This is a genomic window from Caulobacter sp. ALps2 (assembly GCF_058681635.1).
In genome coordinates this window covers 2,845,001-3,074,121 of the sequence record NZ_CM178743.1, presented here as the reverse complement: position 1 = coordinate 3,074,121, position 229,121 = coordinate 2,845,001, and the positions used below count along the sequence as shown (strand labels likewise).

Genomic DNA, 229,121 nt, shown 5'->3' with positions numbered 1-229,121 from the left:
CCTCCAGGCCGGTCTCCTCGCCGAATTCGCGAGCCACGGCTTCCGCTTCCGTCTCGTCGCCGTCCACCGCCCCGCCGGGCAGGTCGAAGTACGGCGCCTTGCCGGGCTTGGTGACCTGGGCCAGGGCGATCTTGCCCTGCCCGTTCTCGGCCACGCCGAAGGCGGCGCGGCGCTCTCTGTAGGTCAGCCCCTCGACGGGCTTTCCGAAAGCCAGCATTCCCAACCTTAGTCCTTGCCGTAGAGGTCGAACCACGGATCGGCCTTGCCGGCCTCGACGTCGGCCACGCTGATCTCGGGACGATAGCCGATCTTGCCGTTGGCGCTTTCACGCCACGCGTCGGTCACCAGGTCGCGCAGAGCCGTGGCCCCGGCCGCGATGCGGGCCTGGACGAAGGTCTTGGCGCGCGGGTCGGTCGCGACCATGCCGCCGGCCTTTTCCAGTTGGTACAGCGGCTCGGTCTGCTTCCAGGTCTCGGTCAGATAACCGACGACACGGGTCTCGATCGAGCACTCGCAAGCCTTGTAGGCCGGCACCAGGGCCTTGACCGACGCCTCGTCGCCAAGCGCCGCGGCCAGCGGTCCTTCGAACGCGCCGTGCGTCTGGCGCGAGTTGGTGTAGCCGTTCGGGTTCGGATAGTCGCCCCAGCCGTTGTAGTGCACCGACAGGTGCAGCGGCTGGCTGGCGTCGCCGACATAGTGGGCCCAGACGCCCAGGTCGCGCAGCAGCAGCGCCTCGCGGCGCTTCAGGTCGGCCTTGTAGTAGGCCAGCTTGGTGGCGTCCTTTTCGGTCTTCACGACCGCGCTCAGGATGCGCCAGTAGGTGAAGTCCTTCACCAGCTGCTGGTAGCCGTCGATGATCGCGTACGGCAGGTAGCCGGCCTTCCAGCTGTCGACGCCGGCGGCCTGCAGGGCTTTTTCGTAGTCCGCGCGGGTCGGCGGCAGGGTCGCCACCGTGAACATCGGACCGCCGAACATCTTCCCCTGGTCGTCGACGTCCAGGAAGTGGGCGCTGTCGCGGTCGGTGTCGTGAATCTTGCCCGAGCCCTTCCAGCGATCCGGCTCGCGGGCGTATTCGCCGATCGCGGCGACGCCTTCCGGCGTGCGCAGGAACGCCGGCACGTCCGACGGCAGACTCTTGGCGCCGACGACGCCCACCACGCGGTGGCCCGAGGCGCCCCAGGCGAGGGCCGAGGCGGCCGGCGCCGACAGGGCGGCGGCGAGGGTCAAGACTTTCAGGCTGGTCGACAGACGCAAGAGAGAGGCTCCGAGATCAGATAATGCCGAGCGCGGTCTCCATCCGCCCCACCCAGGCCTTCACGGCCGGATACTGCGAAAGGTCGAACCCGCCCTCGTGCGCCACGCGGGTGTAAGCCACCAGGGCGATGTCCGCCAGGGTGAGACGCTCACCGACCAGAAAGGGCGTTTGTTTCAGCTGTGTTTCCAGGCGCGCCAGGGCCGCGTCGCCGCGCTCGATCAGCCGGGTTTCCAGGCTCGCGCGCGCCTTGCCCAGATAGGCGATCTGGAAGCGGGCCACCGCTACATAGGGCTCGTGGCTGTATTGCTCCCAGAACAGCCACTCCAACATCTTGGCGCGGTGATAGGCGTCGGCCGGGATCAGCACCGATCCCTCGGCCAGACAAAGCATGATGGCGTTGGACTGCGACAGCGGCCGGCCGTCCTCCAGGATCACCATCGGCACCTGGCCGGCCGGGTTCAGCGCCATGAATTCCGGCGTCCGGCTCTCGGCCTTGAGGACGCTGGTCTCGATCCACTCGAACGGCAGATGCAGGCGTTCAGCCGTCCACCTCACCTTCAAGCAATTGCCCGAAATCGAGTCGCCGTAGATGCGCAAAGTCATGCCGGTTCCTTCTGTGAAGCTTCGAGATCGGAAAAAAGTGAGCCTTTGAGGCGAAGTTTCAACCTCCTGAATCGCCGCCCCTTTTTCGCTCACCGAGCGAGCTGGACCGCGGGTGTGACGACTCCCAGGGTTGTCACGCCTGCGTGATCGGGTTACCCAAACGCCGCCCGACAGATACGCCGATAAGAGGACACCCTCGATGCGACGCAAGCTCGCCGGAATTTTGGCCACCGCGGTCATCTCCGCACTCGCCATTCCCGCTCTCGCCAATGCCGCTGATTCTGCGTCCGCCACGGTTGCGAGACCGGACCCGCTGGGCGACCTGATCAGCACCGCCCTGGGCGGCGGCGCTCTGCCCGGCTCCGTCGAGTTCAAGATGCGGGCGACGATGTACCATGCCGGCGCCAAGGGCATCCGGGCGCTCGACTCGCTGGGTTGCAAGGTCGCGGCCATGCGCACCGTCGCGGTCGACCCCAAGGTGATCCCGCGCCGCACCGTGATCTTCATCAAGGAAACCGTCGGCCTGCCGATGCCTGACGGCGGCACGCACGACGGTTATTGGTACGCCTCCGACATCGGCGGGGCGATCAAGGGCCTGAAGCTGGATCTGTTCAGCGGCGTCGGCGCCGCCTCGATGAAGGCCCTGCGCGGCGTGGACCTGACCAGCCTGTCGGTCAGCAAGGTCGGCGAATTCAAGGGCTGCCCGCCGCTGTAGCACTTGCCTCCGCATGCGACGTGCGGACTGGCGTTGATCCCCGAACTCGGCTTGGATCCCCGCCTTCGGGGTAAGCGGTTTGGGGATGTTCATGCGAAATCTGTCCGTCAGCGTCATGGCCTTGGCCGTGGCCGCCGTCCTGACCGCCGCGCCCGCCCGCGCCGCTGACGACCTTCCCCGCCTGAAGGCCCGCGCCGCCGCCGTCTCGATCACCCGCGACGACTGGGGCATCGCCCACATCCACGGCAAGACCGACGCCGACGCGGTGTTCGGCATGGCCTACGCCCAGGCCGAGGACGACTTCAACCGCGTCGAGACCAACTTCATGACCTCGCTGGGCCGCACGGCTGAAGCCGAGGGCGAGAAGGCCATCTGGGCCGACCTGCGCCAGAAGCTGTTCATCGATCCGGCCGTGCTGAAGGCCGACTACGCCAAGAGCCCGGCCTGGCTGAAGGCGCTGATGAACGGCTGGGCCGACGGGCTGAACTTTTACCTGACGACGCATCCGGACGTGAAGCCGCGCGTCATCAGCGAGTTCGAGCCGTGGATGGCGCTCAGCTTCTCGGAAGGCAGCATCGGCGGCGACATCGAGCGCGTGGCCCTGACCCAGCTGGAGGCCTTCTACGGCCAGCGCCAACTGGCCATGACCGCCGACGAGAAAGGCCTGCTGTTCAAGGAGCCCACGGGCTCGAACGGCATGGCCATCGCGCCGAAGCTCACTCTGGAGGGCCACGCCCTGCTGCTGATAAACCCGCACACCAGCTTCTTCTTCCGCTCGGAGATGCAGGTCAGCAGCGACCAGGGCCTGAACGCCTACGGCGCCACGACCTGGGGCCAGTTTTTCATCTACCAGGGCTTCAACGCCAAGGCCGGCTGGATGCACACCTCCAGCGGCGTCGACGTGGTCGACGAGTTCGTCGAGACCATCGTCGAGAAGGACGGCCAGCGGTTTTACAAATACGGGTCCGAGTTGCGGCCGCTGAAGAGCGAGGTCATCGCCGTCCCCTATCGCGCCGCCGACGGCTCGATGGCCTCCAAGAAGTTCACCGTCTTCAAGACCCACCACGGCCCAATCGTCCGTGAAGCCGACGGCAAGTGGATCAGCATCGCCCTGATGAACAAGCCGGTCGCGGCGCTGGAGCAGTCGTTCCTGCGCACCAAGGCCACCGACCTCGCCAGCTTCATGAAGGTTGCTGAACTGAAGGCCAACTCGTCGAACAACACCCTGTTCGCCGACAGCAAGGGCGAGATCGCCTATCTGCACCCGCAGTTCATCCCGGTGCGCGACGACCGCTTCGACTATACCAAGCCGGTCGACGGTTCGGACCCGGCCACGGACTGGAAGGGCCTGCACGCCCTGAAGGACGCGCCGCACGTCGTGAACCCGCCGAACGGCTGGACCTTCAACACCAACAACTGGCCCTACACCGCCGCCGGCCCCTACAGCCCGAAGAAGGCCGACTATCCCAAATACATGGACACCTTCGGCGAGAACCCGCGCGGTCTCCATGCCGAGCTGGTGCTGAAGGACGCCAAGAACCTCACCCTGGGCGGCCTGATCGACAAGGCCTACGACCCGTATCTGACCGCCTTCGCCCGGCTGATCCCGACGCTGGAAGCGGCCTATGCCGCCACGCCGGATGGCGATCCGATGAAAGCCAAGGTCGCCGAGCAGGTCGCGGCGCTCAGCGCCTGGGACCGCAAGTGGTCGGCGCGCTCGACTCAGACCTCCCTGGCCGTGTTCTGGGGCGAAGCCATGTGGGCCAAGGCCGCGCCGGCCGCCAAGGCCCAAGGCCTCAACACCTATGATTACATGGCCGACAGGCTGACCGCCGCCGAGAAGCTGGCCGCCCTGGCCGAAGCCTCGGATCGCCTCACCGCCGACTTCGGCTCATGGAAGACGCCGTGGGGCGACATCAACCGCTTCCAGCGCAATGACGCCGCGATCGTCCAGACTTTCGACGATAAGAAGCCCAGCATCCCGGTGGCCTTCACCTCGGCCCAGTGGGGCTCGCTGGCCTCGTTCGGGGCCAAGCGGTGGCCGGGGACCAAGAAATACTACGGCACCCTGGGCAACAGCTTCGTGGCCGTCGTGCAGTTCGGCGACAAGGTCCGGGCCCGGGCCGTCTCGGCTGGCGGCGAAAGCGGCGACCCCGCCTCCCCGCACTTCAACGACCAGGCGGGGCGCTACGCGATTGGCAATCCGCGCGACGTGTACTTTTACGCCGAGGACCTGAAGCCGCACGCCGTGAAAACGTATCGGCCCGGGCAGTAGGCGAAGCTAGATGTCGCCGCCGACGTTCGGCGCCGCGCCGGGCGCGCGGGCGACGTGGATGCCGCACTCGGTCTTCTCCTGGCCTTGCCAGCGGCCCGAGCGGCCGTCCTCGGACGGCTTGGTGCAGGGCCAGCAGCCGATCGAGGCATAACCCTGGGCCACCAGCGGGTGGGCCGGCAGGTTGTGCTCGGCGACATAGGCGTCCAGCTCGGCCTTCGACCAGTTGGCCAGCGGGTTGAACTTCAGCTTGCCCTCGGCCTCCTCGACCACGGGCAGGCTCAGGCGGTCGCCGCCATGGAAGCGCTTGCGGCCGGTGATCCAGGCGTCGAAGCCGCCCAGGGCGCGGTCGAGCGGCAGCACCTTGCGGATATTGCAGCAGCCGTCGATGCTGGTGCGCCACAGATCCGAGTTCGGGTCTTGGGTCGCCAGGTCGGCGAAGGCGGGACGCAGGTCACGCACGTCGGTCAGGCCAAAGCGCGCGGCCAGATTCTTGCGGTAGTCCAGCGTCTGGCCAAACAGCATGCCGGTGTCGAGGAACAGCACCGGGATGCTGGGCGACACCTGCGAAACCAGGTGCAGCAGCACGGCCGACTCGGCCCCGAACGACGAGACCAGGGTGAGCCGATCGCCGAAGTGGTCATGAGCCGCCCGCAGGACGGTCAGCGGATGGGCGTCGCGCAGCTCGGCGCCCAGCCGGGCCGCGAGGCCTGCCGCGGTCCCGCCGATCTGGTCGTACGCCATCAGGAAGCCCTCTCCTCGAAGGCCACCACACGGTCGTCGGCGGCGCGTTGATACACGTGGCGGAAGCGGCTGACGGCCTTGGTCCAGGCGTCCGGCGTGGCGCCGTCGGCGGCCTCGAAGGCGTCGAAGCCGCAGCGGACCATGAAGCCGGCCTGCTCCTGCAGCACGTCGCCCACGGCGCGGATCTGGCCCGCGTAGTGGAACCGCTCGCGCAGCAGCCGGGCCGAGGTGTAGGCGCGGCCGTCGCGGTACTTCGGAAAGGCCAGGGCCACCACCGCGATGCGCGGCAGGTCGTAGGCCAGCACCTCGATGTCCTGATCGGACTCGATGCGCACGCCGACGCGGCGGCTGTTCGACGACAGCAGAGCGTCGCCCTCGGCCTCGAAGCGGGCCAGCGACAGGATCACGTCGCCCCGATCGGGGACAGCGTCCTCGTCGGTGATGTTGACGAAGGCGTCTTCGGCCCAGCGGGCCTCGCCGTTAGCCAGCTCAATCAGCTTGGGCATAGACAGCCTCCTTGAAGGGCTCGAGGCCGACGCGGCGATAGGTGTCGAGGAAACGCTCGCCGTCCGTGCGGGCGATAAGATAGGCGCCGACCAGTTGGTCGACGGCCGTGGCCACCTTGTCGGCCGGCAGCGCCGGACCCAGGATCTTGCCGATCGAGGCGTCTTCCGCGCCCGAGCCGCCCAGCGAAAGCTGGTAGAATTCCTCGCCCTTCTTATCGACGCCCAGGACGCCGATGTGGGCCACGTGGTGGTGACCGCAGGCGTTGATGCAGCCGCTGATCTTGATCTTCAGTTCGCCGACGTCCTCGGCGCGATCGGGATCGGCGAACTGGCGGGCGATGTCCTGGGCGATCGGGATGGCGCGAGCGTTGGCCAGCGCGCAGTAGTCCAGGCCGGGGCAAGCGATGATGTCGCTGATCAGGTCGATGTTCGCCGTCGCCAGGCCATTCGCCTGCAGCGCCGAGAACACGATCGGCAGATCGTCCAGCTTGATGTGCGGCAGGACGAGGTTCTGGGCGTGGGTCACACGCACGTCGTTGAAGCCGTAGCGCTCGGCCAGGTCGGCGACCACGTCCATCTGATCGGCCGTGGCGTCGCCCGGCGTCTGCTCCTGGGCCTTCAGCGAGACCTCGACGATCGCATAGCCCGGCTGTTTGTGGGCCCGGACGTTGTTGCGTACGAAGCGGGCGAAGGCGCTGTCCTCGGCCTTGGCCACCTCGAACGCTTCCGAGCGGGCCGGCAGGATCTCGAACGGCGTCTGAGCGAACGAGGCGCGGATGCGGGTCAGTTCGGCGATGGGCAGGTCGGCGCGGGCCGCGTCGATCTTCTCCCACTCTTCCTCGACCTGGCGCGCGAACTCCTCGGCGCCGAGGGCGGCGACCAGGATCTTGATGCGGGCCTTGTAGATGTTGTCGCGACGGCCGTAGCGGTTGTAGACGCGCAGGACCGCTTCCAAATAGCTCAGCAGGCGATCGGTCGGCAGGAACTGCTTGATGGTGGGGCCGACATAGGGCGTGCGCCCCTGGCCGCCGCCGACGATCACCTCGAAGCCCAGCGCGCCGTCGCGGCCCTGGCGCATCAACAGGCCGATGTCGTGCACCTTGGCCGCCGTGCGGTCCTTGGCCGAGGCGGTGATGGCGATCTTGAACTTGCGCGGCAGGAACGAGAATTCCGGGTGCAACGTCGACCATTGGCGGATCACTTCCGACCAGACGCGCGGATCGTCGACCTCTTCCGAGGTGGCGCCAGCATACGGGTCCGAGGTGGTGTTGCGGATGCAGTTGCCGCTGGTCTGGATGGCGTGAAGGTTCACCTCGGCCAGCTTGTCCAGGATGTCCGGCGCGTCCTTCAGCTTGATCCAGTTGAACTGGATGTTCTGACGCGTGGTGAAGTGGCCGTAGCCCTTGTCATAGTCGCGAGCGATCTGCGCCAGGCGGCGCACCTGCGTCGGGTTCAGCGAGCCGTACGGCACGGCGACCCGCAGCATGTAGGCGTGCAGCTGCAGATAAAGACCGTTCATCAGGCGCAACGGCTTGAACTGGTCCTCGCTCAGCTCCCCGGCCAGGCGGCGGGCGACCTGGCCTCGGAACTCGTTCGAGCGGTCGACGAGGAATTCACGGTCGATGATGTCGTACTGGTACATGGCTTCTCGCCCTACTTCCGGCGGATCAGGTCGACGCGGCCGGTCGAGCGCGCGGCGCCGGCGGCGTGGCGCAGGGCCTCGACGACATCGCCGCCCTCGGCCTGCTTGCCGTGCGTGGGTTCGTTGGTGGGCCCGAGCGCCCGGATGCGTTCGCGGTAGCTGACCGGCGCCCAGTGACCTTCCGACGGAGTCAGGTCGATCGGATAGACGTCGACCACCACGGTCGGTTGACCCTTGCCCGTGGCGACGGCGGCCTCGACATCGGCGGCTTCGTGCTCGTCGAACAGCTGCGCGTCACCGAAGCGCTCGACCCACTGGCCGGACTTCCAGAACACGACATCGCCGTCGAGCAGGCGGTTGGCGGTGATAGCTTTCATGAGCGGGAACTCAGCTCGAACGAAGGAAACTGGGACATCGGGTCGGCGAATGGGACGACGTCGGCCATGGCCATCGACTCGCCGACCATCAGCAGCGCCGGGCCTTTTACGCCCTGCGCCGCCTCGGCCAAGCCCGACAGCGTCGTGAGGACTCTGCGCTCGTCGGCGCGGCTGGCGTTCTCGACGATCAAGGCCGGAGTCGAACCGGCGCGGCCCGCGTAGGTCAGGCGCTGTGCGATCAGACCCGCGGTCGATACGCCCATATAGACGACGACGGTCTGGTTCGGACGCGCGAGGGCAGTCCAGTCCAGATCGGGCTCGCCATGCGCCGCATGGCCGGTGACGAAGGTGACGGCCTGGGCCGAACCACGATGGGTCAAGGGCGCGCCGGCGTTGGCGCTGGCGGCCAAGGCGGCGGTGACGCCGGGAACCACATGGCACTCGACGCCGGCGGCGCGGCAGGCCAGCAGCTCTTCGCCGCCGCGGCCGAACAGGAACGGGTCGCCGCCCTTCAGGCGCACCACGTTCAAGCCGTCCAGGGCCAGGGCCACGATCAGCTGGTTGATGTCGTCCTGCGGCAGGGTGTGGCGCGACTTGCGCTTGGCCACGTTGATGCGGCGAGCACGGCTGGGCGCCAGGTCCAGGATCTCGTCGGAGACCAGGCCGTCATGCACCACCACGTCGGCGGCGCGCAGGGCGTTGAAAGCGCGAAAGGTCAGGAGGTCCGGATCGCCGGGACCCGCGCCGACCAGCCACACCGCGCCCAGGGCGCGACCCACCCGGCTCCCGCCAACGACGACGAGGCCAGGCCCAGACTTTCCGCCTGGAGCGTTACGGACCGGCTGGCGGGCCATGGCGTTTAGAACCTCTATCAGTCCGCTTGGAATAAAACGGTAGAACGCAAGGCGGGGTCGCCCCTAGAGACGACCCCGCTAGCACTCGTCGACGAAAAGGGCCAATCCGTCAGCGAACGCTTGCAAACTCGCCGCGAAGGGCTCAATTCGCAAACAAGGACTTCTGCCGGGGCGTTCAGTAAAACTCATGGAAAGACCCAACGAGCGCCGCCGCTTGCCGCCGCTGAACGCTCTCCGCGCCTTCGAGGCCGCCGCCCGCCACCTGAACTTCAGCCGCGCCGCCGATGAGCTGTCGGTGACCCCCGGCGCCGTCAGCCAGCAGATCCAGAATCTGGAGGACTATGTCGGCGCGGCCCTGTTCAAGCGCACGCCCAAGGGCCTGCTGCTGACCGACGCGGCCCAGACCGCCCTGCCCGCCCTGCGCGAGGCCTTCGACCGCCTGGCCGAGGCCGCGTCCTTGCTCACCGCCGCCGTCGACGGCCGCCGGCTGACCCTGACCGCCGCCCCCTCATTCGCCGCCAAGTGGCTGGTGCCGCGTCTGGGCAAGTTCGAACAGGCCCATCCGCAGGTCGATGTTTGGCTGTCGGCCGGCATGGAGGTCGTGGACTTCGCCACCGGCGAGGTCGACATGGCCATCCGCTACGGCTCGGGTCGTTATCCGGGCCTGGAGGTCATCCGGCTGATGCACGAGACCGTCGTGCCGGTCGCCAGCCCCGAGCTGCTGGAGACCAACGCCCTGGAGCGTCCCGAGGACCTAGCCCACCACATTCTGTTGCACGACGGCTCGCCCGATGCCGACGACAGCTGCCCCGACTGGGCGATGTGGTTGGCGGCGCGCGGCATCAAGGGCGTCGACGGGGCGCGGGGCCCGCGCTTCAACCAGTCCAGCCTGGTGATCGAGGCCGCCGCGAACGGTCGCGGCATCGCCCTGGCCAAGCGCACCCTAGCCCAGGCCGACCTCGACTCGGGGCGCCTGGTCATCCCGTTCGAGGCCTCAACGGCGGTCGACTTCGCCTATTACGTCGTTCACCCCAAGGCCAAGGGCCGCCTGCCGCAGGTGAAGGCCTTCGTGAACTGGCTGCGCGCCGAGGCCGAGACCCACGAGGCCGCGTTGCTGACCATGGACAACGGGTCGGGGATCTAGGCGCTCTGGGATTTAAGCCCTTACGGCTCTGGTTTCTGTCGCCGGAAACGGCTTAAAGGAGCCCATGAAAATCACGACTCTCACAGTCGACGCGCACCTCGCGCCCGCCGACTGCCAGACCATGGCCGACGTGCGACAGGGCGTGGACGCCCTGGACCGGGCCCTGGTCCAGCTCCTGACCGAGCGCCAGGGCTTCATGGACGCCGCCGCCCGCATCAAGGCCGACCGTGGCAAGGTGTTCGACCGCGCGCGGATCGAGGACGTGGTGACCAAGGTCAAGGCGGCCGCGCGCGAGTCGGGCCTCTCGGAAGCCATCGCCGAACCGGTCTGGCGCACGCTGATAGACCGCTGCATCGCCTACGAATACGACAGCTGGGACAAGACCAAGGGCTGACGAGAAGCGCCCCCTCGCGGGGGGCGCTCCGGCTCTTAGTTCCCGTCGATCATTCTGCCGAGGCCGCCCAGGATGGAGCCCTCGCCCTGGTTGCCGCCCTGGCCTTGCGCGGCCTGCATCATGCGGCCAGCCAGCCGCGCGAACGGCAGCGACTGGATCCAGACCTTTCCCGGACCGCGCAGGCGGGCGAAGAACAGACCTTCGCCGCCGAACAGCACGCTCTTCACGCCGCCGGCCATGACCAGGTCGAACTCAATGCCCGGGGTATAGGCGGCCACGCAGCCGGTATCGATGTGCAGCTCCTCGCCCGGCGCCAGCTCACGCTCGACCAGGGCGCCGCCCATCTGCACGAATACCCAGCCGTCGCCTTCAAGGCGCTGCATGATGAAGCCTTCGCCGCCGAACAGGCCGGTCATCATCCGCTTCTGGAAGTGGATACCGATCGACACGCCGCGCGCGGCGGCCAGGAAGCTGTCCTTCTGGCAGATCAGCGTTCCGCCCAGTTGGCCCAGGTTCAGCGGCAGGATCGAGCCCGGCGTCGGCGAAGCGAAGGCCACCCGCGCCTTACCTTGACCAGTGTGGGTAAACACGGTGGTGAACAGGCTCTCCCCCGTCACCAGGCGCTTGCCCGCGCCCAGCAGTTTGCCCATGAAACCGCCGCCCTGGTCGGCAGAACCATCACCGAAGACGGTGGTCATTTGGACGCTGGCGTCCTTCCAGACGAAGGCGCCGGCCTCGGCCACGGCGCTCTCGCCGGGGTCCAGCTCGATCTCCACGAACTGCAGCTCCTCGCCCTTGATCTCGAAGTCGATGTCGTCGGCGACGCCGGCGCTGCGTTGGTGGCTCCAGGGGCTGGTGGGCATGGGAGAACTCCTCTTGTCTCGAACACCGTTCTTAGCGAGCCCGCGCCCGCCCCGCCAATTACGCTTCCTTTAAATGCGCCTTCGAAAGCGCTTTCGGCGCCGTCGGTCATGCCAGACCGTAAATCTGGTCATACCATTGGTCGGACAAATAGCGTCGTCCGATCGCCACGGCGCCGCGCTTCGAAAGACGTACAGACAACGACGTCTGTCCCCAAAATCGGGCGCAACACCCCAATAGCCCATTGAACGCGCTTCCACGGTATGGCGGCTTGCCCGCATCCTGAGGTTTGGCCTGACCAAGTGGCCACCACCTTCTCGTAAGTGGCATTACCAATTATTGACAAGTCCGCGAACTGGTCGGATAAGTCCTCCTCAAGGGCGCCATGTCAGTGCGCCGGGGGAGGCTATCTCATGATCCATGCACGCAATTCCTTCGCTCTTCGCGCGGCCCTGATGGCCTCGTGCGCGGCCCTGGCTGTCGGCTCCGCCGCCCAGGCGCGCCAGGCCGCACCGGCTCCGGGCGAGCAAAAGCCGGAAACGGAAACGGTCGAAGCCGTTGTTGTAACCGGGTTCCGCCAAGCCTACGCCAACGCCATCGCGACCAAGCGCGAGACTCTGGAAATCTCGGATGGCATCTCGTCGGACGGCCTGGGCCGCTTCCCGGACCTGAACGTCGGTGAAGCCATCCAGCGTATTCCGGGCGTCCAGATCAACCGTGAGGCCGGCAGCCGAAACGCCACGATCAGCCTTCGTGGCCTGCCCGGCAGCTTTGCCCGCACCACGCTGAATGGCGGCGCGTTCGCTGATCCGATCCTGAACGGCTCGACCCCGCTGGGCGCGTTCAACTCCGACATTTTCACGGCGATCAACGTCATCAAGTCGCCGTCCGCCTCCAACCTGGCCGGCGGCCTGTCGGGCAATGTCGACCTGCGCATCAACCCGGCCCTGGCCCGTAAGGACGGCGGCTTCGCCAAGCTTTCCTACGAGTACAACGACCTGGGCAACCTGGGCAGCCCGCTGGCCTCGCTGGGCTACAACAAACATCTGACCGACGACTTCGCCGTGTTCGGCGTCGTGGCCTGGAAAGACGAGAAGTTCCGCCGCGACTCGATCACCGTGAACTCGTGGGGCAACCGCCTGGGCGGCATCCAACTGGGCAACCAGGCCGCCGTCACGAGCAATGTCGGCGGCGTGGTCACCTACATCCCGGGCGCCAATCCGGGCTACGACGCCATGCAGGCCGCGCTGCCGGACAGCTACAAGGCGCAGTTCGCGCCCGGCCTGGCGCCCGTCTACTATCCCAGCCAGACTCGCCAGCTGGTGAAGTTCAATCGCGGCAGCACCCTATCAGCCGCGACCGGCTTCGAGTGGCGCATCACTGACGAATGGAAGTTCGGCGCCAACGGCTTTATCACCAAGCGCAAGCTCGATGAGGCTACCAATAACCTGCTCTATATCGACGCGGGCGCGGGCAACAACAGCTTCACCGGACTGACCGCCACCTCGGCCGTCGCCAAGATCAGCAATCTCGGCACGCCCTACATCGTCAAGACACCGAACGGCGACCGGGCCTATATCAACAGCTTCAAGGCCGAGAACATCAACACGTTCGACTCGGTCCGCTCAGAGCCGGCCGAGAATCAGACCTGGGCGATCAATCCGAGCCTGGAATACAAGAACGATGACTGGAAGGTCTCGACCAACCTTACCGTCTCGCGCGCGAAGGCCGTCGCCAACCAGATCGAGCTCGACGTCGTCCAGAACCCCTACCGCAACCTCGGTTCGGCGGGCCTGAACGGCATCATCGCCAATGTGAGTCTCGGCGGCAGCGACCTGGCGAACTACGCCGCGACCCTGGTCACGCCACACGCCACCCACCTGCCGACCGGCGGCTTCCTGATCCCGCCGACCGCCACCGCCACCACCCAGGCCGGCGCCCAGATGCCCGGCCAAAGCGCCACGACGGCCGCGGACCGTTTCGGCGTCACCGGCACCAATGGCCAAGCCAAGAACGAGCTCGATGCGTTCCAGGTCGACTTCGAGCGCACCCTCGACGGCTTCGTGAACGCCCTGCAGTTCGGCGGCCGCGCCGAGCACAACAAGTTCATCTCCAGCGGTTCGCGCAACACCGCCCTGGGCGCCCAGACCCAGAACATCACGCCGGACATGGCCTCCCAGCTGTCGTACGCCAACGACTTCTTCGGCGGTAAGTCGAACGGCACGTCAAACTGGATGAACGTCGACATCGACCGCGTTCTAAAGGCCATCACCCCGGTCAACACCAACCTGCGCACCGCCCTGAACCCGAACGGTCTGCCCGACCAGTTCCTGCTGGGCGCGCCGGGCGTGTTCCTTACCCCTTACGGCGTGGTCAACAACTACACGGACGGCAACTACTGGAACAACAACTTCAGCAACCAGAACGACGTCTTCTCGGCTTACCTGGCCGCCAAGTTCAAGACCGAGCTGCTCGGCGTTCCGGTGCGCGGCACGGTCGGCACGCGCTACGAATATACCGAGCAGAAGATCACCGCGCTGAACTGTAAGAACTGCACCACGGCTCTGTCGAACCAGGCCGGCGCGATCAACCACTCGCTGTCGACCTCGGTCCGCAAGAACAACTTCGACTATTGGCTGCCGTCGGCGATCGTGGTGGCGGACCTGCGCGACGACCTCGTGTTCCGCGCCGCCGCCTACCGCACCTATGTCCGCCCGCAACCGCGCGACAACGTGCCGACCACCTTCGTCCAAGTGCCTGTCGACGTGAACCCGCCGGTCGACCCGGTCTACACCGTCACCTTGGGCGCCACGGACATCAAGCCGTACACCTCGGACTCCTACGACATGTCGCTGGAGTGGTATAATCGTCCGGGCGGCCTGATCTCGATCGCGGCCTATCGCAAGGAAGTGAAGGGCTATATCGGCCCGATCACCGATCAGGCGATCCTTTGCCCGGCCAATGGCAAGATCGACGGCATCGACGTCGATCTGGGCACGCTGCGCATCGACAACTCGGCCGGCACCCCGCGCTGCGTCAGCTCGAACAAGTTCGTCGGCGCCGCTGGCGCGGGCGCGCCGCTGGTCGAAGCCCGCGTCAACATCAGCGGCAAGACCAACCAGTCGCCGATGACCGTCACCGGCCTCGAGTTCAACATCCAACAGAACCTGGATTTCCTGCCGGGCTTCTGGAAGAACTTCGGCGGCGCGTTCAATTACTCGTATACAAAAATCGAGGGCACCGACACGGCAGGCAACAAGATCACCCTGCCCAGCGTGTCGAAGAACAACCTGAACGTCATCGGTTACTACGAAGCCAAGTGGGGCGGCCTCCGCCTGGTCTACAACTGGCGCGACAAGTACGACCTGGCCGCCGGCAACTCGTTCGTCGGCGACGCGCGCACCGTCAAGGCCCGCAGCCAACTGGACGCCTCGGCCTCATTCAACCTCACCGAGGACCTGACGGTGTCGGTCGACGCCTTCAACCTGACCGACTCGCAGCGTGCGGAATACGAGAACGATCCGATGCTGCCGCGCTTCATCGACTACGACGGCCGCACCTATCAGGTGACCCTGCGCGCGAAATTCTAGAGCGCGCGCACAACCCTCTCCTCCTCAAAGGGGCCGAAGTTCGCTTCGGCCCCTACTTTTTTGACCCGCTGATTAAGAGTCAGCTGCTCTTAGCCCTTCAGCGAGCGCAGAGCCTGTTCGTGGACATAGGCGGCGATGTCGAGCAGAGCGGCGTCCAGAGCCGTCTTGACGGCTTCCAGGCTTTCCTGCCCAGCCTCGCAACGTTCGCAGACCTCGCCCAGCTGGACAGCCCCCACCCCGCGCGCGGCGCCCTTCACGGTGTGGACCGCGTCCTTCCAGCCGGGATGGGTGGGATCCAGCATCGGAGTCCACAGGGCGGCCTGTTCGCGAAACAGCGCCAGCACCTCCTCGACAACCCCGGCGTCCCCCGCCGCGAACCCTTCCAGGTAAGTGAAATCCACGGCTCCGCTAATATCTCGTCTGGCCATGAAAAAAGCTCTTGCGCTCCCAAAATCATTGCGTATGTTCCGCGCCTCGCCGCCGGGGCTCGCAAGTGCTTCGGACCGTCGAATGGGTGTATAGCTCAGTTGGTAGAGCAGCTGACTCTTAATCAGCGGGTCGTAGGTTCGAATCCTACTACACCCACCATTCTCTCGAAAATTCAGTAGGTTGTCGGGGGCCGCGCAAGCGGCCGAACGCTTCTGCGTGTCTGCTGGAACGCTCTTATCGCACGGCGAATGATGGCTTTCCGACACCCAAGCGGAGCCATATCGCGGCGAGATCATTTCAGCTCTGAAAACCGGCGCACACGTTAGGCCTCTACGGATCGGAGACCGTCAGCTTTCTTGACGGTATCTCCCGAGGCGGCCCGTAGCGCCGCCTGCTCACGCCGCGCCCGTCGCGGCCGGCTCGAAGGCTGACGATGACTGACCTCCACGCCCCGCGCACGCCGCCGCGCCGCCGGACGCTGATCCTCGGCGGGCTGATCGCCCTTCTCGCATTGGGCGGTATCGTATGGCTGGCCTGGGGTCTGCTGCACGGCGACAATGGGGAAGGCGGCGGTCCGGGCGGCGGCGGGCGGCGTGGACCGGCCAGCACCGTGGCGGTGGCCACGGCGACCGCCACCGACCTGCCGATCGTCATAGAGGCCCTAGGCACCGTGAAGCCGGCCGCGACCGTCACCGTGCGCCCGCAGGTCTCGGGCACGATCACGCAGGTAATGTTCCGCGAAGGCCAAGCGGTCTCGCGCGGCCAGGCGCTCGTCCAGATCGATCCCCGCCCCTACCAGATGGCGCTGCTGCAGGCGCAGGGTAACCAGACCCGCGACGAGGCCCAGCTGGCCGCCGCGCGCCTGACCCTGACCCGCTACCAGACGCTGCTGACCCAGGACTCGATCGCCCGCCAGGAGGTCGACAACCAGGCCGCCACCGTCAAGCAACTGGAAGGCACGGTCATGGCCGACCGCGCCGCCGTCGGCACCGCGCGCCTGAACCTCGGCTTCGCGCGGATCACGGCGCCGGTCAGCGGCCGCGTGGGCCTGCGCGTGGTCGATGTCGGCAACTATATTGGCGCGGGTGACGCCAGCGGCGTGGCGGTGATCACCACCGTCTCGCCGATCGACGTGGAGTTCACCGTCCCGCAGGACGACGTGCCGCGCATAGCCGCCCGCCAGGGCCGCGCCAACCTCCCCGTCACGGCTTTGGACCGCACCCGCAGCCAGACCCTGGACCGCGGGACATTTTCCACCCTCGACAACCTGGTCGATACCGGCACCGGCACGGTCAAGGCCAAGGCGCGCTTCCCCAACAGCGGCAACGCCCTCTTCCCAAGCCAGTTCGTCAATGTCCGCATGGAGCTGGACACCATCAAGGGCGCGATCGTCGTTCCCGCCACGGCCGTGCGCCAGAGCAGTGACGGCGCGTTCGTCTGGCTGCTGAACAGCGACCGCACGGTGAAGAAGACCGCGGTAAAGACTGGCCAAGCGACGGGCGTCCAGGTGCAGATCACCGAAGGCCTCAAGGCCGGCGACAAGGTCATCACCGAAGGCGGCGACCGCCTGCGCGACGGCGGCAAGGTCCAGCTGCCCGGAGCCCGTCCGCAGGGGCAGGGCAAGGGTGAAGGCAAGGGCGGCGAGCGTCGCAAGCGCGAAGGCGGCCAAGGGCAAGGCGGCGAAGGCCGCCAGCGCCAGCAGCGTCCGGAATAACCGGATAGTCTGGCGATGAACCCCTCGCGTCCTTTCATTCAGCGGCCGGTCGCAACGGCCCTGTTCATGGCGGCCATCGTGCTGGCGGGCCTGGTCGGCTTCCGGCTGCTGCCGTTGTCGGCCCTGCCCCAGGTCGACTACCCCACCATCCAGGTCCAGACCCTGTATCCCGGGGCCAGCCCCGAGGTGATGAGCCAGACGGTCACCGCGCCGCTGGAACGTCAGTTGGGCGAGATGTCCGGCCTGGCCCGGATGAGCTCGGTCAGCACGGCCGGGGCCTCTGTCATCACCCTGCAGTTCGACCTGGGCGAGACGCTGGACGTCGCCGAGCAGGAGGTGCAGGCGGCGATCAACGCCAGCGGCTCGTTGCTTCCAGCCGACCTTCCCGCCCCGCCGGTCTACGCCAAGGTCAATCCGGCCGACGCACCAGTGCTGACCCTCGCCATCACGTCCGACACCCTGCCGCTGACCGAGGTGCAGAACCTGGTCAACACCCGCCTGGCCCAGAAGATCAGCCAGGTCTCGGGCGTCGGCCTCGTGTCGCTGTCGGGCGGCCAGCGCCCCGCCATGCGGATCCAGGCCGATACCCAAGCCATGGCCAGCTACGGTCTGACCCTGTCGGACGTGCAGACCGCGATCAGCGCCAGCAACGCCAACAGCGCCAAGGGCAGCTTCGACGGCCCGACCCGGAGCTACACGATCAACGCCAACGACCAGTTGCTGTCGGTCGACGACTACAAGAGCCTGATCGTCAGCTACAAGGACGGCGCGCCGATCCGCCTGTCGGACATCGCCCAGGTCGTGCAGAGCGCCGAGAACACCCGCCTGGGCGCCTGGTCCGACAAGACCCCGGCCATCATCGTCAACGTCCAGCGCCAGCCCGGCGCCAACGTCATCAAAACCGTCGACGCCATCACGGCCAAGCTGCCGGAGTTGCAGGCCGGCCTGCCGGCCACCCTGGACGTCCGCGTCCTGGCCGACCGCACCACCGGCATCCGCGCCTCGGTGCACCATGTCGAGATGGAGCTGCTGCTGGCCGTGGTGCTGGTGGTGCTGGTGATCTTCTTCTTCCTGCACAGCCTGCGCGCGACGGTGATCGCCAGCCTGGCCGTGCCGATCTCGCTGATCGGCTCGTGCGGGGTGATGTACCTGATGGGGTTCAGCCTCAACAACTTGAGCCTGATGGCCCTGACTATCGCCACCGGCTTCGTCGTCGACGACGCCATCGTGATGATCGAGAACATCACCCGCCATCTCGAGAAGGGCGAGAAGCCCATGGAGGCGGCGCTGAAGGGCGCGCGCGAGATCGGCTTCACGATCATCTCGCTGACCATCTCGCTGATCGCGGTGCTGATCCCGCTGTTGTTCATGGGCGACGTCGTCGGCCGACTGTTCCGCGAGTTCGCCATCAGCCTGGCCATCACCATCCTGATCTCGGCCGTGGTCTCCCTGACCCTGACGCCGATGCTGTCGGCCCGTTGGTTGAAGCCACACGAGGGCGAGGACGCCAAAGGGCTCAGCAAAAAGGCCCAAGACCTCTTCGCGCGCGTCGAGGCCCGTTACGAGAAGGCCCTTGCCTGGGTGCTGGAGCGCCAAACCGCCACCCTGGTCGTCGCCGTCGCCACTCTCGTCCTGACCGGCGTGCTCTATATGGTCATCCCCAAGGGCCTGTTCCCGACCCAGGACACCGGACAGCTGCAAGCCCGCACCGAGATGGCTCAGTCGGTGTCGTACGACCGCATGGCGGCCCTGCAGCGGCAAGCGGCCGAGGCGATCCTGGACGACCCGGCCGTCGAGAACGTCGCCTCGTTCATCGGCGTCGACGGCGCCAACAACGCCATGCTCCACACCGGCCAGATGCAGATCAACCTCAAGCCCGACCGCTCGGGCTCGCAGGAGAAGATCATGCAGCGGCTGCGCGAACGCGTGGCCAATGTCGCCGGCGTGACGCTGTACCTCCAGCCGACCCAGGACCTGACCATCGACGCCGAGACGGGCCCCACCCAGTACCGTCTGTCGCTGGAAGGCGCCGACACCGCCACCATCAAGGAATGGGCCGGCAAGCTGACCGCCGAGCTGGCGCGCGTGAAGGCCGTCCGCAACGTCTACAGCGACGCCTCGGCCACCGGCCAGGCGGCCTATGTCGACATCGACCGCGACACCGCCGCGCGTCTTTCCATCACGGCGTCGGATGTCGACGACGCGCTCTACAGCGCCTTCGGCCAGCGGATCGTCTCGACCATCTTCACCGAGACCAACCAGTACCGGGTGATCCTGGAAGCCAAGCCGGGCGTCCTGACCGACCCGACCACCCTGGGCAACCTCAACCTCAAGACCGGCGGCGGTGCTCCTGCCCCCCTGGCGGCGTTCTCGACGATCAAGACCCAACAATCACCACTGCAGGTCACCCACGTCGCCCAGTTCCCCGCGACCACCATCGGCTTCGACACCGCGCCGGGTGTCTCGCTGGGCCACGCGGTCGACGAGATCCGCGAGGCCATGACCCGGATCGACATGCCGGTCGCCGTCACCCACACCTTCCTGGGCGCGGCGGGGGCCTATCAGAACTCGCTGTCCAACCAGCTGTGGCTGATCCTGGCGGCCGTGGTCTGCGTCTACATCGTGCTGGGCGTGCTCTATGAGAGCTACATCCACCCGCTTACCATCCTGTCGACCCTGCCCTCGGCGGGCGTGGGCGCGCTGCTGGCCCTGTGGATCACCGGCAACGACCTGGGCGTCATCGGGATCATCGGGATCATTCTCTTGATCGGCATCGTCAAGAAAAACGCGATCATGATGATCGACTTCGCCATCGACGCCGAGCGCGAGGAAGGCAAGAGCCCGCACGACGCCATCTTCCAGGCGGCCATTCTGCGATTCCGCCCGATCCTGATGACCACCCTGGCGGCCCTGTTCGCCGCGGTGCCGCTGATGCTGGGCTTTGGCGAAGGCGCCGAACTGCGGCGACCGCTCGGCATCGCCATCTTCGGCGGCCTATTGCTGTCCCAGCTGCTGACCATGTTCACGACCCCAGTCGTGTACCTGGCCTTCGACCGCTTGGCGCCGACCAGCCGCGCCAAGCCGCGTGACGAGGCTCCGCACCCCGAGCGAACCGATCCTGACCCGATCCCGGGGGCGCCGTCGTGAACCTGTCAGGTCCCTTCATCCGGCGGCCGGTCGCCACCATCCTGCTGACCATCGGCGTAGCGCTGGCGGGCATCTTCGCCTTCTTCGTCCTGCCGGTCTCACCCCTGCCGCAGGTGGACTTCCCGACCATCTCGGTCTCGGCCAGTCTGTCGGGCGCCAGTCCCGAGACCATGGCCTCCAGCGTCGCCACGCCGCTGGAGCGCCGACTGGGCACGATCTCCGGCGTCAACGAAATGACCTCGCAGAGCTCGACGGGCTCCAGCCGGGTCACCCTGCAGTTCGACCTGAACCGCGAGATCGACGGCGCCGCGCGCGAGGTGCAAGCCGCGATCAACGCCGCCCGCGCCGATCTGCCGGCGACGCTGCGCAGCAACCCGACCTATCGCAAGATGAACCCGTCGGACGCGCCGGTGATCATCCTTGCTTTGACCTCGAATACCAAGTCGCCGGGCCAGATCTATGACGCGGTGTCCAACATCGTCGCCCAACGCATCGCCCAGGTGAGCGGCGTTGGCGACGTCGAGATCGGCGGCGGCTCGCTGCCGGCCGTGCGGATCTCGGCCAATCCGTTCCTGCTGAACCAGTACGGCGTGGCCATGGAGGACGTTCGCGCGGCGATCCAGTCGGCCAACGCCAACCGCCCAAAGGGCGCACTGGAGGGGAACGGCCAGCGCTACCAGATCTACACCACCGGCGCGGGCCGCAAGGCCGCCGACTATGCCGGCCTGGTCGTCGCCTGGCGCGGCGACGCGGCGATCCGCCTGTCCGACGTGGCCGAGGTCACCGACAGCGTCGCTGACACCCGCACGCTCGGCCTCTTCAATGGCGAGCCGGCCATCATCGTCCTGATCACCGCCCAGCCCGGCGCCAATATCATCCAGACGGTCGACAGCGTTCGCGAAGCCCTGCCCGAGCTACGCGCCCAGCTGCCCAGCGATATCACGGTCGACGTGGCCAGCGACCGCACCAATTCGATCCGCGCCTCGCTGCACGAGATCGAGATCACCCTGCTGATCTCGATCGTCCTGGTGATCGTGGTGGTCAGCGTCTTCCTGCGCAGCGCGCGGGCGACCTTCATCCCAGCGGCGGCGACCATCGTCTCGCTGCTGGGCACGTTCGGGGTGATGTACCTGCTGGGCTTCAGCCTCAACAACCTGTCCCTGATGGCCATTACCGTCGCGACCGGCTTCGTGGTCGACGACGCCATCGTCGTGCTGGAGAACACCGCCCGCCACATCGAAAAGGGCATGGACCGCTTCGCCGCCGCCCTGCTCGGCGCGCGCGAGGTCGGCTTCACGGTGCTGTCGATCAGCATCTCGCTGGTCGCCGTCTTCATCCCCCTGCTGTTCATGGGCGGCCAGGTCGGGCGGCTGTTCCGCGAGTTCGCCGTCACCCTATCGGCGGCCGTGCTGATCTCACTGGTCATCAGCCTGACCACCACGCCGATGATGTGCGCCTACCTGCTGCGGCCCGAGCGCAAGGACAAGGAAGGCCGGCTGGCCCGCTTCTTCGAGCGCGCCTTCGACCGCGTGCACAGGATGTACGAGCACAGCCTGGATTGGGCGCTGGCCGCCAAGCCGCTGGTGATCGTGATCCTGGTCGCCGTGATCGCCATGACCGCCTGGCTCTATATCGCCGTACCCAAGGGCTTCTTCCCCCAGCAGGATAGCGGCCAGCTGAACGCCGGCATTCGCGCCGACCAGTCGGTCTCGTCCCAGGCCATGCAGAAGAAGCTGCGCCAGGTGGTTGGCATCATCCACAAGGACCCCGCCGTCGACACCGTGGTCGGCTTCACCGGCGGCGGGCGGGCGGGCGGCGGTTTCCTGTTCGTGAACCTCAAGCCGATCGGCGAGCGCAAGGAAAAGGGCTCGGTCGTCATCGCCCGCCTGCGACCGCAACTCGAGCGCGTGACCGGAATCCGGGTGTTTCTGAATCCGGTCCAGGATCTGCGCATGGGCGGCCGGCAGAGCAACTCGACCTATCAATACACCCTGACCAGCGATAGCAGCGCCGCCCTCAAGGAGTGGTCCGGCAAGCTGGCCGAGGCCATGAAGGCCCACGACGACGTGCTGACCGACGTCGATTCCGACCAGCAGGAGAACGGCGTCGAGACCCTGGTGACCATCGACCGCGACAGCGCCTCGCGCCTGGGCGTCACGCCGCGCGCGGTGGATAACGCGCTGTACAACGCCTTTGGCCAGCGCCAGGTCGCGACGATCTACGAGGACGTCAACCAGTACGCGGTGGTTCTGGAGTGGCAGAAGCAATTCGCCCAGGGTCCCGAGGCGCTGAACGATGTTCATGTGCCGACCCGGCCCGCCAGTGCGGCCACGACCGAGTCCAGCGAGCCCAATGTCAATCCGGCCCTGCGCGATCCCTCGACCGGCTCGGCTCTGAACACCGCCGCCACGGCCATGACGCCACTATCGGCCATCGCCAGCGTCTCGCAGAATGCCACCCCGACCTCGGTCAACCACCAGAATGGCGAGCTGGCCACGACGGTCTCGTTCAACCTGGCCGAGGGCAAGAGCCTGTCCGACGCCCAGGTCGCCGTGGCCGCGGCCGAAGCCGAGATCGGCATGCCGACCAGTGTGCGGGGCAGCTTCCAGGGCCAGGCCCGCCAGGCCAACGACCAGATGAAACAGCAGCCCCTGCTGATCCTGGCCGCGATCGTGGCGATCTACATCGTGCTGGGCATTCTCTACGAGAGCTACGTCCACCCGATCACGGTGCTGTCCACCCTGCCCGCCGCCGGCGTCGGCGCGGTGATCGCCCTGCTGATTTTCAAGATGGAGTTCTCGATCATCGCCCTGATCGGGGTCTTCCTGCTGCTGGGCATCGTCAAGAAGAACGCCATCCTGATCATCGACTTCGCCCTGGACGCCCAGCGCAGCCGAGGCCTGACCGCTCAGGAGGCGGCGCGCGAGGCCAGCCTTCTTCGTTTCCGCCCGATCCTGATGACCACCCTGGCCGCGGCCCTGGGCGCCCTGCCCCTGGCCATCGGTTTTGGCGAAGGCGCCGAGCTGCGCCGCCCGCTGGGCGTGGCCATCATCGGCGGCCTGATCGCCAGCCAGCTCCTGACCCTGATCACCACCCCCGTGGTCTATGTCTATCTCGACCGTCTGCGCGGCAAGGCGCGCGACAAGGACGAGCGGCATCTGACCCACCATGCGCCGGAACCCGCCCGATGACCCGTCTTCTTCGCCTATTCGGCGTCGCCTCGCTCCTCGCCCTCGGCGCCTGCTCGCTGACGCCGGCCTATGAGACCCCCGCCCTGAAGTCCGCCCCGCCAGCCCAGTTCAAGGCCATGGAAGGCTGGAAGACCGCGACACCGGCCGACCACCTGGATCGCGGCGACTGGTGGACCCTGCTGGGCGATCCTCAGCTGAACGCCCTGGCCGAGCGGGTGAAGGTGGACAACCAGACCATCGCCGCCGCCGAAGCCGCCTATCGCCAAGCCCGCGCCCTGGTCCGCCAGCAGCGCGCCGGCCTGTTCCCGACCATCGACCTCTCGGGCTCCGCCACCAAGTCGGGCGGCGGCGGGACGAAAACCACGACCTCGGCCGGCGGCGCCACCAGCGCCGGCGACACCCAGCGTTATCAGGTCGGTATCGGCGCCAGCTGGGAGCCCGACGTCTGGGGCCGCATTCGCGCCGGAGTCAGCGGCGCCAAGGCCTCGGCCGAGGCCAGCGAGGCCGACCTCGCCGCCGCCCGCCTGTCGGCTCAGGGCGAGCTGGCCACCAGCTATCTGGGCCTGCGCCGCGCCGACGCCGAGATCACCATGGTCCAGGCGACGGTCGAGGGCTACCAGCGCGCCCTCCAAATCACGACCAACCGCTACAACGCCGCCATCGCGCCCAAGTCCGACGTCCTCCAGGCTCAGGCCCAGCTGGCCAACGCCCAGTCGACCCTGGAGGGCCTGGTCCGGGACCGGACCGCCTTCGAGAACGCCATCGCCGTGCTGCAGGGCGAGCCGGCCAGCGGTTTCCGCCTGGCGGCGGATACGAGCTGGAAGCCGGTCGTGCCCGAGATCCCGGTCGGCGTTCCCTCCGCCCTGCTCGAGCGCCGGCCCGACGTCGCCGCCGCCGAGCGCCGCGTCGCCGCCGCCAACACCGACATCGGCGTGGCCCGCGCCGCCTTCTTCCCGACCTTCAACCTCAGCGCCGACGGCCGCTCGACCGCCAGCCGGCTGGGCGACCTGTTCGCGACCTCGGCCAACACCTGGTCGCTGGGCCTGACCGCCGCCCAGACCCTGTTCGACGCCGGCGCCCGCCGCGCCCAGGTCGCCCAGAGCCGCGCCGCCTACGATGAGGCCGCCGCCAACTACCGCCAGACGGCGCTGCAAGCCTTCGAGGACGTCGAGAACCAGCTGACCGCCGCCCGCACCCTGGAGCGACAGTACGCCCTGCAACTAACCGCCTCCCAGGCGGCCGACCAGACCGAACAGATGCTGCTGAACCAGTACAAGGCTGGCCAGGTCGCCTACACGGACGTGGTCACGGCGCAGGCCTCGGCGCTGTCGGCTCGACGGACGCTGGTGACCACGGCGGTGTCGCGCCAGACGACGGCGGTGGCCCTGGTCCAGGCCCTGGGCGGCGGCTGGCGCTGAAAACTTGTTGAGGCGCCGCCCTCGCGACTCTAACACTTGTTTGAGCGCGATGATGGGAGACCCCTCGGATGACGACCGCCTACATCTGTGACGGGATCCGCACGCCGATCGGCCGCTATGGCGGAGCGCTGTCCAAGGTCCGCGCCGACGATTTGGCGGCCATCCCGCTCAAGGCCCTTGCGGCGCGCAACGCCGGCCTCGATCTGGAAGCGATCGACGAGGTCGTCCTGGGCTGCGCCAACCAGGCCGGCGAGGACAACCGCAACGTCGCCCGCATGGCGCTGCTGCTGGCTGGCTATCCGGTCGAGGTCCCTGGCGTGACCGTCAACCGTCTGTGCGCCTCGGGCCTGGAAGCTGTGGGCTACGCCGCCCGCGCCATCCTGTCGGGCCATGCCGACCTCGTCATCGCCGGCGGCGTCGAGAGCATGAGCCGCGCGCCGTTCGTGATGGGCAAGGCCGACAGCGCCTTCGCCCGCGGCGCCGAGATTTTCGACACCACCATCGGCTGGCGCTTCGTCAATCCGGCCATGCGGAAACTGTACGGCGTCGACTCCATGCCCGAGACGGCCGAGAACGTCGCCGCCGACTATGGTGTGAACCGCGAGGACCAGGACGCCTTCGCCCTGCGCAGTCAGCAGCGGGCGGCGGCCGCCCAGGCCAGCGGTTTCCTGGCGGGCGAGATCACGCCCGTCGAGATCTCCAGCAAGACAGGCCCGACCATCGTCGACGGCGACGAGCATCCGCGCGAGACGACCATCGAAGCCCTCGCCAAGCTGAAGCCCGTCGTCCGCGAGGGCGGCACGGTCACCGCCGGCAACGCCTCGGGGGTCAATGACGGGGCGGTAGCTTTGATCGTCGCCTCAGAGGACGCCATGAAGCGCCATGGCCTGACGCCCCGGGCCCGTATCACCGGCTACGCCACCGCTGGCGTCGCGCCGCGCGTGATGGGCGTCGGTCCGGTCCCGGCGGTCCAAAAGCTGCTGGCCAAGACCGGCCTGGCCATCGGCGACTTCGACACTGTCGAGCTCAATGAAGCCTTCGCCGCACAAGGCCTGGCGGTGCTGCGCCAACTGGGCCTGCCCGACGACGGCGCGCACGTGAACCCGAACGGCGGCGCGATCGCGCTCGGCCACCCACTCGGCGCGTCCGGCGCGCGTCTCGTGCTGACGGCCCTTCGCCAGCTGGAGGCCACCGGCGGCGAGCGCGGTCTGGCCACCCTCTGCATCGGTGTCGGCCAAGGCGCGGCCCTGTCGTTCGAGCGCGTCTAGTGTCGCTGGCCGATCCGGAGCTGATCGAGGCCCTGCGCCAGACGGTGCGGGCCCTGTGCCGCGACTTCCCGCCGCCGTACTGGCGCGCCCTGGATCGCGAGAAGGCCTATCCGACCGACTTCGTGGCCGCCATGACCGGGGCCGGCCTGCTCGGTGTGCTGATTCCCGAGGAATATGGCGGCGGCGGCCTTGGCCTGACGGCGGCCGCGGCGATCCTGGAGGAGGTCCACGCCAGCGGCGGCAACGCCGCGGCCCTGCACGCCCAGATGTACACAATGGGCACGGTCCTACGGCACGGCTCGACCGCGCAGAAGGAGACCTGGCTGCCGAGGGTCGCCGACGGCTCGATCCGGCTCCAGGCCTTCGGCGTCACTGAACCAACCGCCGGCACAGACACCACCTCGATCTCGACCTTCGCGCGGCGTGAAGGCGATACCTATATCGTCAACGGCCAGAAGGTGTGGACCAGCCGGGCCGAGCACTCCGACCTGATGGTCCTCCTGGCCCGCACCACGCCCAAGGACCAGGTCGCCCGCAAGGCCGACGGCCTGTCGGTCTTCCTGGTCGACATACGCGAGGCCAAGGGGAACGGTCTGACGATCAAGCCGATCGCCACCATGCTGAACCACGCCACGACCGAACTATTCTTTGACGACATGGTCATCCCCGCCGACAGCCTGATCGGCGAGGAAGGCAGGGGCTTCCGCTACATCCTGGACGGCATGAACGCCGAGCGGATCCTGATCGGGGCCGAGTGCCTGGGCGACGCCGCCTGGCTGATCGGGAAAGCGCGGGACTACGCCAACAGCCGGGTCGTGTTCGGCCGGCCGATCGGTCAGAATCAGGGTGTGCAATTCCCGATCGCCCGCGCCTACGCTCAGGCCCACGCCGCGCGCCTGACCATCTACGACGCGGCCGCCCGCTACGACGCCGAGGAGCCGTGCGGCGAGCAGGCCAATATTGGCAAGATGCTGGCTTCGGAGGCCTCGTGGGCTGCGGCCGACATGTGCCTGCAAACCCACGGCGGCTTCGGCTTCGCCGAGGAGTACGACATCGAGCGCAAGTTCCGCGAGACGCGGCTCTACCAGGTCGCCCCGATCTCGACGAACCTGATCCTGGCCTATGTCGCAGAGCACGTGCTCGGCCTGCCCCGGTCATACTGATGCAGCGGCGGCGGACGGCGGTCCTGGCGGCCTCGGACCTGGCGCGGCTGGCGGCGGTGTTGGATCGGCCGACGCCGGCCGAGGTTCCGCCGGCCTGGCACTGGGGATGCCTCGCCGAGCCCCTGCCCCGCGCCGACCTTGGTCCCGATGGCCATCAGAGGCGCGGCCTGTTCCTGCCCGCGATCGAAGCGCCCAGGCGGATGTTCGCGGCGGCTGACATGGCTTTCTCCGCCCCTCTCCTGCCCGGCCTCGAGACCGAGCTTGTCGAGACCGTCACCAACGTCGAAGAGAAGCCCGGCGCGAGCGGCCCGCTGACCTTCGTCACCGTCGATCGGACCTTCAGCCAGGCCGACGAGGTCCGCGTGGCCGAGCGCCAGACCATCGTCTACACCGCCGCCCCGCCCGTGCCCCGGACGCCCGACATCGAGCTTCCGATCGCCGACTGGAGCCACGAAACAGCGACCGATCCGGTGCTGCTGTTCGCCTTCTCGGCGGCGACCTCGAACAGCCACCGCATCCACTACGACCAGGCCTATGCGACGCGGGTCGAGGGTTATGCGGGCCTGGTCGTCCACGGCCCGCTGATCGCCCTGCTGCTGCTGGAGGCCATGCCCGCGCGTAGCATCTCGCGCTTTTCGTTCCGCGCGCTGAAGCCCGCCTTCGCCGGCGAGACGATCACCGCCCATGGCCGCCTGGCCGGCGACGGCGCGGAGCTGTGGGCGACGAGCGGCGGCGCGTTACTGATGAGGGCCAAGGCGACCTTCTAGGCCGCTCTACTCCTCCAGGGTCGACGTATCGAAGCCGTGATACAGCGACAGGAAGCGGAACGGGTGGCCCGCCACGTACTCCTTGAACATCACGTTGTTGATGTCGCTGTTGGTGTCGAAGGTCCCGACCTTGGCGCCGGGGACATGCACGGCCAGATGGGCGCGGGCCAGGTTCAGGGCGACCTGGTCGATCCAGCGGGTGACGGTCTGGCGCGACAGCCGATCGTCCAGATAGGCCCGCAGCCAGCGCAGCAGCACCGAGGTCGCCGCCGTCGGACGGGCCAGCACCAGGTTGGCGGTGATCCGCGAGCCGGCCTGCATGTTGCGCTCGTTCTCGTTGATCACGAGGTCGGCGTCCGCCCACCGCGCCAGGAGATCCGAGACCCCCCGCTGCAGCAGCAGGTCAATGTCCGATACGAACACCGGTCGTTGCAGCAGATCCAGCAGCGCCCCCAGGCGCTGGAACCGCACCGACTGGTAGTGGGCGACCGGGATCTCGATCAGCCCCTTGGGCGGCGCCTCGTAACACTTGATCGTCACCGCCGAGGCGTCGAAGGCGTCGCCGGTGAAGACCACGCGCGGGTCGCCGATCCGCACCGTCGCCGCCGCCTGGGCCAGGCGCTCGGCGCCGCCGATCACATGGATCACCACCAAGAACGGCACATCGCCGTGCTTGATCACCGATAGGGCCAGCCAGCGGGCATAGAGCTCGACATAATGCTCGTCGGCGGCGGCGAAGAACACCACCTGGACGCCCAGGGCGTCGGCGTGGGCCTTGAGGCCGTCGGGGTCCAGCGTCTTGCCGTCGCCGGTCAGGAAGGTCTGCGGCCCGTCGTCCAGCGCGGCCGGCGTCGGATCGCCCAGGTTCGCGCCGGTCAGGGAGTCCATCACCGAACTGTAGTGGTGGATCCAATCGACCCACTCCTCGCCGGGCGAATCCACGTCCATGGCCGCCGCCTCGGCCAGGATCAGTTCGAACAGGTCCAGTCGCTCGCGGGTCGGATGCTCGCAAAGGATCAGGCTGGCGGCGTCGTGGTAGTATTTCATCCGCCCCAACGGATGCAGTTTCGTGTGGTCGCGGGCTTGGGCCAGAGCCTGGGTCAGCTGGCCCTCGACATCGATCTTCTCCGCCGCCGGCGTGGCTTGGGGCGCGACGCTGGCCTCGACGCCCTCGAAGAAGCGACCCAACAGGGCCTGCATCATGGCGCGCGGCAGCAGAGTTCCCTCCCCGCCGAGGATCTCGAAGCGCAAGGCGCCGCGCCAGCCGACCTGCAGCTCGAAGCGGTCCTGGGCCTGCTCCCAGAGAGTCTCGCCGGGGAAGACTAGGTGCTCGATCTGCGGGGCCTTGGGCGCCAGCGTCAGCGTCCCGTCGAGATGGTCCACACCCCAGCGATGATGGGCGAAGCCGCGATGCGCGCCCTCGACCTTCAGCATCTCCAGATAGCGCGACGGCACGGTGATCCAGCCGGCCCCGGCCAGCAATGGCAGGCGCTCCAGCAACGTCGAGGGCCGGGCCAGCATCTGAACCACGTGCAGCGCCACGACATAGTCGAAGCGGCCGTCGCGGGCGACCTGGGCCAGGAGAACGCGATAGGTGTCCGGATCGGAAAGGTCGCCCGCGAACTCGCCCGCGGTCCCGCCCAGGATCGCGTCGCAAAGATCCCCGGGCCAACCAGGCGGGCCGCCACCGATCAGCAGGATGCGGAAGCCGGGATCCTCGGCCTTGCGTTGGCGCAGGTGGTCGATCAGCCCGTTCAGGGCGTTCAGCACCGTCAGCCGGCTAAGCTGCGCCGGGCGCCCCATACGGTGTGTGCTCAGCGCCTCCATGCCCGGCTCGACGTGGAGCGGGACCGCCGACGGCTCGCGGTTCACGAGGCCCCGCCCTCCCACAGCCGGCCGTCGGCGGGTATGGCCTTGACGCCGTGGCGGCGCGCCAACTCGTGGCGATAGAGGGCGTGCAGATCGGGCTCGGCCTGCATCTCGCGATCGTCGCGATCCAGCGCCAGGCCGATCTCCAGATAGGTCCGCAGGTTGGCCAGGTTCGGCTGCGGTCGCTGGCCGGCTTGGTACTCGGCGATCATCTCGCCATAGAGCTCCTCCAGCTTGCCGGCCAGCAGGTCCATGTCGAACAGCACGCAGGTGTCGCGGTTGGCCTCGAGCTGGGCGCGCATGGCGCGCGCCTTCTCAGGATTGGCCCCGAGCTCGACGGCCTTGTCGACATAGGCCTGGGCGCTGTCGACGACCAGTTCGGGCAGGCCGGCGCTGCGCACCAGGCTCCCGCAGACGCGCGAGGCGAAGCTCTTGCCGGACCAGGTCAGCACCGGCACGGCCATCCAGAGCGCGTCCGACGCCGTGGTGTGGGCGCCATAGGGCGTGGTGTCCAGGAACAGGTCCGCCAGGCGGTAGCGCGCCAGGTGAAAGGCGTTCTGGAGCTTCTGGGCGAAGACTAGGCGTGTGCGATCCACGCCCCGCGCCTCGGCCGCGTCGCGCAGCCGGCCGTTGGTCTCGGGATTGTTGTCCAGCAGCCACAGAACGCTGCCGGGCGTACGCTTCAGGATGTCCATCCAGCGGTCGAATACGAAGGGCGTGATCTTCTGGGTGCCGTTGAAGCAGCAGAAGACGAAGCCGTCTTCGGGCAGGCCGGCCTCGGCTCGCGTCGGCGCGGCGTCGTTGACCTTTCGGCGACGGTCGTTGGGCTGGTAGCAGGGGATCCGGCGGACCGCCTCGGAGTAGTAGAGCTCCATCTCGGGCGGAATGATCCAGGGATCGGCGACGATGTAGTGGTGGTAGTCGCTGCCCATCGTGCCCGGATAGCCCAGCCAGTTGACCAGGATGGGGGCCGGGCGGCGGGCGAAGACGGCCGTGCGGGCGTCGCGGGTGTGGCCGTTGACGTCGACCAGGATGTCGATGCCGTCGTCGGCGATGCGCTGGGCGGCCTCATCGTCTGACATCGGACGAATGTCGGTGAAGTGCTCGACCGCGGCGCGGATGCGGGTGTTCAGACCGTCGCTGGACTCCGGCCCGCAGTAATAGGCGAAGACCTCGACCTTCGATTTATCGTGCACCTCGAACAGCTCGGCCATCAGATAGCCGACGGCGTGGTCGCGCAGGTCCGACGAGATGTAGCCGATGCGCGGGCGCCGGCCGATCACGTCGATCGGCGCATCGCGGCGGTCGGCGCGGATCTGCTCGGGCGTGGTCTTGGTCTCGCGCTCGATGAAGTGGTTGCCGGCCGCCAGCAGCAACAACGGATCGTCGCTATAGGCCGAAATCGACAGCGGGTTGACGCCCCGGAGCAGGGTCTCGCGGCTCAGGCGCTCGCTCGGCTGCAAGGCGGGCCACTTGCACTGGGCCAGGCGCGTGGCGACCAATTGACCGATCACCTCCTCGGCCGTGGGATCGATGTCCGCGGCCCGCAGCAGGGCCATTTCGGCGCGCGCGGGTTGCGAGATATCGCCTAGCAGACGCGCGATCTGCTTCAAGCAGGTGAAGGCGTAGTTCACGCCCATGCCGCTGACGACGACGCTGCGGTTGGCGCCGATCTCCCAGGTGGCGATCGCCATCTCGTGCAGGCCGGCGCGTTCCTGCAGGCCGCCCAGATTGACATAGGCCGGCATGAAGTCGGCGTTCAGCGCGATCGCCTGCTCCAACGAGGCCGCCGCGCCGGCGTTGTCGCCCAGGGCCGATTGCAGGATCGACCGGTTGAACAGCGCCACGCACAGCTGCGGATGCTCGGCGTTGAACTTGATCCAGACCTTGTAGGCCTGGTCGGCCAAGGCGGGCTGTCCCCCCGCGCCCAGGCCCGCCGCCAAGGTGATCAGGTCACCGAGCGGGCAACCCTCGGCGGTAAGCTTGCTGAGCAGATCCAGCGTGTCGACGTCGGCCATTGTCTTCCTGAAACCGATAAGCGGCAACGGACAGGCGCGCGCGAAAGCGGCGCGCGAGTCGGCGCAACGCGATCATGGCATGGGGTTAGGGGCTCGACCAATGGCCGAGCCACCGCCCGCGCCGATAGGCGCGAGCGGCGGGGCGTTATCAGGTCGCCTTCAGGTACGAGACAACCTGGGCGTCGCTCAGGCTCTGCACCTGGCTTTGCGTCAGGGCGTTCGCCTGGGTCGTGGTCATCGCCTCGATGTTGGTGGTCGAGAGATAATCCAGTTGGGTCGAGGTCAGGCCCGTCAGCTGCGAGACCTCCAGCTGACCGATCTGCGTGGTGCTCAGCGCGTCGATCACGGTGGTCGTCAACTGGGCCACCTGGGTGGTGGCCAGCGACGCCAGCTGGGTGCCCGCCAGGTCGGCCACGTCGGTCGCGGTCAGGCCCTTCAGCTGCGACGCCGTCAGACCCTTGACCTGGGTCGTGGTCAGCGCCGCGGTCTGGGTCGAGTCCAAGGCCGAGACGTTGGCCGAAGACATCGCCTGCAGCTGCGTGAGGCTCAGCGACGCGATCTGGGTGCCGGCGAACTCGCCGACGTCGGTCGCCGTCAGCGCCGCGATCTGGGTCGTGGCCACGCCCTTGATCTGCGTCTCGGTCAGAGCGCCGATCTGGGTGCTGTCCAGGTTCGAGAACGTCGTCGTGGTCATCGCCGCGATCTGCGTCGTGGCCAGGGCGGCGATCTGGGTGGCCGCCAGTTCACTGGCCTGGGTCGAGGTCAGGAGAACGATCTGGGCGGTGTTCAGGGCGCCGATCTGGGTGGTGGTCAGCTCGCCGATGTCGGTGGCCGACAACCCCTTCATCTGGTCGCCCGTCAGGGCCTTGACCTGGGTCGTGGTCAGCGAACCCATCTGAGTGGCGTCCATCGCCGACAGGTTGGTGGTCGACAGCGCGACCAGCTGGCTCGTGGCCAGGGCCTGGATCTGCGTGGTCGCCAGTTCGCCGATGTCGGTCGTCGTCAGGTTCTTCAGCTGCTCGACCGTGACGCCCTTGATCTGGGTCGCGGTCAGCGCCGCCATCTGCGTGCCGTCCATGGCCGAGAAGGCCCCGGTCGTCATCGCGCCGATCTGGGCCGCCGACAGCGCCTGGATCTGAGTGTCAGCCAGCTCGCCGATGTCTGTCGTCGTCAGGCCCTTCATGTGGCTGGTGGTCAGGCCCTTCAGCTGCGTCGCGCTGAGGACGGCCATCTGAGTGCCATTAAGGTTGGAGAAGCCGGTGGAGGTCATGCCCGCCAGCTGGGTCGAACTCAGCGACTGCACCTGGGTGTCGGCCAGGGCGCCAACATTGGTCACGTTGAGGCCGGCCATCTGGCTGGTGGTCAGGCCCTTGAGCTGAGCGCTGCTGAGCGCGCTGATCTGGGTGTCGGCCAGCTGGGTGAAGTTGGTCGACGAGATCGCCGAGATCTGGGTCTGCGTCAGGCCGCCGATCTGGGTGGTCGACAGCTCCTGCAGCTGGGTCGAGGCCAAGGCCCCGATCTGCAGGGCCGAGAGCGCGCCGATCTGGGTCGACGACAGTTCGTCGACGTCGGTGACCGACAGACCCTTCAGCTGGGTGGCCGATAGCGCCTGGATCTGGGTGTTGGCCAGCGCCGCGACCTGGGTGTCGGCCAGAGCCGACAGGTTGGCCGCCGACAGGTTCTTGATCTGGTCGACAGTCAGCGACTGGATCTGGGTGGTCGCGAATTCGGCCACGTCGGTCGTGGTCAGAGCCGCGATCTGGCTGGTGGTGATGCTCTTGATCTGCGTCGCGCTCAGCGTCGCGACCTGGGTCTGGCTCAGAGCCGAGAAGCCGGTGGTGGTCAGCGCCGCCAGCTGCGTCCCAGTGAGGGCCTCGACCTGGGTGTCGGCCAGTTCACCAATGTCGGTCGCCGTCAGATTCTTGATCTGCAGTGTGGTGAGACCCTTGATCTGGGTCGTGGTCAGCGCCGCCATCTGCGTGCCGTCCAGAGCCGAGAAGGCCGTGGTCGTCAGCGCCGCCAACTGGCTGGTGTTCAGGGCGGCGATCTGCGTGTCGGCCAGTTCGGCGACATCCGTGGCGCGCAACGAGGCCACCTGCTGGGTCGTGAGGCCCTTCAGCTGATTGGCTGTCAGCGCGCCGATCTGGGTGGCGTCCAGGGCCTGCAAGGCCGAGGTCTTGAGGGCCGCCACCTGGGTCGAGGCGAGCGCGCCGATCTGGGTCGTCGACAGCTGCGCGGCCTGGGTCTCGGTCAGGACGCCGATCTGCGCCGTGGTCAGGGCCTGGACCTGTGTGTCGACCAGTTCGCCGATGTCGGTCGTCGCCAGACCCTGAAGCTGGGTGCTGGTCAGCCCCTTGATCTGCGTGGTCGTCAACGCGCCCATCTGGGTGGCGTCCATCGCCGACAGATTGGTGGTCGACAGCGCGACCACCTGGCTGCTGGTCAGCGCCTGGATCTGCGTGGTCGCCAGTTCGCCGATGTCGGTTGTCGTCAGGTTCTTCAGCTGGTCGACCGTGATCCCCTTGATCTGGGTCGCGGTCAGAGCGCCGAACTGGGTGGCGTCCAGGGCCGAGAAGCTGGTGGTCGTCAGCGCGGCGATCTGCGAGGTCGACAGCGAGCCGATCTGCGTCGTCGTCAGTTCGCCGACGTCGGTGGCCGAAAGGTTCTTCAGCTGGGTCGCCGTGACGCCCTTGATCTGATCCGTGCTCAGCGCGGCCACCTGGGTGCCGTTCAGGGCCGAGAACGAAGTGGTGGTCAGATTGCCCAGCTGCGTGGCCGACAACGCCTGAACCTGGGTGTCGGCGAGATCGCCGACATTGGTCGAGGTCAGGGCCTTGGCCTGGTCGTTGGTCAGGCCCTCGAGCTGGGCCGTCGTCAGAGCGCTGATCTGGGTGGCGTCCAGCAGTTGCACGTTGGTCGTCGAAAGCGCGCCAAGCTGAGTGGACGAGAGCGCGCCGATCTGGGTCGTCGAAAGTTCCTGCACCTGGGTGCCGGCCAGCGAGCCGACCTGCAGGGCCGACAGCGCGCCGACCTGGGTCGAGGACAGGTCGCCAATGTCGGTGACCGACAGGCCTTTCAGCTGGGTCGCCGACAGCGCCTGGATCTGAGTGTTGCTCAAAGCCTGGGATTGGGTGTCCGCCAGGGCCGAAACGCTGGCCGCCGACAGGTTCTTGACCTGGTCGACGCTCAGGGCCTGAAGCTGGGTCGTCGCCAGTTCGCCGATGTCGGTCGCCGTCAGATTCTTGATCTGAGTGGCCGTGATCGCCTTCATCTGGGTGGTGGTCAGCGCCGCGACCTGGGTGGCGCTCAGGGCCGAGAAGCCGGTGTCGGTCAGGGCCGCGATCTGCGAGGTCGTCAGCGAGGCGACCTGGGTCTCTGTCAGCTCACCCACGTCGGTCGTCGTCAGCGCCTTCAGCTGGCTCGTCGTCAGGGCCTTGATCTGCGTGTCCGCGAGCGCCGCGACTTGAGTGCCGTTCAGGGCCGAGAAGCCGGTAGCCGTCAGAGCGGCCACCTGGGTCGTCGCGAGGGCGGCGACCTGGGTGTCGGCCAGCTCGCCGATGTCGGTCGCGCTCAGCGCGCTGAGCTGACTGGTCGTCAGGCCCTTGATCTGGGTCGTGGCCAGCGCGCCCACCTGGGTGGCGTCCCAAGCCGAGAACTTGGTCGCGCCCAGGGCGCCGATCAGCGTGGAGCTGAGGCCCTGGATCTGGGTCGTGGTCAGGTCGTTGACGTTCAGCGCGGCGATCTGCGCCGACGAAAGGGCGCCGATCTGGGTGTCGGCGAAGTCGCCGATATCGGTCGTCGACAGCCCACCGAGCTGGCTGGTCGTCAGGCCCTTCATCTGGGTGACGGTCAGAGCCTGGGTCTGGGTCGCGTCAAGCGCCGACAGGTTGGTGGACGTCAGGGTCTTGATCTGATCGACGCTCAGGGCGCCGATCTGCGTCGTCGTCAGCTCGCCCACGTCGGTCGTGGTCAGGTTCTTCACCTGATCAAGCGTGACGCCCTTCAGCTGGGTGGTCGTCAGCGCGCCAACCTGGGTCGCGTCCAGGGCCGAGAAGGCGGTCGTCGTCAGGGCCGCGACCTGCGAGGTCGTCAGCTGCGAGACCTGCGTCGTGGTCAACTCGCCGATGTCCGTGGCGTCCAGAGCCTTGAGCTGGCTGACCGTGATGGCCTTGACCTGAGTCTCGTTCAGCGCCGCGACCTGGGTCGCGTTCAGCGCCGAGAAGCTGGCCGTCTTCAGGGCCGCCACTTGACCCGCGGATAGGGCTTGGACCTGAGTGTCGGCCAGAGCGCCCACATTGGTGGACGTCAGGGCCGCCGCCTGCTGGGTTGTCAGGCCCTTCAACTGGCCCGCGGTCAGCGAGCCCAGTTGGGTGGCGTCCATCAGGGTCAGGTTGGTCGACGTGATCGCGCCCAGCTGGGTCGAGGTCAGACCGCCGATCTGGGTGGTCGACAGCTCCTGCACCTGGGTCGAGAGCAGGCCCGAGATCTGGGCCGCCGTCAGCTGACCGATCTGGGTCGACGACAACTCGTCGATATCGGTGGTCGTCAGCGCCTTCAGCTGGGTGGCGTTCAGCGCCTGCAGCTGAGTGTTCACCAGCGCCCCGACCTGGGTCGAGTCCAGCGCCGAGATGTTGGCGGCCGATAGATTCTTGATCTGATCGACGGTCAGCTGACCGATTTGGGTCGACGAGAACTCGCCGACGTCGGTGGCCGAGAGGTTCTTGAGCTGGGTGGCGCTCAGCGATTTGATCTGGCTCGCGTTCAGCGCCGCGACCTGGGTGCCGTTCAGCGCCGAGAAGCCCGTGTCCGTCAGTTGCGACAGCTGGCTCGTCGTCAGGGCGCCGACCTGCGTATCCGCCAGCTCGCCGATGTCGGTCGCCGACATGGCGCGCAATTGGCTGGTGGTGAGACTCTTCATTTGAGTCTCGGTCAGGGCGCTGACCTGGGTGGCGTCCAACGCCGTGAAGGCCGTGGTGGTCAGGGCCGCGAGTTGGGTCGTGACCAGGGCGGCGACCTGCGTCGTGGCCAGCTCGGCCACGTCGGTGGCGTTCAGCCTCTTAACCTGGTCGACGGTCAGGCCCTTGATCTGGGCCGCGGACAGGGCGCCGACCTGGGTCGCGTCCATGGCCGAGAAGTTGGTGGCCGAGAACGCGCTTACCTGGGTAGCGCTGAGGGCCGTGATCTGGGTCGTCGACAAAGCCTGGACGCCGGTCTGGCTGAGCGCCGCCAGCTGGGCGTTCGACATCGCCTGGATCTGCGTATCGGCCAGCTCGCCGATGTCGGTCGCCGTCAGGGCGTTCAACTGGCTGGTCGTCAGGCCCTTGATCTGGGTGGACGTCAGGACCGCGACCTGGGTGTCGGCCAGAGCCGAGATGTTGGTCGACGACAGGGTCTTGATCTGGTCAGCGCTCAGGGCGCCGATCTGGGTCGTCGTCAGCTCGCCGATGTCGGTCGTCGTCAGGCCCTGGAGCTGGCTGGTCGTCAGGCCCTTGATCTGGCTCGTCGTCAGAGCCGCCATCTGGGTGGCGTCCAGCGCCGACAGGCTGCCCGTCGTCATCGCGCCCAGCTGCGAGGTCGACAGCGACGCGATCTGGGTGGTCGACAGCTCGGCGACGTCGGTCGCCGACAGGCCCTTGATCTGGCTGGCGGTCACGCCCTTGAGCTGGTCGGTCGTCAGGGCCGCGACCTGGGTGCTGTTCAGCGCCGAGAAGCCGGTCGAGGTCATGGCCCCCAGTTGGGCGGCCGACAGCGAACCGATCTGGGTGTCGGCCAGGTCGCCGATGTTGGTGGTCGTCAGGGCGGCGACCTGCTGGGAGGTCATGCCCTTCAGCTGGGTCGCGTTCAGCGAGCCCATCTGAGTAGCATCCAGCACGACAAGGTTCGTCGTGGCGATCGCGCTCAACTGGCTCGAGGTCAGGCCGCCGATCTGGGTCGCCGACAGTTCCTTGACCTGGGTCGTGGCCAGGGCCGCGATCTGCGACGTCGTCATGGCGCCGACCTGGGCCGACGACAGCTCGCCGATATCCGTGGCGCTGAGCGCCTTCACCTGGGCGGTCGTCAGAGCCGCCATCTGGGTGGTGGCCAACAGAGCGACCTGGGTCGAACTCAGGGCCGAAACGTTGGCGGTCGAAAGGTTCTTGATCTGGTCGACGGTCAGGGCGGCGATCTGGGTGTCGGCCAGTTCGCCGATGTCCGTCGTCGTCAGGGCCGCCACTTGCTGGGTGGACAGGCCCTTGATCTGAGTCGTGGCCAGGCCCGCGATCTGGGTCGCGTCCAGCGCCGAGATGTTGCCTGTCGTGACACTGGTGAGCTGGGTGGTGCTTAGCGCGCCGATCTGGGCGGCGGTCAGCTCGCCCACGTCGGTCGTGTTCAGCGCCTTCAGCTGACTGACCGTGATGCCCTTGACCTGGGTCGTCGTCAGGGCGGCGACCTGGGTGAGGCTCAACGCCGAAAAGGCGGTGTTGTTGACCGCGCCAAGTTGCGTCGCGGTCAGCGCGCCAACCTGGGTGTCAGCCAGTTCACCAATGTCGGTGGCGTCGAGCGCGGCCACCTGCTGGGTGGTCAGGGCCTTGATCTGCGTCTCGTTCAGCGCGCCGACCTGGGTGGCGTCCAGGGCCCGGAAGGCCGAGGTCGTCAGGGCCGCGACCTGCGTCGTGGCCAAGGCGGCGACCTGGGTGGTCGCGAGCTGTGAAGACTGGGTCGTGGCCAGCAGCGCGACCTGGGCGGTGCTCAGGGCGCCGATCTGGGTCGTGGTCAGCTCGCCAATGTCGGTGGCGTCCAGCGCCTTGATCTGGTCTTTGGTGACGGCCTTGATCTGGGTCGCCGATAGGCCGGCGACCTGCGTGGTGTCGAGGGCCGAGAAGCTGGCGGGCGTCAGCGAGGCCACCTGGGCCGTCGTCAGGGCGCCCACCTGGGCGGCCGACAGCTCACCAACGTCGGTGGTCGACAGGCCCTTGATCTGGCTGGTGGTCAGGACCGAGATCTGGGTGGTGCTGAGCGCCGCGATCTGCGTGCCGTCCATCGCCGAGACGTTGGCGACCGACAGCGAGGTCAGGCGGTCGTTCGCCATGGAGGCGATCTGGGCGCCGGACAGCTCACCGATATCGGTGGTCGACAGCCCCTTCACCTGGGCGACGCTCAGCGCCTTGATCTGAGTCTCGTTCAGGGTGGCGACCTGGGTGGCGTCCAGCCCCGAGAAGTTGGTGGCCGACAAGGCGCCGATCTGGGTCGAGCTGAGGACGGCGATATGCGAGGTGTCCAGCGACGCCAGCTGGGTCGAGGTGAGCGCGGAAACCTGGTTGGTCGAAAGCTGCTGGAGCTGGGTGACGTCGAAGGTCACCGAAGTGGCGAACTTCGGGATCTGCGTCGTGGTGAGCGCTTTGACCTGGGTCGTGCTGAGCGCCGCGACCTGGGTGTCCGCGAGCGCGCCGATCCCCGTCGCGCTGATGGCGGCGATCTGTGATCCGTTGAGGGACTGAATGTCCGTCGTGGACAGGCCCTGGATCGCAGTGACCGAGAGAGCCGAGATCTGCCCGACGGAAAGACTCGAGATCGCCATGCATTCATCCTTGCTGATGAACGCGCCCCAGTGCGCGCTCAAGCAATGTGAAGACGCCCCCCAACGCAAGCGCCCCAATTCAGCCACACTACGGCCAAGTCGGGGTAACCTTATTTCCTTTCCAAGTCCTTTCAACGAGACATGCGGCCGCAGACGACAATCGCGCGCTCACACGGCTCCAGACGTGGAACCTTCGGACGCATGAAGTCCGAAAAATCCTTACAAGACAAGGACGATCAGCAAAGCTGCTGAAAATGGCGCCTATGCCTGCCTCCACAAGATTCTCCTAACGAGCGACTAATGCAGAGGGGTTTTGGAGGTCTTTTCGGCTCTTGGAGCGCCGCCGCGGCCGTTTACGACTGACCACGCGATTCGCGAGTCGCTCTCTACCCAACCGGGAGAAGCTCGAAGCTGGCGGCCAAACCATCGACCGAGGAATTGGCGATCCACACGTCGAATACTCCGGGTTCGGAGATCCAGTAGTCGTTGTCGCCGACAAACATCAGGTGCTGTCGCTTCAATTCGAACCTCACCTCCCGCTCCGCGCCCGGCGCCAGGGAGACGCGCTGGAAGCCCTTGAGTTCACGTATCGGCCTGGTGCGGCTGGCGACCCGGTCCCTGATGTACAGCTGAACGACATGGTCCCCATGAACGCCGCCGCTGTTCCGGACCTTGGCGGTCACGTGTAGCGTCTCGTTCCAGGCTAGGCGCGCCGTCGACAGCTTCATGTCGGTGACGTCGAAGCGCGTGTAGCTGAGGCCGAAACCGAACGGATAGAGCGCATCGTTGCGGATCGAGCGCCAGCGCGCCTTGTACTCCTGGCCGTTCGGATCGGCCGGAGCCGGCCGGCCAGTGGTGCGGCCATTGTAGAAGAACGGCTCCTGGCCGCTGTCGATCGGAAAGCTGACCGGCAGTCGGCCCGACGGGTTCACGGCCCCAAACAGCACGTCAGCCACGGCGTTGCCCATCTCGCTGCCGAGGAACCAGGTCGCCAGGATCGCCGGGGCGTCGCGGACCACGCCTTCCAGTTGGATGGCCCGGCCGTGGCGCAGCAGCACGACGACCGGTTTGCCGGTGGCGGCGATGGCTTCGGCCAGGCGCTGCTGGACCGGCGGGATGCGGATGTCGGTGCGCGACTTGGCCTCGCCTGTCATGTCCTGGCTCTCGCCGATGGCCAGCAGGACGATGTCCGCGGCTTGCGCGGCCGCGACGGCGCGCTCAAAGCCGCCGGCGATGGTCGTCTCGACCTCGCAGCCGCGCTCGACGATCAGGCTGCCCGGGTCGGCCATCTGGGCGCGCAGGCCAGTGGCCAGATCGACGTTCAGGCGGCGGTCGGCGAAGAAGCCGCCCCAGGCGCCCAGCACATTGTCGCGGTCATCGGCGAACGGACCGATCAAGGCCAGACGCTTGCCGACCTTGGGCAGCGGCAGCAGGGGCCCGTCGTTTTTCAGCAGCACGATCGACCGCGCGCCAGCCTCGCGGCCCAGGGCCCGGATGGCGGGCGTGGCGGTTCGCTCGGCCTCGTCGCGCGGATCCAGCGAGCGATAGGGATTGTCGAAGAGGCCAATCGCCTCCTTGAGGGCCAGCACCCGGCGCACCGAAGCGTCCACCACCGCCATCGGCACCGCGCCCGAGGCGACCAGCTCGGGCAGGTAGCGGTTGTAGAGACCACTCTGCATGCTCATGTCGACTCCCGCCAGGATAGCCAGGCGCGCGGCGTCACGGTCGTCGGCGGCGAAGCCGTGGGCCACCAGTTCCTGGTCGGCCGTGTAGTCCGAGACGACCACGCCCTTGAAACCCCACTCCCCGCGCAGGATGTCGGTCAGCAGCATCTTGTTGGCCGTGGCCGGGATCCCGTTCACGTCGTTGAAGGCCGACATGGTGGTCAAGGCGCCGGCCGCGAAGGCGGCCTGGAACGGCGGCAGGTGCACCTCGCGCAGGGTGGCGTCAGACAACTCGACCGAGTTGTACTCCAGGCCCGCCGTCACCGCGCCATAGGCGGCGAAGTGCTTGGGCGTGGCCAGCATGCTGTCGTCGGCCTTCAGATCCTTGCCCTGGAAGCCACGTACGCGGGCGGCGGCCAGCAGCTCCCCTAAGAACACGTCCTCGCCCGAGCCCTCGGCCACGCGGCCCCAACGCTGGTCGCGCGCGACGTCGACCATCGGCGCGAAGGTCCAGTGCAGGCCAGAGGCCGTGGCCTCGATCGCGGTGGCGCGGGCGGTGCGCTCGGCCAGGTGCGGGTCGAAGCTCGCGGCCTCGGCCAGCGGGATCGGGAACACCGTGCGGAAGCCGTGGATCACGTCGGCGGCGAACAGCAACGGGATCTTCAGGCGCGAGCCCTCGATCGCTGCCTTCTGGGTGTCGCGCGCGGCCTGGGCGCCGACGCCATTGAACAGCGCGCCGACCCGTCCGGCCTTGACCTCTGCCGTCAGGGTCTGGGCGTTGCGGATGTTGACCAGCGGATTCATGTCGCCGATCGGCGGGCGGATCACGTCGGCGAAGCACGACAGCTGGCCGGCCTTCTCCTCGATCGTCATCTGGGCCAACAGAGCCTCGACGCGATCGGAAGCGGCGAAGGCGCGGGGAGCGGTGACGGCCAGCCCCGCCAGACCCGCCGCGCCGGACAGGAAGGCGCGTCGGCTCGCCCCCACGGGGGCGCCGCTCTTCGTCTTCAAAGTCATGGAATCCCCCGGGGACGCTTCACCAGGCCGGCAAAATTGCCGCTAAAGCGCGCCCTGGCAACCAACTTGGGGGCGCAACCGCGGTCGCCTATTCGGCGGGGTGCAGTTGCGCCTCGGCGGGGACGCGCGCGGCGTTGTAGATCTCCAGGTCCAGGATCCCTTCCCGCTTGGCGACGATGGTCGGGACCAGGGCCTGACCGGCGACGTTCACCGCGGTGCGCCCCATGTCCAGAATCGGGTCGATGGCCAACAGCAGGCCCACGCCTTCCAGGGGCAAGCCGAGGGTCGACAGAGTCAGGGTTAGCATGACCGTCGCGCCGGTCAGGCCCGCGGTGGCGGCCGAGCCGATCACCGAGACGAAGACGATCAGGAAGTAGTCCGACCAGGCCAGATGCACGCCGAAGAACTGGGCCACGAAGATCGCCGAGATCGCCGGATAGATGGCCGCGCACCCGTCCATCTTGGTCGTCGCGCCGAATGGCACCGCGAAGGCGGCGTAGGCGCGCGGCACGCCCAGGCTGGTCTCGGTCACGGCTTCCGTCACCGGCAGGGTTCCGACCGACGAGCGCGAGACGAAGCCTAGCTGGATCGCCGGCCAGGCGCCTTGGAAGAACTTCACGGGATTGAGGCCATTCAGCGCCAGGATGGTCGGGTAGACCACCAGCAGCACCAGGGCGAGGCCGATATAGATCGCGCCCGTGAAGGCGCCCAGCTGTCCCAAGGTGGTCCAGCCGTATTGAGCCACGGCGTTGCCGAACAGGCCGATGGTGCCGATCGGCGTCAGGCGGATGACCCACCACAGCACCTTGCGCACGATCGCGAGCGCAGAAGCGTTGAACTTGAGAAAGGCCTCGCCCGCCTCGCCGACCTTCAGGGCCGCGACGCCGGTGACCAGCGAGATGACCACGATCTGCAGGACGTTGAACGACAGCGAGGTCGTGGCCGCGCCAGCGTCCGAGATCTTGGTCGAGGCGGCCAGGCCCAGGAGGTTGGCGGGGACGAGGCCGGTCAGGAAGTCGAGCCACGAGCCGTGGGTCTTGGGCGCCTTGGCGGCGGCGGCCTCGACCGTGGTGTGCAGGCCCGGTTGCAGGATCAGGCCCAGCACGATGCCGATCAGCACAGCGATCAGGGCGGTGACCGCGAACCAGAACAGCGTCCGCCAGACCAGCCGGGCGGCGTTCTGCAGCTGGGCGATGTTGGCGATCGAGGCGACGATGGCCGTGAACACCAGCGGCGGCACCAGCACGCGCAGCAGTTGGACGAAGATCGAGCCGACCTGGTGAAGGGTCTCGGCCAGCGCGTAGCCCGCCTGCCCTTCCGCCGGTCCCAAGTCGCGCGCCAGCAATCCCAGCCCCAAGCCGATGGCCATGGCGGCCAGCACCTGGAACCCGAACCCGCTGATGAAGCGGCTGCTCTTGGCTGCGGCCATGCTCGTTCCTCGACAAAATACCTCGGCTGCGAATGTCGTGCGCAAGAGTGGGATTTACGAGCGAGGTTTTTCGGGAGGCCCTGCCAGGAAAACTGAATCATGCTCCGGCGCCCAAAGGCGCGGCAGCAACTTCGCGTGATGCTTTTCTCGGCCTCTCGACAGGCCTCGCCGAGAAGCCACAACTGCCTGCGACCGGGTGCTGGCCAAGCGCGCCTGATCGTTCAACCGCGCCTTCGCCTTCCTTCGCCGACAGGCCCGACCGCGGGCGTTGACGCGCACAAAAAAATCCCCCGGGAAGACGTGCTTCCCGGGGGTGCTTGCAGGTAGTTCGGACAAGTCCTTCGAGGGTCAGTGGCCGCCGGCCACGCCTTCCTCGATCTGGTGGGTCGGGGCCTTCTTGGCCACGATCGCGAACCACAGGACGTAGAGGTAGCAGACCAGCGGGGCGATGAAGCCCATCGAGATCGAGCCGGTCAGTTCCTCGATCTTGGCGAAGGCCAGCGGCAGGAAGGCGCCGCCCACGATGGCCATGCACAGCAGGCCCGAGGTCGCCGAGGTCGGCGCCGAGGAGCGTTGCAAGGTCAGGGTGAAGATGGTCGGGAACATGATCGAGTTGAACAGGCCGATCAGCAGCGCCGCGAAAGCCGGGATCAGACCGCTGGTCATCGGAGCCGAGGCCAGCAGCAGGTTCACCGTGCCGGCGTGGGCGGTCGGGGTCATGTCCTTGGTCAGGATGACGACCAGGCACAGGGCGATGGCGCCCACGGCCACGGCGGTCAGCAGGGCGTAGTCCTTGATCTTTTTGAGCATGGCCGAGCCGGCGAAGCGGCCGATCATGGCGAACACCATGTAGAAGGTGGTCAGCTTGCCGGCCTGCTCGGACGGGATGTCCAGGATGCGCGACTGCTCCAGGAACAGCAGCAGGTGCAGCGAGATCGCCACCTCGGCGCCGACATAGAGGAAGATGCCGATCGCGCCCAGATTGGCCCACTTCGAGGTCAGGGCGGTGAACGGATTGACCAGGTGGCCGGTCTTCGGCGCGGCGTCGGTGATCTTCTGGCGGACTAGGAAGATCAGCAGGATGAACAGCGCCAGGCCGACGCCGATGGCGAGGTAGACGTTGGAGACGAAGCCCAGGGCCTGCTCGCGCATGGCCTGGGTGATCACCACGTCCTTGGTGAAGATCTCGCCCTTGAGCAGGAAGTTGGCGCCGAACCACAGGCCGCAGGCCGCGCCCAGCGAATTGAACGCTTGCGACAGGTTCAGGCGGAAAGAGGATTCCTCGGGCTTGCCCATCGAGGCGATCAGCGGGTTGGCGGCCACCTGCAGCAGGGTCACGCCCGAGGCCATCACGAACAGGCCGACCAGGAAGACGCCGAAGGTGTGCAGCTTGGCCGCGGCGATGGCGATGAAGCAGCCGGCGACGATGCCGCCCAGGCCGACCATCACCGACTTGGCGTAACCCAGCTTGGACAGGAAAGCCGCCGACGGCAGCGACATGATCCCGTAGGCGATGAAGAAGGCGAAGCCGGTCAGGCTGGCCTCGACGGGGCTCAGGGTGAAGACCGTCTTGAAGGTCTTCAGCAGCGGGTCGAGCAGGTTGGTGACCAGCGCCCAGATGAAGAACAGGCAGGTCACATAGACGATGGCCAGCTTGACGCCCCCGCCCTTGCCGACCTCTTTTGGCGTGGATTTCGCGATCGCGGCGTCGGTCATCGGACGGCGCCCTCGAGGCTGTATTTCACCGCAATCACTGCACCACTCCCTAAGCGACGATGTTTCTGAATCCGTCTTTGCGCGGACGCGCCATTCACCGGAAGCGTGACAACGTTGTCAACCATAGTCGTGGTTTTTCCACCATTGTTAGCGGTACCATTGGAACCAGATTTCTCCCTCGTCGCTGTCTTCAGCGGGATAGGAGCAAAACATGTCTGTCGTCGTGATCCTGCTGATGACCAGCCTGTTCGTGCTGGCGGCCATGGTCGGCCTGGCCGACGCGCTGGTGCACTTCGTGTGCTGGAGTTTCGGACGCCTGACCGAGCCGAAGGACGTGGCCGACACCGCTCAGCCCTCCGCGCAAGGGATCACGGCATAAAGCTTGGCGGTTCGCCAGGCGCTGCCCGAGGCGTCCGTGAACTGGAGAACGTAGGGCGCCTTTGGCGTCCACGTGCTTGCCTTGAGCCCCGGATCCAGCGGACCTTCATCCTCCCAGAGCGGCCGCACGATCCAGGCCGGCGCATCCGAAGCGGCGCAGAAGGCGAGGACATTGGCCGGTTTCGGCTGCGTCAGGCGTTGCGCCGCGACGGTCTGAGTACGCATCCAGTCCTGTCCGACCAGGCCCGCCGCTTGCAACCGTTTCGCGCGATCCCAGAGCGTCAGCGCTAGGGGCCGCGAGAAAACCACACCGGCGCTCTGCTCCTTGCTGGACCAGGTTGGCCTGCCCATCAACTGCCAGGGCTCGACGTCGCCCGTCACCCACAGCACCGCGCCGGGGCGTGAGGCGGTCATGGCGACCAGCGCGGGGTCCCTCCCCTGGTCGCGATGACGGACATAGTCCGAGCGGTCGTCCCACAGCACCGCGACCAGCAGGCCGATCACGGCGACGGCGGCGATGCGAACCGGCGCCGACGGTGCGGTCCAGCCCCGCGCCAGTCCCAGGCCGACGACGAGGGCGATCGCCAGGCCCGGCAGGTCGCTGCTCCAGACATAACCCTGACTGAACGGCCAGACCTCGGGCAACCGATCCAGGGCGTTGGCCAGGGCCACGCCGCGCAGAGCGCCGTAGAAGATCACCGACACGGCCAGCAGGCCGATGGCCACGGCGCGAAACAGCGCCGGCCGATCGTAGCGCATCCTGTCGCCGACCAGCACGAACAGCAGACCGATCAAACCGAGGCTCAGCCCCAGGGCGCCGATCTCGCGGAACATCCATGCCGAGACCAGGAAAGCCAGTCCCAGCAGGCCCGACGGTCCGCGCCGGGGAAGCTCAAGGCAGAGCAAGGCCAGGCTGACGGCGGCCAGCACCGCCATCGGCTCCAGCATCCGCCAGGCCTGGATCTGCAGGAACAGCAGCAGCGACAGGCGGTCGCCCAACACGGCGGTGACGGCCACGCCGACCAGGCCGGCGATCAGCGCGCCGAGCGCCAGGCGACGCGACGCGCCGCTCAGCAGGAAGGCTCCCGCCGCTAGGGTGCTGGCATGGACCGCCAGGCGGTTCCAGGTCTCGATCGGCCACAACGAGGGCAGCAGGATCGGGCTGCGCGCCGCGACCACCGCCCGCCAGGCCGGATCCATGACAGTGACGATGCGCTCGGCGACCGGCAGGTGCAGCAGGCCCGCGAGCGTGACGGCGACGATGCCGGCAAGACCCGCCCACAGCCAGCGACGGTCTTCGAAACACATAGCCAGGCCTATGGCCGCCGCCGCGCACAGGCCCATGATCGGGTGGAACGGCATGCCCAACACGCAGAGCCCAAGCCCCACGGACCGGCGGCCGGACAGATAGGCCGCCATGCCGAGGAAGCCGGCCGCCTCGGCCAGAGCGCGCGGCGTCGCGTAGGGCTCGCCGAAGCCGATGACGTCCAGCGGGCCATACAGCGCCGGCAGGGCGACAGCGAAGAGCAGAGCCGCCCAGCGCAGGCCCGGCGAACGATCGGCCAGCAGCGTCTCGACCAGCAAGACGAGGGCCGCGAACCACAGCGTCAGGGTGACGAGAACGACCGCCAGCACGCCGCCCGACAGTCCCAGGACCGCGATCAGCTTGGCCAGCAGCGGCGTGTAAAGGCTGAACCCGAACTGGCCGTCGTGGACGAACATCAGGTCCTTGCCGACCCCGGCGGGATCGAGCTTGGCCAAGGCGTCGGCGACATAGAGGCGGCCGTCGTGGCGAACGCCCTGGTACGGCCGGCTCAGCAGGAAGACGCCGAACGCGGCCAGCAGGCCCAGGGCTTTGTCGCGCCGGCTCACGGCTGAGCGGGATGGACGCGCGGGGCTTTGAACAGCAGCGCCCGGCGGACGGTGAAGTTGAACAGGAAAACGATCCCGGCGGTCGGGATCTTGGCCAGGCCGGGCGTGATGCGCAGCGCCTCGACCCACAGCGCCATCAGGCCCTGGGTCAGGATCAGGCCGGCCAGGCCCACGCCGATGAAACCGACGAACTCGCGCCGGCGATCGGCGACCGGACGGTGGCGGAAGACCACCCAGATCGACAGCAGATAGGTGACGGCGACGCCGCTGGTGAAGCCGGTCCCCGAGGCGACCAGATAGTTCACGCCCAGCGCCGTCAGGCCCAGCAGCACGCCCCAGTCCAGACCCAGCGCCAGGGCGCTGGCCAGGCCGTACAGCGCCAGCTCACGCAGCCCCTCGGGCATGAGCCTCCAGAGCCGGTTCATGATCAGGCGGCGACCTTCTTGGGAGTCAGGCGCTCGCTGCGCAGCGCCTCGCGGGCGCCGGAGACGCCGGCCTCGCCGTATTCGGCGTCCTCGTTGACCTCCCACACGTCGTGCAGGGTCTCGCCGGCGATGATGTTCTCGGCGGTCAGGAGGCCGGTCATCATGGCGTGGTCCTGGTTGTTGTACTTGTGCATGCCGTTGCGGCCCACGAGGTGCAGGCCCGGGAAGTGCATCTTCAGGTCCAGGCGGATCATCTTGATGTGCTCGGCATAGGCGTCGTCATAGACCGGATAGGCCTTGTGCTGGCGCACCACGCAGGCGTCGTAGACGTCGGCGGGATCCATCAGGCCGATCTTGGCGATCTCGCGCTTGGCCTGGGCGACCAGATCCGTGTCCGAGGTGGTCCACAGGCCGTCGCCCTCGAAGCAGAAATACTCCAGACCCAGGCAGGTCGAGACGCCATCCGGGATCATCTCCGGCGACCACGAGCGGAAGTTCTGCACGCGGCCGACCTTCACCGACGGATCGTGGATGTAGATCCAGTTGTCGGGCAGTTCCTTCTGCGGCTTGCCGATCAGCACCACGGTCAGGAAGTCGCGGTACATCAGCTCGCCGGCGTGGAAGACGCTGATCGGGGTCGGCGAAACCGCCTGCATCAGCTCGCGGATCGGCGCCGACGAGACGACGTCGTCGGCCGTATAGATCTCTTTTTTGCCGTCGGCGGCGGTGACCGAAACGGTCCAGATCTTGGCCAGCTTGTCGTAGTGCAGGCCGTCGACCTTGCGGCCCATGCGGACCTGCCCGCCCAGGGCGGCGATCTTTTCGGCGCAGGCCTCCCACATCATGCCGGGACCCTTGCGGGGATAACGGAAGCTCTCGATCAGGGTCTTGGGCGAGCCCTCACCCATCCCTGCTGTTTGGCCCGGCTTGGCCTTGACGCCCAGCGAACGCTTGACGCCGTCGATGATGGCGGCGGCCAGGTCCAGACCCTTGATGCGCTGGCTGGCCCAGTCGGCCGAGATCTCGTCGCAGCTCATGCCCCACACCTTCTCGGTGTAGGTCTTGAAGAAGATCGAGAACAGCTTCTCGCCGAACTGGTTGCGGACCCATTCGTGGAACGTGGTCGGCTTGGCGATCGGGTTCAGCTTGGCCCAGCCGAACGAGGCCATGCACTTGGTCGCCGTCCAGACGCCCAGATTGGCCAGGGCCTCGAAGGCCTTCAGCGGATAGGCGTAGAACTTCTCGCGATAATAGATGCGCGACAGGCGCGGCCGGTCGATGAAGTCGTCGGGCAGGATCTCGTTCCAGAGGTCGACGATCTCCTGGCTCTTCGAGAAGAAGCGGTGGCCGCCGATGTCGAACTTGAAGCCCTTGTAGTCCACGGTCCGGCTGATGCCGCCGACATAGGTCGGATCCATCTCCAGCACGGTCACGTCCCGGCCAGCCTTGGCCAGGGTGTAGGCGGTCGTCAGGCCGGCCGGTCCGGCGCCGATCACCAAGGTTTCCACGTGCTGGGCCATGCGCCCCCTCCAGTGCCGTCTAGGCAGTCCCATTTCAGTACAGGATGGGGCGGGATGGTTAAGGCCAGGTCCTCACGCGTGGTGAATCCAGGTTAATCGTGAATCCGGGACGATAGGTCGCGGAGGCACGACGTCGCCGCTTCACGCGGCCAGCCGCTGAAGATGTGTGGGGAGGCGGCGGAGCGGCCGGGCGAACCCGGAGACCGTGATTGTATGTTTGCGTTTCGGCTCGTCGACCGCTCCGCCAGGCTGTTTTTTCCGTGAGGACGGGAGGCGTGAGCGTATTTCAGCTCGGGTCCCCAAGAGCCCCCGGACGGGCGTGGACCAACTGGATCGGCTCAATCCGTCTCCAGCTCGGCGATCCACGATAGGCGGCTTGTACGATCACCGCCCTGTCGCTCCGCTGCTCGGTCTTGATCCCGGACGATCCGTCACCCGCGTGCGCTCCTAAAGAGTAAGCCACGCGACCTGGCGAAGCCGCCGGGGACCGCGCAGCGACCCCGCTCAACCTACCCCCGCCGCCGTTTTGGGCCGGATCCAAACGCCCTCCCCCGCGACGGGGATGGCTATGAGTATGGGGGCGGTTCTGAACGCGGATCATTCAGCGACGTGTAAAATCGACAAGCCGTTGATTTCACTGAGTTCGATCTCGCCAATTCCGAGGATACAGCGCCGTCGGTCCCCGTAAAACTCCCTCTCTCTTAGAGAGAGGGGTTCAAAAGCCCCACAAGTCGTCCAGCCGACACTTCCACGCATCCTTCCGGCCACCAGCCGCGTTGAGAGCCCCGAGGGACCTTAACCGGCGAGGATCACATGCCCCGTCTCATCGTCATCGGCCTGGCCATCGGCGCCATGGCTCTTCCCGCCGTCATGGCGCCCACCGACGCCAACGCCGCGTCCTGTCGTAGTCGCAAGGCCACCGGCACGGTGATCGGCGGCCTGGGCGGCGCCCTGGTTGGCAACGCCATCTCGAAGGGCGGCGGCGGCCTGCTGATCGGCGGCGTCGGCGGCGCGCTGGTCGGCCGCCAGATCGGCAAGAGCGGCTGCCATCGCACCCGCACCGTCTATTACGACTCCGCGCCGCGTGGCGGCTCGGCCTCCGTCGCCCGGCCCGCCCCCGTGCGGCGGGTCTACTACGACCACATGGGCAATCCGGTCGCCAGCGGCACGGTCCAGAACGGGACCTTCCAGCAGGTGTCGAACACCGCCCCGTCGGGCGGCGTCTGCCGTGACGCGACGATCTCCTACTACGACGATCGCGGCCGCCTGAGTTCGCGCGCCGTCCAGATCTGCCCCCGCTGACCGCTCACTCCAGGAAGACCACAAGATGATCCGCAAGCCCGTGATGGCCTTTGTACTGGCAATGGCCGCCCTTGGTCTCGCCGCGTGCGAGAACGGCCACGACGCCATGGCCAATCCGAAGATTTGCGCCGACTTCAAGACCGCCCCCGGCGCGACGGCGGCGGCCGATCCGTCGATGCCGGTCGAGGAGTGCACGCGCCGCTGGGCCTACAGCCTGGCCGGCTCGAAGGACGGCGCCGAGGTGGTGGCCGACGCCGTGGTCGCCGCCTGCGCCGCCCAGCTCAGCAAGTGGAACCAGGCCTCGCTAGGCCAGTCCGCGGCCGGCGGCGGCGAGCAGGCCCTGAGCCTGACGACCGGCCAGCCGACCAATCCGCTGGCCGAGCACACCGCCTTCGCCCAGGGGCGCGCCCTGTTCTATGTGGTGCAGGCCCGGGCCGGCCGTTGCGGCCCCCCGCCCGTCGAGAACGGCGTCCCCACCGGCCTCTAGGCTGTCGCGACGCGCTCCCACTCCAGGAACTCCGGCGTCCGCAGCAAGCGCTCGGCATAGGCCTGCGCCGCGCCGGCGTCGCCGTAGTCCGAGAGGGTGATCTGGTAGGTGCGGAAGCGCGTCGCCACCGGCGTCCAGAAGGCGTCGGCGATCGACCATTCGCCCAGCAGGAACGGTCCGCCCGAGCGCGCGAGCAGCTGGTTCCAGCGCTCGACGATCGCGCGCACGTTCTTCTGGGTCGCTTCCGAGATCTCCAGCTTGCGCGGAGCCTCGTCCAGCGCCATCGGGCATTCGCCGCGCAAGGCCTGGAAGCCCGAGTGCATCTCGGCCGCCGTCGCGCGGGCCAAAGCGCGTAGGGCGGGATCCCGCGGCCAGAGGTTCGCGTCCGGGAACTTCTCGGCCAGATATTCGCAAATCGCCAGCGAGTCCCAAACGACCAGGTCGCCGTCCTTCAGGGCGGGCGCCAGCCTGGTGGGCGAGATCTTGCCGATCTCGGCGCTGGTGACGTCGCCCTGGCGCAGCGCCACCTCGATCTCCTGGAACGGCGCGCCGACGCGCTTCAGCGCCAGCCACGGGCGCAGCGACCACGAGGACCACGCCTTGGTGCCGATCACGAGTTCCATGACGCGCTCTCCCTGAGGGGCTTGAATTGCCGGATGGTCATCGGGCTTAGCCTGCGTCTAAGGTGACCTCAACGATTAGAACAACTGTTCGAGGGAGAGAGAGTCCATGGCGGAAGCCGCCACGCCGTCGCCCGTCATCGCGCCTGTGTCGACGGCCTACCGCCGTTACGCCCTGTGGGTGCTGCTGATCATCTACACCCTGAACTTCCTGGACCGGCAGGTGGTCAACATCCTGGCCGAGCCGATCAAGCGCGACCTCGGCCTGGCCGACTGGCAGCTGGGCATGATGACAGGCCTGGCCTTCGCCATCTTCTACACCGTGCTGGGCATCCCGATCGCCCGCCTGGCCGAGACCAGGAACCGCCCCTTCATCATCGGCGCCTCGGTGGCCGCCTGGAGCGCCTTCACCGTGCTGTGCGGCTTCACCCAGAACTTCTGGCAGCTGATCCTGGCGCGGATCGGCGTGGGCGTCGGCGAGGCCGGCTGCACGCCGCCGGCCCACTCGCTGATCACCGACTACGTGCCCAAGGAGAAGCGGGCCAGCGCCATCGCCTTCTATTCGATCGGCACGCCGCTGGGCACCCTGGCGGGGATGGCCATGGGCGGGCTGATCGCCGACTCCTACGGCTGGCGCGTGGCCTTCATGGTGGCCGGCGCGCCGGGCGTCATCTTCGCCTTGGTCGCGGCCTTCACGCTGGTGGAGCCGCGCAAGCAGCTGGCCGCCGAGATGGCCGCGCGCGCCAGTTCGCAGATCAGCTTCGCCGCCGCCCTCGCGGTGCTGGCGACCAAGAAGACCTTCTGGCTGGTGGCCCTGGCCGCCTCGATCAAGGCCTTCATCGGCTATGGCCACGCGCCGTTCACCGCCTCGTTCTTCTTCCGCAACCACGGGCCGGAGATCGCCGCTCTCGCCGACGGCTTCGGTCTGAAGTCGGCCGGGTTCCTGGGGCTGTCCCTGGGGCTGATCGGCGGCACGGCGGGGGTCATCGGCGCCTGGCTGGGCGGGGTCTTCGCCGACCGCCTGGGAGCCAAGGACCTGCGCGCCTACGTCACCGTGCCGGCGGTCGCCTCGCTGATCACCATTCCGATCTACATCACCGCCGTCAGCCTGGACGCGCCGATGACCGCCATAGGCCTGCTGGCCATCAACGCCCTGCTGGGGACGCTGTGGTACGGCCCCGTCTACGCCACCGCCCAGAGCATCGTCGACCCCGCCCTGCGAGCGACGGCCTCGGCCGTGCTGCTGCTGATCATCAACCTGATCGGCCTGGGTCTCGGCCCGCTGGCCGTTGGCATCCTCAGCGACGTGCTGGCGGGGCCGATGGGCATGGGCGAAGCCCAGGGCGTGCGCTGGGCGCTGATCTTCTCGACGATGCTGGGCCTGGCCGCCTTCGGCCTGTTCTGGATGGCCCGCAAGAGCATCCGCGAGGAGATGGTGGCCTGAGATGCTCCCCCGCCTCGCGGGGCGGCCCAATTAGCCTCTGGCGCTTTGGCTTCCGCTCCGTCACAGTCCCCTCAAAGAATTAGAACAATTGTTTGAAGGGAGAGAGTCAGTATGGCCGACGCGCGTGCGTCCGGCGGCGATCGGCCGCTTTATTCGCCCATTTACTCGAATGGCTACAAGGCGACGGTGCTGGGGCTGCTGCTGGCCGCCTACACCTTCAACTTCATCGACCGGACGATCATCGCCACCATCGGCCAGGCCATCAAGGTCGACCTGAAGCTGACCGACACCCAGCTGGGCTTGCTGGGCGGCCTCTACTTCGCCCTGCTCTACACGATCCTGGGCATCCCCATCGCCCGCCTGGCCGAGCGCTGGAACCGGGTGACCATCATCTCGCTGTCGCTGGTCGTCTGGTCGGGCTTCACCGCCCTGTGCGGCGCGGCCACCAGCTTCGCCCAACTGGCCCTGTTCCGCTTCGGCGTCGGGGTCGGCGAGGCCGGCTGCTCGCCGCCCAGCCACTCGCTGATCAGCGACTATTACGAACCCAAGAAACGCGCCTCGGCCCTGTCGATCTATTCGTTCGGCATCCCGCTGGGGACCATGTTCGGCGCGGTCGCCGGGGGCTGGCTGGCCCAGGAGTTCAGCTGGCGCGTGGCCTTCGTCATCGTCGGCCTGCCCGGCATCATCCTGGCGCTGATCGTCAAGCTGGTGGTCAAGGAACCGCCGCGCGGCCACTCCGAGATCGTCGAGCGTCCGATCGAAGCTGAAGCCGTCGTGGTCGAGCCCGCGCCCAAGCCGGCCTTCTCAATGGCCAACGAGTTCTCCGAACTGTGGGCGGTCTTCAAGATCCTGTTCTTCAAGTGGCCGGTCCTGCACATGGTGCTGGGCGTGACCATCGCCTCGTTCGGCTCGTACGGCTCGGGCGCGTTCGTGCCGTCCTACTTCGTGCGCGCCTTTGGCCTGGGCCTGGCGCAGGTGGGTTTGATCACCGGCCTGATCGGCGGCTTCTCGGCCGGCGTCGGCACCCTGGTCGGCGGTTTCTTGAGCGACTGGGCCGGCAAGCGCAGCGTCAAGTGGTACGCCTGGGTTCCCGCCATCGGCCTGATCATCTGCACGCCGATCTATATCCTCGCCTACCTGCAGAGCGACTGGCGGGCGACGGCGATGATCCTGCTGGTTCCCGGCATCTTCCACTACGTGTACCTGGCCCCGACCTTCGCCGTGGTCCAGAACTCGGTGGAGCCGCGCCGCCGGGCCACAGCCACGGCCCTGCTGTTCTTCTTCCTGAACCTGATCGCCCTGGGCGGCGGGCCGGTGTTCACCGGCTGGCTGATCGACCACCTGGCCCAGTATCACTTCAACACCCCCGACGCGGCGGGCGTGATCCACAGCCTGCTGGGCTCGTTTGGTGTCGAAGGCGGTCAGAACTTCGCGGCCACCTGCCCCGGCGGCATCGCCCCCAAGGGTTCGGCGCCCGAGCTGGCGGCCCAGTGCCGCTCGACCCTGGCCCTGTCCAGCCAGCAGGGCATCATCATCTCGCTGTGCTTCTACGCCTGGGCCGGCGTCCACTACGCCCTGGCCGCGATCGGCATGGTCAAGCACATGAAGGAACGGGAAGCGGCGTAAGTAATAAGCCTCTTCCCTTGACTCCGGGGGCGGTCGGGCCGAAACGGCCGCCCCATGATCAGCCGCTACGCCCGCCCCGAAGCCGCCGCCATCTGGTCCAGCCAGACCAAGTACAAGATCTGGTTCGAGATCGAGGCCCACGCCGCCGACGCCATGGCCGAGATCGGGACCATCCCGAAGCTCGCCGCCGAGACGATCTGGGAGAAGGGCCGCGACGCGGTCTGGGACAGCGACCGCATCGACGAGATCGAGCGCGTCACCAAGCATGACGTCATCGCCTTCCTGACCCACGTGTCGGAAATCGTCGGTCCCGAAGCTCGCTTCCTGCACCAGGGCATGACCAGCAGCGACGTGCTGGACACCTGCTTCGCCGTGCAGCTCAGCAAGGCCACCGACCTGCTGCTGGAAGACGTCGACCTGGTCCTGGCCGCCCTGAAGCGCCGCGCGCTCGAGCACAAGATGACCGTCTGCGTCGGCCGCAGCCACGGCATCCACGCCGAGCCGCTGACCTTCGGCCTCAAGCTGGCCGGCTACTACGCCGAATTCCAGCGCGCCAAGGAGCGCCTGGCGATGGCCAAGTTCGAGATCGCCACCTGCGCGATCTCGGGCGCCGTCGGCACCTTCGCCAATGTCGATCCGCGCGTCGAACAGCACGTGGCCGACAAGATGGGCCTGGCCGTCGAACCGGTCTCGACCCAGGTGATCCCGCGCGACCGCCATGCCGCCTATTTCGCGGCCCTGGGCGTCGTCGCCTCGTCGGTCGAGCGCCTGGCCACCGAGATCCGCCACCTGCAGCGCACCGAGGTGCTGGAGGCCGAGGAGCCTTTCGATCCGGGCCAGAAGGGCTCGTCGGCCATGCCGCACAAGCGCAACCCGATCCTGACCGAGAACCTGACGGGCCTGGCCCGCCTGGTCCGCTCGGCCGTGGTCCCGGCGATGGAGAACGTCGCCCTCTGGCACGAGCGCGACATCAGCCACTCGTCGGTCGAGCGCGGCATCGGCCCCGACGCCACCATCCACCTCGACTTCGCCCTGCGCCGCCTGGCCGGCGTCATCGAGCGCTTCAACATCTATCCCGACAACATGGCCAAGAACCTGGACAAGCTGGGCGGCCTGGTGTTCTCGCAGCGCGTCATGCTGGCCCTGACGCAGGAAGGCGTGAGCCGTGAGGACGCCTATGCCGCCGTTCAGGGCAACGCCATGAAGGTCTGGCGCGGCGAAGGCCGCTTCATCGACTTCCTGAAGGCCGACCCCGTGGTCTCCAAGGCCCTGTCGGACACCGTGCTCGAGGAGCTGTTCGACTACGGCTACCACACCAAGAACGTCGACGTGATCTTCAAGCGCGTCTTCGGCGAGCAAGCGTAATTCGCAAGGCAGGCTTCCCAGCGGTCGTCGACGCCAACACGCGCGTCCTGATCCTGGGCAGCCTGCCGGGCGAGGCCTCGCTGGCCGCCCAGCAATACTACGGCAATCCGCGAAACGCCTTCTGGCGCCTGATGGAGGGCGTGCTCGATACGCCCCTGGTCCCGCTGGACTACGAGGCGCGGCTGGCGGCGTTGCTGGCCCACGGCGTCGGCCTATGGGACGTCATCGCCGAGGCCGAACGCCCCGGCAGCCTGGACGCGGCGATCCGCGACCCGGCGGCGAACGACTTGCTGAAGCTGATCGAGGGTCTGCCGGCGCTGCGGACCGTCGCCTTCAACGGCGGCACGGCGGCGAAGCTGGGTGGAAAGATGATCGGCGAGCGCATCCCGACGATCGCCCTCCCCTCGTCGTCTCCAGCGCATGCAGCGCGGACGTTCGCGCAGAAGGCGGAAGCCTGGAGCGCACTCAAAACCCCTCTCTCAATGAGAGAGGGTTTTAGATAGCGCCTCCCCTGTCTACTTCGGGCTCTTCCAGTTGATCACATGATAGACCGCATCCGTGGTCCCCACGTTCTTCAGCGCATGCGGGCTGTTTGACGCGTTGAACACCACCCCGCCCGGGCCGACCTTCTTCCAGACGCCGCCTGACAGCACCTCGACCTCACCCTCGCGGATGATCACCAGCTCCTCGTTCGGATGGGTGTGGGGCGCGTGAGAGCTCAGCCCCGGTTTAAGGGTCGTGACGTGCATCTCCAGCTCGTCCAGCGTCGCGGTGGGCGCACGCGTGATCTGGGCGTAGGCGCCGACGTCGGTGGGGTGGGATTTGATCTCGTCCCAGCGCCAGACGGATGGGCCCAGCAAGGCCGGCTTGGGGGCCTGGGCGACGGCGACGCCGGCCAGGGTCACAGCCACCGCGCCAATGGCGATGGCGAAGTCTCGTTTTGTGATCATCGCCATCTCCCTAGAACGTGTATGGCTTGCGCTGCGGGCGGCTGAGCATGGCGTTGGCGGCGTCGTCGCCAATGAAGCGTTCGGCCTTGGGATCCCACTTCAGGCGACGGCCGGTCTTCATGGCCGTGTGGTGCAGCAGGCAGGTGGTGCAGGCGCGGTGGCCGATCTCGGCCGGAGCCGACGGGGCTTCGCGGGTCTTGATCGAGTCCAGCCAGTCGCCGTGCTGCTCCTCGGACTTGCGCAGATGGATCTCGTTCGGCCCGATCACGCTGTCCAGGACCTTGGGATTGCTGGCGCTGAGCGCCGGGCTCGGCTTCTGGCCGAAACTCGGGTCGCTGGAGGTGACGGCCGCGTCGCGGGCCACGAAGATCCAGCCCTCCGTGCCAATGAACTTCACCCCGTTCGGGAAGTCGCCCGAGATGTCCATGGTCACGCCATTGGCGTAGCGGGCGTGGGTCAGGAACTTGCCGTGCACGTTCCACAGGCCGCTGGTCGGGAACTCGGCCGAGCCCCAGATCTCGACGGGCCCCGAATGCTCCATGTCCATGCCCCAATGGGCGGTGTCGACGTGGTGGGCGCCCCAGCCAGTGATCATGCCGGCCCCGAACTGCTCGCAGCGCAGCCAGCCCGGCCGGTCGAACGAGCCCTGCGGATGGACCCGCATCTCGGTGTAATAGGCCTCGGGCGTGGACCCCAGCCAGGCGTCGTAGTTCAGGTTGGTCGGGATCGGCTGTCGCGGCGCCTCCGGCCCGGACGGATCGCCCGGCAGCCCGACCTCGACATGCTTGAGCTGGCCGATGCGGCCGTTGCGGACCAGCTCGCAGGCGCGGCGGAACTGCGGCCAGGGCTTGTCCGAGCGCTGCTGCGAGCCGATCTGCAGGATACGGCCGGTAGCGGCCACCGCGTCGGCCATGGTCCGGCCCTCGGCGATGGTCAGCGAGGCCGGCTTCTGCAGATAGACGTCCTTGCCGGCCTTGACCGCGTGCACGGCCGGGATGGCGTGCTGGTGGTCGGGCGTGGCGATGATCACCGCGTCGATGTCCTTGGCGGCCAGAAGCTCGTGATAGTCGGCATAGGTCCGGGCGCTGTCCCAGGGGCGGCCATACTTCTTGGCATAGGTCTCGTCGACCAGCTGCTTGCCCAGGGCCAGGCGCTTGGAGTCGACATCGCAGACCGCCAGGATCTGGGCGTGGTCGTATTTGAAGGTCTCGGCCATGTCGTGGCCGCGAGCGATGCGGCCCACGCCGATGACGCCGATATTGATGCGGTTCGACGGCGCGTTCTGGCCGAAGACCGTGGCCGGCACGATGGTCGGAAAGGCGATGCCGGCGGCGAGTATCCCGCGACGGGTCGGATTGCTCATCGTCATCCCCTCAACCCAGCACGGGCTTGGTGGCGTTCTTCTGGGCGGTCAGCACCAGTTCGGCGGCCAGCAGGGCCTGGTCCTGGTCCTGGGCGACGGACGTGCGCTCGACGATGTCGGTGACGAACTGTGGCCCGAACGGCAACTGGACCTGGCTGCAGTCGATGTAGCGGGCCTGTTTCTTGTCGACGATCAGCAGGTGGTTGGCGCCCGGCCGGCCGGTGGGATCGATGTACTTCCGCAGCTCGATATAGCCCTCGGTCCCGAGGATGAAGAGCCGCCCGTCGCCCCAGACGCCTAGGCCGTCGGGCGTGTACCAGTCGACCCGCACATAACCCGTGCCGCCGTCGCCGACGGCGGTCAGGTCGCCGAAGTCCTCGAACTTGGGATGGTCGGTGTTGGCGATGTTGCCGGTCTGGCTGGCCACGATCTTGGCGGTCTTGCTGCCGGTGTAGAACAGGAACTGGTCGGCCTGGTGCGAGCCGATGTCGGTGAGGATGCCGCCATAGCGGGCCTTGTCCCAGAACCAGTCCGGACGGCCCTGGCCGATGCGGTGCGGGGCCAGGTTGACGGTCTGCACGACCTTGCCGATCGCGCCAGCGTGGACCAGCTCGCCGGCCTTGATCGCCGAGGGCACTTCGAGGCGTTCGGAGTACATGATCGCGTACTTGCGGCCGGTCTTCTTCACCGCCGCGCGGACTTGGGCCAGTTGCTCCAGGGTGATGATGCCCGGCTTGTCGGCCAGGTAGTCCTTGCCGGCGGCCATCACCTTCAGGCCCAGCGGCGTGCGCTGGTCGGGGATGGGCGCGGCGGCGACCAGCTGGACCGACTTGTCATCGAGGATCTGGTCGATGCTGGCGGCCACCGGCACGTCGCCGTGCTGCTTCTTGAAGTCGGCCAGCTGCTTGGCGTCGTTGTTGTAGGCGTAGACCCAAACGCACTCGCCGCCGCCCCGCTTCACGGCCGCGGTCATGCTCATGATGTGATAGTGGTCGAGGCCGATCACCGCGAACTTGATCTTGTGTTTCGCCGTCAGGGCCGGTCCCGGCGCGGCGACCTCTTGAGCTATGGCCGCGCCACTCGCGAGGGCCGCGCCGCCCAGTCCCGCCGCCATCAGCACCGCTCGGCGACTTGCGAGATCGTTCATCGGTTTCCTCCACGCGTCAGCTTGCCTGACCACTAGTTGGCAGTGATCAGACCACTAAACCACGACAGAGAGAATACCCCTTGGAGTCGTAGCCGCCCAACCAGTGGGCGCGGTCTCACATTACGGGAAATTCATCTGCGCTGAGCCCGCGTATGGGGCAGCATCGCCGCTTCTTGAGGGGCATTGGGATCCTACACATGCGCATCTTCCTGCTGGCCGCCGTTTCGGCGGTAGCGATCTCCGGCGCGGCGTTCGCCGCCGACAAGCCGATGTACGGCGCCTGGGGCGTCGACCTGACGGCCCGCGACACGGCCGTGAAGCCGGGCGACGACTTCAACAAGTTCGCCAACGGCGCCTGGGAGAAGAAGACGACCATCCCGGCCGACCAGGCCTCGGCCGGCGTCGGCTACGATGTCTACAACCGCTCGCAGGACCAGCTGCGCACGCTGATCGAGACGGCCGACGCCTCGACCCAGATCGGCGGGCTGTACAAGAGCTTCTTCGACGAGGCCAAGGTCGAGCAGGTCGACGACGCGCCGTTGAAGGTCGACCTGGCCGCCATCGCCGCCATCTCGTCCAAGGCCGAGCTGGCCAAGAGCCTGGGCCAGGCCCACGGCGGCTTCGGCCCGGACCTGTTCTCGCTGGACATCTATCCGGACGCCAAGAACCCCGAGCTCAACACCCTGTATATCGGCCAGTCCGGCCTCGGTTTGCCCGATCGCGACTACTACCTGACCGACGGCTTCAAGCCGCAGTTGGCGGCTTACACCGCCTTCGCAGAGCGGGCGCTGAAGATGGCCGGCTATGCCGACCCGGCCAAGTCGGCCGCCGACGTCGTGGCCTTCGAGACCGCCATCGCCAAGGTCAGCTGGGCCGTCGCCGACCGCCGCGACATCGACAAGGTCTACAACCCCGTCACCCTGGACGAGCTGAAGGCCTACGCCCCCGAGGTTCCGTGGGCGGACTACCTGGCCGCCGCCGGCATGCCGGGCATCCAGAAGGTCGTGCTGGGCGAGAAGACCGCCGTCCGCGACATCGCCAAGCTGTTCGCCGACACGCCGCTGGAGACCCTGAAGGCCTGGCGCGCCGTGCAGGGCGTGCAGGAGATGTCGCCCTACCTGTCCAAGCGTTTCGTCGACAGCCGCTTCGAGTACGTGAAGGCGCTGAGCGGCCAGACCCAGCTGCGTCCCCGCTGGAAGCGTGGCGTCACCCTGGTGGACGGCAGCCTGGGCGAGCTGGTCGGCCAGACCTATGTCGCCAAGTACTTCCCGCCCTCGTCCAAGGCGCAGATGCAGGAGCTGATCGCCAACCTGAAGGTGGCGATGGCCGAGCGGATCGAGAAGGCCCCGTGGATGGCCCCGGCCACCAAGCAGGCGGCCCTGACCAAGCTGTCGAAGATGACGGTGATGGTCGGCTATCCCGACAAGTGGCGCGACTACGCGGGCCTGAAGATCGACGCCAACGACCTCTATGGCAATGTCCGCCGCAGCGGCCAGTTCGAGTGGGCCTACGCCCTGAAGGACCTGGGCCAGCCGGTCGACCACGGCAAGTGGGCCATGACCCCGCAGACCGTGAACGCCTACAACGGCGGGCTGGAGAACAAGATCGTGTTCCCGGCCGGCATCCTGCAGGCGCCCTATTTCGATCCGGCGGCGGACGCCGCGGTGAACTACGGCGCGATTGGCGCGGTGATCGGCCACGAGATCAGCCACGGCTTCGACGACCAGGGCCGCAAGATCGACGACACCGGCAAGCTGCGTGACTGGTGGACGGCCGAGGACGCCAAGCGCTTCGAGGCCCAGGCGGCGGTTCTGGGCGGCCAGTACGGGACCTACGAGCCGGTGCCGGGCATGAAGATCAACGCTGCCCTGACCATGGGCGAGAACATCGCCGACCTCGCCGGCCTGCAGGTGGCCTATGACGCCTATCACGCCTCGCTGAAGGGCAAGCCCGCCCCGACCATCGACGGCATGACCGGCGACCAGCGCTTCTTCCTGGCCTTCGCCCAGAGCTGGCAGGACAAGTCGCGCGACGACTCGCTGAAGCAGCAGATGGCGTCCGACCCGCACTCGCCGTCGAACTTCCGGGTCATCGGCCCGACGCGCAACGTCGACGCCTGGTACGCGGCCTTCGGCGTCACGCCGAGCGACAAGTTCTACCTGCCGCCGGAAAAGCGCTCGCGGATCTGGTAGGGACCAAAGAAAAGGGCCGCTCGAAAGAGCGGCCCTTATTCGTTCGGCTCGAGCGAGAAACTTACTCGCCGGCCTTCAGCTGTTCGCGGGCCACGGCCAGCAGTTCCGCCATCTTCATGCGGACCTCGCCTTCCGAGGCGGCGACGCCCGAGCCCTTGAGGTCTTCGAAGACCTTGCGGAACACGTCCTCGTCGCCGGGCTGTTCGAAGTCGGACTTCACCACGGCGCGAGCATATTCCTCGACCGTCGCCAGGCCCATCAGGCCGGCCGCCCATTCGCCCAGCAGGCGGTTGCGGCGGGCGGTCGCCTTGAATTCCAGTTCGTTGTCGTGCGCGAACTTGCGTTCGAAACCCTGTTCGCGTTCGTCGAAGGTGGTCATGAAGGCCCCAAAGTCGCCAGCCTGTCGCGGTCAGATGAATTCATCCGGCCGCGACAGGCCATAATTCTAAACATTTTGAGCATGATGGTCGCCGAAACCGGCGTCCACTTTCGGCTATCATGCTCTTCAGCCGGCTGCATATCTCGTGGCGGTCTCCACCGCAATCGGCGGATAAGCCGCGGGCGACGTTTCCGGTCTCAGCATAGACCAAAACAACCCACCTTTGTTTGCGCGGCGGCCCTCATTCAGGTAGGTTCCATAAGATATTTTTAGTGAGCGGCCTTGAGTCGGATGTCGCGCGCAGCTATCCGCCGCGCGCGCTTTTCGTTTCTTCGGGAACTTTTCCCGGCAAGGCTGGGCGCGCGCTTCCCAGAAGGGCCTCGACGAGAGCCATGACGACCCGTCGCAAGAAGATCTACGAAGGCAAGGCCAAGATCTTGTACGAGGGCCCCGAGCCGGGCACCCTGATCCAGTACTTCAAGGACGACGCGACGGCCTTCAACGCCCAGAAGAAGGCCATTCTCGAAGGCAAGGGCGTCATCAACAACCGGATCAGCGAGTACATCATGACTCGCCTGAACGGGATCGGCGTCCAGAACCACTTCATCCGTCGCCTGAACCTGCGCGAGCAGCTGATCAAGGAAGTCGAGATCGTCCCGCTCGAGGTCGTGGTGCGCAACATCGCCGCCGGCTCGATCGCCACGCGCCTGGGCCTGACCGAGGGTCAGCCCCTGCCCCGCTCGATCATCGAATTCTACTACAAGGACGACAAGCTGGGCGACCCGATGGTCTCCGAAGAGCACATCACCGCCTTCAACTGGGCCGCGACCCAGGAGATCGACGATATGATGGCCATGGCCCTGCGGGTGAACGACTACCTGTCGGGCCTGTTCAGCGCCGTCGGCATCACCCTGGTGGACTTCAAGGTCGAGTTCGGCCGCATCTACGAAGGCGACTTCTCGCGGATCATCCTGGCCGACGAGATCAGCCCCGACAGCTGCCGCCTCTGGGACTCGACGACCAACGAGAAGCTGGACAAGGACCGCTTCCGCCGCGACCTGGGCAATGTCATCGAAAGCTATACCGAGGTGGCCCGCCGCCTGGGGATCATGAAGGAAATGCCGACCGTCATCCAAGGCGGCGTGCACTGAGCCCTTCCGATCTGATCGCACCAATCAGATCGAATAAAAGGGCTCGGACCAAAAGTCGGAGCATTTTCTGACCAGAAAATGCTCTGGGCCCTTCATTCGAAAGCAGCGCGAAGCCGAAGGCCGCGCGGGGAGAACCTGTCAGTGAAAGCCACCGTCCACGTGTTCCTGAAGCCCGGCGTGCTCGACGTCCAGGGCAAGGCTGTCGAGAACGCCCTGCATGGCCTGGGCTGGCCCTCGGTCAAGGACGCCCGCGTCGGTCGCGTCATCGAATTCGACCTCGACGCCACGGACGCCGAAGCCGCCAAGGCCGAGGTCAAGTCAATGTGCGACAAGCTGCTGGCCAACACGGTCATCGAAAGCTACCGCATCGACATCGCCTAAGCGGCGAAACTCGCCCTCAGCGCCGCCAGGCTGGTCTCCCGGATGGGCTCCAGGTCCATGCCGGGATCGACCAGCAACTGGGTCGACAGGCCCAGCAGAAGCGAACCCACGATCAGCGCCGTGGCGTCGGGATTCAGGCCGACGCGAATGACGCCTTCCGCCTGGCCGCGCAGCACCAGCCCCTCCAGCCGGACCTCGACCTCCCTGTGGGCGGCGGCGAAGGGGCCGCGCAGGCCCGACACCTCGGCCACCGCGCCGGACATCAGCACGAAATAGGCCCGCAGCTCGCCGTCATCGGCCAGGGTCCGCAGGAAGATGTCGACGAAGGCCAGGATCGCCTCCAGCCCATCCAGCGTGTCGAGCTGGCGGTCATCGAGCAGGCTCCGCAGGCGCGCCTGCAGGCGACCGATCAGCGCCTCGATCAACCCCTGCTTGGAGCCGAACCGCTGGGTGACGAGGCCACGGCTATAGCCGGCCCGCAGCCCGATGTTCTCGAAGGTCGCAGCCGCCACGCCCTGCTCGGCGATCAGTTCGGCGGCAGCGCGCAGGAGTTCCGCCTCGGACTGTTGGCGACGATCGGACTGCGTGCGCCGCACGGGAACCTTAAGGACGGATGTCATCTTGCGGATCGTAGTTATTTGTTGGACAACAAGCAAATAATAGAAACGGCCGAGAGCCGTTCCCCGGGAGCATCAGGAGGCCGCACGTGACGATCCCCGCCGACATCGCCAAGGATATTGTCGACCCCACCGCCTATGCCGACGGCGAGCGCGTCGACCAGGCGTTCGCCTGGCTGCGCCGCGAGGCGCCGCTGGACGTCGCCCAGCCCGAGGGCTTCGATCCGTTCTGGGTCGTCACCCGCCACGCCGACATCCTGGAGGTCGAGCGCCAGAACGAGCTGTTCCACAATGGCGACCGCGCCACGGTCCTGACCACGATCGAAGCCGACCGCAAGGTGCGCGAGATGATGGGCGGCTCGCCCCATCTGGTTCGCTCCCTGGTGCAGATGGATAACCCCGACCACTTCGCCTACCGCAAGATCACTCAGGGCTCGCTGCTACCGCAGAACCTGCGCGCGCTGGAGGCCCGCATCCGCGAGATCGCCCGCGGCTTCGTCGACCGCATGGCCGAGCACGGCGACCGCTGCGACTTCGCCCGGGACGTGGCCTTCCTCTATCCGTTGCACGTGATCATGGAGGTGCTGGGCGTTCCGGAGAGCGACGAGCCCCGGATGCTGAAGCTGACCCAGGAACTGTTCGGCAACGCCGATCCGGAGCTGAACCGCAGCGGCAAGACGATCACCGACGCCGGCGAGGGTGTCGACAGCATCCAGTCCGTGGTCATGGACTTCATGATGTATTTCAACGCCATGACCGAGGACCGCCGCGCCAAGCCGCGCGACGACCTGGCCAGCATCATCGCCAACGGCAAGATCAACGGCGAGCCGATGGGGCACCTGGAGGCGATGAGCTACTACATCATCGCCGCCACCGCCGGCCACGACACCACCTCGTCCACCACCGCCGGCGCGTTGTGGGCTCTGGCCGAGAACCCCGAGCAGTTCGCCAAGGTCAAGGCCGACCCGTCGCTGATCTCCGGCCTGATCGAAGAGTCGATCCGCTGGGTCACGCCGGTGAAGCACTTCATGCGCACGGCCACCGCCGACGCCGAACTGGCCGGCAAGAAGATCGCCAAGGGCGACTGGCTGTTCCTGTCCTATCCCTCGGGCAACCGCGACGAGACGGTGTTCGAGGACCCGTTCAGCTTCAAGGTCGACCGCACGCCCAACAAGCACATCGCCTTCGGATACGGCGCGCACATCTGCCTGGGCCAGCATCTGGCGCGGATGGAGATGCGCATCCTGTGGGAGGAACTGTTCGCCCGCCTCGACAGCGTCGAACTGGATGGCGCCCCCACCCGCATGACCGCCAACTTCGTCTGCGGCCCGAAGTCGGTGCCGATCCGCTTCAAGATGCACTGAGGCGGCGATGAGCGCGGCGCCCTTCAAGGTCTGGCAGTGCCGGACGTGCGGCTACATCTATGACGAGGAGCAGGGCGATCCGGCCGAAGGCCTGGCGCCCGGCGCCCGCTGGGCCGACCTGCCCGGCAGCTGGATCTGCCCGCTGTGCGGCACGCCCAAGTCCGACTTCGACATGATCGAGCTGTAGAAAAAGTCGGCCGGTCCCCTTCCGCCCGAAGCTTCGCCGCACGATGTTCGGCCGAACGCGGAAGGGAGATCATCGATGAACGCCAAATTCCAATTGGCCCAGGTCAATGTCGGCCGGCTGAAGGCCCCGATCGACCACCCGATGATCAAGGACTTCGCCGACAACCTCGACCGGATCAACGCCCTGGCCGAAGGCTCGCCCGGCTTCGTCTGGCGGCTGAAGGGCGATGGCAACAACGCCACCGACCTGGCGATCGAGAACGACCCGCTGTTCATCCCCAACCTGTCTGTCTGGGAGGACATCCCCTCGCTCGGCGCCTTCGTCTATCGCAGCGGGCATGTGGAGATCATGCGGCGCCGCCGCGAATGGTTCGAGCACATGGACCTCTACATGGCCCTGTGGTGGGTCCCGGCCGGCCATACGCCGACGGTCCAGGAAGCGCTGGAGAAGCTTGCCCTGCTCGAGGCCCACGGCCCCACGCCGGCCGCCTTCACCTTCAAGTCGCCCTTCCCGCCGCCCACCGGCGAAGCGGTCGAGCCCGAGCTGGACGCATGCGCCTGACTTTCCCGCCGCGCGGGACTGACATCCGTCCCGAACGGTGCTACAGGCCCGCGCCATGAAAGCCGCCGTCGTCGTATTCCCCGGTTCGAACTGCGATCGTGACTGCAAGGTCGCCATCGAGCGCTCCGCCGGAGCCCGTGTCGAAATGGTCTGGCACCAGGAGACGGCGCTGCCGGACGACCTGGACCTGATCGTCCTGCCCGGCGGCTTCTCGTACGGCGACTACCTGCGCTGCGGCGCCATGGCGGCGCTTAGCCCCGTGATGAAGGAAGTCGTCTCGGCCGCCGAAAAGGGCGTCGCCGTCGTCGGCATCTGCAACGGGTTCCAGGTCCTGACGGAAGTCGGCCTGCTGCCCGGCGCCCTGCTGCGCAACGCCGGCCTGAAGTACGTCTGCAAGCCGGTCGGCCTGGACATCGTCAACGGCCAGACCCGCTTCACCGCCGGTTACGGTGAGCAGCGCCAGGCGGTGATGACCGTCGGCAACGGCGAGGGCAACTACTTCGCCGACGAGGAAACCCTCGACCGGATCGAGGGCGAAGGCCAGGTGGTGTTCCGCTATCAGGAAAACCCCAACGGCTCGGCTCGCGCCATCGCCGGCATCGTCAACGCCAAGGGCAACGTCCTGGGCCTGATGCCCCACCCCGACCGCGCCTTCGACCCCGACCTCGGCTCGGAAGACGGCGCGGTGCTGTTCCGCAGCATCTTCCAGAGCGCCTAGTAGGGGGCAGCGACCACGTCGGTTCGCGAGAAGTCGTCACCCTTGAACAACAGCGGCTCGCCCGTGGCCTTGGCCAGGGCGTAGGCGAAGCTGTCGCCGTAGTTCAGGCCGGCCGGATGACGCGTGCGACCGTAATCTTCCAAAGCTTGCGCGGCGATCCGGGCCTGCTCCACGGTCACCTCGACAATGACGAGTTCAAGGTCGCGAAAGGTTCTCTCGACCGTCGCCGCGGCGGCCGCCTTAGGGCGGCGGCGCGCGACGACCGCGACGCATTCGACATAACTCGCCGCCGAGATCAGACGCGTGTCCGCCGAGAGAATGGCGCCGAGGAAAGCCTCTCGCTCGGGTTCACCGCTCTCGATCGCAATCATCGCCGAACTGTCGATGATCATCAGCGTGGCAGCCCGTACTCGTCGTACATCTCGGCTTCGATCTCTTCGCGGCTGAGCCCCGTGTCCGGCCCCAAGTCACGGCTGTCGAGCCGACGCACGAAGTCCGCGACCTTGTCCTCCACCGTGCGAGGATCGCCGCCTCGCCGCTTGAGTTCATTTTCGGCGGCGACGCGCACGGCTTCCGTCAACCCCAAACCAGTACGGCGAGCCAGATCGCGCACGACGCGATCGGTGCCCGGATCCTTGATGCTGAAAGCCATCTAGAAAACTCCCAATTTCTAGACAATAGCACGACGCTTAAGCGTTACACTATAGCACTACCTCGAAACCGCTCCTAAGGTGTTCGCCACTGTAGGAGGGCCAATCCATGAGTCTCGTTTCCAAGCTGCGCGCTGGCCTGCTGGCCGCCGCGGCTCTGTCCGTCTTCGCGTCCGCCGCCGCCCAAGCGCAGGTCACGGCGATGACGCCGGACATCGACGGCAAGTACGTCCAGACCAAGGTCAATTACGACTACGAAAAGCGCGTCGTCATGATCCCCATGCGTGACGGGACCAAGCTCTACACCGTCATCGTGGTCCCCAAGGGCGGCAAGAACCTGCCCATCATGCTGACCCGCACCCCCTACAACGCCGCCAAGCGCGCCGCCCGCGCCGACAGCCCGCGCATGGTCTCGGCCATGCCGCAGGGCGACGAGCCGTTCGTGGCCGACGGCGGCTATATCCGCGTCTTCCAGGACATCCGCGGCAAGTACGGCTCGGAGGGCGAGTACGTTATGACGCGCCCGCTGAAGGGGCCGCTGAACTCCTCGGAAGTCGACCACTCCACCGACGCCTACGACACCATCGACTGGCTGGTGAAGAACGTGCCCGAGACCAACGGCAAGGTCGGCATGCTGGGCAGCTCGTACGAGGGCTTCACGGTGGTGATGGCCCTGGTCAATCCGCACCCGGCCCTGAAGGTCGCCGCGCCGATGAGCCCGATGGTCGACGGCTGGATGGGCGACGACTGGTTCCAGTACGGCGCCTTCCGCCAGATCAATTTCGACTACTTCGCCGGCCAGACCAGCGTGCGCGGCGCGGGCGAGGGCGTCCAACGCCAAGGGTATGACGACTACGCCAACTTCCTGCGCGAAGGCTCGGCCGGCGACTACGCCAAGAACCATGGCCTGGACAAGCTGCCCTGGACCCAGAAGCTGTTCGCCCACCCGGCCTATGACAGCTTCTGGAGCGAGCAGGCCCTCGACAAGACCATGGAGAAGACGCCGCTCAAGGTGCCGACCATGTGGATCCAGGGTCTGTGGGACCAGGAGGACATCTGGGGCGCGGTGCACGCCTATCCGGCCCTGGAGTCCAAGGATGCCGGCAACGACAAGAACTACCTGGTGCTGGGTCCCTGGCGGCACAGCCAGGTCAATTACGACGGCTACAATCTGGGTCCGTTCAAGTGGGACGGCGACACCGCCCTGCAGTTCCGCCGCGACGTGATGAAACCGTTCTTCGACCAGTACCTGAAGGACGGCCCCAAGGCCGACACTCCGCCGGTGCTGATCTACGACCCCGGTCAGAACAAGTGGAACCGCTACGCGTCCTGGCCGCAGGCTGGTGGCGAGGGCAAGCCGGGCAAGAACCTCTATCTGGACGCCAAGGGCGCCCTCTCCTTCTCCGCCCCGGCGGCGGCCAAGGGCGCGGCGGCCTATGACGAATATGTCGCCGACCCGGCCAAGCCGGTGCCCTACATCCCGCGTCCGATGCAGTTCTCCGACCGCGGCCGGTGGACGCCGTGGCTGGTCACCGACCAGCGTAGCGTCGACGGCCGTCCCGACGTCCTGAGCTACGTCACCGAACCGCTGACCGAGCCCCTGAAGATCGCCGGCGTGCCCAAGGTCAACCTGGTGGCCTCGACCAGCGGCACAGACAGCGACTGGGTGGTCAAGCTGATCGACGTCTTCCCGGACGAGGTCCCCAGCCAGCCAGAACTCGGCGGCTACGAACTGGCGGTGGGCATGCACATCTTCCGCGGCCGCTACCGCGAAAGCTTCAGCGAGCCCAAGGCGCTGACGCCGGGTAAGCCGCTGAAGTACCAGTTCATCCTGCCGACCGCGAACTACACCTTCCAACCGGGTCACCGGATCATGGTGCAAGTCCAGTCCAGCTGGTTCCCGCTCTATGACCGCAACCCGCAGACCTTCGTGCCGAACATCTTCTTCGCCAAGCCGGCCGACTACGTGAAGGCCACGCAACGGGTGTTCCACGCGGGCGACACGGCCAGCTTCATCGAGCTGCCGGTGGTGGACGCCAAGTAGCCATACGAAAAGGGCCGGCGGTGACCAACCGCCGGCCCTTCCCACTTACGGAGAGGATTTGGTCAGGTCAGCGCTCGCCGCGCCTGACGTTGTCATCCTGGGGGTTGGCCTGACCGCCCGGGTTGCGGCCCTGATCGTCCCGCCTGGGCTGGTTTTGCTGTTGTTGCTGCTGGCCAGGCGCTCGACGCTGCTGGTCGTTCTGCTGCTGCTGCGGGTTCCGGTTGTTGTCAGCCATCGGGCTTACTCCTTTTCACCGCGCGCTCTAGACGCACGATGACAAAACGGCCCCGGACTCAGGCCGTTCCTACGGCGGAGTCGCCTTAATTCCGGCTAAGCTCAAGGATTTTCAAGGGTTTCTCGATCATCCGCCCCTTGATGCGGGGATCGCCGGCCCGCGTGATGATCGGCGCGTCGCGGATGACGCAGACGGGTCTCCTGAAATGATATGACCACCATGGCGGGCTTCGCGGGGGAAAGCTTCGCCTTGGACTAGAGAATTAAGGTTAAGCCGCACCGCTCGGGTGAGATCGCTGGAATAGCCGTTTCAAGTCGCCCAACGTTCACCCAAGGGAAAAACACGAAGGTATCGGCGGAGCCTTCCAGGACACACAGAGCTAGAACCAACATGGCCGACCCCGAAGTTCGGTTCCCCGAGACCTATGTCAGCGGCGTGCCCGTCTGGGCCAAGCGCCGCAAACGCTCGAGCATCAATCCGCTGCTCAACACGATCATCGTCGTGCTGGCCTTGTTCGGCGCCATCGTCATCGGCGTCTCGCTGCGCATGGGCTCGGTCGAGAAGGGCGGCGCGGTGATCGATCAGTGGATCGCTCTGGGCATGAAGCACCTGGAGACCGCCATCAAGGCGATGTAGCGGGTTACGCGGCTGTAGCGGAATCCGAGCGAGCGGGTTAGAAGGCGCGCCCATGAGCACGCCCCAAAAGCCCATGGCCGAATTGGCCGCCGAGTTCGGCCTGAAACCGGCCGAATATGACGTTGTCCTCAAGCGCCTGGGCCGAGAGCCCAACCTGGTGGAGCTGGGCGTCTTCTCGGTGATGTGGTCCGAGCACTGCTCGTACAAATCGTCCAAGAACCAGCTGAAGAAGTTCCCCATCGACGGTCCGCGCGTCATCTGCGGTCCGGGCGAGAACGCCGGCGTCATCGACATCGGCGACGGTGACGCGATCATCTTCAAGATGGAGAGCCACAACCACCCGTCCTACATCGAGCCCTATCAAGGCGCGGCGACGGGCGTGGGCGGTATCATGCGCGACGTCTTCACGATGGGCGCGCGGCCGATCGCCCTGCTGAACGCTCTGCGCTTCGGTGATCCCAACCACCCGAAGACCAAGCGCCTCGTCGACGGCGTGGTGGCGGGCATCGCCGGCTACGGCAACTGCGTGGGCGTGCCCACGGTCGCCGGCGAGACCAACTTCCACAAGGGCTACAACGGCAACATCCTGGTCAACGCCATGTGCGTGGGCCTGGCCAAGGCCGACAGCATCTTCTATTCGGCCGCCCCGGGCCCGGGCCTGGCGGTCGTCTATTTCGGCTCCAAGACCGGTCGCGACGGCATCCACGGCGCGACCATGTCCTCGACCGAGTTCACCGAGGACTCCGAGGAAAAGCGCCCGACCGTGCAGGTCGGCGACCCCTTCGCCGAAAAGCTGCTGATCGAGGCGACCCTGGAACTGATGGCCACCGGCGCGGTCGCCGCCATCCAGGACATGGGCGCCGCGGGCCTGACCTCGTCGTCGGTCGAGATGGCCGGCAAGGGCGGCGTCGGCATCGAGCTGAACATGGACATGGTCCCGCAGCGTGAAGAGGGCATGTCGGCCTACGAGATGATGCTGTCGGAAAGCCAGGAGCGCATGCTGGCGGTCCTGAAGCCCGGCCGCGAGCAGGACGGCCACGCCATCTTCGAGAAGTGGGGCCTGGACGCCGCCGTCATCGGCTACACCACCGACACCGGCCGCCTGGTGCTGAAGCATCACGGCGAAACGGTCTGCGACGTGCCGCTGGCCCCGCTGTTCGACGACGCGCCGCTGTACGACCGCCCCTGGGTGCAACCCGCGCTACAGCCTCGCCTCGACCCGGGTCAGATCCCCGCCCCGATCGACTGGAACGAAGCCGTCCTGAAGATCGTCGGCAGCCCCGACATGGCCTCCAAGCGCTGGCTGTGGGAACAGTACGACCGCCACGTGATGGCCGACACCCTGGAAGACAGCGCCACCGGCTGCGACGCCGGCATCGTACGCATCCACGGCTCGGGCAAGGCCATCGCCGTGACCAGCGACTGCACCCCGCGCTACGTCCAGGCCGACCCCTACGAGGGCGGCAAGCAGGCCGTGGCGGAAGCCTGGCGCAACCTGACGGCGGCCGGCGCCCTGCCGATCGCCATCACCGACAACCTCAACTTCGGCAGCCCCGAAAAGCCCGAGACCATGGGCCAGATCGTGCGCGCCACCGACGGCATGGCCGAGGCCTGCCGCGCGCTCGACTTCCCGGTCGTGAGCGGCAATGTCAGCCTCTACAACGAGACCAACGGCGTCGCCATTCCGCCGACCCCGACCGTCGGCGCCGTGGGCCTGCTGGAAGACTACGACCTGCGCACCGGCTTCGGCGCGGTGGCCGAGGGCGACACGCTGGTGCTGATCGGCGAGACGCACGGCGAACTGGGCGCCTCGATCTATCTGCGCGAGATCCTGGGCCGCGAGGACGGCGCCCCGCCGCCGGTCGACCTGGCCGTCGAGCGCAAGAACGGTGACTTCGTGCGCGGGCTGATCAGCTCGGGCCTGGTCGCCGGCGTCCACGACCTGTCGGACGGCGGCCTGCTGATCGCCGCGGCCGACATCGCCCTGGCCAGCAAGGTCGGCGTCACCCTGAACGCCACCAGCCAGGCTCACGCCCACCCCTACCTGTTCGGCGAAGACCAGGCCCGCTACCTGATCGCCACCCCGGACCCGGACGCGGTGCTGGAAGCGGCCAAGGACGCCGGCGTCCACGCCAACCTGGCCGGCGTCGCGGGCGGGAACGACTTCGCCTCGAAGGACCTTTTCAGCGTCCCGCTGGACACCCTGCGCACGGCCCACGAAGCCTGGCTGCCGGGCTACATGAACGCCCCCAAGGCGTAAGAGAAAGCCCGAGTATCATGCGTATCCTCGCCCTCACGGCTGTCGCCGCGCTCCTGCTGAGCGCCTGCGCCCCCACCGCTCAGCCGGCGGCTCCGTCGGCTGAAAACCTGGCCAGCGCCTGCGCGGCCAAGGGCGGCGCGATCCAGCCGGTCGGCAGGGCCCAGATCCCGACCTGCGTCATCCCCTACGCCGACGCCGGCAAGGCCTGCACCGACAAGGCTCAGTGCGAGGGCGCCTGCATCCTCGAAGGCAACATCGAGACCACGGGCGCGGTCGCCGGGACCTGCCAGAAAACCAACCGCCAATTCGGCTGCTACGCCAAGGTCGTGAACGGCAAGGCGACGGCGGCGATCTGCGTGGACTGAGCCTGAACTCTCCTCCCCCTCTGGGGGAGGTGGCCCGGAGGGTCGGAGGGGGCAGCGCGGCAGAGGCCGAGTAGCCCCCTCAGTCGGCTTCGCCGACAGCTCCCCCAGCGGGGGAGCGGATTCCTTGCCCTTAAGCCGCGTGCACCCTTCCCGACCACCGCGCCACCGTCTCCAGGAGCTTCGTCGGGTTGATCGGCTTGCCGAGGTGATCATCCATCCCAGCCGCGAGGCAGTTGGCGATCTGTTCGGGCAGGACGTTGGCGGTCATGGCCACGATCGGGGTGGCCGCGCCGCGGGCGCCTTCCATGGCGCGGATCTCGCGGGTGGCGGTCAGGCCGTCCATCACCGGCATCTGCACGTCCATCAGGACGAGGTCGTAGTGGCCCTGGCGCATGGCCTCGACGCCGGCCACGCCGTCATTGGCGGTCTCCACGCCGATGCCGAACGGCTCCAGCATGGTGCGGATCAGTTCGCGGTTCACCGCATTGTCCTCGACCAGCAGCAGGCGCACGCCGGCGTCGGGATCTAGGGGCGACACCTCCTCGGCCCCGTGAGCGGGCAGCTCGGCCAGCGGCCCCCGCACCTCGAACCAGAAGGTCGAGCCCTCGCCTTCGACGCTGTCGACGCCGATCCTGCCCTCCATGCGCTCGATGATCCGGCGCGAGATGGCCAGGCCCAGGCCCGTGCCGCCGAACCGGCGCGAGACCGCCGCGTCGGCCTGTGAGAAGCGGTCGAAGATCGCCTCGCGGTTCCCGGGCGCGATGCCGATGCCGGTGTCGATCACTTCGCCGCGCAGCAGCGCCTGATCGCCGTCGATCGTCTGGGTCAGGGCGACGGTGATCGCGCCATGGGCCGTGAACTTCACGGCGTTGGACAGGAAATTCAGCAGCACCTGCGACAGGCGCGGGCCGTCCAGGCTCATCGGCGCGACATTGCTGGCCGCGCGAACCTCGACCTTCAGGCCCTTGGCCACGGCGCGCTCCTCGACCAGGGCGGCGCAGGACGAGGCCATGGCGGCCGGATCGAACGGACCCGGATCCAGCTCCAGCCCGCCGGCCTCCAGCCGCGAGAAGTCCAGCACGTCGTTGACGACGCTGAGCAGGGTGTTGCTGGCGTCCAGGATGTGGCCGACCTGGCGGACGGCGGTGTCGTCGAGATCGCGCGAGCGGCGCAGGACCTCGGCGAAGCCGATGATCGCCGTCAGCGGCGTGCGCAGCTCGTGGGTCATGTTGGCCAGGAAGTCGGACTTGGCCGCCGAGGCCGCCTCGGCCATCTCCAGCGCCTTGGCGATGTCGATTTCCAGCCGCTTGCGCTGGGTGATGTCGCGCGAGGTGACCAGCAGGATGTCCGAACCGTCGCCCAGGCGGGAATAGGAGCTCTCCAGCCAGATCACCCCGCCATCCTTGCGGAACGACTCGTAGTCGGCGTGGACGGGCGGTCCGCCGGGGATCAGACCACGGATCACGCGCTGGACGCGCTTGAAGTCGGCCTCGGTGACCATGGCCTGAGGCGGCAGGGCCATGAACTCGTCGTGCGTGTAGCCGGTGATGCGTGCGATGCTGGGCGAGCTGTAGATGCGCTCGCCCTTGGGCGACCATAGGGCTACGTGGTCGGTCAGGTTGTCGCCTAGCAGGCGATACAGGCGGTCGGCCTCGCGATACTTGGCCAGGGCCTGCTCGGCCTCCTCGACGGCGCGTTGCTTGGCCTCGACGCTGGCCGACAGGTCGTCGCGCAGCTCCTCCAGTTTCATCCGCTGGCTAGTCAGCCAATAGGCCAGCGGCGTGGCAACCACGGTGGCGATGATCAAGGTCGTGAAGGGCGTGAAGGCCTGCGCGTTGCGCATGACCAGCACGTTGATGACATAGTCCGCGAGCAGCGCCGCGCCCACGATCAGACCGACCGTCGGCGCGGTTTTGAAGATCCGGTCTCTAACGGCGGCCGGGTTGATCGCGGCGCTCCTTCAGCTTGGCGGAATCAAGATGAGCCCCGCCACATTAAGGAGAGATGAGGTTGCTCCGCCAGCCGGGCGACAATTCGCCGCGCCGTAAAATCACAGTGAAACCGAGGGTTTATCGACCCGACGCCTTGGCCACATCGTCGAGGTCATGCTCCAGCGCCTGGCTGGCCTGGACCACGGTCGCCACCGAGCGCTTGAAGAAGTCCCGCGGCACGGTCGCGAAGTCGTCCGTGGGCTTATGATATTCTGGATGGTCCTCGACCCCGAAATAGACCCACGGCACGCCCTTCTCGGCGAAGGCGTAGTGGTCCGACTGGGTGGTCCAGTTGTTCTCCTTGCCGCCCTCGTCGGTGTCGTGGCCCAGCTTCAGAGTGACTTTCGCGGTCGAGGCCGCCTTGACCAGGATCGGCTTCAGGTAAGGGAAAGGCGCGGTCCCGGCGACGTAGAGCTCGTTCTTCGGGTTCTTGGCCAGCATGTCGAAATTGATGTTCAGGGCGATCGTCGGCAGCGGGACCGGCGGGTTGGCCGCGAAAGCCTTGGCGCCGCGCAGGCCGCCCTCCTCGGCGTCGACCACCGCCAGGATGACGTCGTGCCGGGGGGGCTTGGCCTTGAACGCCTCGGCCACCGCCAACAGCCCCGCCACGCCCGAGGCGTTGTCGTCGGCGCCGTTGTAGACCTGGCCGTCGCGGACACCCAGGTGGTCGTAGTGGGCCGAGACGACCACGGCCTTGCCGCTGCCTTCCGTCCCCTTGATGCGGGCCACCAGGTTGGTCCCCTGCACGGTCGAGCCGTCGCGCTTCGTGAAGCTGAAGGTCTGTTCGAACTTGTCGCCCAGCGGCGACAGGCCGATCTGCGCGAACCGCGACAGGATATAGGCCCGCGCCTTTTCCGAGCCGGGCGTGCCGACCAGCCGGCCCTGCATGTCGTCGGCCGAGAGGACGCGGACATCGTCGAGCGCCCTGTCGCCCGGATCGGCGAAGGCGGGCGTGGCCGCGGCCAGAATGACGACGGCCAAAACAGGGGTGGGCAGCGCCAGGGCGCGGGAAAGAAGGATCATTCCGCCTACATGCCGTGCGCCGCGCGGCGATTTCAATTAAATCTCCGACAGATCGCCGTGGCCCGGAATGACAAACGCTGTCAGCGTGCGTCCGTCCTTAAGGAATCGCGGCCAGATAGACCCAGAGACCGGAGTCCCTACCCGTGCCCATGTCCCATGCCGAGCTCGAAACCCGCCTCACGCAGGCCTTCCCCGATTCCGAGATCGTGCTGACCGACCTGGCCGGCGACAACGACCACTGGAAGGCCCGTATCGTCTCGCCGGCCTTCAAGGGCCTGCCGCGCGTGCGCCAGCATCAGCTGGTCAACAAGGCCCTGGCCGACGTGCTGGGCGGAACCCTGCACGCGCTGGCCCTCGAAACCGCCGCCCCGGCCGAGTAGGAGCAACCGGTGCGCTACCGTCCGTTCGGCGCGTCTGGCATGACGGTTTCGGCGCTGACCCTGCGCCTGGCCGACAGCGCGCGCCTGCGGGCCAACGACTGGCGGGCGCTGGTCTTCACGGCCCTCGAGAACGGCATCAACAGCTTCCAGGTCGAGGGCGACTCTCCCGAACTGCTGAAGGGCGCGAGCGAGGCCTTCGCCAGCGTCGAGCGGCGCCTGCTGTTCCTGACCTGGCGGGTGCGCGGCGACGCGGGCCTGCTGGGACAGCAGGCCATCGACAGCCTGCTGGGTTCGGCCTTCCAGGGCCTGGGCCTGGACTATGTCGACCTCGTCCTGATCAACGACCCGCTGGCGCCCGCCCTGCCCCCGGCCTTCGACGCTGGCCTGCGCTCGCTGCATGAGAGCCGCGCGGTTAAGGGCCTAGGCGTCGCCAGCCGGGGCGATATCGATCCACGCCTGCTGAAGAGCGGCCTGGTCACGGCGGTCTCTTCGCCGTTCAACCTGTCGTCTGGCTGGGCCGAGCGTCACCGCATCCGCCACGCTTCGCAGCACAACTTCGCCGTCATCGGCGAGGACTTCTGGCCCCAGGCCCTGCGCGAGAGCGGCGGGGTCGCCGCCGCGCCCAAGCCGTCGCTTTGGCGCCGTCGCACGGACCCGCTGGCCGACTTTGGCGGTTATGAGTTCCTGCACGGCACGCCCGGGTGGAACGCCGAGGAGATCTGCCTGGGCTACGCCCTGACCGAGCCCTCCCTGGCCACCGTCCGCGTCACCGCCGGCAACCGCGCCGAAGTCGAGCGCCTGGCCGCCGTGGTCGAGCGCGATCTGCCCACCGGCGTCTGCGCCCAGATCGAGATGGCGCGCTTCTCGGCCCAGGAACGCGAGAAGGCGGCGGGGCGCGCTTGACCAGAAGCCCCCCTTGACCGTTCGGCCTGGGGCGCCTAGCTGAAAGGCTTACGCCTAGGACTGATCCCATGACCGACGTCGCTTCCTCACCCGCCCTCGACTTCATCGCCAAGACCGTGGCCGAGAATCCGGTCGTGGTGTTCATGAAGGGCGTGCCGGACCAGCCGCGCTGCGGCTTCTCGTCGATCGTCGTGCAGATCCTCGACCATCTGGGCGTCGAGTTCGTCGGCGTCGACGTCCTGCAGGACGACGACCTGCGCCAGGGCGTCAAGACCTTCACCGACTGGCCGACCATCCCGCAGCTGTACGTGAAGGGCGAGTTCGTCGGCGGCAGCGACATCATCCGCGAGATGTTCCAGTCGGGCGAACTGAAGACCCTCTTCGTCGACCAGGGCGTCCTGACGGCGTGAGCCTCCAGGCGAAGTGCGTAACGGTTCGCCGCCCGGGAGGCTCACTCTCTAAAAAGAACGCGCGGTAACGCGCGTGAGCCGGCTTTTTACGCCTCCCAGCGACGCGTACTCTCTGACCTTCGAGCCCAGGGCGTCGGACATCGACGCCAATGGCCACGTCAACAACGTGGTCTATCTGGCCTGGGCCCAGGACCTGGCCATCGCCCACTGGGAAGCCTGGGCGAGCGACGAGCAGCGCGCGCCCTGGAGCTGGGTCGCGCGCCGTCACGAAATCGACTACCGCCGTGAACTGCTGCCAGGTGAGATCGCCACGGGCTACACCTGGGTCGGCGAACTGAAGGGCCCGCGCTTCGAGCGGTATGTCCGCATCGACGGCCCCGACGGCGAGATGTGCGCCCAGAGCCGCACCGACTGGGTGCTCATCGACATCGCCGCCAAGCGCCCGGCCCGTGTCCTGCCCTGGATGGTCGAACGGTTCACGCCGAAGGGCTGAACGGTCATCTCACTCGCGAAGCGAGGGCGGAAGAAGCGGATTGGCGATGACGATGCGCTCGCCGCGCGACACGCCCAGCTCGTCGTAGCCGAACCGCAGTTGCACCGAGTCCGCCACCCCTTTGCATGTCTCCAACCGTCGCCGGGCGAAGGCGACCACCGCGTGACCGGCCTTGCGGTCGAGGCGGAACACGAAGTCGGCCTTGGCCGCGCAGCCCTTGGACGTCACCCGGATGGACAGGGCGTCAGGGCCGGCGTCGGCGGCAAGCAGCGGCTCCAGCTCGGGGAAGGTCTCATCCGGCGCGGCGGCCAGCAAGGCAGGCGTCGTCGCGCATCCGGCCAGCCCCAGGGCCACGCCGGCGAACATAAAACCTCTGCGCGATTGAACGAAGTTCATCGACCTCTGTACGAACCACCCAAACTTGGCCGAAGATCGCCTACCGCTGGCCGCCTGACCAGCCTTTGGGGAGTTTGTCGTGCGTCTTCGTTCAGCTTTCCTGGCCGCGTCCCTGGCCAGTGTCATGGCCGCCCCGGCCTTCGCCGCTAGTGACTACAAGAAACTGGACGCCGAGATCGAGCGGCTGGCGACCATCGGCAAGGTCCCGGGCGTGGCCGTCGCCGTCATCGAGAACGGCAAGGTCGCCCACGTCGCGGCCAAGGGCGTGCGCAACGCCAAGGGCGATCCGCTGACCCCGCGGACGGTCATGTACGCCGCCTCCATCACCAAGGCGACCTTCGCCTACTACGTCATGATGCTGGTCGACGACGGCAGGCTGGATCTGGACAAGCCGATCTCGACCTACCTTCCCAAGCCTCTGCCCGAGTATGAGACCTATGCGGATCTGGCCAACGAGCCCCGGTGGCGCGAGATCACCCCGCGTATCCTGATGACCCACTCGGCGGGCTTTCCGAACTTCCGCTGGCTGAACCCCGACGAGAAGCTGGACATCAAGTTCAAGCCCGGCAGCCGCTACGCCTATGCCGGCGAGGGCGTCAACCTGATGCAGTTCGTCATCGAGCAGGGCCTGGGCCTGAAGGTCGGGGAAGAGATGGACCGCCGCCTCTTCCAGCCCCTGGGCATGACCCGGTCGGGCATGGTCTGGCGCGACGACTTCAAGACCGACCTCGCCGACGGCATGAAGGAGGACGGGACGTGGGAGCCGCACGATGACCGCTCCAGCGTCAAGGCCGCCGGCTCGCTGGACACCACGATCTCGGACATGGGCAAGCTGGCGGCGGCCATGGCCTCGGGCTGGGGCCTGTCGGCCAAGGCGCGCGCGGAGCTCACCAAGGTCAGCCTGCCGATCACCAGCGCCAGCGAGTTCCCGACCTTCACGCCCGAGGTCAACCCGGATAACGCCAAGATCGGCCTGGGCGCCGGGATCGGCGTCGTGGCCTTCGACGGGCCGCAGGGCCACGCCTTCATCAAGGGCGGCCACAACGACATCACCGACAACATCCTGATCTGCGTCGAGAAGGGCCAGCGCTGCATGGTCATCCTGACCAACAGCGGCGTGGGCCAAAGGATCTTCCCGCCCCTGGCCAAGGCCGCGCTGGGCGAGACCGGCGCGCCCTGGACCTGGGAATATACGCGACGACTGCCGGTCGCCGCGCCCTAGAGCATTCTCCGATCCGAGCGGATCGACAAAATGCTCCAGGCTTTTGAGTTAGAGCCTTTTTTATCCGACCGATCGTTTCGATCAGGTCGAAAAGGGCCCTAGCCCCAGGGGCCGGGGTCGCGGCTCTCGCGGCTGGGCGGGACCATGGTCGTCGTGGCCGCCGCGACCGGACGCCGCGCCCCCTGCCCCACACCCAGCCGCAGCAGGGCTTCGACGCGGTTCTGGGTCGCGGGGTGGGTCGAGAACAGGCTGTCCGCGCCCTTCCCGGTCAGCGGGTTGATGATGAACATGTGGGCCGTGGCCGGATTGCGTTCGGCGTCGTGGTTGACGTAGCCGCCGCGCGCATAGGCCTCGATCTTCTCCAGCGCGCGGGCCAGGGCGGCCGGGTCGCCGCCGATCTGGGCGCCGATGCGGTCGGCCTCATATTCCCGGGCCCGGCTGATGGCCATCTGCACCAGCATGGCGGCGATCGGCGCCAGGATGGCGATGGCGATCGCGCCGATCATCCCGCCGATGCCGCCGCCATTGCCTTCCTCGTCGCGCGAGCCGCCGAAGAAGAACGCGAAATTGGCCAGGGCCGAGATCGCGCCGGCGATGGTCGCCGTCACGGTCATCACCAAGGTGTCGCGGTTCTTCACGTGGGCCAGCTCGTGGGCCATGACGCCGCGGATCTCGTCGCGGGTCAGCAATTGCAGCAGGCCCGTGGTGGCCGCGACGGCCGCGTGGGCGGGATCACGGCCGGTGGCGAAGGCGTTGGGCTGGGCGTTCTCGATCACCGTCACGCGCGGACGCGGCAGACCTGCCTTGGCCGCCATCTCGACGACGTCGACCACATAGTTGCGGATCAGCGGCTCGGGGTGGCTTTCATCGACCTCCCGCGCGCCATAGGTCCGCAGCACGATCTTGTCGGCGTTCCAGTACGAGAAGGCGTTCAAGGCGAGCGCGAACGCCAGGGCGATCAGCATGCCGGTCGGCCCGCCGATCAGATAGCCCGCGCCCATGAACAGGGCCGTCAGGCCCGCCAGCAGCATGTAGGTCTTGAAGTGGTTCATCGTGTGGATCAGTCAAAGATGTCGAAAAGGTCGAAGCGCTTTTTCTTGTGATGACCATGCTGGCCGTGATGGCGGCGATCATCGTCGTCATAGCGCTTATGGTCTTCGTGGCGCTTATGGTCGGCGTAGTGGTCGGGGCGGCTATAGGGCCGCTGGCCGGCCTGCGCGACCTGGGCCTCCTCGCGCTCGAGGGCCATCAGCTTCTCCAGCTCGCCACGGTCCAGCCAGACGCCACGGCAGCGCGGGCACATGTCGAACTCGACGCCGGCGCGCTGCACGGCCTGCATGGAGCCGTCGCAGTTGGGGCACATCAGAAGGGGCATATGGAACCTCCGGTCCAAGGGGATGGGTCGGGTGTCCTCGTGTCGGAGGCGGCGCCTTGGGGAGGGGGCAGAGGCGGCCGGACCCAGTGACATCGAGAACACCCGATGCGGTCCGACATCACGAGCGCTTGCATCGCTCGCCAGAGGGGCCCGGTCCCGCCCCATAAAGCTGGGGGAGCGCCCGGGGCCTTTCAAGGGGTCCCCGTCCCTTAAGGGACGCGCGACAAAAAAGGCCCCGGATCGCTCCGGGGCCTCTTCCGTGTCTGTGTTCGGATCCGACGCTTACGAAGCGTAGAATTCGACGACCAGGTTCGGTTCCATCTTCACCGGATACGGAACTTCCGACAGTTCCGGAGCGCGGACGAAGGTGGCCGACAGGCTCTTGGCGTCGACCGAGACGTACTCGGCGAAGTCACGCTCGTTCGAGGCGACGGCTTCGAGGACCAGAGCCATGTTGCGCGACTTTTCGCGGACCTGGATCACGTCGCCGGCCTTGCAGCGGTACGACGGGATGTTCACGCGCTTGCCGTTCACGGTCACGTGGCCGTGGTTCACGAACTGGCGGGCGGCGAACACGGTCGGCACGAACTTGGCGCGATAGACGATGGCGTCCAGGCGCGACTCGAGCAGAGCGATCAGGTTCTCCGAGGTGTTGCCCTTGCGGCGAGCGGCTTCCTCGTAGGTGCGCGAGAATTGCTTCTCGGTCAGGTTACCGTAGTAGCCCTTCAGCTTTTGCTTGGCGCGCAGCTGCAGACCGAAGTCCGAAACCTTGCTCTTGCGACGCTGGCCGTGCTGGCCCGGGCCGTACGAGCGCGAGTTGACCGGGGACTTCGGACGGCCCCACAGGTTTTCACCCATGCGGCGGTCGATCTTGTACTTGGCGCTATGGCGCTTGGACATAAGTCACTCTTCTTTTCGATCCGGGCCGGCTCCCCCAAAGGAGGTGCGATCTCAACGGCGGCTTCGGGTCAATCCGTCATGCGATTTTCGCGCCGTCCGGCGAGCCGGCGGCGTGAAGGGTGGCTTATCGAGGAAACACCTCGGGGAGTCAATGTTGGCGGTCGTGCCCCAACATGGCCCGCCGCTCCCGCGAACGCTGTTGGTGACGGCGCTGCGCGCTGCGCCACCCCATCCAGAACACCCGGTAGCCCGCGACCGCCAGGAACGGCATGGTGAGGAAGAGCGGATCGAAGCCATGGCCATAACGCCCCGGCAGGTCCCGCCCGCCCAAGGCGTCCAGGAGAACCGCGCCCCATCCGCAAACGAAGATGAACGCCATCGACCGCCACGGCGTCAGCGGATTGACCAGGTCGTCGTTCTCGTCGGCATCAAAGTCGTGCGGCATGTCGAATACGAACGATGTGCACGACACCGTCTCCTGCGTGGTAGCGGATCACATAAGGCGGGATGACGACCAGTTCTCGCAGCGTAACCGTCGCCAGCCTTCCGCGTTCGGGGTGCTCGGCCAAGCTTTCCGCCGCCGCACGCAGACGGGCGGCCATGCGCTGCGCTGCCAACGGACTAAACTGCCCGATATAGTCGCGGATGGCCGCTAGATCGGCCAGCGCTCGCCAAGTCCAGACTACTTGCGCCACTTGGCCGGAGCGGGCTTCTCGTCCGGCGTTCCCCAGGTATCGAGCCAGGCCGCAACTTCATCATGCGGAACCACGCGACCGGCGGCGATATCCGCCATGCCTTCGGCGTCGGCGGCCGCTTCGGCTTCTTCATCAGTCTCGAAGATGGAGGGCTCGGGGACCATGAGGGAAGCATAGCAGATCGCTATGCGCCCTCAACGGTCAGAATGGAAAATTCACAACCTTTGAGCGTGCCAATCCAAGTGATCGCCGATGAAGGTCGTGATGAAGAAGTAGCTGTGGTCGTAACCGTCCTGGCGGCGGACCGTGACCTTGCGGCCGGCCTTTTCGGCGGCGGCTTCGATCAGCTGCGGCTTCAACTGGTTTTCCAGGAAGCTGTCGGCCAGGCCCTGGTCGATCAGGATCTCGTCGAAGCTGCCGCCCGCTCCGTCCTCGATCAGCGCGCAGGCGTCGTGCGCCCGCCACGCGGCGCGGTCCTCGCCCAGATAGGCGGTCATCGCCTTGTCGCCCCACGGGCAGTTCAGCGGCGAGACGATCGGCGAGAAGGCGCTGACCGACTTGAAGAGGTCTGGATTGCGCAGCGCGATGGTCAGCGCCCCGTGGCCGCCCATCGAGTGGCCGAAGATCCCCCGCCGCGCCGGATCCAGCGGGAAGGCGCCGTCGACGGCTTCCAGCAGGTCCTTGGTCACGTACGAGTACATCTGGAAGTGCGGCGCCCACGGGGCCTGGGTGGCGTCGACATAGAAGCCAGCGCCCTGCCCCAGGTCGTAGGCCGGATCGTCAGCGACGCCTTCACCACGCGGCGAGGTGTCGGGCGCGACGATCGCCACGCCGTGCCTGGCGGCATAGGCGTAGACCCCCGACTTCACCGTGAAATTGTCCTCGGTGCAGGTCAGGCCCGACAGCCAGACGAGATAGGGGAAAGGCCCCTCCCCGTCCGGAACCCACACCGTGAACTTCATCGGCGTGCCGGTGCTGGCGCTGTCGTGCTTGCAGTAACGCAGCGCACCGCCGTGGACGCGGTGGGTGTTGAGGATTTCGACGGTCAAGGCTGGTCTCCTCTCCCTTCCCCTTGATGGGGAAGGGTTGGGGATGGGGTGATCTACTGAGTTGGCGGCCGTGCACGGCATCAACCGCCGTAGTCACCCCCACCCCTGCCCCTCCCCCATCAAGGGGGAGGGAAAACTTGAACTAGAACGTCACCACGGTCCGGATGCTCTCGCCCGCGTGCATCAGGTCGAAGGCCTTGTTGATGTCTTCCAGCGGCAGCACGTGGGTGATCATCGGGTCGATCTGGATCTTGCCGTCCATGTACCAGTCGACGATCTTGGGCGTGTCGGTGCGGCCGCGCGCGCCGCCAAAGGCCGTGCCTTTCCAGACCCGGCCGGTGACCAGCTGGAACGGACGGGTGGAGATCTCCTTCCCCGCCTCGGCCACGCCGATGATGATGCTTGTCCCCCAGCCGCGGTGGCAGGCTTCCAGCGCCGTGCGCATGACGCCGGTGTTGCCGGTGGCGTCGAAGGTGTAGTCGGCGCCGCCGTCGGTCAGGGCCACCAGGTGCGCGACCAGGTCGCCCTGCACGTCCTTGGGATTGACGAAGTGGGTCATGCCGAACTTGCGGCCCCATTCCTCGCGGTCAGGATTGAGATCGACGCCGATGATCATGTTGGCGCCGACCAGCTTCAGGCCCTGGATGACGTTCAGGCCGATGCCGCCCAGGCCGAAGACGATGGCGTTGGCGCCCGGCTCGACCTTGGCGGTGTTGGTGACCGCGCCGACGCCGGTGGTCACGCCGCAGCCGCAGTAGCAGGCGGTCTTGAACGGGGCGTCCTTGCGGATCTTGGCCACCGCGATCTCGGGCAGCACCGTGTAGTTCGAGAAGGTCGAGCAGCCCATGTAGTGGGCGATGGCCTGGCCCTTGTACGAGAAGCGGCTCGTCCCGTCCGGCATCAGGCCCTTGCCCTGGGTCGCGCGGATCGCCGTGCACAGGTTGGTCTTGCCGCTGAGGCAGCTTTTGCACTGGCGGCATTCGGGCGTGTAGAGCGGGATCACGTGGTCGCCGACCGCCACCGAGGTGACGCCCGGGCCGATCTCGACCACCACGCCCGCGCCCTCGTGGCCCAGGATCGACGGGAAGATACCTTCGCTGTCGAGACCGTCGAGCGTGTAGGCGTCGGTGTGGCAGACGCCGGTGGCCTTGATCTCGACCATCACCTCGCCGGCCTTGGGACCTTCCAGGTCGACCTCGACGATTTCCAGCGGCTTCTTGGCTTCGAAAGCGACGGCGGCGCGGGTCTTCATCTTGAGTCTCCTGGATTGAGCGGCCGCAATCTGCCGAGGAAGGTCGGCGCGGTCGAGCCTAGTTCGCGACTAAGTCGCCTTCCCGACGGTGATTTGGCTCGCGCCATGGTCTAGACTGTCTGGCGAAGTGGGGATCCCGGACTTGCCGACGATTGACGACGACGTGGCGGCGATCTCCAGGATCGACGTGGCGCCGAAAATCCTGGACGTGGTCTGCCGCACGACCGGCATGGGCTTCGCGGCCGTGGCCCGGGTCACCGAGGACCGCTGGGTCGCCTGCGCGGTCAAGGACGACATCGCCTTCGGCCTGAAGCCCGGCGGCGAACTGGAGGTCGTCACCACCATCTGCGACGAGATCCGCGACAGCGGCGCGGCCGTGGTCATCGATAACGTCGCCGAGGATGACGACTTCCGCGACCACCACACGCCGCGCCAGTACGGCTTCCAGAGCTACATCTCGGTGCCCATCCGCCGCAACGGCGAGTTCTTCGGCACGCTGTGCGCCATCGATCCGCGTCCCGCCAAGCTGAAGTCGCCCGAAATCATCGGCATGTTCGAGCTGTTCGCCGAGCTGATCGGCAGCCACCTCGAGGCCGAAACGCAGCTGGCCAAGAGCGAGGCCGCGCTGCTGGACGCTCAGGCCACGTCGGAGCTGCGCGACCAGTTCATCGCCGTGCTGGGCCACGACCTGCGCAACCCGCTGGCCGCCATCGACGGCGGCGTGCGGCTGTTGTCCAAGACGCCGCTGAACGAGCGCGGGACCTGGGTCATCGGCGAGGTGCGCAAGAGCGTCGACCGCATGGCCGGCTTGATCGACGACGTCCTCGACTTCGCGCGCGGACGGCTGGGCGGAGGCATCGGCGTCGAGCGCCGCCGCGCCCCGGCCCTGCGCGACGCGCTCGAGACCGTGGTCGCCGAACTCAAGGCCGCCCATCCCCAGCGCGTTATCGAGACCGAGCTGAACTTGGCGGGCGCGCCGAAGGTGGATGTGGGCCGCATCAGCCAACTTCTCTCCAACTTGGTGGGCAACGCCATCACCCACGGGGCCACCGACCAGCCGGTGCGGGTTCAGGCGCGCGACCATGACGGCATGTTCGAGCTGTCGGTGGCCAATGGCGGCGACCCGATCCCGGCCGATACGGCCCAACGCCTCTTCCAACCGTTCGTGCGGATCTCGTCTGCGCCTACCCAGGGCGGGCTGGGGCTGGGCCTCTACATCGCCGCCGAGATCGCCCGGGCCCACGGCGGACAGCTGAGCGTGACGTCCGACTCCACGGAAACCCGCTTCACGTTCCGCATGCCCCTCCACGAGTCCGAAGCCGAGTAACCCATGACCAAGTCGCTGAATGTCGCCCTGCTTGGCTATGGCATGGCGGGGAAGGTCTTCCACGCCCCGCTGATCGCCGCCACGCCGGGACTGACGCTCAGGACCGTCGTCACCTCGCGCGTCGATCAGGTCGCCGCCGACCACCCGGGCGCGAGCGTCGTACCGGAGGTCGCCACGGCGCTGGCCGATCCCGCCATCGATCTGGTGGTGGTCGCCACGCCCGACGCCGTCCACGCCCAGCATGGCCGCGCGGCCTTGGCGGCGGGCAAGGCGGTGCTGATCGACAAGCCGTTCGCCACCACGCTGGCCGACGCCCAAGCCCTGGCCGAGCAGGCCGCGAACGCCGGCAAGCTGCTCAGCGTGTTCCACAACCGCCGCTGGGATAGCGACTTCCTGACGATCAAGCAGCTGATCGCCGATGGCGCCCTGGGCGAGGTCACTCACTTCGAGTCCCGCTACGACCGTTTCCGGCCCGTGGTCGTCGACCAGTGGAAGGAAAAGGCCGGCGCCGGGACCTGGTATGGCCTGGGTCCGCACCTGGTCGACCAGGCGCTGCAGCTGTTTGGCATGCCGGTCGGGGTCTATGCAGACTTCGCGGTCCAGAAGCACGGCGGCCAGGCGGTCGACTACTGCCACGTGCTGCTGCGTTATCCGCGCCTGCGAGTGATCCTGCACGCCTGCCAGCTGGCGCCCGTCAACGACCTGCGCTTCGTGGCGCATGGAACGGGCGGCAGCTTCATCAAGCACGGCCTGGATCCGCAGGAGGCCGCCTTGGCCGCCGGGGCGAAGCCGGGCGGCGCGGGCTGGGGCGTCGATCCGCGTCCAGGCGCCTTGTCGCGCGTCGAGGGCGGGCCGGACTTTACGAGCCTGCCCGGCGACTACCTGGCCTTCTACGCCGCCCTGCGCGACGCCCTGAACGGCGCCGGTCCCAACCCGTCGAACCCGACCGACGCCCTGGCGACCATGACCGTGATGGACCTCGCCATGCGCAGCGCTGAGAAGCGGCGCGAGCTGACACTCTAGACCTTGACGATCGGCGGCAGGCGGAAGCGGCCGTCCAGCAGTTCGGCCCTCGGAAGATAGGCGCGCAGGTACATCGCGAACGGCCCGGCCTTGGGGGCCGGCAGCCAGTTGGCGGCGCGGTCGCCGCCAGGGTCGGCGCGACCGATCCAGAGGTCCAGCGTCCCGTCGCTGTTGCGCTTCAGCCCGGGCGTGCGGTCGCCGATCGCGTAGCGCTTGATCGGGTTGTCGGTGAAGAAGAACTGGCCGTCGGACGTGGCCTCGTACATCGACAGCGACCAGAAGCCGTCCAGCGGGATCTGGGCGGGCAGGCTCAGCCGGTAGAGCCCGTCGCCGGTGAAATTGCCCGCCCCGTCGTCGCCCGCCGCCTTCATGTACATGGCCTCGGCCACCGGCAGCGCGCCCAGACCCTGCAGGGCGACGATCGCGCGATAGAGATAGTCCTGGCCGTAGTCGCCGAGGTTGGGACGCGGATAGGACCAGCCGTTCGTGAACACCTGCCGCCCCTGGGCGAAGACGGTGATCATCCGGGCCTGCTCGACGCCGGTGGCCGCCGCGGCCTCGTCGAACGGACCCGCGCCCAGGAAAGCGGCGGCGCGACGCAGGATCCGCAGGTCGCTGGGCGGCGCCGGGTCGCTGGCCAGCAGGGCCTTGGCCGTGGCGAAATAGTCGGCCGGCTTGGCGTCGCGGGCGGCGTGGGACGGGGCCGCGCCACCGGCCGGTCCCTTCAGCACGAAACCGTCTTGGGCCTTGTGCGTGGCGACCAGGTCTTCGCCGCCGTCGGTCAGGATGCGGACTAGCAACCAGGCGTGCGGCGTGGCGATGCGGACGGGGTTGGGCCCGCTCGAGGCCTGGCCCGGCCCGACCAGGGTGAAGGTCCCGCCCTCGCCGCCGATCGTCCGCGCGCCCAGCACGACGTTGTTGTTGGTGAACATGTCCATCACCGCCACCGAGTAGTAGCGCTGGCCCATCGGCGGGATGGTCAGGGTCACCGGCCCCTTGGAAAGATCCAGGAACGCCGGCGAGTAGAGCGTGTCGTTATTGGGCGTCGTGACCCAGCGGGCGGTGTGGTCCGACAGGGTGCGGGTATGGCGCAGCGCATTGACGGCCGCGCCAGGGATCTTGAGGATCCGCGCCCGGGCGGTGGCCATCTCGATCAGCGGCAGGGCGTAGAGCCAGGCGTCCCGCGCGGCGGTGGCGTCGCCGTCGGCGGCGCGAGCGAGCGTTGGCGCGAAGCCCAGCGCGCCGGCCAGGGCCAGCAGTTCTCGACGGTTCATGCCGCCCTCCCCAACATTTGTTTGAAGGGAGTGAACGCGGGAACGGCGCGGGACGCAAGCGTCGCGCGCCGCCAAATCAATTCAGGCCGCGTTGGCGAAGCGCGCGGCGTGAACGACACTTTCCAAGGTGATCAGGGTGGCGTCGACGCGGTCGTGGGCGTCCGAGCCGACGACCTTCTTGGCCACCGTCGACGACAAGGCCTCGCGAAGATGTCCCAGGGCCCTGGGCGGCGCCACCAGGACCACCTGTTCCAGGCCATGCTTGGCCACCAGGGTTTCGACGCGCTTGGCCAGGCCGGCGAGGAACGCCTTCTCGGCCCGATCACGCGCGTCACCCGAATGGGTGATGTGACTGGGCGCGGCGTGATCGTGATGTTCCTTCACGTCCGCCAGCCATTCAGGTCGGTCATGCAGCGGTCCGTCGATCCGCGCCTGCTCCAGCAGCCGGGCGCGACGTCCGTCGGCGACGACGATGAGGGTTGTTGCATCGGGGGTCATGGGAGCTCCTTGCTTGGCCACGGCTGGAGCTTGCGCCCCCCTGAACGGCGCGCGGATGATCAAGGTCAAAATTCGCGCCGGGCTTTGATCCTTAAGGGGTCTCGCCCTCCGCCGCCTTGGCGGCCAGCTTGGCCAGGACCCGGCCACGGCCCTTGCTCAGCGCGGTGATCACGCCCCGGAAGGTGCGGACCTCCTGATCGCTCAGCCGGGCCCGGGCCAGGGGGACGCGCAGGTTGCGGACCATCGACGGCTTCTTCTCCGGCGGATGGTAGAAGCCGGCCTTGTCCAGCTCGCCCTCCAAGTGCTCGTACAGGCCAAGCAGCGTCGCCTGGTCGGCGGGCTCCTCGACGTTCTGCTCGAACTTCTTCCAGGGCCGGTCGTCCTGGGTCATTTTCCATTCGTAGGCGTTGATCGACACCGCCTGGGCCAGGTTCAGCGAGCGGAAACGCTCGTCGATCGGGATCGAGACGATGGCTTGGCACAGGGCGATGTCGTGGGTCTCCAGGCCCGCGCGTTCGCCGCCGAACAGCAGGCCGACGGCGCGGCCCTGGGCGACCTCTTCGGATAGGTGCGCGGCGCTCTCACGTGGGGTGTGGACCGGCAAACGCGTCTCGCGCGGGCGGGCCGTGGTGGCGTAGACCAGCTTCAGGTCGGCGATGGCGGCTTCCAAGGTGTCGAAGACCTTGGCGTCGTCCAGCGGCCAGCTGGCGCCCGAGGCGCTGGCCCAGGCCCGCTCCTGCGGCCAGCCATCGCGCGGCCGCACCAGGCGCAGGTCGTGGAGCCCGAAATTGGCCATCACCCGGGCCACCGCGCCGATGTTCTCGGCCAGCTGGGGCTCATTGAGGATCACGCAGGGTGGGACGGGCTTGAAGTCTTCGGTCATCCCGCACCCTTTGCCGCCGACTAACCGTCCGATGCAAGAGGCTGGCAGCCGAAACCGCCACGGCCGCGTTTACCCGGCATGTCCCGCCGCGCCGTCCTGACCGCCCTTCTCGCCCTGCCCCTGCTGCATGCCTGCGGCGAGAAGCCGATGCTGGGCCAGCAAGAGCCGACCATGCAGCCCAAGCGGCTGCAGAAGCGGATCGAGGCGATCGCGGTTCGCGCCCAGCCAGCCATACTGGGCGTGGCGGTCGAGGACCTGACCACCCGTCAGCTGTGGGCCTTCAACGGCGACCAGAAGTTCCCGCTGGGAGCGGCCGCGCGGGTCCCGATCCTGGCGGCGGTGATGGCCGAGACGGCGCTCGGCCGCCTGCCGCCCGAGACGGCCATCCCCGTCCGCGACGTCGACCTGTCGCCGCCGCCCAGTTCCGTGGCCGACGCCTGGCCGGGCCGCCAGTTCTGGACCGCCGCCGACCTGGAGCTGCTGGCCCTGCACGGCGACGCCACCGCCCTGGACCTCCTGACCAAGCGGATCGGCGGACCGGGCGCCGTCAATGGCTGGCTGGACGTCCAACGCATCGACGGAGTCAGCGTCGACCGGTACCAACGCCAGGCGCGGGCCGAGGCGCTGGGCCTGGCCTCGTTCCGCGCCGACTGGAAGGGCGAGGACGCCTGGAACAAGGCCATCGCCTCGGTTCCCCCCGCGCGGCGCGCTCGCGCGGGCCGCGAGCGCCAAACCGACCCGCGCGACACCGCCACGCCGGTGGGCATGATCCGGTTGCTGGAAGCCTTCGTCCAGCGCGAGCTCGGCGTGGCGCCGGACGTCGATCGCCTGCTGGGCCACGACCCCGGCTACCTGGCGCTGGCCCTGCCCAAGGGCGCGCGGCTGGCCCAGGCGGCCGGCTCGGCGCGAGCGGACCAGGGCTTCACGTCCTCCAGCCACGCCCTGGCCGTGGTCGCGCTGAAGGACGGCCGCCGCATCGCCTTCGTGGTGTTCCTGACCGGCTCGACCCTCGACGCGACCGCGCGGCAGCGGATCATCGCCGAGGTCGGCCGCGCGGTGCTCGAAGAGTTCTAGGCGCGCCGCCCCCGCGCCAGGGCTTCGAGCAATTGGGCAGGGTGCAGCGGCTTGGCCAGGTGCAGGTCCGCGCCGGCCGAGTGGGCGGCGGCGACGTGCTCTTCCATGGCGTTGGCGGTCAGCATGATGACCAGCGTCGGCGGCGCGGCGGAAGCCTTTTCCCGGGCGCGAATGGCCCGGGTGGCGGTCAGGCCGTCCATCACTGGCATCTGCATGTCCATCAGCACCGCGTCGAAGCCGGTCGCCTCCAGCGCGTCCAAGGCCGCCTGGCCGTCCTCGACCATGGTCAGGTCGACGCCGAATGGCTCCAGCACGATCTCGACCACCTTGCGGTTCGTCGGATGGTCCTCGGCGACCAGCACCCGCATGCCTTCCAGCGAAATCTCGCGATCCTCCTCGACCGCCTTCTCGGTCAGGTCGGCGCAGCGGGTCAGCGGCAGCACGACCTCGAAGCGCGCGCCCTGCCCCGGCGTGGCGTCGGCGCGGATCTTGCCCCCCATCATCTCGGCCAGCGCCGCGCAGATCGACAGCCCCAGTCCCGTGCCGCCGAACTGGCGGGTGATCGACTGGTCGGCCTGGACGAAGCGCTTGAACAGGCGGTCTCGCACGGCCTCGTCGAAGCCGACCCCGGTGTCGCGCACGACGAAGCGCACGGCCTCTTCCACACGATCGACCTCCAGCGACACCTCGCCCTGGCCGGTGAATTTCACGGCGTTGGCCAGCAGGTTGGAGAGGATCTGGCTGATCCGTCCGGCGTCGCCGTCGTAGGTCCCCTCGGCGTCGGGCGAGACCGACCAGCGGAAGACCAGATGCTTGGCCTCGGCCGCCGCCGCGTGCAGCTCGGCCATGCCGCGCACCAGCTGGGTCAGGTCGAAGGCGACGGGGGTCAGCTGAAACTCGCCCGCCTCGATCTTGGAGACGTCCAGGATGTCGCCCAGCACCTGCTCCAGCAGGCGGCCCGAGGACGAGACCAGCGCGGCCAGCTCTCGGCGGGCGATCGGATCCTCCTCGTCGGCCAGGCGGTCGCCAATGGCGATGACCCCGTTCAGCGGCGTTCGCAGCTCGTGGGACATGTTGGCCAGGAACACCGACTTGGCCTGGTTGGCGCGCTCCAGTTCGGCGGTGCGCTCGGCCACCCGGTCCTCCAGCGAGCGGCGCAGCTCTTCGTTGCGGTCGCGCTGGCGGCGCAGCGCCCTGGCCAGGGAACCGATCTCGTCCTGTCGCGCCTCGATCGGCTTGGCCGCGGCGGAGTCGCCCTGCTGCTGGGCCTCGGCCAGCACCGCCAGGGGCTCGGTCACCATCCGGTTGGTCAGGCGGTAGAGCAGCGGCGCCTGCAGGGCCACGCCGATGAAGCCGAACAGCAGCACCCACGAGGCCGTCTTCAGCGACGACCAGACGATGTCGGCCGACGGGAACGCCATGATGAACCACCAGCCCGGCTCGACCAGGCGGCCATAGGCCACCAGTTGGTCGCCTCGAGGCGACAGCACCGTGCCGATGTCGCTGTTCTGGGCGCGGATGTGGTCGACCAGGCGCTTGAGGTCGTTGTCGGCCTCGAACTTCCGCAGGATCGCGACGTCGACGACGCCGTTGCGGGCCAGCCCTTGCGCGGCCACCAGCTCGCCGTCGTCGGCCACGATCAGGTTGCGCCCGCCCGGCAGGGCGTCGGCCACGGCCCGCAGCAGGTAGCTGTCCAGCGACAGGCTGGTGCCGAACGCCCCCATGAACTGGCCCTTGTAGTAGAAAGGCGTCATGCAGGCCGCGTTAAGCCCCCGGCCGCTGGGATCCGAGATCAACCGCCGCAGCTTGGTGCACTTCATGACCCGGCCCGGATTGTTCTCCGGCAGGGTCAGTTGGGTCATTTCCTCGTGGGCGATGGAAAGGTCCGGCGGCGCGGTCTTGCGATAGTACATCAGCTTGTCGGGCCGGTTGGGACCGAACATCACCAGGCGCGTGCGGGGCGTGAAGAAGTAGAAGTTGTCGTAGTGGCGGATCTCGGTCTCGCCGGTGGCCGCCACCACGTCGGTCGCGCCCACGAACAGCTCCTGCTCGGGCAGGCTCATGGTGTCCGCCTGCGCCAGATAGGCGCCGACGCCGTAGACATAGCGGTTGCCGATGCGCGCGCCGTCGAACAGAGCGGGTATCGAGCGCCGGGTGCCGTCGCCCTTTTCAGGGAATAGCCGCTCGAACTGGGCGTGGATCTCGGGATCATCGCTCATGGCCAGACGCCGGGTCAGGGCCTCGCGGGCGGCGTCGTGCACCTTCACCAGGTCGGAGAACAGGCGGTCCTCGGTCTTGACCCGCTCGCCGACATATTCGGCCAGGTGCCGGGTCTGGGTGTCGGCGGCGCTCTTGCGCACGAAGACGAAGGCCGCCGCCGTCGCGACGCCCGTCACGGCGATCGACAAGATCGCCACCATGGTCAGCAGCCGCCGCGCCAAAGGCGCGGTCACCTCGGCGATCGCTCCCGGATTGTCGTTCAAACGAACTCCCTCAAGCCAGTCCGGGACAGACTGGCTTGTCCCTTCCAAAGTTCCGAGCGAGTCTCACGAAACGCACTCGGGCCCGCGCCCCCGGGGCCGTTATCCCCAAATCGCCACGCTTGAACGCTGAACTAACTGACGAGGCCCAACCGACCGGCTTTTCCCTCGCGACGCAACAGTCTATAGCCTCCCCGTCCGCGCCGCGTGCTGGCCCTGTGCGCCAGAACGCCGCAGGCGCGCCACCGCCAGAGGAACCTCCCCGTAATGGCCAAGATTAAAGTCGCCAATCCCGTCGTCGACATGGACGGCGATGAAATGACCCGCATCATCTGGAAGCTCATCAAGGATAAGCTGATCTTCCCGTACCTGGACCTGGAACTGGACTACTATGACCTGTCGGTCGAGAACCGCGACGCCACCGACGACCAGGTGACGATCGACGCGGCCAACGCCACGAAGAAGCACGGCGTCGCCGTCAAGTGCGCCACCATCACGCCGGACGAGCAGCGCGTCGAGGAATTCAGCCTCAAGAAGATGTGGAAGTCGCCGAACGGCACGATCCGCAACATCCTGGGCGGCGTGATCTTCCGCGAACCGATCATCTGCCAGAACGTGCCGCGCCTGGTGCCGGGCTGGACCCAGCCGATCATCGTCGGCCGTCACGCCTTCGGTGACCAATATCGCGCCACCGACTTCAAGTTCCCGGGCAAGGGCACCCTGTCGATCAAGTTCGTCGGCGACGACGGCGAAGTGATCGAGCACGAAGTGTTCAAGGCTCCGGACGCTGGCGTCGCCATGGCGATGTACAATCTCGACGACTCGATCCGCGACTTCGCCCGCGCCTCGTTCGCTTACGGCCTGAACCGCGGCTATCCGGTCTACCTCTCCACGAAGAACACGATCCTCAAGGCCTATGACGGCCGCTTCAAGGATATCTTCCAGGAGATCTTCGACGCCGAATACGCCGACCAGTTCAAGGCCAAGGGCATCCACTACGAGCACCGCCTGATCGACGACATGGTCGCCTCGGCGCTGAAGTGGTCGGGCGGCTACGTCTGGGCCTGCAAGAACTACGACGGCGACGTGCAGTCGGACATCGTCGCCCAGGGCTTCGGCTCGCTGGGCCTGATGACCTCGGTGCTGATGACCCCGGACGGCAAGACGGTGGAAGCCGAAGCCGCCCACGGCACCGTGACCCGCCACTATCGCCAGCATCAGAAGGGCGAGAGCACCTCGACCAACTCGATCGCCTCGATCTTCGCCTGGACGCGGGGCCTGGCCCACCGCGCCAAGCTGGACAACAACCAGGAACTGGCCGACTTCGCCGCCACCCTGGAAAAGGTCTGCATCGACACCGTCGAGAGCGGCTACATGACCAAGGACCTGGCCCTGCTGGTCGGCGACAAGCAAGGCTGGCTGACCACCGAAGGCTTCCTCGACAAGATCGACGAGAACCTGAAGAAGGCCATGGCCTAAGACTTCAGGCTTCGGCCTGAACCGGGAGCGCCCCCAGGGAGACCTGGGGGCGTTTTTCGTTTTGGCCGCACCGCGCCCGACCTCGTCCCGCTGGACGATGGCGACGCGCGCCGCCGCGCGGCCTAAAAACAATCCATGGGCGACAATTGACATATACAACCCTGAAGGGGTCAACTGCGCTCAAGTCGTCCCTGTCGGACGCCTTCCCCGATCCGTCGTCGAGATTCCTCCCCGACCGGATCCCCTCCGCGCCGCTTCCGCCCCCTCGGAAGCGGCGCTTTTTTCTCGGCCTCCCCCAACCCAGCGCCCCTATCGCGCGAGCGGTCTTGCGGCGAACGGCGAGAACTGGTCTATCCGGCGTTAACCTTTGGGGAGGCGGCATGACCCTGCAGAAGCGGATCTGGGACCTGATCGTTCTGGCGATCTTCGTCTTCGCCGCCGCCTTCGCCACGGCGCCCTGGTTCGCATTCCGAGCGCTGAAGGCCGCCGCCCAGTACGAAGACGTGCAGGCGATCGGCGAGTTGGTCGACTTCCCGGCCGTGCGCCGCAGCCTGACCGGCCAGCTCCTGGCCGACACGCCGGCCGCTCGCCCCGAAAACCCGTCGATCTGGCGCGATCCGCTCAGTGTCTTCAAGAAAGCGATCGAGCCGCTGGCTCCGCCCGAGCCCAAGGTCGATCGTTATCTGACCGTGGCCGGGGTCTCGGCGCTGACGCGCGGATACGCCCCCGGCAAGGCCCCGCCCGCCATGTCGCGCGACGGCTCGCTCGCGGGTCAGATCAAGGACACGGTGCGCGGTCCCTATCCTGGCATCGCCTACTGGGACCCCAACCGCGTGCGCATCTCGATCAAGCGCCCGGACGGCAGCGGCAAGGTCACGATCTTCACCTTCGAACGCAGGGCGCTGTTCACCTGGAAGCTGGTGCATATCCGCCTGCCGGGCGACGAACGCCAGGGCTGACACCAGACCCGTGCTCCCTCTGGTCCTCGACGTCGTTTCACGGGTCTGGCCGTTCTTCCTGCTGGTTGGCGCCGGCCTGGCCTTAAGCCGCCTGCGCCTGCTCGACGCCAAGATGACCCAAGGCCTGTCGGCCTATGTCTACTGGGTCGGCTTCCCCGCCTTGCTGCTGTATTCGCTCTCGCGCCTGGGACGTCCGGGACATGACCTGCTGCTGGGTCTGGCGGCCTATGCCGGCGCGGGCCTGCTGGTGATGGCGACCGTCGTGACGGCCGGCCGCCTGCTGGGCTGGAGCAAGGCCGAGCGCGGCGGCGCGGGCATGGCGTCCGGCGTCGGCAACAGCGCCTTCCTGGCCCTGCCCATCACCGCCGCCGTCATGGGCGCCGAGACCGCCCGCCTGGTCGCCGGCGTCGTGGCCATCGACTTCGTGGTCATGGCCGCCACGGGCGTGGGCCTTCTGGGCTGGGCGGCGGGCCGCTCGGTCTGGCGCTCGACGGTCCAGGCGTTTCGTAATCCCGTCGTGGCCGCCGCCCTGGCCGGGGTCGCGCTGGCCCTGCTGGATCTGGCCCTGCCCGAGCCCCTGGACCGCGCCGTCGGCATGGCCGCCGCCTCGGGCAGCCCGGTAGGTCTGGTGGCCCTCGGCGCGGCCCTGGGCCTGCGCGAGACCGAGGGCCAGGCCGCGCCGTCCTGGGGTCCCGTCACCCTGGCGGCGATCGGCAAGCTGGTCGCCTTCCCGCTGCTGGCCTGGCTGGCGATCGGCCTGACCCCGGCCCCGCCCGCCTTCCGCGCCGGCGCGACCCTGCTGGCCGCCGCCCCGACGGCCGTGAACGTCTTCATCCAGACCCGCGCCTACGGTGTCTTTCCGCGTGGCGCGGCGCGCACGGTGGCCCTCACCACGGCCCTGGCGCTGGTCACCCTGGCCGTGGCCGCACTGCTGCTAAGCTAGACCATTGATCCTATAAATTGAGCGCGGACGTCCCGCGCGTGTTTGACACCTCCGCCCTTGACCGATAGATGCGCTTGCGAGTCATTATCGTTCGCATCGAGGTTGCCCATGTCTTCGTCCTTCCGCGCCCTTTCGCTGGCCGGCGCCGCGCTCGTGGGCGCGCCCTGCCTGGCCATGGCGGCCGAGACCGGCGCGGCGGCGGACAACCAGGTCGAAGGCGTGGTGATCACCGGTGCGCGCACCCGCACCTCGGCGGTGACCGGCCTGGACATGAGCCTGCGCGAAACGCCCCAGTCGGTGACGATCATCAACCAGGACCGGATCAAGGACTTCGCGCTCACCGACGTGAACCAGCTCTTGGCCCAGGTCACCGGCGTCAATGTCGAGAAGGTCGAGACCGACCGCACCTATTACAACTCGCGCGGCTTCGACATCACCAACTTCCAGGCCGACGGCATCGGCCTGCCGCTGATCTGGGGCATCCAGTTCGGCGAGCTCGACACGGTGCTGTTCGAGCGCATCGAGACCGTGCGCGGCGCCAACAGCATGATGACCGGCACGGGCAATCCGTCGGCGACCATCAACTATGTCCGCAAGCGCCCGACCAAGGACTTCCAGGCCTCGGGCGCGCTGCAATACGGCTCGTGGGACAGCTATCGCCTGGAGGCCGACGTCTCGGGACCGATCAACACGTCGGGCACGCTGTCGGGCCGGCTGATCTACGCCAACGAGGATCGCGACAGCTATCTTGACTATTACGGCGTCAACCGGAACGTCTACGGCGCCCTGCTGGCCTGGGACGCGACCTCGAACCTGACCGCCACGGTCGGCTGGTCGATGCAGGACAACCGCGCCCGCGGCAACAACTGGGGCGCCCTGCCCCTGGTCTATAGCGACGGCGCGCGTATCGACTATCCGACCTCGGCTTCGACGGCGGCCGACTGGACGCACTGGAACGTCCGTGACCAGACCGCCTTCGCCGAACTGGCCTGGAACTTCGACAACGGCTGGCAGGTCAAGACGATCGGCACGTTCAAGCGTTTCCAGGAGAACGCCAAGCTGCTGTACGCCTACGGCAATCCGGACCCGGTGACGGGCCTGGGCGTCGGGGGCATGGCCGGCGTCTATCCGTCGATCTACGAGAACTACATCCTGGACGCCTACGCCTCGGGTCCGTTCCAGCTGTTCGGCCGCCAGCATCAGCTGGTGATCGGCGGCCAGACCTCGCGCTCGCACGGCCATGAGTACGAGGACTTCTCCAACGACGTGCTCGAATATCCGTCGGTGCACGACTGGGGACGTGTCCAGGTGGCCGAGCCGACCTTCCCCGGCGCCTATCTGGCCTCCGACCAGGTCGACCGCCTGTCGCGCTTCTATGCCGCCGCGCACCTGAATCTCAGCGACAAGCTGAAGGTCGTGGCCGGCTTCAACGCTCTGAAGCTGAAGTCCAAGGGCTTCTCGTACGGGACCGACACCCCGCGCGACGAGAGCAAGGTCAGCCCCTATGCCGGCGTCGTCTACGACCTGACCCAGAACGTGTCGCTGTATGCGAACTACACCGACATCTTCAATCCGCAGTCGGAAGTCGACATCAACCATCAGACCCTGGCCGCCGCCCACGGCAAGAGCTACGAGGCCGGCTTCAAGAGCGAGTGGTTCGACAAGCGCCTGTACGTGACCGGCGCGGTCTTCACCTCGCGCCAGGGCGGCCTGGCCCAGTACGCCGGCGACTTCCCCGACACGCTGAAGAGCTACTACGAGGGCGTCGACACCAAGGCCACGGGCTACGAGCTGGAAGCCGTCGGCGCGATCAACGACCAGTGGCGGGTCAGCGTCGGCTGGACCGATCTGGAGATCAAGGACGAGGCTGGGGCCAAGGCCCGCCTGTTCACGCCGCGTAAGACGCTGAAGGCCTCCAGCACCTACACCATTCCCTCGCTGCGCAACCTGACCCTGGGCGCGCAGGTCCGCTGGCAGGACGATATCGAGGGCCAGGACATCGTCACGATCACCCAGAAGGCCTACGGCGTCCTGGACCTGATGGCTGGCGTCGACCTGACCGAGAAGGTCCGCGCGACCGTCAACGTCAAGAACGCCACCGACAAGGCCTATCTGGCCAGCCTGATGTGGAACCAGGCCTATTACGCGGCGCCGCGCGGCGTCTCCGTGCGCCTCGACTACGCTTTCTAGGATCCGAGCAGATGGACGCCCGCACCCCGCCCGCCGTCGCCAAAGAAGCCGCTCGCGAGCCGTCCAGCCTGAGCTTGCCTCGGCTGGCCGTGCGGCCACTGTTCGGCTTCTTCCACCGCTGGGTCGGGCTGTTCATGGCCGGCTTCCTGTTCATCTCGGGCGTCACGGGGGCGATCATCTCGTGGGACCATGAGCTGGACGACCTGCTCAATCCGCACCTGATGCACGCCCGCGCCGAAGGCCCCGCCAAGGCGCCGCTGGAGCTGGCCAAGCTGATCGAGGCCCGCGACCCGCGCGTCCAGGTCACCTTCGTGCCGCTGGCCCCCGAGAAAGGCGAGGCCTTCGCGTTCGGCGTCGACGCCAAGCGCGACCCGGCCACCGGCAAGCTGTTCACCCCGGGGTACAACCAGGTCTTCCTCGACCCGGCCACGGGCGACGAGCTGGGCCGGCGCAACTGGGGCGCGGCCTGGCCGATCACCAGCGAGACCTTCGTCTCGTTCCTCTATGTGCTGCACTACACCCTGCACATCCCGGCGATGTGGGGCATCGACCGTTGGGGCGTCTGGCTGATGGGCGTGATCGCCGTGCTGTGGACGATCGATTGCTTCGTCGGCTTCTACCTGACCCTGCCCGCCAAGGCCGCGACCCGGAACGGCAAGAGCTTCTGGAGCCGCTGGAAGCCGGCGTGGCGGATCAAGACCAAGGCCAGCGCCTACCGCCTCAACCTGGATATCCATCGCGCCTTCAGCCTGTGGCTGTGGGGCGTGCTGTTCACCGTCGCCTTCACGGCCTTCTCGCTGAACCTCTACACCGAGGTCTTTTATCCGGTGCTGTCCAAGGTCTCGAAGACCACGCCCGGCCCGTTCGAGCTGCGCGCGCCCGCGCCGCTGGACCAGCCGATCATCGCCAAGAAGACCTACGCCCAGGTGATCGCGACCGCCCAGGCCGAGGCCAGGAAGCGCGGCTGGACCGATCCGGTCGGCGGGGCCTTCTACGCCCCCGGCTATGGCGTCTATGGCGTCACCTTCCACCAGCCGGGCGGCGATCATGGCGCGGCCGGCGTCGGTACGCCCTACCTCTATTACGACGGCCAGACGGGCCTGCCGGCCGGCGAGCGGCTGCCCTGGGTCGGCACCGCCGCCGACATCTTCGTCCAGGCCCAGTTCCCGCTGCACTCGGGCCGGATCCTGGGCCTGCCGGGCCGTATCCTGATCTCGTTCATGGGCGTGGTCGTCGCGGCGCTCAGCGTCACCGGCGTGGTGATCTGGTGGAAGAAGCGCAAGGCGCGGGTGGCTCGCCGGGCGAAGGCCTGACTGCTGACAGATCCTGTCAGCGGCCCGGCCTAGATTGGCGTCAGGAGGAGACGCCATGATCAGCTACATCACCATCGGCGCCAGCGACCTCGATCGCGCCGGCGACTTCTATGACGCGGTCCTGGGCGCGCTGGGCAATCAGCGGCTCTGGCGGCAGGGCGACTGGATCGGCTACGGCCCCGACCAGGACCACGCCACCGTGATGATCTGCGCGCCCGAGAACGGCCTGCCCGCCAAGGCCGGCAACGGCATCATGATCGGGCTGAAGGCCGAAAGCTCGGAGCAGGTCGACGCCTTTTACGCCGCCGCCATGGCCAAGGGCGGGGCCTGCGCCGGCCCGCCCGGTCCGCGCCCGGCCTATGGCGAGGGCTACTACCTGGCCTATGTGCGCGATCCGGACGGCAACAAGCTGTCGGCGTTCCTGAAAAGCTAGGCTTGAGATCTCAACCGGGCGCCTGGCCGCTCAGCAGGTTGGAGGTCGGTAGGCCGCCGGGCTTGCCCTGGTCGCCGGCCTTCCAGCCCGTCGGGCAGGCGCCCAGGCGCTGATACCGGCGGGCCTGCACCACCTTGCCGCCGGCGGCCTGCAAGGGCTGTAGGGCGAAACGGACCGTGAAGTCGTCGACCTTCTGGCGCGTCGTCGTGACGTAGAGGCCATACCGCAGGCCGCCCGCCTCACAGCGTTTGATGTGCTCGTCGGCGGTGTCCTTGGCGACCTTGCCATAGGTCTCGCACGGCTGGCCGTTCACCCTCGGCTCGACGCGGGAGAACGAGCTGACCACCTCGGGATTGGCGCAGACCAGGACCACGCCGCTCTGGCCGCCGGAATCCTCGACCACCTCGATCCGCCACAGAGCGGGCGGGGCGAAGTGCTTTGGGACGTCAGCCTGTTGGGCTTGCTGGTCGCAGCCAGCGAGCGCCAGCATCAGGCCGGCGAACGTCAGGGTCTTTCGCGCCATGCGCCCCTCCACAGCTGAACTACATCCGTAATTCAATTGAACCGGCGAGCGTGTTGTCGTCAAGCCATGGCGGATGCGGAGGGGCCGACATAGGGTGGTCGCGCAACTAGGGAGAGCTGCGGTGAAGACACTATCTCAGGCCTTCACGATCTGCGCGACGTCATTGCTGCTCGCCGCCTCGGCAGGCGTCGCTACCGCTTCCGCGCGGACGGGTCGTGCTCAAGACGCCGCCTCATCCGGTTTCGCGAGCGGCGCGGATGTCCAGGCTCAGCTCCGCGAGATGCTCGCCGCGATGAAACCCGACCAGGGGTTCATGTGGCGCCCCTTGGTTCGCGACGGCGCCACCGTGGCGGCGATCGAAATCTGGAAGAAGCCGGGTCGTCCCGCGGTTCACCCCACTGATGCGGAATACGCCATCGTGCTGGAAGGCTCCGGCACGCTGGTCTCGGGCGGGGCCATGACCGATTCAAAGCCCAAGAATGCCAATCTGATCGAGGGCGGCCAGATCGAGGGCGGCGCGACGCGGACGCTCGGCCCGGGCGACGTCATCCTGATTCCCGCGGGCATACCGCATTGGTTCGGGATTACCGGCGACCGCCTGGTGCTGCTGGGACTCAAATTGCCCGGCGCGAAATGACATGAAAAAGGGGACGCCTTTCAGCGTCCCCCTATCTCTCAAAGGCCAGCCGCCTGATCAGCCGGCCAGCGCCGCCTTGACGGCCGCGAGGCCTTCGTTGGCCTTGCTGTCGTCGGGCGCGCCGCCCTGGGCGAAGTCGGCCTTGCCGCCCGCGCCCTGGCCGCCCATGGCGATCACGGCGGCCTTGGCGAGGTCGGCGGCGCTGAACTTGCCCGTCAGGTCGGCGGTCACGGCCACGGTGACGGCGGCCTTGCCGTCCGACGTGCCGACCAGAGCCACGACGCCGCCATTGGTCAGTTGCTTCTTGAACTCCTCGGCGACGCCGCGCAGCTCCTTGCCGCCGACGCCGTCCAGGACGCGAGCGATCAGGGCCGTGCCGTTGACGTCTTCCGGACCGGCCGCGGAGCCGCCGCCGCCGCCCAGGGCCAGCTGCTTCTTGGCGTCGGCCAGTTCCTTCTCGAGGCGCTTGCGGTCGGCGATCAGGGCGTCGACGCGGGCGCCGACTTCGGCGACAGGGGTCTTGAACTGGTCGGCCAGCGACTTGGCCACGCCCGCCTGGTCCAGCAGGAAGCGGCGGGCCGCCTCGCCGGTCAGGGCCTCGATGCGGCGCACGCCGGCGGCGACGCCCTGCTCCGAGACGATCTTGAACAGGGCGATGTCGCCGGTGCGAGCCACGTGGGTGCCGCCGCACAGCTCGACCGAATAGGACTTGGCCTCGTCGGTCAGCGACTTGCCCAGGGTCAGCACGCGGACGCTGTCGCCGTACTTCTCGCCGAACAGGGCCACGGCGCCGGCCTCGATGGCCTCCTGCGGGGCCATTTCCTTGGTCTCGGCGGGGACGTTCTGGCGGATGACCGCGTTGACCTCGGCCTCGATGCGGTCGAGCTCCTCGGCCGTCAGCGGACCGCCGTGGCTGAAGTCGAAGCGCATGCGCTCGCCGTCGACCATCTGGCCCTTCTGGGCGACGTGCGGGCCCAGCACATGGTGCAGGGCGGCGTGCACCAGGTGGGCGGCCGAGTGGTTGGAGCGCGTGGTGTGGCGGCGTTCGGCGTCGACCGACGCCACGACCTGGTCGCCGACCTTCAGATCACCCGACAGCTCGACGCGGTGGACGAATAGTTCGCCGGCCTGCTTCTGAGTGTCGATCACCTTGTTCTCGCGGCCATTGGCTTCGATCACGCCCGTGTCGCCGGCCTGGCCGCCGCTCTCGGCATAGAAGCTGGTGCGGTCCAGCAGCACCTCGACCGTCGTACCGCCCGTGGCGCTTTCCACCTCGACGCCGTCGACCAGTAGCGCCTTCACCACGCCCGTGGTCTCGGTGTTCTCATAGCCGACGAAGTCGGTGGCCCCAGCCTTTTCCTTGATCGCGAACCAGGCGGCCGCGCCGGCTTGCTGGCCCGAGCCAGCCCAGTTGGCGCGCGCCATCTGGCGCTGCTTTTCCATGGCGGCGTCGAAGGCGTCGGTGTCGACGGTCAGGCCCTTGGCGCGCACGGCGTCCTGGGTCAGGTCCAGCGGGAAGCCGTAGGTGTCGTACAGCTTGAAGGCGGTGTCGCCGTCCAGCACGCCGCCGCTGGTCAGGTTGGCGGTGGCCTCGTCCAGCAGGCCCATGCCGCGGCCCAAGGTGACGCGGAAACGCTCTTCTTCCTGACGCAGGGTCTCGACGATCGAGGCCTCGGCGCGGCGCAGCTCCGGATAGGCCTGCCCCATCTCGGCCACGAGGGTCGGGGCCAGGCGGTGCATCAGGGGCTCTTGCGCGCCCAGCAGATAGGCGTGGCGCATGGCGCGGCGCATGATCCGGCGCAGGACGTAGCCGCGGCCTTCGTTGGACGGCGTCACGCCATCGGCCAGCAGGAACGACGACGAGCGCAGGTGATCGGCGATGACGCGGTGCGACGGAGCCTGGTCGCCCTCGGCCTTGACGCCGGTCAGTTCGACCGAAGCCGCGATCAGGCTCTTGAACAGGTCGACGTCGTAGTTGTTGTGCACGCCCTGCAGCACGGCCGCGACGCGTTCCAGGCCCATGCCGGTGTCGATCGAGGGCTTGGGCAGCGAGACACGCTCGCCGCCGGCCAGCTGCTCGAACTGCATGAACACGAGGTTCCAGATCTCGATGAAGCGGTCGCCGTCCTCATCGGGGCTGCCCGGAGGGCCACCGGGAATGCCTTCGCCGTGATCGAAGAAGATTTCCGAGCAAGGACCGCAGGGGCCGGTGTCGCCCATCGACCAGAAGTTGTCGCTGGTCGGGATGCGGATGATGCGATCGTCGGAGAGGCCGGCGATCTTCTTCCACAGGTCGGCCGCTTCGTCGTCGGTGTGGTAGACCGTGACCAGCAGCTTTTCCTTCGGCAGGGCGAAGTCGCGGGTCAGCAGGGTCCAGGCGTGATGGATGGCCTGTTCCTTGAAGTAGTCGCCGAACGAGAAGTTGCCCAGCATCTCGAAGAAGGTGTGGTGGCGGGCCGTGTAGCCGACATTGTCCAGGTCGTTGTGCTTGCCGCCGGCGCGGACGCACTTCTGCGAGCTGGCCGCGCGCGGATGGGGTGGCGTCTCGGCGCCGGTGAACACATTCTTGAACGGCACCATGCCGGCATTGACGAACAGCAGGGTCGGATCGTTCTGCGGCACCAGCGGCGCCGACGGCGTCACCGCGTGATCGGCCTTGCCGAAGTAGTCGAGGAAGGTGCTGCGGATCTCGTTCAAGCTGGGCATGAGCGTCTCAAGTCTTAAGCGTCCGGCGAGCGGCCGGGAGTCGCGCGCTGCATAGCGCGGTTTTTGGCGAAGGGGAAACCGATCCACAGATGGGAGCCCAGGTTGGAGCGGAAAAGGGCGGGTTCGGAGGCTGGGTTCTGCTCAACCAGCCCTCCAGCCGTCATCCCGCGACTTGCTCGCGGGACCCATGGGTCAGCTTCCACGTAAGAGACCAACTCCGCACCGCCCCGCGGCGGACAGATGGGTCCCGCGCATGAAGCGCGGGATGACGAGGTTTGTTTGAGCCGCCCTGCTCTTCCCCTCCGGCGCTTCGCGCCATCTCCCCTTTTCGGGGAGGATCAAAGAAGAGGCCGCCTGGCATGGGGTCCAGGCGGCCTGCAATCGCGGCCCTCGCGGCGGTCCGGCCGCGAGCGTGTTGAAGGCGGGGACGCCCGGGGTCGGGCGAGGGCCGCGAAACCTTGAGGCCTATTCCTCGTCGCCCTCTTCCGGGCCGCCGACCAGGAGCTCTTCCTCGATCTTCTGCGACGACTTACGGACGGCGGCCTCGATGGAAGCGGCGATGTCGGGGTTGGTCTTCAGGAACTCGCGGACATTGTCGCGGCCCTGGCCGATGCGCTGGCTGCCGTACGAGAACCACGAGCCGGCCTTGTCGATGATCCCGGCCTTGACGCCCAGGTCGATGACTTCGCCCAGCTTGGAGATGCCTTCCCCGTACATGATGTCGAACTCGACCTCGCGGAACGGCGGGGCCACCTTGTTCTTGACCACCTTGACGCGGACGTTGTTGCCGATGATCTCGTCACGGACCTTCACCGAACCCGTGCGACGGATGTCCAGACGCACCGAGGCGTAGAACTTCAGCGCGTTGCCGCCCGTGGTCGTCTCCGGGCTGCCGTACATCACCCCGATCTTGTGACGGATCTGGTTGATGAAGATGACGATGGTGTTGGCCTTGTTGATCGAGGCGGTCAGCTTGCGCAGCGCCTGGCTCATCAGACGGGCTTGCAGGCCCGGCAGGCTGTCGCCCATCTCGCCTTCGATTTCGGCCTTCGGCGTCAGGGCCGCCACGGAGTCGATCACGACGATGTCCACGGCGCCCGAGCGCACGAGGGTGTCGGTGATCTCCAGGGCCTGCTCGCCGTTGTCGGGCTGGGCCACCAGCAGGTTGTCGAGATTGACGCCCAGCTTGAAGGCGTAGGACGGATCCAGCGCGTGCTCGGCGTCGACGAAGGCGGCGGTGCCGCCGGCCTTCTGGACCTCGGCCACCACATGCAGGGCCAGGGTCGTCTTACCCGAGCTTTCCGGACCATAGACCTCGATGATGCGTCCCTTGGGCAGGCCGCCGATGCCCAGGGCGATGTCGAGACCCAGCGAGCCGGTGGAGACGGATTCCATCTCGACCTTGCCCTTCTCGCCCAGCTTCATGACCGAGCCCTTGCCGAATGCCCGGTCGATCTGGGTGAGCGCCGCTTCCAGAGCGCGCTGCTTGTCGCCTTCTTCCTTGCCCACGAGTTTCAATGCCGCCTGACTTGTCATGTTGATCCGCCCTCTATCCCATGATTCCGGCCGCCAGATCGGCGCTTCCCGCGCCGTGCTCCAACGACCTGTGGAACATGACTAAGGCGTACATGCTTTGTTCCAGGTTCGCAAGATGTTCTCACGTCAAGAAACGACCGTTTCTGTCGTAGGTCATAATGCCGCACCCCATCGGACCGGATAAAACATCGCCCGCCCCTGGCCGAAACCGCTCTTTAAGTCCCGTCATGCCAGCTTGGCCACCTGTTTTGGGGGCCCGGTTCTCTGGGGGGACTGCCGACTTGTCCATCGATCCGCGTCGCCTTCTGGGCCTGGCGTTCGCCAGCGCCGATCTTCTCGTCGAGCTGCAGAGCGGACGCGTGCGCCTGGCGTTGGGCGCCGCGCAGAAGGTCATGGGTAAAAGCGAGGCCGGCTTGATGGGCCAGGCCTGGTCCGACCTGTTCCACGCCGACGACCGTCCGCTGATGGAGGCCATGATCAGCTGCGCCGACGACGGCATCCGCCGCGGCCCTGTCGTACTGCGCCTGGCCGGGCCTGAGGAGCTCTGCGTCCGGGTCATCCTGCGCGCCCTGCCGGAGAACGAAGGCCGCATCTCCTGCTCGGTCACCGCCGCCCAGTCGGCCGGCCCTCCCCTCACCGCCGACAGCCTGCAGCCGCGCGAGTCGTTCGACGATATCGCCCAGGGCCTGTTCGAGGCCGCCCGCGTCACCGGCCTCGAGCTGGAACTGGCCATGGTCGAGTTCGCCGGCCTCGGCGCCATGCGCGAGGGCCTGACGCCCAGCGAGGCCCAGGCCCTGGACGTCCGCGTCGCCAGCGCCGTCCGCGCCGAGTCGCACGGCGGCTCGGCCGCCACCCGCCTGTCGCCCGACCGTTTCGCTCTTCTGCGCCAGCGCGACGACCGGCCCGAGAACATGGTCAAGCGCCTGACCCGCATGGTCAGCGCCGAGGCCAGCGCCCACGTCGTGCCGGTGGAAGCCGGCGGCGGCGCCCGCGCCATGCGGGCCCTGCGCTACGCTCTCGACGACTTCCTGCGCGAGGGCCTGAAGGACATGCCGCCGATGACCCTGTCGGAGGCGATGAACCGCTCGGTCAAGCGCACCCTGGCCCGCGCCGGCGCCCTGGGCGTGGCGGTCAGCCAGCGCCGCTTCACCCTGGCCTACCAGCCGGTGGTGTCGCTGGCGACGGGCCTGGCCCATCACCACGAGGCCCTTGTCCGTTTCGAGGATGGCGGCAGTCCGTTCGCCCTGATCCGGATGGCCGAGGAATTCGACCTGATCGAGGAGCTGGACCACGCGATCGTGGAGATGGCGGTCAAGAAACTGGCCAACGAACAGGAGCGCAAGCTGCGCCTGGCGGTGAACGTCTCGGGCCGCACGATCGGCAACGACGCCTTCGTCGACCATGTCGGCCGGCTGCTGGCCAAGCACGACGAGGCCAAGGGTCGGCTGATCTTCGAGATCACCGAGACCTGCGCCATCGACAACCTGACCACCGCCAACCAGCACATCCAGAGCCTGCGCGGCATGGGCTCGCTGGTGTGTCTGGACGACTTCGGCGCGGGCTCGTCCTCGTTCGCCTATCTGCAGCAGCTGTCGCTGGATATCGTGAAGATCGACGGCCGCTACGTCCGCGAGTTGGCCGACAACGGTCGCGACGGGGCGCTGGTGCGCCGGCTGGTCGAGCTGTGCAAGGACCTGAAGATCCGCACGGTGGCCGAGATGGTCGAAACCGTCGAGGTCGAGGAGATCGTCCGCGCCGCGGGCGTCGACTTCGCCCAGGGCTGGCTGTACGGCAAGCCGGCCGACAGGCCCGCCCCGGCCCTGCGCCCCAGCGCGCCGACCAAGGCCGTGGCGCGCCGCGCGGGCGCTTCGGACAGCTGGGGATAGGCCTCACGCGTCTCGGTGAAATACACCGTCATCCCGCGACCTGTTCGCGGGATGACGGTGGCTTTATGGACGACTAGGCCTTGCCGCCCTTGCTGACGATGTAGTCGTCGATCACGCGCTCCAGGGTGGTCAGCGGGGTCATGCCCGAGAGCAGACCCGCGTCGTGGAACTCGCGGATGTCGAACTTCTTGCCGAGCGCCTTCTTGGCCTTTTCGCGGACGCGCAGCCAGACGATCTTGCCGATCATGTAGCTGCAGGCCTGGCCCGGCCACACGACGTAGCGTTCGATCTCGGTGATCGAGCCGCTTTCCTCGTCGCCCATGGTCTCGGCCATGTACTTCACGGCCTGCTCGCGGCTCCACTTCTTGTGGTGCATGCCGGTGTCGACCACCAGGCGCACGGCGCGGAACAGGGCGTCGTGCAGCATGCCAATGTGGCCGCGCGGGTCGGTCTTGTAGATGCCCATCTCGACGGCCAGTTGCTCGGAATAGAGCGCCCAGCCCTCGGTGTAGCCAGAGAAGCCGATGATCTTGCGGATCATGGGCAGGCCCTTGGCCTCGTTCGAGATCGACAGCTGCAGGTGGTGGCCCGGGACCCCCTCGTGCACCGTCAAGGTGGTCAGGGTGTACTTGGCCTGCTCCTTGGTGTCGCGCAGGTTGATCCAGTAGATGCCCGGGCGCTTACCATCCAGCGAAGGCGAGTTGTAGTAGCCCCCCGGCGCGCCGGCCTCGATGGCCTTGGGCACGCGGCGGATTTCAAGCGGAGCCTTCGGTAGCGCGCCGAAATAGGCCGGAAGCTGCTTCTGGATCCAGGCCGCCTTGACGTTCAGGTCCTTGATCAGCTGTTCCTTGGCCGCGTCGGTGTTCTCGTAGATGTCCTTGCCCAGCTCGGCCATGCGCTCGCCGACCGTGCCCTTGGTCATGCCGATGCTCTTGAAGATCTTGTCGGCCTCGGCGTTGATCGACTTGACCAGATCCAGGCCCAGCTGGTGGATCTCTTCGGGCTTCAGGTCCGAGGTCGTGTAGTTCTTCAGCGAGGTGGCGTAGTAGTCGCCGCCGTCCTTCAGGCGCCAGCAGCCAGCGTCGTGCACGGCCTTGCCGCGGACGCTTTCCATCAAGGCGATCTGGCGCTTCAGCGCCGGCAGGACGGAGCCTTCATAGATCTTCGAGGCCTCCCCGGCCCAGTCGCCGGCGATGTTCTTTTCCTTGGTGCGGCGGGCGATCGACTTGACCAGCGGCGCGTCGGGCGTCGGGGTGTCGGCGAAGGCCTTCATCTGGACCAGGGTCTTGTCGATGATGAAGTCGGGCGGGATCACGCCGTCGGCCATGTCCTGCTTGGCGATGGCGGTTTCCTGATCCATCAGGCGAGCGAAGCCCTCCATCCGCGACAGGTAGGCGTCGGCGTCGGCCTTGGTCTCGATGCCGTGCTGGGTGTCCAGGAAGTCCGGCATCTGCTGGTAGCTGCCGGTCAGCTGGCTCAGCACATAGGGCGCGCCCGAACCGCCGCCGCCATACGTGAACTTCTTGTTGCCCTCGTCCTGGACGGCCAGCACGAACTCGACGGTGTCGTAATTGGCCGCGTCCATGCCCTTCAGGGCGCGGCGGTCGATGGCGCGCAGGGCGGCCAGCTGCTGGGCGGTCTGGGCCTTGCCGGCCTCGATGGCGGCGAACGAGCGGTCGGTCAGCAGGTCCTTGGTCCAGGCCAGGTCGCCGCTGTCGAGGCCAAGGCCGGTCGCCGTCTCGGGCGATTGGCGCAACTGCTTGGCCATGATGTCGTCGAACAGGGCGTTCAGCTTGGCGACTTCACCCTCGCGGGCCAGGGCCAGGGTCGGCGAACCGCCCGTGGCGGCGAAACCCGCGGCGGCGGTGGCGAACATCATATGGCGACGATTGAGCAAGGCTTTCCCTCCCAGGAGCCGAATTGGAGGCGAAGGGTTAAGCCCCCTGCCCGAGTTTGGCGAAATTAATTCCGAGTCATGCGCCGAAATCCAGCGATGATTGGCTAGGCAAGCGTCACGAACAGCTCGTTCTCGATCACCCACTGGCCGGTGACCTTCTTCCAGGTGGCCAGGTAGGTCCCCGACTGCTCGGCCGCGTCCTTCGACAAGCCGACCCAGCGGCCGCGCTCGGCGGCGCGATTGCCATCGGCGTCCAGGTCGATCCGCTCGGTCGTGCGGACATAGGCGATGAAATCTCGGTCGGCGAACTGGCTGGCGAAGGCGGCCAGCACGTCCTCGACGCCCAGCAGCAGCGAGCCGTCGCCGGCGATTAGGGTCATGCGCGGGTCGAAGAACGGCCGCAGGCGCGCGGCGTCCTTGGCGGCGATGAGCTTGTTGGTCAGCTTGCGGCGGGCGGCGATGGCGTCGGTCGGCGTGGTCATGGTCTTCTCCCGTCGGCCAGCCGGTGTAGCTTGCGACGCGCCCGCTTCGCAAACTCGAGTCGTCATGCCCGTCCCGACTTCAAATGTCCCGACCCTGACCACCGCCCGCTTGACTCTCAGCGCGCCGCGGCGGTCGGACTTCGAGGACAGCAAGGCCATGTGGGCCGACCCGGTGGTCGTCCGCCACGTCGGCGGCCGCGCCTTCACCGAGGAGGAAAGCTGGACCCGCTTGATGCGTGCTCGCGGCCTGTGGGAAGTGCTGGGCTTCGGATACTGGGCCGTGCGTGAGACCTCGACCGGTCGTTATGTCGGCGAGGTCGGTTTCGCGGACCTGCGCCGCGACCTCACGCCCAGCCTCTACGACCTGCCCGAGATGGGTTGGGTTCTGGCGGCCTGGGCCCACGGCCACGGCTTCGGGACCGAGGCGGTCCGGGCTGGCCTGGCCTGGATCGACGAAACCCTGGCCCCTCCAGTCGTGCCTTGCATCATCGACGCCGACAACGCCGCCTCGCTGGCCCTGGCTGCCAAGGTGGGGTTCAGGATCACGACGCACGCCACCTACAAGGGTTCTCCAATCGTGGTGATGGAGCGGCGTCGTTAAGCGCGGGAAATCCTCCCCGGCGGGGGGAGGATCTTGATCATGCGTACCCCAGCAGCGCCCGCAGCCCCGGCGCGTGGAAGTCCACCACCCGCTTGTGGAGCTCGGACAGCACCTTGGGCACCTCGGCCGTGACTTGCAGGTTCTCGCGGGCGGTGCGGCTTTCGCGCGGGTCGGCGCCGGCTTCGACACGGTCGCGCCAGTCGGCGGGCAGGTCCAGGCCGCAGTCGGCCAGCAGCTGGCGGAAGAAGGCCTCGGCCCGCTTGGAGCCCAGATCCTTGAGGTTGGCGATGATGTCCTCGTAGCGGACGATCACGGCGCTGGAGCCCATCCAGGCCACGGCGTTCATGCTGAAGATATCGCGCAGGTCCGGCACGCGGCCATGCGCGCCCAGGATCATCATCATGATGACGTCCTCGACCGCCGCGCCCCCGTCCTTGATGTGGTTCAGGTTCCCCTGGAACTCGTCGGACAGGTAGAAGCGCGTCCGCGCCAGCACCCAGTCATAGGGGTCGCGGACCAGCACGATGTGGCGCACGTCGCGCAGGGCCACGGCGGACTCGTCCGAGAACAGCATGTGGCCCCAGCTGATCATCGGCGCCTTGGGATCGAAGGCGTCGCGGCTGCGCCCCAGCAGGGCGTGCTGGATGTACTCGCGCGGCCAGTGCTGCTCGGGCGCGACGAACATCCGCAGGATGTTGCGGATCAGGTGCGTGCCGGCCTTGGGCACGCTGTTGAGGAAGACCGGCTGGTTCAGCCGCGCGCGCTCGAAGCGCTGGCCGGTCTCGTCGAGATTGTCGGGCTTGCCCCGGATGATGGCGTTCACGACGGAGATTTTCCCGCGACTCGAAAAAGGAAAAGGCGGCGGATCGCTCCGCCGCCTTGAAGGGTAGACCGACGCGACGGGGCGCGAAACGCCTCTCGGCGATCGCGCCCCGCGTCAGACGTTTAGAACTTCGCTTGGAAGCTCACGAACATGCGACGGCCGATGTAGTCGTACTGCGAGGCCAGCACCGAGCGGCCGACCATGTTGTAGTTGCCCTGAGCCATGGTGACCTGGGGCGGTTCTTCGTTGAACACGTTAGCCACGCCGGCCAGCAGGGTGAAGTCCTCGAACTTCTTCTGCAGGGACAGGCTGTGGTAGGCCGTGAACTCGGTGTGGATCTTGTAGAACGTCGTCCCGGCCGCGTTGCTGTCGGCATAGTCCTCGGCGTCCGAAGCCTTGCCGATCATGTCCACGCCCCAGTACGCGGTCCAGTCGCCCTTGCTGAAGCGGAAGTTCAGCTGGCCGGTCCAGTCCGGATCGCCCACGAAGCCGTTGCTGTCGACAACGGTGTCGGCGAACAGGGCCGTGGTGTCCTTGAACTGCCAGGTCGACTGCAGCTCGACGTCCATGCGGACATCCCAGGGCAGCTCCTGGCCGTAGTTCACGGTCAGGTCCAGACCCTTGTTCACCTGCTTGGCGATGTTCAGGTAATTGTCGGTCACCGTGGTGATCAGGTTCGACGGGCCGCGCGCGAACAGCGAGCACAACGGGTCGGTCGGGAAGCTCAGCGAGCGGTAGCAGCCGTTGACGATCCGGGCCGCGCCCAGCTGGGTGATCTCGTCATTCACCTGGATGTCGAAGTAGTCGACGGCCACCTTCAGGTCGGCGAACTTCGGCGTCCAGATCACGCCGTAGGTCGTGGCCTTCGAGGTTTCGGCTTCCAGCGCGCCAACGCCGCCGCCCGAGGTGATGGTCGCCGAAGCGCCAGCGCCCGTATACGTACCGGGAATGCCGGCGGCGCGGCAGTTGTCGGCCACGCGCTGCGACAGCGTGCCGGCCGCCAGGTTCGCCTGCCAGCGGATGCAGGGGTCGACCGAACGCTGCGACAGGAACGAGGTCTCGGCGTTCTTGTACAACTCGAACAGCGCCGGAGCGCGGAACGAAGTGCCGCGGGTGGCGCGCAGGCGAACCGACGGGATGATCTGCCAGTTCAGGCCGATCTTGTAGGTCTCGTCGCTGCCGTAGCTGTCGACGTCGGTGTAGCGGCCCGACAGCGACAGATCCAGGGACTGGGCGAACGGCACGTTCTTGAGCAGCGGGACGCTCAGTTCGCCATAGATTTCCTTGGTCGTGTCCTTGCCGGCGGTGATCCCCGCGGTCGACGAGCCCCAGATGTTGCCAGCCTGAGTGATGGGACCGGGGGTGTCATTGATCTCGTCGCGGCGGTAGGCCACGCCGAAGGCGGCGCCGACCGTGCCGGCCGGCAGCTTGAACAGGTCGCCCGAGACCGAGCCCTCGACCGCGAGTTGCTTGTAAAGGGTCTTGCCGGTTTCGGTGTCAAACAGGAAGGCCTGCTCTTCGGGCGTGTATTTGCCGGCCAGGAAGTCGGCCGACATCCAGTTCACGTCGACGCAGCTGCGGTTGCTGATCGGGGTCTTGTAGCCGACGCACGAGGCGGTCGGGCGCGGGATCGAGTTGGCCTTGCCCAGGCCGAACGAACCGAAGTCGCTGCGGCCGTCGGCGCTGTTGACGGCGTCGGCCAGGATCACGTCCTGCGAGTACAGGCCCTTGTTATGGCTGTACTGGGCGAAGACGTCCCAGTCCCAGCCCTTCAGGAAGTTGGCGCCGAAGTCGCCGCGCAGGCCGCCGACATAGCGCTGATAGTCCACCTTCTGGCCGGCGCGGGCCAACGGCGTGACCGGCGTCGGGCTGAGGACGAAGTCACCGGTGAAGCCGGCGCTGAAGGGGTCGCCGAGATCTTCCGTATACAGGTAGGTCCAGAACTGGCGATAGCCGTTGGTCTTGGTGGCGCGGCGGTTCAGCAGCACCTCGGCGTAGGCCTCGACATTGTCGGTGACGTCGAACGAGGCCTGGGCGAAGACCGTGTTGCGCTCGGTGCGCGGCGTCAGCGAGCTGGCCAGATTGTAGGGGCTGTTATAGTCTAGCACGCCCATGTCGGGGTTGGCTGGATCGTTGCTGTCGCCGACCACGAACCAGTTCGCCGGCAGGCCCGGATAGCTGGCCGCGTTACCCGCCGGATACTGCGGAATGAACTGGCCCAGGTTGTTGCCGTAGTTGTACTGCAGCTTGCCGTTCGGCGCGTCGAAGTCCGGGAAGGTATACAGCCAGACCTGATCATACAGCAGATCGCGGCACTGGGTCTGGCCCGTGCGCGGGTCGATCGTGTCCTTACGCTTGCCGTTGGCGTCGAAGATGTACTGCTGGCCGCAGTTGGTGTAGCCGCGCTGGCCGTTCGATTGCTCGGCCTTCTTGGCGTAGTCGTAGGTGATGTTGAAGAAGCCGCGCGAGAAGGTCTTGCCGTAGCCGACGCTGGTGCGGAATTCCTGGCCGCCGTGCTTTTGCGGCTGGCTGGCGAAGGCGTCGACCGTGAAGCCGTCCTGGCCGCGCTTGGTGATGATGTTGACGACCCCGGCCACGGCGTCCGAGCCATAGACCGACGAGGCGCCGTCCTTCAGGATTTCGACGCGGTCGATGGCGGCCACCGGCAGGACGTTCAGGTCGAACGCCGAGACGCCGCCGCGCACGCCGGCCGGACCGGCGCGACGGCCGTTCAGCAGCACCAGGGTGCGGTTGGCGCCGAGGCCGCGCAGCGAGACGGTTTCCGAACCCGGGCCGCCGTCGGTGACGAAGGCGCTGGAGACGGCGGCCGTGATCTGCGGCGAGCCCGACGCGATCGTCGACGACTGCAGCAGCTGAGCGGTGTTGCCGATCCCCTTCAGGCGGCCCTGGTCGGCCGTGATGACCTGGACGGGATCCGGGCTGTTGAATTCGTTGCGCTTGATGCGCGAACCGGTGACGACGACGGCCTCGACCTCGGAGGCGTCCGAAGCCTTGGCGGCCTCTTCGGTGGTCTGCAGCGGAGCGGCCGTTTGGGCCATGGCGGGCAGCGCGACGCTGGCCGCCAACCCGGCGATGATCGTCGAGGCCAGAAGATGTCTACGTTGGGTGAGCATTGGAGGATTTTCGCCCTTGATTGCGGAACTCGCGGCACGCCCCCCACCAAGCCCCCTTGGCGCGACGAAACACCGCTCGGCCCAACCAAGCCCCTTCGTCAAATCCGCGCAATCTCACCGTCGCCGAATTGTCGCAATTTGGGCGAACTGTGGCATAGCGCACGCACTTCCGGCGCCAGACCGGGCATTTCGACGCTTTTTGAAAGCCTTACGCGCACGGAAAGTGTCGCCATTTCCGGCAAGAAAAAGGCCGCCGACGATTCGGCGGCCTTTCGAAACCAGGATCTCGAGATTTCAGATCTCGGCGGGAAGCAACCGCTTGGCCTGGGCGATCCAGGCGTCGCGTTCGGCGCGGCCCTTAAGGTTCAGGAGCGAGTCGTAGGAGGCCAGCTCGTCGGGCGTCCAGGCGGCGATCTGGCTGAACGACGTGACCCCAAGCTCGGCCAGCGAGGCGGCTAGCTTGGGACCGACCCCGACCAGGCGGGTCAGGTCGTCGACCGCGGCTTCGGCGGTCTCGGCGGCCTTCTCGATCACCGGGGCGACAGTTTCGGCGACCTCGACCGGAGCCTCGGCGACAGCCTCGACGGCTTCGGCGACCAAGGGTTCGATGGCTTCGACCGGTTCGACCACCGTCTCCGCGAGGTCTTCGTTGGCGGCGACGACAGTCTCGATCACCGGCTCGGCGGCGGCCTCGACGATCTCCTGGATGGCTTCGACCGGTTCGACCACCGTCTCCGCGAGGTCTTCGTTGGCGGCGACGACAGTCTCGATCACCGGCTCGGCGGCGGCCTCGACGATCTCCTGGATGGCTTCGACCGGTTCGACCACCGTCTCCGCGAGGTCTTCGTTGGCGGCGACGACAGTCTCGATCACCGGCTCGGCGGCGGCCTCGACGATCTCCTGGGCGGCGTCGAGAACCGTCTCGGTTGCCTCGGCGACCAAGGAGACGGCCTCGATGACGGGTTCCGCGGCGGGGGTGGCTTCCAGAACGGCCACGCTCTCGACCGGCGGCGCGACAGGCTCGGGCGCCAGGGCCATCAGGGCTTCGAGGTTAACGGCCTCGCGCCAGCGATTGGCCCACCACCAGTAGGACGCGCCAGCCATGGCCGCGCCGCCAAACATCAACCACAGCGGCGAGGCCGCCCCGACCGCCAAGCGCGGCGCGGTCTCGGGCTCGACCTTGTCGGCTTGGAATTCAGGAAGGAAAGAGAAGATCGAAACCATGGGGAGGTGCTCCAGCGCCGGCGATCTATTGCGCTGCAACATAACACGGAAACCACGTTCGCAACCGCAAAAATGCTGACCTTAGGTCAACTGAATCCCATAACCTTTAGAAGGACCCCCGCGCCCACCAGCACCGCGATCATGGCCAGCATCGGCAGGCGGGTGGCGAAGGCCAGCATCAGGGCCAGCACCGTCAGGCCCACCGCCGCGTAGTCCATGCTGCCTAGGTCCGGCAGCATGACCTTCGCCAGCCCCGCGACCTCCATGGTCTGGCCGCTACGGAAGAACAGGTGAATGGCGAACCACAAAGCCAGCTGGCCGATCACCCCGACCGAAGCGGCCGAGATCAGGGCCAGGGCGCGCGAGGGCTTGGGATCGCGGCCCCAGCGCTCGAACAATGGTCCGCCGGCGAAGATCCACAGGAACGATGGGGCGAAAGTCGTCCAGGCCGCCATCAGCCCTCCCAGCAGGCCCAGCGTCCAGGCCCACTCGACCGGCGCGGTCTGGAAGGCGCCAACGAAACCGACGAACACGAAGACCAGGATCAACGGTCCCGGCGTGGTCTCGGCCAGACCAAGTCCGTCCAGCATCTGCGGGGCCGACAGCCAGCCGAACGCCGCCGCGGCTTGGCCGAGATAGGCCAGGGCCGCATAGGCGCCGCCGAAGCTGATCGCGGCAAGGCCGCCGAACGACAGCCCCATCCAGGCCAGGGTCGAGCCCGGCGCGACGATCCAGGCCAGGGCGATCGGCGCCAGCCACAACGCCAGGCACGTCAGGGCGACCCTCCCCTGCCCTTTCGGCGACTTGCCAGCAGGGACCGGCCGGCCCGCGTCCTTGGCCGTCGCCCAGCCCAGAACGCCGGCGGCCAGGATCACCAGCGGGAACGGCACGGTGGTGAACGAGAGCGCTACGAAAGCCGCGCCGCAAACGAAGGCGGCCAGCCGATCCTTGATCGCGCGCTCGCCGATCTTCAGCAAGGCCCGCAGCACCAGCGCGACCACCGCCGCCTTGAGGCCCAGCAGCACCGGCCCGGCCCAGTCCGAGCGGCCGTGCGCGAGATATAAGGCCGACAGCCCCAGCATCACGACCAGGCCCGGCAGCACGAACAACAGGCCCGCCGCGACGCCGCCGCGGACGCCGTGCAGCCGCCAGCCCAGCCAGGTGGCCAGTTGCTGGGCCTCGGGACCAGGCAGCAGCATGCAGAAGCTCAAGGCCCGCGCGAACTCGTCGTCATCGATCCAGTCGCGCTGCTCAACCACCTCTTTATGCAACAGGGCGATCTGGCCGGCGGGACCGCCAAAGCCCAGCAGGCCGATCTTCAGCCAGACCGGCAATGCCTGGGCGAGCGTCGGCGGGCTCCTGGTCACGTGCGCCAGACGCGCGAGCGGCCGCCCTTGTCGCCCAGGTGCGCGGCGATCCAGTCGCCGGCCCGCGCCGCCGCCTCGTCGACCGAGGCCGGCGCACCAACCATCACCATCGCGCAGCCATTCATCTTCATGGGATCCGTCAGGGGCCGGAGGCGGAGCTCGGCCACTAGCAGGTCGCCCGTGACGCTTTCCATCGCGCGCAGGAAGGCGTCGAAGGTCTCCAGATCCTTGAGCGGCAGCCAGATCGCGAAGGTCGCGTCGGGCGCGCGAGCCAGGGTGGCGCCCGTGGTCGCGACGATCTGCTTGTAGTCGTCAGGCCGCTCGAACGGCGGATCGATGACCACGAACGCGCGGCCGCCCTTCCCCGCCTGCCGCACGGCGGTGGCGTAGCCGTCAGCCTCCAAGGCCTGGACATTGGCATAGGGGGCCAGGGTCTCGCGCAGCAGTTGGGCGTCGTCGGGCCGCAGCTCGCAGCCGGCATAACGATCGGCCTTGCGCAGCCCCTTGGCCAGCAGCAGCGGCGAGCCCGGATAGAGTTCGCCTTCGCGCCCTCCGTTCATGTCGGCCACCGCTTTCAGCAGCGGACCGAACACCGCCGGCGCATCGGTCGCGGCCTTGAGGCGGAAGATCCCCGCCTGGGCCTCGCCCGAGCGACGCGCCATCTCGCCGGACAGATCGTACCCGCCCGCGCCCGCATGGGTGTCGATCACCGACACGGCGGCGCTCTCGCCCTGCAGGGCCGACAGCATGGCCAACAGGATCGCGTGCTTGTGCAGGTCGGCGAAGTTGCCGGCGTGGAAGGCGTGACGGTAATTCATTCTGCGTCCCTACCACGCCCCGTGGGCGCGACCAGCCTCGCGCAGCTCCTGGACCATCATGTCCTTCAGGACCTGCGGCGCGACGATCTCGATATCGCCGCCCCAGGTGAACAGGTGCCAGGACAGCTCGCGCATGCCGCCGGCGCGGAAGGTCACGGTCACCGAGCCGTCCGCTTCCTGGGTCACCTTCTGGGTGGCGTGGAAGCGCCAGCGCAGGGCGTCTTCGGCCCGGCGCGGATGGATGCGCAGCACCACGTCCTGGATCTCGTCGTGATAGATGCCGAAACTCTCGTCGGCGAAGGCCTGCAGCGAGAAGTCCTCGGGCGGCGGCGCTGGCCTGTCGAGCACCTTGAGGTCGCTCATCCGATCCAGGCGCCAGGAGCGCGGCTGGCCGCCCTTCCCTTCCGAGGCCACCAGGTAGTTGCTGCGTCCGAACAGGACGCCCAGCGGCGTCACCTCCCGCGTGCGGCCTGGCGTGCTGCCGCCCTCGTAGCGGAACGACAGGGCCGACAGCCCCTTGATCGCCGTGCGGATGGCGGTCAGCAGGGCCTGGTCCTCGAACGGGCGCGGGCCGGCGTGGACGGCGATGGTCTCGGCCTGGACCAGGGCCTCGACGTCGGGGGCCACCTTGCGGCGAGCCGCGCCGCGCAGGGCCGACAGCAGCTTGCCCTCCAGGGAATAGAGCGACGACGACCGGGCCTCGGCGCCGGACGCCTTGTAGCTGTCGGCCGCCGTGCGCAGGGCCGCCAGCTCCTCGGCGGTCGGGGTCTGGAAGACACCATCCAGGCCCGACGGGATGCGGAAACGCTTGGTCGGCGGATCGTCGATCGCCTCCATCTGCGGGAAGGCCGCCCAGACGGCGTCGCGCATCCGCTCGGCGGTGCGGCGGCCGACGTCCAGGTTCTGGGCCATCTCATCCAGGGTCAGGCCCTCGGCCGAACCGGCCAGCATGCGGGCCAGGTCCAGAAGGCGTGTAGCTTTCTCGTGTCTCATGCGTTCCCCAATTGGACGCACAGCTTACGACCGTTTCTGTCGCAATGCCCGCACATTCTGCGGATGTCGAGACTGGAGAACCCGTCACATGGCCCCGATGTCGCGCTTTACCTGCTCCCCCTGGGTGACCGCCCCCGTCAACCAGGCCCTGATCTCGGCGGTGCTGGACTTCGCCGACATCCATCGCGACATGGGCAACGGCCGCACCCTGCGCCGTATCAGCCATGAGCGCGCGGCCAAGGCCGACATGTTCCTGCTGCTGGGACGCGATGTGGAGCGGGTCACCGATATCGGCTTGGTCTGGAACGACCGCGAGGACCAGATCGTCCGCATCACCGACGACGCCGAACTGCGCGATTCCCGCATGACCGCCTGGGAAGAAGCTTTCGACCTTTTCGAGACCGAAGAGACGGACGAAATGGCCGAGCCGATGCGTCTCTGCGCCTGAATCGTTTCAACGGCGCCATTCGAACGGCGCCGTTCTGCCTAAATTCCGAGATCGACCGCCGCGCAAAACGGCGCCCGCTGGGCGCCTGCGCGGCCGCGGCGTTTTTCTGACAACGCCCCATTGCCGAAATCCGAAACTTCAATCCCCATGAATAGATCGGACAGTATCCGATAATTTTTTAGTGCCCGCGTCAAAAAATATAATCATGGGGAGAAAAGCGCCACGATGGAAGGATTCGTCACGCGTCAATAAACAGAAAGAGGGGGCTATTAATGAATCGACTTTTTAAACCTGCCTTGTTGGCGGGTATTTCCGCGCTATCCGTTACTTTGGGATACTCTACATCCGCCTTTGCCGCCGACGCGGCGGCCGCACCGGTGGCGGCCACGCCCCCCGACCAGGCTTCCGAACTCGATGTCGTGGTTGTCACCGCCCGCGGCAAACCTCGGACGGTCCTGGACTCGGCTGTTCCCGTGGACTCGTTCAGCGAGAGCGACATCAAGGCCTCCACGTTCACCGACACCAACGACATTCTGAAGACCCTGGTCCCGTCCTACACCCTGGCCCGCGAGCCGATTTCGGACGGCGCCACCTTCATCCGCCCCGCCAGCCTGCGCGGCCTGCCGACCGACAAGACCCTGTTCATGGTGAACTCCAAGCGTCGCCACCGTTCGGCGCTGGTCAGCATCGGCGGCACCGGCTCACAGGCCCCGGACGCGGCGACGATCCCCGCCTCGGCGCTGAAGAACGTAGTGGTGACGCGCGACGGCGCGGGGGCCCAATACGGTTCGGACGCCATCGCCGGCGTCATCGACTTCCAGCTGAAGGACAGCCCCAGCGGCGGCTCTCTGACGGCGCAGTACGGCCAGTACTATCTGGGCGACGGCGAGGACGTGCTGGTCACCGGCAATATCGGCCTGCCGATCGGCGAAAAGGGCTTCATCAACGCCACGGTCGAATACACCAGCCAGAACCAGGTCAACCGCGGCCGGCAATACTGCAACGTCGGCATCCCGAACCAGTCGGCCGGCTTCTGCGTGACCAGCTACGCCGCCGCCAATCCGTCCTACGCCGCCCTGATCCACGACTACGTGCAGAAGTGGGGTCAGCCTGACGCCGAGGCCACGCGCGCGGTCGTCAACACGGGCTATGACTTGACCGACACGGTCTCGCTGTACGCCTTCGCCAATTATTCGAAGAGCAGCGCGGTCGAATACTTCAACTATCGCCCGCCGGTCAGCAACGCGGTCAACGCCACGCCCATCCGCCAGCAGGATGGTTCGCTGTTCCAATTCAGCTCGATCTTCCCGGGCGGCTTCACGCCGATGTTCGGCGGCGACATCACCGACTACAGCCTGACCGGTGGCTTGAAGGGCAAGCTCTCCAACGGCCTGTCTTACGACTTCAGCGGCCGCTACGGGAACGACCAGCTTCGTTACACCCTGTGGGACACCGTCAATCCGTCGATGGGCGCGGCCTCGCCGCACTCGTTCTACGTCGGCACGCTGATCTCGTCGGAAACGGCCGCCAACGCCGACTTCGCCTATGACTGGGCCGGCCTGGGCTTCAACACGCCGCTCACGATCAACTTCGGCGCCGAATACCGAAAGGAAGGCTACGAGATCGAACCGGGCGACGTCCCATCCTACGTCGCGGGCTCCTGGGCCGTGCCCGACCCGTTCAAGTTCTGTAACGCCACGACCCATACGGCCACGGCCGCGGGCGCGGCCCTGCCGACCACGGCCGGCCTGAACTGCGCCAACTATCTGGCGGACGCATCGGACGGCTTCGCCGGCATCGATCCGGTCTACAACGCCCTGGCGGTCGGCTCGAACGGCGCTCCGGGTTCGCCCCCGGCCTATTCGGGCAAGCTGACCCGCGATTCCTACGCCGGCTATGTCGAAGGTTCGGCCAACATCACCGAGGCCTGGTTCTTCGACCTGGCCCTCCGCGGCGAACACTTCTCCGATTTCGGTTCGACCTGGAACGGCAAGGTGGCCACGCAGTACCAGATCACCCCGAGCTTTGGGGTTCGCGCCTCGGCCGGCACGGGCTTCCGCGCTCCGACGCCGGGTCAGCTGTTCACGACCAACGTCTCGACCCGCGTCGAGAACGGCGCGATCATCGCCTCGGGCCTGTTCCCGGCCACCAATCCGGTGGCCCAGTTCATGGGCGCCAAGGTGCTGAAGCCGGAAAAATCGGTCAACCTGGCCATCGGCTTCACCGCCTCGATCATGGACGGCCTGTCTCTGACCGTCGACGCCTACAGCATCAAGATCGACGACCAGTTCTACGCCACCACGCCGATCACGGTGACCCCGACCATCCGGGCCGCCCTGATCGCGGCCAGCGTGCCTGGCGCCGATACGATCGGCCAGGTGCAGTTCTACCAGAACGCCTTCGACTCCAAGACGACGGGGGTCGACGTCGTCGCCACCTACCGCAAGAGCTGGGAGAACGGCCAGTCGACCAACTTCTCGGTCAGCGGCAACTACAACAAGTTCAAGGTCCAGAAGGTCTTCTCGGCGAACTTCTTCGACGCCGAAGGCGTGTTCGACTTCGAGAACGCCCAGCCCCGCTGGCGCTCGGTGGTTTCGGCCACGCACCAGATCGACAAGTTCAAGGCCACCGGCCGCCTGAACATCTGGGGGCCGTACAAGAACATGTTCAGCGTCGCCAATCCGATCGTCCAGAAGTGGGACCCGGAGACCTTCTTCGACCTCGAACTGTCGTATCAGGCCACCGACAACTATTCGGTCGCCATCGGCGCCCGGAACCTGTTCCAGAATTACCCCGACGTCGACAAGACCGGCGAGTCGGCCACCAACGGCCGCCTCTATCGTTCGGACTCGATCGTCGATTGGCAGGGCGGCTTCTGGTACGCCAAGGTGTCCGCGACCTTCTAGAGCCCTTTCCGACCTGATCGAAACGATCAGTCGGATAAAAAAGGGCTCTAAATCAAAAGCCTGGAGCATTTTGTCGATCCGTTCGGATCGGAAAATGCTCCAGGGCCGACATCGCTCGATACGAAGGGCCGGGCTCACCCCCGGCCCTTTTGCTTTTCGGGCTACAGCCCCTTGCCCATGCGCATCAGCGGCACGCGGTAGCCGCTCGAGGTCACCGCCTCGAACGGCTCGATGTCGTGGTAGCCGCAGGCGCGATACAGCGGCACGCCGCCCATCGTGGCCGCCATCTCGACACGGCCGAAGCCCTCGGCGCGGGCGGCGGCTTCACACGCGTCCAGGATCAGGCGGCCGACGCCTTTCCGGGTATGGTCGGGATGGGTGTACATCGCCCGCACCCGCGCGGCGTCGGTCTTGGGGTCCAGCATCGCCGCGTCGCGTCCCGCGGAATGGTCGCCGCCGAACAGGGTGGCGCGCCGGCTCCAGCCGCCGCAGCCCGCGATCTCGCCCCTGTCTTCCACGACGAAATAGGTGCCGTCGGCGATCAGCTGGGTGTCCAGGCCCATCACCTCGTACGAGGCCTTCACCCCCTCGGGCGGCAGGAATGCTCGCAGCAGCTCGCCGATCGCGCGGTCCATCAGGGCCGACAGCACCGGCATGTCGTCGGGGCGCGCCAGGCGAAGGGTCAGGGGAGGAACGGACGAATTCATAGGGGCTCCATGACGGCGTCGTCGGAACGCGAGCAAAACAAGGATTCGGCGAGTCCGCGACGATCTTTCGTCCCCGCCCACCGATCGCTCAACGACCGTCCCAGGCGCCCAATGGTCAGGCGTCCGCCCTGTCAGTCCGCGTCTCGACTGAAAACGGATTGCGCGGTGGAGGTTGGAATTTCGAGATGCTGCCCAAGCTGGCGCGACCTGATCCGCCGGATACAAGACGGGGATGATATGAGCGGATTGGACGCGTCTTCGGCGGGTGGCGTACTCACACGTCGTCGGTTCTTCGAGAGCTTGGCCGCGGTCGGCGGCATGTCGCTGGTGCTGTCCGGCATGGAGGCCCTGGGCTTCTCCCAGGCTTCGGCCACCGAACTCCCGCCCGAGCTGAGCGGCGGGGCCAAGAACACCAAGGTCATCGTTCTGGGCGCGGGCCTGGCGGGCATGACCGCCGCCTACGAACTGTCCAAGGCCGGCTATCAGGTGCAGGTGCTGGAAGCCCGCTCGTACGCCGGCGGTCGCTGCCAGACGGCGCGCAAGGGTTTCAAGCACACCGACCTGATCGGCCACGAACAGACCTGCGAGTTCGACGAGGGCCAGTACATCAACCACGGCCCGTGGCGGATCCCGTATCACCACCGCTCGACCCTGCACTACACCAAGCTGTTCGGCGTGCCGCTGGAGAGCTTCGTCAACGACAACGACGCCTCCTACGTCTATTTCGAGAAGGGCGGCGGCCCGCTGGCCGGCAAGCCGGTGCGCAAGGGCGAGATCGCCGCCGACATCCGCGGCTACACCGCCGAACTGGTCGCCAAGGCCGCCAGCCAGGGCCAGCTGGACGCTCCGCTGTCGGGCCTGGATAAGGAACGCTTCGTCGCCTACCTGGTCAACGAAGGGCGCCTGTCCAAGGACCTGGCCTACAAGGGCACCGAGGGGCGCGGCTTCTCGGTCCATCCCGGCGCCGGCGTCAACCCCGGACCTGGCAAGGAGCTGCCGCCCTACGCCTTCAAGGACGTGCTGGACAGCAACGCCTGGAGAGTGCTGAGCTCGGTCACCGGCTACGAGCAGCAGCGCACCATGCTGCAGCCGATCGGCGGCATGGACCAGATCGCCAAGGCCTTCGAAAAACAGGTCGGACCGATGATCCGCTACGGCGCCGTGGTCGAGAAGATCAAGCAGTCGCCCACCGGCGTGACCGTCGCGTACAAGGGCGCCGACGGCAAGCCGGCCGAAGTCACCGCCGACTACTGCGTCTGCACCATCCCGCTCAGCGTGCTCAAGCAGATCGACCTCGACGCCTCGGCGCCGTTCAAGGCGGCGATGGAGGGCGTGGCCTACGCGCCAGTCAACAAGATCGGCCTGCAGATGAAGTCCCGCTTCTGGGAGGACAAGCACCACATCTACGGCGGTCACATCTACAACGACCTGCCCGGCATCAACACGATCACCCTGCCCTCCTACGGCTGGCAGGGGCAGAAGGGCGTGCTGCTGGGCTACTACGCCTTCGGCGGCGAGGCGGCGCGGATCAGCGCCAAGACCCCGGCCGAGCGCGCGGCATTCGCCGTGGCGGCGGGCCAGAAGATCTTCCCGGAATATGCCGAGAACTTCGACAACGCCTTCTCCTTCAGCTGGCACCTGGCCGAGTACAATCTGGGCGGCTGGGCCGAGTGGGGCGAGAACGGCCGCAAGGAGTCGTATCCTGTGCTGTGCGAGCCCGACGGCCGCCTCTACCTGGCCGGCGAACACTTGAGCTACCTAGGTGGGTGGCAAGCCGGCGCCATCGAGTCGGCGTGGCAGCAGATCGCCAAGATCCACGCCCGCGTGCAGCAAGCCTAAGCTTTCGAGGACCTGATGACTTTTGCCTATCGTCTCGCCGCTCTCTGTTTCGCCACGAGCCTCTCCGCTCCGGCGATCGCCGCCGCCGACGGCAAGTCGCTGTTCAACGACAACTGCTCGGCCTGCCATCAAGTGACCGGCAAGGGCGTCAAGGGCGCCTTCCCGGCCCTGGCCGCCTCGCCGTTCGTGCAGGGCAATCCGCAGATCTTGGCGACCACGGTGCTGAACGGCCGGGCCGGCATGCCGGCCTTCAAGGACGATCTCAACGACGCCGACCTCTCGGCCATCCTGACCTATGTCCGCGCGTCGTGGGGCAACAAGGGCGCGGCCATCAAGCCCGCCGACGTCGCCAAGGCCCGTATCGCCGCCAAGGCCAGCGCCAAGGCGCGCGGCCTGCAAGCCCACTGATTTTTTGAACGATCCAAGGGAGAAGACCATGAAGCGCCTCGCAGCCCTCGCCGTCGGCCTCGCCGCCCTCGCCGGTTCCGCACTCGCCCCCCAAGCTCAGGCTCAGGAGATCGTCCGCGGCGGCGATCCCAAGTCGCCGATCGCCGGCGTCGTCACCGTGCCGGCCGGCTACGACACCATCTACGTCTCCGGCATGACCCCGCCGGTGATCGACGACAAGGCCACCGGCGTCGCCAAGTTCGGCGACACCAAGACCCAGACCCTGGGCGTGATCGGCCGCATCGAGGCCGCCCTGAAGAGCCAGGGCGCCACGCTCGGCGACGTCGTCATGATGCGCGTGCTGCTGGTCGGCGACCCGGCCAAGGGTGGCAAGATGGACTTCATGGGCATGATGGAAGGCTACAAGACCTTCTTCGGCACCGAGGCCCAGCCCAACAAGCCGGCCCGCATCACCAGCCAGATCACCGCCCTCGTGCAGGACGGCATGCTGGTCGAGATCGAAGCCCAGGCGGCGCGCAAGAAGTAGTCCGCTTCAGCTGACGGTCTCATTTCACCGTTACGCGAAATTAATTTCGTGACAACGTTGTCAGATCGATTTCAAACGGCTATACGGAAATCAGCCCTTTCGGGCGTTTCCTCCCAATGACTCGGCCGCCTTCTTCTCCTGGAAGGCGGCCGTTCTTTTGTCTGGGGTTCGGAACAGAGCACCCTCTCTCATAGAGAGAGGGAGGGGCCCGCCGCCATAGGCGGTGGGAGGGTGAGAGGTTTCACCGCCTACTGGAAAATCCCAAGACTCCTCAGCTAAGCGTCTTCAAGGGCGCGGCTTAGCCGTGGATGCGACCGCGGACGTTCCGTCTTCGTCAGAGCTTTGTTCGGGGGGAGTTTAACCTCTCACCCTCCCACCGCTTCGCGGCGGGCCCCTCCCTCTCTCTATGAGAGAGGGTTTTCGAGGTGAAAGCGGCGTCAGAACCCAAGGCGACCCCGAACTTCAAGACATACTTCGATACAAACTAGCAATTATTGAAAATATTCCATTTTCTGCTGTATAAATGATCAACTACTGAGCCGATTGCAGCACAATATTTGACCTAACACCCGAAGATCAGCGCGCTTAACCGCCACTATGCTTCGCCGGGATCAGTTCACGTCTCAGCCTTTGGACGTCGGCACGTGCTTCCGCTCGACCGGAAGACCACGGGGTCGTCTTTCCAAGGGGATGTCCAATGAAGTTCGCCAAGTCCGCCGCCCTCGCCGGCGCCGCCATGATGCTCGCCCTGGCCGCCGCCGGGTCGGCTTCCGGCCAGGCCATGACCACGCCATCGATGAGCTGGCCCCTGGCCGCCAATCCCAAGCCCACGTCCATCGACGCGGGACCGCTGGGCGATGTCTACGTCACCGGCGCGGTCAGCGGCATCGCCTATCTGCAGAACCGCAAGGCCGGCAGCGACGTCAAATCGCGCATCGACGTCTCGAACGCCCAGGTGATGGTCCAGACGACCGAGGGACCGGTCCAGTTCTTCGCCCAGTTCGGCGCCTATTCGTTCCCGACCGTGGGGGTTCCCTATGGCGAGGCGACCGACAACACCAAGAACACCTTCGGCGTGGTGTCGCAGGCGTTCGTGAAGTTCGTGCCCAGCGAGAACGTCTCCATCATGGTCGGCAAGCTCCCGACCCTGATCGGCGCCGAGTACAGCTTCACCTTCCAGAACGCCAACATCACGCGGGGCCAGCTGTGGAACCAGGAGAACCTGATCAACCGGGGCGTCCAGGTGAACTACGCCGCCGGCCCGCTGAGCATCTCGGCCTCGCTGAATGACGGCTTCTATTCCGACAAGTACAGCTGGGGCTCGGCCCTGGTGTCCTACGCCGTCAACGACAAGAACGTGGTCGCCTTCGCCGGCGGCGCCAATTTCGACAAGGCGGTCGACGTCTCCACCTCGGCCACGCCGCTGCTGCAGAACAACTCCGAGATCTACAACCTGATCTGGACCCACACCAACGGCCCGCTGACGATCATGCCCTACGTCCAGTACACGCGCGTGCCGAAGATGCCGTCGCTGGGCGTCACCGAGGAAGCCTCGACCACCGGCGTCGCGGTGCTGGGCAAGTACAGCTTCAACGACACCTTCTCGCTGGCCGCCCGCGCCGAGCACATCTCCACGGACGGCAACGGCTCGACCAACCTGCTGTATGGCCCCGACAGCAAGGCCACCACCCTGACCTTGACGCCGACCTTCCAGAAGGGGGCCTTCTTCGTCCGGGGCGAGGTCGCCTACATCAAGCTGAGCGACTACGCCCCCGGCGCCGGCCTGGGCGCCAGCGGCGACGCGAAGTCGCAAACCCGCGCGCTCATTGAAACGGGGATTTTGTTCTAGAGCTGGAACTGGCCCCGTCTTCTCTCGCGGGAGACGGGGCGGTCTACGCTGCTCAGGCCGAGATGTTGACCAACGTACCGGTCAACTCGCCCGTGGTCTGGGCGAGAGCCGCGCCGGCCGAGGCCGTGGCCTGGGCGTTGGTCTGGGCCACCGCCAGCTGCGTCAGATCGACGATCTTCGCGGCGGCGTCGCTCGAAGCGGCCGGACGCGGCGTGTACGGGGTGGCGTTGGAGGCGGAAATCTGCACGACGCGTTCCTCTGCGGATCGACGGCAATCTGGCCGTGAAGCCTTAAGCGGACCTGATCAAACAGGGTTAATCCTCAGGCCGTGACGATCCGCCCCTCCCGCGCCTCGACCGGCCATGGCGACAGTCTCGCGCCCACGCAGGGGCCGCCCACGCACGTCCCCTCCTCCACCGTGAAGACCGCCCCATGCCAGGAGCACATGATCAGGTCGCCGTCCGGGGTCAGGTAGCGATCCAGCTCCTGGGCCAGCGGCAGGCCGGCGTGCGGGCAGCGGTCGACATAGCCGAACACCGCCTCGCCCCGGCGCACCACGAAGCCGTGGAAACGCTTGTCGCCAATCCGCAGCACGTAGTTGCGGGCCTTGCCGTCGGCGATCAGATCGAGCGGGCCGAGATTGATCCCGGCGCGCGTCGACCAGATCCTCGCCCCAGAAGCAGAATGGGCGGCAGAGGCCTCTTCGCTCAAACCCGCTCGACCGTCTGCTCGATGGCGCCGAAGATCGAGTGGCCCTTGGCGTCCTTCATCTCGATGCGGATGGTGTCGTCGCCCAGCAGGAACGGCGTCTTGGCCGCGCCATGCAGGATGGTCTCGACCGTGCGCAGCTCGGCCAGGCAGGAGTAGCCCAGGCCGCCTTCGCTGATCGGCTTGCCGGGACCGCCGTCGCCGCCGCGGTTGCTGACCGTGCCCGAACCGACGATCGTGCCGGCGCTGAGCGCCCGGGTCTTGGCGGCGTGGGCCACCAGGGTCCCGAAGTCGAAGGTCATGTCGACGCCGGCGTCGGCCTTGCCGAAGTCCTTGCCGTCCAGCTCGACCAGCAGGGCGCCGTGCAGCTTGCCGTCCTTCCAGGCGTCGCCCAGGGCGTCGGGCGACACGGCGACCGGCGAGAAGGCGCTGGCCGGCTTGGACTGCACGAAGCCAAAACCCTTGGCCAGTTCGGCCGGGATCAGGTTGCGCAAGCTGACGTCGTTGCACAGCATGACCAGGCGGATGGCGGCCAGGGCCTCCTCGCGGCTGGCGCCCAGCGGCACGTCGTCGACGATGACGGCGATTTCGCCTTCGAGGTCGCAGCCCCAGCTGGCGTCGGCCAGCGGGATCGGATCGCGGGGGGCCAGGAAGCCGTCCGACGCGCCCTGGTACATCAGGGGATCGGTCCAGAAGGTCTCGGGCATCTCGGCGCCGCGCGCCTGGCGCACCAGCTGCACGTGGTTGACGTAGGCCGAGCCGTCGACCCACTGGAACGCGCGCGGCAAGGGGCTGGCCGCGTCGTGCTCGTGGAAGCGCTCCCTGGGCACGCCGCCGTGCTCGAGGCTCTCGGCCAGGCCCGCCAGCAGCGGCCCACAGCGCGCCCAGTCGTCCAGCGCGGCCTGCAAGGTCGGCGCGATGGTCCCGGCGTCGGTGAACCAGGCCAGGTCGTTGGAGACCACCACAAGCCGGCCGTCACGGCCGCCCTTGAGAGACGCGAGCTTCATCAGCGCTTCCTCTAATCTGTTCTGGTTACGGTGGACTTGCTTCTAAGGCAGCTTGGCCTTGGGGAAGCCCGTCCAACAGGCGTCATAGTCACCCTGAAGCGCGGAAGTCTCCAGAGCGAACTTTGTCGGCCGGATCACCCAGCGGCTTTCGAACATGAAGGCCATGGTCCCGTCGATCTTGTGCGGGGCCAGTTGCGCTTCCGTCGCCTTCTGGTGGCTGGCCACGTCGGGGCCATGGTCGCTCATGCAGTTGTGCAAGCTGGCGCCGCCGGGGACGAAGCCGCCCTCCTTGGCGTCGTAGGCGCCGTGGATCAGGCCCATGAACTCGCTCATCACGTTGCGGTGGAACCACGGCGGGCGGAACGTGTGCTCGGCCACCATCCAGCGCGGCGGGAAGATCACGAAGTCGCAATTGGCCGTGCCCGGGATCTCGCTGGGCGAGGTCAGGACCGTGAAGATCGACGGATCGGGGTGGTCGAAACTGACCGTGTTGATGGTGTTGAACCGCGACAGGTCATAGCGGTATGGCGCGAGATTGCCGTGCCAGGCCACCACGTCCAGCGGGCTATGATCCCATTCGGCCGCCCACAGCTGGCCCTGGAATTTCTGGATGACCAGGGTCGGGGCGTCGATGTCCTCGAAGGCCGCCACGGGCGTCTCGAAGTCACGCGGATTGGCCAGGCCGTTGGAGCCGATGGGCCCGAGATCCGGCAGCTTGAACGCCGCGCCGTGGTTCTCGCAGACATAGCCGCGCGAGGGACCGTCGAGTTCGACCCGGAACCGCACGCCGCGCGGGATCACCGCGATGTGGCCAGGACCGGCCTTCAGCACGCCCAGTTCGGTGACCAGGGTCAGCACGCCCTGCTGCGGCACGATCAGGAGCTCGCCGTCGGCGTCGTAGAACACCCGGTCCCGCATCGAGACATTGGCGACATAGACGTGGACGCCGAGGCCCGCCTGGGTGGCGACATCGCCGTTGCCGGCCAGGGTGATCAGGCCGTCGACGAAGTCGGTCGGCTCGGCGGGAATGGCGATCGGGTCCCAGCGCAGGCGGTTGGGCGTCACCGGGCCTTCGAACGGACCGCTGGCCAGCTTGGCTTGGGCGTAGGGCTGATAGGCTCCGTGCCCGGCGCTGGGCCGCAGGCGATAGAGCCAGCCGCGCAGGTTCTCATGGCGCGGGGCGGTGAAGGCCGTGCCCGACAGCTGCTCGGCATAGAGGCCGAACGGAACCCGCTGCGGCGAGTTCTGGCCCACCGGCAGCGCGCCGGCCACGGCCTCGGTGGCGAAGTGGGCGCCGAAGCCGGTCTGGTATTTGAGCGCGTCGCTGTTGGTCACGTGCGTCCTCCCCCACCCCGACTTTCCCGGCGAAGGCCGGGACCCAGATTCATCCGGGGCGGTTGGTGGGCTTCACCTGGGCCCCGGCCTTCGCCGGGGAGACGGGGATAGTGGGACGGGACACGGGGTCCCGTCCATCGGCCTTGATCAAGCCTCGACCGTGATCACGCCACGGCGGATCTGGTCCAGCTCGATGCTCTCGAACAGCGCTTGGAAGTTGCCGTTGCCGAAGCCCTGGTTGCCCTTGCGCTGGATGATCTCGAAGAAGATCGGGCCGAACAGGTTCTCGGTGAAGATCTGCAGCAGCAGGCCTTCCTCGCCGACATTGCCGTCCAGCAGGATGCGGTTCTTCTTCAGGCGCTCCAGGTCCTCGCCGTGGCCGGGGACGCGCTTGTCGACCAGCTCGTAATAGGTCTCGATGGTGTCCTGCAGCTTGACCCCACGGGCGCGCAGACGCTCGACGGTGTCGTAGATGTCGTCCGTCGTCAGGGCCAGATGCTGGATGCCCTCGCCGTTGTACTGGCGGATGAACTCCTCGATCTGGCTCTTGTCGTCCTGGCTCTCGTTCAGGGGGATGCGGATGGCCTTGTCGGGCGCGATCATCGCCTGGCTGAACAGGCCGGTGGCCTGGCCCTTGATGTCGAAGTACTTCTGCTCCTCGAAGCCGAAGACGTCGCGATAGAAGGTCGACCAGGTGCGCATCTGGCCGCGCTTGACGTTGTGGGTCAGGTGATCGAGCAGATCCAGGCCGACATTGTTGGCCGCCTCGGCCTCGGCGGCGCCAGCCACCGGGGTCCAGCTGGCGAACACGGCGTCCGCGCCTTCGACCAGGTAAAGCATCGAGCCGCCGATGCCTTCCAGCACCCGCGCGCCCTCGCCCAGCACCGTGGCCGAGGCGTCGGCCGCCACGGCGCCGCGCTTCAGGGCCTCGGCATAGGCTTGGCCGACGTCGGCGACGCCGAACGCCATGCCGTTGGCCGACGGGCCGTGGGCGGCGCGGAACTCGGCCACCTGGCCTGTCGCCTCGTCATTGACCAGCAGGTTGATACGGCCCTGCTTGTAGCGGGTCACGGCCTTGGTCGGGTGGGTCGAGGCGGCGACGAAGCCCATCTGCTCGAACAGCCCCTTCATGGCGGCCGGTTCGGGGCTGGTGAATTCGACGAAGACGAAGCCGTCGAGGCCCAGGGGGTTGTCTTGAGTCACGGTCATGCCGGTTCTCCCTGCAGGCAGGCGTTGAGCGCCCGCGCGAATATGTCGATGTTCGAAACGGTCAGACCGGCCAGATTGACGCGGCCGGAACCCGCCATGTAGATCCCGTGATCCTCGCGCAGCTGGGCGACCTGGGCCGGCGACAGCGGCAGCAGCGCGAACAGGCCGTGCTGCCCGGCCAGCGGGGCCAGCATCGGAACCGCCGTCGCCAGGCGCTGGCGCAAGTCGGCCACGCGGGCGCGCATGGCTTCCAGTTCGGTCTTCCAGAGCGTCGTGAGGGCTTCGCTTTCCAGGATAACACGAACCGTGGCGGCGCCGTGATCCGGCGGCATCGACCAGTTGGTGCGCGCCAGGGCCCGGATGTTGCTGGCGGCCAGGTCCAAGGTCGCCGCGTCGCGAGTCAGCGTGTAAAGCGCGCCCACGCGTTCGCGGTACAGGCCGAAATTCTTGTCGCAGGAATAGGCCAGCAGGCCGTCCTCGGCGGCCGCCAGGACCAGGCGCATGCCCGCCGCGTCTTCCTCGAGCCCCAGGCCCAAACCCTGATAGGCCAGGTCGATCAGAGGGGTGATCCCCTTGCGACCGACCACCTCGGCGATCGCCGCCCATTGCTCCAGGCTGTAGTCGGCGCCCGACGGGTTGTGGCAGCAGGCGTGCAGCAGCACCGCGTCGCCGGCCCGCGCCGTCTCCAGCGTCGCCATCATGTCGTCGAAGCCCAGCTTCTGTGCGCGCTGGTCGTAGTGGCGGAAGGTGACCGTCTCGATGCCCAACTGGTCCAGGATCTGGGTGTGATTGGGCCAGGTCGGCGCGCCGATGAACATGCGGATGTCGGGCTTGGCCGCCTGCAACAGCTCGCAGGCCAGGCGCACCGCGCCGGTGCCGCCCGGCGTCTGCACGCCGAACATCTCGTGGGACACCGCTTCCCCGAAGATGATCGGCTTCAGCAGGTCCAGATAGCCGATGTCGCCTTCCGGACCGAGGTAGGACTTGGTCGCTTGCGTGTTCAGCAGGATCTGCTCGGCGGCCTTCACGCTCTCCAGCACCGGCGTCGCGCCGTGGTCGTCGCGGAACACGCCGACGCCCAGGTCGATCTTCTCCGGGCGCGGATCCCGGCGATAGAGGCCGATCAGCGACAGCAGGGAGTCCGGAGCCTGCGGCGTCAGGCCGGTGAACACGGAGGAGGTCATGGCGCGCTTTCCGATAGTCGACGGAGAGCAGCTTATCGCGGCGCTGAAGTCAGGACGTGGCGATGATGACCGAGATTGACGTCAATTAGGTCATATTCCGCCAATAGTCAGGCTCAGATCCCGCCGATTATGATCAGTCCATATAGTCCAGCGGCAGAGCCGTGGAATCCTTGACGGTGTCGAGCACGAAGGCCGAGCGCACATCCTTGACCGCCGGCATCTTCAACAGGCGCTGCATCATCAGATCGCCATAGGCGTCGAGATCGGGGGCCACCACACGCAGCAGATAGTCGTAACTACCGGTCATCACATAGCAGCCGACCACTTCGGGCTCACGCAGGATCGCCTGTTTGAACGCCTCGGCCGCGCCCTCGGTATGGTCGACCTGGACCTCGACATAGGCCAGCACGCCCAACTGGGCCTTGCGCCGGTCCAGCAGGGCGACATAGCCGCTGATCAGGCCGGAAGCCTCCAACTGCTTGACCCGGCGCAGGCATGGACTGGGTGACAACCCCACCCGCTCGGCCAGGTCGACGTTCGAGATCTTCCCATCCTGCTGAAGGATGTGGAGAATCTTCCGATCGGCGCGGGTGAGCTTCATCGTGACCGGTTTTCTGGAAAAGTTAGCAGATAGCGCCAAGATATCCGAAGTCGATCATGATCGCGAGACGCCCCTTGCGTCCGGCCCCGCTTGCGGGCCTACCATAGGAAGAGTTCAGCGCGCGGAGGGGCCGGTGATCTACGCGAAGGCCACGGCCTATCTGGTCGGCTGGTTGTTCCTGGCCATCGTGCTGCTGCGCGTGATCGTGGGCCCGCTATGGGGCTCCGGCACGGACCTTGGCTTGATCGCCGCGCCGGCCACCTTCGCCGCCGGCGTTTTGGCGCTCGGCTGGCTGGCTCGCTTTCTGCTCCGCGACCTTTCCAAGACCCTGAAGACCTCGTCCAAGGACCCCGAATGACCGACAGCCCCTTCGCTTCGCCCTCGCGCAAGCTCAAGACGCCGTTCCAGAAGCAGGGCCAGATGATTCTGGTCGGCGTGGTCGCGGTGCTCGTCCTGCTGCTGGGCTCGTGCAGCGTGCTCTCGCACAGCACCACGGTCGAGCCCGGCAATGTGGGGGTCAAGATCCGCACGCTGGGTTCGTCGGCCGGTGTCGCGCCCGAACCCCTGCCCGCCCGCTGGTATTTCCGCGGCGTTGGCGAGCGGATCATCCAGTATCCGGTGATCCAGCGCACCTATAGCTACACCCGCGAGAAGGACGAGCGCGGCAACGAGAACGAGGAGATCACCTTCTCGGACAATACCGGCCTGCCGATGACCGCCGATATCTCGGTGACGTTGCAGGTCAATCCAGCTTCGGCCCCGAACCTCTACCAGACCTACCGGTTGTCGTTCGACCAGTTGCTGGACGGGCCGATCCGCAACGACGTCCGCTCGGCCGTCGCCGCCGAGGCCGAGAAGGTCGGGGTCGAAACCCTGTACAGCGGCGGCCGCCAGATGGTGATCCAGAAGGCCTATGCCCGTGTGTCCGGCAAGTGGGCCCGCCACGGCGTCACGGTCTCGCAGCTCGACTGGATCGGCTCGATCCGCTACCCGGCCGCCATCATCCAGCAGATGCAGGCCAAGACCCAGCTGGAGCAGGAAGCCCTGGCCGCCAAGGCGCTGGAGGCCAAGGAGACCGCCCTGGCCAACGCCGCCATCGCCAGGGCGCGCGGCGAGGCCGAGTCGATCCGCATCAAGGGCGAGGCCCTGCGCGCCAACCCGCAAGTCCTGCAGCAGCTGGCCATCGAGAAATGGAACGGCGAGCTGCCCAAGGTCACCGGCGGCTCGACGCCGTTCGTGAAGATCGACTAGGGGACCGACCGCAGGGTCAGCGTCGCGGCCTCCAGGCCGGGCGCTGACGCCTTGACCGTCAGCTTGCCGGCGCCGGCCCCACGCACCAGGGCCGTCGCCGTGCCGCGATAGGCCGAACGAACGGGCGAGGCGAACGGCGTGTGATCGGCCGGGGCGGCGTTGTCGGCGGCGACCAGACGGCCCGCGTCCGACACGGCGAAGGTAATCGCGGCCTCGGCCGAGGGCACGACCACGCCCTTGGCGTCGACCACCCGGGCTCGGACAAAGGCCAGGTCGTCGAAGCCCGCCCCGACGCTCTTGTCATCGCTGGCCAGCACGATCCGCTTGGCGGCGCCGGCGGTGCGTAACATATCGCGCGGACCCGTACCGCCGCAGCTGGCGACCACCTCGCCCGGCGCGAAGGTCACGCTCCACTGGCGCGGCGAACCATCGGCGGGCAGCGACAGGGCGCCGAGGGCGCGGCCGTTCAAGGTCACGTCGACCGACGGGCAGTTGCTGTAGACCTCGATCGTTTCGGGATGGGCCGACAGGTCCTCGGGCGTCCAGTCGTCGAAGATCCGGGGCTTCTGCGCGGGCGTCGCCACGGCGACCATGGTCGGCAGGGCCGGGGCGGGACCGGCGCCATCGTTGGAGGGCGGCGGCGCGGCCGGGGCGGCGTTGCGCACGACGTGGATGACCGGCGCCTCCGACCACCAGCCGGCCCGCTGCATGCCCGTGACCTTCACCTGGCCAGTGCGGTCCAACAGGCCGGCGGGGTTGCCGATATTGGGCCAGCCGCTGCGGTCGGACTCGCCCAGATAGTCGACGCCGGTCCACAGGAACATGCCGGCATAAGGCGCGAAATCACGAACCGCGATCCACGAGCCGCGCGTGTGGCTGTTCTCGGTCCCAACGATCTTGCGACTGGGCTTGTCGGCGTGGGCCTTGGTCAGCTCGCCTTCGCGATAGTTCTGGCCGACCACGTCCAGCATGTCGGCGAGACCATTGCCGTAATCGCCCGTCACGTTGGGCCGGAACAGACCCATGGTCACCGGCCGAGTGGGATCGGCAGCGTGCATCACGGTCAGCAGGCTGCTCAGCGCCGCCTTGGCCTGGACGGGATAGGCGGTGTCGTGGATCTCGTTGCCGGCGCTCCAGATCACCACGCTGGGGTGGTTGCGGTCGCGCCGCAGCATGTCGCGGGCGTCGCGCTTGTGCCAGTCGCTGAAGAACAGGTGGTAGTCGCCGGGCGTCTTGGCGACGTTCCACTGGTCGAACAGCTCGTCCATGACGATGAAGCCCATGCGATCGGCCAGGTCCAGGAACTCCGGCGACGGCGGGTTGTGGGCGGTGCGGATGGCGTTGACGCCCAGGGCCTTCAGGGCCGTGAAGCGCTGGCGCCAGACCGCCAGGGGCACGGCCGCCCCGACCGCTCCGCCGTCGGCGTGCAGGGCCACCCCCTTGAGCTTGAAATTGCGCCCATTGAGCCAGAAGCCGGTCTCGGCCTTGAACTCGGCGGTGCGGACGCCGAACGGGACGGTTTCGAGATCGCCAGCCTGACCATCCGCGCCGACCACCCGGATCGAGGCCTGGTATAGATTGGGCGTATCCAGGTCCCACAGCTTGGGCGAGGCGATCGCCAGCTCGGCGGACAAGGTCTCGGTGCGGCCGACATCGATGGCGACCGGCGCCACCGTCTGGCGGGCGGCGACCTTGCCGTCGGGACCGGTGACGACGATCTCCAGCCCAGCGCGCGCGTTGGCCTTGCCGCCGTTGGTCACGTCGACCTGGACCTTGGCCGTCGCCTGGTCCGCGCCGATCACCGGCGTGCTGACGAACGCTCCGCCCTGCTCGACATGCAGGTCGCCGGTCTCGATCAGCCGGACCTTTCCGTAGATCCCCGAGCCCGCGTACCAGCGCGACGAGGGGGCGAAGGCGGTGTCGGCGCGGACGGCCAGCACGTTGCGGCCATCGGCGCGCAGGAAGTCGGTGACATCGTAGCGCAAGCCGACATAGCCGCTGGGGCGGTGGCCCAGGTGGTGGCCGTTGATCCAGACGCCGCTGCGCTCCATCACGCCATCCAGCTCGACGAAGACCCGGCGGCCCGGGGTCGGCTTGGCGTCCAGGGTCTTGCGGTACCAGGCAACGCCCGTCGGCAGGAAACCCCCTGCCCCGCCCGCCCGCGCCTTGACGTCGAACGGCCCGGCGATGGCCCAGTCGTGCGGGACAGAGACCTTGGTCCAAGCCGTGTCGTCGAGGCCGACGGTCTCGGCGCCTTCAGGATCACCCACGAAGACTTTCCAGTCGTCGTTCAGCGCCGTGGTCTGGCGATCGGCCGCGCCGGCAGCCGAGGCGAGCAGCAGCGCGAGCACCGCGCCGGCGAACAAGACGCCCGTTTTAGACACGCCGTCCTCCCTGGTGTCGCCGAACGCGGCAACTCTCATTATGCGGGATAATATCCCATTTAATGAAAGGCTAACGTCAAAGCGGTCGGGTGGTCAATCGCGCGCGAAGCAAAACGCCCCGGGTTTCCCCGGGGCGTTTCGGTTACTTTTTGGGCCCCTTGTCGGGGTCGCCCTTTCAGTTGGCCAGGCGGCGCAAGAACGACGGGATCTCGAGATCTTCGCCATCGTCGGTCTGCGGCGTTTCGATCGGCTGCAACTGCGGACGCACGCTCTGGGTCGAGCGGGCCTGCGGTTGCGGGGCCGCCGGTTGCTGCTCGTAGCGCTGGCGATTGCCGCCGAACATCGAGAAGAAACCACCCTGCTTCTGGGGACGACGCTCTTCGTAATAGTTGTTCTCGGGGAACAGCGGCTCTTCCGAGACCGGCGCGTCATCGACCATGGGGTCGACGATGCGGGTCACCTGCCGGGCCGGCTGGGTGATGCGCGGCTCTTCAGCGACGGGCTCGTCGTAGTAGAGCTCGGCTTCCGGCTGGGGAGCGGCCATGACGATCTCGGGCTCGGGCGCCGGCATCGGTTCCGGCGCGAAGGCAGACGACGGGCGCTCGGCCGGACGCGCCGCTTCGTAGCGGGCGGTCGGACGGGCCGGTTCCGGCTGCGGGGCCGGCGCACGCGCGGTGTCGGCGATCAGCGGCTGGGTCGTGGTGTTGCGGGTGACGGGCTTGGGTTCGATCTGGGCGATCGAGGCGCCGTCCATGCCGGTGGCGACCACCGACACGCGGATCACGCCTTCCAGCGACGGATCGAAGGCCGCGCCGAAGATGATATTGGCTTCCGGATCGACCTGGTCCGAGATCGCGTTGGCGGCCTCGTCGACTTCCAGCAGGGTCATGTCCATGCCGCCGGTCACGTTGACCAGCACGGCCTTGGCGCCCTTCAGCGAGACTTCGTCCAGCAGCGGGTTGGCGATGGCGTTCTGAGCGGCCATCAGGGCGCGGTCTTCGCCGGCGCCTTCGCCGGTGCCCATCATCGCCTTGCCCATTTCGGTCATGACCGTGCGGACGTCGGCGAAGTCGAGGTTGATCAGGCCCGGCAGGACCATCAGGTCGGTGATCGAACGGACGCCCGAGTGCAGCACCTGGTCGGCCATGCCGAAGGCCTCGGCGAAGGTCGTGCGCTCGTTGGCGACGCGGAACAGGTTCTGGTTCGGGATGACGATCAGGGTGTCGACATAGCGCTGCAGCTCCTGGATGCCGCTGTCGGCCAGGCGCATGCGGTGACGACCTTCGAAGTGGAAGGGCTTGGTCACGACGCCGACGGTCAGGATGCCGCGCTCACGAGCGCACTTGGCGATGATCGGGGCCGCGCCGGTGCCGGTGCCGCCGCCCATGCCGGCGGTGATGAAGACCATGTGCGCGCCGTCGAGGTGCTCGCCGATCTCCGGGAAGGACTCCTCGGCCGCGCTCATGCCCACTTCGGGGTGCGCGCCGGCGCCCAGGCCCTGCGTGATCTGCACGCCGAGCTGGATGCGCCGGTCGGTCTTGGCGAACTGAAGCTGTTGCGCGTCGGTATTGGCCACCACGAACTCGACACCTTCGAGGCCAGCCTCGATCATGTTGTTCACAGCGTTGCCGCCAGCGCCGCCCACACCGAACACCACGATACGCGGCTTCAGTTCAGTCGTACGCGGCGCGGAAAGAGAAATAGCCATGGGACCCTCGCGTCCTTAACGCCGAAATCGTCGAACTAGACCTCGGCGACACCCAATCGCCCAGGATTGCCTCGACGATCGTGTTAACAGAACAACCACCATCGTTAATCGGCGGTTAACTGCATAATCTGAGTCGTGGTCGGGTCGAGCGCGACCGTGGGATAAATTGTGATCTATCAACAGAATCTCCAAGGGAACCAAGGGTTCCGAGGGGATCCACAGGCGCGTGCGACCGAACGACGCTGAACGCCAATTCTGGCGAATATCGGGTGCTTAGAGCAGCAAAAAGGCCCGGCGAGAAGCTCGGCCGGGCCTTCAAGGTTAAACAGTAGAGTTAATCACGCTTAAATCTTCAGAGCTTGGCTACAGGCCCAAGCTAGAGGTTGTCGCGCAGCCACGCGGCCGCCTTGGCCATGGGTGAAGCGTTGGGATCGAGCGGACGCTTGCGGACCGCGCCACCGGCCAGGGCCTTGGACGAGACGGCTTCGCGAGGCCCAAAGGCGGTGCGGTGCAGGACGCCGGCGGCGGCGCAGAAGGCCGGCCCCGAAGCGGCGTCGGCTAGGTGCGGGACGCGACGCGGACGGCCCAAACGAACCGGGCGATCGAACACGCGGACGGCGACTTCACGCACGCCGGCCAGCTGGCTGGCGCCGCCCGTCAGGACGATGCCCGCGCCCGGCTCGACCGGCGCGCCCGAGGCCTTCAGGCGCTCGCGCAGCAGTTCCAGGGTTTCTTCGACGCGCGGCTGGATGATGCCCTTGAGCAAGCTGCGCGGCGCGATCACCGGACCCGCGCCCGGATCGTCGCCGCGCGGCGGGGCCTCGATCATTTCGCGGTCCTCGTTGGCCGAGGCGATGGCGCTGCCGTGCAGGGTCTTGATGCGCTCGGCCCCGACCACCGAGGTCTGCAGGCCGCGGGCGATGTCTTGGGTGACGTGACCGCCGCCGACCGACAGGCTGTCGACGTGGCACAGGGCGCCGTTGTTGAACACGGCCACCGAGGTCGAGCCGCCGCCCATGTCGATGCAGACCGCGCCCAGGTCCATCTCGTCCTCTTCCAGGGCCGCCAGGGCCGAGGCGAACGGCGCGGCGACCACGCCTTCGAAGGACAGGTGGGCGCGTTCGACGCAGTGGGCCAGGGTGTGGAAGATGTTCTCGTTGACCGAGACCACCAGCAGTTCCAGGCCCAGCGAGCGGCCGAACATGGCGCGCGGGTCGCGAATGCCGCGCTGGCCGTCGACCGACCAGGCGATGGGCAGCAGGTGGATCGGCTTGCGGCCAGGAATGCGGACTTGCGCCAGGGCCGAGGCGATGGCGCGCGACAGGTCGCCGTCGCCGATCGGGCGGGCGCCCAGCGACACCTGGGTGTGGACGCGGTTGGAGCCCAGCTGGCCGCCGGCGGTGCAGACCGATACGCCCTGGACATTGACGCCGGCCACGGTCTCGGCGCGCTCGACGGCCTGAGCGATCGCCTGAGCGGCCTCGTCCAGGTTGACGATCGCGCCGCCGCGCACGCCGCGCGACTGGACATAACCCACGCCGGCGGTCGTCAGGGTGCGGTTCTCGCGGTGGACGCCATCGGCCTTCATGATGAAGCACGTCACCTTGGACGCGCCCAGGTCGACGGCCGCGATGGCGGGCTGGCGCACGAGCGTGGCCTTCAGGCCTTCCCGCGCCTGCTTCCGTTCCTCCATTCGCGACATCGCTATCGTCACCTCAGCACACTACGTCTACGCGCCACCGGCGGCGGGCTGCCCAGGCAGCGCCGCATCGCGGGGTCGAACAGCCACCATTTCGGGGTCGCGCAGATCGATCCGCGCGAAACCCATGTCGAGGATTCGCTGTCGTTGGTCGAGCTGATCCAATTGAATCAGCGCGGATTCTTCGTCAATGGCCGGCAGCTGGATCAGCGAGCCGTCCTTCAGTCGAAGATCCCAACGACGGTCATCCACCCGCACCAGCGCTTCCAGTCGGTCGCGCAGACGCGGTCGAGAGGCGACGGCCGGCAGGATCAGGCCCGCCGCCTGGTCCGCACCCTGCCCCACCACCAGCGGCAGCTGGGGGAAGCGGGCCGGGTCGGCCTCGCTGATCACCCGGCCTTCGCCGTCGATAACCTTCATGCGGCCCCGGTTTTGCCAGACCGCCAGCGCCGGCCGCTCTTCCACCGCGATCAGCACGGTGTCGGGCAGCATGCGCACGACTTTCGCGTCCTTCACCCAACCGACGCTCTGCACGCGGGTGCGAACGTCGTTCAGGTCCATGCCCAGCGTCGGCTGGTCCACATAGAGACCCGAGGCCGCCAGAATGTCGGCCTGAGCGGCCGAGGACGCGCCCCGAATATGAACCGTCTTCAGCCGGAAGCCGGCCGAAGCGAAACTGTTGTCGACGCCGTGGACCACGGACATGCCGATGCGCTCGGCCCGATGGCCGGTCGCCAGCATCACCACAAGGCCGAGACCCAAGGCCGCGCCTGCAACCGTCAGGGCGACCGTGGGCGAAAGGCCCACGCCCTTGGCGGCGTGCAACTTGGCGGCCGGCTGCGCCCCCCTGGGCGCCGGCTTGCCTTTGCTCGGACTTGCGGGCGCTTCGGCCCGGGGTCGCCTAGGCTTAGGCGGTCCCCCCCGCACTACAGCGGGCATAAGCGTCCTCCACGATCCACAAAACTAACTGGTCAAACGGGATCCCGACGTGATCGGCCTGCTCGGGAGCGAGCGAGGTCGGCGTCATGCCGGGCTGCGTGTTGACCTCTAGAAGGACCAGAATGTCGTTAATGTCGTCATAACGGAGGTCGGACCGGGTCACCCCTTGGCAACCAAGAGCCGAGTGCGCCAATTCAGCCATCCGCATCGCGCGATCCCTTACGCCATCAGGGATTGGGGCGGGCAGGACGTGGATAGAACCCCCTTCGGAGTACTTGGCCTCGTAGTCGTAGAAACCTGTGGATGCACGGATATCCGTCACCGCCAGCGCCCTGGGACCATTTGACTCACCCATGACCGCCACGGCCAATTCCAACCCTCGGATGTAGGGTTCAACCATGACTTCCTCGCCGAAAGTCCACGTCGGAGAGGCAAGTTCTTCCGGCGGACGGTTCGCGCCCTCCAGAATGATGAAGACGCCTACGGACGATCCCTCGGCGTTGGGCTTCACCACATAGGGGGGCTGCAACACATGGTCGCGCGCGACATCGTGTCGGTTGTAGAGACCACCGCCCGGAACGATCACGCCGGCGGCCGCCAGCACGGCCTTGGCCTTGGCCTTGTCCATCGCGAGCGCGGAGGCGAGCACACCCGAATGCGTATAAGGCAGCTTCAGGGTTTCCAGCACGCCCTGGACGCAGCCGTCCTCGCCCCATTCGCCGTGCAGGGCGTTGAAGACGAGGTCGGGCTTGGTGGTGGTCAGCACCTGGGCGACGTCCTTGCCCGGGTCGATCCGCGAGACCTTGGCCCCCAGCCGCTCCAGCGCGTCGGCGCATTCGCGGCCCGACACCAGGCTGACCTCGCGTTCCGACGAAGGGCCGCCGAGCAGGACGGCGATGTGGCGGCCAAGCAGAGGCTGGGTCATGGAGGCGCTCTATAAGCCCTCCCCCTCGATGGGGGAGGGTTGGGTGGGGGCGCCGACACCGCGTCGGACGCTTGAACCCTTCCTAGAGAGGCGGAAAGGCCGTGCCAACACCCCCATCCCCACCCTTCCCCCATCAAGGGGGAAGGGAGAGCATAAGTTGTGAGTTTTAGTGCGCCGCCATCGCCGGAGCCGCCGCCTTGATCGCGCGGAAATCGATACCGGTCTCGGCCACCAGGTAGATGAAGCTGGCCCAGGCGGCGACGTTCTGCGCCAGTTCGTCGGGACGCACCTTGTTCAGGGTGTCGTCGGCGGTGTGGTGGTAGTCGAAGTAGCGGGTGGCGTCCTGCTCCAGCTCGATCGACGGCACGCCGGCCTGTTCCAGGCCCTCGATGTCGGCGCCGCCATGGCTGGCGGGCGCGCGGTTCACATAGATCTTCAGCGGAGCCAGGACGTTGGCCGCCGTCGTGGCGAACGGGTGGGTCGCCGCGCCGGCCGGCAGCTTCAGCGAATAGATGCGGTCGGCGCCGGTGTCGCTTTCGCCGGCCAGCACGATCTTGGCGACCTCGTCCTTGTGGGCGGCGATATAGGCTTCCGACGAGCCGCCGCTCTCTTCCGAACCCCACATCACGACGCGGATGGTGCGCTTGGGATGCTTGGGCAGGTCGCCGATCAGCTTGGCCGCCGCCGTGGTGATGGCGATGCCGGTGGCGTCGTCCAGGGCGCCGGTGCCGACGTCCCAGCTGTCGAGGTGGCCGCCGATGACGATGACTTCGTCCGGCTTTTCCGAGCCCTTGATCTCGCCCGAGATGTTCCAGGCCACGTCGTTGGCGTCGGTGGTCGAGGCCAGCTTCAGCTTGATGCGCAGCGGCTTGCCTTCCTTGGCCAGACGCTCCAGCTGCTCGGCTTCCGGCACGCCCATGGCGGCGGCCGGGATGGCGACGACGCCATCGCCGAAGGCGGTGACGCCGGTGTGCGGCACGGTCGAGTCCGAGGTCGAGATCGAGCGGATCAGCAGGCCCACCGCGCCGCGCTTGGCGGCTTCCACCGGACCCGAGCGGCGCGAGATGCCCGCGATGCCGTACCCCGAGCCGTCCTGGGCCTTGACCATCGGCTGGGTGATGACGGCGATCTTGCCCTTCAGGGCGCCCTCGGGGGCGGCGATCATCTCGGCATAGGTGCGGAACAGGGCGACGTCGGCCTCGATGCCTTCGGCCGGAGTCGGAACGGTGCGGCCCAGGCCCACGACGCCCAGCTTCATCGGATAGGGACCGACCAGCTCGGCGCTCTCTTCACCACGCGTCCACGACGGCTTGGCGAACTCTTCGACCTTCACGTCGGTGAAGCCCAGGGCCTTCAGCTTGGCCACGCCCCAGTCCTTGGCGCGCTCCATGGCCGGCGAGCCCACCAGGCGCGGGCCGATATTGGTGGTCAGATCCTCGGTGATGTCCCAGGCCAGCCGGTCCAGCAGCGCCTTGTCGCGCAGGGCCTCGGCGGTCGCGACGGGATTGGCCGGAGCGGCGGCGGCGGGCTGTTCCTTGGCGCCCTTCTTGGCGGAGGTCTGGGCATGGGCGACGCCCGAAACCAAAGCGAGCGCGGCGGTGGCGACCAGAAGACGACGGTACATGAGCAAGGATTCTCCCCAATGGCGGGGGAGTCATAGCACCGGTTCCTGACATGGGGAGTCAGCATCGGCGTGAACCATGGCCGATGCCTCTAGGCCGGGCGCCCGATCCGCTTGATCTCCCAGTCCAGTTGCACGCCGGTCTTTTCCAGCACGTCGGCCCGCACGGCCTCGCCCAGGCCTTCCAGATCGGCGGCGGTCGCCTCGCCGGTGTTGATCAGGAAGTTGCTGTGCAGCGGCGAGAACATCGCCCCGCCGAACGGTTTGCCGCGCCAGCCGGCCTCGTCGACCAGCTTCCACGACGAATGGCCCGGCGGGTTCTTGAAGGTCGAGCCGCCGGTCTTTTCGCGGATCGGCTGGGTGGTCTCGCGACGGCTGGTGATCTCGGCCATGCGGGCCTTGATCGCCTCGGGTTCATCGGCGGTCCCTTCGTAGATCGCGTCCAGCACGATCAGGTCCGCGCCCATCAGGTCGCTATGGCGGTAGGTGTAGCCAAACCCCTCGCCCGAGATCTCTGACACGTCGCCCTGGCGGTTCATCACCCGCGCGGACTTGATGACGTTGACGGTCTCGGAGCCATAGCAGCCGGCGTTCATGATCACCGCGCCGCCGATCGTGCCGGGGATGCCGGCATAGAACTCCAGTCCCGCGATGCCGGCCTCGGCCGCCTTGCGGGCCAAGATGGCGTCGGGCACGGCCGAGCCGGCCTTGATGCGGTTGTCGCCCAGGGCCTCGACGCCGTTGAAGCCCTTGCCCAGGCGGATGATCACCCCGTCGACGCCGGCGTCGCGGACCAGCAGGTTGGAGCCGACGCCGATGGCCAGCACCGGAACGCTCGGATCCAGGGCCTTCAGGAAGTCCGACAGGTCCCGTTCGTCGGCCGGCAGGAACACCACGTCGGCCGGACCGCCGACTCGGAACCAGGTGAACGGCGCCAGGGCCTCGTCGATCAGCAGCTTGCCACGGACGGTCGGGAGATCGGTCTTCCAGCTCACTTGGAGAGCGCTTCCAGCTGGCCCGGCAGGGCGTAGGACCAGTTGGTGATGTCACCCGCGCCCAGCAGCACGACCAGGTCGCCGCTGGTCGCTTCGGCCGCGATCAGGGCCGGCAGGGCCGCGGGGTTTTCCAGGGCCAAGGCGCGGCGGTGGCCGAACTTCTTGAGGCCTTCGACCAGATGGTCACGGTCGACGCCTTCGATCGGCTGCTCGCCGGCCGTGTACACGTCGGCGACGATCACCGTGTCGGCGTCGTTGAAGCAGCTGCTGAACTCGGTCATCAGGTCGCGCAGGCGGGTGTAACGGTGCGGCTGGACCACGGCGATGACCTTGCCTTGCGTCACGGCGCGGGCGGCCTTCAGCACGGCGGCGATCTCGACCGGGTGGTGGCCGTAGTCGTCGACGACGCGGATGCCGTTGGCGACGCCGGTGGTGGTGAAGCGGCGCTTGACCCCGCCAAAGCCGGCCAGGCCCTTGGCGATGGCGGCGGCGTCGATGCCCAGCTCGCGGGCCACGGCCACGGCGGCGGTGGCGTTCAGCACGTTGTGGTGGCCGGCCATCGGCATTTTCAGGCCGTCGTAGCGGACGACCTCGCCGTCACGCGGCGACACGACGATGTCGAACTTCGCGCCCTCGGGACCCATCTCGATGTTCGAGACCCGGACCTCGGCCTGCGGATTGGTGCCGTAGGTCACCAGGCGGCGATTCTCGATCCGCGAGGTCAGGGCCTGCACTTCCGGATGGTCGGTGCAGACGGCCGCGAAGCCGTAGAACGGGATGTTCTGGATGAAATCCTGGAAGCCCTTCTTCACCGCGTCGAAGTCGCCCCAGTGGTCCAGGTGCTCGGCGTCGATATTGGTGACGATGGCCACGGTGGACTTCAGCTTCAGGAACGAGCCGTCGCTTTCGTCGGCCTCGACGACGATCCAGTCGCCCTCGCCGACCTTGGCGTTGGTGCCATAGGCGTTGATGATGCCGCCGTTGACGACGGTCGGGTCCAGGTCGCCGGCGTCCAGCAGGGCCGCGACCATCGAGGTGGTGGTGGTCTTGCCATGGGTGCCGCCCACAGCCACTGAAAACTGGAGTCTCATCAGCTCGGCCAGCATCTCGGCGCGGCGTACCAGCGGCAGGCGCTTGTCGCGGCCGGCGGCCATCTCGACATTGTCGGCCTTGATCGCGGTCGAATAGACGATGGCCGACGCGCCTTCGACATTGGCCGCGTCCTGGCCGATGAAGATGCGCGCGCCCAGCTTTTCAAGCCGCTCGGTGTTGGCGCTGGCCTTGGCGTCGCTGCCCTGAACGGTGTAGCCGATGCGCAGCATGATCTCGGCGATGCCGGACATGCCAATGCCGCCGATGCCGATGAAGTGCACGGGGCCGAGTTCGAAGGGGACGGGGCGTCGACGCTGGATCATGAAAAGCCGATTAGACCAATTCCGCGCGACGCGAAACGCCCTCCTGGCTCTCTGTGTGTGGACAGCGCCCGCGGCCGCCCAGGCGCCGCTTGCGGCCCCGCTTGAACTGCGCCTGGCCGACGTGGGCCGCTTCGCCGTGTTCGTGGACATGACCAGCGTCCAGTGGACCGGCCGGACCGCGCGCTTGCGCGTCCTCCAGGTGACCGAAGGCGGCTTCAAGGCCGGCGCCGAAGCGTTCTGGGGCGGCTGGCGGCACGAAGTCATCGACTGCGACGCCCGCGCCATCGCCCACGCGGGCTTCGGCAGCATCCGCGCCGGCGGCCGCGAGGGCCCGGTGACGGGTGATCTCCGCCCCGCCGCGCCGCTGCCGGCGGGCAGCGCCGACGACGCTGTGGCCAAGGTGGTCTGCGACGGCTGGAAGCCGTTCGCCAAGGTCCCGGTGGCCGGGAGTGTCGAGGAAGCGGTGAAGATCGGTCGGCCGCTGATCGAGACCGGCGCGGAGCCATAGCCGCCTGGCAACCTTGCCAATTTTTGCCAAAGACATCATCTTCGTCCCATGACGACAATGAACATCTCGCTGCCCGAGGCTCTCAAGACATTCGTCGATGAACAGGTTTCCGGCCGCGGTTATGGGACCAGCAGCGAGTATGTCCGCGAACTGATCCGCAAGGACCAGGATCGACAGCGCCTGCGCGCCCTTCTGCTGGACGGCGCCGGTTCGGCGACGGGCGCTAGGGCCGACGCCGACTATTTCGATGCGCTACGGGCCCGGGTGCGCGGCCGTCCGTGAGACCTTACGACGTCGTGCCCCGCGCTCGGGCCGAGCAGGACATCAACGACGCGTTGGAATTCTATTTCGCCCAGGCGGGCGAGACGGTCGCCTTGGGGTTCATCGACGCGGTCGAGCGCGCCTATCGGCTGATAGGCGAACAGCCCAACGCCGGCTCTAGCCGCTACGCCCACGAGCTCGATTTGCGAGGCCTGCGAAGCTGGCCTTTGCGCGACTATCCCTATGTGGTGTTTTACGTACCGCGAGACGAGCACATCGACGTCTGGCGCGTGCTGCACACCGCCCGTGACCTGCCGGCTTGGATGACCAAGGTCGATTGAGAACGAGCGCCAGCGCCGTCCGCTACCGCGCCGTCCGCTCCACCAGGTCCGCCAGCGCCTCGGCCGCATTCGGCGTGGCCACCGAGCGCGCGCCCTCAGCCATCCGCGCCAGGCGCTCGGGGTTCTTGAGCAGGGCGTTGAGGGCCCCGGCCATGGCGTCCACCGTCAGCTCGTCTTCCAGGCACACGGCCGCGCCGCCCGCCTCTTCCAGGAGCTTGGCGTTGAAGCGCTGGTGGTCGTCGGCGGCGATCTTCAGCGGCACCAGGATCGAGGGCCGGCCGGCGACGGCCAACTCGGTGCAGGTCGAGGCGCCCGAGCGGCCGACGACCAGGTGGGCCTGGCGCAGATAGCCGGCCATGTCGCGGAAGAACGGCGCGACCTCACAGTCGACCATGGCGTTGCGATAGACCTTGCGAGCGCCTTCCATGCTCTCGGCGCGGGCCTGCTGGAACACCTTCAGGCGGCCACGGATGTCCTCGGGCAGCTTGGCGATGGCTTCGGGGATCAGCTCGGACAGCAGACGCGCGCCCTGGCTGCCGCCGGTGACCAGGATGCGCAGCTGCACTTCCGGCGCGATGTAGGGCACGTCGTAGAGCGCGCGCACCGGCGGCCGCACGGGGTTGCCGACGACATGAGCGCGGGCCTGCACGGCGGGCTTGGCCATCCGCAGGGTCGGGAAGGCGCAGGCGACTTCGTCGACGCGCGGGGCCAGGAAGCGGTTCACCCGGCCCAGGACGGCGTTCTGCTCGTGGATCACCGTCGGGCGTTTCTGGCTGAGCGCGCCCAGCAGGGCCGGCAGGGCCGGATAGCCGCCGAAGCCGACGACCACCGCCGGGTCCAGGCGCTTGAAGGCCGCGCGGGCCTCCATCACGCCTTGCATCACGACGAAGCCGGCCTTGATCATGCCCAGCGGATCGTTGGACTTAGCCGTGGCGGCGGAGAGAGCCAAGCGCTCCTCGGCCGGGAACTTGTCGGCGTACAGGGCGCCACGGTCGTCCGTGGCCAGCACGACGCGCCAGCCGCGCGCGGACAGGGCTTCAGCGAGCGCCTGGGCGGGGAACATATGGCCGCCGGTTCCCCCGGCGGCGACGACTGCCAGCTTGCTCATATCAGGCGAACGCGCCGCCCAGGCTGAACTCGCCCGTCGCCCCATAGGCGCCGGGGCGCTTACGCACCAAGGCCAGGGCCATGCCCAGAGTCAAACCCATCGCGAGCATCGAAGAGCCCCCGTAACTGATGAACGGGAGCGTCATGCCCTTGGTCGGGATCATGTTCAAGTTCACCGCGATATTGATGATGGCCTGCTGGCCCACCAGGACGAACAAACCGGCGGCCGCCACCTGCTCGAACGGCTCGTTCAGCTTCATGGCCTTGTAGAGGCCGCGCACCACCACGAAGGCGAACAGCGCGATCAGGGCCCACGAGAAGATCAGGCCGTATTCCTCGGCCGCTACCGAATAGATGAAGTCGGTGTGCAGGTCGGGCACGTGGCGCTTCATGACGCCCTCGCCCGGACCGCGCCCGAACAGGCCGCCGGCCCGGATGGCCTCGGCGGCGCGGGTGATCTGGTGGGTGTCGGCCTGATCGGGGCTGAGGAACTTCTGCACGCGGGCGTGCACGTGGTCGAACAGGAAGTAGGTCGAGCCCAGGCCCGCCAGCGCCACCGCCCCCAGGCCCATGATCCACGAGATCGGCACCCCGGCCATCCAGAACGCCGCGCCGAAGGCGATGGTGATCAGCACGGTCTGGCCGACATCCGGCTGAATGAGCAGCAGGGCGACAGCGATAAAATACAGCAGGAAGGCGATCGAGACGCCGGGCACGCCCTCCCCCTTCTGGCCCTCCGAGAACATCCACGAGACCAGCACGATCAGGGCCGGCTTCATGAACTCGGACGGTTGCAGGGTGAAGCCGCCGAACTGCAGCCAGCGCGTGGCGCCCTTGGCGTTGTGACCGACGAACGGCAGGGCGATCATGATCGCGATCGCGGCGATATAGATGAAGAACGCCGCCCTTCGGATGCCCTTGGGCGACAGCATCGACACCGTCAGCATCACCACCGACGAGGCGGTGGCGAAGAAGCACATGCGGATGGCGAAATGGAACTGGTCGTCGATGCCGATCCGCTGGGCCGCGGCCGGACTCGAGGCGAACGACAGCAGCATGCCCAGGGTGACCAGGAGCGCCGTGGCGCCCAGGAGCCAGCGGTCGGTCGTCCACCACCAGATGCCGAGCGCGGTGCGGTCGGTGCGAGCGAAGGCATGTGTCGCGTTGGAAGCCATGGCCGGAGAGTCGGACCGCAGGGTTAATCAAAGCTTGCTGCGCCGTTCTACGCCGGTGGACATGCGGCGAAAAGCGCGTGGAAGACGACTCGATCCGGGGTAGGAAGGGCCATGTCCGCCGCTGAACACCTCCGCACGCTCGAAACCACGGCCGACGACGCCCAGCGCAACGGCCTGGCGCTCAGCTTGGCCGAGGAGAAGACGCCGGGCCTGGACGCCGTCCTGGTCCGCCTGATCCAGCGTCCGGACCTGGTCGAAAAGCGCGGCGCGCTGGTCCACGCCCTGGGTTATCTCGACTGCTCCAACCATGTCGGCCTGCTGGTCCGGCTGGTCCTGACCGGCGGATTCGAGGTCGCCCACGAGGCGTTGCAAGCGCTGGAGACGGTCGAGGAAGCCGACGGCGACGACATCGAAGAAGCCTTCGACCTCTTCCAGAAGGTCCAAGCCGATCCGACCCTGCCGCCGTGGCGTCGCGAGCTGATCGAGGACCTCGCCGAGATGTTCGACTAGGCCTTCAAAAAAGCGTTGGCGGGATCATCGCCCCGGCGATCTCCTTCAATAGTTTGGCCGCGACGACGGCGGTAGCGCCGTGCGGATCCAGGCTCGGGTTCAGCTCGACGATGTCGGCGCCGACGATCGGCTGGTCGATGGCCTGGATGATGTCGATGACCTGGCGCGTGGAGAGGCCGCCGGGCTCGGGGTGGGCGACGGCGGGCGCGAAGGCCGGGTCCAGGCCATCCAGGTCCACCGACAGATAGACCGGCCCCTCCAGGTTCAGGGGCTGGCCGCGCCAGGCGCGGGCCTCGAACACCTCGACGCCGAAGCGGGCGATCTGGGCGTCGTGGTGCGGATTTACACAACGGATGCCGATCTGGATCAGCCGATCGGCCAGCCCCTCCTCCATGATCCGCGCGAAAGGACAGGCGTGGGACCGCGGGTTGTCCTGATAGACGTCGTAAAGATCGCTGTGGGCGTCGATGTGGACGATGGTCAGGCGCGGGTGATGTTTGCGCACCGCGCGCAGGATCGGGTGGGTGACGGCGTGGTCGCCGCCCAGGCTGATCAGCGGATGGCCCGCCGCCAGGGCCGTGTCGACGGCTGTCTCGATGGCCGTCCAGGGATCGACATCGGCCGAGAAGACGACATCGCCGTGGTCGACCAGCGCGCCCGGCGCGCCAAGATCCACGCGGGTCTCGGTGACCAGGCCATAAGCGTCGGACCACAGGACCGCGCGGATCGACCCCGGCGCGGCGGCCGATCCCTTCAGGTGGGAGGAGTAGTCGTCATGGGGCAAGCCCAGCAGGGAGATCATCGTCGGCCTCGGCGGAAATTGAGACCCAAGACCTAGGGTTTTCACTTTGTTAGTTCCACTTCGATGTCCTAATGATATTGATAAGCCCTTCTACGAAGTCCGCGCCGCCATGCTCGATCTCACTCGCCTGCGCCTGCTGCGCGAACTGGCCCGCCGAGGCACCATGACCGCGGTCGCCGAGGTCCTGGGCCAGACCTCGTCGGCGGTCTCCCAGCAGTTGGCGATCCTGGAGCGCGAGGCTCGCGCTCCACTGCTGGAGCGGATCGGCCGCCGGGTGCGCCTGACCGCCGAGGGCCAGCGCCTGGCCGCGCACGCCGAGACCATCATGCAGGCCGTCGAAGCCGCCGAACTGGACCTGCGCGCCGCGCGCGACGCGCCTGACGGAACACTGGAGGTCGCCACCTTCCCCAGCTTCGCCAAGGCCCGGCTGCTACCCGCCCTTCAGCGCCTGCGTCAGACCTGGCCCGGCCTGACGGTGACGATCCGCGAGGAGGAGCCGATCGACTCGCTGGAGGCCCTGCGCGAGGGCCGCCGCGACCTGGTCATCGACTTCGCCTACAGCCTGACGCCGCGAGGCGACACGGCCGGCCTTACGGTATTCCCGATCCTGGAGGAGCCGGTGCTGCTGGCCCTGCCCGTTCACGACCGCGAGGGTCCCGTAAACCTGCGCGACCTGGCCGAGGCCGACTGGATCGTCGGCTCGCGGCAGTCCGACGACCACCGCCTGGCCGAGCGCGCCTGCGCCCTGGCCGGCTTCTCGCCGCGCATCGTCCACACGATCGACGACTACGACCTGATGCTGCGGATGGTGGCGGCGGGTTTAGGGGTGGGCTTCGCGCCGGAGATGGTCTTCGACCTGCCCGGCGTCGTCGCCCACCCCGTGGCGGATCTGGCCCTGGCCCGCCGAATACAGGCCGTGACCCGCCCCACCCTGGCGAACTCGGCGCGGGTCAAGGCGCTGGTCGAAGCGTTGAGCGTCTAGCCCAGCGCCTGTTTGGTCCAATCAACGATCTGGGCCGCGCTCATCGCCCCGGCCTGGCGGGCGACCGGCGCGCCGTCCTTGAACAGGATCAGGGTCGGGATGCTGCTGACGTTCAACGCCCCGGCGGCGGCTGGCTCGGCCTCGGAATCCAGCTTCAGCAGCCGCACGGCCGGTTCCAGTCGACGGGCCGCGGCCTCGAAGTTCGGGGCCATGGTCCGGCACGGCCCGCACCACGGCGCCCAGACGTCGAGCAGCAGAGCCGTCCCTTTCGTCAGGCGGCGATGACGGTCGAGGTCGCCGCCGGCCACGGCCGTGGGCTTGCCGGTGAACAACATCGTCTTGCACTGGCCGCACCTGGCCGACAGCGGATCGCGATCCGGCGGCAGGCGATTGCCGGCGCCGCACGCGACGCAAACGACCTGAGACATGAGAACGGGCCTCCTTCGGCCAAACACACTGGGCGAACACGCACCCTTGGAAGGCTGTTCCCCCGAAACACGAATGGCCCAGCTTGAATTCGCGCGCCAGCCGGTGATCATGGCCAGGGTTACAGGGGCGTATGTGTGGCTGACGAGGGATCTGACAAGACCGTGCTGGAAGGCGCCGGGGTCTATTTCCTCAGCGTGGTCGAGGCCAGCCAGGACTGTATCCGGGTGATCAGCGCCGACGGCGCGGTCGAATACATGAACGCTCAGGGCAAATCGCTGTTCGAGATCGAGGATTTCGACGGCCGCAACCGGCAGCGTTACTGGCCCGACATGTGGCCGCCCGAGAGCCGCGACGCCGTCGAGCAGGCCCTGCGCGCCGCCCAGGCCGGTCATGCCGTGGCCTTCCGCGCCTACTGCCCCACCGCCAAGGGTTCGCCGCGCTGGTGGGACACCACCGTCTCGCCGATCCTGGAGAACGGGCGCGTGACCCGCGTCTTGGCCACCTCGCGCGACGTCACCGGCGAGCGCCTCGCCGAGAGCCATCGCCAGCTGCTGGTCAACGAGCTGAACCACCGGGTCAAGAACACCCTGGCCACCGTCCAGTCGATCGCCAAGCAGTCGCTGCGCAACGCCGGGGTTGAGCCCTCGGTGCGCGACGCCCTGGAAGGGCGGCTGATGGCCATCGCCGCCACCCACAACGTACTGACCGATCAGAACTGGTCCGCGGCCAGCCTGCGCCAGATCGTCGACGGCTCGGTGGCGCCCTACAGCGCCAATCCCGGCCAGCTGACCATCACGGGCCAGGACCTCCAGGTTTCGCCCAAGCCAGCGGTGGTCATGGCCCTGGCCTTCCACGAACTGGCCATCAACGCCCTGAAGTACGGGGCCCTGTCGGCGCCATCAGGCCATGTCGACATCCGCTGGTCGATCCAGTCCGGCGACCAGCTCTATATCGAATGGGCCGAACGGGGCGGCCCCGCCGTCCGCCCGCCCGAACGCCGCGGCTTCGGCTCCCGCATCGTCGAGCTGGCCCTGCCCAACGAACTGGGTGGCGCGGTCAAGGTCGACTACCGCGCCGACGGGCTGAGGTGCTCGATCCGGTCACCGCTGGCGGCGCTGGACAAGGTGGATGCGTTTATGCCGCTGAGCTAGCGGCGCCTTTCGAAGAAAGTCCGTCCACGATGTCGGCGCCAAGCTCGTTCGACCGTCTTCTTGAAAACGACAAGGAGACCCAAGCATGAGCGTGCGCGAACAGATCGACGATTATATCGGCGATCAGTCCCCAGCGAAGAGCAATGAGCTGCGGGATCTGCACCGGCGCATTCTGGCGATTTCACCCGACGCCGAGCTCTGGTTCCTGGATGGCAGGGACGACAGCGGCAAGGTCGTTTCCAATCCCAACATTGGATATGGATCGGAAACGCTCAGCTATGCCAACGGGGATTCCAGAGCATTCTACAAGATCGGCCTGAGCGCCAATACGTCCGGAATGTCGATCTACGTCATGGGTCTGAAGGACAAGACATACCTGTCCAAGACCTATGCGGCGCGGCTCGGAAAGGCCAAGATCACCGGATACTGCATCCGGTTCAAATCCGTGAAGGAGGTTGACCTCGGCGTGCTCGAAGAGATCGTCGCGGACGCCCTGCGTCCGGCGTCTTAGCGCGGGTGTCTAGGCCACCGCCGACGTGTTTCCGCCCGCGACTAGGCCGTTCACCGCCGCGCGGAACGCCTCGCCCCGGGCCTCGAAGTCACTGAACTGGTCGAACGACGCGCACGCCGGCGAGAGCAGCACGATGGCCTCCTCGCCGCTGGCGGCGGCGTCGGCATAGGCCTGCTGCACGGCCCTCTCCAGAGTGCCGCTGAGCGAGACCTCGGCCTTGCCGGCCAGGGTCCAGGAGAACGGTTGGGCCGCTTCGCCGATCAGATAGGCCTTGGCGATGCGCGGGAAGAGGTCCTTGAGGTCCTCGATGCCGCCGGCCTTGGCGACGCCGCCGGCGATCCAGTAGAACTTCGGATAGCTCGACATCGCCTGGCGGGCGGCGTCGGCGTTGGTGGCCTTGCTGTCGTTGACGAAGCGGACCTTGCCGATCTTGCCGACCGTCTCCATCCGGTGGGCCAGTCCCGGGAAGGTCATCAGGCCGTCGACGGCGTCGTGGGTCGGGATGCCGATGGCGCGCGCGGCGGCGTAGGCGGCGGCGGCGTTCTGCCAGTTGTGGCGACCGGGCAGGCTGCGGGCGCGCAGGAGATCGGCGACCTCGACCACGCGTTCGCCGGTGGCGTCGTACAGCACGCCTTGCAGGGCGTAGACGCCCCGGCCCATCGCCTTGCCGGCGCTGATCGGCCAGATGGTGCGGCGGTTGGCGGCGGTGATCTCGGTGCAGATCTGCTGGCACCAGGCGTCGTCGACGCCGATGATCGCGGTGTCGCCCTTGCCCTGGTTCAGGAAGATCCGGCGCTTGGCGGCGATGTAGCCGTCCATGCCGCCGTGACGGTCCAGGTGGTCGGGCGAAATGTTCAGCAGCACCACCGCGTCGGGGTGCAGGCTGGAGGTCAGGTCCAGCTGGTAGGACGACAGCTCCAGCACGTAAACCGCGCCGCCGTGCATGTCTTCCAGGCCCAGGACGCCCTGGCCGATATTGCCGCCGATGCGGGTGTCGCGACCGGCCGAGGCGCACAGGTGGCCGATCAGGGCGGTCGTCGTCGACTTGCCGTTGGTGCCGGTGATGGCGATGATCTTCGGACGTTTGTGGGCCGGCGCGGCGTTGACCGTGCGGGCGAAGAGCTCGACATCGCCCAGGATCTCGACGCCGGCGGCCTTGGCCTTGTCGACGGTCCAATGCGGCTTGGGATGAGTCAGCGGCACGCCCGGCGACAGCATCAGGGCGGCGAACTGGCTCCAGTCGGCGGCCTGCAGGTCGACGACCGGGAACCCCTCGGCGGCCGCGGCTTCGCGACTGGCCGGCTTCTCGTCCCAGAGGGCGACCTTCGCCCCACCCGCGATCAAGGCGCGCGCGGCCGTCAGCCCGGTGCGGCCCAGGCCGAACACCGCGACGGTCTTGTCCTCGAATCCGCGGACGGGGATCATATTCCGGGTGCTCCTAGCGCAGCTTCAGGGTGGCGAGGCCGACGAAGGACAGCATCATCGCCACGATCCAGAACCGGATCACGACGGTGGATTCAGCCCAGCCCAGCTTCTCGAAATGGTGGTGGATCGGCGCCATCAGGAAGACCCGCTTGCCGGTCTTCTTGAAGTAGGCGACCTGGATCATGACGCTGAGCGCCTCGGCCACGAACAGGCCGCCGACGATGCCCAGGACCAGCTCGTGCTTGGCGCAGACGGCGATCGCGCCCAGCGCGCCGCCCAGGGCCAGCGAGCCGGTGTCGCCCATGAAGATCTTGGCCGGTGGGGCGTTGTACCAGAGGAAGCCCATGCCGCCGCCGATGATGGCGCCGCACAGCACCGCCAGCTCACCCACGCCCGGCGCGAAGTGCAGGTTCAGATAGTCGGCGAACTTGTAGTTGCCGACCAGGTAGGCGATCAGGCCGAAGGTCGAGGCGGCGAACATCACCGGCACGATGGCCAGGCCGTCCAGGCCGTCGGTCAGGTTCACCGCGTTGGAGAAGCCGGCGATCGTGACCGCCGCGAAGACCACGTAGAACCAGCCCAGATTGATCACCAGCGCTTTGAAGATCGGGAAGACCACGCTGGTCTCCATCCCCGGCGTCATCGGCGACTTGGGCGCGAAGACGATCAGGATCACGGCGGCGATGATGGCCACCGCGAACTGGGCGACCAGCTTCTGGACGCTGGAAAGGCCGGCCGTGGTCTGCTTGGTGACCTTGGCGTAGTCGTCCATGAAGCCCAGCACGCCGTAGCTGCCGGTGATCAGCAGCACGACCCAGACATGGATGTTGCGCAGATCCGCCCACAGCAGGGCGCCGACGAACAGGCCGGCCAGGATCATGAAGCCGCCCATGGTGGGCGTGCCGGCCTTCTCGGTCACGTGGCGGGCGATGCCGTCCGTGCGGATCGGCTGGCCCTTGCCCTGCTTGGCCTTCATCCATCGAATGAAGCGCGAGCCCATCGCCACGGCGACGATATAGGCGGTCAGCATCGCCATGCCCGACCGGAAGGTCAGGTATTTCAAAAGGTTCAGCGCCGGGACATGCTCTTGCGAGCGCGCCAGCCATTCGTACAGGAAGTACAGCATCAGCCCTGTTCCCCAAGGTCGAGCGCGGCCAGGGCCCCGGCGAGAACGCCAGCCCTGGAGCCATTCGACCCCTTCACCATCACCACGTCGCCCGGACGGATCGCCCCCGCCAGCCGCGCCGTTAACTTTTCAGTAACTTCCGCGTAGCCGCCTCGCCGAGTCGGCGGAAGCTGCTCCCACAGCGATTTCATGTGGACGCCTGCTAGAAAAACCACGTCAACGTTTGCACGCTCCAGGGGGCCTGCAAGCTCGGCGTGAAACGCCGCGCTGCCCTCGCCCAGTTCGAGCATGTCGGTCAGCACGGCGACCCGTCGGCCGGCGACCTTGCGCGCGCCCAGGGTCTTCAGCGCGGCCTGCATCGAGACTGGATTGGCGTTGTAGCTCTCATCCACCAGGGTGAAGGCGCCGCCGTCGATGCGGACCGTCTTCTCGGCGCCACGCCCCTCGATCGGGGCGAAGGCGGCCAGGGCGGCCAGGGCGGTCTCGCGCGGCACGTCCAGGGCTTCCAGCATCAGCAGGACGCACAGGCTGTTGGGGCCCCAATGCACGCCGGTCTGGCGGATCGGGAAACTCAAGAGCTCGCCGCGCAGCTCGACCGAGACCACAGCCCCCTCGCCTTCCACGGCGAACCCGGTCAGGCGCGCGGTCGCGCCGGCGGCCTCACCGAAGCTCCAGACCAGGGCGCCAGCCTTGGCGGCCTCGGCGCGCAGCAGTTCGAACCACTTGTTGTCGGCGTTCAGCACGGCGACGCCGCCGGGCTCCAGCCCCGCGAAGATCTCGGCCTTGGCCAGCGCCACGCCTTCTTCGTTCGGGAAGTTCTCCAGGTGCACCGGGCCGACGGTGGTGATCGCCACGGCGTGCGGACGGACGAACTGGCTGAGCGGGGTGATCTCGTCGGCGTGGTTCATGCCGACCTCGAACACGGCGCGCTGCGTGTCGCGCGGCATCCGGGCCAGGGTCAGGGGCACGCCGATGTGGTTGTTGTAGCTCTTCACCGAGGCATGGGCCTTGCCCGCCAGGCGCAGGCCAGCCTCGACGGCGCGGGTGACGCTGGTCTTGCCGACCGAGCCGGTCACCGCCCCGCGCTTGCACCGTGGCGCGCGTTCGCGGGCGGCGACGCCCAGAGCTTCCAGGGCCTTGAAGGTGTCCTCGACCATGACGGCCGGGGCGTCGACGGCCTTGGCGGCCAGGACGCCGGTCGCGCCACTAGCCACGGCCTGAGCGACGAAGTCGTGGCCGTCGCGCGCGCCGACCAGCGGCACGAACAGGTCGCCCGGTTCGACGCTGCGGGTGTCGATCGAGACGCCGGTCACGGCGAAGTCGCCGGCGACCTTGCCGCCGACCGCTTGCGCGATCTCGTCAGCGGTCCAGAGCGCTGCTTCTTGTTTCGCTTCAGGCATCGACGCCCTCCAGCGCTTCCAGGGCCTCGGCCACGTCGTCGAACGGATGGACGACGCCGGCGACGATTTGGCCCTGCTCGTGGCCCTTGCCGGCGATGACCAGCACGTCGCCCTCGCCCATCAGTTGGACGGCGGCGCGGATCGCGGCGCGGCGGTCGCCAATCTCGCGGGCGCCCGGCGCGGCTTCCAGGATGGCCGCGCGGATCGCGGCGGGTTCTTCCGAACGCGGATTGTCGTCGGTGACGATGGCGATGTCGGCCAGGCGCGCGGCGATGGCGCCCATCAACGGACGCTTGCCGCGATCACGATCGCCGCCCGCGCCGAACACGGCGATCAGCTTGCCGCGCGTGTGCGGTCGCAGGGCTTCCAGCACCGTTTCGAGGCCGTCCGGCGTATGGGCGTAGTCGACATAGGCCTCGCCGCCCTTGGGGCCGCGACCGACACGCTGCAGACGCCCGGCGGCGCCTTCCAGGGTTTCGAGGGCCTTCAGCACGCGCACGGGGTCCTCGCCGGCGGCGATGCACAGGCCGGCGGCGACCAGCACGTTCGAGGCCTGGAAGGCCCCGGCCAGCGGCAGCGCGATGTGATGGATGTCGCCGTCGATCTCGACCGCCATGTCCTGGCCGGCCGGGGTCGGGGTGCGCGAGATCAGGCGCAGGCCCTGGCCGTCCTCGCCCACCGAGAACACGCTCTGGCCCGAGGTGACGGCGGCGGCGGCGAAGTTGGGGAAGGCCTCGCTGTCGGCGTTCAGCACCGCCGTCGCGCCGCCCGGGGTCAGGGTGTCGAACAGGCGCAGCTTGGCGGCCCGGTACTCTTCCATCGAGCCGTGATAGTCGAGGTGATCCTGGGTGAAGTTGGTGAAGCCGGCGGCGCGCAGCTTCACACCATCCACGCGGCGCTGGTCGACGCCGTGCGAGCTGGCTTCCAGGGCCAGATGGGTGACGCCCATGTCGGCCAGGCGCGCGACCATCTCGGCGACATCGCCGGCGTCGGGCGTGGTCAAGCCCGGCGGGGTCAGCTGCTGGTCGGGCTGGCCGAACGCGCTGACCACCACGCCCAGGGTGCCCATGCTGGCGGCCTTGTGGCCCAATCGGGCGAAGATCTGGCGGCAGAAGCCGGCGACCGAGGTCTTGCCGTTGGTGCCGGTGACGGCCACGCACATGGCTGGCTGCTTGCTCCAGAAGGCGGCCGAGGCCAAGGCGTAGGCGCGACGGGCGTCTTCCGAACGAACGACCGGAACGCCCAGGCCTTCCAGGCCGCCCTCGGGAGCCAGCACCGCGGCGGCGCCCTTGGACACGGCTCCGGCCGCGAAGTCGCGACCGTCGACCTTCGTGCCTGGCAGGGCGGCGAACAGCCAGCCGGCGGTAACCTTGCGGCTGTCGGCGGTGACGCCGGCGATCACCGGATCCGTCGCGAAGGGACGGTTGAACAGTTCCGACAGATGTCTGGTCATAGCCCCGCCTCCGGTACGGCGTTCTTCGGTGGGCTGGCGATGGTCACCAGCTCGGTCTTGCGTTGCACGCCCAGGAAAGGCGCGATGCGTTCGATCACCTTGCCGGCCGGCGGCGCGCCGACCCAGCCGCCAGTCGAGAAGCCGAACGACTTGGCGTTGCCATGCGGCTCGTCCATCAGGATCAGCACGAAGTAGCGGTCGGCTTCCAGCGGGCCGTCGGTCGGGAACACCGCCGCGAACGATGAGACCTGGCGCTGGTGGTTGTAGCCACGGATCGAGGGGTCGTACTTCTCGCCCGTGCCGGTCTTGCCGCCGACCGAGAAGCCAGGCACGTCGGCCTTGCCGCCGCTGCCGCCCTGGCCGGGGATGACGTTGGCGCGCATGATCTTCAGCATCTCGGCCGAGGTGTTCTCCGAGACCACCCGCACGCCTTCCGGGCGCACGCCCTGTGGCAGCTTGCGGATGGTCAGAGGTATCGACTCGCCGCCGTTCAGCAGCGCGCCCATCGCCTGGGCCAGGGCCAGCGGGCTGACGTTGATGCCGTGGCCGAACGAGGTGGAAGCCACCGCGTCCATGTCCCATTTGCGCGGGGTAAGCGGGCGCGCCGACTCCATCAGCTCGACCTTGGCCGGCTTGGTCAGGCCCAGGGCCGTGAAGTACTTGGACAGCCGCTCGCCGCCAACCCGCTCGGCCAGCATGGCCGTGCCGATGTTCGACGAGTGCTGGAAGACCTCGATCAGGTTCAGGATGGCCTTGGCGGCGTGGTAGTCGTGGATCGTGCGGTAGCCCAGCTTGTAGGGCTCGCGCGCGTCGAAGGTCGAGGCCGGCGTGGCCACGCCGGTGTCCAGGCCGATCGCCACGGTGAAGGTCTTGAAGGTCGAGCCCATCTCGTAGACCGAAGCGGCGGCGCGGTTCAGACGCTGCTCGTTGGTGGCCTCGCCCGCCTTGTTGGGGTCGAAGTCCGGATAGCTGGCCAGCCCTAGGATTTCGCCGGTGTGGACGTTGGTGACCAGGCCCACGGCGCCCTTGGGCGTGAAGTCGGCGGCGGCCTTGCGCAGCTCGTCCTCCAGCGCGGCCTGCACGCGCACGTCGATCGACAGTTGGGTCGGGCCGCCTTCGCCGCCGGCGGCCTTGCGGATGGGATCGTCCAGGGCGCGCTCGGCGCCGGCCAGACCCTTACCGCCGCTGTCCACGAAGCCGATCAGGTGCGCGGCCGTCGGACCCAGCGGGTACATCCGGCGCTCCTGCTCCTCGAACGAGATGCCGGGCAGGCCGAGATTGAAGATGGCGTCCTTCTCATCGGGCGTCAGGCCGCCCAGCACGAAGGCGCGATGGTCGCCAAAAACGGCCTTGTCCAGGCGCTTCGCGGGCACCTGCGGCAGCGCCTTGCCCAGAGCGCCGCGCACTTCCTTGGCGTCCCAGACCTCGCGCGGGTCGACATAGAGCGCGTAGTGAGCCAGGTCGACGGCCAGCAGCTTGCCGTTGCGGTCGACCAGATCGCCTCGCGCGCCTTCGGCGCCTTGGGCGTAACCGTTGCCCCGCCCGGCGTTCGAGAACAGCGCCGCCCAGCCCGCGCCCAGACCCACCCCGACGAAGCAAAGGCTGAAGAAGCCCATGACCAGGAAAATGCGGATGCGGGTGTCGTCTTCTGGCTTGGCCTGGGCGCGCGAGCGCTCGAAGGCGTGCTCCAGGCGCCAGACGCGCTCGATCAGCCAACGCCACAGGGGCGACTGGAAACCACCGGGACCGAGGTTCGAGAGGCTCATCGCGGCGCCGCCTGGACCTGGGGAGGCGGCGGCGGCGAGGCGTCGTCCGGCAGCGCTTCAGGGCCGTCGGCGGCCAAGTCCTCGGGCGAGACCGGCGGGGCGGCGATAGGGGCGCGCGGCAGCTCACGACGGCGCGCGACGTCGATCAGCGCGTCCTCGGTGATCTCATGGTCCGGCGCGATCGGCTTCAGCTGCATCATCAGCGCCAGCTGCTCGATGCGGCGCGGCTGTTCCAGGTGGGCGACCTCGGCTTCCAGCAGGCGCTTGCGCATGCCCTCGTTGTCGATCTCCTGCTCGATCCGGCCGATCTCCTGCAGCTCGCGACCGGCGAGGGTCTTGGCCAGGTAGACGCTGGTGAACAGGGTCAGCAGGATGCCCAGGCCCGCGATCTCCACGATGCGGAAACCCCGGACACGCCGATTGAACACGCCCGAGACGCTCATGCCACGGCCTCCCAGACAGGAGACTCGGTGCGGATGGCGGCGCGCAGCTTCGACGAACGCGCGCGCGGATTGGCGGCCAGCTCGGCCTCGCCGGGGGCGATGGCCTTGTTGGCGATCAGCTGGAAGCTGGCCGGCGCGCCGGCGGCCATCTGCGGCAGGTGGCGCGAACCGCCCGGCGTGCGCCCCGCGCGCTCGGCCAGGTAGGTCTTGACGATGCGGTCTTCCAGCGAGTGGAACGTGACCACCGCGAGACGACCGCCGGGCTTGAGGATGCGCTCGGCGGCGGCGAGGCCGGCTTCCAGTTCGCCCAGCTCGTCGTTCACCGCGATGCGCAGCCCCTGGAACGAGCGGGTGGCTGGATGGACCTTGGCGCCCTTGCGGCCGCCCAGCGCGCGCTCGATCACATGGGCCAAGTCGAGGGTACGCTCGAACGGCCGCTCTTCGCGGCGCTTGACGATGAAGCTGGCGATCCGCCGCGAGGCGTGCTCCTCGCCGTAGACGTAAAGGATGCGGGCCAGCTCGGTGTGGTCCAGCTCGTTGACGAGGTCGGCGGCCGTCGGGCCGGCGTCGCTCATCCGCATGTCCAGCGGACCGTCGCGCATGAACGAAAAGCCGCGCTCGGCCTCGTCCAGCTGCATGGACGACACGCCGATATCCAGCACCACGCCGTCGACCGACCGCGGCTCGAAATGCTCGGCCATCCGCGAGAAACGGTCCTGGATCAGGCGGAAGCGGTCGGTCGGCAGGCCTTCGGCGAAGCGCCGCACGGTGGGATCGCGGTCGAAACCCACGACGGTCGCGCCGGTGGCCAGGATGGCGCGGGTGTAGCCGCCCGCCCCGAAGGTGCCGTCGATGATCGTATCGCCCGGCTTGGCGTCGAGCGCCTCGACGACCTCGTTCAGCAGGACCGAGATGTGCGGCGCTTCGCTCACGACGCGCTCCCCAGCTTGGCCGCGCGTTGCTGGACGCGCAGGGCCGCCAGGCCTTCCCGGGCCAGATCACGCTGGACCGCGCGATGGGCCTGGAAGGCCTCGCGGGACCAGATCTGAAAACGCTCACCCATACCGACGACGGTCACCCAATCCGTGAGACCGCACATTTCGCACAGGTGATCGGGAAGCGTAATGCGACCAGCTGTATCAAACGACAGCTTGGACATGCCGCCCAGGATGCTGACCTCCAGGGCCGAGCGCGTCGGATCGCCGAATGGCAGCTCCTCGATCACGCCCAAGTAACGGTCGAACAAGGCTTTTCCGCCAGCCTCCAGGCAATCGGCCTCGATCGCGGGGAAACAGAAGATCCCATCGAACATGCCGGAGACAGCCGCGCGGAATTCCTGCGGCACAACGATGCGCCGCTTGCTGTCGAGCTGTTTCTCGAACGTCGAGAGAAACACTGAAGCCGAACCCCGCCAGTCCCAAGTCGGTCGGCGATCCAACACATCGCCCCGACGCAAATTGGGTTAACATGGGATGAATTGGGAGACAATGACACCAAGAGCCATTTCATCGAGAATTCAAAGGTGTCGCACCCGTTGTTCACGAGGCGTGATAGTTAATCCACAGAACATACACAGAACTGATTGAGCGAACGCCTTAGCCCGTCCCAGTTCATCCCATCGGATGTGGATTTCAGGCGCCGCGGCCTTCGCAAACGCGAAGGAAGACTCGGGAGCGCTTCGGACAGGCGCCCTCTGTCGCCTCCCCGCCAGGGGAGGATCTGAATGGACCAGATGATCTGTAAGCCGGGTTCTGTTCCGCCGCTCGAAAGCGACGGCGACGATCATTCCTCTAGGCCGGCCATTGCTGGACGGCTCTCGCGACCTACCCGGACCCTCTCGGCCAGTGACGGCCTATCCGACGCGAGGCCGGCGCGGGGTCCCTATTCGGTCTTGCTCCAGGCGGGGCTTGCCATGCCGTCCCTGTCGCCAGGTCCGCGGTGGGCTCTTACCCCACCCTTTCACCCTTCCCGCCCCGTAGGGAGGAGGTTTGCTTTCTGTGGCGCTTTCCCTGGGATCGCTCCCGGTGGGCGTTACCCACCGCCTTGTCACCGTGGAGCCCGGACTTTCCTCGGCGTCCGAAGACGACGCGACCGCCCGACCATCTGGTCCGGGAGGGTGTTTGACGGTGCGGAGACCAAACGTCAACGCCTCAGCGTCAGAGGTCTCGCATCAGGGCCACGATCGGATGATCGCCCAGCCCCTTGGCCGCGCCCAGACGATCGGCGTCGTTCTTGTTCTGCGAGAGCTTGAACGCGCCCTCCAGCCGCTCGACGAACAGGCGGCCGCCCTGGATGCCGCGCAGCATGCTCTCGAACTTGCCGGGCTTCATCTTGCCGCGCGTCCAGGGCGTCTTCGGGAGGAGCCGCGCCTCTTCCTGGGCCGAGAGATCGTCGAGCAGGGCGATCAGTTCTTCGTCGTTCAGCGGCGCGACCGAACCTTCGGCCTCGACGGACTGATAGTTCCAGGTCGGGACCTGATCAGCGCTTTCGTACCAGTCGGGGCTGATATAGGCGTCCAGGCCCGTCGCTAGCGCGATCGCGCGAAAGCCCTGGGTCAGGTGCGGCGTCAGCAGGTTGCCGCGCGACAGGTGGAAATCGAGGGCGATCTCGCCGTCCAGATCGCGGATCACGACCGGCGACTGGGCCACGAACGGCCGGCCGCCGACGGACGCCGCGAAGGTCACGAACGGATGGGCGGCGATGAAGCCAAGCAGAACCGCGCGGTCCTCGACGCGGAAGCGATTGTCGGGATGCATTACTCGGCCGCCGCGCGCAGCAGGCCCACCAATCGGGCTCGCGTCTCACCATCGGCGATGCCGTCGAAGCGGCTCTGCAGCCAGTGACGCTGGAAGGCCGACACCACGGTCGTGGTCCACTCGTCGTACTTGCCGGTCGGGGCGCAGTCGTAACCCAGGCGGGTCAGGCCGGCCTGCAGCGCGAAGACGCCGGTCCCCTCCTCGCCCTGGCCCAGCGGCGCGCCGGGCGATGGCGCGGGCTCGATCCACAGGCCGTGGCCGCTCTCGGCCAGGCGCTTCCAGGGGAATAGCTCGCCCGGATCGATCTTGCGGGCCGGGGCGATGTCGGAATGGCCCAGGATACGGCTGTCGGGGATCATCCAGCGCGAGCGCACGTCGGCCAGCAGGTTGATCACCGAGGCGATCTGCGCCTCCGGGAACGGGCGATAGCCGAACTCGTGGCCGGGATTGACGATCTCGATGCCGATCGAGGCCGAGTTGATGTCCTTGACGCCCTTCCAGAAGGCCGCGCCGGCGTGCCAGGCGCGGCGCTCCTCGGGCGCCAGGCGGAAGATGCGGCCGTCCTCTTCCACGCAATAGTGCGCCGAGACCTTGGCCTCGGGGTCGCGCAGACGCGCGATCGCGGCCTCGCCGGTCTCCATGCCCGTGTAGTGCAGGATCACCGTGTCGGGCACGGCCTTGCGGGCGTCGAAGTTCGGCGACGGGGCCTCGATGACGGACAAACTCATTGGGCGCGGTTCCGGATCGACATCAATAGCGGCATGACCTGATTCCGCCGAAGCGCGATGATCAGAACACCCAGCAAGGCGAGCGCCGCGCCGATCCCCATGCGCAGGTCGAAGTGGTCGTGGGTGACCACGACGCCAAGGCCTATCGTGAAGAGCGGCGTCAGCAGGGTGAGCGGAGCGATCAGGTTGGCCTCGTAGCGCTGGATCAGTCCGTAATAGGCCGTATGGGCCACGACCGAAACCACCAGGGCCGAGAACAGCACCGCAGCCACGAACGGCCATCCTGCCGCGAAGCCGGCGGCGACCTGCCCGGGCTCCATGAAGGCGCTCATCGCCGCCAGCGGCCAGAACGACGAAAAGCCCACCCAGGCCTGGAACTGCAGCGGCTTGACGCCCTCGACCTGCTTCATCAGCACCGCGCCCAACGAGCCGGTGAAGGCGGCCGCGACGATCAGCCAGAGGCCCGCCGACAGCTCCAAGCCGCGCGGGCTCCACATGACGACCACAGCGCCCAGAAGCGTCAGGGCGATGCCCAGCCCCCGCCGCCAGCGGATCTTCTCGCCCAGGATCAGCACCGACAGCAGGGTGGTGAACGGCACGCCGACCTGGATCACCACCGAGGCCGCGGATGGCGAGGCCGTCTGGAAACCCATGAACAACAGAGCGAAATTGCCGCCGCCCATCAGCAATCCCACCAGCACCATCCGCCAGGTCGGCCGGGGCGCCGGCAGCAGCCAAGGCAGGGTCAGGATCGCCACGACCGCGAAGCGCACAGCCGCGTAATAGAGCGGCGGCACGCCCCAATGGGCGACGACCAGCTTGGAAATGATGTTGCTGCTGGCCCAGACCAGGCAGACGAGAACCAGAATGCCGAAGTCGCGAAGGGACATGAGGTATCCGATAGGCCGCAGTTGACGTTCGGTCAAAACGGTCGTTTGTTAGTGAACACTGTTCACATACAGCCACGCCGGGTCAACCGGCGGGTACAGAACCAAGGGCGGACCAGGATGGAACATGTCGACGTACTGATCGTGGGCGCGGGGCTGTCGGGGATCGGCGCGGCCTATCACCTGAAGAAGCACTGCCCCGGCAAGACCTACCTGATCCTGGAAGGGCGCGAGGCGATCGGCGGCACCTGGGACCTGTTCCGCTATCCCGGCATCCGGTCGGACAGCGACATGTACACCCTGGGCTACAGCTTCAAGCCGTGGAAGGCCGCCAAGGCCATCGCCGACGGCCCGTCGATCCTGGGCTATGTGCGCGAGACCGCCCGCGAGCACGACGTCGACCGCCACATCCGCTTCAAGCACCTGGTCAAGCGCGCCAGCTGGTCCACGCAGACGGCGACCTGGACGGTCGAGGCCGAGCACGACGGGCGGACCGTCACCTTCACCTGCGGCTTCCTTTACATGTGCGCCGGTTACTACCGCTATTCGGCCGGCTACACTCCCGACTTCCCGGGCGTCGAGCGCTTTCAGGGCCAGGTCGTCCACCCGCAGCACTGGCCGGAAAACCTCGACTACGCCGGCAAGAAGGTCGTGGTGATCGGCAGCGGCGCAACCGCCGTGACGCTCGTACCGGAGATGGCCAAGACCGCCAGTCACGTCACCATGCTGCAGCGCTCGCCAACCTATGTGGTCTCGCGCCCAGCCGAGGACGGTGTGGCCAACTGGCTGCGGTCCAAGCTGCCGGCCATGACCGCCTACGGCCTGACGCGCTGGAAGAACGTCCTCTTCCAGATGCTGTTCTTCAACCTGGCGCGGAAGAAGCCGGAAAAGACCAAGGAACGCCTGCTTGGCATGGTGCGCGAGCACCTGGGGCCGGACTACGACGTCGCCACCCACTTCACGCCCCGCTACAACCCGTGGGACCAGCGCCTGTGCCTGGTGCCCGACGCCGACCTCTTCGACTCGATCAAGGCCGGATCCAGCTCGGTGGTCACCGACCACATCGAGACCTTCACCGAGACCGGCATCCAGCTGAAGTCCGGCAAGACCCTGGACGCGGACATCGTCGTCACCGCCACCGGCCTGCAACTGCAGTTGATCGGCGGCATGGAGGTCGTGGTCGACGGCAAGAAGGCTCGGCTGTCGGAGACGATGAGCTACAAGGGCATGATGTTCAGCGACGTGCCGAACCTGGCCTCGGCCTTCGGCTACACCAACGCCAGCTGGACCCTGAAGGCCGACCTGACCAGCGAATATGTCTGCCGCCTGCTGAACAGGATGGACCGCGCCGGCGTCGACTACTGCGTGCCGCGCATCGACGGCGCGATGGAGGTCGCGCCCTGGCTCGACTTCTCGTCGGGTTACGTCACCCGCTCGATGGACCAGTTCCCCAAGCAAGGCCTGCGCAAGCCCTGGAAGGTGCACCAGAACTACGCGCTGGACCTGGTCGCCCTCCGCTTCGGCAAGATCGAGGACGGAGTCATGGAGTTCGGGCGGAAGACGGGCGCGAAGGCGCAAGCCACACCGGAGAAGGCGGCGGCCTGAGGCTTCCCTATCGGATTCGATAGGTTGCGAGCGCGGGCCCCGCCCCCGACCTTCCTCGGGAAGGAGATCGCGCATGGCCGACACCTATCTGGGCTGGAAGATCGACTACGCCAACCCGCCGGGCGAGCCCGCCTATCTGGATCCGGGCTCGATGCACTGGCGGGTCTACAAGAACCCGATCGCCCTGGCGGTCGGGGGCGTCGCCGCCGTCCTTCTGGAGTTCGCCGACGCGCGAATCCGGTCGGGCGTCTGGGATCACTCGACCTACAAGGCCGACCCGATCGGCCGCTCCAAGCGCACTGGCATCGCCGCCATGGTCGGGGTCTATGGTCCGCGGGCCGCCGCGCGGCGGGTGATCCAGGGCGTCACCAACATGCATACGCGTGTGGTCGGCGAGACGCCTAGGGGCGAGGTGTACAAGGCGCTGGATGTCGAGCTGCTGGACTGGGTCAGCGCCACGGCCGGCTACGGTTTCCTCAACGCCTATGACCGCTTCGTCGAACCTTTGACCGATGTCGAGAAGACTCGCTTCTACGAGGAAGCCCACCCGATCGCGCGACTCTACGGCGTGAAGTACTCACCCTCCTCGCAAGCCGACTTCATGGCGATGATGGACAAGCTGGCGCCGCGCTTCGAGCCGCACCCGATCGTCGAGGAGTTCCTGGCCATCATCCAGTCGGGCAAGGCCGCGCCGAACGCGCCGAGGTTCCTGCATAAGGCCCTGGCGCGGGCGTCGGTATCGTTGCTGCCGCCGATCGTGCGGGAGAAGCTGAAGCTGGGCCGCGAATACGACCTGACGACCTTCGACCGCCTGGCCCTGAAGGCCGCCGGCCGACTGGCCGAGAAGATCCCCGTGAAGAACTCCCCACCCAGCCAGGCCAGCCTGCGCCTGGGGCTGCCGTACGACTTCCTGTACCGCGGCCGCGCCGAGCAGAAGCGGCTGCTGGCGGCCTCTACTTCTTCAGGTACTTATCCAGGAACGCCACATACGCGTCCGACGCCGTGATGCGGTTGTCGCGCTTGAGGAAGCCGTGGCCCTCATCGGGGAACACGACGTACTCGACCGGCGTGCCGCCCGCCTTCACCTCGGCGACCAGCTCGTCGCTCTCGACCTTCAGCACGCGCGGATCGTTGGCGCCCTGGATGACCAGCAGCGGCTTCTTGATGGCCTTGGCGTGAAACAGCGGCGAGATGGCGCGGTGGCGCACGCCGTCGGTGGCCGGGTCGCCCATCTCGTCATAGAGCGACTCCTTGAACGAGGCCCACCACGGCGGGATCGAGGTCAGGGTCCGCACCCAGTTGGTGACGCCGAAGATGTCGATGCCCGCGTCGAACACGTCCGGCTGGAAGGCCAGCGCCGCGGCGGTCATGTAGCCGCCGTAAGAGCCGCCGACCACCGCGATGCGGTCGTCGGCGATCCAGTCCATGCCTTGCAGCCAGGCCTTGGAGGCCACGACGTCCTTCAGGTCGACGTCGCCGTGCTTCTTGTCGTCGAGGTGGAAGAAGGTCTTGCCGTAGCCCGACGAGCCCCGGTTGTTGATCGCGTAGACCGCGTAGCCATGGTTCACCAGGTGCTGGACCATCGGGTTGTAACCCTTGCGGCTCTGGCCGCCCGGACCGCCGTGGACCAGCACGATGGCCGGCGCCGGCTTGGCCGCCGAGGCGTCCTTGGGCCGGTACAGCACGCCCGGCACCTCCAGCCCGTCATAGCTCTTGAAGCGCGCGACGCTGGCCTCGACCAGGTCGCTCTCGGCGATGGCCGGGTTCTGAGCCTTGGTCAGGCGGCGAGCCTGGCCGGTCTTCAGGTCGGCCACGAAAATGTCGTTGGGCGAGGTGTCGGACGACACCGACAGGGCGATGGCGCTTTCGTCGCGGTTGAAGCGCACGGCGCCGATGTCGCCATCCGGCAGGCCCGTCAGCTTCACCGACTGGCCCGTCTTCTGGTCGATCAGGGTCAGTTGCGTGGAGGCGTCGGCGTTGAGGGCCGAGACGCGATAGCGGCCCGACTTGGAATAGCTGACACCCTGGACATCCCAATCCGCCTTGATCAGCGGCGCCTTGGCCCCGTCGGCCAGCGCATAGGTCCAGGCCTGGTTGAACTCGCCATGCTCGTCGGTGGCGTAGACCAGCGCCTTCCCGTCCGCCGTGAAGCCATACACGTTGTAGGAAACATTGCCGGTGTGCGGCGTGATCAGCCTGGGCTCGCCCTTGGTCGTCAGGTCCGCCAGGTACAGGTTGCCGTCGGCGCTGGTCCGCGGCTTCGACAGGGCCAGGATCGCGCCGTCCGGCGAGATGTCGCCCAGTTCGTAGCCCGAATTCTGGAAAACCAGGGTGCGGGCATAGGTCTTGGCGTCATAGGCGTAGATGTCGAAGGTCTTGGCGTCGCGCTCGTTGGTGTAGAGCCAGAAGTGGTCGCCCGAGGCGGTCCAGCCCACGAAGCCGGCCTTGACCTTGTCGCCGGGCGTCAGGTCCTTCACCGCGCCGTCCAGGCCGCGCACATAGACGTGGCTCAGCTCGTTGCCGCCGCCGTCGGCGCTGAACAGCACGCGGGCGTCCTTGGGGAACCAGCTGATCGCGAAGGTGGCGTTGGTGGTCGAGTTCGTCAGCGGGGTGGCCGCTCCGCCGGCCGCCGGCAGGCCGTAGACATTGTAGACCCCTGTCTGATCGCTGGAGATCAGCAGCGTCTTGCCATCCGGCGAGAAGGCGAAGCCCGCCTCGGGCGCGGTCCGATAGGTGGTGGTCTCGTAGAACGCCTTGGCGGAATAGGTCTTCACCTGCGCTAGAGCGGCAGGGGCGACGCCGCCCATCAGCAGCGCCGCGCACAGCGCGATCGACATCGAACGAAGCTTCATCGCCGTCCCCTTGCTTGAGAACAGCGAGCTTAACCCTTGGTCGGCGGCTGGCAACCGCTCAACCGGAGACTCAGTCCTCGTCGTCGAAAACCTCGTCGTCCGGCTCAGGGGCTGGCTTGGCCGCCGCCTTCGGAGGCTTGCGCTTCACGAACCGCAGGGCCGTGTGGGTCTGCGAGAAGGCGCAGACCTTGGTGTCCACGAAGCCCAGGCCGCGTACCGCCTCCAGGATCTCGACGTCTTTCAGCGGCGCGCCCTTGCCCTTCTGGGCCACGATCCAGATCGCGCCCTTGGCGGCCAGCGCGCCTTCCCAGTCCTCGATCCGGTCGAAGTCGGCCAGGTCCTCGACACCCAGGAACAGCAGGTCGACGTCCTCGTCGGCTTCGCCCAGCTCGACGCGGGTCTCTAGTTCCGTGATGAAGGCCTCGTCCTCGACGCCATCGACGACCACGGTCATGCCCGGCTTCACGCCCAACTTGTCCAGGCGCGACGGCGGGTTCTGGATGGCATGGGCCCACTTGTCGGCCTGGCCCGGCTCAAGCGTGAAGCGTGTGCCGTCGCTCAGCACCAGGTCATCGCCTTCGGCCCGCACGTTCTTCAGCGCGTGCCCCTGGTAGATGCCACGATAGGCCCCGCGGAAGATCAGCTTGGGCGGCTCCCATAGCAGCTTGCCCTCGCTCTCGCCGTCGGTCAGCTGGCCCCAGACGCCGCTTGCTTCCTTGCCCATTCTTACTTGCCCTTGAACGTCGGTTGGCGCTTCTCGAGGATCGCGTCGACGCCTTCCATGTGGTCTTCGGTGTGGTGCGCGATGGCCTGGGCGGCCGCGCTCATCTCCATCAGGGTGTCGTAGCTGGCGGTCTGGCCGTGCTTGAGCAGGCTCTTGGCCATGCGCAGGGCGTGCGGCGGTTGCTGGGCGATCCGGGTCGCCAGCGCCATCGCCTCATCCATCAAGGTTTCGGCCGGCACGGCCTTGCTGATCAGGCCCCAATCCGCCGCCTTCGCGGCATCAATGACGTCGCCGGTGAACAGCAGTTCCGCCGCCCGGCTCATGCCCACCGTGCGCGGCATCAGCCAGGCGCCGCCGTCGCCGGGGATCAAACCCAGCTTCAGGAAGGTCACGCCGAACTTGGCGGTGTCGGCGGCGATGCGGATATCGGTCATGCAGGCCACGTCGCAGCCCAGGCCGATCGCCGCGCCGTTCACGGCCGCGATCGCCGGGACCTCCAGGCCGTAGATGGCCCGGACGATGCGGTGGATGTTCTTGCGATAGCCGTCGCGCACGGCCACGCCGTTGCCGCCAAACGCACCCTCGCGGGCCTTCATCGCCTTGACGTCGCCGCCGGCCGAAAAGGCCTTGCCCGCGCCGGTCAGGATCACGCAGCGGATGTCCTGGTCGTCGTTGATCGCCTCGCAGGCGGCCGCCACTTGATCCCCGTCGCCCGGCGCGCCCAGGGCGTTCATCGCCTCGGGGCGGTTCAGGGTGAGGATGGCGACGTGGCCGCGCTTCTCGGTGAGGATGAGAGACAAAGGACGTTCCTGCTGTGCTTCTTTTGATTTTCTCCTTCCATAGCCTGCTTTCCGCCGCCGTGCAGCCGAAGCCGGCGACACAACCGGAACGTTCACCTCGATCACGAAAACGCGACTGGCGTGACGACGCATCCCGACATTGAAATGGCTTCTGGGACGAGGACGAGGCTGCGGCGAATGACCGAGCACGCGAAGGCCCGACACGTGTTGATTATCGAGGATGAAATCCTCGTCGCGTTCGAGGTCGAAGCTCTTCTGGCGGAGATGGGCTTCACGAGTTTCGATATAGCCGACAGCGCGGCCGACGCGCTGACGCTGGCCATCGCCAATCCCCCCGATCTCATAACCGCCGACTACCGCATCGTGGGTGGCACCGGCCTGGAAGCCGTCGAGGCCATCGAGAGCCGGCTGGGCCGCATCCCGGTGGTCTATGTCACCGGTAACGCCGACCAACTGCGTGGCCGGGTGACGCCGATCGTCGACAAGCCGATCTCGCCGCGTGTGCTGGCGGAGGCCTGCGCCAGAGCCGCCAACGCTTAGAGCGCCACGAACGCCTAGAGATTGTCCCCTCCCCGCCGAGCGCCTAGAAGCGCGGGCACGGGAGGACGCGATGCACGAGATCACCACCCTCGAGGCTCTTGAGGCGCTGTACCAGCCCCAGCCCGTCGCGGCCTCGACCGTCAAGGTCACCGACCACATCACCCCGCACTACGCGGCCCTGATCCAGGCTTCGCCGTTCGTGGCCCTGGCCACCGTCGGCCCCGAGGGCCTGGACTGCAGCCCGCGCGGCGACCTGCCCGGCTTCGTCCGCGTCGCCGATCCCCGGACGCTGATGCTGCCCGACCGGCGCGGCAACAACCGCATCGACTCCTTGCGCAACATCGTCCGCGATCCGCGCGTGGCGCTGCTGTTCCTGATCCCGGGCTCGGGCACGACCTTCCGCGTCAACGGCCGCGCGGTGCTGAGCGCCGATCCGGCCCTGCTGGACAGCTTCGCCGTCGACGGCAAGCCGCCGCGCACGGTGATGGTGGTGACCGTCGACGAAGCCTATTTCCAATGCGCCCGCGCCATCGTGCGCTCGGGCCTCTGGAAACCCGAGAGCCACGTCGATCCGTCCGCTTTGCCCACGGCCGGCGCCATGCTGGCCGCGGTCACCGCCGGCGAGATCGGCGGCGAGACCTACGACCACGAATGGCCCGGCCGCGCCGCGAAGACGATGTGGTGAGAGCGCCCTAACTCTCCTCGATCTGGCGCTCGTCCTCGCGGCTGATCGACACTTCCTCGAAATCCAGCTCCTCCTGCAGGACCAGGAACGCGTCGGCGCCGACGTCGCCGTCGCGGCGCAGTTCCTCCAGGCGCAGGCGCGCGTGGCGGATGGCCTTCAGGCCAACGGTCCGACGAGCCTCCAGCGAGCCGGTCGAGGGCGGAAGCCCGTTGGGCACGGCGGCGAATCGATAACGCCAGTGGTCGGCGGCCTCGCCGGTCTTGCCCTCCAGGGCGCGCAGGGCGGCGCCGGCCAGGTCGGCGCGCAGCCGGACCAGCTCCTCGCCCAGCCCGTCCTCGCGGTCCAGGCCTAGCAGGCGGACCAGCGGCGACAGGGTCAGGCCTTGCAGGACCAGGGTCGCCAGCACCACGGCAAAGGCGGTCAGCACCACCAGGTCGCGCTGCGGGAAGTTGGCCGGCAGGGCGAAGGCCGTGGCCAGAGTGACCAGACCGCGCATTCCGCACCAGCCCACCAGCACCGCATGTTTGAGGTTGGGGGCCGGGTAGCCGCCGCGCAGGCTCGGCACGCTCTGGGCCGTGCGGATATAGATCAGCACCCACACCATACGCACTACGATCAGGCAGGCGACCACCGCCGAGGCGAAGCCCGCCGCTTCCATCAGCCGGTCGCGATCCATGGCCGCGACGATGGTCCGGGCCTGCAGGCCCATCAGCAGGAAAGCCACGACGTTCAGCAGGAACACCGCCGAGGTCCAGACCGCGAAGCTGTGGATCCGCATGCGGGGCGGCGTGCGCAAAGCGGCCGTGCTGGCCACGGTCATGGCGAAGGCCACCAGGCACAACACCGGCGACACGCCCAGTCGCTCGGCGATCACCCAGGCGCCAAAGGCCGTGACGAACTCCATCAGGTTGCCGCCCAAGGTGCCGGTGACAAAGGGGCTGAGGAACCTCAGCACGCGGGCCAGCACGATGCCCATCAGCACGCCGCCCGGCGCGGCCAGGGTCAGCTTCACCGCCAAGGCCTGGTCGATGCCGCCTTGCGCCTGGAAGGCCAGAGCGGCCGAGAACAGCAGCAGGGCCGAGGCGTCGTTCAGCAGGCTCTCGCCCTTCAGCACCGCGATAGAGCCGCGCGGCATGCGCACGCTGCTGAGCACGGCGGTGGCGGCCGCGGCGTCCGGCGGGGCGACGATCGCGCCCAGGGCCAGGGCGGCGGCGATCGGCAGGCCGGCCATGGTCACGCCCAGCCAGGCCACCGCCCCGGCGCTGAGCAGCACGGCCACCACGACCAGCGCGAACAGGGGCCGCCACAGCTTGCGCACGTCCGCGATCGGGAAATCGAAGGCCGCGTCGACCAGGGCCGGGGCCAGGAACAGGGCCAAGGCCGTGTGCGGCTCGATCGAGATCTTGGGCGCGCCCGGCAGCAGCGCGAAGCAGACGCCCGCCGCCGCCAGCATGGTCGGATACGGCGCCTTGATGCGGCGCGACACCTGCAGCAGAAGCACAGCGGCCGCCACCAGCGCCAGGAGGCTTTCGAAGAAGCTCAAGAGGTCATCCTCGCAATGATGGCCGAGCTTGGGACTGAGGGGCGTTCTTCATACGACAAAGCTCGCCAGACGCCGACAGGTTCGCGACGGATCGTCAGGCGTCGTATCGAAACCCCTCGACGTTCTCGTTGGAGACCGGCGTCTCCAGGCTCTTACCGACGGCGATCTTCGACAACCGCACGTCGCGGACCGGCAGACTGGCCTCGCCCTTGATGCGGCAGACGAACTTGGCCTCCTCGACCCGCACGTCGCGCAACCGCAAGCCCCGGATCGGCGTCAGGCGACGCTCGTAGGTCGGAACCAGGTCGCGCCACTGGTAGAGGACGTCGGTGTCGACGCTCAGCACGCCACCGACGATGCGCGTGGCGCTGACATTCTCGACGACGATGTTGCGCACGAACCCGCCGCGGCGCTCGTTGGTCTTCACGAACAGGATGTTGTTGATCGGCACGGCCCAGCCATCGGCGCCTCGGCCGTCGCCCGTGAAGTGGCAGTTCTGGACGAAGACGTTCTCGATCCCGGCCGACAGCTCGCTGCCGATGGCCATCAACTGGTGGCCGTTCAGGATCTTGCAGTCGCGCATGACGATGTTGCGCGACGGCGCGCCCAAACGCCAGGCGTCCTGGTCGCGGCCCGACTTCACCGAGACGGCGTCGTCGCCCTGGTCGAAGATGCAATCCTCGATCAGCACGTTCTGGCTCATCTCCGGATCGACGCCGTCGTTGTTGTGGCCGTGGGCGCGGATCTTCACCCGCCGGATGACCACGTCGGTGCAGAGGAACGGGTGCAGCACCCAGAACGGGCTGTCCTCGATGGTGACGTCCTCGACCAGCACGTGGCGGCAGCGATTGAACTGGATGAACTGCGGACGGAGGTTGGCGTCCCCGGTCGTCATCTGGCGCTCGGCGACCGGCTCGCCCTTGGCCGCGGCGTGGTACAGGCGCACCAGGGCGTCCATGTGCGGCTTGGGTCGCGCGTACCAGACCTTCCAGACGTCCAGCTTGGCCTTCAGCCGGCCGGGTCCGGTGATCGCCACGTTCTCGCAATCGTGGGCATAGATCAGCGGCGAGTAGTTCCAGCACTCCAGCCCTTCCCAGGTGGTCAGGACGGGCGGCAGGTAGTCGGCCGGCTTCTCGGAGAACAGCAGGGTCGCGCCCTTGGCCAGATGCAGGGCGACATTGCTCTTCAGATGGATCTTGGCCGTCGGCCAGATCCCTTCGGGCACGACCACCACGCCCCCGCCCGCGGCATTGGCGGCCGCGATGGCCTGGGCGATGGCGTCACTGGTCTTGGCCTGATCACCAGGATCGGCGTCGAAGTCGGTGATCGGGAAACGGCGGCTGCGCGAGAAGTCGGGCGTGCCGATGCTGGGCATGTCGAACGGCGCGGCGGGGCGGATCAGCTTGCGCGGCGCGGCGACGGCAATTGTCGGCGTTAATAGCGCCAAGCCCGCAACGCCCCGTCGGGTCAGTTCCGCCGCCATCGATATGCTCCCATACAACGCTTTGCATCAGGACATCCGATTAGCGACCAAATACCAAGACAAAAGCGGCCCCGAGGCTTCCCCCGGGGCCGCTCGAAACACATCAGTCCCCCGTGGGAGCGCGCTTAGTCGTCGCGGTGGACGCGTTCGCGGCGCTCATGTCGTTCCTGGGCTTCGACACTCATGGTCGCCGTGGGGCGAGCATCCAGTCGAGCCAGGCCGATGGGTTCGCCCGTCTCCTCGCAATAGCCATAGGAGCCGTCCTCGACGCGGCGCAGGGCCTGGTCGATCTTGGAGATCAGCTTCCGTTGACGATCGCGAGTGCGGAGCTCAAGAGCCCGATCGGTTTCCGAGGACGCGCGATCAGCCAGATCGGCGTGGTTCTCGGTTTCTTTCTGGAGATGGGTGACCGTCTCGCGAGATTCGCGGAGGATCTCTTCTTTCCATGCCAGCAGCTTCTGCTTGAAATACTCAAGCTGCCGTTCGTTCATAAACGGCTCGTCCTCGGAAGGACGATAACCAGACTTCTCTACTAGAACAGTGGCCGTTTGCATTAACGCCTCACGCCCCAATGAACTCAGCCCTCGAAGGCTGCGTGCTTATATCAAAAGGTGAGCCGCGTTCAATGAACCTCGCGTGAGCGGGGCGTTCATGACGCTCCGCTCGCCCACGGGGCCCCGGACCGCGACGGTGACAGGTGGAAAACGCGCGAGAAAGCCAAGCGTGGCAGGAATGAACAACGTTCTTGCTTCCTGCCCCGCTCATCTCAGTGACCTCGGCTCTGAAGCTTGGCCAGCTCGACCGCGGCGCGCGTCTCGATCTCGTTGAGGACCCCCTCCAGTTGGGGGTCGTCCGTGTTCTCGCGCTGCTCGCGAATGGCGCGGGTCAGGCGATCAAGGGTGCTGTGCGAAATGTCGCCGTCGATCAGGGCGATGTGGACCTCGCCCAGGATGTCGAGGATCTGGTCGGCGCGGCGAACCGCGCGCTTCTTGCGCTCGAGCGGGCTGCCGACGGCGCCCGTCTCCTGCAGCGCCAGCAGGGCGTCGACCGAACCGACGCCGGTGAGACCGCCGACCGAAGCCGTGCTGGCCGCGCCGCTGGCGGCGTTCACGGACGGCAGGCTGAAGCCCGACGATCCGCCGGCGGGCTTAGCCCGCGACGCGCCAGTCGACGAGACGCCCCCCGTGCTGGAAACCTTCATCCGACCGCTCCAAAAGCTCTCACGCGCGAGTCACTCTTCTCATCGCACGAAACACAATGCGTCCGCGCGCTTGAAGTATGGTTAATGCCGGGCAGATTCTGCCGCCGGGCGCCGGGCGGACCACCGCCAAGCGCGGAATCCCTTGAGTCATAAGGCCTTCAAAGTGGCCCGCTTCTGGCAAGGGGCGGCGCGGGGATCGTCCCCCGCTACGAGATTGCCATGTCGCGTTCATTCTTTCGCACCGTCTTGACCGCCCTCGCCGTCGCTTCGGCCTTTGTCGCCGCGCCGGCGTTCGCCAAGTCGCGCATCAAGGACATCGTCGCCTTCGAGGGCGTTCGCGAGAACCAGCTGATCGGCTACGGCATCGTCGTCGGCCTGAACGGCACGGGCGACAGCCTGCGCAACGCGCCGATGACCAAGCAGAGCCTGGAAGCGATGCTGGAGCGTCAGGGCGTCAATGTCCGCGACGGCAATCTCAACACCAAGAACACCGCCGCCGTCATGGTCACGGCCAACCTGCCGCCGTTCTCGGCCTCGGGCTCGAAGCTGGACGTCAACGTCTCGACCATGGGCGACGCCAAGAGCCTGCTGGGCGGCACCCTGCTGGTCACCAGCCTGCAAGGCGCGGACGGTCAGACCTATGCCGTGGCCCAAGGCACCGTCCAGACCGGTTCGGTCTCGGCCGGCGGCGCCTCGGGCAGTTCGGTCACCAAGGGCGTGCCGACCGCGGGTCGGATCGCTGGCGGCGGCGTCATCGAGCGCGAGACCGGCTTCCAGATGGTCAATATGGACATCATGCGCCTGACCCTGCGCAATCCGGACTTCACCACCGCCCGCCGCATCGCCGACGCCATCAACGCCAAGTTCCCCGGCTGCGCCCAGGCTCAGAACCCGACCATCATCGCCACCCGCGCCCCTCCCGGCACGGACATGATCACCTTCATGACCAATATCGAGAACCTGGAAGTCGAGCCCGACGGCCCGGCCAAGGTGGTGATCGACGAAGTGGCCGGCGTGATCGTCATGGGCGACGACGTTCGGATCAGCCAGGTGGCGATCGCCCAGGGCAACCTGACCATCTCGGTGCAGGAGAACCCCGGCGTCAGCCAGCCGGCCCCGTTCAGCCAGGGCCAGACCACCGTCGTCCCGCAGTCCACCGTCAATGTCGACGAGGAAAAGGGCAAGAAGCTGCTCACCTTGGGCGGTTCGCCCTCGCTGAAGAGCCTGATCGGCGGCCTGAACGCCCTGGGCGTCACGCCCCGCGACATGATCTCGATCCTGCAGGCCGTGAAGGCCGCGGGCGCCCTGCAAGCCGACATCGAGGTGATGTGATGAGCGCGCTCTCCACCATATCGACCTTCGTCCCGCAGGTCGGCGCGGCCGCCGCCAGCGTCAGGACGGCCGCCCAGGCGGTGAAGTCCGCCGGCGCCGCCATCCAGGGCGCGGTCGAGGACACCGCCAAGGAAACCGCGACCCGCAAGAAGATCGCCGAGACGGCCAAGACCTTCGAGGCCTCGTTCATGTCCGTGATGATGCAGCAGATGTTCGAGGGTGTGAAAACCTCCGAACCGTTCGGCGGCGGCAATGGCGAGGAGATGTTCAAGTCGGTCCTGACCGACGCGATGTCGAAGGAAGTGACCAAGGCCGGCGGCATCGGCCTGGCCTCCACCGTCCAGCGCGAAATGCTGAAGATGCAGGGCCTGAAGGAGCACTAGCCATGGCCATCGCCGCCATCGACGCCGACGATCGCGTCCACCAACTGACCTTGTTGACCGAGCGCCTGACCGACCTGATCGCCAAGGAAGCCACGGCCTTCGAAAACCATCGCCCGCACGAGGCGGCGCGGTACATCGAAGAGACCGCCAAGCTGGCCAATGTCTATCGGCACGAGTCGCTGCGGGTTCGGCACAATGTCGCTCTGGTGGAAGCCGCCCGGCCCGAATTGCGCCAACGCCTGCTGCGCGCCACCGAGGCCTTCGACGCCGTGCTCGCTCGCCAGGCGCGCGCCGTGAACGCGGCCAAGACGGTGACCGAAGGCCTGGTCCACGCCGTGGCCTCGGAAATCGCCAACCAGCGCGCCGCGCCCTCCACGACCTACGGCGCCGGCGGCATGGTCAACGACCGCCCGTCGATGGGCTCGGCGATCACGCTGAACCGCAAGGCCTAGGACTTCAGTTCAAAGACGGCGGCGGCCCTGGTCGCCCCGTTCGTATCCCCGAAGTCCGCCACCGGATACTCTGCCACGACCGCCAGGCGGTTGGTCGGCAAGGGCGCGCGGAACGGGTCGCCGATCAGCACCACGATGCCCGCCGCCCGGCAGCGCCGCAGGAAGGCCTCGACCCGCGTCGCCAGATCCGGATCGTAGAACAGATCCCCCACCAGCATCAGATCGATGTCCGGCGGTTCGCCGTCGAGCAGATCGGCCCGCGCGACCTCGATCGTCACGCCGTTGGCGGCGGCGTTCAGGCGCGCGGCGGTGACCGCATATGGATCGACATCGACCGCCCTCACCTGCCCCGCGCCCGCCTGGGCCGCCGCGATCGCCACGAGTCCCGAGCCCGCGCCGAGGTCCAGTACGCGCTTGCCCGCGACGACCTCGGGATGGTCCAGGACATGCCGCGCCAGGGCCAGCCCGCCGCCCCACGGCCGCGCCCAGTACGGCGAGCCAAAATCCGGATCGGTGTCGGCCAGCCGCATCAGCCCACTGCGCGGCCCCGCGCGGTGCAGGCGGATCTCCGGGACGCCGGGCACGAGTTCGAGCGGCAGGCGCTGCTGGATAAAGGTTCCGAGGTTCACCGGCGGACTTAAGCGCCTAAGGCGCGCCGTCGATCAACCGCTTCTTGCGACGATGCAGGCCGGCGGCGACCGCGATCAACACCAGCGGGACCAGGGCGGACAGCAGGTGCTCGGCGAGATCCGGCCAACCGTGCAGCCAGGGTTTCAGCAGGTAGCCCAGAAGGCCCAGCACGTAGTAGCCGACCGCGAAGATCGACAGCCCCTCGACCAGTCCCTGCAGCTTGGTCTGCAGTTGCAGGCTGGCGTCCATGCCGCGCAGGGTCTCCTGGTTCTGGCGATCCTGGGCCAGGCCCAGCTTGGTGCGCAGCAGGTCGCCGCCGCGGGCGATGCGGAGGCTGAGGTCGTCCAGCCGCCGGTCGGCCGCCTCGCGCGTGCGCATGGCCGGCAGAAGGCGCCGGGCGATGAACTCGCTCATGGTCGAGTGACCCGGGATCCGCCGCTCGCGCAGGGCTTCCAGCCGATCCAGGGTCAGGCGATGGTAGGACTCGGTCGCACCGCGCCGGAACCGGCCGTTGGCCGCGCGGAGCTCGACCTCGGCCGACAGGGCCAGCAGGTGGTCGAGGACGCTCTGGCTGTCCTCGCCGGCCGCCAGACCGCTGGTGATCGCCGCCAGCCGCGCCTCGGCCCCGTCCAGCCAAGCCAGCAACTCGCGGGCCGGCGGGAAGCCGATCAAGGCGAGCTTCCGATAGTTGCCGATCTCCAGCAGGGTCTGGACCAGGCGCGAGACCTCGTCATTGGCCAGGGTCAAGTTCTGGACGTGGATCCGGCCCGTGCCGCCCTCGCGCAGCCGGAAGTCGGTCCAGATCCGCGCCGCCCCGTCGAACACCTCGCACGAGACGCAGCGGAAAAGATCGATGTGGCGGCCCAGGTCCGCCTCGGTAGGCGGCTTCGCGCCTGGAGCCGAAACCGAGATCTCGACGCCCCGGAACACCTGGCCAGGCGCGCCGTCCAGCCAGAAGAAACTCGCCTCGGGCTGGGGCTGAAAACCGAGGTCGTGTCCCAACGGCCCGTAGGCGAACCAAGTCCAGGTCGAGAACTCCTGGTGACGCTCCCACAGCCAGCCGCCGTCTTCGCATCCGATCAGCGCGCGACCCAGCGCGGGGTCCTGTCCCGGGGCGAACAGGGCGACGAAGGCCGCCTCCGCCGCCCGCTCGTCGGGATCCACCAGATATACCCATTGGCGCAGCCGGACCGGCGCCCGGTCCAGCGGGAGCTCCCGCAGGTGCATGAGTTCGCTCAATGTCACCCGAAGCGGGTGGTCCCGACCGCCGTCCATCTCGTCTTCCCTGCGTTTCCGGGTCATTGGATCGAGCCTAATGTTACCGGTCACATAGACTTAACCGAGGGCGATCCTGCGTTCAATGCCGATCGCCTCGAGGAAGTCGGCGTCGTGGCTGACGACCAGCAGCGCCCCGTCGTAGCCCGACAGCGCCGCCTCGACGGCCTCGATCGAGGCCAGGTCCAGGTGGTTGGTCGGCTCGTCCAGGATCAGCAGTTGCGGCGGCGCGGCGGCGCTGAGCACGCAGGCCAGCGCCGCCCGCAGGCGTTCGCCGCCGCTGAGGGTCCCGGCCACCTGGTGCGCGGCGGTGTTGCGGAACAGGAACCGAGCCAGGGCCGCGTGGGCGTCGTTCTGGGTGGCGCCCGGGTTCAGCCGGCGGAAGTTCTCCAGGATGGTCTCGTCGTCGTTCAGCAGCGCCGCCCTCTGGTCCAGCAGGGCGACGGGCGCGGACAGCTTCACCGCGCCGGAGGTTGGCGAAAGGTCGCCGGTGGCCAGGCGGATCAACGTCGTCTTGCCCGCGCCGTTCGGCCCCGACACCGCCACGCGTTCGGGACCGGCGAGGCGTAACGACAGGCCGTCGATCACCGGCGTTCCATCCGGCCAGGTAAAACCGACGTCGTCAAAGGTCAGCACCGTCCGCCCTTCAGGCAAGCCGCAGGACGGCAGGTCGAAGCCCAGCGTCCGGGCGCGTTCGACCCGAGCCTCGGCCGAGGCCCTCGCCTCCGCCGCCTGGGTCGCCAGCTTGTCGGCCAGCTTGCCTTCGCGCGCGCCGCTCATTTCGGCGCGCTCGGCCATCATGCCCAGAACGATCTTGGGCGTGCCGCCCCGGTCGGCGAACTTGCGGCCGGCGGCGTCGCGGCGGTCCTTGCGCTCGCGGGCGACCTGGGCCTCGCGCGCGACACGGCGGACCTCCTTCTCGGCGTGGTCCAGATCGCGCTGGGCGGCCTGCGCCTCCTCGGCCTTGCGCTCGGCAAAGAGATCCCAGCCGCCGCCGTACGAGCGCGCGCCCAGCGACGACAGCTCGACGATCCGGTCCATGCCGCGCAGCAGGCTCCGGTCGTGGCTGACCACCACCGCGCCGCCGCGCCAGCGCGACAGCACGCGGGCCACGATCGCCTTGGCCTCGGCGTCCAGGTTGTTGGTCGGCTCGTCCAGCAACAGCACGTCCGGCCGCGCGATCAGCAGTCGCGCCAGGCCCGCCCGCGTCGCCTGGCCGCCCGACAGCGCCGCCGCCGGCCGCTCGACGTCGAAGCCCGCCGCCAGGCCGACATCGGCCAGGGCCTGGTCCAGCCGCCCCGGCAGGTCCCAGTCAGCCTCGGAGAGGTCGGTCTCGTCGCCCTCCCCACGCTCGATGCGCGACAGGCGATCCCAGTCGGGACCCACGCCCAGCAGGTCGACCAGACGCGCGCCTGCGGAGACGTCCGGCGTCTGGTCCAGGGTCGCGACCGTCCCCGTCCGCGTGACGGTCCCGGCCAGCGGCGGACGCGCGCCGGCGATCAGCGCCAGCAAGGTCGACTTGCCCGCGCCGTTACGCCCGACGAGGCCGATGCGCTCGGCCCCGATGGACAGGTTCAGATTTTCGAAGAGCAGCCGGCCGTCAGGCGTGGCGGCGGAAACGGCATCCAGAGTGACGAAGGACATACGAACCCACGGTCAGGGAAACAGGAAGGACGAAGCGGTCTTCCGGCTTGCTGATCATGGGAGCCTCCATCGGTTGGGAGCCGGGCTTCTACGCCCGCGAACGCGGCTTCGCAAGCTGAGCCGGACCGCAAGGATCGGGTGTCGCGTCCGGGCGGCCGGCGCGAGAACCACCTCAACAGAGGAGTTCCCCATGGCCTACGCCGTCACCAGCCTGCCCGCCGAACCGTTCGCCCCGCTGTTCGCGATGGACGACGAAGCCCTGGCCGCGCACGGCGCGCGCCGCGTCATCGCCGATGTCGCGCGAGGCTTTCCCTGCCGGGTCAGCCTGGATGACGCCGAGCCGGGCGAGACCCTGATCCTGGTCAATTACGAGCACCAGCCGGCCCAGACGCCGTTCCGCGCCAGCCACGCCATCTTTGTCCGTGAGAATGTCCAGCCCGTCGCCATGGTCGACACGATGCCGCCGGCCCTTCAGCGCCGCCTGCTGGCGCTGCGAGCCTTCGACGCCGACGGCATGATGCTGGCCGCCGATATCGTCGAGGGCGCTCGGGCCGACGCCTTGATCGCGAGATTGTTCGAGGACGACAAGATCGCCTACCTGCACGCCCACTACGCCAAGTGGGGCTGCTACGCGGCGCGGATCGACCGGGCCTAGTGAACCGCCCCTAGGGCGCCATGTTCCGCAGGACCCAGACCAGCGAGCCGATCCCGCCGCAGAAGACCATCATGTCGATGATGATCGAGCGCGGCTTGGCGCCCTTCAACGCGTCGAACGCGTCCTGCTTGGCTTCCTGCTTTCCGCTTTCGGCCTTCTTGGCCATGGCTCGGTCCTTCTGACGTCGAGCCCCCGCCCGATGGTGGCGGTTTAATCATGCGTGGACTGAAGAACCCGCTTCCAAACAGGGTTTAGGGAGTACGAACGGTCAAGGTCAGAAGCAGCCGCCCTCGCTTAGCCTGGGTGGCGGGCCGCCGGTGGAGAGGTTGCGCTCGGCAAAGCCGGGCGTGCGGCCCCGGCGGTAGTCGCGGCAGCGCTGCCCGCGCGGTTCGTCGAAGCGTTCCGGCGGCTTGGGTTCGGGAATCTCCCACTTCCGCTCGTCGATCGGGCCGATGAAGGAGGGCGACGGCCGCTTGTCGGCCTTGCGCCCCCAGCCGTTGTAGCAGGCCTCCTTCTCCTCCGGCGTCATGTGCTCGTTGCCGAGGCCAAGGCACGCGCGCTTGAGCCGGCCGGTTCCCATCGAGGCATTGCCTTCCAGCAACCGCCAGCGGCCGACGACCTTGGGGTCGACTCTCCACTCAGGATCGACAACAGGCGCGGACGGCGCCGACAGCGCGACGGCCGGCGGCCCCTCGCCTTCCGATGTCGCCGTCGAGGCCGGCGCCGCCCGAGCCGCCGATCGCGCTCCGGCCGCCGCCTGGCGATGTGGCGAGGCCCGCTTCCGCGGCCTCTCCAGCTCCAGGACGATCACCGGCGGCTCTTCCAGTGGCGGCGGCGGCTCCTCGATCAGCACCAGCGCGCCCAGGATCAGGCCGTTGACCAGCACCCCGCCCGAGGCGGCGAGCCATCGCCTGGTCCACACGCCCCGCCCCATCCCGCCACCTCTGGTTAAGCTGGGAAGGGACGACGCGCGCGAATGGCGCCGCTTTCGAGGCCTTCCGGCGCCCTATTGGCGGCGCCGCTGCTGACATCCGCTGTCAGCAGAAACAGCCCCTCGCACGCGCGACATTTGTTCGCATCTTGTTCTTGTGTTAATTCGCGCTTCGAGCCCTACATATAGCCGCTGCGCCGCCACCAATCGGGCGGCCCAACGTTCCGGAAAACATGGCTGAGCAACTGAACTTCATCCGCGTTCGCGGCGCCCGTGAGCATAACCTCAAGAACGTCAGCGTCGACATCCCGCGTGGCGAGCTGGTCGTGCTGACTGGCCTGTCGGGCTCGGGCAAGTCGTCCCTGGCCTTCGACACGATCTATGCCGAGGGCCAGCGTCGCTATGTGGAAAGCCTGTCGGCCTACGCGCGTCAGTTCCTGGAGCTGATGAGCAAGCCCGACGTCGACCTTATCGAGGGCCTGTCGCCGGCGATCTCGATCGAGCAGAAGACCACGTCGCGTAACCCGCGCTCGACCGTCGGCACGGTGACCGAGATCCACGACTACATGCGCCTGCTGTGGGCGCGGGTCGGGGTTCCTTACTCGCCCGCCACCGGCCTGCCGATCGAAAGCCAGACCATCAGCCAGATGGTCGACAAGATCACCGCCCTGCCCGAAGGCACGCGTCTCTACCTGCTGGCCCCCGTCGTTCGCGACCGCAAGGGCGAGTACCGGAAGGAGATCGCCGAGTGGCAGAAGGCCGGCTTCCAGCGGCTGAAGATCGACGGCGAATACTATCCGATCGAGGACGCCCCGGCTCTCGACAAGAAGTTCAAGCACGACATCGACGTGGTCGTGGACCGCGTGGTGACCAAGCCCGACATGGAACAGCGGCTGGCGGACTCCATCGAGCAGGCCTTGCGCCTGGCCGATGGCCTCGCCGTCGCCGAGTTCGCCAATATCGAGGAAGGCGAGAAGGAGCCGAAGCGCATCCTGTTCTCGGAACGCTTCGCCTGCCCCGTCAGCGGCTTCACGATCGCCGAGATCGAGCCGCGCCTGTTCTCGTTCAACAATCCGGCGGGCGCCTGCCCGGTCTGCGACGGCCTGGGCGCCAAGCTGGCCTTCGACGCCGACCTGGTGATCCCCGACAAGGACAAGAGCCTGCACAAGGGCGCGGTCGCGCCTTGGGCCAAGGGTCCGTCGCCGCTCTACACTCAGACCCTGCAAGCCCTGGCGCGCCACTACGGCTTCTCGATGGACGAGGCCTGGTACAAGCTGTCGCCCGACGCGCGCGACGTAGTGCTGAACGGGTCCAAGGGGACCAAGATCAAGTTCATCTACGACGACAACGCGCGCAAGTACGAGGTCGAGAAGCCCTTCGAGGGCGTGCTGCCGAACCTGGAACGCCGCTGGCGTGAGACGGACTCCAGCTGGGTCCGCGAAGAGTTGGGCCGCTATCAATCCGACACGCCCTGCGAGACCTGCCACGGCAAGCGCCTGAAGCCCGAAGCCCTGGCCGTCAAGATCGACGCCATGGACATCGCCGAGGTCTCGATGCTGGCCATCCGTCCGGCCCGCGACTGGTTCGCGAGCCTGGAAGGCAAGCTGACCGACAAGCAGATGGAGATCGCCCGGCGGATCCTGAAGGAGATCAATGATCGCCTGCGGTTCCTGGTCGATGTCGGCCTCGACTATCTGAACCTGTCGCGCGGCTCGGGCACCCTGTCGGGCGGCGAGAGCCAGCGCATCCGCCTGGCCAGCCAGATCGGCTCGGGCCTGACCGGCGTGCTCTATGTGCTGGACGAGCCGTCGATCGGCCTGCACCAACGCGACAACACCCGCCTGCTGACCTCGCTGCAGGGCCTGCGGGACCTGGGCAATTCGGTGCTGGTCGTCGAGCATGACGAGGAGGCGATCCTCACCGCCGACTACGTGATCGACATGGGCCCGGCCGCCGGCGTCCATGGCGGCGAGATCGTCGCCGAGGGCAAGCCGGCCGACATCATGGCCAATCCCAAGAGCGTCACGGGCATGTACCTGACCGGCGCGCGCGAGATCGAGGTGCCCGAACAGCGCCGGCCGATCAACAAGAAGAAGATGCTGCGGGTCATTGGCGCCACCGGCAACAACCTCAAGAACGTCACGGCCGAGATCCCGGTCGGGACCTTCACCTGCATCACCGGCGTGTCGGGCGGCGGCAAGTCGACCTTCACGATCGAGACCCTGTACAAGGCCGCCGCGCGCCGCCTGAACAACGCCAGCGACGCCCCCGCCCCGCACGAGCGGATCGAGGGTCTGGAGCAGTTCGACAAGGTCATCGACATCGACCAGAGCCCGATCGGCCGCACCCCGCGCTCGAACCCGGCGACCTATACCGGCGCGTTTGGTCCGATCCGCGACTGGTTCGCGGGCCTGCCCGAGAGCAAGGCGCGCGGCTACGGCCCGGGTCGCTTCAGCTTCAACGTCAAGGGCGGCCGCTGCGAGGCCTGCCAGGGCGACGGCGTCATCAAGATCGAGATGCACTTCCTGCCGGACGTCTACGTCACCTGCGATATCTGCAAGGGCAAGCGCTACAACCGCGAAACCCTGGACGTGCTGTTCAAGGGCAAGACGATCGCCGACGTCCTGGACATGACCGTCGAGGAGGCCGCCGACTTCTTCAAGGCCGTGCCGCCGATCCGCGACAAGATGGAGACCCTCAAGCGCGTCGGTCTCAGCTACATCAAGGTCGGCCAGCAGGCCACGACCCTGTCGGGCGGCGAGGCCCAGCGGGTGAAGCTGTCCAAGGAGCTGTCGCGCCGGGCAACCGGCCGGACGCTGTACATCCTGGACGAGCCGACCACCGGCCTGCACTTCGAGGACACCAAGAAGCTGCTCGAGGTGCTGCACGAGCTGGCCGACCAGGGCAACACCGTGGTGGTCATCGAGCATAACCTGGACGTGGTGAAGACCGCCGACTGGCTGATCGACTTCGGTCCCGAGGGCGGCGATGGCGGCGGCGAGATCGTCGCGACCGGCTCGCCCCAGGACGTGGCCAAGGTCGAGGCCAGCTGGACCGGCCGCTACCTCAAGGAGCTGCTGGATCGCCACGAGGAGCGCCGCAAGGCGCGGGTGGCCGAGCTGAAGAAAGCCAAGCGGGCCTAGAAACAGAAAAGCCCCGGAGAACGATCTCCGGGGCTTCTTCTTTGGATCTTCCCGACGGCTACCAGCCGCCGTTGCCGCCGCTCTCGCTGGAGCCCCCGCTCTCGCGCGCCTTGAGTTCACGATAGACGCTCGGGGCCGGGCCGAAGACGATCAGGGTGGTCAGCACAGAGATCAGGCCCGAGAACAGCGCCTGGACGATGCCGGCCGGCGTGAAATAGGCCTGCAGCGAGCTGGTGTCGGCGCGCATCATCTTGCCGGTGGCGGCGAAGTCGCCCGAGGCGATCAGGCCGATGGCCGAGACGATGGTCCAGATCAGCAGCACCACGATCACGCTCATCACCGCGGCCAGCAGATAGGCGCCCAGCAACGGCCAGAAGAGGCCCTCGGTCTGAGGCATCGATTTGAACAGCGTGACCTTGCCAGTGTCGAAGGTGACCGACGAGGCGAAGGACAAGCGCACCGCCAGCCAGATCATCACGCACATCGCGCCGACCACACACAGCAGGCCCAGGAATGCACCAGTCGGGCCGCCCAGCGCGCTGAGGAAGCCGCCCAGGGCCGAACCCAGGAACAACACGCCGATCAGGACCAGGCAGAACAGCAGCCACACGGCCGCCTGCCGCAGCTCGGCCGCGCCAATGCGCAAGTAGGCAAAGCGGCTCTCGTCATGGCGCAGCACCACGCGATTCACGGTCGCGAAGATCACCCCGTTCAGCAGCAGACTGTAGGGCAGCGACCACAGCGCCAGCGGCGCCAGGTCCGACATCAGGCGCGCCATCTCCTGCAGGTCCGGCGTGGTGTTCTCGGAGGTGTAGCTGAGGAAGGCTTCCAGCTGCGGACCGAAGAACACGATCGCCAGCACGTTGGCGATGATCGACAGCACCGTCATGGCGCCCGCCCAGATCCCGACGGCCTTAAGATTCTCCCGCACCAGACGGAAACCGGAGAAGGCCGCGTCGGAGGCGGAGAACTTGGACATGGCGGGCTCTTGGGGCGAGTTCTGGGGGCTGGCGTTCAGGCGGCTAGCCCTAACAAGGTTCGCGCCCCTTCGACAGTGCCGAACGCGGCTTTATTCGCCAGGTTGCGGCCAGGCGGACAACACCTCTAACATCCGTTTGAAAGGCGGCCTTCAGCGTCGCCCAAACGGGAGGGAACCATGAAGCTCTATGGCGAGGCCATGCCGGCGCCCAATCCACGCCGCGTGCGGATCTTCCTGGCCGAAAAGGGCCTCAGCGTGCCCGAAATTCAGATCGGCATGCGCCAGGGCGGCCACAAATCGCCCGAGCACCTGGCGCGCAACAGCCTGGGCCAGGTGCCGACGCTGGAGCTGGAGGATGGGACGACCATCAGCGAGACGGTCGCCATCTGCCGCTACTTCGAGGTGCTGCACCCTATTCCGCCGCTGTTCGGGATGACCGCGCTTGAGCAGGCTCGCGTCGAGATGTGGATCCGGCGTGTCGAGTTTCGCCTGATGGTCCCGATCGGCCTGTTCTGGCGCCATGCCCACCCGCTGACCGCGCGCCTGCTGAAGCAGAACGTCGAGTTCGGGGAGTCCAACCGCGAAGTGGTCGAACGCGCTCAGCTGTGGCTGGACCGCGAGCTGGCCGACGGCCGGCCGTACCTCACCGGCGACACCTATACGATGGCCGACATCACCGGGCAGACCACCTTGGACTTCGCCGACTTCACCGGACTGCGCACGCCGCCCGAGGCCACGCATGTGCTGGCCTGGCGCGAGCGGATGGCGGCGCGGCCTTCCGCCAGCGCCTAGTCGTGCAGCCCCGCGTCGATCTCGTCCTGGTTCAGCTGGGCGAAGGCCTTGGCCGGGGCGGCGACCAGGATCACGGTCTGCAGGGTCAGGAACACCGGGGCCAGCAATAGGTTGGCCAGCAGCACCAGGATCAGGCGCGGGTGGCTGGCGACCACGTCGCCGCCGCTCAGGGGATCGACGCCGCCGCCGACCACATTGCCGATGATGCTGGAGATCGTCGCGCCGATGATCGAGACCAGGGCCGACAGGACGATGGCCAGGACATACATGCCCAGCAGGCGCAGGAACTGGCCGTGGGTCTGGACCCAGGCCTCGCGGATGTCGATGTGATGGTGCGAGAAGGCGTGCGGGCCCAGCAACGACAGGCGCACGGCCACCCACAGTGACAGGCCGATCACCGCCAAGGCGCCCAGGGTGCCGAACCAGCCGGCCGCGGCGCCCGACAGTAGCGACGTGCCCAGCACCACCGCGCCGGTCGGGATCACCGTCACGCCCAGGGCCGCGGCCCAGGTGATCAGCGAGACGACCAACAGTTGCAGCTCTTCCTTGCCCAGGCGCAGATAGGCGAAGCGGCTGTTGTTGGGCTCGATCACCGAACGGATGATCGCCGCCTGCAGCACCGAGGCCAGAGCCAGGGCCACGGCGATCAGCAGCACCATCACCCCGCCCAGGTGCGTGACCAGGTCGAGGATCTCGCGCGGGTCGGCCGAGCCGGCGCGTCCGGCCAGGGCCGCGCGGCCTTCGTCGCCCAGCACGATCTTCACCAGCAGACCCAGGATCGGCAGCATGACCAGCGAAAAGGTCGCCCAGGCCAGCACCGGCAACGGCTTGCGCCGCATGGTGCGAAGGCCTTCGAGGGCGGCGTCGACGGGACGGACGGACATCTAGACTTCCTGCGAGACCGCGTGGCGGCGGTAGAAGTGGGCCAGGGCGCCGGTCCAGGCCGGCATGGCGTAGAAATAGGCGCACAGCGCCAGCACCGCCGCCGTGACGGGGCCTTGCGGCGCCAGGCTCAGCGCCGCGCTGACGACCAGCACCGGCGCGGCCACGGCCAGGCCGACGACCAGCAGGGTCGGCACGTGGCCGCGGGTCAGGGGAAAGGCGCTCAACACTCGCACGCCCGACTGCTCGACCGTGGCCGGACCCGACAACGACAGGCGCAGGCCCAGCCAAACCAGGACCGCGAAGCTGGCCAAAGGGACCAGGCCAACGAGGAAACCAGCCGGACCCGCGCTGGCGAAAGCGGCCTTCCAGCCCTCGGTCGTGCCGGCGTTGAAGTCCGGAGCCGCCGTACGGGCCACGCCCAGGGCGACGCCGCCGACGATGACCATCAGGATCGCGCCGATCAGGAACAGCAGGGCCAGGATCATCAGCTGGGCGGCCAGCAGCCGCCACTCGTCACGGCCCCAGCGCAGACCCTTGAAGCCGCCTTGGCGATCGAAGGCTCGGCGAAGCAGCGCGCCCTGGGCGATCACTCCGGCCAGCAGGGCGCCGATGAAACGCAGCCCCGGCGGCAGCAGGCCCGCCGCGACGCTGAGGACGGCCGCCAGCGCCAGGGCGCCCCAGCAGTCTCGAGCCGCGCCTGTCACGTCGGAAAGGCCCGCGCGCAAGGTCGCGCCGATGCTCGCCGATCCGTCCGCCATCCGATCAAGTCCCTCTACGCGCGCGCGGCCGCGAGTCGCCGCGAGCCCGCGCAATCTATGGCCTGACCACGGTTCTGGCGATGACGTCGCCCGGACGCAACCGGATTTAAGCCTGGGCCAGATCCTGCTCGCGCAACGCCCGATAGGACGCCGCCCACGGCGCGCAGAACACCGTCACGACCACCGTCGAGAACACCACCCACAGCACGCCCGCGACACCGATCGCCGGACCCAGCTTGCGGACGATCTCCATCGGCGGCTCACGCAGCAGCGCCTGGACCGCGCCCGGCTCGAACAGCCAGCTCATCTGACCGCCCAGGGTGAAGATCCCGCCGATCACCGCCCCAGCGAAAAGCACCTCGATGCCGATCAGGAAGACGAACAGCAGCAGGGCCAAGCCCAGCAGCTTGCCGACATGGCCCTTGGTGAAGCTCCACGACTCGAACAGCCGGAACTGACGGTCGGCGAAGGTCATCGGCGCGGCCATCGACAGTTTCAGGGCCAGCCAGAGGGCCAGCACCAGCACCAGGAGGCCGACCACAAACCCGGTCCCGACCATCGCGCCCACCGAATTGCCGCCCGCGCCGACCCCGACGATCGCCACCAGGACCATGCCCAGCAGCGCGACGACGAAGAAGGCGATGTAGGCCAGGACGTATTCGACCAGGAACAGCAGGGTCAGCCAGCCCTCCCGCGCGCCCAGCCGCAGATAGCCGAACCGCGAGTCCCGCGGCTCCAGCACGGCGCGGAACACCGCCGAGCAGATCACCGCCTTCACGGCCGTCGACCACATCCAGAACAGCAGCTGGAACAGCATCATCCCTGACTGCATCCGCATGAACCGGCCGATCAACGCGGGGTCGTTCGCGGCGCTGTCCTGGGCACCCATCTGCATCAGCAGCGCGAAGTCGGGCCGCATGAACCACAGCAGCAGGTACATCGGCGCCGCCGTCGCGACGAACATCGCCAGCCCCCAGGCCAGTACCGCGAGCGGCTTGCGCGCGATGATCCCAAACCCGGCCGTGGCCGCGTCGGCTATGGAAAACCTCGCCATGTATCCTCCCATACCCGGCCTCCTCGCCACCCTGGCGCGAAGCGCCTGTCCCCTATCGCGAGCCTACACGCAGGTTTCGCCGAGCGACAGCCGGGGGTATACGCCCGCCCATGACCACGAATTCGACCTATCAACCTGTGCACGTCATCGGCGGGGGCCTGGCCGGCTCCGAAGCCGCCTGGCAGATCGCTCGGTCCGGCGTCCCCGTCATCCTGCACGAGATGCGCAAGGACGACGCCACCGGCAAAGTCATCACCGACGCCCACCAGACCGACGGCCTCGCCGAGATGGTGTGCTCCAACTCGTTCCGTTCGGACGACTGGCAGTTCAACGCCGTCGGCCTGCTGCACGCCGAGATGCGCAAGCTGGACAGCCTGATCATGTCCTGCGCGGACCAGCACCAGGTGCCCGCCGGCGGCGCCCTGGCCGTCGATCGCGACGGCTTCTCGGGCGAGGTCACCCGCCGCCTGGAGGCCCACCCGCTGGTCACCATCGTCCGCGAGGAGATCGCCGGCCTGCCGCCTGAAGCGTGGGACAACGTCATCGTCGCCACCGGCCCCCTCACCTCGCCCGCCCTCGCCCAGGCGATCCTGGACATGACGGGCGAAGGCCAGCTCAGCTTCTTCGACGCCATCGCGCCGATCATTCATTTCGACTCGATCGACATGGACAAGGCCTGGCGCCAGTCGCGCTACGACAAGGAAGGCCCTGGCGGCGACGCGGCCGCCTACATCAACTGCCCCATGAACAAGGAGCAGTACGAGGCTTTCATCGACGCCCTGCTGGCAGGCCCCAAGTCCGAGTTCAAGGAGTGGGAGAACGTCCCTTATTTCGACGGCTGCCTGCCGATCGAGGTGATGGCCGAGCGCGGCCGCGAGACCCTGCGCCACGGCCCGATGAAGCCCGTCGGCCTGACCAATCCCCGCGACCCGACCGTGAAGTCCTACGCCATCGTCCAGCTGCGCCAGGACAACGCCCTGGCCACCTTGTGGAACATGGTCGGCTTCCAGACCAAGCTGAAGCACGGCGTCCAGGCCGAAACCTTCCGGATGATCCCGGGGCTTGAGAACGCCCAGTTCGCCCGCCTAGGCGGCCTGCACCGCAACACCTTCATCAACTCGCCCAAGCTCTTGGACAAGTCGCTACGCATGAAGGTCGCCCCGCGCCTGCGCTTCGCTGGCCAGGTCACGGGCGTCGAGGGCTATGTCGAGAGCGCCGCCATGGGCTTGCTGACCGGCCGCTTCGCCGCCGCCGATCGCAAGGGCGCGCCGATCGACGCCCCGCCGCCGACCACCGCCCTGGGCGCGCTCGTCGAGCACATCACCGGCGGCCACCTGGAGGCCGGCAACGGTCCCGGCGGCTTCCAGCCGATGAACATCAACTACGGCCTGTTGCCGCCGCTGGAGGCCCCGAAGGTCGACGAAGACGGCAAGAAGATCCCGCTCAAGGAACGCGGCCGGGCGAAGAAGCGGCTGATGAGCCTCCGGGCGCTGGCCGATCTGGAGGCTTGGGCGGGGCTCTAGACCCAGCCTTCGCCCCGCTGACACCTCCCGTCATTCCCGCCACCAGGGCGGGAAGGGCGGCCGGTGCTTGGGCGACGTCGCGATATCTCCCGATACACAACCCCTTAAGGGCTTCCCCCGCCCTCGGCGCCAAAGCGCCCACCTTCGAAATTTGGGTATCCCGACCCCGCGCAAACTTCCGCGAGAAGTTTCAACCCGTTGAACAGCTAATTGTCGGTTATTTCCACCGATGCGAACGGGGCCGCATTACGGCGCTCGTTTTCGACAAAAACTACAAAATATCAAATGACACCGGTTTCTCTTGCCTATGACACCGGTCGCAGTTAGCGGTACCAGCGATTTCTGGGACCGGCCGAGCATCAACAAGAGCCGGGCCCTTTTTCCAACTTTCCGGGAGGGAACCGTGCAAACTCATTCCAAGCATCGTCGCGCCTGTGCGCTTCTGGCTCAGACCTCGCTGGGCGCCTTGACCGTGGCCGCCGCCTTGTCGCTGACGACCGGCGCCGCCTTCGCCCAAGAGCAGACCCCGCAACCCGCCCCGGCGGCCGAGCCGGCCCCGGCCGCCGCCGAACCCGTCGCCGAGGACTCCTCGGTCGAGGCCATCGTCGTCACCGGCTACCGCGCCGCCGTGCAGAGCGCGCTGAACCTGAAGCGCAACTCGAACACGATGGTCGACGCGATCAACGCCGACGACATCGCCGACTTCCCGGACGCCAACCTCGCGGAATCGCTGCAGCGCCTGCCGGGCGTCTCGATCGACCGCGAGAACGGCGAAGGCCGCACCATCACCGTCCGCGGCCTGGGCAGCGACTTCACCCGCGTCCGCCTGAACGGCCTGGAAGCCCTGTCGACGGCGGGTCCGTCCAACTCGGGCGACAGCGCCAACCGCTCGCGCGGCTTCGACTTCAACACCTTCGCCTCGGAGCTGTTCAGCGCCCTGAAGGTCCAGAAGACCGCCTCGGCCGAGACCGACGAAGGCTCGCTGGGCGCCACGGTCGATCTGGAGACCGGCAAGCCCCTGAACTTCAAGGGCCGTCGCCTGGCCCTGTCCGTGCAGGATGCCTACTACAAGAACGGCGGCACCCACTCGCCGCGCTTCGCGGGCCTCTATTCTGACCGCTGGGAAACCAACTGGGGTGACTTCGGCGCCCTGTTCTCGGTCGCCTACAACAAGCGCAACCAGATCATCGACAGCTACCAGCGCCAGGCCGGCCAGTCGGACTATGCCTATCGCCAGGCCACGTTCCTGGGCACGGGTTCGACCACCGCCACCCCGCGTCGCCAGGGCTTCGCCGCCCCGACCGGCACGTCGTGCAACAACGGCGTGATCCCGGGCGTCAACATCACCAACGCCGCCGTCTGCTCGGCCCTGACGGGTTCGAACCCGACCGCCTACAATCTGGTCAACAATCCCTCCAGCGCCACGGTCGTCGGCACGGGCATCACCGCCCCGGGGCCCCTGACCCGCATCCCGGCCCTGGCCACGCTGAACCAGCAGGATCTGGACCAGAAGCGCACCGGCCTGACCGGCGCCGTGCAATGGCGTCCGACCAGCCGCACCACGATCTCCCTGGACTGGGTCTATTCGGAACTCGAGCAGTCGTCGGTGAACTATCAGGTCCAGACCGTCGGCCTGAACCGCAACAATACCAACGCCGCCCTGAACACGATCACCGCCGACGCCACCACCGCGGCCAAGCGCGCCCTGTACGCCAGCTGCACGGCCCGCGCCGCCAGCGCGATCCAGGACGCCATCGACTGCGGTCAGCAATTGGGCGGCGGCGCGCTCGTCCCGGGCACGGCGTTCAGCTACAACGCCAACAACCTCGACCCGTACGACTACTACAACAGCCCGTCGTCCGTCGGTTACGTGGCCGATCCGACCGGCACGGCCATGCTGACGCAGTTCATCGGTCGCCCCTCGGTCCGCCTGATCGACGCCGCCCTCTCGCCCACCGGCGCCAATGCCGACTACCTGAAGCTGGGCAATGTCGACCTGCGCTCGGCCGCCGACGCGTCGTTCTTCACGACCTATTTCCGTCAATCGTCGCTGAAGCTGGACCACGAGTTCAACGACAACCTGTCGATGACCGCCGTCTACGGTAAGTCCTCGTCGAACAACAAGACGCAAGGCCTGCTGGCGGACTTCATCCGCCTGGACAGCGGCCAGGGCGTGGCCGGCAACGATTACGTCGTCTACGACGCCCGCGGCGGCGGCGACATGCCGGTCCTGAACCTGGGCTTCGACGCCACGCAAACCAGCGCCTGGGACTTCGTGAAGGGCTACTCGGCCCTGCGGAACTACCAGCGCTACACGCGCAACGACTACGAGACGATGCGCGTCGACTTCAAGTACCACCTGGACAACAGCACGGACGTCAAGTTCGGCATCAGCCAGCGCAAGTACGGCTTTGGCACCTCGGAATATCGCCGCCTGACCGGCGAGACCCTGAACCCCAGCCTGAAGGAAGCCGGCTCGAACGTCGCGGCCGTCAGCAAGGTGATCAACTGGGGCACCGGCCTGAAGGTCCCGGAAGGCACGACGACCGCCTTCCTGGCGCCCGACCTGAAGAAGATGACCGAGCTGTTCGGCTTCGACTGCAACTGCATCAACAAGTACGGCGACTGGCGACTGTCGTACCTGGCCAGCGCGGCCAACCGCTATTCGGTCGACGAGAAGGACACCAGCGCCTACGTCCAGTTCGACTTCGACACCGAGTTCCTGGGTCGCGAACTGCGCGGCAATGTCGGCACGCGCTACGCCCTGACCGAGGTCAATTCGGACGGCCTGACCAACACCTCGCGCCCGATCTCGGGCTCGAACAAGTACCACGACATCCTGCCGTCGATGAACGTGTCGTACGAGGTCCTTGACGACGTGCTGCTGCGCTTCGGCGCGGCCAAGGTCATGGCCCGTCCGCTGCTGGCCAACCTGGCCCCGAACGTCACCTCGATCAGCGTGCCGTCCAACGGCGCCACGGTCGGCGGTTCGCTGACGGTTGGCAATCCCAAGCTGGATCCGTTCCGCGCCACCAACCTGGACCTGAGCCTGGAGTGGTACTTCGCGCCGGGCGCCCTGGTCTCGGTGGCCGTGTTCAACAAGGACATCTCGAGCTTCCCGCAGACCCTGGTGTCGTCGGCCAGCCTGAGCACGTTCCTCGACGCCGACGCCATCGCGGCCCTGCGCGCGGCCCAGACCAACACCCAGGCGATCGCCTATATCGACGCCAACAACCCGTTCGACGTCCGCCAGTTCGGCAACGCGCCGGGCGGCTACATCCGCGGCATCGAGTTCAACTATCAGCAGAACCTGACCTTCCTGCCCTGGTACTTCAAGAACCTGGGCGTCCAGTTCAACGCCACGCACCTGGAGTCGGAACTCGAGTACATCGTGACCCCGGCCAACGCCCGCCTGAACCAGGCGGCGGTCACGGCCAAGGGTCCGTTCACGGGCGCCTCGCCGGACGCGTTCAACTTCACGGTCTTCTATGAAGTCGAGAAGTTCAGCGTTCGCCTGTCGTCGGCCTACCGCGCCAAGTACCGGACGCAGTACCCGATCGCGACCGGCACCTGCGAGCCGGGCTTCTGCGACTCGCCGCTGGTCAACGACTTCCTGGGCAACAGCAGCACGTTCAACCTGGACGGCTCGATGACCTACAAGTTCAACAAGTACATGACCCTGTCGGTCGACGCCCTGAACCTGACGAACCAGGCCGAGAACCGCTGGGCCTACCAGAACGACCCGGTCACCACGCGCTACGCCGCCGTGGGCCGCTCGATCTTCGCTGGCATCCGGTTCGTCTACTAAGGAGCGTGACAGCCGAAGGTGGCCGCCGGTTTCGGCGCCCGTCACGCGACCAAGCATGGTTTCCTCTAAGCGTTATTTCCTCCCAACGCTTGACTTGGGCCGCGCCGGATCTCCGGCGCGGCCCTTTCTTTTTGACCGGAGCCTGATGCGCCGCGAGACGTTCGGACGGGCATGGAGCATCTGAAAACCTGGCTCACCGACACCGCCCTGCTGCTCGGCTGGGCGCCGCCGTGGCTGGTCAGCACGTTGCTGATCACCCTGGCCATCGTTGTCGCCCTGGCGGTCCACGCCGTCGTCGTGGTGGTCGTAAGGCACGCCGTCTCGCGCCATGGCGCCTTCTGGCAGCCCCTGATCGCCCGCACGCGGCGACCGACGCGGATGGCCTTCATCGTCGCCGCCCTCGGTCCCGCCGTCTCCGCCGCGCCCCTGGCGGCCGCCCAGGCCAGCGGCGCCAAGCACGTGCTGCTGGTGTTGTTCATCCTGCTGCTGGGCTGGATGGCCATGACCGCGCTGGACATCGGCGCGGCCCTTTACCTGCGGGGCTTCAAGGTCGACGTCGAGGACAACCTGCTGGCCCGCAAGCACATCACCCAAGTGCGGATCCTGCGGCGGGCGGTCGCCATACTGGTTGGCGTTTTCACTCTGGCCCTGGCGCTGATGACCATTCCCGGCGTGCGCCAATGGGGCGTCAGCCTGCTGGCGGCCGGCGGGGCGGCGTCGCTGATCGTCGGCCTCGCGCTGCAGCCCCTGCTGACCAACCTGATCGCCGGCATCCAGATCGCCGTCACCCAGCCGATCCGCATCGACGACGCCGTGATCGTCGAGAAGGAATGGGGGAATATCGAGGAGATCAACGCCACCTACGTGGTCGTGCGCCTGTGGGACTGGCGGCGGATGGTGCTGCCGCTCAGCTACTTCATCCAGACGCCGTTCCAGAACTGGACCCGGGAAAGCGCCGCCCTGATCGGCACGGCCATGCTGTATGTCGACCCCGCCGCGCCGGTCGACCGGCTCCGTTCGAAACTGGAAGAGATCGCCAAGGCCTCGCCCCTCTGGGACGGCAAGGTGGTCAACCTGGCCGTCACCGACCTCACCGCCGAGGTCATGGAGGTCCGCTGCCTGGTCAGCGCCCGCAACGCCCCCAAGACGTTCGACCTGCGTTGCGAAGTCCGCGAAAAGATGATGGCCTTCCTGCGCGACGAGTTGCCGGAAGCCTTCCCCAAACGCCGCCTGGCCCTAGCGGCCGGCGAGACGTAGTGGCTCCGCTCTTCCGTAAGTAAGCAAATTATGACTTAACAGGAGGCGCCGCCATCTCGACATGGCGCGCGGGCGGGCGCCTGAGCGGGATCATCCTCCCTTCGGCGCTTGTCGCAGGAAAGCGGCGGGCGCAGCCTGCTAGGGTTGCGGGATGGAGGCGAAATCGGACGTGTCAGCGGGTTTCGACATCGGCGCGAGGGCCATGGCCCGCTGCGACCTGCTGGGCGTTGCGCCCTACAGCGAGGTCGAGGGCCAGCTGACGCGCCGGTTCCTGACGCCCGCGCACGAGGCCGCCCTGGTGGCCTTGACCGGCTGGATGCTGGAGGCCGGCATGAGCGTGCGCCGCGACGCCGCCGCCAATCTGATCGGCCGCTACGAGGGCGAGTTCCCCGACGCCAAGGCGCTGATCATCGGCTCGCACATCGACAGCGTCCGCAACGGCGGGCGTTATGACGGGCCGCTGGGCGTCATGCTGGGGATCGACGTGGTCGAGGCCCTGAACCGCGCCGGCCGCCGCTTGCCGTTCGCGATCGAGGTCGTGGCGTTCGGTGACGAGGAAGGCTCGCGCTTCCCCGCCTCGATGAGCTGCAGCCGGGCGATCGCCGGGACGCTGGACGCCAGCGCGCTGGAGATGAAGGACGCCGACGGCGTGTCGGTGGCGCAGGCCCTGGCGGCGTTCGGCGGCGATCCCACGAACATCGCGAGCGCGGCGCGCAATCCCGAGACGGTGCTGGCCTTCCTGGAGGCTCACATCGAGCAGGGCCCGGTGCTGGAAGCCGAGGGCCTGGCCCTGGGCGTCGTCACCGCCATCGCCGCCCAGAAGCGGCTAATGGTGCGGATCGAGGGCACGGCTGGCCACGCCGGCACCACGCCGATGAACCTGCGCAAGGACCCCGGCCCCGCCGCCGCCGAATCCATCTTGGCTTTGGAGCGCCTGTGCCGCGCCGGGACCGATGGTTTGGTCGGCACGGTCGGCCGCATGACCGCCCTGCCCGGCGCCTTCAACGTCATCCCCGGCGCGATCGAGTTCTCGATGGACATCCGCGCCGAGACCTCGGCGACGCGCGATGAAGCCGTGCTGACCATCAGCGCCGAGATCCACGCCATCGCCGCCAAGCGCGGGCTTTCGGCGACCGTCACCCTGATGCAGGCCCTGGCCGAAAGCCCCTGCGATCCGTCGCTGATGGACCTGCTGGAACAGGCTCTGAGAGATCTTTTCCTGCCCGTGCGCCGCCTGCCTTCGGGCGCGGGCCACGACGCCATGGTGATGGCCGACCTGTGTCCCGTCGCCATGCTGTTCGTGCGCTGCGAGGGCGGCATCAGCCACAACCCGGCCGAGGCCGTCACCGAGGCCGACTGCGCCCTGGCGGCCCAGGCCATGCTCCATTTCATCGACAAGCTAGAACGACGCGAACGCGCATGACCGACACATTCAAAGAACTCGACCACCCCGCCCGCCTGCTGATGGGACCTGGCCCGATCAACGTCCACCCGCGCGTGCTGCGGGCCATGTCGGTGCAACTTCTTGGTCAATTTGACCCCGAGTTCACCGGCTACATGAACGAGGTCATGGCGCTGTATCGCGGCGTCTTCCAGACCACGAACCGATGGACGTTCCTGATCGACGGCACCTCGCGCGCCGGCATCGAGGCGGCGCTGGTCTCGACGCTGAGCCCCGGTGACGCCGTGGTCGTGATCAACGCCGGCCGCTTTGGACTGCTGCTGGCCGAGATCGCCGAGCGCTGCGACGCCAAGGTCACCTTCGTCGAGGGCGAATGGGGCCAGGTCGTCGATCCTCAGGCGGTCGAGGACGCCGTGGCGCGCGTGAAGCCGCGCCTCGTCGCCTGCGTGCATGGCGACACCTCGACCACCATCGCCCAACCCATCGAGGCCATCGGCGAGATCTGCCGTCGCCACGACGCCCTGCTCTATGTCGACGCCACCGCGACGCTCGGCGGCATGAGCGTGCCTGTGGATAAGTGGCGAGCCGACATCGTCACCGCGGGATTGCAGAAGTGCATGGGCGGTCCCTCGGGCTCGGCGCCGATCACCATCAGCGACCGCGCCGCCGACCACATCTTCGGCCGCCGCCATGTCGAGAAGGGCATCGCCACGGCAGGCGCGGCCGGCGGCGCTGGCCGCCGCATCGCCTCCAACTATTTCGATCTGGCGATGATCATGGACTACTGGTCCGACAAGCGCCTGAACCACCACACCGAGGCGGCCAGCATGCTGTTCGCGGCCCGCGAGTGCGCGCGGATCGTGCTGGAGGAAGGCCTTGAGACCCGCTTCGCCCGCCACAAGCAGTCCGGCGCGGCGATGGTCGCTGGGATCGAGGCGCTGGGTCTCCAGGTCTATGGCGACCAAGCCCACAAGATGACGAACGTCACCGGCATCATCGCGCCCAGCGGCGTCGACTACGACCGGGTGAAGGCCCGCATGCGCACCGAGTTCGAAATCGAGATCGGCTCGGCCTTCGGGCCTCTGGCCGGCAAGATCTGGCGCATCGGGACCATGGGCGTGAACGCCCGCAAGCATGCGGTTCTCCAGACCCTGGCGGCGTTGGAAGCCGTGCTGCGCTGGGAAGGCTTCAGCGCTCCCGCCGGCGCGGGCGTCGACGCGGCGGCGAAGGTCTTCGCATGAGCGCCTACCCCCGCGACCTGATCGGCTACGGCGAACACCCGCCCCAGGCCAACTGGCCGAACGGCGCCCGCGTGGCCGTGCAGTTCGTGCTGAATTACGAAGAAGGCGCCGAGCGGTCGGTCCTGCACGGCGATCCCGTCTCCGAGTTCTTCCTGTCTGAAATGGTCGGCGCCCAGCCCATCGAAGGCATGCGCAACATGTCGATGGAGAGCCTCTATGAATACGGCTCGCGCGCCGGCTTCTGGCGCATCCGCCGGCTGTTCGACGAATACCAACTGCCGCTGACCGTGTTCGGCGTCGCCCAGGCCATGGAACGCCATCCCGACGCCGTCGAGGCGATGATGAAGTCGGGTTGGGAGATCGCCACCCACGGCTATCGTTGGATCGACTACCAACACTTCACGGCCGAGCAGGAGCTGGAGCACATCCAGCAGGCCATCGACATCCAGCAACGTCTGACCGGCGAGCGCCCGCTGGGCTGGTACCAGGGCCGCACCAGCCCCAACACCGCCCGCCTGGTCGCCCAGGAAGGCGGCTTCCTCTACGACGCCGACAGCTACGCCGACGACCTGCCCTACTGGGACGACCAGCACGGCCGCGCCCAGCTGATCGTGCCCTACACCCTGGAAGCCAACGACATGCGCTTCACGGCGGCGCAGGGCTTCAACACCGGCGAACAGTTCTTCACCTACCTGCGCGACGCGTTCGACGCCCTGTACCTGGAAGGCGAGACCGCGCCGAAGATGATGAGCGTGGGTCTACACTGCCGCGTGGTCGGCAAGCCCGGCCGCATCGGCGCGCTGCGGCGGTTCCTGGAACACATCACCCAGCACGACCACGTCTGGGTCGCCAAACGCATCGACATCGCCCGCCACTGGATCGCGACCCATCCTTATGAGGTGAAGGCATGAGCGGCGCCCCGCCCCTGACCCTGGCTCGGCTGAACAGCATGAACCAGACAGGTTTCACCACCGCGCTTGGCTTCGCCTTCGAACTGTCGCCATGGGTGGTCGAGCGCGCCTGGGACGAGCGGCCCTTCGCCAGCCTCGACGCCCTGCATCAGGCGATGATGGCCGTCCTCGACGCCGCCCCCACCGCCGACAAGCTGGCCCTGATCCGCGCCCACCCCGAACTGGCCGGCAAGGCCGCGATCGCCAAGCAGCTAACCGCCGAAAGCAACGCCGAACAGGCCAGCGCCGGGCTCGACCGCCTGACACCCGAGGAATATGCGCGCTTCCACGAGCTGAACGCCGCCTATTCCGAGCGTTTCGGCTTCCCGTTCATCATCGCCGTGCGCCTGAACGACAAGACCTCGATCCTGGCCGCCATGCAGGCGCGCCTGGCCCACGACGAAGCGGCCGAGATCGCCGAGGCGATCCAGCAGATCGGCCTGATCTCGAAACTTCGACTGCTCGACGCGGTGACCTAACCGATGGATTACGACCTTCCCGGCTGGCTGAACCTCGCGCTTCGCTGGCTGCACGTGATCGCGGGCGTCGCCTGGATCGGGGCCTCGTTCTACTTCGTCTGGCTGGACAACAATCTGCGCGCGCCCGTGCCTGAAAAGGACGGCGTGAAGGGCGAGCTGTGGGCCGTGCACGGCGGCGGCTTCTATCATTCGCAAAAGTACATGACGGCCCCGGCGCATATGCCCGACCACCTGCACTGGTTCAAATGGGAGGCCTACACCACCTGGCTGTCGGGCTTCGCTCTGCTGATCGTGCTCTACTACTGGCAGGCGCCGGTCTATCTGATCGACACGGCCAAGCACGCGTTCAGCCAGCCGGCCGCGATCGGCACGGGGCTGGCCTTCATCTTCGGCGGCCTGGCCGTCTACGAAGCGCTGTGCCGCTCGCCCCTGGGCCAGCGCGGACTATGGTTCGGCCTGGTCTGGTTCGGCGCGCTGACGGCGGCGGCCTATGTGCTGAGCAAGCTGTTCAGCGACCGCGGGACCTTCATCCACGTGGGCGCGATCATCGGCACGGCCATGGTCGCCAACGTCTTCCTGGTGATCATCCCCAACCAGCGCAGGATCGTCGCCGACATGCTGGCGGGCCGCGAGGTCGACCCGCGCCTGGGCGCGATGGGCAAGCAGCGGTCGGTGCACAACACCTACATGACCCTGCCGGTCATCTTCATCATGATCAGCAACCACTATCCGCTGGTCACGGGTCATCCGCTGAGCTGGCTGCTGCTGGCGATGATCAGCGCCGGCGGAATCTCGATCCGGCAGTTCTTCCTGCTCAAGCACCACGGCAAGATCCGCCACGACTTCCTGTTTTACGGCTTCATGCTGGTGTTCGCCGCCACGGTCGTCGCCAGCACCAAGCCCAAGCCAAAGGTCGAGATCTCGAGCCAGGTCCCCTTCACCACCGCCCAGGCCATCGTCGAAAAGCACTGCGTGACCTGCCACGGCGCGGCGCCGACTCACCCCGGCTTCGCGGCGCCGCCGCTGGGCGCGACCTTCGACAACCCTGAGCATATCCGCACCTATGCGGACAAAATTCGCGAGCGCGCGGTGCTCTCGACCAGCATGCCCCTTGGCAACGAGACCGGCATGACCGTAGAGGAGCGAGCCCAGCTGGGCGCCTGGATCAATCAGGGAGCCAAGATCCCGTGACCGACGCCGTCCTGGACGTGAACAAGACCGAAAGCGCCATCGACTCCGGGGGGGCGCCGCGAAAACGCAACGCCGAGCGGACCCGTAAAGCCATTCTCGCCGCCGCCCTGAGGGAGTTCGCCCAGGCCGGCTTCGCCGGGGCCCGGATCGAAAAGATCGTCAAGGCCGCCAAGTGTAACATCCGGATGCTGTACCACTACTTCGGGGACAAGAAGGGCCTGTACATGGCCGTCCTCGAAAGCGCCTACATGGACCTGCGCGCGCGTGAGGCAGAGCTGAAGATCGACTTCGACAAGCCGCTGGAAGGCTTCCTCGAACTGCAGCGCTTCACCTTCGACTATTTCGAGAAGAACCCCCGCTTCGAGGGCCTGCTGCGCAACGAGAACCTGCAACACGGCAAGTTCGCCGCCCAGTCCAAGGTGGTGACCGAGACGGCCTTCCCCCTGCGCCACACCATGGAGCGGCTGATCGAGAGCGGCCAGAAGCAGGGCGTGTTCGGCCCGAACCTGGATCCGGTGCAGATCTACGTGACCATCGCGGCCATGAGCCGCTTCCACCTGGCCAACGGCTACTCGCTCTCGGCCACGCTCGACACCGACATGAGCGCCCCCGAGTGGCGCAAGGCGCGGCTGGACCACGCCTTGGCGCTGCTCGAAGGCTACCTCACGCGTGGCGCGCGCTAAGGCTGGGCCGACGGCGTCGCGGCGGCCGGGGCCATCGCCAGGGCCGGACCGCTGAACTCGGATTCGATGGTGACCTGGACCTCGTCGCTGACGCCCATGGTCGTGCCCGGGGCCGGCACGCCATAGGCGACGCCGAAGTCCGAGCGCTTGAACGTCCCCTTGGCGGAGAAGCCGACACGGGCGTGCGGGTCCATCGGATGGCCGGCATAACCGCCGTTGTAGACCACATCGAGCGTCACCGGCTTGGTCACCCCGTGCAGGGTCAGATCGCCCGTCACCTTGCCGGTGTCGGGACCGGTGGTCTCCACCTTGGTCGACTTGAAGGTGATGGTCGGATACGTCGCCGTGTTCAGCCATTGCGGGCCGGTCAGCTCGGCCAGGAAGCCCGCGGGCGGGGCCGGCAGAGTCAGGGAGGCCGGGTTGATCGTCGCCTCCAGCGCGCTGACGCCGGCGTTGTTCTGATCGAAGGTCAGCTTGGCGTCGAAGTCTGCGAAGGCGGCCGTGTAGTTCGAGAAGCCCAGGTGGCTGACCCGGAACACCAGCGTCGAGTGCGTTTTGTCCAGCGTGTAGGCCCCGGCCGGGATCTCGGCCTTGGGCGGCTTGGGCGCGGTCGCCGTCGGCGCGGCCGCGGCGGGCGCGTCGGCCTTCTTCTCGGCGGTCTGGGGCGAACAGGCGGCCAGGGCCAGCAAGGCCACGACGGGCAGGATCGATCTCATACGCTTCCCTCCGGTGTTCCGGTCTAGACGCCGGAAGTCTGGCGGAAGCGATGCGCCCCCACGCGGACATAGCGTCAACGTAGGGGTGCGACGGTGGTTGCGGGAGAGGATGTCCGATCGCGTCAGCTGAAATTTTCCGCGCCGATCGCATCTAGCCCGACGCCGACCAGCTTGACCACGCTCTCGATCTGACCGGTGCTCGTCCCCGGTTGGGCCGCGAAGACGTAGGTGTCGCTACCAACCTGGATGGCCAGGTAGGAAAGATGCAGCGTCGCCATGGCCTGCGGCGCGATCGTCAGAGCGCCGAGCCAGCTGCTGGTCGTCTGTTCGAAGTAGTTGGCGGAACCCGAACGTGGCCCGAACGACAGCTTGTCGATGAAGGTCCAGTCTCTGATCACATCAAGGCCGGCTTCGCTGTTCAGCGACCAGGTGGTGTCTCCAGCGGCGAAGACGAAGGTATCCGAGTCCGCGCCGCCCCACAGGGTGTCACCGCCCGAGCCACCGGTCAGGGTATCGGAGCCGTTCCGGCCGGACAGGGTGTCGGCGCCGCCGCCACCCTTGACCACGTCGTTCCCGTCAAAACCATCCAGATAATTGTCAGCGTTGTCGCCGATGATCAGATCGGCGCCTTGGCTGCCAAAAATCCTCTCGATCGAAGTGATCGTCGCGGTGACCCCGGTCGCGATCTGCTGGCTGCCGGTCTTGGTGAGGTCGACGGTCACGCCGTTCGTGTAGTCAACGCCCATGCCGATGCGGACTTCAAACTGGATGGAGTCGTAACCGTCACCACCGTCGATCACCTTCGCGCCGGCGAGATTGTTCAAATTGAAGTGGTCGTCGCCGACGTCGCCCTCGGCGCGTAGATCGCCCAAGCCAAGATCGAAGTTGTCGCGACCTTCCCCGCCTCGCAGCACCGAGCCCGCCCCATTCACCCATACGCCACCCTGCTCCCAATAGGTCGACAGGAGGTCATCGCCGACGCCGCCATCCAGCAGGTCCGCTCCGCCCCGGCCGTCCAGGGCGTCGTTGCCCGCCCCACCGATGAGGACATTCGCGCCATCCGAACCCGAGATCGTATCGTCGTAGGCTGAACCAATGACGTTCTCGATCGAGACCAGCCTGTCGACGCCGCGATCGCTGGCGACCTGCGCCTCCAGCCAAAGATTGACGTAGGCGCCGGTCTGCAATCCGTCATTCAGGTAGCTGACCGTGTCGATGCCCGCCCCGCCGTCGATGGTGTCGTTACCCGCTCCGCCGATGAAGAGGTTGTCCTTGTCGTTTCCGATCAGGATGTCGCCAAAGGCCGTGCCGCGAACGCCCTCGATAGAGACGAAGGTATCGGTTCCGCGACCGCCCAGGTCGGTCTGGACGGCGTTGCGCAGGTCGACCCTCACGCTGGTCTGGAAATTGTAGTCGTCATAGCTGGCGATATCGACGCCCGCGCCGCCATCCAGGACGTCGTCACCGGCGCCGCCAGCCAGCAGGTTGTCACCCGCGTCTCCGGTCAGACGGTCGTTGCCCGAGCCGCCCAGGATGTTCTCGACACCTTTGACGTCGAGGAACTGACCCTGGCCGACGTCCTGGCGTCCTTGGACGGCCAGGCTGATCGTCAGGTTCGCGATGGGTCCGTAAGCGCCGCGCATATCGAGCGTGTCCGCGCCAGCGCCGCCGTCGATGACGACCGTGCCGACCAGGTTGGCGAAGTGCGAGACATTGAACCGATCGTCGCCGTCACCGCCGTCCAGCAGCGCGCCCGACTTGTTGGTCACCAACTGGTCGTCGCCCGCGCCGCCGAACAGCTTGTCGCTGGAAGCACCTTCGCGCGTGGCGATCAGGGTATCGTCGCCGTAGCCGCCTTCGAGAAGGTCGTTGCCGCCGATGGCCTCTAGCCAGTCATTTCCGTCTTCGCCTCGCAGGTGGTTGGCCGAGACGTTGCCCGTGATCTGGTCGGCGCCCGACGTGCCGATCACGTTCTCGATCGAGATCAAAGTGTCGGTCCCGCGCCCCTCGGTCAGAGTCTGGACAGTCTTGCCCAGGTCGATGACCACGTAGCCCAGCTTGCCGTCGTCGAGATATTTGACCGTGTCCGAACCCTCGCCACCGTCAAGGGTGTCGTCGCCGGCCGAGCCGCCCATCAGGACGTTGTCCTTGGCGTCGCCGATCAGGATATCGTTGCCCGCGCCGCCCGTGACGTTCTCGACGCCGCTCATCTGGACGCGGACGCCCAAGGTAATCTCCTGCTCGCCTGTGATCCGCAGGTCGACCTTGTAGCCCTTGAAGGCGTCGGCCATCGCCGGAGAAATCTGCAGGGTGTCGACGCCATCGCCACCCTCGACGATGGTCAAGCCCGTGGACACCGAGAGGACGTCATCGCCCGCGCCGCCGATCAGCAGGTCGCCGCCCGAAGCGCTGCCGAACAGGTAGTCGTCGCCGTCGCCGCCATCCATCGTGTCGTTGCCGCCCACCGCCTGGAGCACGTCGTCGCCAGCGTCGCCGAAGAGGTAGTTCTCGGACGCGTTGCCGATGATCAGGTCATCAAAGGCCGAGCCCATCGCCGCCTCGATCGACGTAATCACGTCATGGCTCTCGGGCCCACTGAACACGGGCGGCACGGCCGGTTGCAGGTTGATCGTCACGCCAGCGTCGCTGAACGCGTAGTCGACCGTGTCGAAACCGTCACCGCCGTCGATGATGTTGACGCCCGCGCCACCCGACAGGTGATCGTCGCCCGCGCCGCCGTACAGCTTGTCGTTGCCCTCGGTTCCCCACAGGTAGTTGTCCTTGGCGTCGCCGGTCAGGACGTCGTCGAACTTGCCGCCGTACAGCAGCTCGACGCCGGTGATGGTGTCCTTGCCCGCGCCGATCGTGTCCTGGACCGTGGTCTTGTTCAGGTCGACGGTGACCCCGGCCGTGGCGTTCTCGTACGAGCTCCAGTCGACGCCCGCGCCGCCCTTGATGAGGTCGTCGCCCGCGCCGCCGACCATGTAGTCGTCGCCGTCGCCGCCATCGAGGGTGTCATTGCCCACGTCGCCCCACAGGGTGTCGTCGCCCTTGCCGCCGCTGACGATGTCGTTGCCGGCGTCGCCGACCAGCATGTTGTTGTCGGCGTTGCCGGTCAGGGTGTCATTGAAGGCCGAGCCGTAGACGTTCTCGATGCCGACCAGCTTGTCGGTCCCGCCGCCGACGGTGTTTTGCGCGCCGGTGATGGTGAGGTCGACCTTCACGCCGGCCGTGGCGTCCTCGTAGGCCGCCCAGTCGTTGCCAGCGCCGCCGTCGATCGTATCATTGCCCGCGCCGCCCAACAGGTAGTCTTCACCAGCCCCGCCTTGCAGGTTGTCGTTTCCGTCATGCCCGGCCAGGACGTCGTCGCCCGCCAGACCCTTCAGGGTGTCATTGCCGGCGAAGCCGTAGATCGTGTCGCTATCCGCGCCGCCCGTCAGGGTGTCGCCGTTTTGCGTGCCTTGCAGATCCATCGTCGAACTTCCCCAAACCTGAACACAACCGAAGCGTGACCTAGGGCCTGCAAGGCCGGCGCCAAAATGGGTTCAGCTCTCTGGCGAGAATTAACGACAAAGGCGGTCGCGTGGCGCGCGAGCTGTGCCGCTTCGGCACATCAAGCGCTTACGCCACAAGGGATTCTCCCACAGTTGGCGCATTCCGGGAAAGGCGCGCGGCGCGCGATGTTGGCGCTTTTCAGGCCATCGCGACGCCACGCGCACAGGTGGAGCCCCTAGAACAGCAGGCCCTTGGCCAGCAAAGCGTGGACGCCCTTTTCGCCGTTGACGGTCTGGGTGACGCGGAAGTCCACGGCCAGGGAGCAGAACTGGTAGGCCTGCACGCGGGTCAGGCTCGAACGCGCCGTGATGAAGTCGATCGTCTGGCGCAGGGCTTGTTTCATGGCCAGGTCCAGGTCCTCGTTAAAGCCCATCAGGATGTAGTGGGTCGGCGTCTCGGCGCGGGGCCATTTGAACGCCCCCTCGTCCTTGGGCGCCTTGTGCAGAACGAAGGTGAAGGTCCCGGTCAGGCCCATCTCCAGCGCGTTGACGCAGACCTCGCCGTCGCCCTGGCGGCCGTGGCCGTCGCCGACGGAGAAGTTCGCGCCCGTGACCCAGACCGGCAGGAACAGGGTCGAGCCGGCGACCAGCTCCTTGTTGTCCATGTTGCCGCCGTGCTCGCGCGGCTCGCGGCTGGAGAGGCGGCCGTACTTGGCCGGCGGCGCGACGCCCATGGTGCCGAAAAACGGGGCCAGCGGCAGTTCGGGGCCCCACTCGGGCTTGCACGTGCCGGCTGCCGGGTCGACGGCGATGTGGCTGACATAACGCTCGGGGAAGTCCTCGGGCAGCGTGCCGGCCAGGGGGCGAACGGCGCAGTAGCCCCAGTCGTTGTTCGGCTCGATCGCTTCGATGCGGACTTCCAGCATGTCGCCCGGCTCGGCGCCGGCGATGGCGACGGGCCCTGTGAGTATGTGCGGACCGATGCGTTCGGGCTTGCTGTCGTGGATCGCCCGCAGCGCCGGCGGCACGGCGTGGGGCGAGCCCGGCGGCGGCATCACCTCGACGCCGCCCGAGACGCACTCGAAGGTCACGCTGTCGCCCGAGTTCACCGTCAGCACGGGATCGAACGCCGCGTCGAACATGCCGAAGCGGACGGTGTCGGGGGCCGAAGCCAGTCGGTGATGCGCCATCAAGTAAGTTCCTTCTTACAAGCGCATGTCGCGCCGGCGCGGGCGCGGACCCAAGTCGTGGCGGTCCATTCGGCGCATGATCGTCCCGCCCTGCCCGTCTGGCGGGCGATCGGCGCGCGGAGTGACGCCGGCTTGGGCGGTCTATCGTTCCGGAAGCAAGCGGGACTGGCGCGGTCGGCGAACCCGGGTGTATGAAGTTTTTTCTTACTTATGCAGTTGGGGACCGCATGGGATTGGATGCCGAGACACAGGGTTTCCTGAACCTGAAGGACGTCGAGATCGCGCCTTGGACCGCCGCTCGCGCCGCCGAGCGCGACTTGGCGATCCCACCTGCCATCCTGCCGGGCGTGATCGACAACGTCGCCCTGCTGCGCGCCCAGGCCAGCCTGTTCGTCTCGGCGCTCGAAGAGCACGCCGGCGAGCCCCCGGAGACGTTCCAGCCGTGAGCTTCTGCAGCGTCGTCGAGATCGCCGGCGAGATCCGCGCCGGCCACGTCACCGCCAAGGCCGTGACCGAGGCCACCCTCTCGCGCATCGCCCGCCTGGATGGCGGGATCAACGCCTTCACGACCGTCACCGCCGAGCGCGCCCTGGCGGCGGCCCAGGCGGTCGATGCCGACCTCGCCGCCGGCCGCCCCGTAGGTCCGCTGGCCGGCGTGCCGTTCGCGGTGAAGAACCTGTTCGACGTCGAGGGCCTGCCGACGATCGCCGGCTCGAAGATCCGCCGTAGCGCCGTCTCCCCCGCTCATGACGCGACCTTGATCAAGCGCCTCGCCGCCGCTGGCGGCGTCCTGGTCGGCGCCCTGAACATGGACGAGTTCGCCTATGGCTTCGTCACCGAGAACGCTCACGACGGGCCGGTGCGCAATCCGCACGATCCCAGCCGGATCGCCGGCGGCTCGTCGGGCGGCTCGGCGGCGGCCGTGGCGGCGGGGCTCGTGCCCCTTACACTGGGCTCGGACACCAACGGCTCGATCCGTATCCCGGCCAGCCTGTGCGGCGTGTTTGGCCTGAAGCCGACCTATGGCCGCCTGTCGCGCCAGGGCGTCTTCCCCTTCGTCGAGAGCCTGGATCACGTCGGCCCGTTCGCGCGGTCGGTCGAGGATCTGGTCTTGGCCTATGACGTCCTGCAGGGCGCCGATCCCGAGGGCGACCACATCTGCGTGCGCGAGGCCGAACCGCTGTCCGCGCGTCTCGACAGCCTGGCCGAACAGCCTCTGCGCGTCGGCGTGCTCGGCGGCTGGTTCCAGCAGGGCGCGTTCCCGGAAGTGCTGGAGGCCCTGGGTCGTGTCGCCGTGGCGCTGAAGGCCGACGACCTGGTCCAGCTCCCCGGCGCGGCGGCGGCTCGCGCCGCCGCCTTCAGCCTGACCGCCTTCGAGGGCGGCGCGCTGCACCACGACGACCTGGCCAAGCAGGCCATGGACTATGACCCCGCCGTGCGCGATCGCCTGCTGGCCGGGGCCCTGCTGCCCGAGGGCGTGCACCGGGCGGCCCAGCGCTACCGTACGATCTTCCGCGACGAGGTCCGCCAGGCCTTCCAGCGCTACGATATCCTGCTGGCCCCATCGTCGGTCTGCCCCGCCCCGCCGATCGGCCAGGCCACCATGGACATGGACGGCGCGCCGGTCTCGGTGCGCAAGAACCTGGGCGCCTTCACCCAGCCGATCAGCTATATCGGCCTGCCCGTCGTCGCCGCACCGGTGAATCGTCCGGGGCGACTGCCGATCGGCGTACAGATCATCGCCCCGGCCTGGCGCGAGGACCTGGCCTTCGCCGCCGCCCTGCGTCTGCAGCGCGTCGGCGTCCTGGCCGCCCATGCTCCGAAAGGCGCCCTATGATCGTCAACGATCCCGCCGTGTTGGCGCAGGTCACCGCCCTGGTCGACGCCTATGAGGCGGCGCTGATGAGCAACGACGTCGCGGCGCTGGACGGCGCTTTCTGGAACTCAGCCCACACCGTGCGGCTGGGCGTGGCCGAGAACCTGTGGGGTTTCGCGGAGATCGCCGCCTTTCGCATCGGCCGCACCGGCGGCTCGCCGCCGCGCACACGGCTGCGGACGGAGGTCACCACCTTCGGCGCCGACTTCGCCGTCGCCAATGTCGAGTTCCGCCGCGACGACACCGGCAAGATCGGCCGCCAGAGCCAGACCTGGATCCGCACCGACGACGGCTGGAAAGTCGCCTCGGCCCACGTGTCCCTGATGCAGGGCGGGGCCGACCAGCGCCTCGCTTCAGACCAAGAAAAACGCTAGAGCCTCCCAATGACGACCAAGATCATCTTCGACACCGACCCCGGCATCGACGACGCCATGGCGCTGCTGTTCATCGAGGCGAGCCCCGCGCTCGACCTGATCGCGGTGACGACCATCTTCGGCAATTCCGACATCGAGACCACCACGCGCAACGCGCTGTACCTGAAGGACCGTTTCGGCCTGAAGGCGCCGGTCTACAAGGGAACGGACAAGCCCCTCACCCGCCCACGCAACCCGTCGCCGACCTTCGTGCACGGGATCAACGGCCTGGGCGACGTCGAGCTGACGGGCCTGGTTCCCGCCCAGCCGGAAGCCAAGCCGGCCCACCAGGCGATCATCGACCTAGCTCGCCAGTATCCAGGCGAGGTGGTGCTGTGCGCCGTCGGTCCGCTGACCAACCTGGCGCTGGCGCTGCGGGCCGATCCGGAAGTCGCGACCTTGCTCAAGTCCGTGGTCATCATGGGCGGCGCGTTCGGCGTGGCCGGCAAGCCGGGCAATGTCACCCCCGTGGCCGAGGCCAATATCTGGAACGACCCGGAAGCGGCGGATCAGGTGTTCACCGCGCCGTGGGACCTGACAGCGGTCAGCCTGGACGTGACCACGCAGGTGGTGATGTCGCCGGAGTTCATGGAAGCGTTGGCGGCGGGTGGTTCTGACGCCGGCGGGTTCCTCAATGAGATCTCCAAGCCCTATGCGGCGTTCTACGGTGGCCGCGACGGCATCGTCGGCTGCTGCGTGCATGACGCGGCGGCGGTGGCGTTCGTGATCGATCCGACGCTCTTTGAAGTGCGGCGCGGGGCGGTGCGGGTGGTGACCGAGGGCATCACGCTGGGGCAGACGTGCCAGAGCCCCGAGGGTGAGCTGTTTGGGCCGTCGGCGTGGGATGACCAGCCGATCCAGGCCGCGACCGTGGCGGTCGATGGGGATCGGCTGCTGAAGCTGTATGCCGACACGATGAAGGCGGCGCACGGCTGATTGAGTCTCTCCTCCCCTTCTGGGGGAGGTGGCCCAGAGGGCCGGAGGGGGCAGCTCGGCCTATACGGAGAAGCCCCCTCAGTCGCTCTGCGACAGCTCCCCCAGAGGGGGAGCAGATTTCTTAGGCGGCCTTGCGCCGATAACGCTCCACGCCCGCCAGATACGTCCGCGCCACCACCCGGTCGTCCCCCAGCACCGTCAGCGCGAACAGCTTGTTCTCCAGGCTCTTCGTCTCGGCCAACCGCCGCGCCAGCAGCGGCGTCGCCGCCAGATCCAGCACCACGAAGTCGGCCTCTTTCCCTGGCTCCAGGTTTCCAATCACCTTGTCCAGGTCCAGCGCCCGCGCGCCGCCCAGCGTCGCCAGGTACAGCGCATGGAACGGATCCAGCGCGTCGCCGCGCAGCTGGCCGACCTTGTAGGCCTCGCCCAGGGTGTGGAGGATCGAGAAGCTGGTGCCGGCCCCGACGTCGGTGCCCATGCCGATCTTCACCCCGTGCGAGCAGGCCTCCTCCAGCGGAAACAGGCCCGAGCCCAGGAACAGGTTAGAGGTCGGGCAGAACGCCACCGCCCCGCCCTTGGCCGCCATGCGCTGGAAGGCCTCGCCCTTCAGGTGGACACAGTGGGCGAAGACCGAGCGCTGGCGCAGCAGGCCGAAGCGGTCATAGACGTCCAGATAGTCCTTGGCCTTGGGGAAGAGTTTGGCCGTCTCCTTGATCTCGTGGATGTTCTCCGACAGGTGGGTCTGCATCCAGACGTCGGGATGCAGGGCCAGCAGGTCGCCGGCCATCTTCAGCTGGGCGTCGCTGCAGCTGATCGCGAAGCGCGGGGTGACGGCGTAGCCGAGGCGGCCCTTGCCATGCCAATCGGCGATCAGGGCCTCCATGTCGGCGAGGCTGCTCTCGACCGTGTCGGTCAGGCCCTCGGGCGCATTGCGGTCCATCAGCGACTTGCCGGCGATCAGCCGCATGTCACGATCGAAGGCCTCGGCGAAGAGGGCGTCGACCGAGACCTTGTGCACCGAGCCAAACACCAGGGCCGTGGTCGTGCCGTTGCGCAGCAGTTCGTCGATGAAGAAGGCCGCCGTCTCCGTCGCGTGCTTGGGATCGGCGAAGGCCGCCTCGGCCGGGAAGGTGTGCTGCTCCAGCCAGTCCAGCAGTTGCTTGCCGTGGGCGGCGATGACGTCGACCTGCGGGAAATGGATATGGGTGTCGATGAAGCCGGGTGTGATCAGGTGGCCGGTCAGGTCGTGCAGCTCGGCGTCGCCCAGCCACGGCGACAGCTCGGCATACTCGCCGCAGCCGGCCACGCGGCCGTCCTCGACCAGCAGGAGGCCGTCCTTGTGGAAGGCGACCGCGCCCTCTTCGTTCTTGGTCGGATCATCCAGCAGATGGAGGATCGACGCCCTATAAGCTTGCACTGGTCTTCTCGTCGTTTCGGGCTCGCGCCGCTTCCTGGCGCATCAGCAGATCGGCCGCCACCGACACCGCGATCACCTCCGGCGCCTTGCTCTTCAAATGTGGCAGGCCGATGGGACAGGTTAGGCGGGTCAGCACGACTTCCGAGAAACCATCATCGCGTAACCGGCGCATGAACCTGGCGCGTTTGGTCTTCGAACCGATGACCCCGAAATAGCCAAAACCGCCGCCCGCCAGCCCGGCCGCGACCAAAGCGTAGTCCAGAGCGTGGTCGTGGGTCAGCACCAGGCCGTAGGCGTCGGGGCTCGCGCTTGTCGCCTTGGCCGCCATCTCATCGGCGTCCAACACGGTGACGCCGGGGATGTCGGCGGTCTCGGGACGGGTGTCGTACCAGGCCAGGCGGAACGGCAGCGGCTCGAAGGCCTTGGCGATGGCCTGACCGACATGGCCGGCGCCGAACAACAGCAGCGGCGGACGCGGGGCATCGGCGCGCTCGACCATCACATCGCCCAGCTCGGGCCGCGCGCCGCGCGCGGTGGCGGCGGCTTGGCCGAACGAGACGACCGGTCCTTCAGAGTCCGTGGCCAGGATCGGCGCGACCATCTTGGTCAGCAGGCCCGGATCGAAGCGGGTGCGAACCTCGAACGGTTGGGCCGCGTCCATCCGCCTGGCGGCTTGGGTCAACCAGTCGCGGCTGTTGTCGTTCAGGCGCTCCAGGAACAGGCGCACCCGGCCGCCGCAGCACTGGGCCAGCAGCGGCCCCAGTGGATAGTCCTGGATCGCGAAGTGAGCCTGGCCGCCGTCCAGCATCCGCCGGGCCTGATCGGCGACGCGGTATTCCAGGTTGCCGCCGCCGATCGTGCCGGACTGCCCGCCGCGCCAGACGACCATCTTGGTCCCGGCCTCACGCGGCGCGGAGCCTTCGGTGGCCAGCACGGTGACCAGGGCGGCCTCGTCATGGGCGTCGAGGCGAGCGAGCGCGGCGCGGGCCCAGTTACGCATCGGCGGCTCTCCGCCGGACGTCCTCGCACGCCATCAGGATCGCCTCGGGCGTCGCCGGCGCGTCCAACCGCGGGAAGACCTTGCCTTCACCGACGCTGGCCACGGCGTGGTTGATCGCGCTGTGCACCGAGATCGCCAGCATCAGCGGCGGCTCGCCGACGGCCTTGGAGCGGTGCACCGTGGCCTCGACATTGCGGCCGGCCTTCCACAGTCGGACGTCCAGATGCGCCGGTCGGTCGCCGATGGTCGGGATCTTGTAGGTCGAAGGCGCGTGGGTCCGCAGGCGGCCTTGCGCGTCGTAGACCAGTTCCTCGGTCGTCAGCCAACCCATGCCCTGGACGAAACCGCCCTCGATCTGGCCAAGGTCGATGGCCGGATTCAGCGACTTGCCGACGTCATGCAAGATGTCGGCGCGGGTGACCTTCATCTCGCCCGTCAGGGTGTCGATCAACACCTCGCTGCAGGCCGCGCCATAGGCGAAATAGTAGAACGGCCGGCCGGTGTGGGTGGCGCGGTCATAATGGATCTTGGGCGTGGCGTAGTAGCCGGTCGAGGACAGCGACACCCGGGCCAGATAGGCCTGGCGGATGAACCACCCGAACTCGAAGGTCTCGCCGCGGACCCGCACGCCTTCGGGCGTGAAGGCGATGTCGTGCTCGGGGCAGCCCCATTTCCTCGCGGCGAAGGCCACCAGCCGCGCCTTGATGGTCTCGGCCGCGTTGAGGGCCGCCATGCCGTTCAGGTCCGCGCCGGAGGAGGCGGCGGTGGCCGAGGTGTTGGGCACCTTGTCGGTGACGGTCGAGGTGATCTTCACGCGGCCGATCTCGACCTGGAAGGCGTTGGCGACGATCTGGGCGATCTTGATGTTCAGCCCCTGCCCCATCTCCGTCCCGCCGTGGTTCAGCATGATCGAGCCGTCGGCATAGAGATGGATCAGCGCCCCGGCCTGGTTCAGGAACGTCGTCGTGAACGAGATGCCGAACTTCACCGGCGTCAGGGCGATGCCCTTCTTTAGCACCGGGCTGGTTCTGTTGAACGCCTCGATCTCGCGACGGCGGGTCTCGTAGGCGCAGGAGGCGGCCAGCTCGTCGATCAGCTGCGGCGCGACGTTGTCTTCCACCACCTGGTGATAGGGCGTCAGGTCGCGGCCCTCGCCGCCATAGAGGTTGCGGCGGCGCACCTCCAGCGGATCGAGGCCGGTGGCGGCGGCCACGGCGTCCATCACCCGCTCGATGGCGATCATGCCCTGCGGCCCGCCAAAGCCCCGGAACGCCGTGTTCGATACCGTATGCGTCCGAAACCGGTGCGAGACGATCTCGATGGCCGGCAGAAAATAGGCGTTGTCGGCATGGAACATCGCCCGGTCGTTGATCGCCATCGACAGGTCGGTGGTCGCCCCGCAGCGCGAGGCTAGCTCCAGCAGCAGGCCCGTCAGCCTTCCGGTGTCGTCGAAGCCCACGTCGTAGGCGGCCTCGAAGTCATGCCGCTTGCCGGTCATGACCATGTCCTCGTCACGGTCCGGACGCGCCTTGGCGGGGCGGCCGGTCTTCACCGCCACCAGCGCGGCGGCGGCGGCGAACAGCGAGGCTTGCGTCTCCTTGCCGCCGAAGCCCCCGCCCATGCGGCGGACCTCGACGGTGACGCTGTGATCGGGTTTGCCCAACACACGGGCGATCAGGTGCTGCACCTCGGTGGGATGCTGGGTCGAGGACCAGACGTGGACGTCGCCATCTTCGCGCGGGGTGGCCAGGGCGATCTGGCCTTCGAGGTAGAAGTGATCCTGACCGCCGATCGCGAACTTGCCCTGGACGCGGTATGGCGAGGTCGCCAGCGCGGCTTGGGCGTCGCCACGCGCCATGCGCTGAGACGCCTCGATCTTCAGGTCCATCTCGCGGGCGGCGGCGATGTCGATAGCGGCCGGCAGCTCCTCGTACTCGACGACGGCCTTGGCGGCGGCGGCGCGGGCGGCGGCGATCGAGGTCGCGGCCACGGCGAACAGGCTCTGGCCGACACAATAAACCTCGCCGTCCGCGAACAGCTTGTCGTCGTGGATGACCGGGCTGACGTCGTTCTCGCCGGGGATGTCGTCGGCCGACAGCACCAGCACCACGCCGGGCGCGGCGCGGACAGCCGACAGGTCCATCCGGGTGATCTTCGCATGCGCCTTGGTGCTCATGCCGAAGGCCACGTGCAGCAGGCCGGCCGGCTCGGGCATGTCGTCGATATAGATCGCCGAACCCGCCACGTGCCGGGCGGCGCTGTCATGCGGCAGCGGCGCGGACACGCCTTGGAACGGCGCGGTCTCCACAATGGGGGCCGTGGCTGCGGAGTCAGCCATGAGCGCTCTCCGGAGTGACGCGCGTTGCCGCGCTTGGGTCCTGGCTCTCCAGGAACAGCTTGCGCAGCATATTCCTCGCCGCCAGCGACCGGTAGGCCGCCGAGGCCCGCATGTCGCTCATCGGCTCGTAGTCGGTGTCGAGCGCGGCCATCGCGGCCTCGATCGTCGCCTCGCTCCAGGACTGGCCGATCAGCGCCGCCTCGCAGGCCTTGGCCCGCTTGGGCGTGCCGGCCATGCCGCCGAAGGCGATGCGAGCGTCGGTGACGACACCGCCCGCGATCGCCAGCGAGAACGCTCCGCACACCGCCGAGATGTCCTGGTCGAACCGCTTGGACAGCTTGAAGACCTTTAAGATCCGTCCCGTGTCCAGCTTCGGCGCGATCACCGCCTCGACGAACTCGCCGGGCCGGCGGTCCTGCTTGCCGTAGTCGAGGAAGAAGTCCTCGAGCGCCATCTCGCGTCGCTCGTTACCCTGGCGCAGAACCAGGGTCGCCCCCGCGGCGATCAGGGCTGGCGGCATGTCGCCGATCGGCGAGCCGTTGGCGATGTTGCCGCCGATCGTGCCACTGTTGCGCACCTGGGTCGAACCTAGCCGCCGCATCATCGCGCCGAGATCGGGATAGAGCGTCGCCACGGCTTCAATGGCGTCGACATAACGGACACCAGCGCCGATGCGCAGGCCTTCGGGCGTCTCCTCCAGCGCCTTCAGTTCGACGACCTCGGACACGCTGATCAGGGTCGGCGGCGGCCGCCGCTGCTTGGTGACCCACAGGCCGACGTCCGTGGCGCCCGCCACGACCGTCGCGTCTGGATGCTCCAGATAGGCCTGGGCCAGCTCATCCACCGTACGCGGCGACAGCCACGTGCGGGTGACACCGTGGATCTCGTCCTCATAGCTGAGGCTCAGCATCGTCTCGTCGCGCACCGCCGACAGGTCGACCGCCGGCGCCGCCTCGGCCGCGACGCCCTGGGCGACCTCGATGATCGGGCCATAGCCGGTGCAGCGGCACAGGTTCCCCGCCAGCACCTCGCCGACCGGCGCGGTCGCGCCCTTGGCCGCGATCGCCCGGGCGTACAGCGACATGATGATGCCCGGCGTACAGAAGCCGCACTGCGAGCCGTGCTTGTCGACCATGGCCTGCTGCACCGGATGCAGCTCACCGCCTTTGGCCAAACTCTCGACCGTCATCAGCGCCTTGCCGTGCAGCATCGGCAGGAACTGGATGCAGCTGTTGACCGCGCGCCAGGCGACACCCCCTTCTCCATTGGCGCCGTCCGCCTCGCCGACGAGCACGGTGCACGAACCGCAGTCACCCTCGGCGCAGCCCTCCTTGGTCCCCGTCCGCCGCATCGGGCCACGCAGATGCTCCAGCAGGGTCGTCGTCGGGTTGGCCCCTTTGACCTCTTGCACCTGGCCATCCAGCAGGAAGCGGATCGTCTCGCCCATCAGCTGCCCCGGTAGGTGGAATAGCCGTACGGCGAGACCAGCAGCGGCACATGCCAGTGCTGTTCGATATTCGACACGGCGAAATCAATGACGACCACGTCCAGGAACGGCGGGTCGGTGACGGGCAGGCCGGACGCCTTGAAGTGCTCGCCGATCGCGAACTCCAGGCGGTAGGCGCCGACCTCCAGGGCCTCGCCGGCGACAAGCCGCGCACGGCCGTCGGCGTCCGTGCGGAATTCCGCCAGCATGTGGACGTTACCGCCCTCGCGCCGCGACACTCGCACCGTCACGCCGGCCGCCGGTTTGCCGGACGCCTGGTCGAGGATGTGTGTCGTCAGTCCGCTCATGCTCCGCCCTCTGATCGCCTTGCCGCTTCGATCTCGGTCGCTCCGGACGCCTTTGTCCAGCGCCTTGCCCCACACGGGTCGCGATGGAAGGGCGAGCGCCGAACAAGGGGGCGTAAGGCGCCCGAAGCGGAGGCATTATATAATAGATTTATTACTTGTGAGAGCCGGAAATCACCGTTCGCGCGGACACGCACTGGTACCGGTACCAAGAAAAAACGCCCAACAGGCGGCGAAGAGTTGGAATTGCCGCGCCAACCCCGCTAGCAAGGTCCCGACGCTTCGCGCCGAGACGAAGCAGCAGAACGCGCCGCGCAGGCCGCCCAGAGGAACGATCGATGGACGAGGATTTCCGTAAAGCCGCCCTGGACTACCACCGTCTTCCGCGGCCCGGGAAATTGGCGATCGAAGCCACCAAACGTATGGCCACTCAGCGCGACCTCGGCCTGGCCTACTCCCCCGGCGTCGCCGCGCCCTGCGAAGCCATCGCCGCCGACCCCGACAAGGCCCGCGACTACACCGCGCGCGGCAATCTGGTGGCCGTGATCTCCAACGGCACCGCCGTGCTGGGCCTGGGCAATATCGGTCCGCTGGCCAGCAAGCCGGTGATGGAGGGCAAGGCCGTCCTGTTCAAGAAGTTCGCCGGCATCGACGTGTTCGACATCGAGGTCGACGCCGAGGATCCCGACCGCTTCATCGAGGTGGTGGCGGCCCTGGAGCCCACCTTCGGCGGCATCAATCTCGAGGACATCAAGGCCCCCGAGTGTTTCATCATCGAACGCACCCTGCGCGAGCGGATGAACATCCCGGTCTTCCACGACGACCAGCACGGCACCGCCATCGTCTGCGCCGCGGCCGTCCGCAACGCCCTGCTCGTCCAGGGCAAGACCCTGAAGGACGTCAAGCTTGTCACCTCGGGCGCCGGCGCGGCCGCCCTGGCCTGCGTCGACCTGCTGGTCTCGATGGGGCTGCCCGTCGAGAACGTCACCCTGACCGACATCAAGGGCGTCGTGTACGCGGGTCGCGACGACGACATGCTCGACAACATGGCCCGCTATGCGCGCCAGACCGACGCCCGCACCCTGGGCGAAGTGATCGCCGGCGCCGACATCTTCCTAGGATTGTCGGCCCCGCGCGTGTTCAAGGCTGAGTGGCTGCCACTGCTGGCGCCCAATCCGCTGATCCTGGCCATGGCCAATCCCGAGCCGGAGATCCTGCCCGAACTGGTCCAGGCCGCCCGTCCCGACGCCATCATGGCCACCGGCCGCAGCGACTACGCCAACCAGGTCAACAACGTCCTCTGCTTCCCGTTCATCTTCCGCGGCGCGCTGGACGTCGGGGCCAGCGAGATCAACGAAGCGATGAAGGTGGCGGCCGTCGAGGCCATCGCCGAACTGGCCCGCGCCGAGGCTTCCGAAGTCGTGGCCTCGGCCTATGGCGGCGTCGCCCCGGTGTTCGGCGCGCAGTACATCATCCCCAAGCCGTTCGACCCGCGCCTGATCCTGCAGATCGCCCCGGCCGTGGCCAAGGCGGCCATGGACAGCGGCGTGGCCACCCGGCCGATCGCCGACTTCGACGCCTACCAGGCCGAGCTCGAGCTGTTCGTCTACCGGTCGGGCCAGCTGATGCGGCCGCTGTTCGAGCGGGCCCGCAAGCAGCCAGTCAAGGTCGCCTATGCGGAGGGCGAGGACGAACGCGTGCTGCGCGCCGTCCAGACCGTCGTCGACGAGGGCTTGGCCTACCCTGTGCTGATCGGCCGTCGCGAGGTCATCAAGGCTCGCATCGCCGAGATGGGCCTACGCCTGGACATCGGCGGCAAGGTCGAGATCGTCGATCCGCAGACCGACAAGGAGCTCTTCGCCCCGCTGGTGGCCGAGTATCAGGGCTTGGTCGGCCGCCGTGGCGTGCCGCCGATCGCCGCCCAGCGCCGCGTCGAGGGCCGCCGCACGGTGGCCGCCTCGATGCTGCTGTCGTCGGGCTATGTCGAGGCCGCCCTGGTCGGGGGCAGCGGCGACTGGTGGCAACACATGACCTATGTCCTGCCGATCATCCCGCGCCGCGAGAACGTCAGCCGCGTCTACGCGATGTCGTCGCTGATCCTGGACAACGGCACGCTGTTTTTCTGCGACACCCACGTCAATGTCGACCCGACCGCCGAACAGATCGCCGAGTGCACCCAGCTGGCCGCCGAGGCCGTCCGCCGCTTTGGCCTGACGCCGAAGGCCGCCCTGCTCTCGCACTCGTCGTTCGGGGCCAGCAACTCGCCGACCGCCCGCAAGATGCGCGAGGCCCTGGCCATCCTGCGTGAACAAGCGCCGGACCTCGAGGTCGACGGCGAGATGCACGCCGACGCCGCTCTTAGCCAGCATCTGCGCGAGCGCATGGTCGCTGACAGCCCCCTGAAGGGCTCGGCCAACCTGCTGGTCATGCCGACCCTGGACGCGGCCAATATCGGCCTCACCCTGCTCAGCGCCGCCACCGAATCGCTGCTGGTGGGTCCAGTGCTGCTGGGCATGAGCAAGCCGGTGCACGCCCTGGTGCCCAGCGTCACGGCCCGCGGCATCGTCAATCTGACGGCGCTGGCGGTGAACCAGGCGGCCTCGGAACGGGCGCGCGTGGAGGCTTAAAGACCTCGGGCGAAAAACCAAGGCTCGGGAATGCAAGAAGGCCCCGCGACATCCGTCGGCGGGGCCTTTTCTTCGTCTGAGGCGCGCCTAGAGCATTTTCCGATCCGAACCGATCGACAAGATGCTCCAGGCTTTTGATTTAGAGCCCTTTTTTGTCCGATGACGTGACCCCCATTTCTCATCCAGCCATAACGAGAGTCCTGGGTTGATTTGAGCCTTGGTGTTGGTGGGTGGCAAGAGGCCGGCGCGCGGAGCTATCAGCCTGCGCAGCGTGCCGGCCGGTCTCTCCGCAGAAGGCGCTGGCGTACTCCCTGGGCGTCATCCAGCCGAGCTTGGAGTGCGGCCGGCGCTCGTTGTAGTCGCGCCGCCAGGTCTCCAGTACGGCGCGGGCGTGCGGCAAGGACCGGAACAGGGTCTCGTTCAGCAGTTCGTCGCGTAGCCGGCCGTTGAAGCTTTCGTTGTAGCCGTTCTGCTGGGGCTTGCCCGGTGCGATGTAATGCCAGCCCACGCCGCTGTCGTCGGTCCAGGCCAGGATGGCGTTGGAGGTGTATTCGGTCCCATTATCGCTGACGATTGTGTCGGGCCGCCGCCCGCGCTGGGCGATGATGGCATCGAGCTCGCGCGCCACTCGCCGGCCTGACAGCGAGGTGTCGGCCACCAGGGCCAGACACTCGCGCGTGCAGTTGTCGATCACCGTCAGGATCCGGAAGCGGCGGCCGTCGGTCATCTGGTCGGAGACGAAGTCCAGGCTCCAGCGCTGGTTGGGCGTCAGCGGGACCTCCAGAGGCCGCCGCGTGCCGATCGCCCGCTTGCGCCCGCCGCGCCGGCGCACGGTCAGCTTCTCCTCGCGATAGAGCCGCTGGATCCGCTTCTTGTTGACGACATGGCCCTCGCGTTTGAGCAGCACGTGCAGCCGGCGATAGCCGAACCGGCGGCGTTCCTGGGCCAGGGCCTTCAGCCGCTCGCGCAGCACGCCGTCGTCGGTCCGCGTGGCCGCGTAGCGCACGCTCGTCCGATCCACGCCCAGAACCCGGCACGCCCGCCGCTCGCTCATCTCGTAGGCCGACCCCAGATAGGCGGCGGCCTCCCGATGCGCGGCGGGCGTCACCACTTTTTTCCCAGCAGATCCTTCAGCGCGACGTTGTCGAGCATCGCCTCGGCCAGCATCCGCTTGAGCTTGGCGTTCTCGTCTTCCAGCGCCTTGAGCCGCCGCGCCTCCGACACGTCCAGCCCGCCATACTTGGCCTTCCACTTGTAGAAGGTCGGCGAGCTGAGCCCATGCTTGCGGCACAGGTCCGCCACCGGCACGCCCGCCTCCTGCTCGCGCAGGATTCCGATGATCTGTTCTTCCGTGAACCGTGATCGCTTCATTCGTCCGTCCCTTTCCTGGGGCGGACTCTAGTTATTTCTGGAGGAGTTTCAGGGGGTCACGTCACCGACTGACCGTTTCGATCAGGTCGGAGAGGGCTCTCGAACGGGTCTCGTTGACCCTATCCAAGAATGCCGAAAGGCCCCGTCCGACACCTCAGCGTCGGCGGGGCCTCTCAATAGTCTCCGAAAAGGCCGTCCGTCCGGGCGGCCTTTTCTTATGACGCAACCCTAGAGGATGCGCAGGTTGCCGGCCGAGGTCTTGCCCGAGCGGCGGTCCTGTTCCAGTTCGTAACCGACTTGCTGGCCTTCGTTCAGGCCACGCAGGCCGGCGCGTTCCACGGCCGAGATGTGCACGAAGATGTCGCCACCGCCATTGTCCGGCTGGATGAAGCCGAAGCCCTTGGTGGTGTTGAACCACTTCACGACGCCAGTGCCGCTCTCACCGGTGCCGCCCGAGAAGCCGCCACCGCCGCCACCGCGCGGACCGTCAAAGCTGCGCGGGGGACGAGCGCCGCCACGAGCGCCGCCGCCGCCACCGGCCGGAACAGCGCCTTGGCCCGTCACGCGCAGGTTGCCGGCCGAAGTCTTGCCCGAGCGGCGATCTTCTTCCAGCTCGTAGTTGACTTGATCACCTTCGTTCAGGCCCGCCAGGCCCGAGCGTTCAACCGCGGCGATGTGGACGAACACGTCCTGGCCGCCGTCCTCGGGCTGAATGAAACCAAAGCCCTTGGCCGGGTTGAACCACTTAACGACACCGTTCGCCATATTATCCTCAAACACCTCAATCGACGGGCTGATAGTCGGCCCGCGTCCTTCCGACGGAAGTCATGACGCAAAACCGCGCCACGCGCTATGGGCTTTGAACGGAGAATATCGACCGGAGGACGGCGAAAGGCAGAAAAATTCGCGTTTGAAGCAGGGAGCGTTGCGCGAATGCCACTCTAAATTGCACGCACAGATGCAAAAAGACCCCGACCGCAATCGGACGGGGTGATTTCAACGCGCTCCGAGCGCCTTGACCGCCCTGACGGGACCTTGGGTGCGGGGACAGGATTTGAACCTGTGACCTTCAGGTTATGAGCCTGACGAGCTACCGGGCTGCTCCACCCCGCGTCAGGGTGTTTTGAGATTGTGGGCAGGGTTTTGGACTTAAGCTTGGAGGATATCCTTTTGGCGGACCTGGCGGCGACCTACTCTCCCGCGCCTTGAGACGAAGTACCATTGGCCCAGGGGGACTTAACGACCGAGTTCGGAATGGGATCGGGTGGGGAACCCCCGGCAAAGCCACCAGGTCAGCGAAAAGGATATCACTCTTCCCTTCGGGCTTGCGCCCGTTGGGGGAGGATTGTGAAGAAGACATCAGTGTCTGAAGTAGAGCCATGCGCTTGCATGGGTTTGACTGAAGAACGATCAAGCCTATCGAGCTATTAGTACCGGTAAGCTCCATGCGTCGCCGCACTTCCACACCCGGCCTATCAACGTGGTGGTCTTCCACGGCTCTCAGCGAGACCTTGTTTTGAGGTTAGTTTCCCGCTTAGATGCTTTCAGCGGTTATCTATTCCACACTTAGCTACCCTGCTGCACAGCTGGCGCCATGACAGGTCCACCAGAGGTGTGTCCATCCCGGTCCTCTCGTACTAGGGACAGATCCTCTCAAGTCTCGTACACCCACGGCAGATAGGGACCAAACTGTCTCACGACGTTCTGAACCCAGCTCACGTACCACTTTAATCGGCGAACAGCCGAACCCTTGGGACCTGCTCCAGCCCCAGGATGTGATGAGCCGACATCGAGGTGCCAAACTTTGCCGTCGATATGGACTCTTGGGCAAAATCAGCCTGTTATCCCTAGAGTACCTTTTATTCGTTGAGCGATGGCCCTTCCACGCAGGACCACCGGATCACTATGGCCGACTTTCGTCTCTGCTCGACTTGTCAGTCTCGCAGTCAGGCGGGCTTATGCCATTGCACTCGACGACCGATTTCCGACCGGTCTGAGCCCACCATCGCGCGCCTCCGTTACACTTTGGGAGGCGACCGCCCCAGTCAAACTGCCCGCCACGCCATGTCCCGGACCCGGATAACGGGCCGCGGTTAGACGTCAGCAACAATAAGGGTGGTATTTCAAGGATGGCTCCCCCGGAACTGGCGCCCCGGATTCATAGCCTCCCACCTATCCTACACATGTTGCTGCTAACGCCAAGGCGAAGCTGCAGTAAAGGTTCATAGGGTCTTTCCGTCTGACCGCGGGAACCCCGCATCTTCACGGGGAATTCAATTTCGCTGAGCCTGTGCTGGAGACAGTGGGGAAGTCGTTACGCCATTCGTGCAGGTCGGAACTTACCCGACAAGGAATTTCGCTACCTTAGGACCGTTATAGTTACGGCCGCCGTTTACCTGGGCTTCAATTCAGAGCTTGCACCCCTCCTTTTAACCTTCAGGCACCGGGCAGGCGTCAGACCCTATACGTCGCCTTGCGGCTTCGCAGAGCCCTGTGTTTTTGATAAACAGTCGCTACCCCCTGGCTTGTGCCACTCTCATCTGGTTGCCCAAAAGAGAGTCACGCTTATCCCGAAGTTACGCGTGCAATTTGCCGAGTTCCTTCAGCACAGTTCTCTCAAGCGCCTTGGTATACTCTACCTGCCCACCTGTGTCGGTTTCGGGTACGGTCTCCGTTGGAGTTATTTCCAGGGACCTGTTCACTGCCAGGAGCAATCCAATAAGCCCTGACAATTTACCAGATCCGTCACTTCCAACTGGTTCAGGAATATTCACCTGATTCCCATCGACTACGCCTTTCGGCCTCGCCTTAGGGGCCGACTAACCCTGCGCAGATTAGCTTTACGCAGGAACCCTTGGGCTTTCGGCGAGAGGGTCTCTCACCCTCTTTATCGCTACTCATGTCAGCATTCTCACTTCCGATACCTCCAGCAAGGCTCACGCCTCACCTTCATCGGCTTACGGAACGCTCCGCTACCGCGTGCACAGAGTGCACACCCATACCTTCGGCGTCTGGCTTGAGCCCCGTTACATTTTCCGCGCAGGTTCGCTTGACCAGTGAGCTGTTACGCTTTCTTTAAATGATGGCTGCTTCTAAGCCAACATCCTGGTTGTCAAAGCAAACCCACATCGTTTCCCACTTAGCCAGAACTTGGGGGCCTTAGATGATGGTTAGGGTTGTTTCCCTTTTCACGACGGACGTTAGCACCCGCCGTGTGTCTCCCGGATAGTTCTCTTGGGTATTCGGAGTTTGATTAGAATTGGTACAGCTCGCGCCGCCCGCATCCATTCAGTGCTCTACCCCCCAAGGAATACGTCCGAGGCACTACCTAAATAGTTTTCGCGGAGAACCAGCTATGTCCAGGTTTGATTGGCCTTTCACCCCTATCCACAAGTCATCCGAGAATTTTTCAACATTCACCGGTTCGGTCCTCCAGTAAGTGTTACCTTACCTTCAACCTGCTCATGGATAGATCACCTGGTTTCGGGTCG

The 229,121-nt window shown here is 67.3% G+C and carries 196 protein-coding genes, 2 tRNA genes, 2 rRNA genes, 1 other RNA gene and 7 pseudogenes (2 of these 208 running past the window's edge); 89 read left to right on the top strand and 119 right to left on the bottom strand.

Annotated features, from left to right (window positions below; genetic code table 11):
- The 3 genes in view from ACW173_RS14595 to ACW173_RS14585 are tightly spaced (at most 16 nt apart) and all read right to left on the bottom strand, a layout consistent with a single transcriptional unit that may run on beyond the window.
- On the bottom strand, positions 1–217 hold the start of the coding sequence (locus ACW173_RS14595; protein ID WP_492080717.1) for an NUDIX domain-containing protein. 230 nt of this gene lie to the left of the window's left edge; 217 of the gene's 447 nt are visible here — the first part of the coding sequence; the start codon lies at positions 215–217; its stop codon lies beyond the left edge, outside the window.
- A gap of 8 nt (positions 218–225) precedes the next feature.
- Positions 226–1,254, bottom strand: a complete 1,029-nt coding sequence (locus ACW173_RS14590; RefSeq protein ID WP_492080716.1) for a phospholipase C/P1 nuclease family protein — start codon at positions 1,252–1,254, stop codon at positions 226–228.
- 16 nt (positions 1,255–1,270) lie between these two features.
- A complete protein-coding gene (locus tag ACW173_RS14585; protein ID WP_492080715.1) occupies positions 1,271–1,858 on the bottom strand; it encodes a glutathione S-transferase family protein in 588 nt (195 codons plus the stop codon).
- Positions 1,859–2,057: 199 nt separating this feature from the next.
- Between ACW173_RS14585 and ACW173_RS14580 the strand changes: the two genes are divergently transcribed.
- Positions 2,058–2,573 (top strand): 3D domain-containing protein, encoded by a 516-nt coding sequence (locus ACW173_RS14580; protein WP_492080714.1) that lies wholly within the window; start codon positions 2,058–2,060, stop codon positions 2,571–2,573.
- Between the two features lie 91 nt (positions 2,574–2,664).
- Positions 2,665–4,848, top strand: a complete 2,184-nt coding sequence (locus ACW173_RS14575) for an acylase (RefSeq protein WP_492080713.1) — start codon at positions 2,665–2,667, stop codon at positions 4,846–4,848.
- A gap of 6 nt (positions 4,849–4,854) precedes the next feature.
- Here ACW173_RS14575 and ACW173_RS14570 read toward each other — a convergent pair whose 3' ends face one another.
- Genes ACW173_RS14570 through cobA form a run of 5 tightly spaced genes read right to left on the bottom strand, consistent with a single transcriptional unit; the run spans position 4,855 to position 8,968 of the window.
- Positions 4,855–5,589, bottom strand: a complete 735-nt coding sequence (locus ACW173_RS14570) for a phosphoadenylyl-sulfate reductase (protein WP_492080712.1) — start codon at positions 5,587–5,589, stop codon at positions 4,855–4,857.
- On the bottom strand, positions 5,589–6,095 hold the full coding sequence (locus ACW173_RS14565; protein WP_492080711.1) for a DUF934 domain-containing protein: 507 nt from the start codon (positions 6,093–6,095) through the stop codon (positions 5,589–5,591). The genes ACW173_RS14570 and ACW173_RS14565 overlap by 1 nt, the downstream gene beginning before the upstream one ends.
- Positions 6,079–7,737 carry a nitrite/sulfite reductase gene (locus tag ACW173_RS14560; RefSeq protein ID WP_492080710.1) on the bottom strand — a complete coding sequence of 553 codons (1,659 nt, stop codon included), beginning with the start codon at positions 7,735–7,737 and terminating at the stop codon, positions 6,079–6,081. Before ACW173_RS14560 ends, ACW173_RS14565 begins: the two co-directional genes overlap by 17 nt.
- Positions 7,738–7,748: 11 nt before the next feature.
- Complete coding sequence (locus ACW173_RS14555) at positions 7,749–8,114, bottom strand: DUF2849 domain-containing protein (protein WP_492080709.1); 366 nt, start codon at positions 8,112–8,114, stop codon at positions 7,749–7,751.
- Positions 8,111–8,968, bottom strand: a complete 858-nt coding sequence (gene cobA, locus ACW173_RS14550) for a uroporphyrinogen-III C-methyltransferase (RefSeq protein WP_492080708.1) — start codon at positions 8,966–8,968, stop codon at positions 8,111–8,113. Before cobA ends, ACW173_RS14555 begins: the two co-directional genes overlap by 4 nt.
- Before the next feature lie 187 nt (positions 8,969–9,155).
- Here cobA and gcvA point away from each other — a divergent pair, with 187 nt between their 5' ends.
- Together gcvA and ACW173_RS14540 are read left to right on the top strand one after the other, a co-directional pair.
- Positions 9,156–10,112, top strand: a complete 957-nt coding sequence (gcvA, locus tag ACW173_RS14545) for a transcriptional regulator GcvA (protein ID WP_492080707.1) — start codon at positions 9,156–9,158, stop codon at positions 10,110–10,112.
- A gap of 64 nt (positions 10,113–10,176) precedes the next feature.
- Positions 10,177–10,506 carry a chorismate mutase gene (locus tag ACW173_RS14540; protein WP_492080706.1) on the top strand — a complete coding sequence of 110 codons (330 nt, stop codon included), beginning with the start codon at positions 10,177–10,179 and terminating at the stop codon, positions 10,504–10,506.
- A gap of 35 nt (positions 10,507–10,541) precedes the next feature.
- Here the strand turns inward: ACW173_RS14540 and ACW173_RS14535 are convergent, their stop codons facing one another.
- Positions 10,542–11,369: a TIGR00266 family protein gene (locus ACW173_RS14535; RefSeq protein WP_492080705.1), complete on the bottom strand. Its 828-nt coding sequence runs from the start codon at positions 11,367–11,369 to the stop codon at positions 10,542–10,544.
- Positions 11,370–11,780: 411 nt separating this feature from the next.
- Between ACW173_RS14535 and ACW173_RS14530 the strand changes: the two genes are divergently transcribed.
- Complete coding sequence (locus ACW173_RS14530) at positions 11,781–14,957, top strand: TonB-dependent receptor (RefSeq protein ID WP_492080704.1); 3,177 nt, start codon at positions 11,781–11,783, stop codon at positions 14,955–14,957.
- Between the two features lie 89 nt (positions 14,958–15,046).
- Here ACW173_RS14530 and ACW173_RS14525 read toward each other — a convergent pair whose 3' ends face one another.
- Positions 15,047–15,385, bottom strand: coding sequence for an Hpt domain-containing protein (locus ACW173_RS14525; RefSeq protein WP_492080703.1), 339 nt, complete (start codon positions 15,383–15,385; stop codon positions 15,047–15,049).
- Between the two features lie 84 nt (positions 15,386–15,469).
- Here ACW173_RS14525 and ACW173_RS14520 point away from each other — a divergent pair.
- The 8 genes from ACW173_RS14520 to ACW173_RS14485 all read left to right on the top strand — a co-directional run bounded on the left by ACW173_RS14520 (position 15,470) and on the right by ACW173_RS14485 (position 28,054).
- A tRNA-Lys gene (locus tag ACW173_RS14520) sits at positions 15,470–15,545 on the top strand.
- A 274-nt stretch (positions 15,546–15,819) separates the two neighbouring features.
- The gene (locus ACW173_RS14515) at positions 15,820–17,100 is read left to right on the top strand and encodes an efflux RND transporter periplasmic adaptor subunit (protein ID WP_492080702.1); all 1,281 of its coding nucleotides are present in this window, start codon (positions 15,820–15,822) and stop codon (positions 17,098–17,100) included.
- Between the two features lie 15 nt (positions 17,101–17,115).
- Entirely contained in the window at positions 17,116–20,247 is a 3,132-nt protein-coding gene (locus ACW173_RS14510) for a multidrug efflux RND transporter permease subunit (protein WP_492080701.1), read from the top strand.
- Complete coding sequence (locus tag ACW173_RS14505; RefSeq protein WP_492080700.1) at positions 20,244–23,438, top strand: efflux RND transporter permease subunit; 3,195 nt, start codon at positions 20,244–20,246, stop codon at positions 23,436–23,438. Before ACW173_RS14510 ends, ACW173_RS14505 begins: the two co-directional genes overlap by 4 nt.
- Complete coding sequence (locus ACW173_RS14500) at positions 23,435–24,856, top strand: efflux transporter outer membrane subunit (RefSeq protein ID WP_492080699.1); 1,422 nt, start codon at positions 23,435–23,437, stop codon at positions 24,854–24,856. Before ACW173_RS14505 ends, ACW173_RS14500 begins: the two co-directional genes overlap by 4 nt.
- Positions 24,857–24,924: 68 nt before the next feature.
- Positions 24,925–26,124 carry a 3-oxoadipyl-CoA thiolase gene (gene pcaF / locus ACW173_RS14495; RefSeq protein ID WP_492080698.1) on the top strand — a complete coding sequence of 400 codons (1,200 nt, stop codon included), beginning with the start codon at positions 24,925–24,927 and terminating at the stop codon, positions 26,122–26,124.
- Complete coding sequence (locus ACW173_RS14490) at positions 26,124–27,287, top strand: acyl-CoA dehydrogenase family protein (RefSeq protein ID WP_492080696.1); 1,164 nt, start codon at positions 26,124–26,126, stop codon at positions 27,285–27,287. The genes pcaF and ACW173_RS14490 overlap by 1 nt, the downstream gene beginning before the upstream one ends.
- Positions 27,287–28,054: an HTD2 family dehydratase gene (locus ACW173_RS14485; RefSeq protein ID WP_492080695.1), complete on the top strand. Its 768-nt coding sequence runs from the start codon at positions 27,287–27,289 to the stop codon at positions 28,052–28,054. The genes ACW173_RS14490 and ACW173_RS14485 overlap by 1 nt, the downstream gene beginning before the upstream one ends.
- A 6-nt stretch (positions 28,055–28,060) precedes the next feature.
- On the opposite strand, the pseudogene ACW173_RS14480 reads toward ACW173_RS14485, so the two are convergent.
- From ACW173_RS14480 to ACW173_RS14455, 6 genes and pseudogenes are all read right to left on the bottom strand, one after another.
- A pseudogene (locus ACW173_RS14480) lies at positions 28,061–29,860 on the bottom strand (FkbM family methyltransferase); the annotation flags it as partial.
- Positions 29,861–29,922: 62 nt separating this feature from the next.
- Positions 29,923–31,941, bottom strand: coding sequence for an O-linked N-acetylglucosamine transferase, SPINDLY family protein (locus ACW173_RS14475; RefSeq protein ID WP_492080694.1), 2,019 nt, complete (start codon positions 31,939–31,941; stop codon positions 29,923–29,925).
- A gap of 148 nt (positions 31,942–32,089) precedes the next feature.
- The gene (locus ACW173_RS14470) at positions 32,090–39,499 is read right to left on the bottom strand and encodes an ice nucleation protein (protein ID WP_492080693.1); all 7,410 of its coding nucleotides are present in this window, start codon (positions 39,497–39,499) and stop codon (positions 32,090–32,092) included.
- A gap of 386 nt (positions 39,500–39,885) precedes the next feature.
- The gene (locus ACW173_RS14465) at positions 39,886–42,180 is read right to left on the bottom strand and encodes a glycoside hydrolase family 3 N-terminal domain-containing protein (protein WP_492080692.1); all 2,295 of its coding nucleotides are present in this window, start codon (positions 42,178–42,180) and stop codon (positions 39,886–39,888) included.
- An 88-nt stretch (positions 42,181–42,268) separates the two neighbouring features.
- Positions 42,269–43,609: a dicarboxylate/amino acid:cation symporter gene (locus ACW173_RS14460; protein WP_492080691.1), complete on the bottom strand. Its 1,341-nt coding sequence runs from the start codon at positions 43,607–43,609 to the stop codon at positions 42,269–42,271.
- A 348-nt stretch (positions 43,610–43,957) separates the two neighbouring features.
- Complete coding sequence (locus tag ACW173_RS14455) at positions 43,958–45,325, bottom strand: sugar MFS transporter (RefSeq protein WP_492080689.1); 1,368 nt, start codon at positions 45,323–45,325, stop codon at positions 43,958–43,960.
- A gap of 211 nt (positions 45,326–45,536) precedes the next feature.
- On the opposite strand from ACW173_RS14455, the gene ACW173_RS14450 reads away from it, so the two are divergent.
- A complete protein-coding gene (locus ACW173_RS14450; RefSeq protein WP_492080688.1) occupies positions 45,537–45,704 on the top strand; it encodes a hypothetical protein in 168 nt (55 codons plus the stop codon).
- Here ACW173_RS14450 and ACW173_RS14445 read toward each other — a convergent pair.
- From ACW173_RS14445 to ACW173_RS14435, 3 genes are read right to left on the bottom strand one after another with little or no spacing between them, the layout of a single operon-like run.
- Positions 45,674–47,575: a hypothetical protein gene (locus tag ACW173_RS14445; RefSeq protein ID WP_492080687.1), complete on the bottom strand. Its 1,902-nt coding sequence runs from the start codon at positions 47,573–47,575 to the stop codon at positions 45,674–45,676. The genes ACW173_RS14450 and ACW173_RS14445 overlap by 31 nt on opposite strands.
- The gene (locus tag ACW173_RS14440; protein WP_492080686.1) at positions 47,572–48,000 is read right to left on the bottom strand and encodes a GtrA family protein; all 429 of its coding nucleotides are present in this window, start codon (positions 47,998–48,000) and stop codon (positions 47,572–47,574) included. The genes ACW173_RS14445 and ACW173_RS14440 overlap by 4 nt, the downstream gene beginning before the upstream one ends.
- A 2-nt stretch (positions 48,001–48,002) precedes the next feature.
- The gene (locus tag ACW173_RS14435) at positions 48,003–49,520 is read right to left on the bottom strand and encodes an NAD(P)/FAD-dependent oxidoreductase (protein WP_492080685.1); all 1,518 of its coding nucleotides are present in this window, start codon (positions 49,518–49,520) and stop codon (positions 48,003–48,005) included.
- An 813-nt stretch (positions 49,521–50,333) separates the two neighbouring features.
- Between ACW173_RS14435 and ACW173_RS14430 the strand changes: the two genes are divergently transcribed.
- Both ACW173_RS14430 and ACW173_RS14425 read left to right on the top strand, forming a co-directional pair.
- Complete coding sequence (locus ACW173_RS14430) at positions 50,334–50,822, top strand: hypothetical protein (protein WP_492080684.1); 489 nt, start codon at positions 50,334–50,336, stop codon at positions 50,820–50,822.
- Positions 50,823–50,847: 25 nt separating this feature from the next.
- Positions 50,848–51,309 (top strand): hypothetical protein, encoded by a 462-nt coding sequence (locus tag ACW173_RS14425; RefSeq protein WP_492080683.1) that lies wholly within the window; start codon positions 50,848–50,850, stop codon positions 51,307–51,309.
- Here the strand turns inward: ACW173_RS14425 and ACW173_RS14420 are convergent.
- Complete coding sequence (locus ACW173_RS14420) at positions 51,306–51,932, bottom strand: glutathione S-transferase family protein (protein WP_492080682.1); 627 nt, start codon at positions 51,930–51,932, stop codon at positions 51,306–51,308. The genes ACW173_RS14425 and ACW173_RS14420 overlap by 4 nt on opposite strands.
- Positions 51,933–52,038: 106 nt before the next feature.
- Here ACW173_RS14420 and ACW173_RS14415 point away from each other — a divergent pair, with 106 nt between their 5' ends.
- The 4 genes from ACW173_RS14415 (at position 52,039) to ACW173_RS14400 (ending at position 56,867) form a co-directional block, all read left to right on the top strand.
- Positions 52,039–53,373, top strand: a complete 1,335-nt coding sequence (locus tag ACW173_RS14415) for a spinster family MFS transporter (RefSeq protein ID WP_492080681.1) — start codon at positions 52,039–52,041, stop codon at positions 53,371–53,373.
- A 111-nt stretch (positions 53,374–53,484) separates the two neighbouring features.
- Positions 53,485–54,999, top strand: coding sequence for a spinster family MFS transporter (locus tag ACW173_RS14410; protein WP_492080679.1), 1,515 nt, complete (start codon positions 53,485–53,487; stop codon positions 54,997–54,999).
- A 54-nt stretch (positions 55,000–55,053) separates the two neighbouring features.
- Complete coding sequence (purB, locus tag ACW173_RS14405) at positions 55,054–56,364, top strand: adenylosuccinate lyase (protein WP_492080678.1); 1,311 nt, start codon at positions 55,054–55,056, stop codon at positions 56,362–56,364.
- Positions 56,364–56,867, top strand: coding sequence for a DNA-deoxyinosine glycosylase (locus ACW173_RS14400; protein ID WP_492085998.1), 504 nt, complete (start codon positions 56,364–56,366; stop codon positions 56,865–56,867). The genes purB and ACW173_RS14400 overlap by 1 nt, the downstream gene beginning before the upstream one ends.
- 12 nt (positions 56,868–56,879) lie before the next feature.
- Here ACW173_RS14400 and ACW173_RS14395 read toward each other — a convergent pair whose 3' ends face one another.
- Genes ACW173_RS14395 through ACW173_RS14385 form a run of 3 tightly spaced genes read right to left on the bottom strand, consistent with a single transcriptional unit; the run spans position 56,880 to position 59,824 of the window.
- Complete coding sequence (locus ACW173_RS14395) at positions 56,880–57,314, bottom strand: cupin domain-containing protein (protein WP_492080677.1); 435 nt, start codon at positions 57,312–57,314, stop codon at positions 56,880–56,882.
- Between the two features lie 10 nt (positions 57,315–57,324).
- A complete protein-coding gene (locus ACW173_RS14390; RefSeq protein WP_492080676.1) occupies positions 57,325–58,677 on the bottom strand; it encodes a Gfo/Idh/MocA family protein in 1,353 nt (450 codons plus the stop codon).
- Positions 58,678–58,687: 10 nt separating this feature from the next.
- Positions 58,688–59,824 carry a Gfo/Idh/MocA family protein gene (locus ACW173_RS14385; protein WP_492080675.1) on the bottom strand — a complete coding sequence of 379 codons (1,137 nt, stop codon included), beginning with the start codon at positions 59,822–59,824 and terminating at the stop codon, positions 58,688–58,690.
- 197 nt (positions 59,825–60,021) lie between these two features.
- On the opposite strand from ACW173_RS14385, the gene ACW173_RS14380 reads away from it, so the two are divergent.
- Entirely contained in the window at positions 60,022–62,016 is a 1,995-nt protein-coding gene (locus tag ACW173_RS14380; RefSeq protein WP_492080674.1) for a M13 family metallopeptidase, read from the top strand.
- 61 nt (positions 62,017–62,077) lie between these two features.
- Here the strand turns inward: ACW173_RS14380 and ACW173_RS14375 are convergent, their stop codons facing one another.
- Positions 62,078–62,395, bottom strand: coding sequence for a DUF1476 domain-containing protein (locus ACW173_RS14375; RefSeq protein ID WP_492080673.1), 318 nt, complete (start codon positions 62,393–62,395; stop codon positions 62,078–62,080).
- A 392-nt stretch (positions 62,396–62,787) separates the two neighbouring features.
- Between ACW173_RS14375 and purC the strand changes: the two genes are divergently transcribed.
- Complete coding sequence (gene purC, locus ACW173_RS14370) at positions 62,788–63,546, top strand: phosphoribosylaminoimidazolesuccinocarboxamide synthase (protein ID WP_454714846.1); 759 nt, start codon at positions 62,788–62,790, stop codon at positions 63,544–63,546.
- Positions 63,547–63,687: 141 nt separating this feature from the next.
- Complete coding sequence (gene purS / locus ACW173_RS14365) at positions 63,688–63,927, top strand: phosphoribosylformylglycinamidine synthase subunit PurS (RefSeq protein ID WP_492080672.1); 240 nt, start codon at positions 63,688–63,690, stop codon at positions 63,925–63,927.
- On the opposite strand, the gene ACW173_RS14360 is transcribed toward purS, so the two are convergent.
- Positions 63,924–64,547: a TetR/AcrR family transcriptional regulator gene (locus ACW173_RS14360; protein WP_492080671.1), complete on the bottom strand. Its 624-nt coding sequence runs from the start codon at positions 64,545–64,547 to the stop codon at positions 63,924–63,926. The two genes, purS and ACW173_RS14360, sit on opposite strands and share 4 nt — an antisense overlap.
- 86 nt (positions 64,548–64,633) lie before the next feature.
- On the opposite strand from ACW173_RS14360, the gene ACW173_RS14355 reads away from it, so the two are divergent.
- The 4 genes from ACW173_RS14355 to purQ all read left to right on the top strand — a co-directional run bounded on the left by ACW173_RS14355 (position 64,634) and on the right by purQ (position 67,374).
- Positions 64,634–65,908, top strand: coding sequence for a cytochrome P450 (locus tag ACW173_RS14355; RefSeq protein WP_492080670.1), 1,275 nt, complete (start codon positions 64,634–64,636; stop codon positions 65,906–65,908).
- A 7-nt stretch (positions 65,909–65,915) separates the two neighbouring features.
- Positions 65,916–66,095, top strand: a complete 180-nt coding sequence (locus tag ACW173_RS14350; RefSeq protein WP_492080669.1) for a rubredoxin — start codon at positions 65,916–65,918, stop codon at positions 66,093–66,095.
- A gap of 75 nt (positions 66,096–66,170) precedes the next feature.
- The gene (locus ACW173_RS14345; RefSeq protein WP_492080668.1) at positions 66,171–66,656 is read left to right on the top strand and encodes a DUF3291 domain-containing protein; all 486 of its coding nucleotides are present in this window, start codon (positions 66,171–66,173) and stop codon (positions 66,654–66,656) included.
- A gap of 55 nt (positions 66,657–66,711) precedes the next feature.
- Positions 66,712–67,374 carry a phosphoribosylformylglycinamidine synthase subunit PurQ gene (purQ, locus tag ACW173_RS14340; RefSeq protein ID WP_492080667.1) on the top strand — a complete coding sequence of 221 codons (663 nt, stop codon included), beginning with the start codon at positions 66,712–66,714 and terminating at the stop codon, positions 67,372–67,374.
- Here the strand turns inward: purQ and ACW173_RS14335 are convergent.
- Complete coding sequence (locus ACW173_RS14335; RefSeq protein WP_492080666.1) at positions 67,371–67,766, bottom strand: type II toxin-antitoxin system VapC family toxin; 396 nt, start codon at positions 67,764–67,766, stop codon at positions 67,371–67,373. The genes purQ and ACW173_RS14335 overlap by 4 nt on opposite strands.
- A complete protein-coding gene (locus tag ACW173_RS14330) occupies positions 67,766–68,026 on the bottom strand; it encodes a type II toxin-antitoxin system VapB family antitoxin (protein ID WP_492080665.1) in 261 nt (86 codons plus the stop codon). The genes ACW173_RS14335 and ACW173_RS14330 overlap by 1 nt, the downstream gene beginning before the upstream one ends.
- Positions 68,027–68,133: 107 nt before the next feature.
- On the opposite strand from ACW173_RS14330, the gene ACW173_RS14325 reads away from it, so the two are divergent.
- The gene (locus tag ACW173_RS14325) at positions 68,134–70,068 is read left to right on the top strand and encodes a CocE/NonD family hydrolase (RefSeq protein ID WP_492080664.1); all 1,935 of its coding nucleotides are present in this window, start codon (positions 68,134–68,136) and stop codon (positions 70,066–70,068) included.
- A 67-nt stretch (positions 70,069–70,135) separates the two neighbouring features.
- Here the strand turns inward: ACW173_RS14325 and ACW173_RS14320 are convergent, their stop codons facing one another.
- On the bottom strand, positions 70,136–70,303 hold the full coding sequence (locus ACW173_RS14320; protein ID WP_492080663.1) for a hypothetical protein: 168 nt from the start codon (positions 70,301–70,303) through the stop codon (positions 70,136–70,138).
- A gap of 390 nt (positions 70,304–70,693) precedes the next feature.
- Between ACW173_RS14320 and ACW173_RS14315 the strand changes: the two are divergent.
- The 3 genes and pseudogenes from ACW173_RS14315 to ACW173_RS14305 all read left to right on the top strand — a co-directional run.
- A pseudogene (locus ACW173_RS14315) lies at positions 70,694–70,897 on the top strand (hypothetical protein); the annotation flags it as partial.
- Between the two features lie 94 nt (positions 70,898–70,991).
- Positions 70,992–73,199, top strand: a complete 2,208-nt coding sequence (gene purL / locus ACW173_RS14310) for a phosphoribosylformylglycinamidine synthase subunit PurL (RefSeq protein ID WP_492080662.1) — start codon at positions 70,992–70,994, stop codon at positions 73,197–73,199.
- Between the two features lie 17 nt (positions 73,200–73,216).
- Positions 73,217–73,564 (top strand): hypothetical protein, encoded by a 348-nt coding sequence (locus ACW173_RS14305; RefSeq protein ID WP_492080661.1) that lies wholly within the window; start codon positions 73,217–73,219, stop codon positions 73,562–73,564.
- A 130-nt stretch (positions 73,565–73,694) separates the two neighbouring features.
- Here ACW173_RS14305 and ACW173_RS14300 read toward each other — a convergent pair whose 3' ends face one another.
- Together ACW173_RS14300 and ACW173_RS14295 are read right to left on the bottom strand one after the other, a co-directional pair.
- Positions 73,695–75,512, bottom strand: a complete 1,818-nt coding sequence (locus ACW173_RS14300) for a PAS domain-containing hybrid sensor histidine kinase/response regulator (RefSeq protein ID WP_492085997.1) — start codon at positions 75,510–75,512, stop codon at positions 73,695–73,697.
- A 121-nt stretch (positions 75,513–75,633) separates the two neighbouring features.
- Entirely contained in the window at positions 75,634–76,578 is a 945-nt protein-coding gene (locus tag ACW173_RS14295) for a M20/M25/M40 family metallo-hydrolase (RefSeq protein WP_492080660.1), read from the bottom strand.
- A gap of 143 nt (positions 76,579–76,721) precedes the next feature.
- On the opposite strand from ACW173_RS14295, the gene ACW173_RS14290 reads away from it, so the two are divergent.
- From ACW173_RS14290 to ACW173_RS14275, 4 genes are all read left to right on the top strand, one after another.
- Positions 76,722–76,958: a BolA/IbaG family iron-sulfur metabolism protein gene (locus ACW173_RS14290; protein WP_492080659.1), complete on the top strand. Its 237-nt coding sequence runs from the start codon at positions 76,722–76,724 to the stop codon at positions 76,956–76,958.
- Between the two features lie 9 nt (positions 76,959–76,967).
- Positions 76,968–77,861, top strand: a complete 894-nt coding sequence (locus ACW173_RS14285) for an aldo-keto reductase family protein (RefSeq protein WP_492080658.1) — start codon at positions 76,968–76,970, stop codon at positions 77,859–77,861.
- Between the two features lie 68 nt (positions 77,862–77,929).
- Positions 77,930–78,271 carry a Grx4 family monothiol glutaredoxin gene (gene grxD / locus ACW173_RS14280; RefSeq protein ID WP_492080657.1) on the top strand — a complete coding sequence of 114 codons (342 nt, stop codon included), beginning with the start codon at positions 77,930–77,932 and terminating at the stop codon, positions 78,269–78,271.
- Between the two features lie 73 nt (positions 78,272–78,344).
- Positions 78,345–78,764, top strand: a complete 420-nt coding sequence (locus ACW173_RS14275; protein WP_492080656.1) for an acyl-CoA thioesterase — start codon at positions 78,345–78,347, stop codon at positions 78,762–78,764.
- Between the two features lie 9 nt (positions 78,765–78,773).
- Here ACW173_RS14275 and ACW173_RS14270 read toward each other — a convergent pair whose 3' ends face one another.
- Positions 78,774–79,130, bottom strand: a complete 357-nt coding sequence (locus ACW173_RS14270) for a hypothetical protein (protein WP_492080655.1) — start codon at positions 79,128–79,130, stop codon at positions 78,774–78,776.
- 109 nt (positions 79,131–79,239) lie between these two features.
- On the opposite strand from ACW173_RS14270, the gene ACW173_RS14265 reads away from it, so the two are divergent.
- Complete coding sequence (locus ACW173_RS14265; RefSeq protein ID WP_492080654.1) at positions 79,240–80,382, top strand: serine hydrolase domain-containing protein; 1,143 nt, start codon at positions 79,240–79,242, stop codon at positions 80,380–80,382.
- Positions 80,383–80,480: 98 nt separating this feature from the next.
- On the opposite strand, the gene htpX is transcribed toward ACW173_RS14265, so the two are convergent.
- From htpX to fghA, 7 genes are all read right to left on the bottom strand, one after another.
- Positions 80,481–81,434, bottom strand: a complete 954-nt coding sequence (gene htpX / locus ACW173_RS14260; RefSeq protein WP_492080653.1) for a zinc metalloprotease HtpX — start codon at positions 81,432–81,434, stop codon at positions 80,481–80,483.
- Positions 81,435–81,442: 8 nt separating this feature from the next.
- Positions 81,443–81,757: a TFIIB-type zinc ribbon-containing protein gene (locus ACW173_RS14255; protein WP_492080652.1), complete on the bottom strand. Its 315-nt coding sequence runs from the start codon at positions 81,755–81,757 to the stop codon at positions 81,443–81,445.
- Positions 81,758–82,039: 282 nt separating this feature from the next.
- Complete coding sequence (gene rpsD / locus ACW173_RS14250; protein ID WP_010920368.1) at positions 82,040–82,657, bottom strand: 30S ribosomal protein S4; 618 nt, start codon at positions 82,655–82,657, stop codon at positions 82,040–82,042.
- A 148-nt stretch (positions 82,658–82,805) separates the two neighbouring features.
- Complete coding sequence (locus tag ACW173_RS14245; protein ID WP_492080651.1) at positions 82,806–83,102, bottom strand: hypothetical protein; 297 nt, start codon at positions 83,100–83,102, stop codon at positions 82,806–82,808.
- Positions 83,086–83,388 (bottom strand): type II toxin-antitoxin system RelE/ParE family toxin, encoded by a 303-nt coding sequence (locus ACW173_RS14240; RefSeq protein WP_492085996.1) that lies wholly within the window; start codon positions 83,386–83,388, stop codon positions 83,086–83,088. Before ACW173_RS14240 ends, ACW173_RS14245 begins: the two co-directional genes overlap by 17 nt.
- Positions 83,340–83,516 (bottom strand): antitoxin, encoded by a 177-nt coding sequence (locus ACW173_RS14235; protein WP_492080650.1) that lies wholly within the window; start codon positions 83,514–83,516, stop codon positions 83,340–83,342. The genes ACW173_RS14240 and ACW173_RS14235 overlap by 49 nt, the downstream gene beginning before the upstream one ends.
- Positions 83,517–83,567: 51 nt before the next feature.
- The gene (gene fghA / locus ACW173_RS14230; RefSeq protein ID WP_492080649.1) at positions 83,568–84,401 is read right to left on the bottom strand and encodes an S-formylglutathione hydrolase; all 834 of its coding nucleotides are present in this window, start codon (positions 84,399–84,401) and stop codon (positions 83,568–83,570) included.
- A 26-nt stretch (positions 84,402–84,427) separates the two neighbouring features.
- Here fghA and ACW173_RS14225 point away from each other — a divergent pair.
- Positions 84,428–84,534, top strand: a pseudogene (locus tag ACW173_RS14225) (hypothetical protein); the annotation flags it as partial.
- 9 nt (positions 84,535–84,543) lie between these two features.
- Here the strand turns inward: ACW173_RS14225 and ACW173_RS14220 are convergent.
- Positions 84,544–85,653: an S-(hydroxymethyl)glutathione dehydrogenase/class III alcohol dehydrogenase gene (locus tag ACW173_RS14220; RefSeq protein ID WP_492080648.1), complete on the bottom strand. Its 1,110-nt coding sequence runs from the start codon at positions 85,651–85,653 to the stop codon at positions 84,544–84,546.
- A gap of 142 nt (positions 85,654–85,795) precedes the next feature.
- On the opposite strand from ACW173_RS14220, the gene ACW173_RS14215 reads away from it, so the two are divergent.
- Both ACW173_RS14215 and ACW173_RS14210 read left to right on the top strand, forming a co-directional pair.
- The gene (locus ACW173_RS14215; protein WP_492080647.1) at positions 85,796–86,980 is read left to right on the top strand and encodes a GAF domain-containing sensor histidine kinase; all 1,185 of its coding nucleotides are present in this window, start codon (positions 85,796–85,798) and stop codon (positions 86,978–86,980) included.
- Positions 86,981–86,983: 3 nt separating this feature from the next.
- Positions 86,984–88,003: an oxidoreductase gene (locus ACW173_RS14210; protein WP_492080646.1), complete on the top strand. Its 1,020-nt coding sequence runs from the start codon at positions 86,984–86,986 to the stop codon at positions 88,001–88,003.
- On the opposite strand, the gene ACW173_RS14205 is transcribed toward ACW173_RS14210, so the two are convergent.
- From ACW173_RS14205 to ACW173_RS14195, 3 genes are all read right to left on the bottom strand, one after another.
- Positions 88,000–89,277, bottom strand: a complete 1,278-nt coding sequence (locus tag ACW173_RS14205; protein WP_492080645.1) for a DUF1254 domain-containing protein — start codon at positions 89,275–89,277, stop codon at positions 88,000–88,002. The genes ACW173_RS14210 and ACW173_RS14205 overlap by 4 nt on opposite strands.
- A gap of 81 nt (positions 89,278–89,358) precedes the next feature.
- Entirely contained in the window at positions 89,359–89,775 is a 417-nt protein-coding gene (locus ACW173_RS14200; RefSeq protein WP_492080644.1) for a host attachment protein, read from the bottom strand.
- A gap of 91 nt (positions 89,776–89,866) precedes the next feature.
- Positions 89,867–90,658 carry an RNA methyltransferase gene (locus ACW173_RS14195; protein ID WP_492080643.1) on the bottom strand — a complete coding sequence of 264 codons (792 nt, stop codon included), beginning with the start codon at positions 90,656–90,658 and terminating at the stop codon, positions 89,867–89,869.
- A 78-nt stretch (positions 90,659–90,736) separates the two neighbouring features.
- Between ACW173_RS14195 and ACW173_RS14190 the strand changes: the two genes are divergently transcribed.
- Positions 90,737–91,732 carry a serine hydrolase gene (locus ACW173_RS14190; protein WP_492080642.1) on the top strand — a complete coding sequence of 332 codons (996 nt, stop codon included), beginning with the start codon at positions 90,737–90,739 and terminating at the stop codon, positions 91,730–91,732.
- Here ACW173_RS14190 and ACW173_RS14185 read toward each other — a convergent pair.
- Positions 91,729–94,152, bottom strand: coding sequence for an ATP-binding protein (locus ACW173_RS14185; protein WP_492085995.1), 2,424 nt, complete (start codon positions 94,150–94,152; stop codon positions 91,729–91,731). The genes ACW173_RS14190 and ACW173_RS14185 overlap by 4 nt on opposite strands.
- A 327-nt stretch (positions 94,153–94,479) precedes the next feature.
- Between ACW173_RS14185 and ACW173_RS14180 the strand changes: the two genes are divergently transcribed.
- The 6 genes from ACW173_RS14180 to ACW173_RS14155 all read left to right on the top strand — a co-directional run bounded on the left by ACW173_RS14180 (position 94,480) and on the right by ACW173_RS14155 (position 101,529).
- A complete protein-coding gene (locus ACW173_RS14180) occupies positions 94,480–95,691 on the top strand; it encodes an NADP-dependent isocitrate dehydrogenase (RefSeq protein ID WP_184721382.1) in 1,212 nt (403 codons plus the stop codon).
- 380 nt (positions 95,692–96,071) lie between these two features.
- Positions 96,072–96,650: a DUF2939 domain-containing protein gene (locus ACW173_RS14175; protein WP_492080641.1), complete on the top strand. Its 579-nt coding sequence runs from the start codon at positions 96,072–96,074 to the stop codon at positions 96,648–96,650.
- Between the two features lie 19 nt (positions 96,651–96,669).
- A complete protein-coding gene (locus tag ACW173_RS14170) occupies positions 96,670–97,593 on the top strand; it encodes an AEC family transporter (RefSeq protein WP_492085994.1) in 924 nt (307 codons plus the stop codon).
- A gap of 108 nt (positions 97,594–97,701) precedes the next feature.
- On the top strand, positions 97,702–99,783 hold the full coding sequence (locus ACW173_RS14165; protein ID WP_492080640.1) for a TonB-dependent siderophore receptor: 2,082 nt from the start codon (positions 97,702–97,704) through the stop codon (positions 99,781–99,783).
- 11 nt (positions 99,784–99,794) lie between these two features.
- Positions 99,795–101,096, top strand: coding sequence for a PepSY-associated TM helix domain-containing protein (locus tag ACW173_RS14160; RefSeq protein WP_492080639.1), 1,302 nt, complete (start codon positions 99,795–99,797; stop codon positions 101,094–101,096).
- Between the two features lie 55 nt (positions 101,097–101,151).
- Positions 101,152–101,529 (top strand): VOC family protein, encoded by a 378-nt coding sequence (locus ACW173_RS14155; protein WP_492080638.1) that lies wholly within the window; start codon positions 101,152–101,154, stop codon positions 101,527–101,529.
- A gap of 10 nt (positions 101,530–101,539) precedes the next feature.
- Here the strand turns inward: ACW173_RS14155 and ACW173_RS14150 are convergent, their stop codons facing one another.
- Positions 101,540–102,052 (bottom strand): hypothetical protein, encoded by a 513-nt coding sequence (locus ACW173_RS14150; RefSeq protein WP_492080637.1) that lies wholly within the window; start codon positions 102,050–102,052, stop codon positions 101,540–101,542.
- A gap of 121 nt (positions 102,053–102,173) precedes the next feature.
- Between ACW173_RS14150 and ACW173_RS14145 the strand changes: the two genes are divergently transcribed.
- Positions 102,174–102,689 carry a cupin domain-containing protein gene (locus tag ACW173_RS14145; protein ID WP_492080636.1) on the top strand — a complete coding sequence of 172 codons (516 nt, stop codon included), beginning with the start codon at positions 102,174–102,176 and terminating at the stop codon, positions 102,687–102,689.
- A 57-nt stretch (positions 102,690–102,746) separates the two neighbouring features.
- On the opposite strand, the gene alaS is transcribed toward ACW173_RS14145, so the two are convergent.
- Both alaS and recA read right to left on the bottom strand, forming a co-directional pair.
- Entirely contained in the window at positions 102,747–105,395 is a 2,649-nt protein-coding gene (gene alaS, locus ACW173_RS14140; protein ID WP_492080635.1) for an alanine--tRNA ligase, read from the bottom strand.
- Between the two features lie 465 nt (positions 105,396–105,860).
- Positions 105,861–106,931: a recombinase RecA gene (gene recA / locus ACW173_RS14135; RefSeq protein ID WP_492080634.1), complete on the bottom strand. Its 1,071-nt coding sequence runs from the start codon at positions 106,929–106,931 to the stop codon at positions 105,861–105,863.
- 281 nt (positions 106,932–107,212) lie between these two features.
- Between recA and ACW173_RS14130 the strand changes: the two genes are divergently transcribed.
- Positions 107,213–108,817 (top strand): sensor domain-containing phosphodiesterase, encoded by a 1,605-nt coding sequence (locus ACW173_RS14130; protein ID WP_492080633.1) that lies wholly within the window; start codon positions 107,213–107,215, stop codon positions 108,815–108,817.
- A 73-nt stretch (positions 108,818–108,890) separates the two neighbouring features.
- Here ACW173_RS14130 and ACW173_RS14125 read toward each other — a convergent pair whose 3' ends face one another.
- Entirely contained in the window at positions 108,891–110,714 is a 1,824-nt protein-coding gene (locus ACW173_RS14125) for a DUF885 domain-containing protein (protein ID WP_492080632.1), read from the bottom strand.
- 104 nt (positions 110,715–110,818) lie between these two features.
- Positions 110,819–111,196 (bottom strand): nuclear transport factor 2 family protein, encoded by a 378-nt coding sequence (locus ACW173_RS14120; protein ID WP_492080631.1) that lies wholly within the window; start codon positions 111,194–111,196, stop codon positions 110,819–110,821.
- 64 nt (positions 111,197–111,260) lie between these two features.
- Here ACW173_RS14120 and ACW173_RS14115 point away from each other — a divergent pair, with 64 nt between their 5' ends.
- Positions 111,261–111,797 carry a GNAT family N-acetyltransferase gene (locus ACW173_RS14115; protein ID WP_492080630.1) on the top strand — a complete coding sequence of 179 codons (537 nt, stop codon included), beginning with the start codon at positions 111,261–111,263 and terminating at the stop codon, positions 111,795–111,797.
- A 37-nt stretch (positions 111,798–111,834) separates the two neighbouring features.
- Here the strand turns inward: ACW173_RS14115 and ACW173_RS14110 are convergent, their stop codons facing one another.
- From ACW173_RS14110 to ACW173_RS14085, 6 genes are all read right to left on the bottom strand, one after another.
- A complete protein-coding gene (locus ACW173_RS14110) occupies positions 111,835–112,620 on the bottom strand; it encodes a hypothetical protein (protein WP_492080629.1) in 786 nt (261 codons plus the stop codon).
- Positions 112,621–112,742: 122 nt separating this feature from the next.
- Entirely contained in the window at positions 112,743–115,754 is a 3,012-nt protein-coding gene (locus ACW173_RS14105; protein WP_492080628.1) for a TonB-dependent receptor plug domain-containing protein, read from the bottom strand.
- 294 nt (positions 115,755–116,048) lie between these two features.
- Positions 116,049–116,978, bottom strand: a complete 930-nt coding sequence (locus ACW173_RS14100; protein ID WP_492080627.1) for a helix-hairpin-helix domain-containing protein — start codon at positions 116,976–116,978, stop codon at positions 116,049–116,051.
- A gap of 86 nt (positions 116,979–117,064) precedes the next feature.
- Positions 117,065–118,345 (bottom strand): chromate efflux transporter, encoded by a 1,281-nt coding sequence (chrA, locus tag ACW173_RS14095; protein ID WP_492080626.1) that lies wholly within the window; start codon positions 118,343–118,345, stop codon positions 117,065–117,067.
- Positions 118,342–119,163 carry a 23S rRNA (adenine(2030)-N(6))-methyltransferase RlmJ gene (gene rlmJ, locus ACW173_RS14090; RefSeq protein ID WP_492080625.1) on the bottom strand — a complete coding sequence of 274 codons (822 nt, stop codon included), beginning with the start codon at positions 119,161–119,163 and terminating at the stop codon, positions 118,342–118,344. Before rlmJ ends, chrA begins: the two co-directional genes overlap by 4 nt.
- A 9-nt stretch (positions 119,164–119,172) precedes the next feature.
- Positions 119,173–120,156, bottom strand: a complete 984-nt coding sequence (locus ACW173_RS14085; RefSeq protein ID WP_492080624.1) for a helix-turn-helix transcriptional regulator — start codon at positions 120,154–120,156, stop codon at positions 119,173–119,175.
- Between the two features lie 97 nt (positions 120,157–120,253).
- On the opposite strand from ACW173_RS14085, the gene ACW173_RS14080 reads away from it, so the two are divergent.
- Both ACW173_RS14080 and ACW173_RS14075 read left to right on the top strand, forming a co-directional pair.
- Positions 120,254–120,604, top strand: coding sequence for a hypothetical protein (locus ACW173_RS14080; protein ID WP_492085993.1), 351 nt, complete (start codon positions 120,254–120,256; stop codon positions 120,602–120,604).
- Between the two features lie 272 nt (positions 120,605–120,876).
- Complete coding sequence (locus ACW173_RS14075) at positions 120,877–123,510, top strand: TonB-dependent receptor plug domain-containing protein (protein WP_492080623.1); 2,634 nt, start codon at positions 120,877–120,879, stop codon at positions 123,508–123,510.
- A gap of 161 nt (positions 123,511–123,671) precedes the next feature.
- Here ACW173_RS14075 and ACW173_RS14070 read toward each other — a convergent pair whose 3' ends face one another.
- Positions 123,672–124,217, bottom strand: coding sequence for a GNAT family N-acetyltransferase (locus ACW173_RS14070; protein ID WP_492080622.1), 546 nt, complete (start codon positions 124,215–124,217; stop codon positions 123,672–123,674).
- A gap of 237 nt (positions 124,218–124,454) precedes the next feature.
- On the opposite strand from ACW173_RS14070, the gene ACW173_RS14065 reads away from it, so the two are divergent.
- The 5 genes and pseudogenes from ACW173_RS14065 (at position 124,455) to ACW173_RS14045 (ending at position 128,839) form a co-directional block, all read left to right on the top strand.
- Complete coding sequence (locus tag ACW173_RS14065) at positions 124,455–126,056, top strand: flavin monoamine oxidase family protein (protein ID WP_492080621.1); 1,602 nt, start codon at positions 124,455–124,457, stop codon at positions 126,054–126,056.
- Positions 126,057–126,071: 15 nt separating this feature from the next.
- Positions 126,072–126,464, top strand: coding sequence for a c-type cytochrome (locus ACW173_RS14060; protein WP_492080620.1), 393 nt, complete (start codon positions 126,072–126,074; stop codon positions 126,462–126,464).
- 28 nt (positions 126,465–126,492) lie between these two features.
- Complete coding sequence (locus tag ACW173_RS14055) at positions 126,493–126,990, top strand: RidA family protein (RefSeq protein WP_492080619.1); 498 nt, start codon at positions 126,493–126,495, stop codon at positions 126,988–126,990.
- A gap of 342 nt (positions 126,991–127,332) precedes the next feature.
- Positions 127,333–127,407 (top strand): annotated as a pseudogene (locus ACW173_RS14050) (hypothetical protein); the annotation flags it as partial.
- A 280-nt stretch (positions 127,408–127,687) separates the two neighbouring features.
- Positions 127,688–128,839: an outer membrane beta-barrel protein gene (locus ACW173_RS14045; RefSeq protein ID WP_492080618.1), complete on the top strand. Its 1,152-nt coding sequence runs from the start codon at positions 127,688–127,690 to the stop codon at positions 128,837–128,839.
- A 52-nt stretch (positions 128,840–128,891) separates the two neighbouring features.
- On the opposite strand, the gene ACW173_RS14040 is transcribed toward ACW173_RS14045, so the two are convergent.
- The 7 genes from ACW173_RS14040 to ACW173_RS14010 all read right to left on the bottom strand — a co-directional run bounded on the left by ACW173_RS14040 (position 128,892) and on the right by ACW173_RS14010 (position 134,883).
- Positions 128,892–129,086, bottom strand: a complete 195-nt coding sequence (locus ACW173_RS14040; protein ID WP_492080617.1) for a hypothetical protein — start codon at positions 129,084–129,086, stop codon at positions 128,892–128,894.
- 74 nt (positions 129,087–129,160) lie between these two features.
- A complete protein-coding gene (locus ACW173_RS14035) occupies positions 129,161–129,550 on the bottom strand; it encodes a Rieske (2Fe-2S) protein (protein ID WP_492080616.1) in 390 nt (129 codons plus the stop codon).
- On the bottom strand, positions 129,547–130,554 hold the full coding sequence (locus ACW173_RS14030) for a fumarylacetoacetate hydrolase family protein (RefSeq protein WP_492080615.1): 1,008 nt from the start codon (positions 130,552–130,554) through the stop codon (positions 129,547–129,549). The genes ACW173_RS14035 and ACW173_RS14030 overlap by 4 nt, the downstream gene beginning before the upstream one ends.
- 42 nt (positions 130,555–130,596) lie before the next feature.
- The gene (gene hmgA, locus ACW173_RS14025; protein ID WP_492080614.1) at positions 130,597–131,889 is read right to left on the bottom strand and encodes a homogentisate 1,2-dioxygenase; all 1,293 of its coding nucleotides are present in this window, start codon (positions 131,887–131,889) and stop codon (positions 130,597–130,599) included.
- A gap of 147 nt (positions 131,890–132,036) precedes the next feature.
- Positions 132,037–133,098 (bottom strand): 4-hydroxyphenylpyruvate dioxygenase, encoded by a 1,062-nt coding sequence (hppD, locus tag ACW173_RS14020; RefSeq protein ID WP_492080613.1) that lies wholly within the window; start codon positions 133,096–133,098, stop codon positions 132,037–132,039.
- The gene (locus ACW173_RS14015; RefSeq protein ID WP_492080612.1) at positions 133,095–134,282 is read right to left on the bottom strand and encodes an amino acid aminotransferase; all 1,188 of its coding nucleotides are present in this window, start codon (positions 134,280–134,282) and stop codon (positions 133,095–133,097) included. The genes hppD and ACW173_RS14015 overlap by 4 nt, the downstream gene beginning before the upstream one ends.
- A gap of 133 nt (positions 134,283–134,415) precedes the next feature.
- Complete coding sequence (locus ACW173_RS14010; RefSeq protein WP_492080611.1) at positions 134,416–134,883, bottom strand: Lrp/AsnC family transcriptional regulator; 468 nt, start codon at positions 134,881–134,883, stop codon at positions 134,416–134,418.
- 133 nt (positions 134,884–135,016) lie between these two features.
- On the opposite strand from ACW173_RS14010, the gene ACW173_RS14005 reads away from it, so the two are divergent.
- Entirely contained in the window at positions 135,017–135,241 is a 225-nt protein-coding gene (locus ACW173_RS14005; RefSeq protein WP_492080610.1) for a hypothetical protein, read from the top strand.
- Positions 135,238–136,134: an SPFH domain-containing protein gene (locus ACW173_RS14000; protein WP_492080609.1), complete on the top strand. Its 897-nt coding sequence runs from the start codon at positions 135,238–135,240 to the stop codon at positions 136,132–136,134. Before ACW173_RS14005 ends, ACW173_RS14000 begins: the two co-directional genes overlap by 4 nt.
- Here ACW173_RS14000 and ACW173_RS13995 read toward each other — a convergent pair.
- The 9 genes and pseudogenes from ACW173_RS13995 to murC form a co-directional block, all read right to left on the bottom strand.
- Positions 136,131–138,518, bottom strand: a complete 2,388-nt coding sequence (locus ACW173_RS13995) for a glycoside hydrolase family 2 TIM barrel-domain containing protein (protein ID WP_492080608.1) — start codon at positions 138,516–138,518, stop codon at positions 136,131–136,133. The genes ACW173_RS14000 and ACW173_RS13995 overlap by 4 nt on opposite strands.
- 175 nt (positions 138,519–138,693) lie before the next feature.
- Positions 138,694–140,226 carry a cell division protein FtsZ gene (gene ftsZ, locus ACW173_RS13990; protein WP_492080607.1) on the bottom strand — a complete coding sequence of 511 codons (1,533 nt, stop codon included), beginning with the start codon at positions 140,224–140,226 and terminating at the stop codon, positions 138,694–138,696.
- Positions 140,227–140,261: 35 nt separating this feature from the next.
- Positions 140,262–140,328 (bottom strand): annotated as a pseudogene (locus ACW173_RS13985) (hypothetical protein).
- Between the two features lie 274 nt (positions 140,329–140,602).
- Positions 140,603–141,928: a cell division protein FtsA gene (gene ftsA, locus ACW173_RS13980; protein ID WP_492080606.1), complete on the bottom strand. Its 1,326-nt coding sequence runs from the start codon at positions 141,926–141,928 to the stop codon at positions 140,603–140,605.
- A gap of 27 nt (positions 141,929–141,955) precedes the next feature.
- Positions 141,956–142,864 carry a cell division protein FtsQ gene (gene ftsQ / locus ACW173_RS13975; protein ID WP_492080605.1) on the bottom strand — a complete coding sequence of 303 codons (909 nt, stop codon included), beginning with the start codon at positions 142,862–142,864 and terminating at the stop codon, positions 141,956–141,958.
- A complete protein-coding gene (locus tag ACW173_RS13970; RefSeq protein ID WP_492080604.1) occupies positions 142,833–143,789 on the bottom strand; it encodes a D-alanine--D-alanine ligase in 957 nt (318 codons plus the stop codon). The genes ftsQ and ACW173_RS13970 overlap by 32 nt, the downstream gene beginning before the upstream one ends.
- Positions 143,790–143,955: 166 nt before the next feature.
- On the bottom strand, positions 143,956–145,413 hold the full coding sequence (locus ACW173_RS13965; RefSeq protein ID WP_492080603.1) for a M20/M25/M40 family metallo-hydrolase: 1,458 nt from the start codon (positions 145,411–145,413) through the stop codon (positions 143,956–143,958).
- An 89-nt stretch (positions 145,414–145,502) separates the two neighbouring features.
- The gene (gene murB, locus ACW173_RS13960; protein WP_492080602.1) at positions 145,503–146,405 is read right to left on the bottom strand and encodes a UDP-N-acetylmuramate dehydrogenase; all 903 of its coding nucleotides are present in this window, start codon (positions 146,403–146,405) and stop codon (positions 145,503–145,505) included.
- A complete protein-coding gene (murC, locus tag ACW173_RS13955; protein WP_492080601.1) occupies positions 146,402–147,820 on the bottom strand; it encodes a UDP-N-acetylmuramate--L-alanine ligase in 1,419 nt (472 codons plus the stop codon). The genes murB and murC overlap by 4 nt, the downstream gene beginning before the upstream one ends.
- Here murC and ACW173_RS13950 point away from each other — a divergent pair.
- From ACW173_RS13950 to ACW173_RS13940, 3 genes are read left to right on the top strand one after another with little or no spacing between them, the layout of a single operon-like run.
- A complete protein-coding gene (locus tag ACW173_RS13950) occupies positions 147,819–148,328 on the top strand; it encodes a hypothetical protein (RefSeq protein ID WP_492080600.1) in 510 nt (169 codons plus the stop codon). The two genes, murC and ACW173_RS13950, sit on opposite strands and share 2 nt — an antisense overlap.
- Positions 148,329–148,376: 48 nt before the next feature.
- Positions 148,377–148,610 carry a type II toxin-antitoxin system ParD family antitoxin gene (locus ACW173_RS13945; protein WP_492080599.1) on the top strand — a complete coding sequence of 78 codons (234 nt, stop codon included), beginning with the start codon at positions 148,377–148,379 and terminating at the stop codon, positions 148,608–148,610.
- 14 nt (positions 148,611–148,624) lie between these two features.
- A complete protein-coding gene (locus ACW173_RS13940) occupies positions 148,625–148,930 on the top strand; it encodes a type II toxin-antitoxin system RelE/ParE family toxin (RefSeq protein ID WP_492080598.1) in 306 nt (101 codons plus the stop codon).
- Between the two features lie 22 nt (positions 148,931–148,952).
- Here the strand turns inward: ACW173_RS13940 and murG are convergent, their stop codons facing one another.
- Positions 148,953–150,038 carry an undecaprenyldiphospho-muramoylpentapeptide beta-N-acetylglucosaminyltransferase gene (gene murG / locus ACW173_RS13935; protein WP_492080597.1) on the bottom strand — a complete coding sequence of 362 codons (1,086 nt, stop codon included), beginning with the start codon at positions 150,036–150,038 and terminating at the stop codon, positions 148,953–148,955.
- Between the two features lies 1 nt (position 150,039).
- Positions 150,040–151,212 (bottom strand): putative lipid II flippase FtsW, encoded by a 1,173-nt coding sequence (ftsW, locus tag ACW173_RS13930; protein ID WP_492080596.1) that lies wholly within the window; start codon positions 151,210–151,212, stop codon positions 150,040–150,042.
- Positions 151,213–151,323: 111 nt separating this feature from the next.
- Between ftsW and ACW173_RS13925 the strand changes: the two genes are divergently transcribed.
- Positions 151,324–151,722 carry a hypothetical protein gene (locus ACW173_RS13925; protein ID WP_492080595.1) on the top strand — a complete coding sequence of 133 codons (399 nt, stop codon included), beginning with the start codon at positions 151,324–151,326 and terminating at the stop codon, positions 151,720–151,722.
- A 4-nt stretch (positions 151,723–151,726) separates the two neighbouring features.
- Here the strand turns inward: ACW173_RS13925 and ACW173_RS13920 are convergent, their stop codons facing one another.
- Positions 151,727–152,524: an agmatinase family protein gene (locus tag ACW173_RS13920; protein WP_492080594.1), complete on the bottom strand. Its 798-nt coding sequence runs from the start codon at positions 152,522–152,524 to the stop codon at positions 151,727–151,729.
- 109 nt (positions 152,525–152,633) lie between these two features.
- Here ACW173_RS13920 and ACW173_RS13915 point away from each other — a divergent pair, with 109 nt between their 5' ends.
- Positions 152,634–153,506, top strand: coding sequence for a LysR family transcriptional regulator (locus ACW173_RS13915; RefSeq protein WP_492080593.1), 873 nt, complete (start codon positions 152,634–152,636; stop codon positions 153,504–153,506).
- Here ACW173_RS13915 and ACW173_RS13910 read toward each other — a convergent pair.
- Positions 153,503–153,934 (bottom strand): thioredoxin domain-containing protein, encoded by a 432-nt coding sequence (locus ACW173_RS13910; protein ID WP_492080592.1) that lies wholly within the window; start codon positions 153,932–153,934, stop codon positions 153,503–153,505. The genes ACW173_RS13915 and ACW173_RS13910 overlap by 4 nt on opposite strands.
- 135 nt (positions 153,935–154,069) lie before the next feature.
- On the opposite strand from ACW173_RS13910, the gene ACW173_RS13905 reads away from it, so the two are divergent.
- Together ACW173_RS13905 and ACW173_RS13900 are read left to right on the top strand one after the other, a co-directional pair.
- A complete protein-coding gene (locus tag ACW173_RS13905; protein WP_492080591.1) occupies positions 154,070–155,086 on the top strand; it encodes a sensor histidine kinase in 1,017 nt (338 codons plus the stop codon).
- An 85-nt stretch (positions 155,087–155,171) separates the two neighbouring features.
- The gene (locus ACW173_RS13900) at positions 155,172–155,597 is read left to right on the top strand and encodes a DUF1801 domain-containing protein (protein WP_492080590.1); all 426 of its coding nucleotides are present in this window, start codon (positions 155,172–155,174) and stop codon (positions 155,595–155,597) included.
- Positions 155,598–155,606: 9 nt separating this feature from the next.
- On the opposite strand, the gene murD is transcribed toward ACW173_RS13900, so the two are convergent.
- The 12 genes from murD to ACW173_RS13840 all read right to left on the bottom strand — a co-directional run bounded on the left by murD (position 155,607) and on the right by ACW173_RS13840 (position 167,584).
- The gene (murD, locus tag ACW173_RS13895; RefSeq protein ID WP_492080589.1) at positions 155,607–157,022 is read right to left on the bottom strand and encodes a UDP-N-acetylmuramoyl-L-alanine--D-glutamate ligase; all 1,416 of its coding nucleotides are present in this window, start codon (positions 157,020–157,022) and stop codon (positions 155,607–155,609) included.
- A gap of 13 nt (positions 157,023–157,035) precedes the next feature.
- On the bottom strand, positions 157,036–158,148 hold the full coding sequence (gene mraY, locus ACW173_RS13890; RefSeq protein ID WP_492080588.1) for a phospho-N-acetylmuramoyl-pentapeptide-transferase: 1,113 nt from the start codon (positions 158,146–158,148) through the stop codon (positions 157,036–157,038).
- On the bottom strand, positions 158,148–159,548 hold the full coding sequence (locus tag ACW173_RS13885; protein ID WP_492080587.1) for a UDP-N-acetylmuramoyl-tripeptide--D-alanyl-D-alanine ligase: 1,401 nt from the start codon (positions 159,546–159,548) through the stop codon (positions 158,148–158,150). Before ACW173_RS13885 ends, mraY begins: the two co-directional genes overlap by 1 nt.
- A complete protein-coding gene (locus tag ACW173_RS13880; protein WP_492080586.1) occupies positions 159,541–161,001 on the bottom strand; it encodes a UDP-N-acetylmuramoyl-L-alanyl-D-glutamate--2,6-diaminopimelate ligase in 1,461 nt (486 codons plus the stop codon). The genes ACW173_RS13885 and ACW173_RS13880 overlap by 8 nt, the downstream gene beginning before the upstream one ends.
- Positions 160,998–162,767, bottom strand: a complete 1,770-nt coding sequence (locus ACW173_RS13875) for a peptidoglycan D,D-transpeptidase FtsI family protein (RefSeq protein ID WP_492080585.1) — start codon at positions 162,765–162,767, stop codon at positions 160,998–161,000. Before ACW173_RS13875 ends, ACW173_RS13880 begins: the two co-directional genes overlap by 4 nt.
- Positions 162,764–163,210, bottom strand: coding sequence for a cell division protein FtsL (gene ftsL, locus ACW173_RS13870; protein ID WP_492080584.1), 447 nt, complete (start codon positions 163,208–163,210; stop codon positions 162,764–162,766). The genes ACW173_RS13875 and ftsL overlap by 4 nt, the downstream gene beginning before the upstream one ends.
- Entirely contained in the window at positions 163,207–164,142 is a 936-nt protein-coding gene (gene rsmH / locus ACW173_RS13865; protein WP_492080583.1) for a 16S rRNA (cytosine(1402)-N(4))-methyltransferase RsmH, read from the bottom strand. The genes ftsL and rsmH overlap by 4 nt, the downstream gene beginning before the upstream one ends.
- A complete protein-coding gene (locus ACW173_RS13860) occupies positions 164,139–164,606 on the bottom strand; it encodes a division/cell wall cluster transcriptional repressor MraZ (RefSeq protein ID WP_492080582.1) in 468 nt (155 codons plus the stop codon). The genes rsmH and ACW173_RS13860 overlap by 4 nt, the downstream gene beginning before the upstream one ends.
- Before the next feature lie 328 nt (positions 164,607–164,934).
- Positions 164,935–165,317, bottom strand: an RNA gene (gene rnpB / locus ACW173_RS13855) — RNase P RNA component class A.
- A 49-nt stretch (positions 165,318–165,366) separates the two neighbouring features.
- A complete protein-coding gene (locus ACW173_RS13850; protein ID WP_492080581.1) occupies positions 165,367–165,966 on the bottom strand; it encodes an FMN-binding negative transcriptional regulator in 600 nt (199 codons plus the stop codon).
- Positions 165,966–166,694, bottom strand: coding sequence for an N-acetylmuramoyl-L-alanine amidase (locus ACW173_RS13845; RefSeq protein ID WP_492080580.1), 729 nt, complete (start codon positions 166,692–166,694; stop codon positions 165,966–165,968). Before ACW173_RS13845 ends, ACW173_RS13850 begins: the two co-directional genes overlap by 1 nt.
- Entirely contained in the window at positions 166,691–167,584 is an 894-nt protein-coding gene (locus ACW173_RS13840; protein ID WP_492080579.1) for a DMT family transporter, read from the bottom strand. The genes ACW173_RS13845 and ACW173_RS13840 overlap by 4 nt, the downstream gene beginning before the upstream one ends.
- Before the next feature lie 117 nt (positions 167,585–167,701).
- Here ACW173_RS13840 and ACW173_RS13835 point away from each other — a divergent pair, with 117 nt between their 5' ends.
- Together ACW173_RS13835 and ACW173_RS13830 are read left to right on the top strand one after the other, a co-directional pair.
- Positions 167,702–169,186, top strand: coding sequence for a flavin-containing monooxygenase (locus tag ACW173_RS13835; protein WP_492080578.1), 1,485 nt, complete (start codon positions 167,702–167,704; stop codon positions 169,184–169,186).
- 73 nt (positions 169,187–169,259) lie between these two features.
- Positions 169,260–170,192 carry an oxygenase MpaB family protein gene (locus ACW173_RS13830; RefSeq protein ID WP_492080577.1) on the top strand — a complete coding sequence of 311 codons (933 nt, stop codon included), beginning with the start codon at positions 169,260–169,262 and terminating at the stop codon, positions 170,190–170,192.
- Here the strand turns inward: ACW173_RS13830 and ACW173_RS13825 are convergent.
- The 3 genes from ACW173_RS13825 to ACW173_RS13815 all read right to left on the bottom strand — a co-directional run bounded on the left by ACW173_RS13825 (position 170,140) and on the right by ACW173_RS13815 (position 173,562).
- A complete protein-coding gene (locus tag ACW173_RS13825; protein WP_492080576.1) occupies positions 170,140–172,038 on the bottom strand; it encodes a S9 family peptidase in 1,899 nt (632 codons plus the stop codon). The genes ACW173_RS13830 and ACW173_RS13825 overlap by 53 nt on opposite strands.
- Before the next feature lie 70 nt (positions 172,039–172,108).
- The gene (locus ACW173_RS13820) at positions 172,109–172,762 is read right to left on the bottom strand and encodes a DUF3052 domain-containing protein (protein WP_492080575.1); all 654 of its coding nucleotides are present in this window, start codon (positions 172,760–172,762) and stop codon (positions 172,109–172,111) included.
- A 2-nt stretch (positions 172,763–172,764) separates the two neighbouring features.
- Positions 172,765–173,562 (bottom strand): crotonase/enoyl-CoA hydratase family protein, encoded by a 798-nt coding sequence (locus ACW173_RS13815; protein ID WP_492080574.1) that lies wholly within the window; start codon positions 173,560–173,562, stop codon positions 172,765–172,767.
- 177 nt (positions 173,563–173,739) lie between these two features.
- Between ACW173_RS13815 and ACW173_RS13810 the strand changes: the two genes are divergently transcribed.
- Both ACW173_RS13810 and ACW173_RS13805 read left to right on the top strand, forming a co-directional pair.
- A complete protein-coding gene (locus ACW173_RS13810; protein WP_492080573.1) occupies positions 173,740–174,102 on the top strand; it encodes a response regulator in 363 nt (120 codons plus the stop codon).
- Positions 174,103–174,172: 70 nt separating this feature from the next.
- Positions 174,173–174,787, top strand: coding sequence for a pyridoxamine 5'-phosphate oxidase family protein (locus ACW173_RS13805; RefSeq protein WP_492080572.1), 615 nt, complete (start codon positions 174,173–174,175; stop codon positions 174,785–174,787).
- Positions 174,788–174,794: 7 nt separating this feature from the next.
- Here ACW173_RS13805 and ACW173_RS13800 read toward each other — a convergent pair whose 3' ends face one another.
- From ACW173_RS13800 to fliX, 4 genes are all read right to left on the bottom strand, one after another.
- On the bottom strand, positions 174,795–176,330 hold the full coding sequence (locus tag ACW173_RS13800; protein ID WP_492080571.1) for a cation:proton antiporter: 1,536 nt from the start codon (positions 176,328–176,330) through the stop codon (positions 174,795–174,797).
- Between the two features lie 94 nt (positions 176,331–176,424).
- Positions 176,425–177,813 (bottom strand): glycoside hydrolase family 28 protein, encoded by a 1,389-nt coding sequence (locus tag ACW173_RS13795; protein WP_492080570.1) that lies wholly within the window; start codon positions 177,811–177,813, stop codon positions 176,425–176,427.
- 125 nt (positions 177,814–177,938) lie between these two features.
- Positions 177,939–178,367 carry an RNA polymerase-binding protein DksA gene (gene dksA, locus ACW173_RS13790; RefSeq protein ID WP_291877972.1) on the bottom strand — a complete coding sequence of 143 codons (429 nt, stop codon included), beginning with the start codon at positions 178,365–178,367 and terminating at the stop codon, positions 177,939–177,941.
- 212 nt (positions 178,368–178,579) lie between these two features.
- On the bottom strand, positions 178,580–179,014 hold the full coding sequence (gene fliX / locus ACW173_RS13785) for a flagellar assembly regulator FliX (RefSeq protein WP_492080569.1): 435 nt from the start codon (positions 179,012–179,014) through the stop codon (positions 178,580–178,582).
- A gap of 219 nt (positions 179,015–179,233) precedes the next feature.
- On the opposite strand from fliX, the gene ACW173_RS13780 reads away from it, so the two are divergent.
- The 3 genes from ACW173_RS13780 to ACW173_RS13770 are packed head-to-tail and all read left to right on the top strand — an operon-like array spanning position 179,234 to position 181,181.
- Complete coding sequence (locus ACW173_RS13780) at positions 179,234–180,346, top strand: flagellar basal body P-ring protein FlgI (protein ID WP_492080568.1); 1,113 nt, start codon at positions 179,234–179,236, stop codon at positions 180,344–180,346.
- Complete coding sequence (locus ACW173_RS13775; protein WP_492080567.1) at positions 180,346–180,729, top strand: rod-binding protein; 384 nt, start codon at positions 180,346–180,348, stop codon at positions 180,727–180,729. The genes ACW173_RS13780 and ACW173_RS13775 overlap by 1 nt, the downstream gene beginning before the upstream one ends.
- A 2-nt stretch (positions 180,730–180,731) precedes the next feature.
- Positions 180,732–181,181, top strand: a complete 450-nt coding sequence (locus ACW173_RS13770) for a flagellar basal body protein (protein WP_492080566.1) — start codon at positions 180,732–180,734, stop codon at positions 181,179–181,181.
- On the opposite strand, the gene ACW173_RS13765 is transcribed toward ACW173_RS13770, so the two are convergent.
- From ACW173_RS13765 to ACW173_RS13750, 4 genes are read right to left on the bottom strand one after another with little or no spacing between them, the layout of a single operon-like run.
- A complete protein-coding gene (locus tag ACW173_RS13765) occupies positions 181,178–181,810 on the bottom strand; it encodes a class I SAM-dependent methyltransferase (RefSeq protein WP_492080565.1) in 633 nt (210 codons plus the stop codon). The genes ACW173_RS13770 and ACW173_RS13765 overlap by 4 nt on opposite strands.
- A 16-nt stretch (positions 181,811–181,826) precedes the next feature.
- Positions 181,827–183,113 carry a DUF3422 domain-containing protein gene (locus ACW173_RS13760; protein ID WP_492080564.1) on the bottom strand — a complete coding sequence of 429 codons (1,287 nt, stop codon included), beginning with the start codon at positions 183,111–183,113 and terminating at the stop codon, positions 181,827–181,829.
- A gap of 33 nt (positions 183,114–183,146) precedes the next feature.
- Positions 183,147–184,730 carry an ABC-F family ATP-binding cassette domain-containing protein gene (locus ACW173_RS13755; RefSeq protein WP_492080563.1) on the bottom strand — a complete coding sequence of 528 codons (1,584 nt, stop codon included), beginning with the start codon at positions 184,728–184,730 and terminating at the stop codon, positions 183,147–183,149.
- On the bottom strand, positions 184,687–184,800 hold the full coding sequence (locus tag ACW173_RS13750) for a hypothetical protein (protein WP_492080562.1): 114 nt from the start codon (positions 184,798–184,800) through the stop codon (positions 184,687–184,689). The genes ACW173_RS13755 and ACW173_RS13750 overlap by 44 nt, the downstream gene beginning before the upstream one ends.
- 120 nt (positions 184,801–184,920) lie before the next feature.
- On the opposite strand from ACW173_RS13750, the gene ACW173_RS13745 reads away from it, so the two are divergent.
- Positions 184,921–185,385, top strand: a complete 465-nt coding sequence (locus ACW173_RS13745) for a DUF1203 domain-containing protein (RefSeq protein ID WP_492080561.1) — start codon at positions 184,921–184,923, stop codon at positions 185,383–185,385.
- 10 nt (positions 185,386–185,395) lie between these two features.
- Here ACW173_RS13745 and ACW173_RS13740 read toward each other — a convergent pair whose 3' ends face one another.
- Both ACW173_RS13740 and ACW173_RS13735 read right to left on the bottom strand, forming a co-directional pair.
- On the bottom strand, positions 185,396–185,551 hold the full coding sequence (locus ACW173_RS13740; RefSeq protein WP_492080560.1) for a hypothetical protein: 156 nt from the start codon (positions 185,549–185,551) through the stop codon (positions 185,396–185,398).
- 108 nt (positions 185,552–185,659) lie between these two features.
- Positions 185,660–186,307: a hypothetical protein gene (locus ACW173_RS13735; protein ID WP_492080559.1), complete on the bottom strand. Its 648-nt coding sequence runs from the start codon at positions 186,305–186,307 to the stop codon at positions 185,660–185,662.
- 242 nt (positions 186,308–186,549) lie between these two features.
- Between ACW173_RS13735 and uvrA the strand changes: the two genes are divergently transcribed.
- The gene (uvrA, locus tag ACW173_RS13730) at positions 186,550–189,459 is read left to right on the top strand and encodes an excinuclease ABC subunit UvrA (RefSeq protein WP_492080558.1); all 2,910 of its coding nucleotides are present in this window, start codon (positions 186,550–186,552) and stop codon (positions 189,457–189,459) included.
- Positions 189,460–189,517: 58 nt separating this feature from the next.
- Here the strand turns inward: uvrA and ACW173_RS13725 are convergent, their stop codons facing one another.
- Positions 189,518–190,438, bottom strand: a complete 921-nt coding sequence (locus ACW173_RS13725; protein WP_492080557.1) for a hypothetical protein — start codon at positions 190,436–190,438, stop codon at positions 189,518–189,520.
- A gap of 177 nt (positions 190,439–190,615) precedes the next feature.
- Here ACW173_RS13725 and ACW173_RS13720 point away from each other — a divergent pair, with 177 nt between their 5' ends.
- Entirely contained in the window at positions 190,616–191,230 is a 615-nt protein-coding gene (locus ACW173_RS13720; protein ID WP_492080556.1) for a glutathione S-transferase family protein, read from the top strand.
- Here ACW173_RS13720 and ACW173_RS13715 read toward each other — a convergent pair.
- The 3 genes from ACW173_RS13715 to ACW173_RS13705 form a co-directional block, all read right to left on the bottom strand.
- Entirely contained in the window at positions 191,227–192,114 is an 888-nt protein-coding gene (locus tag ACW173_RS13715; RefSeq protein ID WP_492080555.1) for a hypothetical protein, read from the bottom strand. The two genes, ACW173_RS13720 and ACW173_RS13715, sit on opposite strands and share 4 nt — an antisense overlap.
- Entirely contained in the window at positions 192,115–192,873 is a 759-nt protein-coding gene (locus ACW173_RS13710; RefSeq protein WP_492080554.1) for a hypothetical protein, read from the bottom strand.
- A 106-nt stretch (positions 192,874–192,979) separates the two neighbouring features.
- Positions 192,980–193,927: a hypothetical protein gene (locus ACW173_RS13705; RefSeq protein WP_492080553.1), complete on the bottom strand. Its 948-nt coding sequence runs from the start codon at positions 193,925–193,927 to the stop codon at positions 192,980–192,982.
- Between the two features lie 110 nt (positions 193,928–194,037).
- Here ACW173_RS13705 and trmFO point away from each other — a divergent pair, with 110 nt between their 5' ends.
- The 9 genes from trmFO to ACW173_RS13660 all read left to right on the top strand — a co-directional run bounded on the left by trmFO (position 194,038) and on the right by ACW173_RS13660 (position 206,461).
- Positions 194,038–195,450: a methylenetetrahydrofolate--tRNA-(uracil(54)-C(5))-methyltransferase (FADH(2)-oxidizing) TrmFO gene (gene trmFO, locus ACW173_RS13700; protein ID WP_492080552.1), complete on the top strand. Its 1,413-nt coding sequence runs from the start codon at positions 194,038–194,040 to the stop codon at positions 195,448–195,450.
- 403 nt (positions 195,451–195,853) lie between these two features.
- Complete coding sequence (locus ACW173_RS13695) at positions 195,854–199,258, top strand: TonB-dependent receptor (protein WP_492080551.1); 3,405 nt, start codon at positions 195,854–195,856, stop codon at positions 199,256–199,258.
- 171 nt (positions 199,259–199,429) lie between these two features.
- The gene (locus ACW173_RS13690; protein ID WP_492080550.1) at positions 199,430–200,515 is read left to right on the top strand and encodes a mechanosensitive ion channel family protein; all 1,086 of its coding nucleotides are present in this window, start codon (positions 199,430–199,432) and stop codon (positions 200,513–200,515) included.
- Positions 200,516–200,684: 169 nt separating this feature from the next.
- Positions 200,685–201,938, top strand: coding sequence for an allantoate amidohydrolase (locus ACW173_RS13685; protein ID WP_492080549.1), 1,254 nt, complete (start codon positions 200,685–200,687; stop codon positions 201,936–201,938).
- Positions 201,935–203,158 carry a pyridoxal-phosphate-dependent aminotransferase family protein gene (locus ACW173_RS13680; RefSeq protein WP_492080548.1) on the top strand — a complete coding sequence of 408 codons (1,224 nt, stop codon included), beginning with the start codon at positions 201,935–201,937 and terminating at the stop codon, positions 203,156–203,158. The genes ACW173_RS13685 and ACW173_RS13680 overlap by 4 nt, the downstream gene beginning before the upstream one ends.
- Positions 203,155–204,069: an allantoinase PuuE gene (puuE, locus tag ACW173_RS13675; protein WP_492080547.1), complete on the top strand. Its 915-nt coding sequence runs from the start codon at positions 203,155–203,157 to the stop codon at positions 204,067–204,069. The genes ACW173_RS13680 and puuE overlap by 4 nt, the downstream gene beginning before the upstream one ends.
- Entirely contained in the window at positions 204,066–204,587 is a 522-nt protein-coding gene (gene uraD, locus ACW173_RS13670; protein WP_492080546.1) for a 2-oxo-4-hydroxy-4-carboxy-5-ureidoimidazoline decarboxylase, read from the top strand. The genes puuE and uraD overlap by 4 nt, the downstream gene beginning before the upstream one ends.
- Positions 204,588–204,590: 3 nt before the next feature.
- Positions 204,591–205,778 (top strand): urate hydroxylase PuuD, encoded by a 1,188-nt coding sequence (locus ACW173_RS13665; protein ID WP_492080545.1) that lies wholly within the window; start codon positions 204,591–204,593, stop codon positions 205,776–205,778.
- A complete protein-coding gene (locus ACW173_RS13660; protein WP_492080544.1) occupies positions 205,775–206,461 on the top strand; it encodes a TetR/AcrR family transcriptional regulator in 687 nt (228 codons plus the stop codon). Before ACW173_RS13665 ends, ACW173_RS13660 begins: the two co-directional genes overlap by 4 nt.
- On the opposite strand, the gene ACW173_RS13655 is transcribed toward ACW173_RS13660, so the two are convergent.
- The 3 genes from ACW173_RS13655 to ACW173_RS13645 form a co-directional block, all read right to left on the bottom strand.
- Positions 206,458–207,177, bottom strand: a complete 720-nt coding sequence (locus tag ACW173_RS13655) for a YceI family protein (RefSeq protein WP_492080543.1) — start codon at positions 207,175–207,177, stop codon at positions 206,458–206,460. The genes ACW173_RS13660 and ACW173_RS13655 overlap by 4 nt on opposite strands.
- A gap of 122 nt (positions 207,178–207,299) precedes the next feature.
- The gene (locus tag ACW173_RS13650) at positions 207,300–210,650 is read right to left on the bottom strand and encodes a hypothetical protein (RefSeq protein WP_492080542.1); all 3,351 of its coding nucleotides are present in this window, start codon (positions 210,648–210,650) and stop codon (positions 207,300–207,302) included.
- A gap of 257 nt (positions 210,651–210,907) precedes the next feature.
- Positions 210,908–211,864: an acetamidase/formamidase family protein gene (locus tag ACW173_RS13645; protein ID WP_492080541.1), complete on the bottom strand. Its 957-nt coding sequence runs from the start codon at positions 211,862–211,864 to the stop codon at positions 210,908–210,910.
- A 224-nt stretch (positions 211,865–212,088) separates the two neighbouring features.
- Between ACW173_RS13645 and ACW173_RS13640 the strand changes: the two genes are divergently transcribed.
- Genes ACW173_RS13640 through ACW173_RS13625 form a run of 4 tightly spaced genes read left to right on the top strand, consistent with a single transcriptional unit; the run spans position 212,089 to position 215,086 of the window.
- A complete protein-coding gene (locus ACW173_RS13640) occupies positions 212,089–212,307 on the top strand; it encodes a hypothetical protein (protein WP_492080540.1) in 219 nt (72 codons plus the stop codon).
- Complete coding sequence (locus tag ACW173_RS13635) at positions 212,304–213,698, top strand: AtzE family amidohydrolase (protein ID WP_492080539.1); 1,395 nt, start codon at positions 212,304–212,306, stop codon at positions 213,696–213,698. The genes ACW173_RS13640 and ACW173_RS13635 overlap by 4 nt, the downstream gene beginning before the upstream one ends.
- Positions 213,695–214,111, top strand: a complete 417-nt coding sequence (gene hpxZ, locus ACW173_RS13630) for an oxalurate catabolism protein HpxZ (RefSeq protein WP_492080538.1) — start codon at positions 213,695–213,697, stop codon at positions 214,109–214,111. Before ACW173_RS13635 ends, hpxZ begins: the two co-directional genes overlap by 4 nt.
- Before the next feature lie 9 nt (positions 214,112–214,120).
- Complete coding sequence (locus tag ACW173_RS13625) at positions 214,121–215,086, top strand: nucleoside hydrolase (RefSeq protein WP_492080537.1); 966 nt, start codon at positions 214,121–214,123, stop codon at positions 215,084–215,086.
- A 121-nt stretch (positions 215,087–215,207) separates the two neighbouring features.
- Here ACW173_RS13625 and guaD read toward each other — a convergent pair whose 3' ends face one another.
- Genes guaD through uraH form a run of 5 tightly spaced genes read right to left on the bottom strand, consistent with a single transcriptional unit; the run spans position 215,208 to position 221,635 of the window.
- Positions 215,208–216,503: a guanine deaminase gene (guaD, locus tag ACW173_RS13620; RefSeq protein WP_492080536.1), complete on the bottom strand. Its 1,296-nt coding sequence runs from the start codon at positions 216,501–216,503 to the stop codon at positions 215,208–215,210.
- Positions 216,490–217,503, bottom strand: coding sequence for a xanthine dehydrogenase accessory protein XdhC (gene xdhC, locus ACW173_RS13615; protein ID WP_492080535.1), 1,014 nt, complete (start codon positions 217,501–217,503; stop codon positions 216,490–216,492). Before xdhC ends, guaD begins: the two co-directional genes overlap by 14 nt.
- Positions 217,496–219,841, bottom strand: a complete 2,346-nt coding sequence (xdhB, locus tag ACW173_RS13610) for a xanthine dehydrogenase molybdopterin binding subunit (RefSeq protein ID WP_492080534.1) — start codon at positions 219,839–219,841, stop codon at positions 217,496–217,498. Before xdhB ends, xdhC begins: the two co-directional genes overlap by 8 nt.
- Complete coding sequence (gene xdhA, locus ACW173_RS13605; RefSeq protein ID WP_492080533.1) at positions 219,834–221,288, bottom strand: xanthine dehydrogenase small subunit; 1,455 nt, start codon at positions 221,286–221,288, stop codon at positions 219,834–219,836. The genes xdhB and xdhA overlap by 8 nt, the downstream gene beginning before the upstream one ends.
- Positions 221,288–221,635, bottom strand: coding sequence for a hydroxyisourate hydrolase (uraH, locus tag ACW173_RS13600; protein WP_492080532.1), 348 nt, complete (start codon positions 221,633–221,635; stop codon positions 221,288–221,290). The genes xdhA and uraH overlap by 1 nt, the downstream gene beginning before the upstream one ends.
- Before the next feature lie 335 nt (positions 221,636–221,970).
- On the opposite strand from uraH, the gene ACW173_RS13595 reads away from it, so the two are divergent.
- Positions 221,971–224,259 (top strand): NADP-dependent malic enzyme, encoded by a 2,289-nt coding sequence (locus tag ACW173_RS13595; protein ID WP_492080531.1) that lies wholly within the window; start codon positions 221,971–221,973, stop codon positions 224,257–224,259.
- Positions 224,260–224,437: 178 nt separating this feature from the next.
- Here ACW173_RS13595 and ACW173_RS13590 read toward each other — a convergent pair whose 3' ends face one another.
- The 7 genes and pseudogenes from ACW173_RS13590 to ACW173_RS13560 all read right to left on the bottom strand — a co-directional run.
- Positions 224,438–225,511, bottom strand: coding sequence for an IS3 family transposase (locus ACW173_RS13590; RefSeq protein ID WP_492080530.1), 1,074 nt, complete (start codon positions 225,509–225,511; stop codon positions 224,438–224,440).
- A pseudogene (locus tag ACW173_RS13585) lies at positions 225,478–225,630 on the bottom strand (transposase); the annotation flags it as partial. The gene ACW173_RS13590 and the pseudogene ACW173_RS13585, both read right to left, overlap by 34 nt.
- A 228-nt stretch (positions 225,631–225,858) precedes the next feature.
- Complete coding sequence (locus ACW173_RS13580; protein WP_233206781.1) at positions 225,859–226,053, bottom strand: cold-shock protein; 195 nt, start codon at positions 226,051–226,053, stop codon at positions 225,859–225,861.
- 138 nt (positions 226,054–226,191) lie between these two features.
- Positions 226,192–226,395, bottom strand: a pseudogene (locus tag ACW173_RS13575) (cold-shock protein); the annotation flags it as partial.
- A gap of 271 nt (positions 226,396–226,666) precedes the next feature.
- Positions 226,667–226,743, bottom strand: a tRNA-Met gene (locus tag ACW173_RS13570).
- A 64-nt stretch (positions 226,744–226,807) separates the two neighbouring features.
- Positions 226,808–226,922: ribosomal RNA gene (gene rrf / locus ACW173_RS13565) — 5S ribosomal RNA — on the bottom strand.
- Between the two features lie 114 nt (positions 226,923–227,036).
- Positions 227,037–229,121, bottom strand: a 23S ribosomal RNA gene (locus tag ACW173_RS13560) (it continues 704 nt past the right edge of the window).

Bases quoted from the DNA above. Each gene is read 5' to 3' on its own strand.
- ACW173_RS13755 (WP_492080563.1), bottom strand. From the start codon at position 184,730: ATGTCCTTCGTCACTCTGGATGCCGTTTCCGCCGCCACGCCTGACGGC.
- murD (WP_492080589.1), bottom strand. From the start codon at position 157,022: ATGATCCCCGTCCGCGGATTCGAGGACAAGACCGTCGCGGTGTTCGGC.
- ACW173_RS14420 (WP_492080682.1), bottom strand. From the start codon at position 51,932: ATGGAACTCGTGATCGGCACCAAGGCGTGGTCCTCGTGGTCGCTGCGC.
- ACW173_RS13715 (WP_492080555.1), bottom strand. From the start codon at position 192,114: ATGTCCGTCCGTCCCGTCGACGCCGCCCTCGAAGGCCTTCGCACCATG.
- recA (WP_492080634.1), bottom strand. From the start codon at position 106,931: ATGACAAGTCAGGCGGCATTGAAACTCGTGGGCAAGGAAGAAGGCGAC.
- ACW173_RS14485 (WP_492080695.1), top strand. From the start codon at position 27,287: ATGCAGCGGCGGCGGACGGCGGTCCTGGCGGCCTCGGACCTGGCGCGG.
- ACW173_RS14220 (WP_492080648.1), bottom strand. From the start codon at position 85,653: ATGAAGACCCGCGCCGCCGTCGCTTTCGAAGCCAAGAAGCCGCTGGAA.
- ACW173_RS14465 (WP_492080692.1), bottom strand. From the start codon at position 42,180: ATGACTTTGAAGACGAAGAGCGGCGCCCCCGTGGGGGCGAGCCGACGC.
- ACW173_RS14070 (WP_492080622.1), bottom strand. From the start codon at position 124,217: ATGAATTCGTCCGTTCCTCCCCTGACCCTTCGCCTGGCGCGCCCCGAC.
- purC (WP_454714846.1), top strand. From the start codon at position 62,788: ATGACGACCCGTCGCAAGAAGATCTACGAAGGCAAGGCCAAGATCTTG.
- ACW173_RS13925 (WP_492080595.1), top strand. From the start codon at position 151,324: ATGTCCGCCGCTGAACACCTCCGCACGCTCGAAACCACGGCCGACGAC.
- ACW173_RS14055 (WP_492080619.1), top strand. From the start codon at position 126,493: ATGAAGCGCCTCGCAGCCCTCGCCGTCGGCCTCGCCGCCCTCGCCGGT.
- ACW173_RS13915 (WP_492080593.1), top strand. From the start codon at position 152,634: ATGCTCGATCTCACTCGCCTGCGCCTGCTGCGCGAACTGGCCCGCCGA.
- purL (WP_492080662.1), top strand. From the start codon at position 70,992: ATGAGCACGCCCCAAAAGCCCATGGCCGAATTGGCCGCCGAGTTCGGC.
- ACW173_RS14320 (WP_492080663.1), bottom strand. From the start codon at position 70,303: ATGGCTGACAACAACCGGAACCCGCAGCAGCAGCAGAACGACCAGCAG.
- ACW173_RS14500 (WP_492080699.1), top strand. From the start codon at position 23,435: ATGACCCGTCTTCTTCGCCTATTCGGCGTCGCCTCGCTCCTCGCCCTC.
- ftsW (WP_492080596.1), bottom strand. From the start codon at position 151,212: ATGGCTTCCAACGCGACACATGCCTTCGCTCGCACCGACCGCACCGCG.
- dksA (WP_291877972.1), bottom strand. From the start codon at position 178,367: ATGCAAACGGCCACTGTTCTAGTAGAGAAGTCTGGTTATCGTCCTTCC.
- purQ (WP_492080667.1), top strand. From the start codon at position 66,712: ATGAAAGCCGCCGTCGTCGTATTCCCCGGTTCGAACTGCGATCGTGAC.
- ACW173_RS13840 (WP_492080579.1), bottom strand. From the start codon at position 167,584: ATGTCCCTTCGCGACTTCGGCATTCTGGTTCTCGTCTGCCTGGTCTGG.
- ACW173_RS14325 (WP_492080664.1), top strand. From the start codon at position 68,134: ATGAGTCTCGTTTCCAAGCTGCGCGCTGGCCTGCTGGCCGCCGCGGCT.
- ACW173_RS13945 (WP_492080599.1), top strand. From the start codon at position 148,377: ATGACGACAATGAACATCTCGCTGCCCGAGGCTCTCAAGACATTCGTC.
- gcvA (WP_492080707.1), top strand. From the start codon at position 9,156: ATGGAAAGACCCAACGAGCGCCGCCGCTTGCCGCCGCTGAACGCTCTC.
- ACW173_RS14580 (WP_492080714.1), top strand. From the start codon at position 2,058: ATGCGACGCAAGCTCGCCGGAATTTTGGCCACCGCGGTCATCTCCGCA.
- ACW173_RS13910 (WP_492080592.1), bottom strand. From the start codon at position 153,934: ATGTCTCAGGTCGTTTGCGTCGCGTGCGGCGCCGGCAATCGCCTGCCG.
- xdhB (WP_492080534.1), bottom strand. From the start codon at position 219,841: ATGGCTGACTCCGCAGCCACGGCCCCCATTGTGGAGACCGCGCCGTTC.
- ACW173_RS14585 (WP_492080715.1), bottom strand. From the start codon at position 1,858: ATGACTTTGCGCATCTACGGCGACTCGATTTCGGGCAATTGCTTGAAG.
- ACW173_RS14435 (WP_492080685.1), bottom strand. From the start codon at position 49,520: ATGGCCCAGCACGTGGAAACCTTGGTGATCGGCGCCGGACCGGCCGGC.
- ACW173_RS14245 (WP_492080651.1), bottom strand. From the start codon at position 83,102: ATGCCGCACGACTTTGATGCCGACGAGAACGACGACCTGGTCAATCCG.
- ACW173_RS13810 (WP_492080573.1), top strand. From the start codon at position 173,740: ATGACCGAGCACGCGAAGGCCCGACACGTGTTGATTATCGAGGATGAA.
- ftsZ (WP_492080607.1), bottom strand. From the start codon at position 140,226: ATGGCTATTTCTCTTTCCGCGCCGCGTACGACTGAACTGAAGCCGCGT.
- ACW173_RS13875 (WP_492080585.1), bottom strand. From the start codon at position 162,767: ATGAGCCTCTCGAACCTCGGTCCCGGTGGTTTCCAGTCGCCCCTGTGG.
- ACW173_RS14100 (WP_492080627.1), bottom strand. From the start codon at position 116,978: ATGGTTTCGATCTTCTCTTTCCTTCCTGAATTCCAAGCCGACAAGGTC.
- ACW173_RS13805 (WP_492080572.1), top strand. From the start codon at position 174,173: ATGCACGAGATCACCACCCTCGAGGCTCTTGAGGCGCTGTACCAGCCC.
- ftsQ (WP_492080605.1), bottom strand. From the start codon at position 142,864: ATGCCCGCTGTAGTGCGGGGGGGACCGCCTAAGCCTAGGCGACCCCGG.
- ACW173_RS13725 (WP_492080557.1), bottom strand. From the start codon at position 190,438: ATGTCCAAGTTCTCCGCCTCCGACGCGGCCTTCTCCGGTTTCCGTCTG.
- ACW173_RS13880 (WP_492080586.1), bottom strand. From the start codon at position 161,001: ATGACCAGACATCTGTCGGAACTGTTCAACCGTCCCTTCGCGACGGAT.
- ACW173_RS14175 (WP_492080641.1), top strand. From the start codon at position 96,072: ATGACCCTGCAGAAGCGGATCTGGGACCTGATCGTTCTGGCGATCTTC.
- ACW173_RS14065 (WP_492080621.1), top strand. From the start codon at position 124,455: ATGAGCGGATTGGACGCGTCTTCGGCGGGTGGCGTACTCACACGTCGT.
- ACW173_RS14425 (WP_492080683.1), top strand. From the start codon at position 50,848: ATGATCCGCAAGCCCGTGATGGCCTTTGTACTGGCAATGGCCGCCCTT.
- ACW173_RS14105 (WP_492080628.1), bottom strand. From the start codon at position 115,754: ATGCTCACCCAACGTAGACATCTTCTGGCCTCGACGATCATCGCCGGG.
- ACW173_RS14195 (WP_492080643.1), bottom strand. From the start codon at position 90,658: ATGACCGAAGACTTCAAGCCCGTCCCACCCTGCGTGATCCTCAATGAG.
- xdhC (WP_492080535.1), bottom strand. From the start codon at position 217,503: ATGCGTAACTGGGCCCGCGCCGCGCTCGCTCGCCTCGACGCCCATGAC.
- ACW173_RS13640 (WP_492080540.1), top strand. From the start codon at position 212,089: ATGGGATTGGATGCCGAGACACAGGGTTTCCTGAACCTGAAGGACGTC.
- ACW173_RS13950 (WP_492080600.1), top strand. From the start codon at position 147,819: ATGAAAAGCCGATTAGACCAATTCCGCGCGACGCGAAACGCCCTCCTG.
- ACW173_RS13705 (WP_492080553.1), bottom strand. From the start codon at position 193,927: ATGGCGAGGTTTTCCATAGCCGACGCGGCCACGGCCGGGTTTGGGATC.
- ACW173_RS14560 (WP_492080710.1), bottom strand. From the start codon at position 7,737: ATGTACCAGTACGACATCATCGACCGTGAATTCCTCGTCGACCGCTCG.
- ACW173_RS14335 (WP_492080666.1), bottom strand. From the start codon at position 67,766: ATGATCATCGACAGTTCGGCGATGATTGCGATCGAGAGCGGTGAACCC.
- pcaF (WP_492080698.1), top strand. From the start codon at position 24,925: ATGACGACCGCCTACATCTGTGACGGGATCCGCACGCCGATCGGCCGC.
- uvrA (WP_492080558.1), top strand. From the start codon at position 186,550: ATGGCTGAGCAACTGAACTTCATCCGCGTTCGCGGCGCCCGTGAGCAT.
- ACW173_RS13760 (WP_492080564.1), bottom strand. From the start codon at position 183,113: ATGACCCGGAAACGCAGGGAAGACGAGATGGACGGCGGTCGGGACCAC.
- ACW173_RS14235 (WP_492080650.1), bottom strand. From the start codon at position 83,516: ATGGTCCCCGAGCCCTCCATCTTCGAGACTGATGAAGAAGCCGAAGCG.
- ACW173_RS14525 (WP_492080703.1), bottom strand. From the start codon at position 15,385: ATGGCCAGACGAGATATTAGCGGAGCCGTGGATTTCACTTACCTGGAA.
- ACW173_RS13885 (WP_492080587.1), bottom strand. From the start codon at position 159,548: ATGCCTGAAGCGAAACAAGAAGCAGCGCTCTGGACCGCTGACGAGATC.
- uraH (WP_492080532.1), bottom strand. From the start codon at position 221,635: ATGAGCGGACTGACGACACACATCCTCGACCAGGCGTCCGGCAAACCG.
- ACW173_RS14160 (WP_492080639.1), top strand. From the start codon at position 99,795: ATGGACGCCCGCACCCCGCCCGCCGTCGCCAAAGAAGCCGCTCGCGAG.
- fliX (WP_492080569.1), bottom strand. From the start codon at position 179,014: ATGAAGGTTTCCAGCACGGGGGGCGTCTCGTCGACTGGCGCGTCGCGG.
- ACW173_RS14205 (WP_492080645.1), bottom strand. From the start codon at position 89,277: ATGAACCGTCGAGAACTGCTGGCCCTGGCCGGCGCGCTGGGCTTCGCG.
- ACW173_RS14470 (WP_492080693.1), bottom strand. From the start codon at position 39,499: ATGGCGATCTCGAGTCTTTCCGTCGGGCAGATCTCGGCTCTCTCGGTC.
- rpsD (WP_010920368.1), bottom strand. From the start codon at position 82,657: ATGTCCAAGCGCCATAGCGCCAAGTACAAGATCGACCGCCGCATGGGT.
- ACW173_RS13920 (WP_492080594.1), bottom strand. From the start codon at position 152,524: ATGATCTCCCTGCTGGGCTTGCCCCATGACGACTACTCCTCCCACCTG.
- grxD (WP_492080657.1), top strand. From the start codon at position 77,930: ATGACCGACGTCGCTTCCTCACCCGCCCTCGACTTCATCGCCAAGACC.
- ACW173_RS13750 (WP_492080562.1), bottom strand. From the start codon at position 184,800: ATGGAGGCTCCCATGATCAGCAAGCCGGAAGACCGCTTCGTCCTTCCT.
- ACW173_RS13665 (WP_492080545.1), top strand. From the start codon at position 204,591: ATGGATTACGACCTTCCCGGCTGGCTGAACCTCGCGCTTCGCTGGCTG.
- ACW173_RS14045 (WP_492080618.1), top strand. From the start codon at position 127,688: ATGAAGTTCGCCAAGTCCGCCGCCCTCGCCGGCGCCGCCATGATGCTC.
- ACW173_RS14085 (WP_492080624.1), bottom strand. From the start codon at position 120,156: ATGAGACACGAGAAAGCTACACGCCTTCTGGACCTGGCCCGCATGCTG.
- ACW173_RS14345 (WP_492080668.1), top strand. From the start codon at position 66,171: ATGAACGCCAAATTCCAATTGGCCCAGGTCAATGTCGGCCGGCTGAAG.
- ACW173_RS14375 (WP_492080673.1), bottom strand. From the start codon at position 62,395: ATGACCACCTTCGACGAACGCGAACAGGGTTTCGAACGCAAGTTCGCG.
- murG (WP_492080597.1), bottom strand. From the start codon at position 150,038: ATGAGCAAGCTGGCAGTCGTCGCCGCCGGGGGAACCGGCGGCCATATG.
- ACW173_RS14440 (WP_492080686.1), bottom strand. From the start codon at position 48,000: ATGAACCGGCTCTGGAGGCTCATGCCCGAGGGGCTGCGTGAGCTGGCG.
- ACW173_RS13625 (WP_492080537.1), top strand. From the start codon at position 214,121: ATGACGACCAAGATCATCTTCGACACCGACCCCGGCATCGACGACGCC.
- ACW173_RS14380 (WP_492080674.1), top strand. From the start codon at position 60,022: ATGCGCATCTTCCTGCTGGCCGCCGTTTCGGCGGTAGCGATCTCCGGC.
- ACW173_RS13690 (WP_492080550.1), top strand. From the start codon at position 199,430: ATGGAGCATCTGAAAACCTGGCTCACCGACACCGCCCTGCTGCTCGGC.
- ACW173_RS14255 (WP_492080652.1), bottom strand. From the start codon at position 81,757: ATGCCCCTTCTGATGTGCCCCAACTGCGACGGCTCCATGCAGGCCGTG.
- ACW173_RS14530 (WP_492080704.1), top strand. From the start codon at position 11,781: ATGATCCATGCACGCAATTCCTTCGCTCTTCGCGCGGCCCTGATGGCC.
- ACW173_RS14410 (WP_492080679.1), top strand. From the start codon at position 53,485: ATGGCCGACGCGCGTGCGTCCGGCGGCGATCGGCCGCTTTATTCGCCC.
- ACW173_RS14555 (WP_492080709.1), bottom strand. From the start codon at position 8,114: ATGAAAGCTATCACCGCCAACCGCCTGCTCGACGGCGATGTCGTGTTC.
- ACW173_RS13830 (WP_492080577.1), top strand. From the start codon at position 169,260: ATGGCCGACACCTATCTGGGCTGGAAGATCGACTACGCCAACCCGCCG.
- puuE (WP_492080547.1), top strand. From the start codon at position 203,155: ATGAGCGCCTACCCCCGCGACCTGATCGGCTACGGCGAACACCCGCCC.
- ACW173_RS13780 (WP_492080568.1), top strand. From the start codon at position 179,234: ATGTCGCGTTCATTCTTTCGCACCGTCTTGACCGCCCTCGCCGTCGCT.
- ACW173_RS14305 (WP_492080661.1), top strand. From the start codon at position 73,217: ATGCGTATCCTCGCCCTCACGGCTGTCGCCGCGCTCCTGCTGAGCGCC.
- hppD (WP_492080613.1), bottom strand. From the start codon at position 133,098: ATGACCGTGACTCAAGACAACCCCCTGGGCCTCGACGGCTTCGTCTTC.
- ACW173_RS13850 (WP_492080581.1), bottom strand. From the start codon at position 165,966: ATGCATCCCGACAATCGCTTCCGCGTCGAGGACCGCGCGGTTCTGCTT.
- ACW173_RS14515 (WP_492080702.1), top strand. From the start codon at position 15,820: ATGACTGACCTCCACGCCCCGCGCACGCCGCCGCGCCGCCGGACGCTG.
- ACW173_RS13655 (WP_492080543.1), bottom strand. From the start codon at position 207,177: ATGAGATCGATCCTGCCCGTCGTGGCCTTGCTGGCCCTGGCCGCCTGT.
- ACW173_RS14330 (WP_492080665.1), bottom strand. From the start codon at position 68,026: ATGGCTTTCAGCATCAAGGATCCGGGCACCGATCGCGTCGTGCGCGAT.
- ACW173_RS14150 (WP_492080637.1), bottom strand. From the start codon at position 102,052: ATGGCGCGAAAGACCCTGACGTTCGCCGGCCTGATGCTGGCGCTCGCT.
- ACW173_RS14030 (WP_492080615.1), bottom strand. From the start codon at position 130,554: ATGAAGCTCGCGTCTCTCAAGGGCGGCCGTGACGGCCGGCTTGTGGTG.
- ACW173_RS13825 (WP_492080576.1), bottom strand. From the start codon at position 172,038: ATGAAGCTTCGTTCGATGTCGATCGCGCTGTGCGCGGCGCTGCTGATG.
- htpX (WP_492080653.1), bottom strand. From the start codon at position 81,434: ATGAACCACTTCAAGACCTACATGCTGCTGGCGGGCCTGACGGCCCTG.
- alaS (WP_492080635.1), bottom strand. From the start codon at position 105,395: ATGCCCAGCTTGAACGAGATCCGCAGCACCTTCCTCGACTACTTCGGC.
- ACW173_RS14010 (WP_492080611.1), bottom strand. From the start codon at position 134,883: ATGAAGCTCACCCGCGCCGATCGGAAGATTCTCCACATCCTTCAGCAG.
- ACW173_RS14430 (WP_492080684.1), top strand. From the start codon at position 50,334: ATGCCCCGTCTCATCGTCATCGGCCTGGCCATCGGCGCCATGGCTCTT.
- rlmJ (WP_492080625.1), bottom strand. From the start codon at position 119,163: ATGAATTACCGTCACGCCTTCCACGCCGGCAACTTCGCCGACCTGCAC.
- ACW173_RS13795 (WP_492080570.1), bottom strand. From the start codon at position 177,813: ATGGCGGCGGAACTGACCCGACGGGGCGTTGCGGGCTTGGCGCTATTA.
- purB (WP_492080678.1), top strand. From the start codon at position 55,054: ATGATCAGCCGCTACGCCCGCCCCGAAGCCGCCGCCATCTGGTCCAGC.
- ACW173_RS13900 (WP_492080590.1), top strand. From the start codon at position 155,172: ATGAGCGTGCGCGAACAGATCGACGATTATATCGGCGATCAGTCCCCA.
- ACW173_RS13710 (WP_492080554.1), bottom strand. From the start codon at position 192,873: ATGGCGGACGGATCGGCGAGCATCGGCGCGACCTTGCGCGCGGGCCTT.
- ACW173_RS14510 (WP_492080701.1), top strand. From the start codon at position 17,116: ATGAACCCCTCGCGTCCTTTCATTCAGCGGCCGGTCGCAACGGCCCTG.
- ACW173_RS13740 (WP_492080560.1), bottom strand. From the start codon at position 185,551: ATGGCCAAGAAGGCCGAAAGCGGAAAGCAGGAAGCCAAGCAGGACGCG.
- ACW173_RS14450 (WP_492080688.1), top strand. From the start codon at position 45,537: ATGTCTGTCGTCGTGATCCTGCTGATGACCAGCCTGTTCGTGCTGGCG.
- ACW173_RS14155 (WP_492080638.1), top strand. From the start codon at position 101,152: ATGATCAGCTACATCACCATCGGCGCCAGCGACCTCGATCGCGCCGGC.
- ACW173_RS14475 (WP_492080694.1), bottom strand. From the start codon at position 31,941: ATGGCCGACGTCGACACGCTGGATCTGCTCAGCAAGCTTACCGCCGAG.
- hpxZ (WP_492080538.1), top strand. From the start codon at position 213,695: ATGATCGTCAACGATCCCGCCGTGTTGGCGCAGGTCACCGCCCTGGTC.
- ACW173_RS13775 (WP_492080567.1), top strand. From the start codon at position 180,346: ATGAGCGCGCTCTCCACCATATCGACCTTCGTCCCGCAGGTCGGCGCG.
- ACW173_RS14540 (WP_492080706.1), top strand. From the start codon at position 10,177: ATGAAAATCACGACTCTCACAGTCGACGCGCACCTCGCGCCCGCCGAC.
- ACW173_RS13595 (WP_492080531.1), top strand. From the start codon at position 221,971: ATGGACGAGGATTTCCGTAAAGCCGCCCTGGACTACCACCGTCTTCCG.
- ACW173_RS14165 (WP_492080640.1), top strand. From the start codon at position 97,702: ATGTCTTCGTCCTTCCGCGCCCTTTCGCTGGCCGGCGCCGCGCTCGTG.
- uraD (WP_492080546.1), top strand. From the start codon at position 204,066: ATGAGCGGCGCCCCGCCCCTGACCCTGGCTCGGCTGAACAGCATGAAC.
- ACW173_RS14455 (WP_492080689.1), bottom strand. From the start codon at position 45,325: ATGACCGACGCCGCGATCGCGAAATCCACGCCAAAAGAGGTCGGCAAG.
- ACW173_RS13835 (WP_492080578.1), top strand. From the start codon at position 167,702: ATGGAACATGTCGACGTACTGATCGTGGGCGCGGGGCTGTCGGGGATC.
- ACW173_RS13770 (WP_492080566.1), top strand. From the start codon at position 180,732: ATGGCCATCGCCGCCATCGACGCCGACGATCGCGTCCACCAACTGACC.
- ACW173_RS14075 (WP_492080623.1), top strand. From the start codon at position 120,877: ATGAATCGACTTTTTAAACCTGCCTTGTTGGCGGGTATTTCCGCGCTA.
- ACW173_RS13720 (WP_492080556.1), top strand. From the start codon at position 190,616: ATGAAGCTCTATGGCGAGGCCATGCCGGCGCCCAATCCACGCCGCGTG.
- ACW173_RS14395 (WP_492080677.1), bottom strand. From the start codon at position 57,314: ATGATCACAAAACGAGACTTCGCCATCGCCATTGGCGCGGTGGCTGTG.
- ACW173_RS14270 (WP_492080655.1), bottom strand. From the start codon at position 79,130: ATGTTCGCCGGCGTGGCCCTGGGGCTGGCCGGATGCGCGACGACGCCT.
- ACW173_RS14360 (WP_492080671.1), bottom strand. From the start codon at position 64,547: ATGACATCCGTCCTTAAGGTTCCCGTGCGGCGCACGCAGTCCGATCGT.
- ACW173_RS14120 (WP_492080631.1), bottom strand. From the start codon at position 111,196: ATGACCACGCCGACCGACGCCATCGCCGCCCGCCGCAAGCTGACCAAC.
- ACW173_RS13650 (WP_492080542.1), bottom strand. From the start codon at position 210,650: ATGGATCTGCAAGGCACGCAAAACGGCGACACCCTGACGGGCGGCGCG.
- ACW173_RS14295 (WP_492080660.1), bottom strand. From the start codon at position 76,578: ATGATCCTTCTTTCCCGCGCCCTGGCGCTGCCCACCCCTGTTTTGGCC.
- ACW173_RS13845 (WP_492080580.1), bottom strand. From the start codon at position 166,694: ATGAGTTTGTCCGTCATCGAGGCCCCGTCGCCGAACTTCGACGCCCGC.
- ftsL (WP_492080584.1), bottom strand. From the start codon at position 163,210: ATGAGCGTCTCGGGCGTGTTCAATCGGCGTGTCCGGGGTTTCCGCATC.
- ACW173_RS14570 (WP_492080712.1), bottom strand. From the start codon at position 5,589: ATGGCGTACGACCAGATCGGCGGGACCGCGGCAGGCCTCGCGGCCCGG.
- ACW173_RS14000 (WP_492080609.1), top strand. From the start codon at position 135,238: ATGACCGACAGCCCCTTCGCTTCGCCCTCGCGCAAGCTCAAGACGCCG.
- xdhA (WP_492080533.1), bottom strand. From the start codon at position 221,288: ATGGGCGAGACGATCCGCTTCCTGCTGGATGGCCAGGTGCAAGAGGTC.
- ACW173_RS14415 (WP_492080681.1), top strand. From the start codon at position 52,039: ATGGCGGAAGCCGCCACGCCGTCGCCCGTCATCGCGCCTGTGTCGACG.
- trmFO (WP_492080552.1), top strand. From the start codon at position 194,038: ATGACCACGAATTCGACCTATCAACCTGTGCACGTCATCGGCGGGGGC.
- mraY (WP_492080588.1), bottom strand. From the start codon at position 158,148: ATGCTGTACTTCCTGTACGAATGGCTGGCGCGCTCGCAAGAGCATGTC.
- ACW173_RS14565 (WP_492080711.1), bottom strand. From the start codon at position 6,095: ATGCCCAAGCTGATTGAGCTGGCTAACGGCGAGGCCCGCTGGGCCGAA.
- ACW173_RS14390 (WP_492080676.1), bottom strand. From the start codon at position 58,677: ATGAGCAATCCGACCCGTCGCGGGATACTCGCCGCCGGCATCGCCTTT.
- ACW173_RS14060 (WP_492080620.1), top strand. From the start codon at position 126,072: ATGACTTTTGCCTATCGTCTCGCCGCTCTCTGTTTCGCCACGAGCCTC.
- ACW173_RS14115 (WP_492080630.1), top strand. From the start codon at position 111,261: ATGCCCGTCCCGACTTCAAATGTCCCGACCCTGACCACCGCCCGCTTG.
- ACW173_RS14080 (WP_492085993.1), top strand. From the start codon at position 120,254: ATGTCGCGCTTTACCTGCTCCCCCTGGGTGACCGCCCCCGTCAACCAG.
- ACW173_RS14015 (WP_492080612.1), bottom strand. From the start codon at position 134,282: ATGACCTCCTCCGTGTTCACCGGCCTGACGCCGCAGGCTCCGGACTCC.
- ACW173_RS14535 (WP_492080705.1), bottom strand. From the start codon at position 11,369: ATGCCCACCAGCCCCTGGAGCCACCAACGCAGCGCCGGCGTCGCCGAC.
- ACW173_RS13965 (WP_492080603.1), bottom strand. From the start codon at position 145,413: ATGTACCGTCGTCTTCTGGTCGCCACCGCCGCGCTCGCTTTGGTTTCG.
- ACW173_RS13820 (WP_492080575.1), bottom strand. From the start codon at position 172,762: ATGGGCAAGGAAGCAAGCGGCGTCTGGGGCCAGCTGACCGACGGCGAG.
- cobA (WP_492080708.1), bottom strand. From the start codon at position 8,968: ATGGCCCGCCAGCCGGTCCGTAACGCTCCAGGCGGAAAGTCTGGGCCT.
- ACW173_RS13680 (WP_492080548.1), top strand. From the start codon at position 201,935: ATGACCGACACATTCAAAGAACTCGACCACCCCGCCCGCCTGCTGATG.
- ACW173_RS13970 (WP_492080604.1), bottom strand. From the start codon at position 143,789: ATGACCCAGCCTCTGCTTGGCCGCCACATCGCCGTCCTGCTCGGCGGC.
- ACW173_RS14210 (WP_492080646.1), top strand. From the start codon at position 86,984: ATGACCAAGTCGCTGAATGTCGCCCTGCTTGGCTATGGCATGGCGGGG.
- ACW173_RS14180 (WP_184721382.1), top strand. From the start codon at position 94,480: ATGGCCAAGATTAAAGTCGCCAATCCCGTCGTCGACATGGACGGCGAT.
- ACW173_RS14200 (WP_492080644.1), bottom strand. From the start codon at position 89,775: ATGACCCCCGATGCAACAACCCTCATCGTCGTCGCCGACGGACGTCGC.
- ACW173_RS14350 (WP_492080669.1), top strand. From the start codon at position 65,916: ATGAGCGCGGCGCCCTTCAAGGTCTGGCAGTGCCGGACGTGCGGCTAC.
- ACW173_RS14185 (WP_492085995.1), bottom strand. From the start codon at position 94,152: ATGGTGGCGATCTTGTCGATCGCCGTGACGGGCGTCGCGACGGCGGCG.
- ACW173_RS14190 (WP_492080642.1), top strand. From the start codon at position 90,737: ATGTCCCGCCGCGCCGTCCTGACCGCCCTTCTCGCCCTGCCCCTGCTG.
- murC (WP_492080601.1), bottom strand. From the start codon at position 147,820: ATGATCCAGCGTCGACGCCCCGTCCCCTTCGAACTCGGCCCCGTGCAC.
- ACW173_RS14460 (WP_492080691.1), bottom strand. From the start codon at position 43,609: ATGGCCGCAGCCAAGAGCAGCCGCTTCATCAGCGGGTTCGGGTTCCAG.
- ftsA (WP_492080606.1), bottom strand. From the start codon at position 141,928: ATGTCGCGAATGGAGGAACGGAAGCAGGCGCGGGAAGGCCTGAAGGCC.
- ACW173_RS13745 (WP_492080561.1), top strand. From the start codon at position 184,921: ATGGCCTACGCCGTCACCAGCCTGCCCGCCGAACCGTTCGCCCCGCTG.
- ACW173_RS14575 (WP_492080713.1), top strand. From the start codon at position 2,665: ATGCGAAATCTGTCCGTCAGCGTCATGGCCTTGGCCGTGGCCGCCGTC.
- ACW173_RS14385 (WP_492080675.1), bottom strand. From the start codon at position 59,824: ATGAACGATCTCGCAAGTCGCCGAGCGGTGCTGATGGCGGCGGGACTG.